This is a genomic window from Corynebacterium incognita (genome assembly GCF_014217255.1).
GTDB lineage: Bacteria > Actinomycetota > Actinomycetes > Mycobacteriales > Mycobacteriaceae > Corynebacterium > Corynebacterium incognitum.
In genome coordinates this window covers 1,834,120-2,064,805 of record NZ_CP059404.1, presented here as the reverse complement: position 1 = coordinate 2,064,805, position 230,686 = coordinate 1,834,120, and the positions used below count along the sequence as shown (strand labels likewise).

212 protein-coding genes, 2 tRNA genes, 3 rRNA genes, 1 other RNA gene and 6 pseudogenes (2 of these 224 running past the window's edge) are annotated in these 230,686 nt (G+C 61.8%); 102 read left to right on the top strand and 122 right to left on the bottom strand.

The window, feature by feature from the left end; translation table 11 throughout:
* Both H0194_RS09645 and H0194_RS09640 read right to left on the bottom strand, forming a co-directional pair.
* Positions 1-280 (bottom strand): annotated as a pseudogene (locus tag H0194_RS09645) (HigA family addiction module antitoxin); it reaches 35 nt to the left of the window's first position.
* Positions 255-536 (bottom strand): type II toxin-antitoxin system RelE/ParE family toxin, encoded by a 282-nt coding sequence (locus H0194_RS09640; RefSeq protein ID WP_185175666.1) that lies wholly within the window; start codon positions 534-536, stop codon positions 255-257. The pseudogene H0194_RS09645 and the gene H0194_RS09640 overlap by 26 nt, the downstream one beginning before the upstream one ends.
* Positions 537-940: 404 nt before the next feature.
* Here H0194_RS09640 and H0194_RS09635 point away from each other — a divergent pair, with 404 nt between their 5' ends.
* The 4 genes from H0194_RS09635 to H0194_RS09620 all read left to right on the top strand — a co-directional run bounded on the left by H0194_RS09635 (position 941) and on the right by H0194_RS09620 (position 4,528).
* Positions 941-1,120: a hypothetical protein gene (locus tag H0194_RS09635; protein ID WP_246388897.1), complete on the top strand. Its 180-nt coding sequence runs from the start codon at positions 941-943 to the stop codon at positions 1,118-1,120.
* An 82-nt stretch (positions 1,121-1,202) separates the two neighbouring features.
* Positions 1,203-1,562 carry a Cd(II)/Pb(II)-sensing metalloregulatory transcriptional regulator CmtR gene (gene cmtR, locus H0194_RS09630; RefSeq protein ID WP_185175665.1) on the top strand — a complete coding sequence of 120 codons (360 nt, stop codon included), beginning with the start codon at positions 1,203-1,205 and terminating at the stop codon, positions 1,560-1,562.
* Positions 1,559-3,451 (top strand): heavy metal translocating P-type ATPase, encoded by a 1,893-nt coding sequence (locus tag H0194_RS09625; protein ID WP_185175664.1) that lies wholly within the window; start codon positions 1,559-1,561, stop codon positions 3,449-3,451. Before cmtR (H0194_RS09630) ends, H0194_RS09625 begins: the two co-directional genes overlap by 4 nt.
* A 723-nt stretch (positions 3,452-4,174) precedes the next feature.
* Positions 4,175-4,528 (top strand): type IIL restriction-modification enzyme MmeI, encoded by a 354-nt coding sequence (locus H0194_RS09620; protein WP_016423158.1) that lies wholly within the window; start codon positions 4,175-4,177, stop codon positions 4,526-4,528.
* 70 nt (positions 4,529-4,598) lie between these two features.
* Here the strand turns inward: H0194_RS09620 and erm are convergent, their stop codons facing one another.
* The 5 genes from erm to H0194_RS09595 all read right to left on the bottom strand — a co-directional run bounded on the left by erm (position 4,599) and on the right by H0194_RS09595 (position 8,493).
* Complete coding sequence (gene erm / locus H0194_RS09615) at positions 4,599-5,453, bottom strand: 23S ribosomal RNA methyltransferase Erm (RefSeq protein WP_016456425.1); 855 nt, start codon at positions 5,451-5,453, stop codon at positions 4,599-4,601.
* Between the two features lie 348 nt (positions 5,454-5,801).
* Complete coding sequence (locus tag H0194_RS09610) at positions 5,802-6,035, bottom strand: recombinase family protein (RefSeq protein ID WP_224784272.1); 234 nt, start codon at positions 6,033-6,035, stop codon at positions 5,802-5,804.
* A 197-nt stretch (positions 6,036-6,232) separates the two neighbouring features.
* On the bottom strand, positions 6,233-6,487 hold the full coding sequence (locus H0194_RS11090; protein WP_185175663.1) for a HepT-like ribonuclease domain-containing protein: 255 nt from the start codon (positions 6,485-6,487) through the stop codon (positions 6,233-6,235).
* A complete protein-coding gene (locus H0194_RS11035; RefSeq protein ID WP_232745419.1) occupies positions 6,408-6,662 on the bottom strand; it encodes a nucleotidyltransferase family protein in 255 nt (84 codons plus the stop codon). The genes H0194_RS11090 and H0194_RS11035 overlap by 80 nt, the downstream gene beginning before the upstream one ends.
* 349 nt (positions 6,663-7,011) lie before the next feature.
* Positions 7,012-8,493, bottom strand: coding sequence for an ApeA N-terminal domain 1-containing protein (locus H0194_RS09595; RefSeq protein ID WP_185175662.1), 1,482 nt, complete (start codon positions 8,491-8,493; stop codon positions 7,012-7,014).
* 122 nt (positions 8,494-8,615) lie between these two features.
* On the opposite strand from H0194_RS09595, the gene H0194_RS11220 reads away from it, so the two are divergent.
* Positions 8,616-9,050 carry an RCC1 domain-containing protein gene (locus tag H0194_RS11220; protein WP_425486473.1) on the top strand — a complete coding sequence of 145 codons (435 nt, stop codon included), beginning with the start codon at positions 8,616-8,618 and terminating at the stop codon, positions 9,048-9,050.
* Between the two features lie 280 nt (positions 9,051-9,330).
* Here H0194_RS11220 and H0194_RS09585 read toward each other — a convergent pair whose 3' ends face one another.
* Together H0194_RS09585 and ychF are read right to left on the bottom strand one after the other, a co-directional pair.
* Positions 9,331-11,118 carry a hypothetical protein gene (locus H0194_RS09585; RefSeq protein ID WP_246388893.1) on the bottom strand — a complete coding sequence of 596 codons (1,788 nt, stop codon included), beginning with the start codon at positions 11,116-11,118 and terminating at the stop codon, positions 9,331-9,333.
* Between the two features lie 511 nt (positions 11,119-11,629).
* Positions 11,630-12,715, bottom strand: coding sequence for a redox-regulated ATPase YchF (ychF, locus tag H0194_RS09580; RefSeq protein WP_185175661.1), 1,086 nt, complete (start codon positions 12,713-12,715; stop codon positions 11,630-11,632).
* Positions 12,716-12,836: 121 nt separating this feature from the next.
* Here ychF and H0194_RS09575 point away from each other — a divergent pair, with 121 nt between their 5' ends.
* Genes H0194_RS09575 through H0194_RS09565 form a run of 3 tightly spaced genes read left to right on the top strand, consistent with a single transcriptional unit; the run spans position 12,837 to position 16,400 of the window.
* Positions 12,837-14,510: an AI-2E family transporter gene (locus H0194_RS09575; protein ID WP_185176986.1), complete on the top strand. Its 1,674-nt coding sequence runs from the start codon at positions 12,837-12,839 to the stop codon at positions 14,508-14,510.
* Positions 14,511-14,568: 58 nt separating this feature from the next.
* Complete coding sequence (locus H0194_RS09570; RefSeq protein ID WP_185175660.1) at positions 14,569-15,681, top strand: DNA recombination protein RmuC; 1,113 nt, start codon at positions 14,569-14,571, stop codon at positions 15,679-15,681.
* 38 nt (positions 15,682-15,719) lie between these two features.
* On the top strand, positions 15,720-16,400 hold the full coding sequence (locus H0194_RS09565) for a DUF6542 domain-containing protein (protein ID WP_185175659.1): 681 nt from the start codon (positions 15,720-15,722) through the stop codon (positions 16,398-16,400).
* Between the two features lie 44 nt (positions 16,401-16,444).
* Here H0194_RS09565 and H0194_RS09560 read toward each other — a convergent pair whose 3' ends face one another.
* Positions 16,445-17,398 carry a 4-hydroxy-3-methylbut-2-enyl diphosphate reductase gene (locus tag H0194_RS09560; protein WP_185175658.1) on the bottom strand — a complete coding sequence of 318 codons (954 nt, stop codon included), beginning with the start codon at positions 17,396-17,398 and terminating at the stop codon, positions 16,445-16,447.
* Positions 17,399-17,501: 103 nt separating this feature from the next.
* Here H0194_RS09560 and xseA point away from each other — a divergent pair, with 103 nt between their 5' ends.
* Genes xseA through H0194_RS09545 form a run of 3 tightly spaced genes read left to right on the top strand, consistent with a single transcriptional unit; the run spans position 17,502 to position 19,473 of the window.
* Positions 17,502-18,752 carry an exodeoxyribonuclease VII large subunit gene (gene xseA, locus H0194_RS09555; RefSeq protein ID WP_185175657.1) on the top strand — a complete coding sequence of 417 codons (1,251 nt, stop codon included), beginning with the start codon at positions 17,502-17,504 and terminating at the stop codon, positions 18,750-18,752.
* A gap of 26 nt (positions 18,753-18,778) precedes the next feature.
* Positions 18,779-19,072: an exodeoxyribonuclease VII small subunit gene (locus tag H0194_RS09550; protein ID WP_185175656.1), complete on the top strand. Its 294-nt coding sequence runs from the start codon at positions 18,779-18,781 to the stop codon at positions 19,070-19,072.
* Between the two features lie 2 nt (positions 19,073-19,074).
* On the top strand, positions 19,075-19,473 hold the full coding sequence (locus tag H0194_RS09545; RefSeq protein WP_185175655.1) for a hypothetical protein: 399 nt from the start codon (positions 19,075-19,077) through the stop codon (positions 19,471-19,473).
* 12 nt (positions 19,474-19,485) lie between these two features.
* Here the strand turns inward: H0194_RS09545 and H0194_RS09540 are convergent, their stop codons facing one another.
* The gene (locus tag H0194_RS09540) at positions 19,486-20,058 is read right to left on the bottom strand and encodes a DUF4245 domain-containing protein (RefSeq protein ID WP_185175654.1); all 573 of its coding nucleotides are present in this window, start codon (positions 20,056-20,058) and stop codon (positions 19,486-19,488) included.
* 139 nt (positions 20,059-20,197) lie between these two features.
* On the opposite strand from H0194_RS09540, the gene glpX reads away from it, so the two are divergent.
* The 5 genes from glpX (at position 20,198) to H0194_RS09515 (ending at position 25,624) form a co-directional block, all read left to right on the top strand.
* Complete coding sequence (gene glpX, locus H0194_RS09535; RefSeq protein ID WP_185175653.1) at positions 20,198-21,199, top strand: class II fructose-bisphosphatase; 1,002 nt, start codon at positions 20,198-20,200, stop codon at positions 21,197-21,199.
* A 137-nt stretch (positions 21,200-21,336) separates the two neighbouring features.
* Complete coding sequence (locus H0194_RS09530) at positions 21,337-22,737, top strand: class II fumarate hydratase (protein ID WP_185175652.1); 1,401 nt, start codon at positions 21,337-21,339, stop codon at positions 22,735-22,737.
* Positions 22,738-22,844: 107 nt separating this feature from the next.
* Positions 22,845-23,369 (top strand): hypothetical protein, encoded by a 525-nt coding sequence (locus tag H0194_RS09525; RefSeq protein WP_185175651.1) that lies wholly within the window; start codon positions 22,845-22,847, stop codon positions 23,367-23,369.
* 54 nt (positions 23,370-23,423) lie between these two features.
* Complete coding sequence (locus H0194_RS09520; protein WP_185175650.1) at positions 23,424-24,038, top strand: TetR/AcrR family transcriptional regulator; 615 nt, start codon at positions 23,424-23,426, stop codon at positions 24,036-24,038.
* The gene (locus tag H0194_RS09515; protein ID WP_185175649.1) at positions 24,032-25,624 is read left to right on the top strand and encodes an MDR family MFS transporter; all 1,593 of its coding nucleotides are present in this window, start codon (positions 24,032-24,034) and stop codon (positions 25,622-25,624) included. The genes H0194_RS09520 and H0194_RS09515 overlap by 7 nt, the downstream gene beginning before the upstream one ends.
* A 39-nt stretch (positions 25,625-25,663) precedes the next feature.
* Here the strand turns inward: H0194_RS09515 and H0194_RS09510 are convergent, their stop codons facing one another.
* The 3 genes from H0194_RS09510 to H0194_RS09500 all read right to left on the bottom strand — a co-directional run bounded on the left by H0194_RS09510 (position 25,664) and on the right by H0194_RS09500 (position 28,823).
* Positions 25,664-26,248 carry a GNAT family N-acetyltransferase gene (locus H0194_RS09510; RefSeq protein ID WP_185175648.1) on the bottom strand — a complete coding sequence of 195 codons (585 nt, stop codon included), beginning with the start codon at positions 26,246-26,248 and terminating at the stop codon, positions 25,664-25,666.
* A 123-nt stretch (positions 26,249-26,371) separates the two neighbouring features.
* Positions 26,372-27,706: an RNA 5'-3' helicase PhoH2 gene (gene phoH2, locus H0194_RS09505; protein ID WP_246389175.1), complete on the bottom strand. Its 1,335-nt coding sequence runs from the start codon at positions 27,704-27,706 to the stop codon at positions 26,372-26,374.
* Between the two features lie 337 nt (positions 27,707-28,043).
* A complete protein-coding gene (locus tag H0194_RS09500) occupies positions 28,044-28,823 on the bottom strand; it encodes a type 2 periplasmic-binding domain-containing protein (RefSeq protein ID WP_185175646.1) in 780 nt (259 codons plus the stop codon).
* Between the two features lie 106 nt (positions 28,824-28,929).
* On the opposite strand from H0194_RS09500, the gene H0194_RS09495 reads away from it, so the two are divergent.
* Positions 28,930-29,337 carry a DUF5997 family protein gene (locus H0194_RS09495; RefSeq protein WP_425486428.1) on the top strand — a complete coding sequence of 136 codons (408 nt, stop codon included), beginning with the start codon at positions 28,930-28,932 and terminating at the stop codon, positions 29,335-29,337.
* Here H0194_RS09495 and H0194_RS09490 read toward each other — a convergent pair.
* Genes H0194_RS09490 through glyA form a run of 3 tightly spaced genes read right to left on the bottom strand, consistent with a single transcriptional unit; the run spans position 29,334 to position 33,433 of the window.
* Positions 29,334-30,050, bottom strand: coding sequence for an aminotransferase class IV (locus H0194_RS09490; RefSeq protein ID WP_185175645.1), 717 nt, complete (start codon positions 30,048-30,050; stop codon positions 29,334-29,336). The two genes, H0194_RS09495 and H0194_RS09490, sit on opposite strands and share 4 nt — an antisense overlap.
* Positions 30,047-32,122 carry a chorismate-binding protein gene (locus H0194_RS09485; protein ID WP_211996060.1) on the bottom strand — a complete coding sequence of 692 codons (2,076 nt, stop codon included), beginning with the start codon at positions 32,120-32,122 and terminating at the stop codon, positions 30,047-30,049. Before H0194_RS09485 ends, H0194_RS09490 begins: the two co-directional genes overlap by 4 nt.
* Positions 32,123-32,125: 3 nt before the next feature.
* Positions 32,126-33,433, bottom strand: coding sequence for a serine hydroxymethyltransferase (gene glyA, locus H0194_RS09480; RefSeq protein WP_185175644.1), 1,308 nt, complete (start codon positions 33,431-33,433; stop codon positions 32,126-32,128).
* Positions 33,434-33,590: 157 nt separating this feature from the next.
* Here glyA and coaA point away from each other — a divergent pair, with 157 nt between their 5' ends.
* Positions 33,591-34,517 (top strand): type I pantothenate kinase, encoded by a 927-nt coding sequence (gene coaA / locus H0194_RS09475; RefSeq protein ID WP_185175643.1) that lies wholly within the window; start codon positions 33,591-33,593, stop codon positions 34,515-34,517.
* 9 nt (positions 34,518-34,526) lie between these two features.
* Here coaA and H0194_RS09470 read toward each other — a convergent pair whose 3' ends face one another.
* The 3 genes from H0194_RS09470 to mca are packed head-to-tail and all read right to left on the bottom strand — an operon-like array spanning position 34,527 to position 36,609.
* Positions 34,527-35,297 (bottom strand): isoprenyl transferase, encoded by a 771-nt coding sequence (locus H0194_RS09470; RefSeq protein WP_185175642.1) that lies wholly within the window; start codon positions 35,295-35,297, stop codon positions 34,527-34,529.
* A gap of 39 nt (positions 35,298-35,336) precedes the next feature.
* On the bottom strand, positions 35,337-35,642 hold the full coding sequence (locus H0194_RS09465) for a hypothetical protein (protein ID WP_185175641.1): 306 nt from the start codon (positions 35,640-35,642) through the stop codon (positions 35,337-35,339).
* 10 nt (positions 35,643-35,652) lie between these two features.
* On the bottom strand, positions 35,653-36,609 hold the full coding sequence (mca, locus tag H0194_RS09460) for a mycothiol conjugate amidase Mca (RefSeq protein ID WP_185175640.1): 957 nt from the start codon (positions 36,607-36,609) through the stop codon (positions 35,653-35,655).
* Between the two features lie 84 nt (positions 36,610-36,693).
* On the opposite strand from mca, the gene H0194_RS09455 reads away from it, so the two are divergent.
* The 3 genes from H0194_RS09455 (at position 36,694) to H0194_RS09445 (ending at position 38,109) form a co-directional block, all read left to right on the top strand.
* Complete coding sequence (locus H0194_RS09455; RefSeq protein ID WP_185175639.1) at positions 36,694-37,149, top strand: DUF4307 domain-containing protein; 456 nt, start codon at positions 36,694-36,696, stop codon at positions 37,147-37,149.
* 72 nt (positions 37,150-37,221) lie between these two features.
* The gene (gene greA, locus H0194_RS09450) at positions 37,222-37,746 is read left to right on the top strand and encodes a transcription elongation factor GreA (protein ID WP_185175638.1); all 525 of its coding nucleotides are present in this window, start codon (positions 37,222-37,224) and stop codon (positions 37,744-37,746) included.
* A gap of 51 nt (positions 37,747-37,797) precedes the next feature.
* Positions 37,798-38,109: a hypothetical protein gene (locus H0194_RS09445; protein WP_185175637.1), complete on the top strand. Its 312-nt coding sequence runs from the start codon at positions 37,798-37,800 to the stop codon at positions 38,107-38,109.
* A 68-nt stretch (positions 38,110-38,177) separates the two neighbouring features.
* On the opposite strand, the gene H0194_RS09440 is transcribed toward H0194_RS09445, so the two are convergent.
* From H0194_RS09440 to H0194_RS09410, 7 genes are all read right to left on the bottom strand, one after another.
* On the bottom strand, positions 38,178-39,026 hold the full coding sequence (locus H0194_RS09440; protein ID WP_185175636.1) for a Bax inhibitor-1/YccA family protein: 849 nt from the start codon (positions 39,024-39,026) through the stop codon (positions 38,178-38,180).
* Positions 39,027-39,369: 343 nt separating this feature from the next.
* Positions 39,370-39,446, bottom strand: a tRNA-Leu gene (locus H0194_RS09435).
* Positions 39,447-39,502: 56 nt separating this feature from the next.
* Positions 39,503-40,462, bottom strand: a complete 960-nt coding sequence (locus tag H0194_RS09430) for a Ppx/GppA phosphatase family protein (RefSeq protein ID WP_185175635.1) — start codon at positions 40,460-40,462, stop codon at positions 39,503-39,505.
* A gap of 31 nt (positions 40,463-40,493) precedes the next feature.
* Entirely contained in the window at positions 40,494-41,039 is a 546-nt protein-coding gene (locus H0194_RS09425; protein ID WP_185175634.1) for a DUF501 domain-containing protein, read from the bottom strand.
* Positions 41,040-41,052: 13 nt separating this feature from the next.
* Positions 41,053-41,637, bottom strand: coding sequence for an FtsB family cell division protein (locus H0194_RS11030; protein WP_246388892.1), 585 nt, complete (start codon positions 41,635-41,637; stop codon positions 41,053-41,055).
* Positions 41,638-41,717: 80 nt separating this feature from the next.
* Positions 41,718-42,995 carry a phosphopyruvate hydratase gene (eno, locus tag H0194_RS09415; protein WP_185175633.1) on the bottom strand — a complete coding sequence of 426 codons (1,278 nt, stop codon included), beginning with the start codon at positions 42,993-42,995 and terminating at the stop codon, positions 41,718-41,720.
* A 195-nt stretch (positions 42,996-43,190) separates the two neighbouring features.
* Positions 43,191-43,982, bottom strand: coding sequence for a lytic transglycosylase domain-containing protein (locus H0194_RS09410; RefSeq protein ID WP_185175632.1), 792 nt, complete (start codon positions 43,980-43,982; stop codon positions 43,191-43,193).
* A gap of 139 nt (positions 43,983-44,121) precedes the next feature.
* Here H0194_RS09410 and H0194_RS11085 point away from each other — a divergent pair, with 139 nt between their 5' ends.
* Entirely contained in the window at positions 44,122-44,598 is a 477-nt protein-coding gene (locus H0194_RS11085) for a hypothetical protein (RefSeq protein ID WP_185175631.1), read from the top strand.
* Here H0194_RS11085 and H0194_RS09400 read toward each other — a convergent pair.
* Complete coding sequence (locus H0194_RS09400; RefSeq protein ID WP_185175630.1) at positions 44,595-45,236, bottom strand: MazG nucleotide pyrophosphohydrolase domain-containing protein; 642 nt, start codon at positions 45,234-45,236, stop codon at positions 44,595-44,597. The two genes, H0194_RS11085 and H0194_RS09400, sit on opposite strands and share 4 nt — an antisense overlap.
* Positions 45,237-45,324: 88 nt before the next feature.
* On the opposite strand from H0194_RS09400, the gene H0194_RS09395 reads away from it, so the two are divergent.
* Positions 45,325-46,797 carry an amino acid permease gene (locus H0194_RS09395; RefSeq protein WP_185175629.1) on the top strand — a complete coding sequence of 491 codons (1,473 nt, stop codon included), beginning with the start codon at positions 45,325-45,327 and terminating at the stop codon, positions 46,795-46,797.
* 3 nt (positions 46,798-46,800) lie between these two features.
* Here H0194_RS09395 and mfd read toward each other — a convergent pair whose 3' ends face one another.
* Both mfd and H0194_RS09385 read right to left on the bottom strand, forming a co-directional pair.
* The gene (mfd, locus tag H0194_RS09390; RefSeq protein ID WP_185176982.1) at positions 46,801-50,478 is read right to left on the bottom strand and encodes a transcription-repair coupling factor; all 3,678 of its coding nucleotides are present in this window, start codon (positions 50,476-50,478) and stop codon (positions 46,801-46,803) included.
* Between the two features lie 50 nt (positions 50,479-50,528).
* Positions 50,529-51,230 (bottom strand): TetR/AcrR family transcriptional regulator, encoded by a 702-nt coding sequence (locus H0194_RS09385; protein WP_185175628.1) that lies wholly within the window; start codon positions 51,228-51,230, stop codon positions 50,529-50,531.
* A 255-nt stretch (positions 51,231-51,485) separates the two neighbouring features.
* Between H0194_RS09385 and H0194_RS11020 the strand changes: the two genes are divergently transcribed.
* Positions 51,486-52,067, top strand: coding sequence for a hypothetical protein (locus tag H0194_RS11020; protein WP_246388891.1), 582 nt, complete (start codon positions 51,486-51,488; stop codon positions 52,065-52,067).
* Positions 52,068-52,102: 35 nt separating this feature from the next.
* On the opposite strand, the gene H0194_RS09375 is transcribed toward H0194_RS11020, so the two are convergent.
* On the bottom strand, positions 52,103-53,806 hold the full coding sequence (locus H0194_RS09375) for a multicopper oxidase family protein (RefSeq protein WP_185175627.1): 1,704 nt from the start codon (positions 53,804-53,806) through the stop codon (positions 52,103-52,105).
* 173 nt (positions 53,807-53,979) lie between these two features.
* Between H0194_RS09375 and H0194_RS09370 the strand changes: the two genes are divergently transcribed.
* From H0194_RS09370 to H0194_RS09330, 9 genes are all read left to right on the top strand, one after another.
* Positions 53,980-55,230: an MFS transporter gene (locus H0194_RS09370; RefSeq protein ID WP_185175626.1), complete on the top strand. Its 1,251-nt coding sequence runs from the start codon at positions 53,980-53,982 to the stop codon at positions 55,228-55,230.
* Positions 55,231-55,353: 123 nt separating this feature from the next.
* Positions 55,354-56,790: a bifunctional UDP-N-acetylglucosamine diphosphorylase/glucosamine-1-phosphate N-acetyltransferase GlmU gene (glmU, locus tag H0194_RS09365; RefSeq protein ID WP_185175625.1), complete on the top strand. Its 1,437-nt coding sequence runs from the start codon at positions 55,354-55,356 to the stop codon at positions 56,788-56,790.
* Positions 56,791-56,827: 37 nt separating this feature from the next.
* The gene (locus H0194_RS09360) at positions 56,828-57,805 is read left to right on the top strand and encodes a ribose-phosphate diphosphokinase (protein WP_185175624.1); all 978 of its coding nucleotides are present in this window, start codon (positions 56,828-56,830) and stop codon (positions 57,803-57,805) included.
* Between the two features lie 3 nt (positions 57,806-57,808).
* A complete protein-coding gene (locus H0194_RS09355) occupies positions 57,809-58,537 on the top strand; it encodes a DNA alkylation repair protein (protein ID WP_246388890.1) in 729 nt (242 codons plus the stop codon).
* Between the two features lie 247 nt (positions 58,538-58,784).
* Complete coding sequence (locus H0194_RS09350; RefSeq protein ID WP_185175623.1) at positions 58,785-59,429, top strand: 50S ribosomal protein L25/general stress protein Ctc; 645 nt, start codon at positions 58,785-58,787, stop codon at positions 59,427-59,429.
* A gap of 116 nt (positions 59,430-59,545) precedes the next feature.
* Positions 59,546-60,118 carry an aminoacyl-tRNA hydrolase gene (pth, locus tag H0194_RS09345; RefSeq protein WP_246388889.1) on the top strand — a complete coding sequence of 191 codons (573 nt, stop codon included), beginning with the start codon at positions 59,546-59,548 and terminating at the stop codon, positions 60,116-60,118.
* Positions 60,119-60,121: 3 nt separating this feature from the next.
* Positions 60,122-61,054, top strand: a complete 933-nt coding sequence (locus H0194_RS09340) for a fumarylacetoacetate hydrolase family protein (protein ID WP_185175622.1) — start codon at positions 60,122-60,124, stop codon at positions 61,052-61,054.
* 729 nt (positions 61,055-61,783) lie between these two features.
* The gene (locus H0194_RS11215; protein ID WP_185176978.1) at positions 61,784-61,957 is read left to right on the top strand and encodes a halocin C8-like domain-containing protein; all 174 of its coding nucleotides are present in this window, start codon (positions 61,784-61,786) and stop codon (positions 61,955-61,957) included.
* A 41-nt stretch (positions 61,958-61,998) separates the two neighbouring features.
* Entirely contained in the window at positions 61,999-62,319 is a 321-nt protein-coding gene (locus H0194_RS09330) for a hypothetical protein (protein ID WP_185175621.1), read from the top strand.
* Between the two features lie 130 nt (positions 62,320-62,449).
* Here H0194_RS09330 and H0194_RS09325 read toward each other — a convergent pair whose 3' ends face one another.
* Positions 62,450-63,931 (bottom strand): glyceraldehyde-3-phosphate dehydrogenase, encoded by a 1,482-nt coding sequence (locus H0194_RS09325; RefSeq protein WP_185175620.1) that lies wholly within the window; start codon positions 63,929-63,931, stop codon positions 62,450-62,452.
* 54 nt (positions 63,932-63,985) lie between these two features.
* Positions 63,986-65,017, bottom strand: a complete 1,032-nt coding sequence (locus tag H0194_RS09320; protein WP_185175619.1) for a nitronate monooxygenase — start codon at positions 65,015-65,017, stop codon at positions 63,986-63,988.
* A gap of 31 nt (positions 65,018-65,048) precedes the next feature.
* Here H0194_RS09320 and pth (H0194_RS09315) point away from each other — a divergent pair, with 31 nt between their 5' ends.
* On the top strand, positions 65,049-65,720 hold the full coding sequence (pth, locus tag H0194_RS09315; RefSeq protein ID WP_246388888.1) for an aminoacyl-tRNA hydrolase: 672 nt from the start codon (positions 65,049-65,051) through the stop codon (positions 65,718-65,720).
* Between the two features lie 43 nt (positions 65,721-65,763).
* On the opposite strand, the gene H0194_RS09310 is transcribed toward pth (H0194_RS09315), so the two are convergent.
* Positions 65,764-66,300: an NADPH-dependent FMN reductase gene (locus H0194_RS09310; protein ID WP_185175617.1), complete on the bottom strand. Its 537-nt coding sequence runs from the start codon at positions 66,298-66,300 to the stop codon at positions 65,764-65,766.
* A 161-nt stretch (positions 66,301-66,461) separates the two neighbouring features.
* Between H0194_RS09310 and H0194_RS09305 the strand changes: the two genes are divergently transcribed.
* Entirely contained in the window at positions 66,462-68,099 is a 1,638-nt protein-coding gene (locus H0194_RS09305) for a peptide chain release factor 3 (protein WP_185175616.1), read from the top strand.
* A gap of 31 nt (positions 68,100-68,130) precedes the next feature.
* On the opposite strand, the gene H0194_RS09300 is transcribed toward H0194_RS09305, so the two are convergent.
* The 4 genes from H0194_RS09300 to H0194_RS09285 are packed head-to-tail and all read right to left on the bottom strand — an operon-like array spanning position 68,131 to position 70,938.
* Positions 68,131-68,910 (bottom strand): enoyl-CoA hydratase, encoded by a 780-nt coding sequence (locus H0194_RS09300; protein ID WP_185175615.1) that lies wholly within the window; start codon positions 68,908-68,910, stop codon positions 68,131-68,133.
* Positions 68,900-69,358, bottom strand: a complete 459-nt coding sequence (locus H0194_RS09295) for a hypothetical protein (protein ID WP_185175614.1) — start codon at positions 69,356-69,358, stop codon at positions 68,900-68,902. The genes H0194_RS09300 and H0194_RS09295 overlap by 11 nt, the downstream gene beginning before the upstream one ends.
* On the bottom strand, positions 69,355-70,224 hold the full coding sequence (locus H0194_RS09290; protein WP_185175613.1) for a patatin-like phospholipase family protein: 870 nt from the start codon (positions 70,222-70,224) through the stop codon (positions 69,355-69,357). The genes H0194_RS09295 and H0194_RS09290 overlap by 4 nt, the downstream gene beginning before the upstream one ends.
* A 54-nt stretch (positions 70,225-70,278) precedes the next feature.
* Positions 70,279-70,938, bottom strand: coding sequence for a hypothetical protein (locus H0194_RS09285; RefSeq protein ID WP_185175612.1), 660 nt, complete (start codon positions 70,936-70,938; stop codon positions 70,279-70,281).
* 117 nt (positions 70,939-71,055) lie between these two features.
* On the opposite strand from H0194_RS09285, the gene H0194_RS09280 reads away from it, so the two are divergent.
* The 5 genes from H0194_RS09280 (at position 71,056) to H0194_RS09260 (ending at position 78,009) form a co-directional block, all read left to right on the top strand.
* Positions 71,056-73,440 (top strand): MMPL family transporter, encoded by a 2,385-nt coding sequence (locus H0194_RS09280; RefSeq protein WP_185175611.1) that lies wholly within the window; start codon positions 71,056-71,058, stop codon positions 73,438-73,440.
* 28 nt (positions 73,441-73,468) lie between these two features.
* The gene (locus H0194_RS09275; RefSeq protein WP_185175610.1) at positions 73,469-74,062 is read left to right on the top strand and encodes a TetR/AcrR family transcriptional regulator; all 594 of its coding nucleotides are present in this window, start codon (positions 73,469-73,471) and stop codon (positions 74,060-74,062) included.
* Positions 74,063-74,182: 120 nt separating this feature from the next.
* A complete protein-coding gene (locus tag H0194_RS09270; protein WP_185175609.1) occupies positions 74,183-75,433 on the top strand; it encodes an NAD-dependent epimerase/dehydratase family protein in 1,251 nt (416 codons plus the stop codon).
* 20 nt (positions 75,434-75,453) lie between these two features.
* Positions 75,454-76,641, top strand: coding sequence for a glycosyltransferase family 4 protein (locus H0194_RS09265; RefSeq protein ID WP_185175608.1), 1,188 nt, complete (start codon positions 75,454-75,456; stop codon positions 76,639-76,641).
* Positions 76,642-76,692: 51 nt separating this feature from the next.
* Complete coding sequence (locus tag H0194_RS09260) at positions 76,693-78,009, top strand: DUF6882 domain-containing protein (protein ID WP_185175607.1); 1,317 nt, start codon at positions 76,693-76,695, stop codon at positions 78,007-78,009.
* A 10-nt stretch (positions 78,010-78,019) separates the two neighbouring features.
* On the opposite strand, the gene H0194_RS09255 is transcribed toward H0194_RS09260, so the two are convergent.
* The gene (locus H0194_RS09255; RefSeq protein WP_185175606.1) at positions 78,020-78,799 is read right to left on the bottom strand and encodes a DUF1648 domain-containing protein; all 780 of its coding nucleotides are present in this window, start codon (positions 78,797-78,799) and stop codon (positions 78,020-78,022) included.
* Between the two features lie 37 nt (positions 78,800-78,836).
* Positions 78,837-79,889, bottom strand: coding sequence for an enoyl-CoA hydratase/isomerase family protein (locus H0194_RS09250; RefSeq protein WP_185175605.1), 1,053 nt, complete (start codon positions 79,887-79,889; stop codon positions 78,837-78,839).
* A 118-nt stretch (positions 79,890-80,007) separates the two neighbouring features.
* Between H0194_RS09250 and H0194_RS09245 the strand changes: the two genes are divergently transcribed.
* Positions 80,008-80,829 (top strand): HAD family hydrolase, encoded by an 822-nt coding sequence (locus tag H0194_RS09245; RefSeq protein ID WP_246388887.1) that lies wholly within the window; start codon positions 80,008-80,010, stop codon positions 80,827-80,829.
* A gap of 5 nt (positions 80,830-80,834) precedes the next feature.
* Here H0194_RS09245 and H0194_RS09240 read toward each other — a convergent pair whose 3' ends face one another.
* From H0194_RS09240 to H0194_RS09200, 9 genes are all read right to left on the bottom strand, one after another.
* Positions 80,835-82,184 carry a TetR/AcrR family transcriptional regulator gene (locus H0194_RS09240; RefSeq protein ID WP_185175604.1) on the bottom strand — a complete coding sequence of 450 codons (1,350 nt, stop codon included), beginning with the start codon at positions 82,182-82,184 and terminating at the stop codon, positions 80,835-80,837.
* A gap of 235 nt (positions 82,185-82,419) precedes the next feature.
* Complete coding sequence (locus tag H0194_RS09235) at positions 82,420-83,772, bottom strand: hypothetical protein (RefSeq protein WP_185175603.1); 1,353 nt, start codon at positions 83,770-83,772, stop codon at positions 82,420-82,422.
* 111 nt (positions 83,773-83,883) lie between these two features.
* Positions 83,884-84,210 (bottom strand): putative quinol monooxygenase, encoded by a 327-nt coding sequence (locus tag H0194_RS09230; RefSeq protein WP_185175602.1) that lies wholly within the window; start codon positions 84,208-84,210, stop codon positions 83,884-83,886.
* 157 nt (positions 84,211-84,367) lie between these two features.
* Entirely contained in the window at positions 84,368-84,958 is a 591-nt protein-coding gene (locus H0194_RS09225; protein ID WP_185175601.1) for a hypothetical protein, read from the bottom strand.
* A 124-nt stretch (positions 84,959-85,082) separates the two neighbouring features.
* Positions 85,083-86,951: an ABC-F family ATP-binding cassette domain-containing protein gene (locus H0194_RS09220; protein ID WP_185175600.1), complete on the bottom strand. Its 1,869-nt coding sequence runs from the start codon at positions 86,949-86,951 to the stop codon at positions 85,083-85,085.
* A gap of 169 nt (positions 86,952-87,120) precedes the next feature.
* Entirely contained in the window at positions 87,121-88,170 is a 1,050-nt protein-coding gene (locus tag H0194_RS09215) for a 4-(cytidine 5'-diphospho)-2-C-methyl-D-erythritol kinase (RefSeq protein ID WP_185175599.1), read from the bottom strand.
* Positions 88,170-89,060 carry a 16S rRNA (adenine(1518)-N(6)/adenine(1519)-N(6))-dimethyltransferase RsmA gene (gene rsmA / locus H0194_RS09210; RefSeq protein ID WP_185176976.1) on the bottom strand — a complete coding sequence of 297 codons (891 nt, stop codon included), beginning with the start codon at positions 89,058-89,060 and terminating at the stop codon, positions 88,170-88,172. Before rsmA ends, H0194_RS09215 begins: the two co-directional genes overlap by 1 nt.
* Before the next feature lie 125 nt (positions 89,061-89,185).
* A complete protein-coding gene (locus tag H0194_RS09205) occupies positions 89,186-90,427 on the bottom strand; it encodes a resuscitation-promoting factor (protein ID WP_185175598.1) in 1,242 nt (413 codons plus the stop codon).
* Between the two features lie 255 nt (positions 90,428-90,682).
* Positions 90,683-91,522 carry a TatD family hydrolase gene (locus tag H0194_RS09200; RefSeq protein ID WP_185175597.1) on the bottom strand — a complete coding sequence of 280 codons (840 nt, stop codon included), beginning with the start codon at positions 91,520-91,522 and terminating at the stop codon, positions 90,683-90,685.
* A gap of 43 nt (positions 91,523-91,565) precedes the next feature.
* On the opposite strand from H0194_RS09200, the gene H0194_RS09195 reads away from it, so the two are divergent.
* Positions 91,566-92,168 carry a GNAT family N-acetyltransferase gene (locus H0194_RS09195; RefSeq protein WP_185175596.1) on the top strand — a complete coding sequence of 201 codons (603 nt, stop codon included), beginning with the start codon at positions 91,566-91,568 and terminating at the stop codon, positions 92,166-92,168.
* 21 nt (positions 92,169-92,189) lie between these two features.
* Here the strand turns inward: H0194_RS09195 and H0194_RS09190 are convergent, their stop codons facing one another.
* From H0194_RS09190 to rsmI, 4 genes are all read right to left on the bottom strand, one after another.
* Positions 92,190-93,407 (bottom strand): MFS transporter, encoded by a 1,218-nt coding sequence (locus tag H0194_RS09190; RefSeq protein WP_185175595.1) that lies wholly within the window; start codon positions 93,405-93,407, stop codon positions 92,190-92,192.
* 127 nt (positions 93,408-93,534) lie between these two features.
* Positions 93,535-95,376 carry a methionine--tRNA ligase gene (gene metG / locus H0194_RS09185; protein WP_185175594.1) on the bottom strand — a complete coding sequence of 614 codons (1,842 nt, stop codon included), beginning with the start codon at positions 95,374-95,376 and terminating at the stop codon, positions 93,535-93,537.
* An 81-nt stretch (positions 95,377-95,457) separates the two neighbouring features.
* A complete protein-coding gene (locus H0194_RS09180; RefSeq protein WP_185175593.1) occupies positions 95,458-97,347 on the bottom strand; it encodes a BCCT family transporter in 1,890 nt (629 codons plus the stop codon).
* A gap of 299 nt (positions 97,348-97,646) precedes the next feature.
* The gene (rsmI, locus tag H0194_RS09175; protein ID WP_246389173.1) at positions 97,647-98,465 is read right to left on the bottom strand and encodes a 16S rRNA (cytidine(1402)-2'-O)-methyltransferase; all 819 of its coding nucleotides are present in this window, start codon (positions 98,463-98,465) and stop codon (positions 97,647-97,649) included.
* A gap of 199 nt (positions 98,466-98,664) precedes the next feature.
* Between rsmI and H0194_RS09170 the strand changes: the two genes are divergently transcribed.
* On the top strand, positions 98,665-100,281 hold the full coding sequence (locus H0194_RS09170) for a dolichyl-phosphate-mannose--protein mannosyltransferase (protein WP_185175591.1): 1,617 nt from the start codon (positions 98,665-98,667) through the stop codon (positions 100,279-100,281).
* Between the two features lie 54 nt (positions 100,282-100,335).
* Here H0194_RS09170 and H0194_RS09165 read toward each other — a convergent pair whose 3' ends face one another.
* On the bottom strand, positions 100,336-101,040 hold the full coding sequence (locus H0194_RS09165) for a zf-HC2 domain-containing protein (RefSeq protein ID WP_185175590.1): 705 nt from the start codon (positions 101,038-101,040) through the stop codon (positions 100,336-100,338).
* Positions 101,027-101,440 (bottom strand): DoxX family protein, encoded by a 414-nt coding sequence (locus H0194_RS09160; protein ID WP_185175589.1) that lies wholly within the window; start codon positions 101,438-101,440, stop codon positions 101,027-101,029. The genes H0194_RS09165 and H0194_RS09160 overlap by 14 nt, the downstream gene beginning before the upstream one ends.
* Before the next feature lie 108 nt (positions 101,441-101,548).
* On the opposite strand from H0194_RS09160, the gene H0194_RS09155 reads away from it, so the two are divergent.
* The gene (locus H0194_RS09155; protein WP_246388885.1) at positions 101,549-102,133 is read left to right on the top strand and encodes a methylated-DNA--[protein]-cysteine S-methyltransferase; all 585 of its coding nucleotides are present in this window, start codon (positions 101,549-101,551) and stop codon (positions 102,131-102,133) included.
* Positions 102,130-102,840 carry a DNA-3-methyladenine glycosylase I gene (locus H0194_RS09150; protein ID WP_343061286.1) on the top strand — a complete coding sequence of 237 codons (711 nt, stop codon included), beginning with the start codon at positions 102,130-102,132 and terminating at the stop codon, positions 102,838-102,840. The genes H0194_RS09155 and H0194_RS09150 overlap by 4 nt, the downstream gene beginning before the upstream one ends.
* A 14-nt stretch (positions 102,841-102,854) precedes the next feature.
* Here the strand turns inward: H0194_RS09150 and sepX are convergent, their stop codons facing one another.
* The 4 genes from sepX to H0194_RS09130 all read right to left on the bottom strand — a co-directional run bounded on the left by sepX (position 102,855) and on the right by H0194_RS09130 (position 107,453).
* A complete protein-coding gene (sepX, locus tag H0194_RS09145) occupies positions 102,855-104,159 on the bottom strand; it encodes a divisome protein SepX/GlpR (RefSeq protein ID WP_185175588.1) in 1,305 nt (434 codons plus the stop codon).
* A gap of 134 nt (positions 104,160-104,293) precedes the next feature.
* Entirely contained in the window at positions 104,294-105,007 is a 714-nt protein-coding gene (locus H0194_RS09140; protein ID WP_185175587.1) for a GNAT family N-acetyltransferase, read from the bottom strand.
* Between the two features lie 67 nt (positions 105,008-105,074).
* The gene (gene glp, locus H0194_RS09135) at positions 105,075-106,403 is read right to left on the bottom strand and encodes a molybdotransferase-like divisome protein Glp (protein ID WP_185175586.1); all 1,329 of its coding nucleotides are present in this window, start codon (positions 106,401-106,403) and stop codon (positions 105,075-105,077) included.
* Between the two features lie 90 nt (positions 106,404-106,493).
* The gene (locus tag H0194_RS09130; protein WP_185175585.1) at positions 106,494-107,453 is read right to left on the bottom strand and encodes a UTP--glucose-1-phosphate uridylyltransferase; all 960 of its coding nucleotides are present in this window, start codon (positions 107,451-107,453) and stop codon (positions 106,494-106,496) included.
* A gap of 123 nt (positions 107,454-107,576) precedes the next feature.
* Between H0194_RS09130 and H0194_RS09125 the strand changes: the two genes are divergently transcribed.
* The 3 genes from H0194_RS09125 (at position 107,577) to mscL (ending at position 109,513) form a co-directional block, all read left to right on the top strand.
* Complete coding sequence (locus H0194_RS09125; protein ID WP_185175584.1) at positions 107,577-108,176, top strand: 5-formyltetrahydrofolate cyclo-ligase; 600 nt, start codon at positions 107,577-107,579, stop codon at positions 108,174-108,176.
* 45 nt (positions 108,177-108,221) lie between these two features.
* Positions 108,222-108,956 carry an SAF domain-containing protein gene (locus tag H0194_RS09120; RefSeq protein WP_185175583.1) on the top strand — a complete coding sequence of 245 codons (735 nt, stop codon included), beginning with the start codon at positions 108,222-108,224 and terminating at the stop codon, positions 108,954-108,956.
* 125 nt (positions 108,957-109,081) lie between these two features.
* The gene (mscL, locus tag H0194_RS09115; RefSeq protein WP_185175582.1) at positions 109,082-109,513 is read left to right on the top strand and encodes a large conductance mechanosensitive channel protein MscL; all 432 of its coding nucleotides are present in this window, start codon (positions 109,082-109,084) and stop codon (positions 109,511-109,513) included.
* 88 nt (positions 109,514-109,601) lie between these two features.
* On the opposite strand, the gene H0194_RS09110 is transcribed toward mscL, so the two are convergent.
* The 7 genes from H0194_RS09110 to H0194_RS09080 all read right to left on the bottom strand — a co-directional run bounded on the left by H0194_RS09110 (position 109,602) and on the right by H0194_RS09080 (position 114,950).
* On the bottom strand, positions 109,602-109,796 hold the full coding sequence (locus H0194_RS09110; protein ID WP_185175581.1) for a hypothetical protein: 195 nt from the start codon (positions 109,794-109,796) through the stop codon (positions 109,602-109,604).
* A gap of 45 nt (positions 109,797-109,841) precedes the next feature.
* Positions 109,842-110,432, bottom strand: coding sequence for a MogA/MoaB family molybdenum cofactor biosynthesis protein (locus H0194_RS09105; protein WP_246389169.1), 591 nt, complete (start codon positions 110,430-110,432; stop codon positions 109,842-109,844).
* A gap of 56 nt (positions 110,433-110,488) precedes the next feature.
* Positions 110,489-111,844, bottom strand: a complete 1,356-nt coding sequence (locus tag H0194_RS09100; RefSeq protein WP_185175579.1) for a S1C family serine protease — start codon at positions 111,842-111,844, stop codon at positions 110,489-110,491.
* 96 nt (positions 111,845-111,940) lie between these two features.
* Positions 111,941-113,617, bottom strand: a complete 1,677-nt coding sequence (locus H0194_RS09095) for a HAMP domain-containing sensor histidine kinase (RefSeq protein WP_185175578.1) — start codon at positions 113,615-113,617, stop codon at positions 111,941-111,943.
* The gene (locus H0194_RS09090; protein WP_185175577.1) at positions 113,614-114,315 is read right to left on the bottom strand and encodes a response regulator transcription factor; all 702 of its coding nucleotides are present in this window, start codon (positions 114,313-114,315) and stop codon (positions 113,614-113,616) included. Before H0194_RS09090 ends, H0194_RS09095 begins: the two co-directional genes overlap by 4 nt.
* 179 nt (positions 114,316-114,494) lie before the next feature.
* Positions 114,495-114,668: a 50S ribosomal protein L32 gene (gene rpmF, locus H0194_RS09085; protein WP_185175576.1), complete on the bottom strand. Its 174-nt coding sequence runs from the start codon at positions 114,666-114,668 to the stop codon at positions 114,495-114,497.
* A 15-nt stretch (positions 114,669-114,683) separates the two neighbouring features.
* Entirely contained in the window at positions 114,684-114,950 is a 267-nt protein-coding gene (locus H0194_RS09080; RefSeq protein ID WP_185175575.1) for a type B 50S ribosomal protein L31, read from the bottom strand.
* Between the two features lie 512 nt (positions 114,951-115,462).
* Between H0194_RS09080 and rpmB the strand changes: the two genes are divergently transcribed.
* Genes rpmB through rpsR form a run of 4 tightly spaced genes read left to right on the top strand, consistent with a single transcriptional unit; the run spans position 115,463 to position 116,440 of the window.
* Positions 115,463-115,699, top strand: coding sequence for a 50S ribosomal protein L28 (gene rpmB, locus H0194_RS09075; protein WP_185175574.1), 237 nt, complete (start codon positions 115,463-115,465; stop codon positions 115,697-115,699).
* Positions 115,700-115,702: 3 nt separating this feature from the next.
* Positions 115,703-115,867 (top strand): 50S ribosomal protein L33, encoded by a 165-nt coding sequence (rpmG, locus tag H0194_RS09070; protein ID WP_042530058.1) that lies wholly within the window; start codon positions 115,703-115,705, stop codon positions 115,865-115,867.
* Positions 115,868-115,870: 3 nt separating this feature from the next.
* Positions 115,871-116,176: a 30S ribosomal protein S14 gene (rpsN, locus tag H0194_RS09065; RefSeq protein ID WP_185175573.1), complete on the top strand. Its 306-nt coding sequence runs from the start codon at positions 115,871-115,873 to the stop codon at positions 116,174-116,176.
* 15 nt (positions 116,177-116,191) lie between these two features.
* Positions 116,192-116,440 carry a 30S ribosomal protein S18 gene (gene rpsR, locus H0194_RS09060; protein ID WP_185175572.1) on the top strand — a complete coding sequence of 83 codons (249 nt, stop codon included), beginning with the start codon at positions 116,192-116,194 and terminating at the stop codon, positions 116,438-116,440.
* A gap of 217 nt (positions 116,441-116,657) precedes the next feature.
* On the opposite strand, the gene purH is transcribed toward rpsR, so the two are convergent.
* Genes purH through H0194_RS09045 form a run of 3 tightly spaced genes read right to left on the bottom strand, consistent with a single transcriptional unit; the run spans position 116,658 to position 120,434 of the window.
* A complete protein-coding gene (gene purH, locus H0194_RS09055) occupies positions 116,658-118,187 on the bottom strand; it encodes a bifunctional phosphoribosylaminoimidazolecarboxamide formyltransferase/IMP cyclohydrolase (RefSeq protein WP_185175571.1) in 1,530 nt (509 codons plus the stop codon).
* Between the two features lie 44 nt (positions 118,188-118,231).
* A complete protein-coding gene (purN, locus tag H0194_RS09050) occupies positions 118,232-118,804 on the bottom strand; it encodes a phosphoribosylglycinamide formyltransferase (protein WP_281382540.1) in 573 nt (190 codons plus the stop codon).
* A 34-nt stretch (positions 118,805-118,838) separates the two neighbouring features.
* Positions 118,839-120,434, bottom strand: a complete 1,596-nt coding sequence (locus H0194_RS09045) for a cell division protein PerM (protein WP_185175570.1) — start codon at positions 120,432-120,434, stop codon at positions 118,839-118,841.
* A gap of 431 nt (positions 120,435-120,865) precedes the next feature.
* Here H0194_RS09045 and H0194_RS09040 point away from each other — a divergent pair, with 431 nt between their 5' ends.
* The 5 genes from H0194_RS09040 (at position 120,866) to H0194_RS09020 (ending at position 126,754) form a co-directional block, all read left to right on the top strand.
* Positions 120,866-121,639 carry a M23 family metallopeptidase gene (locus H0194_RS09040; RefSeq protein ID WP_185175569.1) on the top strand — a complete coding sequence of 258 codons (774 nt, stop codon included), beginning with the start codon at positions 120,866-120,868 and terminating at the stop codon, positions 121,637-121,639.
* Positions 121,640-121,802: 163 nt separating this feature from the next.
* Positions 121,803-122,321, top strand: coding sequence for a PadR family transcriptional regulator (locus H0194_RS09035; protein ID WP_343061284.1), 519 nt, complete (start codon positions 121,803-121,805; stop codon positions 122,319-122,321).
* A complete protein-coding gene (locus tag H0194_RS09030; RefSeq protein WP_185175567.1) occupies positions 122,318-123,022 on the top strand; it encodes an ABC transporter ATP-binding protein in 705 nt (234 codons plus the stop codon). The genes H0194_RS09035 and H0194_RS09030 overlap by 4 nt, the downstream gene beginning before the upstream one ends.
* Positions 123,015-125,771: an ABC transporter permease gene (locus tag H0194_RS11080; RefSeq protein WP_185175566.1), complete on the top strand. Its 2,757-nt coding sequence runs from the start codon at positions 123,015-123,017 to the stop codon at positions 125,769-125,771. Before H0194_RS09030 ends, H0194_RS11080 begins: the two co-directional genes overlap by 8 nt.
* A 248-nt stretch (positions 125,772-126,019) precedes the next feature.
* Positions 126,020-126,754 carry a M23 family metallopeptidase gene (locus tag H0194_RS09020; protein WP_185175565.1) on the top strand — a complete coding sequence of 245 codons (735 nt, stop codon included), beginning with the start codon at positions 126,020-126,022 and terminating at the stop codon, positions 126,752-126,754.
* 22 nt (positions 126,755-126,776) lie between these two features.
* On the opposite strand, the gene H0194_RS09015 is transcribed toward H0194_RS09020, so the two are convergent.
* Entirely contained in the window at positions 126,777-129,335 is a 2,559-nt protein-coding gene (locus H0194_RS09015) for an ATP-dependent helicase (protein WP_246388882.1), read from the bottom strand.
* Between the two features lie 62 nt (positions 129,336-129,397).
* Here H0194_RS09015 and H0194_RS09010 point away from each other — a divergent pair, with 62 nt between their 5' ends.
* Entirely contained in the window at positions 129,398-129,706 is a 309-nt protein-coding gene (locus tag H0194_RS09010; protein WP_185175563.1) for a chorismate mutase, read from the top strand.
* 123 nt (positions 129,707-129,829) lie between these two features.
* Complete coding sequence (gene pgi / locus H0194_RS09005) at positions 129,830-131,464, top strand: glucose-6-phosphate isomerase (protein ID WP_185175562.1); 1,635 nt, start codon at positions 129,830-129,832, stop codon at positions 131,462-131,464.
* A 13-nt stretch (positions 131,465-131,477) separates the two neighbouring features.
* Here pgi and H0194_RS09000 read toward each other — a convergent pair whose 3' ends face one another.
* Entirely contained in the window at positions 131,478-131,891 is a 414-nt protein-coding gene (locus H0194_RS09000) for a YccF domain-containing protein (RefSeq protein ID WP_185175561.1), read from the bottom strand.
* A gap of 94 nt (positions 131,892-131,985) precedes the next feature.
* Between H0194_RS09000 and H0194_RS08995 the strand changes: the two genes are divergently transcribed.
* Both H0194_RS08995 and H0194_RS08990 read left to right on the top strand, forming a co-directional pair.
* Positions 131,986-133,203 carry an MFS transporter gene (locus H0194_RS08995; RefSeq protein ID WP_185175560.1) on the top strand — a complete coding sequence of 406 codons (1,218 nt, stop codon included), beginning with the start codon at positions 131,986-131,988 and terminating at the stop codon, positions 133,201-133,203.
* 35 nt (positions 133,204-133,238) lie between these two features.
* Positions 133,239-133,952 carry a DedA family protein gene (locus H0194_RS08990; RefSeq protein ID WP_185175559.1) on the top strand — a complete coding sequence of 238 codons (714 nt, stop codon included), beginning with the start codon at positions 133,239-133,241 and terminating at the stop codon, positions 133,950-133,952.
* On the opposite strand, the gene H0194_RS08985 is transcribed toward H0194_RS08990, so the two are convergent.
* The 3 genes from H0194_RS08985 to H0194_RS08975 all read right to left on the bottom strand — a co-directional run bounded on the left by H0194_RS08985 (position 133,949) and on the right by H0194_RS08975 (position 141,422).
* Positions 133,949-134,773, bottom strand: coding sequence for an Fpg/Nei family DNA glycosylase (locus tag H0194_RS08985; RefSeq protein ID WP_185176972.1), 825 nt, complete (start codon positions 134,771-134,773; stop codon positions 133,949-133,951). The genes H0194_RS08990 and H0194_RS08985 overlap by 4 nt on opposite strands.
* 273 nt (positions 134,774-135,046) lie before the next feature.
* Positions 135,047-136,261: an alpha-hydroxy acid oxidase gene (locus H0194_RS08980; protein ID WP_185175558.1), complete on the bottom strand. Its 1,215-nt coding sequence runs from the start codon at positions 136,259-136,261 to the stop codon at positions 135,047-135,049.
* Positions 136,262-136,394: 133 nt separating this feature from the next.
* Positions 136,395-141,422, bottom strand: a complete 5,028-nt coding sequence (locus H0194_RS08975; protein WP_185175557.1) for an ATP-dependent helicase — start codon at positions 141,420-141,422, stop codon at positions 136,395-136,397.
* 34 nt (positions 141,423-141,456) lie between these two features.
* Here H0194_RS08975 and H0194_RS08970 point away from each other — a divergent pair, with 34 nt between their 5' ends.
* The 4 genes from H0194_RS08970 to H0194_RS08955 are packed head-to-tail and all read left to right on the top strand — an operon-like array spanning position 141,457 to position 143,949.
* Positions 141,457-142,215, top strand: a complete 759-nt coding sequence (locus H0194_RS08970) for a 3'(2'),5'-bisphosphate nucleotidase CysQ (protein WP_185175556.1) — start codon at positions 141,457-141,459, stop codon at positions 142,213-142,215.
* A gap of 10 nt (positions 142,216-142,225) precedes the next feature.
* Positions 142,226-143,044, top strand: a complete 819-nt coding sequence (locus H0194_RS08965; RefSeq protein ID WP_185175555.1) for a thymidylate synthase — start codon at positions 142,226-142,228, stop codon at positions 143,042-143,044.
* Positions 143,045-143,070: 26 nt separating this feature from the next.
* Positions 143,071-143,607 (top strand): dihydrofolate reductase, encoded by a 537-nt coding sequence (locus H0194_RS08960; protein ID WP_185175554.1) that lies wholly within the window; start codon positions 143,071-143,073, stop codon positions 143,605-143,607.
* Positions 143,608-143,949 carry a glutaredoxin domain-containing protein gene (locus H0194_RS08955; RefSeq protein WP_185175553.1) on the top strand — a complete coding sequence of 114 codons (342 nt, stop codon included), beginning with the start codon at positions 143,608-143,610 and terminating at the stop codon, positions 143,947-143,949.
* Here H0194_RS08955 and H0194_RS08950 read toward each other — a convergent pair whose 3' ends face one another.
* Positions 143,950-144,234: a cg0963 family protein gene (locus tag H0194_RS08950; protein ID WP_185175552.1), complete on the bottom strand. Its 285-nt coding sequence runs from the start codon at positions 144,232-144,234 to the stop codon at positions 143,950-143,952.
* Between the two features lie 91 nt (positions 144,235-144,325).
* Here H0194_RS08950 and H0194_RS08945 point away from each other — a divergent pair.
* From H0194_RS08945 to H0194_RS08930, 4 genes are all read left to right on the top strand, one after another.
* Positions 144,326-144,398: transfer RNA gene (locus tag H0194_RS08945), tRNA-Arg, on the top strand.
* Positions 144,399-144,637: 239 nt separating this feature from the next.
* On the top strand, positions 144,638-145,870 hold the full coding sequence (locus H0194_RS08940) for an NAD(P)/FAD-dependent oxidoreductase (protein ID WP_185175551.1): 1,233 nt from the start codon (positions 144,638-144,640) through the stop codon (positions 145,868-145,870).
* Positions 145,871-146,022: 152 nt separating this feature from the next.
* Positions 146,023-146,391: a hypothetical protein gene (locus tag H0194_RS08935; protein ID WP_185175550.1), complete on the top strand. Its 369-nt coding sequence runs from the start codon at positions 146,023-146,025 to the stop codon at positions 146,389-146,391.
* 2 nt (positions 146,392-146,393) lie between these two features.
* The gene (locus tag H0194_RS08930; protein ID WP_185175549.1) at positions 146,394-146,876 is read left to right on the top strand and encodes a DUF6036 family nucleotidyltransferase; all 483 of its coding nucleotides are present in this window, start codon (positions 146,394-146,396) and stop codon (positions 146,874-146,876) included.
* Between the two features lie 327 nt (positions 146,877-147,203).
* Here H0194_RS08930 and H0194_RS08925 read toward each other — a convergent pair whose 3' ends face one another.
* From H0194_RS08925 to H0194_RS11205, 4 genes and pseudogenes are all read right to left on the bottom strand, one after another.
* Entirely contained in the window at positions 147,204-147,881 is a 678-nt protein-coding gene (locus H0194_RS08925) for a COG1361 family protein (protein ID WP_185175548.1), read from the bottom strand.
* A 15-nt stretch (positions 147,882-147,896) separates the two neighbouring features.
* Entirely contained in the window at positions 147,897-148,328 is a 432-nt protein-coding gene (locus tag H0194_RS11210; protein WP_185175547.1) for an AAA family ATPase, read from the bottom strand.
* Positions 148,329-148,597: 269 nt separating this feature from the next.
* Positions 148,598-148,747 (bottom strand): hypothetical protein, encoded by a 150-nt coding sequence (locus tag H0194_RS11010; protein WP_246388879.1) that lies wholly within the window; start codon positions 148,745-148,747, stop codon positions 148,598-148,600.
* Between the two features lie 21 nt (positions 148,748-148,768).
* A pseudogene (locus tag H0194_RS11205) lies at positions 148,769-149,038 on the bottom strand (MarR family winged helix-turn-helix transcriptional regulator); the annotation flags it as partial.
* 111 nt (positions 149,039-149,149) lie between these two features.
* Between H0194_RS11205 and H0194_RS08910 the strand changes: the two are divergent.
* The gene (locus tag H0194_RS08910; protein WP_185175545.1) at positions 149,150-150,097 is read left to right on the top strand and encodes an NAD(P)/FAD-dependent oxidoreductase; all 948 of its coding nucleotides are present in this window, start codon (positions 149,150-149,152) and stop codon (positions 150,095-150,097) included.
* Between the two features lie 236 nt (positions 150,098-150,333).
* Here the strand turns inward: H0194_RS08910 and H0194_RS08905 are convergent, their stop codons facing one another.
* Positions 150,334-151,035 (bottom strand): AAA family ATPase, encoded by a 702-nt coding sequence (locus H0194_RS08905; protein ID WP_185175544.1) that lies wholly within the window; start codon positions 151,033-151,035, stop codon positions 150,334-150,336.
* A 12-nt stretch (positions 151,036-151,047) separates the two neighbouring features.
* On the opposite strand from H0194_RS08905, the pseudogene H0194_RS11200 reads away from it, so the two are divergent.
* Positions 151,048-151,236 (top strand): annotated as a pseudogene (locus H0194_RS11200) (integrase core domain-containing protein); the annotation flags it as partial.
* 161 nt (positions 151,237-151,397) lie between these two features.
* Here H0194_RS11200 and H0194_RS08895 read toward each other — a convergent pair.
* The gene (locus H0194_RS08895; protein ID WP_185175543.1) at positions 151,398-152,207 is read right to left on the bottom strand and encodes a hypothetical protein; all 810 of its coding nucleotides are present in this window, start codon (positions 152,205-152,207) and stop codon (positions 151,398-151,400) included.
* 1,049 nt (positions 152,208-153,256) lie between these two features.
* Here H0194_RS08895 and H0194_RS08890 point away from each other — a divergent pair.
* The 3 genes from H0194_RS08890 (at position 153,257) to H0194_RS08880 (ending at position 160,640) form a co-directional block, all read left to right on the top strand.
* The gene (locus H0194_RS08890) at positions 153,257-154,114 is read left to right on the top strand and encodes an ImmA/IrrE family metallo-endopeptidase (protein ID WP_246388877.1); all 858 of its coding nucleotides are present in this window, start codon (positions 153,257-153,259) and stop codon (positions 154,112-154,114) included.
* Between the two features lie 68 nt (positions 154,115-154,182).
* Positions 154,183-159,156, top strand: coding sequence for a DEAD/DEAH box helicase (locus H0194_RS08885; protein WP_185175542.1), 4,974 nt, complete (start codon positions 154,183-154,185; stop codon positions 159,154-159,156).
* A gap of 35 nt (positions 159,157-159,191) precedes the next feature.
* Complete coding sequence (locus H0194_RS08880; protein WP_185175541.1) at positions 159,192-160,640, top strand: ApeA N-terminal domain 1-containing protein; 1,449 nt, start codon at positions 159,192-159,194, stop codon at positions 160,638-160,640.
* 55 nt (positions 160,641-160,695) lie between these two features.
* Here H0194_RS08880 and H0194_RS11005 read toward each other — a convergent pair.
* Both H0194_RS11005 and H0194_RS08870 read right to left on the bottom strand, forming a co-directional pair.
* Positions 160,696-161,304 (bottom strand): annotated as a pseudogene (locus H0194_RS11005) (ATP-binding protein); the annotation flags it as partial.
* A 466-nt stretch (positions 161,305-161,770) separates the two neighbouring features.
* Entirely contained in the window at positions 161,771-162,271 is a 501-nt protein-coding gene (locus tag H0194_RS08870; RefSeq protein WP_185175540.1) for a 2'-5' RNA ligase family protein, read from the bottom strand.
* 241 nt (positions 162,272-162,512) lie between these two features.
* Here H0194_RS08870 and H0194_RS08865 point away from each other — a divergent pair, with 241 nt between their 5' ends.
* Both H0194_RS08865 and H0194_RS08860 read left to right on the top strand, forming a co-directional pair.
* The gene (locus H0194_RS08865) at positions 162,513-163,463 is read left to right on the top strand and encodes a Sir2 family NAD-dependent protein deacetylase (RefSeq protein ID WP_185175539.1); all 951 of its coding nucleotides are present in this window, start codon (positions 162,513-162,515) and stop codon (positions 163,461-163,463) included.
* A gap of 234 nt (positions 163,464-163,697) precedes the next feature.
* Positions 163,698-164,723, top strand: a complete 1,026-nt coding sequence (locus H0194_RS08860; RefSeq protein WP_246388873.1) for a DUF1906 domain-containing protein — start codon at positions 163,698-163,700, stop codon at positions 164,721-164,723.
* A 92-nt stretch (positions 164,724-164,815) separates the two neighbouring features.
* Here H0194_RS08860 and H0194_RS08855 read toward each other — a convergent pair whose 3' ends face one another.
* From H0194_RS08855 to H0194_RS08835, 5 genes are all read right to left on the bottom strand, one after another.
* On the bottom strand, positions 164,816-166,462 hold the full coding sequence (locus H0194_RS08855) for a solute symporter family protein (protein WP_185175538.1): 1,647 nt from the start codon (positions 166,460-166,462) through the stop codon (positions 164,816-164,818).
* A 3-nt stretch (positions 166,463-166,465) separates the two neighbouring features.
* Entirely contained in the window at positions 166,466-166,810 is a 345-nt protein-coding gene (locus tag H0194_RS08850; protein ID WP_185175537.1) for a DUF485 domain-containing protein, read from the bottom strand.
* Between the two features lie 273 nt (positions 166,811-167,083).
* Positions 167,084-167,947, bottom strand: a complete 864-nt coding sequence (locus tag H0194_RS08845; protein ID WP_246388871.1) for an aldo/keto reductase — start codon at positions 167,945-167,947, stop codon at positions 167,084-167,086.
* Between the two features lie 185 nt (positions 167,948-168,132).
* The gene (locus H0194_RS08840) at positions 168,133-168,495 is read right to left on the bottom strand and encodes an FKBP-type peptidyl-prolyl cis-trans isomerase (RefSeq protein ID WP_185175535.1); all 363 of its coding nucleotides are present in this window, start codon (positions 168,493-168,495) and stop codon (positions 168,133-168,135) included.
* Between the two features lie 302 nt (positions 168,496-168,797).
* Positions 168,798-170,093, bottom strand: a complete 1,296-nt coding sequence (locus tag H0194_RS08835) for a citrate synthase (protein WP_185175534.1) — start codon at positions 170,091-170,093, stop codon at positions 168,798-168,800.
* A 657-nt stretch (positions 170,094-170,750) separates the two neighbouring features.
* On the opposite strand from H0194_RS08835, the gene sepH reads away from it, so the two are divergent.
* Together sepH and H0194_RS08825 are read left to right on the top strand one after the other, a co-directional pair.
* The gene (gene sepH / locus H0194_RS08830; RefSeq protein ID WP_185175533.1) at positions 170,751-171,971 is read left to right on the top strand and encodes a septation protein SepH; all 1,221 of its coding nucleotides are present in this window, start codon (positions 170,751-170,753) and stop codon (positions 171,969-171,971) included.
* Positions 171,972-172,010: 39 nt separating this feature from the next.
* Entirely contained in the window at positions 172,011-172,898 is an 888-nt protein-coding gene (locus H0194_RS08825; protein WP_185175532.1) for a DUF6928 family protein, read from the top strand.
* Positions 172,899-172,929: 31 nt separating this feature from the next.
* Here H0194_RS08825 and H0194_RS08820 read toward each other — a convergent pair whose 3' ends face one another.
* From H0194_RS08820 to H0194_RS08810, 3 genes are all read right to left on the bottom strand, one after another.
* Entirely contained in the window at positions 172,930-173,784 is an 855-nt protein-coding gene (locus tag H0194_RS08820) for a TrmH family RNA methyltransferase (protein ID WP_185175531.1), read from the bottom strand.
* A gap of 28 nt (positions 173,785-173,812) precedes the next feature.
* A complete protein-coding gene (locus H0194_RS08815; RefSeq protein ID WP_185175530.1) occupies positions 173,813-175,240 on the bottom strand; it encodes an NCS2 family permease in 1,428 nt (475 codons plus the stop codon).
* Between the two features lie 110 nt (positions 175,241-175,350).
* Complete coding sequence (locus H0194_RS08810) at positions 175,351-176,115, bottom strand: DUF3027 domain-containing protein (protein WP_185175529.1); 765 nt, start codon at positions 176,113-176,115, stop codon at positions 175,351-175,353.
* Between the two features lie 49 nt (positions 176,116-176,164).
* Between H0194_RS08810 and H0194_RS08805 the strand changes: the two genes are divergently transcribed.
* Positions 176,165-177,079: a glutaminyl-peptide cyclotransferase gene (locus H0194_RS08805; RefSeq protein WP_246388870.1), complete on the top strand. Its 915-nt coding sequence runs from the start codon at positions 176,165-176,167 to the stop codon at positions 177,077-177,079.
* A 73-nt stretch (positions 177,080-177,152) separates the two neighbouring features.
* Positions 177,153-177,701: a DUF2771 domain-containing protein gene (locus tag H0194_RS08800; protein ID WP_185175527.1), complete on the top strand. Its 549-nt coding sequence runs from the start codon at positions 177,153-177,155 to the stop codon at positions 177,699-177,701.
* Between the two features lie 13 nt (positions 177,702-177,714).
* Here H0194_RS08800 and H0194_RS08795 read toward each other — a convergent pair whose 3' ends face one another.
* Positions 177,715-178,098: a cold-shock protein gene (locus H0194_RS08795; RefSeq protein WP_185176968.1), complete on the bottom strand. Its 384-nt coding sequence runs from the start codon at positions 178,096-178,098 to the stop codon at positions 177,715-177,717.
* A gap of 504 nt (positions 178,099-178,602) precedes the next feature.
* Here H0194_RS08795 and H0194_RS08790 point away from each other — a divergent pair.
* A complete protein-coding gene (locus H0194_RS08790; RefSeq protein ID WP_185175526.1) occupies positions 178,603-179,271 on the top strand; it encodes a resuscitation-promoting factor Rpf1 domain-containing protein in 669 nt (222 codons plus the stop codon).
* Between the two features lie 233 nt (positions 179,272-179,504).
* On the opposite strand, the gene H0194_RS08785 is transcribed toward H0194_RS08790, so the two are convergent.
* Positions 179,505-179,696, bottom strand: a complete 192-nt coding sequence (locus H0194_RS08785; protein ID WP_185175525.1) for a hypothetical protein — start codon at positions 179,694-179,696, stop codon at positions 179,505-179,507.
* Positions 179,697-179,760: 64 nt separating this feature from the next.
* Between H0194_RS08785 and H0194_RS08780 the strand changes: the two genes are divergently transcribed.
* From H0194_RS08780 to H0194_RS08750, 7 genes are all read left to right on the top strand, one after another.
* Positions 179,761-182,139: a helicase-associated domain-containing protein gene (locus H0194_RS08780; RefSeq protein WP_185175524.1), complete on the top strand. Its 2,379-nt coding sequence runs from the start codon at positions 179,761-179,763 to the stop codon at positions 182,137-182,139.
* Between the two features lie 69 nt (positions 182,140-182,208).
* Positions 182,209-182,481 carry a helix-turn-helix transcriptional regulator gene (locus tag H0194_RS08775; protein ID WP_185175523.1) on the top strand — a complete coding sequence of 91 codons (273 nt, stop codon included), beginning with the start codon at positions 182,209-182,211 and terminating at the stop codon, positions 182,479-182,481.
* 3 nt (positions 182,482-182,484) lie between these two features.
* On the top strand, positions 182,485-182,979 hold the full coding sequence (locus tag H0194_RS08770) for a hypothetical protein (RefSeq protein ID WP_185175522.1): 495 nt from the start codon (positions 182,485-182,487) through the stop codon (positions 182,977-182,979).
* Positions 182,979-183,554, top strand: coding sequence for a hypothetical protein (locus H0194_RS08765; RefSeq protein WP_185175521.1), 576 nt, complete (start codon positions 182,979-182,981; stop codon positions 183,552-183,554). The genes H0194_RS08770 and H0194_RS08765 overlap by 1 nt, the downstream gene beginning before the upstream one ends.
* 14 nt (positions 183,555-183,568) lie before the next feature.
* Positions 183,569-184,450 carry an ABC transporter ATP-binding protein gene (locus tag H0194_RS08760; protein ID WP_185175520.1) on the top strand — a complete coding sequence of 294 codons (882 nt, stop codon included), beginning with the start codon at positions 183,569-183,571 and terminating at the stop codon, positions 184,448-184,450.
* On the top strand, positions 184,447-185,640 hold the full coding sequence (locus tag H0194_RS08755) for an ABC transporter permease (RefSeq protein ID WP_185175519.1): 1,194 nt from the start codon (positions 184,447-184,449) through the stop codon (positions 185,638-185,640). The genes H0194_RS08760 and H0194_RS08755 overlap by 4 nt, the downstream gene beginning before the upstream one ends.
* 81 nt (positions 185,641-185,721) lie before the next feature.
* Positions 185,722-187,383: a DNA repair helicase XPB gene (locus H0194_RS08750; RefSeq protein WP_185175518.1), complete on the top strand. Its 1,662-nt coding sequence runs from the start codon at positions 185,722-185,724 to the stop codon at positions 187,381-187,383.
* Here the strand turns inward: H0194_RS08750 and H0194_RS08745 are convergent.
* Positions 187,380-188,024 carry a DUF3239 domain-containing protein gene (locus H0194_RS08745; RefSeq protein ID WP_185175517.1) on the bottom strand — a complete coding sequence of 215 codons (645 nt, stop codon included), beginning with the start codon at positions 188,022-188,024 and terminating at the stop codon, positions 187,380-187,382. The two genes, H0194_RS08750 and H0194_RS08745, sit on opposite strands and share 4 nt — an antisense overlap.
* Before the next feature lie 188 nt (positions 188,025-188,212).
* Here H0194_RS08745 and H0194_RS08740 point away from each other — a divergent pair, with 188 nt between their 5' ends.
* Both H0194_RS08740 and H0194_RS08735 read left to right on the top strand, forming a co-directional pair.
* The gene (locus H0194_RS08740; RefSeq protein WP_246388869.1) at positions 188,213-188,788 is read left to right on the top strand and encodes a chromosome partitioning protein ParB; all 576 of its coding nucleotides are present in this window, start codon (positions 188,213-188,215) and stop codon (positions 188,786-188,788) included.
* Entirely contained in the window at positions 188,776-189,009 is a 234-nt protein-coding gene (locus tag H0194_RS08735; protein WP_185175516.1) for a hypothetical protein, read from the top strand. The genes H0194_RS08740 and H0194_RS08735 overlap by 13 nt, the downstream gene beginning before the upstream one ends.
* 323 nt (positions 189,010-189,332) lie before the next feature.
* On the opposite strand, the gene rrf is transcribed toward H0194_RS08735, so the two are convergent.
* The 9 genes from rrf to H0194_RS08690 all read right to left on the bottom strand — a co-directional run bounded on the left by rrf (position 189,333) and on the right by H0194_RS08690 (position 201,077).
* A 5S ribosomal RNA gene (rrf, locus tag H0194_RS08730) occupies positions 189,333-189,449 on the bottom strand.
* A 121-nt stretch (positions 189,450-189,570) separates the two neighbouring features.
* Positions 189,571-192,641, bottom strand: a 23S ribosomal RNA gene (locus H0194_RS08725).
* A gap of 463 nt (positions 192,642-193,104) precedes the next feature.
* Positions 193,105-194,618 (bottom strand): 16S ribosomal RNA (locus H0194_RS08720).
* Together the 16S, 23S and 5S rRNA genes form the textbook arrangement of a ribosomal RNA operon.
* Before the next feature lie 516 nt (positions 194,619-195,134).
* Positions 195,135-195,890 (bottom strand): iron ABC transporter ATP-binding protein, encoded by a 756-nt coding sequence (locus H0194_RS08715; RefSeq protein WP_185175515.1) that lies wholly within the window; start codon positions 195,888-195,890, stop codon positions 195,135-195,137.
* Between the two features lie 57 nt (positions 195,891-195,947).
* Positions 195,948-196,976 (bottom strand): iron chelate uptake ABC transporter family permease subunit, encoded by a 1,029-nt coding sequence (locus tag H0194_RS08710; protein ID WP_185175514.1) that lies wholly within the window; start codon positions 196,974-196,976, stop codon positions 195,948-195,950.
* Complete coding sequence (locus tag H0194_RS08705; RefSeq protein WP_185175513.1) at positions 196,966-197,958, bottom strand: ABC transporter permease; 993 nt, start codon at positions 197,956-197,958, stop codon at positions 196,966-196,968. The genes H0194_RS08710 and H0194_RS08705 overlap by 11 nt, the downstream gene beginning before the upstream one ends.
* A 159-nt stretch (positions 197,959-198,117) precedes the next feature.
* The gene (locus tag H0194_RS08700; RefSeq protein ID WP_185175512.1) at positions 198,118-199,113 is read right to left on the bottom strand and encodes a siderophore ABC transporter substrate-binding protein; all 996 of its coding nucleotides are present in this window, start codon (positions 199,111-199,113) and stop codon (positions 198,118-198,120) included.
* Positions 199,114-199,349: 236 nt separating this feature from the next.
* Positions 199,350-199,871 carry a flavin reductase family protein gene (locus tag H0194_RS08695; protein WP_185175511.1) on the bottom strand — a complete coding sequence of 174 codons (522 nt, stop codon included), beginning with the start codon at positions 199,869-199,871 and terminating at the stop codon, positions 199,350-199,352.
* A 24-nt stretch (positions 199,872-199,895) separates the two neighbouring features.
* On the bottom strand, positions 199,896-201,077 hold the full coding sequence (locus tag H0194_RS08690; RefSeq protein ID WP_185175510.1) for an LLM class flavin-dependent oxidoreductase: 1,182 nt from the start codon (positions 201,075-201,077) through the stop codon (positions 199,896-199,898).
* Positions 201,078-201,455: 378 nt separating this feature from the next.
* Between H0194_RS08690 and H0194_RS08685 the strand changes: the two genes are divergently transcribed.
* On the top strand, positions 201,456-202,634 hold the full coding sequence (locus H0194_RS08685; protein WP_185175509.1) for an IS256-like element IS3507 family transposase: 1,179 nt from the start codon (positions 201,456-201,458) through the stop codon (positions 202,632-202,634).
* A gap of 109 nt (positions 202,635-202,743) precedes the next feature.
* Here H0194_RS08685 and ssrA read toward each other — a convergent pair.
* From ssrA to ftsE, 5 genes are all read right to left on the bottom strand, one after another.
* Positions 202,744-203,124: a transfer-messenger RNA gene (gene ssrA, locus H0194_RS08680) on the bottom strand.
* Positions 203,125-203,184: 60 nt separating this feature from the next.
* Positions 203,185-203,577 (bottom strand): DUF488 domain-containing protein, encoded by a 393-nt coding sequence (locus tag H0194_RS08675; protein WP_185175508.1) that lies wholly within the window; start codon positions 203,575-203,577, stop codon positions 203,185-203,187.
* Positions 203,578-203,587: 10 nt separating this feature from the next.
* Positions 203,588-204,094: an SsrA-binding protein SmpB gene (gene smpB / locus H0194_RS08670; protein ID WP_185175507.1), complete on the bottom strand. Its 507-nt coding sequence runs from the start codon at positions 204,092-204,094 to the stop codon at positions 203,588-203,590.
* A gap of 92 nt (positions 204,095-204,186) precedes the next feature.
* The gene (gene ftsX / locus H0194_RS08665; RefSeq protein ID WP_185175506.1) at positions 204,187-205,089 is read right to left on the bottom strand and encodes a permease-like cell division protein FtsX; all 903 of its coding nucleotides are present in this window, start codon (positions 205,087-205,089) and stop codon (positions 204,187-204,189) included.
* A gap of 17 nt (positions 205,090-205,106) precedes the next feature.
* A complete protein-coding gene (ftsE, locus tag H0194_RS08660; RefSeq protein ID WP_185175505.1) occupies positions 205,107-205,796 on the bottom strand; it encodes a cell division ATP-binding protein FtsE in 690 nt (229 codons plus the stop codon).
* Positions 205,797-206,055: 259 nt separating this feature from the next.
* On the opposite strand from ftsE, the gene H0194_RS08655 reads away from it, so the two are divergent.
* Positions 206,056-207,570 (top strand): AbgT family transporter, encoded by a 1,515-nt coding sequence (locus H0194_RS08655; RefSeq protein WP_246389165.1) that lies wholly within the window; start codon positions 206,056-206,058, stop codon positions 207,568-207,570.
* Here the strand turns inward: H0194_RS08655 and prfB are convergent.
* Positions 207,567-208,691 carry a peptide chain release factor 2 gene (prfB, locus tag H0194_RS08650; RefSeq protein WP_185175503.1) on the bottom strand — a complete coding sequence of 375 codons (1,125 nt, stop codon included), beginning with the start codon at positions 208,689-208,691 and terminating at the stop codon, positions 207,567-207,569. The genes H0194_RS08655 and prfB overlap by 4 nt on opposite strands.
* 58 nt (positions 208,692-208,749) lie before the next feature.
* On the opposite strand from prfB, the gene H0194_RS08645 reads away from it, so the two are divergent.
* Entirely contained in the window at positions 208,750-209,628 is an 879-nt protein-coding gene (locus tag H0194_RS08645; RefSeq protein ID WP_185175502.1) for an inositol monophosphatase family protein, read from the top strand.
* A 44-nt stretch (positions 209,629-209,672) separates the two neighbouring features.
* Complete coding sequence (locus tag H0194_RS08640; RefSeq protein ID WP_185176966.1) at positions 209,673-210,545, top strand: inositol monophosphatase family protein; 873 nt, start codon at positions 209,673-209,675, stop codon at positions 210,543-210,545.
* 182 nt (positions 210,546-210,727) lie between these two features.
* Here the strand turns inward: H0194_RS08640 and H0194_RS08635 are convergent, their stop codons facing one another.
* Entirely contained in the window at positions 210,728-211,963 is a 1,236-nt protein-coding gene (locus H0194_RS08635; protein ID WP_343061279.1) for a S1 family peptidase, read from the bottom strand.
* 213 nt (positions 211,964-212,176) lie between these two features.
* Here H0194_RS08635 and H0194_RS08630 point away from each other — a divergent pair, with 213 nt between their 5' ends.
* Positions 212,177-212,587 (top strand): aspartate-alanine antiporter-like transporter, encoded by a 411-nt coding sequence (locus H0194_RS08630; protein ID WP_246388868.1) that lies wholly within the window; start codon positions 212,177-212,179, stop codon positions 212,585-212,587.
* A 136-nt stretch (positions 212,588-212,723) separates the two neighbouring features.
* Here H0194_RS08630 and H0194_RS08625 read toward each other — a convergent pair whose 3' ends face one another.
* From H0194_RS08625 to H0194_RS08610, 4 genes are read right to left on the bottom strand one after another with little or no spacing between them, the layout of a single operon-like run.
* Positions 212,724-213,425, bottom strand: a complete 702-nt coding sequence (locus H0194_RS08625; protein ID WP_185175500.1) for an LppP/LprE family lipoprotein — start codon at positions 213,423-213,425, stop codon at positions 212,724-212,726.
* Positions 213,422-214,087: a hypothetical protein gene (locus tag H0194_RS08620; protein WP_185175499.1), complete on the bottom strand. Its 666-nt coding sequence runs from the start codon at positions 214,085-214,087 to the stop codon at positions 213,422-213,424. Before H0194_RS08620 ends, H0194_RS08625 begins: the two co-directional genes overlap by 4 nt.
* Positions 214,088-214,121: 34 nt before the next feature.
* A complete protein-coding gene (locus H0194_RS08615) occupies positions 214,122-215,135 on the bottom strand; it encodes a hypothetical protein (protein ID WP_185175498.1) in 1,014 nt (337 codons plus the stop codon).
* Complete coding sequence (locus tag H0194_RS08610) at positions 215,129-215,635, bottom strand: hypothetical protein (RefSeq protein ID WP_185175497.1); 507 nt, start codon at positions 215,633-215,635, stop codon at positions 215,129-215,131. The genes H0194_RS08615 and H0194_RS08610 overlap by 7 nt, the downstream gene beginning before the upstream one ends.
* A gap of 329 nt (positions 215,636-215,964) precedes the next feature.
* On the opposite strand from H0194_RS08610, the gene H0194_RS08605 reads away from it, so the two are divergent.
* The gene (locus H0194_RS08605) at positions 215,965-216,960 is read left to right on the top strand and encodes a hypothetical protein (RefSeq protein WP_185175496.1); all 996 of its coding nucleotides are present in this window, start codon (positions 215,965-215,967) and stop codon (positions 216,958-216,960) included.
* A 206-nt stretch (positions 216,961-217,166) separates the two neighbouring features.
* Entirely contained in the window at positions 217,167-218,354 is a 1,188-nt protein-coding gene (locus H0194_RS08600) for an IS1249 family transposase (RefSeq protein WP_185175495.1), read from the top strand.
* 54 nt (positions 218,355-218,408) lie between these two features.
* Here H0194_RS08600 and H0194_RS08595 read toward each other — a convergent pair.
* From H0194_RS08595 to H0194_RS08575, 5 genes and pseudogenes are all read right to left on the bottom strand, one after another.
* A pseudogene (locus tag H0194_RS08595) lies at positions 218,409-218,900 on the bottom strand (DUF305 domain-containing protein); the annotation flags it as partial.
* Between the two features lie 51 nt (positions 218,901-218,951).
* Positions 218,952-221,186, bottom strand: a complete 2,235-nt coding sequence (locus H0194_RS08590; RefSeq protein ID WP_185175494.1) for a copper-translocating P-type ATPase — start codon at positions 221,184-221,186, stop codon at positions 218,952-218,954.
* Between the two features lie 51 nt (positions 221,187-221,237).
* The gene (locus tag H0194_RS08585; protein ID WP_185175493.1) at positions 221,238-221,564 is read right to left on the bottom strand and encodes a heavy-metal-associated domain-containing protein; all 327 of its coding nucleotides are present in this window, start codon (positions 221,562-221,564) and stop codon (positions 221,238-221,240) included.
* A gap of 111 nt (positions 221,565-221,675) precedes the next feature.
* Positions 221,676-222,803, bottom strand: a complete 1,128-nt coding sequence (locus H0194_RS08580; protein ID WP_185175492.1) for a sensor histidine kinase — start codon at positions 222,801-222,803, stop codon at positions 221,676-221,678.
* A complete protein-coding gene (locus H0194_RS08575; protein WP_211996055.1) occupies positions 222,800-223,522 on the bottom strand; it encodes a response regulator transcription factor in 723 nt (240 codons plus the stop codon). Before H0194_RS08575 ends, H0194_RS08580 begins: the two co-directional genes overlap by 4 nt.
* Positions 223,523-223,926: 404 nt before the next feature.
* On the opposite strand from H0194_RS08575, the gene H0194_RS08570 reads away from it, so the two are divergent.
* Both H0194_RS08570 and H0194_RS08565 read left to right on the top strand, forming a co-directional pair.
* Positions 223,927-224,502 (top strand): CueP family metal-binding protein, encoded by a 576-nt coding sequence (locus H0194_RS08570; RefSeq protein ID WP_185175490.1) that lies wholly within the window; start codon positions 223,927-223,929, stop codon positions 224,500-224,502.
* A gap of 106 nt (positions 224,503-224,608) precedes the next feature.
* Entirely contained in the window at positions 224,609-226,090 is a 1,482-nt protein-coding gene (locus H0194_RS08565; protein ID WP_185175489.1) for a multicopper oxidase family protein, read from the top strand.
* Here the strand turns inward: H0194_RS08565 and H0194_RS11000 are convergent.
* A complete protein-coding gene (locus H0194_RS11000; RefSeq protein WP_246389163.1) occupies positions 226,068-226,232 on the bottom strand; it encodes a hypothetical protein in 165 nt (54 codons plus the stop codon). The genes H0194_RS08565 and H0194_RS11000 overlap by 23 nt on opposite strands.
* A gap of 1,183 nt (positions 226,233-227,415) precedes the next feature.
* Between H0194_RS11000 and cmtR (H0194_RS08555) the strand changes: the two genes are divergently transcribed.
* On the top strand, positions 227,416-227,775 hold the full coding sequence (gene cmtR, locus H0194_RS08555) for a Cd(II)/Pb(II)-sensing metalloregulatory transcriptional regulator CmtR (RefSeq protein ID WP_003849933.1): 360 nt from the start codon (positions 227,416-227,418) through the stop codon (positions 227,773-227,775).
* Complete coding sequence (locus H0194_RS08550; RefSeq protein WP_185175488.1) at positions 227,772-228,371, top strand: cadmium resistance transporter; 600 nt, start codon at positions 227,772-227,774, stop codon at positions 228,369-228,371. The genes cmtR (H0194_RS08555) and H0194_RS08550 overlap by 4 nt, the downstream gene beginning before the upstream one ends.
* A 460-nt stretch (positions 228,372-228,831) precedes the next feature.
* Here H0194_RS08550 and H0194_RS08545 read toward each other — a convergent pair.
* Together H0194_RS08545 and H0194_RS08540 are read right to left on the bottom strand one after the other, a co-directional pair.
* A pseudogene (locus H0194_RS08545) lies at positions 228,832-229,541 on the bottom strand (IS6 family transposase).
* 289 nt (positions 229,542-229,830) lie between these two features.
* The gene (locus H0194_RS08540) at positions 229,831-230,220 is read right to left on the bottom strand and encodes a heavy metal-responsive transcriptional regulator (RefSeq protein WP_185175486.1); all 390 of its coding nucleotides are present in this window, start codon (positions 230,218-230,220) and stop codon (positions 229,831-229,833) included.
* 108 nt (positions 230,221-230,328) lie between these two features.
* On the opposite strand from H0194_RS08540, the gene merA reads away from it, so the two are divergent.
* A protein-coding gene (merA, locus tag H0194_RS08535; RefSeq protein ID WP_185175485.1) for a mercury(II) reductase crosses the window boundary here: on the top strand, positions 230,329-230,686 show its 5' end (the start). It continues 1,067 nt past the right edge of the window; only the first 358 of its 1,425 coding nucleotides appear in the window; its start codon is at positions 230,329-230,331; the stop codon falls past the right edge of the window.

The following is a 230,686-nucleotide window of genomic DNA, read 5'->3' as shown; positions in this document are numbered from 1 at the left end:
CAGCCGTCGCCTTTTCTTGCGCAATCTGCAGGTCATAAAAGCTTTGCTAGTTAAGCCAGAACTGCGGATCCATCTGGAAGTACCTTCCGAGACAAAGCGCAGTATCAGCAGTTATAGCCCGCTTGCCATGCACAATCTCATTAATCCGACGAGGTGGCACGCCTATATCCACCGCCAGCTTGTGCTGCGTAATCTGAAAACCTTTGATGAAATCTTCCATCCGTACTTCTCCGGGATGTACAGGCTCCCATTTCTCAGTGATGGTCGACGAGTTCGACATCTTCTACGCCTCCCTCAGTCCAAGCGAAACAAATCCACCATTGAGCATTGACGCGAATCGAGTACTGCCCCGCGCGATCACCTTGGAGAGCCTCCAACCGGTTTCCCGGAGGCACCCGGAATGAGTCGAGCTGACGAGCAGCGTTGAGCTGCACCAGCTTACGCAGTGCAGCCTTCTGCGCATGAGGATCGATCGGACGCACCTTTTCACGGTTCCACAACCGCTCCGTGGCCTTAGTTGCAAACGACCGAATCACAACTCCCCCAACCTACGCAACATAACGCAATGCGTCAATAACGCTCATCGTTATGTCGGGTCGCGCCCAAACCACCACAGCCGTGCGCGAATCTGCCGCACCGGCAGCCCATGTGGGGCACTGAGGGCGCATGGAGGCAGGCGCTCACGCAACAGAAAAACACAAACGGCCCCACCCTAGTGTCGGTGGGGCCATCTCTTCTTCAGGCGTAAGCTACACGTTGAACTTGAAGTCCACGACATCTCGTTGCAAAGTTACTCTCTCGTTAACACCATCAAACGGAGTGTTATCCAATGAGAACGTTCGGCTTCTTAAGCTTCGGGCATTACGCCTTCGGTGGCTAGCGCGGGCCATCTGCGGAAAAGATCGCCAAGACTCATCTGGAGATCGCCCAGGCTGCGGACATGCAGAGGTTCGGCATGCAGGCCTCTGGTTCCGACCAAGTGGGCGCGCTGCCTGATGTCGGCCCCACCACTTTCGGCCGCACCTACGCCGCTGAGCCCGACAAGCTCATTGAGCAGCTCAAAACCGACGCCGCCGTCATGTCCTCCGACGCCCTGCTCATCACCAACCCCATCGACTAATTTCTGCAGGTCGTAAGGCCTTCGCCCCAATGTCAGTTCAGTACGTGTTGAATAGTTCAGCAAATAATGTATAATTCAGCACATGCTGACTATTGCTTCACGCCTCGACGTCATGAACCGGCTCGGCCGGGCCATGACAGATCCGACGCGCTCCCGAATCCTGATCACCCTACTCGACGGCCCGAGCTACCCGGCTGTGCTTTCGCGCGACCTGGACCTGACCCGCTCGAACGTCTCGAACCACCTGACCTGCTTGCGCGACTGCGGCATCATCGTCGCCGAGCCAGAGGGCCGCAAGACTCGCTACGAAATCGCCGATCCGCACCTCGCGACTGCGCTCAACGCGCTAGTGAACGCGACGTTGGCCGTCGACGAAAACGCCCCGTGCATCGACCCTGAGTGCTCGGTGCCCGGATGCGGCGTGAAAGGAGCGGACGCATGAGCTCGGCGTGTGGATGCGAACACGAACCAGCCACGGAGATCGAAGATCTCGATCGGCCATGGTGGAAGGACCCCGAGCTGCTGCTACCAATCTTCTCCGGCGTAGCCCTCGGCATAGGGCTGGCGCTGGACTGGTCCGACTTGGAGACGCCTGCGACAGTACTGTTCTGGGTCGGCCTGCTGCTGGGCGCATACACGTTCGCGCCTGGAGCGATCCGGAACCTTGTGACGAAGCGCAAGCTCGGCATTGGCTTGCTAATGACAATCAGCGCGGTCGGCGCGGTGAGCCTCGGATTCGTTGGAGAGGCCGCGGCGCTAGCGTTCCTGTACTCGATCGCCGAGGCACTGGAAGACAAGGCGATGGACCGGGCCCAAGGCGGACTGCGGGCACTTTTGAAGCTGGTACCGCAGACCGCGACGGTGCTGCGCGACGGCACAGCGGCCGAGGTCGCAGCGAAGGACCTCGAGGTTGGCGAGCTAATGCTCGTGCGCCCCGGGGAGCGGATCGCCACGGACGGCATCATTCGGTCCGGGCGCTCCAGCCTTGACACCTCAGCGATCACCGGAGAATCCATTCCGGAGGAGGTTGCGCCCGGCGACGAAGTGCCTGCGGGAGCGATCAACTCCGCCGGGGTGCTGGAGGTCGAGACGACCGCAGCTGGAACGGACAACTCGCTGACCACACTCGTGGACCTGGTCGAGCAAGCGCAGGCGGAAAAGGGCGACCGCGCCCGGATCGCCGACCGGATTGCCCAACCCCTAGTGCCCGGGGTGATGATCCTGGCGGTGCTGGTCGGAGTGATCGGCTCGCTCCTGGGCGACCCTGAGACGTGGATCACCCGTGCGCTGGTAGTCCTGGTCGCAGCGTCGCCGTGCGCGCTGGCAATCTCCGTGCCGCTGACGGTCGTGGCCGCGATCGGCGCGGCCAGCCAGTTCGGAGTGATCATCAAGTCCGGCGCGGCGTTCGAGCGACTCGGCGGCATCCGTCACCTGGCAGTAGACAAAACCGGAACCCTTACCCGCAACCAGCCTGAGGTTACCGGAGTGGTCCCGGCAGACGGATTCGATCGGACGCAGGTGCTTTCCTTCGCGGCGGCAGTTGAGCAGCAATCGACACATCCCCTCGCCGCGGCGATCGCTGCAGCGGGGCCCGAAGCGCCCACCGCCTCGGACATCAGCGAGGAAGCTGGGCATGGCATCGGTGGCACCGTCGAAGGCCGACGGGTGCTGGTGGGCAGCCCCCGATGGATCGACGCCGGGCCACTGAAAGCGGACGTTGAGCGCATGGAGTCCGAGGGCCAGACCTGCGTCCTGGTCACCGTCGATGACGCTCTCGCCGGGGCGATCGGGGTCCGCGACGAGTTGCGGCCCGAGGTGCCCGAAGCGGTGCAGGCCCTGCACGCCAACGACGTGGAAGTAAGCATGCTCACCGGCGACAACACTCGCACCGCCCGGGCGCTGGCTGAAATCGCCGGTATCGACGACGTGCGCGCCGAGCTTCGCCCGGAGGACAAGGCAAGCATCGTCGCCGAATTCTCCTCCAAGACGCCGACGGCGATGATCGGCGACGGTATTAACGACGCGCCGGCACTCGCGGGCGCGACGGTGGGCATAGCGATGGGAGCGGCCGGCTCTGACGCCGCGATCGAGTCCGCTGACGTCGCCTTCACCGGCCACGACCTCCGGCTGATCCCGCAGGCTCTGCAGCACGCCCGCCGAGGCAGCAGGATCATCAACCAAAACATCATGCTGTCTCTGGCCATCATCATCGTGTTGATGCCGCTGGCGATCAGCGGCGTGCTGGGCCTGGCCGCCGTCGTGTTGGTTCACGAGGTCGCCGAAGTCATCGTGATTTTGAACGGCCTGCGGGCTGCGCAAGCGAAGCGCTGAGCCACACTTTTGATGTCGAGCTTCACCGACACGGTCCGCGACTACCTGGGCAGTGTGTTTGGCAAAGGGACCCACCCATCAGTGTTGCCGTGGCGTCGCCGGTCCAGTTGCCGTAACCGACTAGATGCAGATTCTCCACTTCAGGTTCGCGGCCGCGCATAAGGTGGCGGAATGAGCCAAGTGCCGGACGGAAACCGGTGCACCAGATCAGGTGGTCGTGGTCGAGCTCGCTCAAGCTATCGACGATGGGGTGGCGGTGAGCTGACCGGAGTTGCGGAGCTCACGTAGATGAGGAAGCGCGACAATGTCCCCGAGGTTCGGGCCGGAATCGCCGCCGAGAATCCGGCGGCTGCCCGCGTTAAACGTTGAACTTAAAGTCCACGGAGTGTCGTCGATAAATAACTATTCGATGCGCAAAGTACAACGAAATACCGCTAGAAACAGACAACATATGGGGGTGCACAGAAACACATATAGGTTCTGCGGAAAACCTATAGGGTGCGTCGCTAAAAACCGCTGTGCGCGAAAAACATAAAGGGTTTACGGACCCGGTCCCAGACCCCTCAATACTCTGAGCCGGAAGAATGGAAAGTGGAAGGTTGATGTATCCCCACTATTTATTTTTTCCGTTTTTCGGAGTACATCGGGAGCTACAACTGCGGACCAGCTCTGTGTGAACTAGATGAGAAGGCGCAGCAGCGAATCATCGACGCTGGACAGTTGGTGCTGCGGGCACGCGAGCGGCACCCCCAGCGGTCACTCGCGGAGCACTACAACCCGTTATCGATGGACCCAATTCTGCTCAAGGCCCACAACAACTTGGACCGGGAAGTCGATAAGGCTTTCGATGTGGCACGCAAACTCACCAACGAGCGCCAGCGCCAGGAGCTACTGTTCGCCAGCTACGGGGAGTTGGCGAGGGGCTATGTCTCCTCGCTTTCATCAAAATCGAAACCACCAGCAGGGTCGTTCCCCGTGCGGGTGATTTTGATCGGTCCCGCTGCTGGGTGTAGAACCCTGTCGCTGGCAACGCCGGGAACTATGACTGTGCCCGACGAGAACACGTCACTGCCATAACGCGGCTCACGGTAGACGAACATGGGTCGTTCACTACTACTGGTGGATTTCGGTTTTGGTGGTGGGGGGATTACCGCCGCCGGCCTCGATTTTTCCGTTGAGGAGGGCGTTGACTACTTCCCGATTGTGAAATGGGCCGATGGCGCGGTGAAGAGGAACCAGTCACCTGGAAGAGATCGATCCAGTCGCTGGTGTGCAATCTGGGAGGTAGGGTTGCGGGGTCGATTCCTCGCGAGCGCAACCATGATTGTGTCTCTGAACGTGATGAAAACAACCCTGCCCTTCGGAGAATTTCCCCTATCCCGCGTCCCCGGGCGGTGAAAACGGTGTGCACCATCGCCTGAAAGGCTTTGCGTTGCTCTATCGGGATCTTCGGGTCACCCACCCGGCGGATCACTAAGATCCCCCCGTCAACGTTTGGCTGTGGCCGGAAAGCAGACCTTGGTACTCGGGAACCAAGGTGAAACGTGAACCATGGGGACCACTGAGCTGTCATCATCGTGCTTGCACCTACCCCGGCCCGGCGGCGAGCGACTTCCCACTGCATGAGGAGTACAGCGGCAGTCCATGCCGGCGCATGCAACAACTTTCGAAGAATGGCAGTGGTGAGGTGAAAGGGAATGTTTCCCACAATGACGCAGGGAGTGGCGGGTAACGGGAAGTTGAGGAAATCATCATGGACCACTTCGACCGACGCCGAGGCGGTCTTTTTTGTGAGTTTGGCAGCTAGTTTTGCGTCTACCTCAACTGCCGTTATTGCCCTCCCCAAGTGGGATATCGGGTGAGTGAGGGCACCGCTTCCTGGCCCGATCTCAATGATGGGGCCGGAGGTTTGTTTTACAAGATCGACGATGGAGTTGATGATCTTGTGGTCTGTGAGAAAATTTTGGCCATGTTCGTGACGGCCGTATCCGTATGTAGACATCAGGTGTGCTCCGTGGAGTTGAAACGGAGCCGGGCATGGCAAATGGCCGCCCGGCTAAAGGACCGGAGCGGTTTCTAACCTGCGGGAGGGAGAAAACCGCCTTAGCGGCTGGTGAGCGGCCGCATGAAAACGGAACCTGAAATCAACATGGGCCTATCGTATCCAATTAATTTCGCAGGGTCCAATACGGTGAGAAAGAAGACAACCGCACCGCAACAGTGCAAGACCTCTCTGGATTGGAATTTGTCCTACCTTCGGCTCGTCGTACAGACGCCACTGGCGTATTTTGTCTCTGGGCAACGAGGGGGAGTTACCCCCACCTCCGGATGTTTTAAGGTGCACCCCTTATTACGCTGTGGTGCGGGAGTAGTTTTGTCCGACTGATCGGACTACCCACCGACGTGGGGCGGGTAGTTCGAGGTCCCAGCAGATGATCGCGTCGATTTCGCCGCGTTCAAAGGATGCCACCATGGCGTCGTAGTCGGGGCGAGCCACATTCTTCTTTGACGCGGAAATGGACTGATCGACGTAGTTATGTCCTATGTCCAACGTCCAAGCCACGCTGCTTTGCAATGGCTTCACAGTCCTGACGCTGCCGGTCGATGGTGAGGCCATCCACGTCAGCGTCTCGCGAGATACGAAGGTAAATAGGAGCGCGTGTTGCCAAACGCTTTTAATAAGGCCCTTAGCTAACATTGAACTTAAACTCGACCACGTTCCGTAGCCGAATAACCTTTGGAGCCGCGCCGTCAGTTAGCAGAGATGTGGCACCGCAGCGCCTAGGCAAGAGGAGGCAGATGAGTATCGACGATATCGCGGACCACGTCGATGTCGACGCCGAAATACTGGTGCACCAGGATGTTGCGGAAATCCCGAATCTGAGGCCAGACGATCTCAGGGTGCGCGCCGGTGATCTCATCGGGAAAATGGTTCACGGCTTCGCCGGACTGCGACTCACAGCGGCACCGCCTCGGCGAGCGTCGAAGCGGATACCGGGTGCCTGAGCAACTGGGCAGGAAACACGTCGATGCCATCGCGCCCGAACAGAGCGCGACTCTCCTCGAGCAGACCAGACGCACGCATCAGGAGACGTCCCTCCGCAGGGTCCATCCCGACGAGGATGTCGATGTCCGATCCTGCAGACGCGGTGCCGCGCGCGACGGACCCGAACAACTTCGGGTTGGTCGCGCCGTACCGATCGATGAGCACCTGGAACTAGTCAAGACGCGCAACGAGAATCCCGCGTAGGGCAAGCGTCTCAGGCGTCATGACGGTCTCAGACATGCTTCCGGGGGAAACGGGCCCGGCAGCACGTCGACATGGAGCTTTGACATTGAAGCGGAACTCCACCGCGTTCTTAAGGGCCGACGACATTCTCCCGTCTCACCGCCGCACCAGGCGGCACGGACGCGCTGCCACCACTTACAGCCGGTCGTCTCGCCCGCCCGCCATGACGCACTCAACGAACGAGCGATAGAGCAGGCTTACCCGCGTCTCGCACTAAACGACCGGGCAGCAGCGTCACGGAGGTTCCGAAGTAGCGGCTATCGCAGTGCACCTAAGGGTTTGGTGAGGGAACCAGCCATTCGGCAGCGGTACGGAACGTAGCCCTCAGTTGCGGGTGCTCCCGCACGATCTCTCGCTGCCGCTCCGCCGGCAACCCGAGCTCGTGCAAGACGTTGAGGATTACGACCGCGGTCGTCACCTCGACGACGGCGATCAGCTCCTCGATGGAATGGTTGGGCGTTCTGCCCTCGTGCGCGAGGTCATTGCGGGCGCGCGTCGTCCACTTCGCCCAATGGTCGACATCCGGTAAGAGCTGTGCGATCGCTTCCTGATCGGGTCGCGCGGCGAGGGCATGGAGCCGATCACGGAGGGTCGGGTCGTTGCGGATCGCCCCCTTGAACCTGTTTCGGTGCTCATCGGGAACCTGCGCCAGCATCGCCTCTCGCATCGCCCTGAACTCCGCGTTGGGGAACGGTTTCTCGTCGATGCGGAGGTTGCGGTGCAACACCTCGGCAGCACCGACTGCCGTCAGAAGATTGTTCTCAACAAAACGGGCCGGTGCGTAGCGCAAGCCCAAGATCATGTTTGTCGCTGCCTCCAGGCGGCCATGGGCCTCGCACCATCGGGGCATGACCTCCTCAAATGGGATCGAGCCGCAGGTGAAGAACATTCGGTGGTGATCGACGGCTTTCGCGTCGTGTTTTCCAAGCGCGGCCGGTGAGTAGAGCACATCGGCACGTCGGCGCGGCAGCGGGCGGCCATCAGGGAAGTGCGACTCGGTCCCGGCAACTTCCAGTCGGAGCCAGATCACTCCGGCCGCGCGATGCGTCGCCAGGGAGATCAGGTCCTGCACCAGGCTCGCCTCCTGCAGAGCAACACTCAGAGAGAATGGTTCGGCTGGCACGACGCAGATGGACACCGTGTCCCGCATACGTCCGACGCTTCCTCCCTTGCGCTGGTCGAAGAATGGAAGCGTGTGCGTGTGCTGAAGGCGATACTCAGTGTCGTCGACCACGACCGATTGCGCCTCGACCGGCTTCACCGAGATACGCCCGGTCCCATCGATCTTGCCGTCGGGAGCCCCGAGGGATCCTTCGAACACAGAAGACGCCGCCCAGAGACTCAGATCCTCGACTGAGACTTCTGCCCTAGCGAACGCCGGATCCGCGTCACCGCTGACATGCGCGCCGATGATGGCGACCGTCGCGGTCACGGTCTGCTTATCAGGGCTCGCCACTCGCGCACCCATGGTCCTTCTGGTGCTCCTAGGAACACAGCCAAGCAGTGTGATCTCCCTGAGCTCGGCCACACCGTGCATGACTTCCCAGGTGCGGGTTCCTTCGTGAACAGCAGTCCATCCAGACGAGTCCGTCGTCAAGATCCGATCCTCGAAGTTGCCGATCAGCGACAGAGAGAGACCATCTTCCGGGTCGTACCGTAGGACACCCGGGACCTTCTCGCTAGGGGCTTCCGGCAGCCACCACACGCCAGCCCACTCGCCGGCCTTGTCGAGGTTGAGAGGATCATTAGGCATCGTACTCCCGGTCCCGGGCTCCTTCCTGTCTTGCGGCCAGATGTCAGGTCGAAAATCTTTACTCCACCACATGCCCCCCCCCCCACGTAGGACAATCTACAGCGAGATCATGGTCAACTGAGATCGGATGCGGCGACTGGCACACAATCGCAGTTCGACGCGACGGCACAGCCCTCGCAACTGGCAACAATCAGCGAGGGCAGACCGACGTCGCCCGGTGGACACACGTGTCCGGGGTCTTTGCCGGCTACCTACCCACCGTCGGCTTACACGAAGACGGCACCGTCGTCGCCGTCAGCGACGACAGCAGAGGCCAGTGCGAGGTGTCATCGTGGAGAAACATCACCTCAGTGGCGGCCGGCTCCGTCCATACGCTCGCGCTGAGCCAGACCGGAAGGGTCTTCGGAACGGGCGACAACCAGTTCGGCCAGTGCGATGTCCAGTCATGGACCGGCATCACAGCGATCGCAGCCGGAGCGAGACACTCGCTCGGGCTGCGGGCGACCACACCGAGCAGCAATGCAATGTCAACGCCTGGGCCGCTCGACCACAGATGAACTGAAGTCCAGCGTGCCCGATAATCGGCGGTCGATCACACGTTGAATCTCAACTCCACCGAGTTCCGGCACATAGGTACATCTGAACACGGGGTTCACGTGCTCCCCCTCCCCACGGTCAGTGCTCGCTACTGATCAGGGGACACAGGCTCACCCTCGGCGTGGGTCAGCCTGCAGGACGCCACGAAGGAGGTACCGCGCCATCACGCCGGCAGGGAACCCGGCTGAGACGCCACATACTAGGGATCTGAAGAGGGCTCGACATGCCAGCGGTCGGCCCCTATTCCTTCGCGAGCACGGCGTTATCCGTCAGGCAGAAGTCATCGTTGATCTTGATGACCAGCGCAACGAGTAGGCGGAGCGCTGTTAGATACGTGTGGCGGTGAACGCGGTCGTCGTCACCGTCTGCCTGTGATCCATGGAGGTAGCGGTTGCGCAGGCTAGGTCCGTTGCTGAACTCCTTATCGTTAAGGAAGTAGTTGAAGTAGCTGACCTCCGCAGCGCTGAGCAGCGTTGATCGATGCGCCAGCCATCCGGCGCTCACCATCTCGTCAATGGCTTTCTGGCCGGCCGCCGAATGATGGAGACAGCTCGTCGCCTCGTACTCCCAGAGTTCCTTGAGCACATGCAATTGTGGCGCGCTTGCAAACGCAATTCGGTCACGATCTCCGGTCAGGATGCCCTTCTCGACCAGGAAGTCGATGTTGCGCTGTTGGTACTCGTGGAACTGGTCGTAGGCGATATCATTGGCGATGACCAAGTGGAGGAAGCTCTCTGCCTCCAGATCGCTGCTGATGTGCACCAATCCGGATTGGTCCGAGAAGAGCAGGTGCTGAATTCCTTGAATGTCCGCGTTGTTGGCAACGTAGGCGTACTTATCCACAACCTGACTCGGGATGTCGCCGTAGGAAAGCTGCTCCGATGTGATTGTCAACAGCTCCGGGTCAACCTCGCCGTAGTCGACATGCAGCGTGAACTGCTTGAGGACGCTCTCCATCTCTGAGAACAGATGGCGGCTCTTCTCAAGGTAGGTAGCGGTCGGGCTGGAGGCGCGGTACTTCAGCCCCTTGGCACCGAACTCCTGCTCAAGGTAGTCCGTGAAGAACCAAGCGATGACCGACTCGAGCTCTATACCTTCGGAGCTGAGGAAGCGCTCGTACATCAAGGTCTGGAGCAAGGACGCCTGATCCTTGAGCCTGAACACCGCCCCCGTCCGGTAGTCGTCCTTGCCCGGCGTACCCATGAACCGCTCGAAGACGCCAAGTTGCGCTCCGTAGGAAGGGAGTTCCAGGAGCATGTGGTCGTTGGCGAACTGGAACAGGTGAACAAAGTTATTCAGGATAGTCGGGTAGTCGAGGTTCTCCGTGAGCCAGGTTCGACTGTAGGAGTACTTGCCAACCATGCCGTCCAAAGACTGGACGACCTCTTCGACCTGATCGGCCGAGATGCCCACTTCGCAGCCGGTCTTGATCCCCTCCGTGGACTCGAACATCTTCTTCGTGAGCGCATCTGCCTTGCGACGAGCCTTTAGCTTCAGTCGTGCATCGACGCCGGTGTTCTTGTCAGCTCGTGCGGATGCGATCAGCTTGACGAAGTTGAGGTTGGGCTCTTCCTCATCGAGGTAGCGGTCAAACAGGCCACGCTGATCCGCGGGAGTGAAGCTCTTCGGAAGATGGATTGGATCCCGCCCCTCGGACTGGAGGAACTTCCGCGCAAGCAGCTCAGCATTGCGCGGCTCATCGAGTAGCAGGGCCCGAATCTCCTGGTCGTAGGCACGCACGAGTGCCTGGCATGAGAGCAGATCGTGCGGGTGGAAACTCTGCTCTTGAAGTGCAGCAAGCACGATCGAGTCAGTGCAGCGCTCGAAGACCTTGTTCTTTCCGAGGAGATCGAGGACGTCTGTGCGGTACTGAAAGTCAACGTCCTGAACGAGCGTTGAGAAGGTGGCGTCAGTCACTTTGCCGAAAAACCTGCCGATGACTTCCCGGATCTCGGGGACGTGCGCCAGAGGCGCGTCTCGCTCTGCTTCGGCCAGGTCCTTCGGGAGAACTTTGTGTTCTAGGAACAACGCGAGATGATGCAACTCAACGATGTCGTTTATGCCTTGATCGCCACGAGTAGCATCGAATTCACGGACGAGCTCTAGGAGGCGGTCGGCCTGCCAGAAGGTTCCGTAGTCGCTGAGGCCGAAGAACTTCAGTCTCTTCTCTGGTCCGCTTTCCGACACTCGAATCTCCCTCCCGGTAGGCGTCACTCTATACAGTTCGGGGGCGCCTAGTGGCACGAATTTGAAGTTGTTGCCTGATCGTGCAGCAGTCCCCTTGGGCGGAGCCGTCGTCCACGTCGATCGTCGCGCCGGCTCCTCGTTCTGTCGTGGAAGCGAGCCGAACTAGCGGCGCATCACCCCGAGGCGGACACGACCTACGTCTCCATGGGCATAGTCCCGCGCCCCATCGGGCTCCTCCCCACCGCGGAGCGGCGCACGACGGACGATGTACAACTACGCGGGTAGGCCCCTTGCAAAAGCGCCGGGCACTAGTCCTGACTCAACACTCGACGAGAATCATCAACGAATCTCACTAGTTATTGAAACGGAACTCCACGATGTCGCCATCTTGCATGACGTAGTCCTTGCCTTCCTGGCGGACCTTACCCTGACTACGAGCCTCGTTCATGGAGCCAGTGGCATCGAGATCGTCGAAAGAAACAATCTCGGCCTTAATGAAGCCACGCTCAAAATCGGTGTGGATAACTCCGGCAGCCTGCGGAGCTGTAGCACCCTGCGGGATAGTCCAGGCGCGTGTCTCCTTAGGACCTGCGGTGAGGTAGGTCTGCAGACCCAACGTCGCAAAGCCTGCCTTAGCCAGGGAGTGCAAACCAGGCTCGGTCTGGCCAACGGATTCTAAGAGCTCGGCCGCTTCTTCGTCGTCAAGTTCCAGCAGCTCAGCCTCGGTCTTTGCGTCTAGGAAAACGCAGTCCGCAGGAGCAACAAGGGCACGCAGCTCGTCCTTCTTCGCGTCGTCGGTAAGCACTCCCTCGTCTGAGTTGAAGACGTACAAGAAAGGCTTCGCAGTCATCAAGTGCAGTTCACGGAGCAAGGACAAATCAATCTCGCTGTTCTTGGCCGCGCTGAACAAGGTTCGATCATCTTCGAGAATCTCCTGCGCCTTTTTCACCTCAGAAACGGTGTCAGCGAGTTCCTTGTTCTTCTTCGCTTCCTTCTCAAGACGTGGCAGGGCCTTTTCTATGGTCTGGATATCAGCGAGGATGAGCTCGGTGTTGATGACTGAGATATCGGCAGAAGGATCCACATTGCCGTCCACGTGGATGACGTTGTCATCGGAGAAGGCGCGCACAACCTGGCAGATGGCATCTGCCTCGCGGATGTTGGCCAAGAATGCGTTTCCCATGCCTTCGCCTTCCGACGCACCCTTGACGATGCCGGCGATATCCACGAAGGACACCGTCGCCGGAAGGATGCGCTCAGAAGAATAAATCTCCGCCAGCCGGTTGAGGCGAGGATCCGGCAACTCCACCAGACCCACGTTGGGCTCGATGGTGGCGAACGGGTAGTTCGCGGCCAGAACATCGTTGCGGGTAAGGGCGTTAAACAGCGTGGACTTGCCCACGTTGGGCAGGCCGACGATTCCTAGTGTAAGACTCACAAGCGCCCATCCTATCGCACTGCGTGACGCGTGCACCGCTCGCGCCCCGCCCAGACCACCTCTCCACAATCAAAAGCGGATGAGGCACTATATAGGGGTGAACGATTCACGAGCGAACTTGATGTCTTCGGGCGACGACATGAGCGTAGGCGCGCCCGCGGAGTCTGCCACCGGCAGCGTCCTTGACTCGATCTCTCCTGATCCGCCGGGCGATCAGGTGGATCGAGCCGTGGTCATGGGTCAAGCCGTGAAGCAGGCCGCGATGTGGGCTTTGCGCCTTCTCATCATCGGCATCTTCTTGTACTCGGTGGGCCAGTTGGTGGGCAAGTTCTGGCAGGGCGTGCTTCCGGTCCTGCTCGCCATTTTGGTGTGCACTGTGTTGGCGCCCCTAACGTCGTGGATGCGGCGACACCACATCCCCGGCGCTCTCGCTGCAATCCTGTCCATTTTGCTGTTCTTCGGCGTCGTCGGCGGGCTCATTGGTTTCATCGCGCCCAACTTCGCGCGTCAATCGCAGACCCTTTACCTCCAAACCGTCGAGGGCATCCAGCGCCTGCAGCTGTGGGCTTTGGGCCCGCCTTTGGAATTGGATCACGAGGAGCTCACTGGCGTCGTGGACGAGGTGGCGCGCTGGCTCCAGGCGCGCGCGGGCACGATTGCCGGTTCCATTTTCTCCGGTTTAGGCACCATCACCTCGATGGTCGTGACTGTGCTGGTCGTGCTCGTGTTAATGTTCTTCTTCCTCAAGGACGGCCACAGCTTCCTCCCGTGGCTACGCCAAGCCACCGGCCGACGCACCGGCTGGCACCTGACGGAGGTGCTGACCCGCGCCTGGAACACCTTGGGCGGCTTCATCCGCGCGCAGGCTTTGGTCTCGCTTATCGACGCCGTGTTTATCGGTTTCGGCCTCGCACTCATCGGCGTCCCCCTAGCCATGGCGTTGGCGGTCATCACGTTTATCGCAGGTTTCATTCCTTTCGTGGGCGCGATCGTGGCGGGCGCATTGGCAGTGACTATCGCGCTTGTGTCGGTCGGCGTCGGCCCGGCGCTGCTCACGCTGTTACTGGTCCTAGTGGTTCAACAGCTGGAGGGCAATGTTCTTAGTCCGTGGCTGCAGTCGAAGGCGATGAACCTGCACCCGGTTATCGTGTTGATTTCCGTGACGGTCGGTTCGGCTATCTTCGGTCTGGTTGGCGCCTTCTTGGCGGTTCCGACGGTGGCAACATTGGCGGTGATTTACCGCTACGTCAAGGACATGATGATGTTGCAGTCGGGAGAAAAGACGGCTGCGGACATCGAGTTCGTTACGGTGGCGGGAACCCTGGCGGGGCGCCTTAACGAGCAGGAGGGCGCGCGCCAGCGCGCGGTCTGGCGGGCCGAGCACTCCGTTTCTGACGGCGACGAATGCGCCGAGAACGCCGCCGCGGACCCCGTTGAAAAGCCATCTTCCGCTCCTGCGGCCACGGACCCTGAGGCTATCGACGCCGCGACTCGCGACCACGCGACTGGCAATGCCGAAACAAACACGACCAGTGCGACAGCTCCGGAGGCGTCTGGCGACGAAGAGGCAAAGCCGGAGGATTCAGATCACTCCATCCTGCGGCGCGCCGAGCAGGCCCGCGAAGAGTTGGCTGCCTTGGCAGCGAAGTATGGCAGCCTCCTCCCGGATTCACTACGGCAACGCCAGGAGAGCGAATCCGATCCGCTGGAGAGACTCATCAACCTCGACTCCAGCCCGTCTGAGTATTCACGGAAGAAAAAGCAGGGTTTCGTAGAACGTTTGTTCGGCAAATAGTCGGTGTTTTACCCCTTTCCCCAACGTTCATGTCTACCCCGTATGGCACGGTGTGGGCATGAACGTTTCTTTATGGTCACTGATCCTGGGTTTAGCCATCGGCGTTGTGGTGGGCTGGCTGGCTCGTACTGCGCATGCGGCCACTGTTCCCCACCCGACCACTGCACAGGACAAAGTGTCCACAAGCGGCGAGCAACCCACGCTGCCGCCCGCGGAACTTGACGCGCAGCAGCTCGAGCAGCACATTGCTCCGCTGGAAAAGGCGATGGACCGGCTGGGGTATCAGCTTCAGGAATTGGAGGCAGATCGTGCGACCGCGTTCGCGTCACTGAGCAGCCAGGTGCAGGCGATGTCGCGCACGTCCACCCGGCTCAATGACCGCACTGAACAGTTAGTGACGGCGCTTCGGAGCCCAAATATTCGCGGCCGTTGGGGCGAGGTGCAACTCGAGCGCGTGGTGGAGATGGGCGGGATGGTCCAGCACTGCGACTTCAACTCCCAGGTCACTGCCTATATCGGCACCAAGCAAGTGCGCCCGGACTTGGTCATTCATCTCGCCGGCGGCCGCAACATTGTGGTCGACGCCAAGGTTCCGTTTAGTGCCTATTTGGACGCCCTCGAGGCCACCGATCCTGAGGAACATGCCGCACTGTTGCGCCGGCACGGCCACGTGGTGCGCAACCACATCAGCGCGTTGGCCGCGAAGGGATACATGGAGGCTTTCCAACCCACCCCGGAGTTCGTCGTCCTCTTCGTACCCGCAGATCCGTTCTTGGACGCCGCCCTCAGCGTGGACCCGGACCTGCTGGATTTCGCGTTCGACAACAACGTTGTCTTGGCCACACCTACCACTCTTTTCGCGTTATTGCGCACGGTAGCGTTGGGCTGGAAGCAAGAGGATCTCTCGGAGAAGGCCTTAGAAATCCAGCGCCTCGGGCGTGAGTTGTACTCACGGCTCAACACGATGGGCGATCACTACAACAAGGTGGGCCATCACCTCGATCGAGCGGTGGAAGCCTTCAATTCGACGCTGGCATCGATGGATTCGCGGGTGATGGTCACTGCACGCAAGATTAAGGAAATGGACCTTCCCACTCGCTCTCACGACCGCCCGACGGAGCTAACTATCGTGTCGAATTCCTCACGGATCAGCCACGCGGGCGGTGAATAACTCGGTTTTCACTGCGATAGCGGCTAAACTTTCCCCTCGTGTCACATGCTAATTCCGGATCCCGCACCACCCTTAACAAAGGGGCCTCAGGCTTACCCACGTGGTCCGGCATCACCATTGTCCTCGCAGCGCTGCTCACTGGCATGCTCATCAGCATAATGAATTTGGACATGGGCGTGCCCTACCTGGCCTGCTTTGTCGTTGCAGGCCTAGCTGTCGCACTGTTCACGGAGCTGCGCGGGCTCTTCCTGACGGTGGCCATGTTGCCGGTATCTTTCGCCGCGGTCACCATCCTCACGTCGTTCATCATCACCCGCATGATGGCAGCGGATGGCACGCCGATGTTTAACAAGACCACCATCGTCACGGCGGTGTACCCGCTGGCGCAATACTTCCTGGTCCTCGCCGCGGTGACTGCTGGCGCCATCGTTATCGCGGTGCTGCGCCTCAAGTCCCACCAACGCAACAGCGCTAAACGCGCGGAGGAGCATACCGCGCAGCGCCGCCAGGAGGCCGAAGCCGATCGTCGCAACCGTGAGACGGTTACCCGCGCCCGCGCAGTGACCGGGACTCCCCCGGACAAGACCGCACGCGCACAGGATCGCGCCCAGGTTCGCCGGCCCGTTCAAGAGGGCGACCCTGACCGGCGTCAGACACACGAGCGCCCGTCACGCGCGCAGCGCCCCCGGATGGACGAGGACGTGTACGGCAACGAATAGACGCCCGAGGCTACGGTGAGCATCTCGGGGCGTCGGAAAGCAATTTAAGCCCGGCTAGCGCGTAGCTCCCGTGGCAGCTGGAACTGAATGGTCTCGGTGGTCGTGGTCACCTGCTCAACGTTGTGCCAACCGCGCTTGTCCAAGAACTCCAGCACTTCGCGCACCAGCAGCTCCGGCACGGAAGCACCGCAGGTAACACCCACGGTCTCCACGCCCTCGAGCCACGCCTCGTCGATTTCATCGGCGAAGTCAACCAGGTACGAAGCCTTGGAGCCAGCCTCCAGAGCCACCTCCACCAGACGCTTGGAGTTGGAGGAGTTCTGCGAGCCCACCACGATCATCAGATCGCACTTCGGGGCAATCGCCTTCACCGACTCCTGACGGTTCTGGGTGGCGTAGCAAATGTCATCGCTCGGCGGGTTCTGCAGGTGCGGGAAACGCTCGCGGAGCTTGTTCACAACCTCCACGGTCTCGTCCACGGACAACGTCGTCTGGGACAACCACACGAGCTTTTCGTTCTGCAGCCAGTCCGGCAGCGCCTCCACGCCGGCGAATCCGTCTACGAGGTGGGTAATCTCGGGGGCCTCACCCGCGGTTCCCTCCACCTCTTCGTGGCCCTCGTGGCCCACCAGCAGGATATGGTATCCATCGCGGGCGAATCGCTGGACTTCCTTGTGCACCTTGGTCACCAGCGGGCAGGTGGCGTCCAGGGTCAGCTGCTTGCGCCCCTCAGCCTCGCGGCGCACCGCGGGAGAGATACCGTGTGCGGAGAACACCAGGTGCGCTCCCTCCGGGGCCTCTGAAGCTTCCTCAACGAAGATCACGCCACGCTTAGCCAGCGACTCAACGACGTAACGGTTGTGCACAATTTCCTTGCGCACGTAAATGGGTGCGCCGTATTTTTCCAGGGCCTGCTCCACGGTCTCCACCGCGCGATCGACGCCCGCGCAGTATCCGCGGGGTGCGGCCAGTAGTACATTCTTGCCAGCTTCAGTCATGCCCACCAGACTAGCCAAGATCGGCGAAAAACCATAGGCCACGTATGTCACCCTCTGGGCTAGACTGGGTGACCGTCACTAACTTTCTCAAGGAGGCGCAGCATTGGCGGAGGCGAGATCCACCAAGAACACCGCGGACACCGCTTGGCCGGTGAGCCAACTCAACTCCGTAGTGAAGTCATATATCGAGCGTATGGGCTATATTTGGGTCGAGGGCCAGCTCACTCAGATCAATGTCAAGCCCAGCTGGAAGCTCAGCTACCTCACGTTGCGCGATACTGAGCAGGAAAAGTCGGTGTCCCTGACGTGTCCCACAAATATCATCGCGAATGCCCCCACCCCACTCAAGGACGGCGACCGCGTAGTTGTCTTGGGTAGGCCTCAGTACTACGAAGGACGCGGCAGTTTTTCCCTGTGGGTGTCGGAGATCCGGCAGGTGGGACTGGGGCAGTTGCTCGCGCGCGTTGAGATGTTGCGGCAGCAGCTGGCCCAGGAGGGGCTTTTCGACGCCTCCCGGAAGCGCCCGCTTCCCTTTCTCCCCAAGACCGTTGGACTCATCACGGGCCGCGGTTCCGCGGCGGAACGCGACGTCCTCGCCGTGGCACAAGCACGCTGGCCTGAGGTCAATGTCCGGGTCATCAACACCGCAGTGCAGGGAGCTACCGCCGTACCCCAGGTCATCGACGCCCTGCAGCGCCTCGATGCGGACCCGGAGGTGGACGTCATCATCATCACCCGCGGCGGCGGTTCGGTGGAAGACCTTCTCCCGTTTTCCGAAGAATCCCTGCAGCGCGCTGTCGCGGCGGCGCAGACCCCGGTCGTCTCCGCCATTGGCCACGAACCGGACAATCCGGTGCTCGACAACGTCGCCGACCTCCGCGCCGCCACGCCTACCGACGCCGCGAAGAAGGTGGTCCCGGACGTCGTCACCGAACGCGAGAGGCTGCGTGAGGCCCGCTCCCGCATGGCGGGTTCGCTGCGCGGCTGGGTCGACCGCGAACGCCGTAATCTGCAGTCCCTGCGTTCCCGCCCGGTGCTCGCGGACCCGCTGACCCCGATCACCCGCCGCCGCGACGAGCTCGACCGCGCCCGTACACTGATTCGCCGCGACATTTCCCACCTCCTGGAGAAGGAAACCAGCCGGATCAGCGGTCTGCGCTCTCAGGTCTCAACGCTGGGCCCCGCCGCCACGTTGGAGCGTGGTTACGCAGTGGTCCAGGTACTCCCGCGCGACGGCGGCGACCCCGAAGTGGTCACCTCGTACACCCAGGCCCCGCCAGGCAGTCAGTTGCGTATCCGCGTTGGCGACGGATCGATTACCGCCGCCGGCATGGCCGCCACCCCAGCCGACTAAAAACACCTTCAGCGAAAGGACACCTCATGACTAACCCCAGCCCCGACACCTTCGGCCACGGCCAACACAATGACAACGCCCAGACCCCTGTTGAGCAACTGGGCTACGAGCAGGCGCGTGACGAACTCGTGGAGACCGTGCGCATCCTCGAGCTTGGTCAGATGAGCCTTGATGAGTCGTTGCGCTACTGGGAGCGCGGCGAGACCCTGGCCCGGCGCTGCGAAGAGCTTCTCGACGGCGCGTCCCGCCGCGTGGAAAGCGCCCTCCAGGCGGCCCAGGGCGCAGACAACTCCCCTGCAGGCGAACAGGAAGGACAATAGTCATGCAGCTACGTGGCTACGCTGACCGCGTGGACTTTATTTCCCGCTCCGGGGCAGCCGGCTCCGTGTGCTTCGGCGACACGCGCCGCCAGGTGGAGGACTTCTTTGGCAGGGCCCACCGCGTCGATGGCGACAGCGTGTTGTATTTCCACGACGCGCTGGAGGTCCGCGTTCCAGAAGACGGCGGTGTGGAGTCCATAACGATGCGCACCGACGTGATGAAAGAAAAGGTCTCGCTGCATTGGGGCAAAGACCCCATCACCGGCGCGAGCGTAGAACAGCTCGACGCCTTCCGCGCCGCAGGCTTAGACATTGTGACGACCACCGAAGCGGCCGAGACGACCGAGAACGGCGAGCGCCAGGTGGTCAAGGCCGTGACGTTTAGCGCCGTCACTGCCTAGCCACAAGACGGCTTATTTAGTCGGCAGCGGCTGCGCGTCCATGGTGGCACGGAGGAGGGTGGTGACGTCCTCCTCGTTAGCGGTGCCGCCCAGAACCACGCGAATGTCACCAAGGTCAGCGGCCCACAAATCCTTGACGTCGCCGGATTCACCGGCGTGCAGTTGCAGCTCCACGCCGTCAACGTCCACGGTGCGCTTGACCTCGCGGTAATTGGCGTCAACGCCTGTCACGGCGTCGTCAAGCGGGAGCGAGGTCTGGATCAGCTGGATGAAGGTGTCCTTGTCCGTCACCCAGCCCACGACGGCGGCGGGGGTTCCCGCCACGTTGGCACGGCGGGCGACGTTGGGCATCCAGCCCTCTGGCGTCTGCGGCAGGCGCAGCGGCGTCGAGGTGCTGCGGGCCTCCATAGTCAGGAACGTCTCCGCGTCGACCTCGTGTACCGCAGGATTGTCTTTGGCTTCCGGGTTGATGGAACACAAGCCGGTTACGCCAACGACGGCGAACATCATCACGAGGATGACAGCAAGGGACAGCATCATGTCCCGGCCGCCCTGGAAAATTCTTGGTTTTTCTTCGCGTGCCACGCCGTCAAGTATGGCATGGAGCACGGTGGGCCTAGAAATAGCCCGAATTCGGGGGCGACGATCGGTCACTGTGGTTTGATAGGAAGTGGAATAATATCTGACACAGACTCCCCCGTCACAGAAAGGCCCCGACACCACAATGTCTCACCCCAATGCAGAACTTCCGGATCGTAACCTCGCCATGGAGCTGGTCCGCGTGACCGAGGCCGCGGCCCTCGCCTCCGGACGCTGGGTAGGCCGTGGACAGAAGGAGTCTGGCGACGGCGCGGCCGTGGACGCGATGCGCAAGCTCATCAACTCCGTGAACATGAATGGCATCGTGGTCATCGGCGAGGGCGAAAAGGACGAGGCCCCCATGCTGTTCAACGGTGAGGAAGTAGGCACCGGTCAGGGCGCAGCCATGGACATCGCTGTGGACCCCGTGGACGGCACCCGCCTCATGGCTGAGGGCCGCCCCAACGCTATCTCCGTCATCGCTGCGGCTGAGCGCGGCACCATGTACGACCCCTCCGCGGTGTTTTACATGAACAAGATTGCCGTCGGCCCGGAGGCAGCGGGCGCCATCGACATCACTGCCCCGGTAGCGCACAACGTTCAGGCCGTAGCCAAGGCCAAGGGCATCCGCCCGGATGAGGTCACCGTGGTGGTCTTGGACCGCCCGCGCCACGAAACCTTGATCAAGGACATCCGCGAGGCCGGCGCCAAGGTGCGACTCATCATGGACGGTGACGTTGCCGGCGCCATCGCTGCGGCACAGAACAACAACTCCATTGACCTGGCCATGGGCATCGGCGGCACCCCGGAAGGCATCATCACCGCATGCGCCATGAAGTGCCTGGGCGGCGAGATTCAGGGCATGCTGGCTCCGACCGACGACGCCGAGCGCGAGAAGGCCAAGGCCGCGGGCCTGGACGTCACCCAGGTTCTGAGCACCAACGACTTGGTGTCTTCTGACAACTGCTACTTCGCTGCTACCGGCGTGACCAACGGCGATATGCTCCGCGGCGTATCGTACCGCTCCAATGGCGCCACCACCCGCTCCCTGGTGATGCGTTCGAAGTCCGGCACCATTCGCCACATCGAGTCCGTCCACAAGCTCTCCAAGCTGGCAGAATACTCCGTGGTGGACTACACCAAGTAGTCCTAAATTAGGCGGACTTCCCGCTACTTGCACAACCCTCACGCGCTATGATGACCGTGTGAGGGTTGTGCTATTTCAACTCCCCCGCGCCCCCTTCTCTACGGGCAGAAACAGCAACTAACTAAAGGTGGTTTTTCATGACTGAGTTCCGCATTGAGCACGACACCATGGGTGAGGTCAAGGTTCCGGCTGACGCCCTGTGGCGCGCCCAAACCCAGCGTGCAGTGGACAACTTCCCGATTTCCGGCCGTGGCCTGGAGAACGCGCAGATTCGCGCGCTGGGCCTGCTGAAGGCGTCCTGCGCCGAGGTGAACAAGGCCAACGGCAAGCTGGATGCTGACAAGGCTGACGCCATCATCGCTGCCGCTAAGGAAATCGCTGAGGGTAAGCACAACGAGCAGTTCCCGATTGACGTTTTCCAGACCGGTTCCGGTACCTCCTCCAACATGAACACCAACGAGGTTATTGCCTCCATCGCCGCCAACAACGGCGTTGAGGTGCACCCGAACGACCACGTGAACATGGGTCAGTCCTCTAACGACACCTTCCCCACCGCTACCCACGTGGCTGCCACCGAGGCTGCAGTCAATGACCTGCTGCCCGCGCTGAAGGTGCTGCACGACTCCCTGTTGGCTAAGGCCAAGGAATTCAAGAACGTCGTGAAGGCCGGCCGCACCCACATGATGGACGCTGTCCCGGTCACCCTGGGCCAGGAGTTCGCAGGTTACGCGCGCCAGGTGGAGCTGGGCATCGAGCGCGTCGAGGCCACCTTGCCACACTTGGGCGAGCTCGCTATCGGCGGCACCGCCACGGGCACCGGCCTGAACACCGACGCTGACTTCGGCGCGAAGGTCACCGAGGAGCTGAAGAAGCTCACCGGCATCGACGTCCTGTCTGAGGCGAAGAACCACTTCGAGGCGCAGGCCGCCCGTGACTCGCTGGTGGAGTTCTCCGGCGCCATGCGCACCGTAGCGGTCTCCCTGACCAAGATTGGCTCCGACATCCGCCTGATGGGTTCAGGCCCGCTGACCGGCCTGTCCGAGCTGCACGTTCCGGAGCTGCAGCCCGGTTCCTCCATCATGCCGGGCAAGGTGAACCCAGTCATGGTGGAGATGCTCACCCAGGTGTCCTGCCAAGTGGTGGGCAACGACGCCGCCGTGGCTATGGGTGGCTCCCAGGGCCAGTTCGAGCTCAACGTCTACATCCCGATGATGGCGCGTAACGTGCTCGAGTCCGCTCGCCTGCTGGCTAACGCTTCCCGCGTCTTCGCCGAGAAGTGCGTCGATGGTCTGGAGGCTAACGTCGAGCGCATGGAGAAGTACGCTGGCATGTCCACCTCCATCGTTACCCCGCTGAACTCCGCCATCGGCTATGAGAACGCCGCCAAGGCCGCCAAGCACGCGCTGCACCAGCAGATGACCGTCCGCGAGGCAGTCATCGACCTGGGCTTTGTCGACGGCGACAACCTCACCGAGGAAGAACTGGACAAGCGCCTGGACACCCTGAAGATGGCCAATATCGACCGCGACGACTTCTAAACGTCGCACATTAGGCCACGACCGCTAGGTCGCTTGTGGGGCCGGCTCCGTAAGGAGTCGGCCCCTTTATTGTTTTCTCATCAACCACTGCCACTAGGCTTGGGTTTATGCCGGACAACACCTTTGACACCTATCGGGAATCTCGTTCCACCGCGCGGGGAATCATCACCGCCGGAATCGTGGTGCTCATCGTCGCCGCCCTCGCGGCCCTCTCGGCGGCGTGGTACGCATTGAGCACTAAGCCGAACGACGCCCCAGAGGACGCGGACTCTCCCGCTGCGGCCACCGTCACTGTCACGGCACCGCCCCAGTCGGCCACCGAGCTCACGGGCACATATAGCGGCCGCGTGTCCTCCGCCACCGCCGCCGAGGCCGGCGATAACAAGGAGTGGACGATGATGGTTACCTTCGGCGGCAACACCGCCACGTTGGGTTACCCGGACTCAGGTTGCTTCGTGTATTTGTCCGAGCCTGTCGACGACGCAGGGGCCACCGTGTTCAAAGCTTCTCCGGTGTCCAAGAAATGCAACGCCGACGGGACCTGGTCGTTCCGCCCCAATGAGGATGGGCTCTACGCTGAGTATTCCGAGGGCAGTGATCTGCTCGTCACAGGACAAGTCCGCCGCGACTGACTTCACGCAACATGCACTTGGTGCAAACTTGCACCGGGTGTAAAGTTGCCTCCTATGCAGGATAACGACAGCAATTCCGGCGGCCTCCGCGAACAAAAGCGCCGCCAAACAAAAGAAGCGATCGAAGACGCAGCTACCAGGCTGGTGGACGAACACGGATTTCCGGCCGTCACCATCGAGCAGATCTGCGAGGACGCCGGCATCTCCCGCCGGACGTTCTTCAACTACTTCGACACCAAGGACGAGGCCGTCTTGGGCAAATCGGAGGAGCTTTTCAACGCTGCCACCCGCGACGCCTTTCTCCACACCCCTTCGGACAATTTGGTGCGCACCATCGTGGAACTCACCTTTGAGCATGTCGCAGCGCGCGAGGAGTCCCCACACATCCGGGAGCGCCGCATGCGCATCGTGCAGTCGAACGACGTCGCGGCACTAGTTATGCACCGGAAACGTCAGACGGCCTTCGACCTGATCGACCTCGTCGAGAAGCACTTCGAGCACTGCCCGCACGATCGCCGCCTGCCGGAGGTCACGGGGCGTCGAGAAGCAGCCATCATCGGCGGACTGGCGCGCGAATCCATCTGGGTTTCGATGCGCGAAGGCAGCCGCGACGCCGCACTTAACACCGCTCAACACATCACCGACTACGCGAAAGGCCTGACATGGTAGAACGCATTGAATCCGTTGCCTCATCCTCGCGCCCTGGCCACATTCAGGCAGCGCCCGCCGCCCCCACCCAGCGCGTCTCCGTGGTGTTTTCCGCCCTGCTGCTCACCATGCTGATGAGCTCGCTGGGGCAAATGATTTTCTCCACGGCTCTGCCCACCATCGTGGGCGAGCTCGGCGGCGTGGACAAGATGAGCTGGGTCATCTCGGTCTTCCTCATGTGCCAAACCATCGCCATGCCCATCTTTGGCAAGATGGGTGACGTTCTTGGACGTAAGTGGCTCTACATCGGCTCCATCGCCCTGTTCCTGGTGGGCTCCGCCCTCGGCGGGTTCGCCCACACCATGGAGCTGCTCATCATCGGCCGCGCCATCCAGGGCTTTGCGGCCGGCGGTCTCATGATCTCCTCGCAGGCCATCGTGGCGGAGGTCATCCCCGCCCGCGAACGCGGTAAGTACATGGGCATCATGGGTGCTACCTTCGGCGTCTCCTCCGTGCTCGGCCCAGTGCTCGGCGGTTGGTTTACCGACGGCCCCGGCTGGCGATGGGGATTGTGGGTCAACATCCCCCTCGGCCTTCTGGCTCTGTGCGTGGCGACGGCCGTGCTCAAGCTGCGGGTGGGTGACAAGAAAGCGGCCCACTTCGACTGGCTGGGAGCGCTGTTCATTGCGACGTTTACCTCGTCGCTCATCCTGATGACCACATGGGCCGGAACCCAATACGAGTGGGGCTCCCCGACCATCATCGGCTTGGGTATTTCCACCGTCACCAGCGCCGTGCTCCTGATCATCGTAGAGCTGCGCGCCGCGGAACCGCTCATCCCGGTATCGCTATTCAAGAACCGCAACATGGCTCTGACCACCGCGTCGGGCACCGTGATGGGCCTCGCGATGTTCGGCGTCTTGGGATATATGCCCACCTACTTGCAGATGGTGCACACCATGACCCCGACTGAAGCGGGTCTGATGATGATCCCGATGATGGTAGGCATGATCGGAACCTCCACGTCTGTGGGCTTTATCATCTCCCGAACCGGGCGCTACAAGTACTACCCCATCGTCGGCCTGGCGATTATGGCCGGCGCGTTGTTTCTGTTGTCCGGGCTCGAGGTGCACACCACGCTCATCGTCTTGGGTGTGTACTTGTTTATCTTCGGCGTCGGCCTGGGCCTCGTCATGCAGGTGTTGGTGTTGATTGTGCAGAACAGCTTCCCTATCCAGCTGGTGGGCACCGCGACGGCGGCGAACAACTTCTTCCGCCAGATTGGCGGCGCGGTCGGCGCCTCGCTCGTGGGCTCAATGTTCATCCACAACTTGCAGAATGAGATGGCCACGCGCCTGCCGGAGGCCATCGCCTCGATGGGCAAGGCCGGCGCGGAAACTGCCGCGAAACTGGAATCCGGCGGCGGCACCCAGTCGCTCACACCGGGCGTGGTAGCTGCCATGCCGGAGCCGATCCGCGAAGCCATCCTGGTTTCCTACAACGACGGCCTGACCCCAGTGTTCCTGCTCATGGCACCACTGGCCATCGTGTCCCTCCTCTTGCTCATCCCGCTGCGCGAGGAAGCCCTCAAGGAGACCGTGGACTAAACGACGACCGCCGCCCTCCAGGCCGGCCCGCCGGACTACCTACTGGTCAGCCTGGTCGCCCTCGCACGCCTCCAGCTCGTCCGGCGTCGGCACCTTTTCGGGCTTCGGAAGAAGCTTCTCCCACACCTCGGTGTCGCGCCACTGTCCTGCCAACTCGCCGTAGGTCATCTTGGCTAGGTGAGAGTAGGTTCCCACCTTGACGAAGCCACGCGACTCGTGCAGCTTCGCGGAGCCAACATTTTCGGGGAAGATCCAGGCGTGGATGCCCCACTTGCCAATCTCGGCGCAGACTTCGATGAGCTTATCCAATAACGCGCCTGCGATGCCGCGGCCCTGTGCATCGGCGTGGATGTAAATGGAGTCCTCCACCACGCCGTGAAACACGGAACGAGAAGAAATCGGTGCCGCGGAGACCCAGCCCAAGACTTTGTCCGGCTCGTCTTCTTCCACCGCCACGAAGACCGTGTCCATAATCTTGGAAGTTCGGAAACGTTCCCAGCTCATGGCCTTGGTTTCAAACGTGGCGTGTCCGCTTTGCAGACCCATTTCATAAATAGCTTGCATCTGTGGATAGTCACCGTCCTTCAGCGGACGGATCTGGAAGTCTTTGCGCTTTTCGGTCATAAAGTCAATTGTTCCGAAAACCTGTGTACCGCGACAACGTTAACGCCCCCAAGAGGTGTAATTTCACCAGTTGGGGGCGTTGTGCATGGGGTAACTGCGCCAGATTTTAGGGCGCGTCTCACACTAGGAGTGGTCGTTTTCCAACAGATCCGTCACCAGCTCCGCGATGGCGGAGCGTTCCGAGCGCTGCAGGGTGATGTGCGCAAACAGCTCGTGATCCTTAAGCTTCTCGATGACAGCCTGCACGCCGTCGTGGCGGCCGACGCGCAGGTTGTCGCGCTGGGCGACGTCGTGGGTGAGCACCACCCGGGAGCCGCGGCCCAGGCGGGAGAGCACAGTGAGCAAAACGTTGCGCTCGAGCGACTGCGCCTCATCCACGATGACGAAGGAATCGTGAAGGCTTCGGCCACGGATGTGGGTCAGCGGCAGTACCTCGATGAGCCCCCGCTCGTGGATCTCATCGATGACGTTCTCCGACACTAGGCCGTCCAGGGTGTCGTACACCGCCTGCGCCCACGGGTTCATCTTCTCCTGCTCAGAGCCGGGCAGGTACCCCAGGGACTGACCACCCACCGCGTACATGGGGCGGAAGACGACGATGCGGCGGTGTTCCTGGCGCTCCAAGACCGCCTCAAGGCCGGCGCAGAGTGCCAGCGCGGACTTACCCGTGCCCGCGCGGCCGCCGATGGAGACGATCCCTACGGAGTTATCAAGCAACAGGTCCAGGGCGATGCGCTGCTCTGCGGAACGCCCCTGCACACCGAAGGCTTGCTGATCCCCGCGAATCAGGCGAATGGCGCCATCCGGCAGCACCCGGCCAAGCGCGGACTGGGACTGCGCGGTGAGCGTCACGCCGCAGTGCACTGGCAGCTCAGACACGAGGGTTCCCGCCTCGGTCACGGCGCCATCGATCACGACTTCCCCATCGCGATACAACTCACCGATGACCTCGGAGCTGGTGTGGACCGTCGCCATGCCCGTGTAACCGGTGAGCACTACGTCCTGCGCGTGGTACTCGTCGGCCTCCAGCCCCACGGCACCGGCCTTGACGCGCAGCGGCACGTCCTTGGTCACCAGCACAGTCTCCTTGCCCTCGTGCGCCAGATTCAACGCGCCGGCCAGGATGCGGTGATCACCTTCAGTGCCGCGGAACGCCGCGGGCAGCAGGGATTGATCCTGGTGATTGAGCTCGACGCGCAGGGTGCCGCCATCAACGTTGACCGGAACCGGCTGATCGAGGTGCTCGTAGGTCTGGCGCAGTTCCTCCAAAAGACGAAGAGCTTGGCGGGCGAACCAGCCAAGCTCTGGATGATGACGTTTCCCCTCCAGTTCGGAGATAACAACGACCGGGAGGACAACATCGTGCTCCGCAAATTTCCGCAGGGCCCAGGGGTCAGACAACAACACGGAGGTATCAATCACATACGTCTTCACGCCGGTCTTTTCACCGCCCTCCATCTCGATGTTGTCTAATGGGTTGCGAGTGGGTTGGGTGGTTGGGGTGGTCGGGTCGAACATAGGCTTCGGGCTCTCCCTTGAGTGCACCGCTAGCTCAGGTACCTAAGCCCGCGGCGCTGCTGGTTGACAGCATAATCTTGGTATCACGCCCGCCCGTCGGTACCGACTGACAACGAACGCCGGCCGGGTGGCCCGTGGCTGCCACCCGGTTGAGCACCAATCTAACGACCGAAGGTTGAAATTACACTAGTGAAAGATGAACGTTAGGTTACACGGAATTCACCGCATCCCCACTCGTCACATGCGCCCCACCGCGGTGCATCGTGGGCCCCTCCACCTAACGTCTGCCACCCCGGCCGCGCGAATGACCCCGCGAACCCCCTCGTGAATTCCCCTTTGTATTTTTGCCATTGCGCGCAGGCTTGCCGACGCCGCGGCCGCCCGCGGCCTGCTCGCGGCGGGCCTGCTTAGCCTTGGCCTTGTCCCGCGCGGAAAGCTTCGGCTTCTCCTGTCGCGACGACGCCGCGGTACGCCCCTTGGCGATGCCGACGAAATCTTGTATCGCTTCACTATCGGCGGCCTTGCGCCACACCAAGGCAATCTCGGTGCGCGGCAGCGTATCTGGTTCTTCAAGAAACCCAAGCGGCACCACAAGTTTCTTCGATAGCACCTTCAGCAGCGGCCGCGGCGCGATCACCACGCCCACGTTGGCCGCCACCACCTGAAGCCCGGCGCGCACGGCATCCACGTCCACCATCCCGTCCGCCCCCAGCCGGTAGTTCACGTGTTCCTCAGCGACGTCGCCCGGCTGCACAGCCTCGCCCACTTCGGCGTAGACCGATTCCTTCGGCACCGCGATGCCCGGCTCCTCCTCGTACAGGCGCACCACGAAGAAGTCGTCGCTCGTACCCGCGCGCAACCGTGGGTCCCCGCCCGCGGTCACAGGCAGACGCGCCAACGCCACGTTGGCGTGGTCTGGGTCGTCGGCAGGCAAGAGCAGGCGCGCCACCGCATCGTCGGCGTCCCTCGCGTCAAGACCGCCGTGCGCGGTAAAACGCCGGAAGCGGTCAAACCACTTCCCAGGCTCGGTGCCGGTGGCGAAAGCTAACTTTAACATTGCTCCCATCCTAGCGCCCCCATCCTCGCGCGCCGGTCTACCGCACCTGGACGCGACGCAGCGAAGCATTGCAGCCTATGCCCCATTCGCTGCTAGCGTGGTAGCCGTGAGTGATAACACCGAAAAGCACACCGAGCCCTCCGGTCGCGCCATGCGCGCGCAAACCGCTGCCAAGAAACTGGGCATCTTCCTCCCCGCCGCGCCGGAGGAGTTCCAGAACTCAGCCGTGACCCACGCGGAACTTCGCGATCTGCACAACAACCCGCCGGCCTGGCTGGAGGAACTGCGCCGCAACGGCCCGCACCCACGCCCCGTCGTGGCGCAGAAGCTGGGCATTTCCACCACGGCATTAAAGAAGAACGACCTGGACAAGCCGCTGACCACCGCGGAGATCAAGGCGCTCCTCGAAGATCAGCCGCAGTGGCTCCGCGAGGCGCGCACAGCCCTGGCCGAGCACCGCGAGGCACAGGCGGCGGGCGCTACAGGCGACGCCGCAGACACCGACGACGCCTAGCCTTCTGGAAAAGTCTCCGCCGCCTCCCAGAGCGCGGCGTTGCAGTCGGCAGTAGGTGGCGCGGGGCATGCTTGTCGACGTTCCCCGTTCGCCAGCACCCACTGTGTCACCGGCGTCCAGCCGTGTAACGAGCTGCCGAGCCATGCCGCGTATTCCGGTAGGGCCGCCACCGCCACCCGGCGCCGGTCTATCTCCGCCGCTGTGCGCCGCAGCGTAATCGACTCCAAGACCTCCTGGCCCGCACCGGGCACAAAGGACTCTCCGCCGCCCGTGCCATCAAAGAGCAGCAGCGTGCCGTGGGCGGCTTCGCTCACCTCGCCGCCGCGATGCAGCACCGCGTCATCCGCGCCCAGCTCCTGCGCCTGTGCCCGTAGCGCGGCCAGTACTGGTAGGTCGGGCCCCTTGACCCGCGGTGCCACCCGCGGGTCCCCTGCCTCCGGTAGCCACAACGTCGACTCCGTTCGCAGCCGCGGGGCGGGGCGCACGTCCACGTCCAACTTCCCGCTGTCCGAATCGAAACTTATTTTGGGAAACCACCGCCCGCGCCGCGGCAATTCCCGGCGCAACTGCGCGAGGAAAGCGGCGACAGCGCGCTCTTCTGCCCCGGCGGCGACCGCCATCGCTAGGAACCGGCTCTCGTGTTCGCGCCAGCCCACTACCTTCCCCTCGTCCAGGAGGTAGGAGTCAACCACTTCAGCGCTGCACATTGTCATGCGCCAGGTCCCCGCAGTAGGTTACGCAACGGCGCCGCCTTGGTCATGGTCTCAGCGTACTCGGCCTCAGGATCGGACAGCGCGATGATGGCGCCGCCGCTGCCGTAGGTGGCGCGGTCGCCGTGGACCACGAGGCTACGGATTGTCATGGAAAAATCCACTGCACCGTTGCGAGAGATATACCCGAATGCACCCGAATACGCGCCGCGGTGTGTGCCCTCAAGCTCGTCGATGATCCCCAGCGTGCGCTCTTTGGGCGCGCCAGTCATCGACCCAGCAGGAAACAGCGCCGCGATGGCACTCGCCGGCGTCTCCTCCGGGCGCAGGCGTCCGCAGACGGTCGAGACCAGCTGATACACAGTGGCGTATTCCTCCACCGCGAACAGCGCAGGAACGTTGACCTCATCCGCGACCTTGGCGATATCGTGGCGCACTAGATCGACGATCATGAGGTTTTCCGCCTGATCCTTTTCACTTGTTCGCAGGTCCTCCCGCGCGGCGGCGTCCGCGGCGGATTCGCCGCTACGCGGGCGCGTACCCTTGATGGGCCGGGAGGTGATGAGCCCTTCGGGGCTTAACTGCATGAAGCACTCCGGCGACGTCGACAGCAGCGTCACCTCGCCAAAATCAAGGTACCCCGCCCGCGGCGACGGGTTGGCCCCGCGCAGCGTGCGATAGGTGGCCAGGACGTCGGCGGGCGCCGGAAGCTCCAACCGATTAGTCAGGCACACCTCGTAGGTCTCCCCCGCCTCAATCAGTTCCTGGGCCCGGGCAATGCGCTCCAGGTAGGCCTGCTTGTCGTGCACCTGGGTCCAGCGATCCGGCGCCTCACCTGCGCTGTCACCCCGAGCGCTGTCGGCCCGTGCGCTTGCCGACGCCCGCGTGTGCCCCGGCGCCGACGTATGAGTCATGCACTCGCGCACGGCAGCTGCGGTGTCACGTACCCAGCGCGCATTCTCCGCGTTGTTGCCCTCGCGTGTATCGCCGCGCAGCGCCACGACGTGGGCAGTGCGCGCCGCGTGGTCCACGATGATGGCGCGCTCACAGTACACCAACTGCGCGTCCGGGGTCGGGGACGTGTGTGCCACGTGACCTTCGGTCTCCCCCTTGAGCTCGTACCCCAGGTAACCCACCCAGCCAAACGCGAAGTCGCAGCCCGGCACCGGCGGCGGCGTCAACGGCGAGGTGCGCTTGCGCGTCCACCGCTCCTCCAGTTGGGAGAAGAACCCCGGGCCTTGCTCGCCAACCCGATAGTCCCAACATTCGCCGACTGTCCCCGAGTCGTCACCGAGAATGGAATAGCCCTCGTCGGCGCTCGAATCCAGCCAGAACGCGTTGCCGCGCAGGGCCCCTTCCATGAGGCGACTCAAGTCCGCTTGCGCATACGTGACTTCCTCGTGCACGTACAGTTCATCGCGACCGCGGCCCCGGTGCCATTGCACCGCCAGATCGAGGAAGTTGCGCAGCAGGATCATACCATGGCCGTCACCAATGGACTCCGGGTGAAACTGCACGCCCCAGCGCGGCCGGGACTTGTCCGCGACCGCCATCACCAATCCTGCCGCGGCGTGTCCTTCGGTTTCCCCGGCGCACTCCAGCCGCGCGGTGACCGTGAGGTGCTCGGGGACCTTCCAGGCCACCAGCGAGTGATAGCGCACCACCTCATAAGGGCTGGGTATCCCGGCGAACAGGCCGGTGCCGTCGTGAACAATCTGGCTGCGGCGGCCATGCACCGGCTCCGGGGCGCGGTCGACGGTCCCGCCGCCAAGCTGCACCATGGCCTGGTGACCCAGGCAGACGCCGAGCACAGGGCCGTCGTAAAGCTCGATGACCTGAGCGGACAGCCCCAAGTCATCCGGATTGCTCGGGGTGCCCGGCCCGGGCGAGATGACCACGGCATCAAAACCCGCGAGCCGCGCGGCGACATCGGCGGCGTCGGAGGTATCCCAGGCGTCGTGAGGCACGACGGATGGCCGCCTACCAGTGATCTCGTGCAGGTAGGCGGCCAGGTTATGCGTGAAAGAATCGTGGTTGTCCACGATGAGAACACGCAATAAAGCCAGCTCGGTCAAGTACTAGACCAGCTTCCAGTCCTCAAGGCCGTCGTAGAGCGGGTAATCCTGGGCGACCTTGGTCACGCGCTCGCGCAGCTGCGCCACGTCAGCGTCCTTGCCCTGCGCCAAGGTGGTGCCGATGATGTCCGCGACCTCCTCGAAAGCCTTCGCGTCCAGGCCGCGGGTAGCCAGCGCCGGGGTACCGATACGCAGACCCGAGGTGACCATCGGCGGGCGCGGATCGTTCGGGACGGCGTTGCGGTTGACGGTGATGCCGACCTCGTGCAGCAGATCCTCGGCCTGCTGGCCATCCAGCTGGGAGTCCACCAGATCCACCAGAACCAAGTGGGTATCCGTACCGCCGGTGAGTACCTTCACACCAGCCTTGGCGCAATCCTCAGCCTGCAGGCGCTCCGCTAGCAGGCGCGCGCCTTCCACGGTGCGCTCTTGGCGCTCCTTGAACTCCGGGGTGCCGGCGATCTTCATGGCCACCGCCTTTGCCGCGATGACATGCATGAGCGGGCCACCCTGGTGGCCGGGGAACACGGAGGAGTTGAGCTTCTTGGCAAAGTCCTGCTTCGCCAGGATCATGCCGGAACGCGGGCCGCCCAGAGTCTTGTGCACGGTGGTGGACACGACGTCGGAATGCTCCACCGGGTTCGGGTACAGACCCGCGGCCACCAGGCCCGCGAAGTGAGCCATGTCGGTCCACAAGTACGCGCCCACCTCGTCCGCGATAGAACGGAAGGCAGCGAAGTCCAGCTGGCGCGGGTACGCGGACCAACCAGCAATGATGACCTGCGGCTTCTCCGCCAGGGCCTGCTCGCGGACCTTGTCCATGTCAATGAGGCCGGTCTCAGTGTCCACCTCGTAGGCGGCGACCTCGTAGAGCTTGCCGGAGAAGTTCAGCTTCATGCCGTGGGTGAGGTGACCACCGTGCGCGAGGGACAGACCCATGATCTTGTCGCCCGGGTTGATGAGAGCCGAGAGCACCGCGGCGTTGGCCTGCGCACCGGAGTGTGGCTGCACGTTGGCGAACTCCGCGCCGAAGACGGCCTTGGCGCGCTCGCGGGCCAAATCCTCCACGACGTCGACATGCTCGCAGCCGCCGTAGTAGCGGCGGCCCGGGTAGCCCTCCGCATACTTGTTAGTCAGGACGGAGCCTTGCGCCTGCAGCACGCCACGTGGCACGAAGTTTTCACTCGCGATCATTTCCAAGGTGTCGCGCTGGCGTGTAATCTCGCCGGAGATAGCGGCGTAGACATCAGGGTCGATCTCGCTGAGATCCTGGTAGCGAATATCCGCGGCGTTCGCAGTGTTCTCGGTCATCGGCTAGGCCAGTCCTTTCCAAAATTGTGATGCAGGGCAAAATATGATGCTCTGTTCAGTCTAGCCGCTCGGTCACCCATCGTTCAGGGATTCCCTTTTTAATCATTTTGACCCAATAAGTCCACGCCAGGCCACGAGGAGTGCAACAATGGTCACCATGGCGCGCCCGAACGACACCAGCCCCTACCTTGACTTCCCCCGGGAGTCCTGGCGAGAGCTGCGCAATTCCATGCCCCAGGTCCTCACCGAAGACGAGGTTGCGGAGCTTTCCGGCATTGGCGAAAACATTGACTTGCGTGAGGTCGCGGACATCTATCTCCCGCTGTCACGCCTCATTCACCTCCAGGTGCGCGCCCGTCAGAAACTCACCGCTGCCACCGAACTGTTTACCGGCGAGCCCAACGGCAATATCCCCTTCATCATCGGTGTCGCCGGCTCCGTTGCCGTGGGTAAGTCCACCACTGCCCGCTTGCTCCAGGTCTTGCTGCAGCGCTGGGATTCCCACCCCAAAGTGGATCTGGTGACCACCGACGGCTTCCTCCACCCCACGCGCGTCTTGGAAGAGCGCGGCTTGATGAACCGCAAGGGCTTCCCCGAGTCTTACGATCGGCGTGGGCTGCTGCGCTTTGTCACGGACGTCAAGTCCGGCAAAGCCGAGGTCAAGGCACCGGTCTACTCGCACGAGGCCTACGACATCCTCCCCAACGAGTACCAGCTGGTTCAACAGCCTGACATCGTCATCTTGGAAGGACTCAACGTCCTGCAGACGGGCCCGACCCTCATGGTCAGTGATCTGCTGGATTTCTCCGTCTACGTGGACGCGCGCATCGACACCATCGAGCAGTGGTTTATCAACCGTTTCCTGCGCCTACGTGATACTGCTTTCCGACGCCCAGGTGCCCATTTCGCCGAGTACGCCGACATCAGCGACGCCGAGGCCATCGCTTTTGCCCGCGAGGTCTGGCAGTCCATTAACTTGCCCAACCTCACCGAAAACATCCTGCCCACCCGCGTGCGGGCTTCGCTCGTGCTCCGCAAGGGCGAGAGCCACCTGGTCGAGCAGGTGCGGATGCGCAAGATCTAAGGTTCTGTCCTACTTGCCGAAGCGGCGAGAGCGCTGCGAATAATCGCGTAACGCGCGCAGGAAATCCACCTTGCGGAAGGCTGGCCAGTAGGTATCCGTGAACCAAATCTCCGAATAGGCTGCCTGCCACAGCAAGAAACCAGACAGTCGCTGCTCGCCGGACGTGCGGATGACCAAGTCTGGATCCGGAAGCCCCTTGGTGTACAAGTGCTCGGTAATCGACTCCGCGGTCACGCGGTCCGCGATCTCCGCCGCGGGCGCGCCAGCCTCCACTTCCTCGCGAATGAGGTTCTGCACGGCGTCAACAATCTCCTGGCGGCCGCCGTAGCCCACGGCAATATTAACGATGACCCCAGTGTTGTCCTTGGTACTACCCGCCGCGCGCTGCATCCGCGCCACGACCTCTTCGGGCAGCAGATCCAGATGGCCGACGAGACGCAGCTGGCAGCCCAGGTCGCCCTGCGACAGGTGCATCACCACGTCCGAAATGATGTCAAAAAGCAGCCCCACTTCCTCAGTACTGCGCTTGAGATTCTCAGTGGAGAGCAGGTAGATGGTCACAACCTCTACCTGGGTGTCCCGGCACCACGAGATCATCTCGCCAATTGTGCGAGCGCCCTGCCGGTGGCCGTGAGAGATATCAGTAAAGCCCGCTTCACGAGCCCAGCGACGGTTTCCGTCAGCCATGATGGCGACATGCTTAGGCTGCGGCTTGTCCGCAATCTGGCGCAGCAGACGAGCCTCATAGAGCGGGTAGAGCAGTTGCGGCAGGTAATTCACGGATGTAATTCTACAGACCCCGCCGCCAAAACGGGAGGTTTAAAACGGCGACTTCTTCCGCCGATCCAACACACCAGCTTCTTCCATGGCCTTATCCACCGCTGCCTCATCAAAGACGTCCAGGTTGTGTTCCTGAGCAAACAACATGCGGCGGCGGAAGCGCGAGTAGCGGCGGTGAAACGCCCACCCCAGCGACAGCACGATGATTGCCAGGACCACCAGGATGGTCAGGCCGATGGGCGAGGCTTTGCCGAACTCCGGGCCCACCGGGCCTTCGGGCGTGCCCTGCGCCAGAACCACGGCGTCGGCCACAGAGGGGGCATATGCGGAAAGGTGCGCGAACATACCTGCCACCTTATTCCCCCACCGGCAGTTCTTCCAAGCGTGGCGTCCGCGCCAGCTTGGCGACGCCACCTTCTGCCGCCAGGTCCGCGACATCGATCCCGGCCCACAGCTCCGCCTCGGGCAACGTTGCAGGAACGCGGGTGCGCGCCAGTTCGAACTCCTCGGTCGGCCACAGTTCGCGCTGCACGCTAGCCGGGGTGGCCAAGAATGCGCCGGCGGGATCGATCTGGGTGGCATGCGCCCGCAGGGCGTCGTCACGCTGCTCGAAGTAGTCGCCACACTCCACCTGGGTCGTCACTCGTGCCATGATGTCACCCATGTTGGGATCCCAGCGCTTCATCATCCAGGCATACGGGCTGGTCTTGCCCTGCTCGATGAGATGTTCGTGGAAGAGCTTCATGCGCTGGTAGACAAAGCCGTGGGAGTAGTAAAGCTTGAGGGGGCTCCAGGCCTCGCCCAGCTCCGGCTTGTAGTCCGGATCGCCAGCGCGCTCCCAGGCGAGCATGGACGCGCGGTGCACCATCAGGTGATCCGGGTGCGGGTAGCCGCCGTTCTCGTCGTAAGTAATGATGACGTGCGGTTGGAACTCACGAATGATCTGGATGAAGCGATCCGCAACGTGGTCGTCGCCTGCCAGCGCGAAGCAACCCTCAGGAAGAGGCGGCAACGGATCGCCTTCGGGCAGCCCGGAATCCACGTACCCCAACCACGTGTGCTGCACCCCCAGTGCGGCGGCAGCCTGGGCCATTTCCTCGTGGCGCACTGCCTTCATGTTTTCCTTGACACCCGGACGATCCATGGCGGGGTTGATGATGTCCCCGCGCTCACCACCGGTACAGGTCAACACCAACACATCGGCACCGAGTGCGGCGTACTTGGCGGTGGTGGCCGCCCCCTTGGACGACTCGTCGTCCGGGTGGGCGTGAATGGCCAAGACTTTTAGTCCAGCAAGGTTGTCAGCGTGCACGCACGTCCCCTTTCTCAATAGTCTTCACCATCCTAACCATGGGCCGACATGAACTAAAAGGTGCATGGGCTAAACTACGATTCTATGACCTCCCGTCCTGCCGCCCGATACGGCGGATCCTCTCGCACATCCACCAGCAACTCGGGGACCATGAGTGGCAAGATTATCGCCGTCATCATGGTGGCCATTGTGCTCGCCGCGGCGTTCTTCGCGGCAAAGTACTTCATGGACAAGCAGAAGGTCAACGCGTCCATCAGCTACGTCTCGCACGAGATCATCTCTGACGACAAGACCCGAGTGTGGGTGGATGTCACCCGCAATCGCCCTGAAGAACCGGCCTACTGCATCGTTCAGGCTTATGACTACGACAAGGCAGAAATCGGGCGACGCGAGGTTCCGCTGCCCCCGGGGACGGAGAAGAGTCAGCGCATCGGTGTGGACATCGCGACGACGCGCCGCGGAGTGGCGGGCGGCGTCTACGGCTGCTCCAGCGAGATCCCGTCGTATATGGACCTAGAAAACCCGCAATACACCAGTTAAACCCACGTTCTTGCCCAACTGCGCCTGTGCTATATTTGGTGCGCATTCGAATACTAAAGGGAAGGTTTCACCATGGCAGAAGCAAAGAAGCAGTACATCACCCCGGAAACCAAGGCCAAGCTGGAGCAGGAGCTCCAGGAGCTTATTGATCACCGCCCGGTCGTCGCCGCGGAAATCAACGAGCGCCGCGAAGAGGGCGACCTCAAGGAGAACGCCGGCTACGACGCCGCCCGCGAGATGCAGGATCAGGAAGAGGCCCGCATTAAGCAGATCTCCGAAATCCTCGCCAACTCCACCACTGAGCGCTCCGGCATCGAAGAGGGCGTGGCCCACATTGGTTCCGTGGTGCACGTGTACTACAACGGTGACGAGAACGATAAGGAAACCTTCCTCATCGGTACCCGCGCGGCGGCCTCCGACAACAAGGACCTGGAGACTTACTCCGAGGAGTCCCCGTTGGGCGCTGCCATCCTGGGCGCCCGCGAGGGTGACACCTGCGAGTACACCGCTCCGAGCGGTAAGACCCTGACCGTGACGATTGTCTCCGCAGCACCGTACGATTCCGCGAAGGCTGCTACTCCGCGCGCGGCAAAGTAGTAAAATAGATACGCACTTCCATTCTTTTTCAAGTCAAAGGACGCACTTTCCATGAGCATGTTTTCTTCCCGCCGTATCCTGACCGCTGGCATGGGCGCTGTGGCTGCCCTGGCACTCGCCGCTTGCTCCCCTCCGAACGAGCAGCCGAGCGACAAGAAGGTGGACACCGCGCCTTCCTTCAGCAACGAGAAGTCCGGTTCGGGTTCCTCTGCTGAATCTTCCGCTGAGTCCTCTGATCCTGCTTCTGAGTCTGCTGCGGAGTCCGGCGCAGAATCTGCCACCGAATCCGGTGCGGAGACCGCGACCGAGTCCGGCGCTACTGAGCTGGGCGCTGAGTCCGGCGCCGAGGCACCAGCGGCCTAATTGCTCCTTTGACTGCCAAAAGGGCGCATCCCATATGGGATGCGCCCTTTTGTTATGCCTTCAGCGAACTAGTCGCGGAAGTAGCTCAGCAGACGGAGAATCTCGGTGTAGAGCCACACCAAGGTCACGGCCAGGCCCAGTGCCACGCCCCAGGCGTACTTGGACGGTGCGCCGGCGCGGATGAGACGGTCAGCGGTGTCGAAGTCCAAGAGGAAGGACATCGCCGCCAAGACGATGCAGACCAGGGAGAAGATGATGGCCAGCATACCGCCGTCACGCAGCGGGTTCGCATCGGTGAAGATAGCGAGCAGCAGGTTGCCCAGGGCCATGATGGCCACGCCGAAGATGGCGCCCACCAGGATGCGGGTGAACTTCGGGGTGACGCGGATAGCCCCGGTCTTGTACACGAACAGCATGCCGATAAACACGCCGATGGTTGCCAGGATTGCCTGGCCGATCATCGCGGCGCCGGAGGAACCGCCCACGGTGAAGTTCGTGAACATCAGCGAGAAGCCGCCAACGAAAAGGCCCTCGAAGACTGCATAAATCAGCGTGACGGCCGCGGAACCGTACTTCTTGCCGAACGAGGAGATCAGCACGGTAATGAAGCCGCCAATTGCGCCGACGAGGGTCAGGATCATCGCCAGGCCCGGGTTGCCGAGGCCGACGAAGTAGTTGACTGCCGCAAAGGCAATGATGACGGCCAGGGTGATACCCGTCTTGGCCACCACATCATCAATGGTCATCGGGCGTTCGGTGGCCACCGGCTGCTGTTGGTAGCCTCCCATCCCTGGATAACCCTGATACCCCTGCGCGCCGGGGTATCCCTGCGCACCCGGGGCGTTCTGGTACCCAGCCTGTGTTTGCTGCATGGCACTGTTGCCAATTGAGTTCATAACCGGGTTACTGCTTCGCATGAGCTTCCCAAATCCTTTCACGACGTTTCTTTACCACCGGTTCAACGATCCGGACGTGCCTATTGTTCCCTAGTTTCAAAAATAGGTGTGGCTCAACCCACCCCCGCATTCATTAGTCCCGACATCTCCGCACACCGCCCCAACCACCCCACTCGGCAACCGGCCGGCGCGCGCAACCCACCAACCGTGGCACTTCGGGCGCACCGCCCTAACCACCCCACCCGGCAACCGGCCGGCGCGCACAGCCCACCAACCGTGGCACTTTGGGCGCACGGCGGCGCTGGAGGGGGCGGGACAGCAAAAGGGAGGCCGAAGCCTCCCTTTTACTGCTTAACGTAGGTGATGGTGCCCCCAGTCGGACTCGAACCGACACTGAATGGATTTTAAGTCCACTGCCTCTGCCGATTGGGCTATAGGGGCGTTGTGCGCTCGTACCATTTTAAGGCACGGCGCGCGGGAACTAACAATAGGGCACGCTACTGCGCGGCGTCCACGATTCCGGCGATGATGCCGTCGAGAATGTCTTTCTCGCTAATTACGAAGGAATTGGTGTCAGTCGCATCGCCGATGAGGTCCATGATTCCGTGCACCGCCACCGCGCCGCCGCCAATGACGTCCGCGCGGCCCGGATGAATGACAGGATTCAGCGCGCGGGACGCAGCCGGCTGCTTCACCAGGTGATCTAGAAGCACACGCAGCGCACCGAAGCGAACGATGCTGCCGTGAATGGCATCCGGGTCGTACTTCTCCAGGCCCTGGGCGAGAGCCGAGAGCGTGGTGAACGTTCCTGCGCACCCGACGAACGTCCGGGCATCCTGGAGCGGTACTGTCTTCGCGACGTCGGCAAGCTGTGCGGAAACATAGTCGCGCGCGGCCGCAAGCTCGTCCGGGGTGGCAGGGTCGGTGGGAAGGAAACGCTCCGTGAGGCGGACGCAGCCCATGCGCGCGGAGTAGGCGCCATGGATGTCGCCGGTGTGGTCGCCCACGATGAACTCGGTCGAGCCGCCGCCCAGGTCAATGACGCAGAACGGCCCCTTGTCCGGGCTCAAGTCCCCCACCGCGCCGCGGAAGGACAGCTGGGCCTCTTCCGCACCAAAGATGACCTCCGCCATCGCGCCCGGCTGGATTTGCCCGAGGAGCTCGGCAGTCATGTCGAAGAACTCTTGGCGGTTTTCAGCATCGCGGGACGCGGAGGTGGCTACCATGCGGACCGCGGTGACGTTTTCAAAGCGCATCTGCTCCACGAAGTTGGACAGCGCGGCGCGTGCTCGCGCGATGGCAGCGTCGGAGATGCGGCCGGTAGCGTCCACGCCTTCGCCGAGGCGGATGATCTCCATGAGCCGAGTGACGTCACGGATCTTGCCGTCCGGGAGGACTTCGGAGATGAGTAGTCGGATGGAATTGGTGCCGCAGTCGACGGCAGCGTAGCGAGGCACTATCTGGTTGCTCCTTGTTAGCTTCTTTGCTTTAGGCGTTGCTGAAATCGAAGTCGGCGAGGTTGATGCCGAGCTCTTCGGTGGTGGGCCAGTCCGCGGGGATCGCAGTGCCACGCAGGTTGCCGTGGTCCGCAGCCATGGCCACGGCCTCGGTACCGAGACGGAAATGCTCAGGTCCCTCCGCCAGCGCATAGGCGATGAGCACGTGCAGGCACTTCACCCGGTCGGGCATGCCGCCACCGGAGAAGTCAGTGCCCAGGTCTTCCATCTCGTTGCGCTTGGCCAAGAAGTGCTCGTGGGCCGCGCGGTAGTCGGCGGCGAGGTCTTCGTCGGTCTCCAAACGAGATTCCATCCACTTCATCACGTGCGCTACCTCCAGGCGGGAAGCTTCCGCAGTCAGGCGCGGGTCCGTGAGGTAGTAGAGGGTAGGAAACGGCGTGCCGTCGGGAAGCTTCGGCGCGGTCTTGAGGACCGCGGGCTGCCCGTCAGGGGTGCGGTAGGAGATGTCCACGACGCCGCGCGGGCGACGCCCCAGCTGTTCCTGGACGACGTCGAGGTCTGCTTCAGTTACGCTCATGCCCGCTATTGTCTCACGAAGCCGGCGGGCGCGTATCTTCAGCCACGGACTCCCACAGCACTGCGTACCACTCGCGTTGGTCTTCTTCCGCGTGCTTGTCCGTGGTCAGGCTTCCCTGGTCGCTGACCCGGGGGTCCAGGATGCGGTAGGCCGTCTCCCCTGGCGCAACCACGCCGAGGCGGCGGCGGGCCTCTTCTTCGATGAAGTCCTCGTCGCGGTATTTCTCAATGTCGCTGAGGAGGCGTTCCTTCTCCGCTTTCTTCGCTGCAATGGACTCGTGAAGGCGCGCTATCTCGGTGCGCCCTTGGTAATAGTTGCGCAGCGGCATAGCGATGGTGATGAGGATGATCAGCAACACGGTGGTGAGCACGGCGAAGCCGACGATGTCGAGGCGCTGCGGCAAGCGCTTGGCGACGTCCGCGCTGGTGGCGGCCAGCGAGCGGCCTTGCACCTCGCGGTGGGCGACGGGGACTTTCTTGGCTGCACGCTGTGGTCGTCGTTCTGTCCGGCGTGCGGGCGGCTCGCCGGAAGCCCCGGCGCGTGGCGCTGCGTTGCGCTCCGCCCGGTTGTTTCCTTTGTGCGACGACTGACCAAACATAATTAAGCCCCAATCCTAGCCAAAGGATGGGGCTTCATTGACTGTGGCGCGCGATCCGCGCCACGTGTTTTTACAGCGATTTAGCCGTTGAAACGCGGGAACGCGGAGCGACCAGCGTAGACGGCGGCGTCGCCGAGCTCGTGCTCGATGCGCAGCAACTGGTTGTACTTAGCCACGCGCTCGGAGCGGGCCGGGGCGCCGGTCTTAATCTGGCCGCAGGACAGCGCGACGGCCAGATCGGCGATGGTGGTGTCCTCGGTCTCGCCAGAGCGGTGGGACATCATGGTGCGGTAGCCATTGCGGTGAGCCAGCTCCACGGCATCGAAGGTCTCGGTGAGGGTACCGATCTGGTTGACCTTCACCAGCAGAGCATTGGCGGCCTTCTTGTCGATGCCCTCCTGCAGGCGAGCCGGGTTGGTGACGAAGAAGTCGTCGCCGACGATCTGCACCTTGTCGCCGATGGCGGCGGTGAGAGCGGTGTAGCCCTCCCAGTCGTCCTCCTGCAGCGGGTCCTCGATGGACACGATCGGGTACTCGGAGATGAGCTCCTCGTAGACCTTGTTCATTTCCTCGGCAGTGTGCTCGCCGCCCTCGAAGTGGTACTTGCCGTCCTTGAAGAACTCGGAGGAAGCGACGTCGAGAGCCAGAGCAATCTGCTCACCTGGGGTGTAGCCGGCAGCCTTAATGGCCTCCATGATGAGATCCAGGGCGGCCTTGGTGGACTCGACGGACGGGGCGAAGCCGCCCTCGTCGCCCAGGCCGGTGGACAGGCCGCGATCCTTGATGACCTTCTTCAAGCTGTGGTAGACCTCCGCGCCCTGGCGTAGTGCCTCGGAGAAGGATTCTGCGCCGATGGGGGCGATCATGAACTCCTGGACGTCGACGCCGGAGTCAGCGTGTGCGCCACCGTTGAGGATGTTCATCATCGGGACCGGCAGGGTGTGGGCGTTCGGGCCGCCGATGTAGCGGTACAGCGGCAGGTCTGCGGACTCGGCGGCGGCCTTGGCTGCTGCCATGGACACGCCGAGGATGGCGTTGGCACCCAAGCGGGACTTGTTCTCGGTGCCGTCAAGCGCGATCATGGCCTGGTCAATGAGGCGCTGGTCATCGGCCTCGAAGCCGACCAGCTCGTCAGCGATTTCCTCGTTGACATTCTCCACTGCCTTGAGGACACCCTTGCCGCCGTAACGCTCGTCTTCGTCGCGAAGCTCGTGAGCCTCGTGCACGCCGGTGGATGCGCCGGAAGGCACGCCGGCGATGCCGTGCGCGCCGTCATCCAGGAATACGGCTGCCTCGACGGTGGGATTACCGCGGGAGTCCATAATCTCACGTGCAAATACATGAATGATTTCTGCCATGGTGGTGCTGCTCCTTAAACAAGCTCTTTGAGTTCACGACGGGTTCGCGGCAGCGCCACGGCGGAGCCTGAGGAGGCACCGCGGCGCGGGTGGTCCCCGTTCCCCACAATTCTTACACAATCCGCGGGCCGGGTACCGGGCTTCGTCACGGTTTTCACACCTGGGAAGGGGTAAACCCCCTTGATGCATGGTTCGCTAGGACGTCGCGGGCTGCCCTTGGGCGTAGGAGTTGGCGGCTAACGCCACGCGGCGGAGGTATTCCTCGGATTGGTTATAGGCAAAAATGGCGCGGCGCCAGTCCTTCTTTTTTGTCAGGTCTCGCCCGTCGGCACAGAGGAGTTTGGCGGCAGAGAGCGCGGCGTCGTCGATCTGATGCGGGTTGGGCTTGCCGTCGCCGTCGGCGTCTAGGCCGTAGCGTCCCCACGACTCCGGGATGAACTGCATGGGCCCTACTGCGCGGTCATGCTCGGGGTCCCCGTCGAACTCGCCGTCATCGGTGTCGGGGGTATCCGCGGTCCCGGAGGAGCCGTCGAGTTTGATGCCCACGATGTGTGGGATGGCTTCGCCGTTGTCGTTGAGCTCGGAGGGTTTGAACCAGTTGCCGTTGTACGTGCCGTGGCGGGTTTCTACCCAGCCGATGCCGGCGAGTGTGTTCCAGGACAGGTGACATTCGGGCCACGCGTCGCGGGCGATGAGTTCAGCGTTGGCGTAGGCGCGCAGGGCTTGGCCCGAGATATCGGTCTGCGCCGCGATGGGTTGCGACCACTCGGTGAGTTCATTGGCGGTGCGCCCGGGGCCGTTGACGTCGATGTCGGCGACAGCGACGGGCTGCGCCGGCGGCATGTCCGCGGAGACCTTGTCCAGCCGGCGCGAGGACTGCATATTACCCGCTAAGGAGAACATCCACCCGGCGACGGCAAAGACCACCACGATGACGAGGATCGTGGCGGCGACGATGGTAAGCCGTACCCGGGACTGCCGTGACATAGTGAAGCAAAATCCTACCGGCACGAGACGTGCAAGGGGTGGCGGCCTTCCGAACCGTGCGCACATTCCCGGCAAATCCCCAGCACAGCAACACCGCCACCACTTGCGGCACTTTAGTCACTCCTGTATCAATAACCCCATGAACATCAAGCGCATCTTCGCCGCCGGCGCCGCGGCCCTTACCCTGTCCGCCACCACCGCCCTCGCAGCCCCGGCCACCGCCGCCGAAACCAACCCCCTCGCCTCCATCGGCGCCATCGACGAACTGATCGGCGGCGCCACCACTGCAGCACTCGACGGCATGACCTGCCAGCAGCTGCACTCCGTTCTGAGCTGGACTGACTCCCAGACCCCCGACAACGTCTACGACAAGTCCTTCACCCGCTCCCAGCTCCAGGCCAACCTCACCAAGGTCACCACTTCCCAGCTCAAGACCTCTCCCTACGTGGCCCTATTTACTTCCAAATACGCAGGCAAGACCGCCGACAAGGCCCTCAAGTGCGGCCTGGTCAAGGAAGATCCCCAGCTGCCCGGCACCCTCGGCTCCCTGACCACACTGTCCTCCAAGGCCGTCGCCATACAGCCGGCCATCGAGGCCCTCTCTTCCCGCCGCTAACGCCCGTCCCGTTCCTCCGCCTCCCGCCGCTCCCGCGCCTTCCCTTCGGCCCACAGCCGATCCTGGGTCTCGGTATCGACCACCGTATCCGTACCGTCGAACAGGTAAGGGGCGCGGGAGGCCATCTTTTTCACGAAGCTCTCCGCCACATCCGCGAAATCAAAGGCCCCGCGGCGCGCGGCGATCTCAGCGTGGAAGAGCACTTGCAGCAGGACGTCGCCAAGCTCCTTCTTCAGCTCCGCATCGCCAGCCTGGGCGCGCACCGCGTCCGCGAACTCCTGCGCCTCCTCCTCGAGGTACGGCAACAGGGTCTCGTGCGTCTGCGCGCGCTCCCACTCGCCGATATCCTGGGCGCGCTGCATGAGCTTCACCGCCCGCCCTACGGCATCGCTTCTCGACGCCGCTTCCACCACCCGCTCGCCGTGGGCCACCCGCTCGCGCACCGCATCGTCCTGCTCGTTGGTGCTCACCAACACCCCAGTCCCCAATGGTTCGCCCGCCAAATCACCAAGGTGCCAGCGCACCGACATGGGCACCTCCCAGGTGTAGGTCACGGGCCCGGGAAGCTTCCCGTCTGGACCGAATGCATCCAGTGGAATCATCATGGGCCAACGCGGGTCAAGTAACAGGACAGTCATGTCTGCCACTTTATTACTTTGCTTACATTTTAGTTGGTTTAGCCCCACCAATTTCGCAAATTTAGCCATAACCTGTACGTTTATCCGCATGACTTCAACAACCCAGAAGAACTCGGTGACGATGTGGACGCTCGTGTCCCTCATCATCGGTTCCTGCGTCGGCGCGGGAATCTTCTCGCTGCCGCAAAACATCGCGTCCGTCTCCGGACCCGGCGCGATGCTGATCGGCTGGGGCATCGCGGGCGTCGGCATGCTGTCGGTCGCATTCGTTTTTGAGATCCTCGCGCACCGCAAGCCCCACCTCGACTCCGGCGTCTACTCCTACGTGCGCGCCGGCTTGGGCGACTTCATCGGCTTCGCTGCCGGCTGGGGTTACTGGCTCGGCTCCGTCATCGCTCAGGTCGGCTACGCCACCCTGTTCTTCAACACGATTGGCCACTACGTCCCGTTCTTCAGCTCGGACAACCGGCTCGTCTCCGCTATCTCCGTCTCGGTGATGACGTGGGTCATCTTCGCCATCTTGGCCCGCGGCGTCAAGCAGGCAGCACTGATGAACGTTGTGGCCACTGTGGCCAAACTGGTCCCTATCCTGTCTTTCGTGGTCCTCGTGGCCTTCTTGGGCTTTAGCTGGGACAAGTTCACCTTCGACTTCTGGGGCCGCGATTCCGGCGCCACCGTCTTTGAGCAGGTCCAGGGCATCATGCTGTTCACGGTGTGGGTCTTTATCGGTGTGGAGGGCGCCTCGGTGTACTCCAAGCAGGCCCGTAAGCGTTCCGACGTCGGCCGCGCCACCGTGATCGGCTTCCTCTCGGTCCTTTTCCTCCTGGTATCGGTGTCCACGCTGTCCTTCGGCGTGCTCTCCCAGGCGGAGCTAGCCGCGCTGCCGGACAACTCCATGGCCTCGGTACTGGAGGCAGTCGTCGGCCCGTGGGGCGGCCTGTTCATCTCGATCGGCCTGTGCCTGTCCGTCCTGGGCGCGTATGTGTCCTGGCAAATGCTGTGCGCAGAACCCATCGTCATGATGGCCATTGATGGGCTCATCCCCCACCGCATCGGCAAGATCAATACCGCCGGCTCGCCGTGGGTGGCGCAGCTCATCTCCACCACGGTCATCCAGCTGACGGTGATCATCTTCTTCCTCAACGAAACCTCGTACACCGTCATGGTGCAGCTGGCCACCATCATGTACCTGCTGCCGTATATCTTCTCGTCGATCTATCTGCTGATGCTGGCAACCCGCGGCAAGGGACTCACTCACCCGCACGCGGGCGTAAAGTTCGATCTTTCAGGTCCGGAGGTCTCCCGTTCCGCCAACCGCCGCCACTTCGTCATTGCGGTCGTGGCCTTCATCTATTCGATGTGGCTCATCTACGCGGCGGACCCGGTGTACGTCCTCTTCGGCGCGCTTGCCGTCCTGCCCGGCACGGTGCCCTACGTGGGCACCCGCCTGGCGCGAAAGGAGCGCGTATTCAACGCCTTCGAATGGTGCGTTGTCGCGCTCATTCTCGCCGCCTCCGCCTACGCGGTCTGGGGACTGGCGACGGGGACGCTGTCCCTGTAGCTCCTACTCACTGAAGGAAAACACTCCCCCGCCACCCTTCTTTGGCTGAGCGCCTGCCTCCGCCTGCGCGGGCTCACGCTTGGAACCGTCGACGTTGGTGGGCTCGATGTCGAACATGTCCGCCAGGAAGTCCGCCATCCACTGCAGCAACTCGACGTCGCGAAGCTTCGGCGAGGTCAGTGTGCGCCCGGCCTTCGGGAAACTCAGCTGGATGGCCTTCGCGGCAGCGCGGTAATTGGACCCCGGGTAGAGACGCTTGAGGCGAATCTGCTTGGAATCCGGCATATCCACCGGGTGAACCTTGATGCGCGTACCTTGCACCGTGATGTCGGAGACCTTCGCGCGGCGCGCCTGGTGGCGCAGGCGCGACACCGCGAGCAGGCGCGAGACTTCCTCCGGAACGGGTCCGTAGCGGTCCTCCATCTCCTCGATGACCAGCTGCAGGTCCTTGTTGTCCTTGGATTCCGCGAGCTTGCGGTAGACCTCCAGGCGCAGGCGCTCCGAGTTGATGTAGCTTTCCGGAATGTGCGCATCCACCGGTAGGTCGATGCGAATCTCCTTCGGCCCCTGATCCGTGGCGTCCAAAGGTTGACCGGAGGCGAGCGCCTTGAAGGTCTCCACGGCCTCCCCCACCAGGCGAACGTACAAATCAAAACCCACACCGGCGATGTGGCCGGACTGCTGCGCACCCAGCACGTTGCCGGCGCCGCGCATCTCCAGGTCCTTCATTGCCACGGCCATGCCGGCGCCCAAATCATTGTTCTGCGCGATCGTCGCCAGGCGGTCGTAGGAGGTCTCTGTGAGCGTCGCCCCCTTCGGGTACAGGAAGTAGGCGTAGCCGCGCTCGCGGGAACGGCCCACGCGCCCGCGCAGCTGGTGCAGCTGAGACAGGCCCATGTGGTGGGCGTTTTCGACGATGAGTGTGTTGGCGTTGGCGATGTCCAGACCGGTTTCTACGATGGTGGTGCAGACCAACACGTCGTATTCGCGGTCCCAGAATCCCTGGACGGTCTTTTCCAGCAAGTCCTCGCTCATCTGACCGTGCGCCACCACGATGCGGGCCTCCGGTACCAGGTCGCGCAGTTCGCGGGCCTTCTTCTCAATATCCGCCACCTTGTTGTGGATGAAGAAGGTTTGGCCATCGCGGAGCAGCTCGCGCCGAATCGCGGCGGCCACCTGCTTGTCCTCGTAGGCGCCGACGTACGTCAGCACGGGGTGGCGGTCCTCCGGTGGGGTGAGGATGGTGGACATCTCGCGGATACCCGCCATGGACATCTCCAAGGTACGGGGGATCGGAGTCGCCGACATGGTGAGCACGTCCACTGAGGCCTTCAGTGCCTTGATGTGCTCCTTGTGCTCCACGCCGAAGCGCTGCTCCTCATCCACCACGATGAGGCCCAGGTTCTTCCACTGCACCCCGGTTTGGAGGAGACGGTGCGTGCCGACGACGACGTCTACCGTGCCGTCTGCCAGACCGTGAAGGATCTCCTTGGCATCCTTCGTGGATGTAAAGCGCGAGAGCACCCGGATGTTGACGGGGAATCCCTGCATGCGCTCGCTAAACGTGTCAAAGTGTTGCTGTGCCAGCAAGGTGGTGGGCACCAGCACGGCCACTTGCATGCCGTCCTGCACTGCCTTGAAGGCCGCGCGCACCGCCACTTCGGTCTTGCCGTAGCCGACGTCGCCAACCACGACGCGGTCCATGGGAACGGTGGACTCCATGTCTTGTTTCACCGCGTCGATGGCCAGCATTTGGTCCTCGGTCTCGACGAAGGGGAAGTTGTCCTCCATCTCCGCCTGCCACGGAGTATCGGAGGCGAAGGCGTGCCCCGGCGCGGACTGCCGCTTGGCGTAGAGCTCCACGAGTTCGCCGGCGATTTCGCGCACGGCGGCGCGCGCCTTCTTCTTGGTGTTCTTCCAGTCCGAGCCGCCCATCTTGGACAGCGTCGGGGACTCGCCGCCGGTGTACTTGGACAGCAAGTCCAACGAATCCATGGGAACCCAGAGCTGGTCGGCGGGCTGGCCGCGCTTGCTAGCGGCGTATTCGAGCACCACGTATTCGCGCCGCGACGTCTCATCACCTGCCTGGATGGTGCGCTCCGCCATCTTGAGGAAGCGCCCGATGCCATGGGTTTCGTGCACCACGAAGTCACCGGTTTTGAGCGCGAGCGGATCCACCCGGTTGCGGCGCTTGGCGGGGCGGCGTTTAGCGCCCGCGATGTCTGAGACACGGTTGCCGGTGAGATCGGTTTCGGTGATGACCACGAGCGGCAGAGCGTCGGCGTCTTTCAGCTTGCGGACCTTCGGAAAAACCAAGCCCGCGTGGCTCAACGCCTGGTACAAGGTGACCTCGCCAGGCGAAGGCTCCCAGGCCGGGGTGGCCACCTTAGCGCGGATCCCCTGCTCAGCAAAGCGTTCCACCATGCGCTTGATGGCGCCCTGGTTAGGGGCGATGAACGCTGCGCGCCCGCCCGCCGTGGTGTGCGCCAGGAGCTGGGCCATCATGACCTCAATCTCCTTGAGATCACCGCGCGGGGTGGGGCCGGGCTCGAACTCAAGCGGCAGGGACTTGTCCTCGTCACCCTGCATCATGCCGGGCGGTGCGAAGGTCCACCAGGGATGCCCGGACTTGCGGACGCCTACTTCGAGGGCGTCATAGGAGCGGTAGCTCGACGCCTCCACGTCAAGGCCCTCGACGGCAAGCGGACCGTCCGCCCCCATGGCGGCGGCCTCCCAGCCGGCCTCCAAGAACTCGGTGTCGGTGGTCACGAGGTCGTCGATGCGGCGCCGGATCTTTTCCGGGGCGACGAGGAGCACGTGGGCGTCGGCAGGCAAGAACTCGGTGAGCATCACCAACTGGGAATCCGCAAGGACCGGCAGCAGCGCCTCCATGCCGTCAGCAGGGATCTTCTCCGCAACCTTGGTGAGCAGCTCCACAAGCGCCGCGTTGCCCGGGTGTTTGGTGGTCAATTCCGCGGCGCGGGCGGCCACGGAATCAGTGATGGGGAGCTCGCGTGCCGGGTGGCAGCGCACCTCCGAGATGGCAACCTCCACAATGGCACGTTGGTCGGCGACGGAGAACTGACGAATGTCAGTGACCTCGTCGCCCCACAACTCCACGCGGACCGGATAGTCCATGGCGGTGGGAAAAACGTCCACGATGCCGCCGCGGGTGGCAAACTCGCCGCGTTTGGCAACCATGTCCACGTGCTTGTAGCCGCGGAAATTTAGCCCTTCTACGAGCTCGGTGAAGTCGTACTCCCCGCCTTCGCGGACGACGACCGGCTCACGGCCCGGCACCTCGCGCAATAGCGGTTGCGCGACACCGCGCGCGGCGGTGACGATGACGCGGACGTCGTCACGCTCCAGGCGCTCAAGCACCTGCGCACGGCGGCCCACGATGTCTACGCCGGGGCTCAGCCGCTCGTGCGGCAACGTCTCCCACGAGGGGAAGAACGCGGCCTTGTCGCCCACCATGGCTTGGAGCTCCGCGGTGAGATCCTCGGCCTCGCGCCCGGTGGCGGTCACCACTAGGACGGGCGCACGCTGTGCCAGCGCACCAATCGCCCACGGCCGCGCCTGGTCGATGCCGGTGATGTGCAGCTCCGGCTCGCCCACGTTGGCGAGCAAGCCTTTAAGCTTCGGATCAGTGGCGGCAATGTTGAGCAGGCCCGCCAGCATCGGTGCGGTGGTACGGGAGTCCTGTTTATCGGCCATCTTGTCAGCCATGCTTAGTTCGTTTCATCCTTTACTGGTGCTGCTGGCGGTGCGGGAGCGGGTTCAGCCTCCGGCGCGCTGTCTGGTGCCGTTCCCGGCAACGTGTCCGAGTCGAAAGCGCTGAGTTTCGGCTGCTGCTGCAGGCCCCGTAGTCCGTGCCACGACAGGTTCACGATGTGTGCGGCTACTTCTTCCTTGGCGGGGCTGCGTACGTCCAGCCACCACTGCGCGGTATTGGCCACCATGCCGACGAGCGCCTGTGCGTACAGCGGTGCCAAGGCCGCGTCCAGCCCGCGGTGTTCAAAGGCCTCGGCGAGGATATACGACACCTCGTTGACTGCAGCGTTGAGCAACGTGGAGTAGCTGCGCTCGGTCCCCCGCTTGGAATCTCGCACCAAGATGACGAAACCGTCGGTTTGCTCATCCACGTAGGTCAGCAGGGCCAGCGCGGCTTTCTCGATGCGCTGCTTCCAGGAACCGCTCACGAGCGCTTCCATCACCACGTCTTCCAGCGCCCGCATCTCCCGGTCAATGACCACGGCGTACAGGCCTTCCTTGCCGCCGAAGTGCTCGTACACCACAGGCTTGGATACCCCTGCGCGGTGCGCGATCTCCTCCACGCCTGCGCCGTCGAAGCCAAGCTCGGCAAAAGCCGCGCGCCCCACTTCGATGAGCTGCTCGCGGCGCATCTGCCCGGTCATCCGCTTTTGAACCATGGCTGCCAGTTTAACCCGCACCCGCCCCATTTATTACTCGCGGGCTCTCGTCGGTTAAGATAGACGGGCGCTCGCGCAATTCCCCATGGTGTAATGGCAACACTACGGTTTTTGGTACCGTCATTCCAGGTTCGAGTCCTGGTGGGGAAGCTTTTCATTTTTCCTGCGCGTTTTTCGCCGAGCTTTTCCGCGCACCTCTCGGCAGGCCTCTGCACTCTCCTAGCGCCACTGCCCCCAGTCAATTATGTTTGAAATATGCCTACTTTTCGCCGCATCCTGACTTCAGTAGCCATCGCCACCACAACCGCCCTGTCCGTCCCCCAGGCCGCCGCTATCGATCCCCTGCAGTCCTCGTCCTACGCCGTGGAGAAGGCCACCGCTGACGCCACGCGTTTCATCAATTCCTTCCTGCCCGGCGCCGCGCCTAAAAAAAGAGCGCCGAAGCCCGTGACCAAGCGCCCCTCCGCTCCAAGCAAGGGTTCCCGCTACGACGGTTCGCGCCGCGATCCCATCATGCGCCAGCTGCTCGCCGGGGCAAGCAAGGGCGACACCATCACCATCCGCGGACAGAAGGCCCGCGTGTGCGTCTACGGTGACGGCTACGGCCTGTCCATGATCGCCGCGGGTCCGAACACCTCCTGCGGATTCTCCAAGGCCGTGATGAGCAAGCAGATCAAGGGCCTCAATCCCACCGAAGACAACGTCCGCAACTCCCTTAAGCCAGTCGTCCGCGCCACGAGCCCGGCGACCGGCAAGACCTACACCATGAAGTGTGGCAAGAACGGCCGCCTCATCACTTGCAAGGGTGGAAACAACGCCACCGTGTACATGTACTAGCCCCTGGTAGGAGCCGTCCCAGACTACAAGTCGGGCTACTCCACACTCAGGTTCTTCTGATGCCCGCCCGGGTTACCTTTCGCGCCGCCGGTTGCACCCGCACCGGCGGCGTCGCCGTTTCCAGAGTCGGTGCCGTGACCGGAGTGGCCGCCATGCGCCCCGTGCTCGAGGGTCGGTAGTGCCGGTTCATCGCCGGGTTCCACCATGACGAACTGCCCCATCATGCCCTTGTCCTCGTGCAACAGCATGTGGCAGTGGAACATATACGGAATCTTCGGATCGGGGTGCCAAGCAAAGTCCACGAGGAGCTTCGCGGTGGACTTCGGCGGCAGGTCCACGGTGTCTTTCCAACCGATGGTGGGCACGTTGACATCCGTACCCACCTGGTTGAGTTCTAGCACCTTGAAGCGGCAGTTATGGATGTGGAAGTTGTGTGGCCAGTCCGCGTTCTCATTCGTCACGGTCCAGATTTCCGGCTTCTTGTGGTCGATGACCACGTCCACTCGGTTCATATCCATGTGCTCGCCGTTGATCATGAAGGTGTTGAGCACGAAGTCGCGCTGCTTGAGCCCGTCGGCCGCTGGAACGTCCGCCGCGGCAGGGTCGAGCTTCGCAGGCAATGGCTTTTCTGGCGCCTTGAGCTCGGCGGGGACTTTGATGCGTAGGATGTCGAACTCGTCGCGGAAGCCGAAATCGCCCGTCGCTTGTTCCGCCGCGGCGCCTTCTGGTTCCGGGATTCCGAAGTTGTCGTCGCGGGCCACCGAGCGCAGCGTAACGTCCTCGCCTGGTGTGAGGTCGATGACCACTTCCACGCGCTCGCCCGGACCCATGAGGACCTCGTCGGCTTCCACGGGGGCGTCGAGAAGCCCGGAGTCGGTGGCGATGATCTGCAGCGGTGCCCCATTGGACAACGCAAAGGTATAAAACCGCATGCCCGCGCCGTTGAGCAGGCGCAGGCGCAGGCGCGTGGACTTCGCGGTCAGCTCCGGGTTCGTAATGCCGTTAACAAGCGGCGTGGTGCCTTTGAGACCGAAGGTGGGATCGGTGGTCTCGTCCAGCTGTCCATCATCGGTGAACTTCGCGTCCACCACCACGACGGGGATGTCGTCCACGCCGTACTCGCGTGGCAGGTCCAACTTTTCTTCCACCTCGTCGTCCACGATGAACATTCCGGCCAGGCCGCGGTAGCAATGCAGCGCGGTCCGCTCATGCGGGTGCGGGTGGTACCACACCGTGGCAGCTGGCTGGTCCACGGTAAATTCCGCGTCCCAGGTCTTCCCCGGCTCAATCGGGGTGTGCGGGCCACCGTCGGCCTTGGCGGGCAGTTTCATGCCGTGCCAGTGCACCGTGGTCATCTCATCCAGATCGTTGGTGACGGAGATCTTAACCTTTTCCCCACGCTTCGCCCGCAGCGTAGGCCCCAGGAAGTCGGCGCTGAAACCCCAGGTCTTGGTCTGAGTTCCGGCCACAATCTCCGCGGTGGACGCGGCTGCGGTCAGCATGATGGTGCGTGAAGTGCCCTTCTTAGTGCCTTCCTCAAGCGGCGGGATAGGCAGGGCACGGGCCGGGGCGTCTGCCCCACGCGGTGCGGGTTGGGTGCGCTGTGCCTTGTCGGATGCGGAGTCCGAACAGGATGCCACCGTCGCCGCGGCGGTGGCGCCCAGCCCCACGAAGAGTGCGCCGCGGAAGAAGGTCCTGCGGTCGAAGCGGCGGGGTTGGGTGTTGTGGGGCGCGGTCACAGGGGGTCCTTCCTACGGGTGGCGATCATCAAGGCGATATTGGGAACTTAGGGCCATGTCAAGGCTCCATATCAAGGCTATGGTATCCCGCGACATCAATGAAAAGTTTGATCCTGTGAGTAAGGTCGCGCTCATCTCGGGGTGGGCCAACACCTGCGCATAAGATTGTTGGCATGGCACAGAATCCGGCTCCCCCGAACGAAGCCCACAATGCCCGCCGCTTTGTGTGGTCGAACGGTCTGCTCAACCTAGCAGACCAGATCGTTGCTGCAAAGACGGTGCTGCCCTGGCTGTTCCAGACGGCCGGCGTGCCGGCGTTCTTCATCGGCTGGCTGGTCCCGCTGCGCGAGTCCGGCTCCATGCTCCCGCAGGCCGCGCTCACCCCGTGGGTGACCACCCAGTCCTCCCGAAAGAAGCTATGGCTGTTGGCGTCCTACGGTCAGGCTGCCGCGGCGGCGGGCATGGGCGTGGCGGCGTTGCTTGTCGACGGCGTCGCCCTCGGCGTCACCATCCTCCTTCTGCTTGCGGTGTTGTCACTGTTTCGCGCGCTGAGTTCCATCGCGTCGAAAGACGTCCAAGGCAGGACGATTTCCAAGGGCCGCCGCGGCCGAGTTTCTGGCCGCGCCACCTCGCTCGGCGGGCTCGCCACCTTGGCCGTCGGTGTAGGCCTGGCGCTGTCCCCGCAGCCCCTACCCCGCTGGGCATTGGCTGCGCTGATTTTCCTGGGAGCCGCCGCCTGGGTGGCGTCCGCGGTGTCTTTTAGCGGAATCATCGAGCCGGAATCAGACGTTGAACCGCAGGGCACCAACAAGTCCTGGTGGGAGGACACCTGGACGCTGTTTACTGACGACGCCAACTTCCGCGAGTTCGTCATCGTCCGTTCCCTGCTGCTGGTCAGCGCCTTGTCGACGTCCTTTATCGTGTCCTTGGCGTCCGCGCGCGGGCAGGACTTCAGCGGCCTCGGCGCCTTCGTCATTGCCTCCGGCTTGGCCTCGTTGGTGGGCGGCCGCATCTCCGGCGCGATGTCAGATCGCTCGTCCAAGAACGTCATGGCCTACGGCGCACTGGTGGCATCCCTGGTGATCCTGGCGGCGTTGGCCTGCGCCCAGTGGGCGCCAGACGGGGTGACGGCGTGGGCTTTCCCAGTGGCGTTCTTCGGTGTGACGCTCGCCCACACGGCAGTCCGCGTGGGACGCAAGACCTACGTGGTGGACATGGCCGAAGGTGATCAGCGCACCCAGTACGTGGGCGCGGCGAACACCATGATGGGGATCATCCTGCTGCTCGTGGGCGGCATCTCTTCCTTAATTGCTCTCATCGGCACCGAGGTTGCACTGCTGTTCCTTGCTCTCACCGGCTTGGTGGGAGTCTGGCGCGCGGCCCGGTTGCGCGAAGTCTCTGCGCCCGCACAGCAGACCCCATGAGACGTGAGTGCAACTGGATTTTCGCCGTCACCACCCTCATGTCCGGGTAGACCGTTATGCTGGAACGCGAACAAACGATGATTTGTGATGTAACACAATCGATTTTTAAGGAGTTCCTCCCTCGTGGCACAGCAGACCCCTTGCGCAGTTGTCGTCCTCGCCGCTGGTGCGGGCACCCGTATGAAGTCCAGCACCCAGAAAACGCTGCATGAGATCGGTGGCCGCTCACTGCTTGGCCACGCTCTCCATGCCGCCGGTGGTATCGACCCCGAGCACATCGTGTCCGTTGTGGGCCACCAGCGCGACCAGGTCTCGCCGGCCGTAGAGCAGATTGCTGCTGAGCTGGACCGCGAGGTCCTGCAGGCGGTCCAGGAAGAGCAAAATGGTACGGGCCACGCTGTCCAGTGCGGTCTGGAGCCGCTGCCGGACTACTCCGGCACCGTCATCGTGACCAACGGTGACGTCCCACTTCTCACCGCGGAGACCATCCGCGGGCTGTTTGACGCGCACGTCGCAGCCGACGCTGCCGTCACCGTGCTGTCCATGGAGCTGGAAGACCCTACCGGGTACGGCCGCATCGTGCGTGACTCCTCCGGCGACGTCACCGCCATCGTGGAGCAGAAGGACGCGGATGACGCACAGAAGGCGATCCGTGAGGTCAACTCCGGTGTCTTCGCTTTCGATGGCGCCATCTTGCGCGACGCGCTGGGCAAGCTGGATTCCAATAACGCACAGGGCGAGCTCTACCTCACCGACGTGCTGTCTATCGCCCGCGAGGCTGGGCACCCGGTGCGCGCCCACGTGGCCGCCGATCCCCGCGAGCTTGCTGGCGTGAACAACCGCGTGCAACTTGCAGAGGCCGGCCGTGAGCTCAACCGCCGCACCGTCGAGGCAGCCATGCTGGGTGGCGCCACGATCGTGGATCCGGAGTCCACCTGGATCGGCGTGAACGTCACGATCGGCAGCGACGTCATCATCCACCCAGGCACTCAGCTGTGGGGCGCAACCTCCATCGCGGACGGCGCGGAAATCGGCCCGGACACCACCTTGACCAACATGCAGGTGGGCATGGGCGCGAAGGTCATCCGTACCCACGGCGAGGATTCCATCATCGGCACTAACGCCAACGTCGGCCCGTTCACCTACATCCGCCCGAAGACCATCGTGGGCGAGGAGGGCAAGCTCGGTGGTTTCGTGGAGGCCAAGAACGCCAAGATTGGCCGCGGTTCCAAGGTTCCTCACCTGACCTACATCGGCGATGCGACCGTGGGTGAGCATTCCAACATCGGTGCCTCCTCCGTCTTCGTCAACTACGACGGTGTGAACAAGCACCACACCACCATCGGCAGTCACGTGCGCACCGGATCGGACACGATGTTCATCGCGCCGGTCACCGTCGGTGATGGCGCGTACTCGGGTGCGGGTACAGTGATTAAGGACGATGTTCCTCCGGGAGCACTCGCCGTCTCTGGCGGGAAGCAGCGCAACATCGAAGGCTGGGTCGTAAAGAAGCGCCCCGGCACTCCGGCTGCAGAAGCTGCTGAGAAGGCCAGCGAATAGTCAACACCCCACATATCAAGAAGGGTCCTCACATCGCATGACAGGCAAGGTAACCGAGAGCCACAAGAACATGATGCTGTTTTCCGGGCGTGCTCACCCGGAACTCGCAACGGCAGTGGCCAAGGAACTGGGTACTGAGCTCGTAGAAACCACGGCGCGTGATTTCGCCAACGGCGAAATCTTCATCCGCTTCGAAGAGTCCGTGCGTGGCGCGGACTGCTTCGTGATGCAGTCGCACACCCAGCCGCTGAACAAGTGGCTGATGGAGCAGCTCATCATGATTGATGCGCTCAAGCGCGGTTCCGCCAAGCGCATCACCGCGATCCTGCCGTTCTACCCGTACGCCCGCCAGGATAAGAAGCACCGCGGCCGTGAGCCCATTTCCGCCCGCCTGGTCGCCGACCTGCTGCAGACCGCCGGTGCGGACCGCATCGTTAGCGTTGATCTGCACACGGATCAGATTCAGGGCTTCTTCGACGGCCCGGTGGATCACATGCACGCGCAGCCGATCCTCACGGACTACATCAAATCCAAGTACTCCATGGACAACCTCACCGTGGTGTCCCCGGACGCCGGTCGCGTGAAGGTTGCCGAGAAGTGGGCCAACGACTTGGGCGATGCGCCGATGGCGTTCGTACACAAGACCCGCAGCGTGGATGTGGCCAACCAGGTTGTAGCCAACCGCGTTGTCGGCGACGTTGAGGGCAAGGACTGCATCCTGCTCGATGACATGATTGACACCGGTGGCACCATCGCCGGTGCGGTCCGCGTGCTCAAGGAAGCCGGCGCCAAGTCCGTGGTCATCGCTTGTACCCACGGCGTGTTCTCCGATCCGGCCCGTGAGCGCCTGTCCGAGTGCGGCGCGGAGGAAGTCATCACCACCGACACCCTGCCGCAGTCCACCGAGGGCTGGTCCAATCTGACCGTGCTGTCCATCGCGCCGCTGCTGGCACGCACGATCCACGAGATCTTCGAAAACGGTTCCGTGACCACCCTGTTCGAGGGCGAAGCCTAAGAGGTGAACGCGACTTTCGAGTCGGGCTCCCCTGCCCTCATTGAGGTCCTGCGTGACCGGCTGTACCCCCTGCGGGATGAACCCCGCGCGGTGGGGATGGCCGGGTATATGCAGGACCTCTTCCCTTTCCTCGGCATCGACTCCACGCGACGTCGCCAAGCCGTGAAGGATCTTTTAGCCCGCCGCCCCTTGGACTGGGAATTGGTGGATGACTGCTGGGATGAGCCCGAACGGGAGTTCCAGTACGTCGCCGTGGATCACCTGCGGCGCCAGACACTCCCCGCCGCGGAACTGGACACTCTCAAGGTGCTCATCACCTCCAAATCGTGGTGGGATACGGTGGACCATCTGGCAAAGGTGGCCGGCACTTCCCTGCGCACCGAACCTGACGCCGCGCGTCCCATTCTGGCGAGCTGGGCCACTGACCCCGACCTGTGGGTACGCCGCGTGGGCGTCCTGTGCCAGCTGGGCTTCGCCAAGGACGGCGTACTGGACAAGGACCTCCTCACCCAGGCCATCGCCGCAAACCTAGCAACCTCACCCACGTGCCTGCGCTGGGAAGAACACCCCTTTGCCGGGCCGGGGCCGAAGTTCTTCATTGAAAAGGCCATCGGCTGGGCGCTGCGGGACGTGGCGCACCACGACCCGGACTGGGTGCAAGAGTTCTGCCGCGCATACCACGCGGACCTGTCCCCATTGTCGCGCCGCGAGGCACTAAAAAACCTCCACTAACGCCCTCCTTGGCGGTTTGGAATCGCCGGGGTCGGCGTGCTACATTAGTCGACGTCTCGGCGAGGGCTGCTGCACATTCCCGATGGAGTGCAAAGGCCGTTATCGACGCGATTTTAACAAGTTCATGCTTGCTTGATCTTTATCTCAGCCTGCGATGACTCGTCCAAGACGTCCATCGGCAGGCTTTTGTCGTCTCTAGGGTCGCAAAACCTCGCCGCCATCAACAACTTTTCTCAAGGAGTAACTCATGGCTAATAAGCGCCCAGTAATCAAGGCAGAAGCACGTACCGAATTCGGCAAGGGCCCGTCCCGCCGCCTGCGCCAGGCATGGAAGGTTCCAGGTGTTATCTACGGTTCGAACACCGAGCCGATCCACTTCGCCGTTCCGCTGCTGGACATCCAGGCACTGGTCCGTAACGAGGGCGTCAACGCCGTTCTGGAGCTGGAGATCGACGGCGAGCAGCACCTGACCATGGTCAAGAACGTGGATCAGAACATGCTGACCCTGGACATCGACCACGTTGACCTGCTCTCCATCGTCCGTGGCCAGAAGGCCGAGGTTGAGGTTCCGCTCACCGTCGTCGGCGAGCCGGCACCGGGCCTCATGGTCAACCAGGACGCTTACGAGCTCTTGGTCGAGGCAGACGTTCTGAACATTCCTTCCGAAATCGAGGTCTCCGTGGAAGGCCTGGAGGACGGCGCTGTGGTCACCGCTGCGGACCTGACCATGCCGGCAGACACCACCCTGGTGGCCGACGCAGAGACCGTCATCCTGTCTGTGACTGTTCCGCAGGAGGATGCCGAGGTTGAGGCTGCCGCTGAGGCTGCTGAGGAAGGCGGCGCCGAGGCTGGCGCTGAGTCCTCTGAGGAAAAGGCTGAGGACTCCGAGTAGTCGCTCCCCTCGCCGGGGCACATCAGCCCCGATCTTGGCTGTGCAACTCCCCGCGCCGCCGCCCCACTTCGTGAGGGCTGGCGGCGCGGGGTTTTTGTTGTGCCACAATAGGTGGCGTGAACGTTTCCTTGAATACCTCCGAGACCGTGCTAGTGGTCGGTCTAGGCAATCCCGGGCCTCACCACGCGGGCACGCGCCACAACATCGGCTACGACGTCATTGACGAGCTCCTGGGCCGCGCTTCAGGTATGCCCGCTACCCTGAGCACCCACAAGAAGACCAATGCCATGGTCGCCGAACTTGCCGCCGGGCGCCTGGGCACTGGCAAAGTGGTTCTTGCCACGCCGCGTACGTTCATGAACCTCTCCGGTGGGCCGGTGTCCGCCCTGGCCAAGTACTTCTCGGTGCCCACTGCCAACGTCGTGGTCATCCACGACGAGCTCGAATTAGACTTCGGCGTGATCAAGGCCCGCACCGGCGGCGGCGATCATGGCCATAATGGGCTCAAGTCCTGCACCACATCCCTGGGCAGCAAGGACTACACGCGCGTCGCGATGGGGATCGGTCGTCCCCCAGGGCGCATGGATCCGGCTGCCTTCGTGCTCAAGCCCTTTGGCAAGCAGGAACAAGCGGACATCCCCATCATGTGTGCGGATGCTGCCGACGAAGTGGAAAGGATGTTGAAATAGGCCATGAAGTTAGCGACCATCCGCACCGACGAGCGCTCAGACGCGGTGGCCACCGCCGCAGCCGTGATCACCGAGCCGATTGACTTCGCCGCCACCCACCCCGCCTCCGGTGAGGCCCTAGGTTCAGCGATCCTCATCCCGGGCGTCACTGACGTCGGCGAGCTCCTCCAGTACCCAGACTGGCGCGATGTCGCCGAGTCCGCCACCGTGGGCGTCGCCGCGGCGCGCTCGATCAAGTTCGGGCGCAAGGACTTGGCTCCCGTTGTCCCGCGCCCGGAGAAAATCATCTGTACCGGCCTGAACTACGCCAAACACGTCCGCGAGATGGGCCGCGATTTCCCCGATCACCCGACGTTGTTCATCAAGTTCGCCGACGCGCTCACCGGGCCTTTCGACGACGTGGATCTCCCGCCCTTCGCCCAGGCCCAGCCGGACTACGAAGGCGAGCTCGCCGTGGTCATCGGGCAACGCGCGCACCAGGTTTCCGCGGCGGAGGCGCTGGACTACGCCGCCGGCTACGCCATCATGAACGACTACACGCTGCGCGACTTCCAGCGCCGCACCACCCAGTTCCACCAGGGCAAGTCGTTCTACCGCACCGCGGGCTTCGGCCCATGGCTGACCACCAGCGACGAGTGGGCTCCGGGCAATAAGGCATCGCTCATCACCACCGTTGACGGTGAGGTCCGCCAGCACGACAACACCGACAACCTCATCTTCTCCGTGGCTAAGCTCATCGAGTTCTGCTCCCACCTCTACCCGCTCAACCCAGGCGATGTCATCGCCACCGGCACCCCGGAGGGCGTCGGCTTCGCCCGCGAACCGCAGGCCTTCCTCCGCAACGGCCAACCCACACGAATCACGATTGAAGGACTCGGCCAAATCGAGAACGTGACGCGGTTGAACGATATCGAAGGGCTAATTCAATCTAACTAGATTGCGCCCTAACCCCGCAATTAGGGCTCCGCAGGCCTCGCAAGATTTTAGCTGACTACCTATACCCAATCACAATCGAATTATAACTTCTCTCTCAGGAGGAAACTTTGATTCGGGAACAGCCCACCGGAACGTTGCAAAAATCATTGCCACATTGGCAACAATCACCTGCGCGCTCTTTCTTGTAGAAATTCCTTCTGCAAGCGCGACACAACCCATCGACACAACCCATCAATGTCCAATCGATCCAGCTTCCTAGCGACGTAGAAAAAAGACTGGCGACTGGCCGCCAAAAAAGCGAGGTCCTCCGGATCGCCTTCCCTGACAAGTCACCCCGCCGCATTTCACAAGGACAGGACCATCTTCTGGGGGTAAAGGGCTATACGGCAAGTAATTCTGAGCTTAATACTGATAACTACATCGTCGAAAGGCGAGACAAAGAAAACTTTGTCATCTATTCTGCCACCAATATCGGCAGCGACACCACGGCAATCGAGCTTCACGCCGTTGATATGAATCTACGAACGGTTGTGAAGGAGCAAGAATATCGCTTCCGGGAAAAACACTACAACCAACGGATTCGACGCTGAGGTGTTCTCAGAGGCCCAGCAGATATGGGAAGGTACGATTGATGAAACAGGAGAAGTCATTCGTTCTGAAGACAAGCCAACACTGTGAAGCACTACACGAGCTTCTGCTCCCGATTACGGCACCGGCTACGATGCTTGTCTGAGATCAGTAAATTCTCTGTGCACTGTTGGGAGTGGAGCCGGTGCTGCCATCGTTTGCGCGTTGCTTGGTATCTCCGTCGTTGGCGGCATAGCCTGCGGCGCTGTGCTGGGGCTCATCAGTATGTTTGGCTGCAGCGGTGCAAAGCAGCGGGTATGCGCGGATACAAAATAGTAACGAGCATCCTGTCTACCGTTAAGGAACTTGAATCGGCAATGAAACTCGTTCAAAGCGCAGCTCTTTGCGCAGCGTTCGGCGCATACATCTACTTCTTGGCAATGGGAAATCTGTGGCTCGCCCTAGTTCCAGTGCTACTTCTTGTTGTGATTGCAGTCGGGCGAAAAATCTTCGCCCCCGCTAAGGACAAGCCCGCACCACTTTCCCTGCTGGTGTTTCTCTTTCTCTCGACGGCGGTGGCCTATCTGCTCCCAGAAGAGCCCAGCTACGCTCTCACGATCGCCGTTGTTTCATGCGTCGTCGTGTTTGCCTTCGCAGTTTGGGATAAACCGGTCTCTGCTCATCATGACTCTGCCTAACGGTTGTCCACCGCTATGACTGAACAAAAGGCTGGATACAGAAATAAAATAAGGGCGTTCCTATACCGCAATGCAATGCTATGGAGGAACGCCCTTTATCTATCGGGGCGCATGCGCCCCGCCAAGGTGGCTACAGCTCTTCTGGAGCTACGCGCTTCGGCAGCACGGTCGGGCGGGCGCCGGCCAGGTCTTCGACGATGCGGATGACCTGGTTGGAGTAGCCGAACTCGTTGTCGTACCAGACGTAGAGCACGAGGTGCTTGCCGGACGCGATCGTCGCCAAGCCGTCCACAACGCCAGCGTGGGTGGAGCCCACGAAGTCAGACGACACGACCTCCGGGGAGGCGATGTAGCTGATCTGCTGGCGCAGGTCGGAGTGCAGAGCCACGTTACGCAGGAAGTCGTTGACCTCCTCCTTGGTGGTCTCCTTCTCCAGCTCCAGGTTGAGCACAGCCATGGAGACGTCCGGGGTAGGAACGCGGATGGCGTTGCCGGTGAGCTTGCCAGCGAACTCCGGCACAGCCTTCGCCACAGCCTTCGCCGCGCCGGTGGCGGTGAGCACCATGTTCAGGCCGGCGGCGCGACCGCGGCGGTCTGCCTTGTGGAAGTTGTCAATGAGGTTCTGGTCATTGGTGAACGAGTGCGCGGTCTCCACATGGCCGTGGGCCACACCGTAGCGGTCGTTGATGACCTTGAGCACCGGGGTGATGCCGTTGGTGGTGCAGGATGCTGCGGAGAGGATCTTGTCCTCGTCCACGACGTCGCCGTGGTTGATGCCGTAGACAATGTTCTTGATGTCGCCCTTGCCCGGTGCGGTGAGCAGAACGCGGTCCACGCCCTTGGACTCCAGGTGCTGCGACAGGCCCTCGCGGTCGCGCCACGCGCCGGTGTTATCCACCACGATGGCGTTGTCGATGCCGTAGGAGGTGTAGTCGATCTCCGCCGGGTTGTTGGCGTAGATCATCTGGATCTTGGTGCCGTTGGCCCAGATAACCTCGTTCTCCTCGTCCACGGTGATGGTGCCGTTGAAGGCGCCGTGCACGGAGTCGCGGCGCAGCAGCGAGGCGCGCTTGATAATGTCACCGTCACCCTTCTTGCGCACGACGATGGCGCGCAGGCGCACGCCGCCGTAGGCAGCCTCGCGAGCGATGAGGATGCGGGCCAGGAGGCGGCCGATGCGGCCGAAGCCGTAGAGCACGACGTCGCGCGGCTCAGCCTTAGAGCCGGCGCCAACGATCTCTGCGAGCTCGGACTCAAGGTAGCCACGCAGGTCCTCGCTGCCGGAGTCCTGGAAGCCCTGGGCCAGGCGGCCCAGGTCCAGGCTTGCGGTGCCCAGGTTCATGTCCACCAGCTCACGCAGGATGGGCAGGGTCTCGGCGGTGTTCAGCTCGCGGTCGGTGATGCGGCGGGCGTAGCGGTGGGACTTGATGATGTCAATGTCCGTCACGCCTACGAGGAGGCGGCCGAAAACAGAGGTGACGACGTTGTTGTTGCGGTGCAGCTGGTGAATCAGCGGGATCATTTCCTGCGCGTTTTCAATGCGCTGGTCCCAGTCCAGGTGTCCTGCGTTGCTGAGGTTGCCGTTCTCGCTCACGGAATCATTCCTTCTCATGTGTGGGGGAATTCAACAAATGTTCCCCCAAATTCTACATCCTCCACCCGGCACCTATTTGTTTAGGCGCTGTAGTACCTCCGCCACACTACCCCCGCTGATCCGTTCCGGTTCCACCCCAACGAGGCAGTAAGCGTAATCCAGCTCGCCGGGCTTGGAGCTGCCCAGGTCCTGCAGGCTTGCCGACGGTCGCAGGCGGCCCAGGAGGGAGTTCAGGTGCGGGTAGGCGCCCGGCGCGGCGGGGGTAGTGCGAGTGAACGCGGTTTCCATGCCGCGCGCCACACGGCCGGTAAACGCCCTGGTAGCTACAGTATTACCCCCGCGGCGAATCAACGCCCGGTTGACCGGACTCGTGCCTGCTTCGGCGGCGAGCAAAAACGCTGAACCACACGACACCTTGGCCACGCCCGGCCAAGTCAAGGCCTCGGCGACCTCCGCGGCGTCGCGCAACCCGCCCGCTGCCACCAGCGGCGGGATACTCTTTGCTTCCTCTGATGCTCCTGACTCCGCCAGCGCAGCGTGCACCTGCGCCACGAGGTCGCGCAGCGGAAACTCGTTGGGGGTGGCCTCCACCTCCCACGTTCCGCGGTGGCCGCCGGCCGCGGCGGCCTGGACGACGATCACGTCCACACCCCGCTCCCGCGCAGCGATCGCCTCCGTTGGGGTGGTCACCGTCGCCCACACCTCCATGCCGGCATCCTGCAGGGCCGCCGCCTCCGCGGCAGGTGGGCAGCCGAACATCGTGGAAAAAACTTCAGGCCGGGTCGGCGCGGCGAGCACGGCGTCGACAAGCTCGGCGTAGTCAAAGGTGTAGTCCACGTCCGGGTACTCCACCCCCAATTCGTCGGCCAGCGCCCGCGCCCACTGCTCGGCTTCCTCCGTGATGGGCTCCTGGGGATAGAACAGGTTCACCCCAAAGCGGTGTCCCTCCAGTTCCGCGAGTAACTCACGGGCGCGCTGTGGGGCCACGCGCCCCAGCGGTAGGAAAGCGAAAGACCCGGCGGCCTCGGCGGCCTTGATGAGCGCAGGAGTGATGGGGCCGCCTGCCATGGGCGCGACGAGGACAGAGGATGCAACGTCAATCATGGGCCCCAGCCTATGTGAGACAATCGGGGTCGTGTCCTTTATCAAAGACTTCTTTTCACGCTTCACCCGCGACCGCGGCGCATTGTCTCGCGGCACCGCAGCTTCCATATCTTCTGCCTTGGAACTCGACGATTTGAACGCTGAGTGGCTCATCGTAGGCCTGGGCAACCCGGGTCCGAAGTACGCGGCGACGCGCCACAACGTGGGTTACATGGCCATCGATGACCTGCTAGCCGCCACTGGCGACGTCCTCACCCCCGTCAAAGGCGTGAAGGCACAGGTGGCACCGCTACAGCTTGGCGACGCCGCGGTACTCGCTGTGCGTTCAACGACGTTTATGAACCTCTCCGGCGAGGCAGTCGGCGCGCTCGCCGCGGCGCTCGACATCCCTGCCGAGCGCATCATCGTTCTCCACGACGAGCTGGACCTCCCCGCCCACAAGACCCGCATCAAGCTGGGCGGCAACGAAAACGGACACAACGGCCTCAAGAGCATGTCGGAGCACCTGGGCACCCGCGATTACCTGCGGGTGAGAATGGGAATCGGCCGCCCGCAGGACGGACAGCCGATCGTGGACTGGGTACTCGGCGGAGTGGACTCCGGCCCGGGCTTCGACGAGGCCATTGCCACCGCCGTGGAGGCCGCGCGCCTCGTGGTCACTGACGGCCTAGCCAAGGCGCAAAACCTCATCCACTCCCGGTGATTGCCCTGGCGGGCCATGACCGACCGCAAGGGCAATGAACGAATTAAAGGGCAGCCTCGATCTCGTCGAGGGCCACGCGCAGCTGCTCGGCCACGGCGTCGGTGACGGCGAGGCCGGCGTCGTTGGTGTTATCCGCGATAGAGAAGGACACGGTATTCTCCGCAACCTTCATCTTGAGGTTCTCCAGGACCGGCAGCCACGCCGGGATGACCCATTGGCCGCCGCTGTAGCTGTAGCCCAGCACGGTGATGGGCTTGCCCGCCCACTCCACGAACAGCGAGTCCACCGCGTTCTTCAGCGGGCCGGGGACGGAGTGGTTGTATTCCGGGGTGACCATGACGAAGCCGTCGTACTTGGCCACGGTTTCAGCCCACGCGGTGACCTGGGAGTCGGCGTACTTGCCTTCGGCAGCGGCCGGGAGAACCTCCGCGTCCAGCAGCGGCATCAGGTAGTCCTTGAGGTCGACAAGCTCGTACGCGTGCTCACCGCCACGGGCCCGTGCCTGCTCCAAGACCCACTGCGCCACAGACTCACCCAAGCGTCCTTCGCGAACCGAACCGATAATAATGCCAATGGCCATGTGCCACACCTTTCAAAAGTGATACGTCAACAAGTTGTTTTTAGTCTAACGCCTCCCCACGCTTTTCTTATTCCCGCCTGCCCCCTATTCGCGCTCGTCTCTGCCGCCCCTGCCTCCGAGCCAGTTTCAAAGCCCACGGCGAAACCACTAAGGTAGGAGCAATGAACACCACCGTCGCATCTGAGGCACAACGCCGCCGCACCTTCGCCGTCATCGCGCACCCGGATGCCGGTAAGTCCACGCTCACCGAGGCCCTCGCCCTGCACGCCCACGTCATCTCCGAGGCGGGTGCCGTCCATGGCAAGGCCGGCCGCAAGTCCACTGTCTCCGACTGGATGGACATGGAAAAAGAGCGCGGCATCTCCATCGGCTCCTCGGCGCTGCAATTCGAGTACGCGCCCGAGGGCCACGAGGGCGAGCCTTACATGATCAATCTGGTGGACACCCCGGGTCACGCGGACTTCTCGGAGGACACCTACCGTGTGCTCACCGCCGTGGACGCCGCGGTCATGCTTGTCGACGCCTCGAAGGGCCTCGAGCCCCAGACCCTCAAGCTCTTCCGCGTGTGTAAGGCCCGCGGGTTGCCGATCATCACTGTGATCAACAAGTGGGACCGCGTCGGCCGCACCCCGCTGGAACTCGTCGACGAAATCGTCAACGAGATCGGCCTGCAGCCCACCCCGATGTACTGGCCCGTCGGCGAGGCCGGCGACTTCCGCGGCCTCGCGCGCATTACCGAGGACGGCGAAGTGGACGAGTACGTGCACTTCCTGCGCACCGCGGGTGGTTCCACCATCGCCCCGGAGGAGCACTACTCCCCCGACGAGGCCGCCTCCCGCGAGGGTGATGTGTGGGAAACCACCGTCGAGGAAGTTGAGCTCATGACCATGGACGGTGCCGTCCACGATCAAGAGTTGTTCGAGTCCTGCACCACCTCGCCCACCATCTTTGCCTCCGCGATGCTCAACTTCGGTGTCCACCAGATCCTCGACACCCTGTGTGCGCTGGCGCCGGCCCCGCGCGGGCGCGACAGCGACCCGAAGGCAGTCGAGGCCTCGACAAGCGCGATGGACGAACGCCGCGACATCGACGAGGAATTCTCCGGCGTTGTCTTCAAGGTGCAGGCCGGCATGGACAAAAAGCACCGCGATAACCTGGCATTCATGCGCGTGGTCTCTGGCGAATTCGGCCGCGGCATGCAGGTCACCCACGCCCAGTCGGGTCGCTCCTTCTCCACCAAGTACGCGCTGACGGTGTTCGGGCGCACCCGCTCCACGGTGGAAGCCGCGTACCCCGGCGACATCGTGGGCCTGGTCAACGCCGGTTCCCTGGCCCCGGGTGACACCATCTTTGACGGCAAGCCGGTGCAGTTCCCGCCGATGCCACAGTTCGCGCCGGAGCACTTCCGCACTTTGCGCGCGAAGTCCCTGGGCAAGTACAAGCAGTTCCGCAAGGCCCTCGATCACCTCGCTGCCGAGGGCGTCGTGCAGATCCTGCGCAACGACCTGCGTGGCGACGCCGCGCCCGTCATGGCGGCGGTGGGCCCCATGCAGTTCGAGGTCATGCAGGCCCGCATGGAAAACGAGTACAACGTGGAAACCGTCACCGAACCCATTCCGTACTCCGTGGCGCGCCGCACCGACGCCGCCTCCGCTGAAGACCTTGGCCGCCAGCGCGGCGTGGAGATCTTCACCCGCACCGACGGCGAACTCATCGCCCTATTCGGCGACAAGTGGAAGCTCGCCTTCATCGAAAAGGAGCACCCGGAGTTCACGCTGGAGACACTCGTCGCGGACTAGGAGATCACTGACGCGAGCCGTGCAGGATCGCCTAGCGGTTGGTGAAGTTCGGGTCGCGTTTCTCGCTAAACGCGGCCATGCCTTCCTTTTGATCCTCAGAGGCAAACGCCAGGTGGAACAGACGACGCTCGTGAAGTAGCCCCTGCTGCAACGGGGTCTCGAAGGCCGTGTTGACCGCTTCCTTGACGAGCTGAGTGGCAACGCGGGAGCGAGCAGCAATGGTGCTCGCTGCATCGAGCGCCTCGTCCATAAGGGCATCCGCAGCGACGACGCGAGACACCATCCCGGCGCGCTCCGCTTCGTCGGCGTCGATCATGCGGCCAGTCAGGCACATGTCCATGGCCTTGGATTTTCCGACGGCACGGGTGAGGCGCTGGGAACCACCAATGCCGGGCAACACACCGAGATTCACCTCGGGCTGACCAAACTTGGCCTTCTCACCCGCGATAACAAAGTCGCACATGAGCGCCAGCTCGCAGCCACCGCCGAGCGCATAACCGTTGACCGCAGCGATAACCGGAATGCGTACCTGCGACAGCGCGGCCCAACCGGCGAACCAGTCCTCATTGAACATGTCGATAGCGGACTTGGAAGCCATTTCTTTGATGTCCGCGCCGGCAGCGAAGGCTTTCTCGGAGCCCGTGATGACGATGGCACCGATGTCCGGATCAGCATCAAAGCCCTGGGCGGTCTCCACCACTCCGCACAGCATGTCCATGTTGAGGGCGTTGAGTGTTTGGGGGCGGTTGAGGGTAATGATGCCCACCCCGCCCTTGGTCTTGCTAAGCACCGAAGCGTTGCTATCCGACATGTGATTTCCTCCTGACGAAGATGAGGCAGCTAACGAACACCAGGGTAATGAAAACCACCAGAACCGTCTGCGTCCCAAAGCACGCGGCGTAGTACTTGGCCACGTAACCAGCCACGGACCAGTCGTTGACGGCGGCTTGCGGGATGGTGAGGACTGCGAATAGGTGCTTCGCCCACACGCCGACGGCACCGACGGTGAGAAAAGTTGCCGCGGAGCGACGCCTGCCCGTCGCCGCGGCGGCCACGCCCACCGCGCCCGAGGCGACGGCCAGGGCCATGACGATGAGCAGCCACAGCGGATGGTCGGCGAACGGCCCGCCAAGCTGGACGATGGCGTGGTCGATAAGGTGCTGGTCGGGCAGATCATAGCCGTCCAGAACGACGTCGCGCGGGAAGGACTGCACGCCGTCGGCATGCAGCATCGAGGCGTCAGAAAAGTGGGGTGTCATGAGGTTAAGAATTCCTTCCAGTGTGGCCACTCAGCATAAGTCTGACTGCGGCCGGCCTCGTAGTTGGCCTGCAGCTTGGCATGGTTGCGTTCCGTGGAGGCGACTTGCATGTCCTCCGGGAAGAACAAGCAGGCCTGCCCGGCGCGCTCGAGCTCCAGTAAGCGATCCTTGGCCTGGTTGTAGCGGTCCGCGCGGGCGATGAGCGCCTCCCCCACGGCCGGGTAGCGATAGAACGCGCGGCGCACGATGCCGTGGCGGGTGACTTGCGGGCGCACGTAGCCGCGGGGGCGCGAGCCGATAAACAGGAATTTCTGGTACCCGGCGCGCTCCGCGGCGTCGATAAGAATGCCGCCGGACTCCCCCAGAGCGCCGTCGACGAAGGGGACGCCGTCGATAAAGCGCATGGGCATGATCATCGGCAGCGTAGAAGAGGCGCGCACACGCATCATGAGGTCCGCTTTGTTTTTAATGTCTTGTCGCGTCCAGTAGACGCCCTCACCATTATCCGCGCGGGTCGCGGCCAGGATCATGTCCGTGGGGTGAGCAAGGAAAGCATCGAAGTTGTACGGCAGATCTTTGTCCGCGGATCGCTCGTAAATGTATTCGGCATTGAAGTAGCCCTGCCCCTTGAGCAGCGAGTTGACCCCGCCGAAGGAGGGGTTGTTCGCGAATTCCACGAAGGACTCCACTGTGCGCTCGGGATCGCGCCCGAGGTAATTGGCGGTATGCGAGGCCCCAGCGGACACGCCCGCGACGAGGCCAAAGGCCACGTCTTCGCGAATGAGCTTTTCAATGCACGCGGCGGTATACGAGTTGCGCATACCGCCGCCCTCAATCACTAGCGCGGTATCCGATGCATCAATCACAGTGGACCAGTCTACGCGCGTTCTGCTCGCTGAGGCGGGTGCTGCCAGGCCCGACTAGAGGTAGACCACACCAAGGGCGATAAGGATCCCGGCGACCACAAATCCGCTGGCTTTGGACAGTTCATCCGCCTTGTCACGGGCAGCGGCAAACGCGCGGCCAGCGGGGCTGTCAGGGTAGGAACGAACCCAGCCGACCAGGAGGGCACTGAGTGTGGGCAGCGAGAGCGCGATGGAAGCGTAGATGACCATGCCGCCGTAGTTGATGAGCGGGCCGTAGCCGCCGGCGATGAGGAACAGCAACCCGGCGAAGAAGGGGGCGGAGGTGATTGATTGGACGAAGCCGAGGATGAAGCCCACCAGCACGGTCTTTGGCCCCGGGGCGCGCAGCGGTTCCAGGATGCGGGCGACGAGCTTGTTGTCGCCGCCGGGCTTGCTCATGAGGGTGAGCACACCGATGAGCACGCCCACCGCGATGAGTGCCCAGCCAAATACCGGGGATTCTGTCAGCCGTTTCACCTGCTCATCTAAACCGTCGAAGATGGCCATGCACGCCACCGCGAGGGTGAAGACGCCCAACCAGTCGCCGACAATGAGCAGCGGCACGACCTTTTTGTAGCTACCGCGCGGCAGCATAACGCCCAGCGCCACGATGACGCCGATGAGCAGGGCATTAAGCGAATCGGCAAAGGCGTTGGTGACGGCAGCAAGGAGCATGTGTGCAAGTCTACAAGCCTGACACCGGCCGGAAATTTTGCACAAGTTGCGCAACTTTGCACGACAGATGTAATCTTGCACGGTCACTGCAACTTACCTGTTCAAGGATACTCTTCAATGTCAAAGTTCCTGTACAAACTTGGCCGTTGGTCCTATCGGACCGCGTGGCCCTTCCTCGCCTTCTGGCTGGTGCTGCTCGTCGCACTCGGCGGCCTGGCGGCCAACTTCGCCAAAGACCCCTCCCCCAGCTTCTCCATGCCAGACATGGACTCCACAGTCACCATGGAGCAGATGAACGACCGCTTTGGCACCGACGGCGACGCCATGAGTGAGCCGGCCGGCACGGTCGTCGTCAAGGCCCCCGAGGGCAAGAAGCTCACCGATCCCGAGGTCATGCAGGAAGTCAGCGCCCTGGCTGACGACATCAAGGGCGCCGCCTCCTACAAAGACGCCGAGGCCATCGTCAACCCCGTTATGGCCGCCAAGGGAATGGAAGCCCAGATGGGCAAGCAGATGAAGGCTCAAGGCATGCCGCAGCCGGTCATCGACGACAACCTCCAGGCACTGTCCCCGTTGAGCGAGGATCAGTCCACTGGTCTCATCAACTTCACCTTCGATGCCCCGAGCACCATGGAGGTACCCGACGGGGATCTCCAGGCGGTGAAGGACATCGTTGCCGATTACGACGACGGCGACCTCCAAGTGGCCTACCAGGGCACTGTGTTCCAGGCCGCGGGCGAGATGGACATGAAAGCCGAGACCATCGGCCTAGCCGTGGCGGCCATCGTCTTGCTCATCACCTTCGGCTCCTTCGTGGCCGCGGGTACGCCGCTCATCTCCGCCGTCATTGGCGTGGGCGTGGGCATCCTCGGCGTCCAGCTGGGCACCCTGTTTACGGACTCCATCAATGACATGACCCCGATGCTGGCCTCCATGATCGGCCTGGCCGTGGGCATCGACTACGCACTGTTTATTGTCGCGCGCTTCCGCAATCAGCTCATCACCTCCTCTGGACTCAACGACTTGAGCCCCAAGGAGCTCGCGGCAGAGCTGAAGAAGATGGACAAGGACACCCGAGCACACGCCATGGGCATGGCCGTGGGCACCGCGGGTTCGTCCGTGGTCTTCGCCGGCATCACCGTTCTTATCGCACTGGCCGCGCTGTCGATCATCAACATCCCGTTCCTCACTGCCATGGCCATCGCCGCGGCCATGACCGTGGCGCTCGCCGTACTGGTGGCCATCACGTTCCTCCCGGCCCTGCTCGGCCTGTTGGGCACGCGCGTGTTCGCGCTGCGTTTCCCCGGCCCGAAGGTCCCGGACCCGGAGGACGAGAAGCCCACCATGGGCCTACTCTGGGTGCGCCGTATCCGCAAGCGCCCCATTATGCACCTCGTGGCCGGTGTGGTCCTGCTGGGCATCCTGGCACTGCCCGCCGCGAACCTGCAACTGGCCATGCCCACCGACGGCACGTCCAAGCTGGGCAGTCCACAGCGCACCGCCTACGAGATGACCGAAGAGGCCTTCGGCCCGGGCCGCAATGCCCCGATGATCGCCTATGTGGACGCACAGAACGTCGACAAGCAAGACCGCATGGCTGCGTTCCACGAGGCATTGAAGTCTTTCAATGAGACCGAAGGCGTGGCCAACGCGCAGATTGTCCAGACCACCAAGGACATGGACGCCGCGCAGATCATGATCACCCCGTCCACCGGCGCCACCGATGAGAAGACCACCGACACCCTCAATGCGCTGCGCGAACACCAGGGCGCGTTCGAGGAATCCACCGGCGCCACCTTCGGCATCACCGGCATCACCCCGGTGTTCGACGACATCTCCGAGCGCCTCACTGACGTCCTCCTGCCCTACATCGCCATCGTTTTGGGTTTGGCGTTCATCGTTCTCATGCTGGTCTTCCGTTCCATATGGGTGCCGCTCATCGCCGCGCTGGGATTCGGCCTGTCTGTCGCCGCCGCGTTCGGCGTGACGGTCGCGGTGTTCCAGGAGGGCATGTTCGGCATTATCGACGACCCGCAGCCACTACTGTCCTTCCTGCCCATCATGCTCATCGGCCTGGTCTTCGGCCTGGCGATGGACTACCAGGTATTCCTGGTCACCCGCATGCGCGAGGGCTTCGTCCACGGCAAGACCGCGGGCAACGCAACGTCGAACGGTTTCAAACACGGCGCCCGCGTGGTCACGGCCGCGGCGCTGATTATGATCTCCGTGTTCGCGGCCTTCATGCTTATCGACGAACCCTTCATCAAGACCATGGGCTTTGCTCTGGCGGTCGCGGTGGCCTTCGACGCGTTCGTGGTGCGCATGATGATCATCCCGGCCACGATGTTCCTACTGGATGACCGCGCCTGGAAACTGCCAAAGTGGCTGGATAAGATCCTCCCCAACTTGGACGTGGAAGGCGAGGCCCTCACACAATCGACGGGCGGCAACTCCCCACGCGATGAACAGGACTCGGCGGCCGCGGCACAGGTAACGGTCTAGTAAGGCCCTCAAGAAAGAGAGGACACACATGAGTGGATTGCGAGAAACCAAGAAGGCCGCGACGCGCAACGCAATCGCCGATGCCGCCGCGCAGATCCTGCTCACCGAAGGCTACGAGTCATTCACTGTGGCCACCATCGCCAAGGCCGCCGGGGTAACCACCCGTACGTTCCATAACTACTTCACGGGGTTAGATAAAGCGCTCCTCGCTTTCATCGAGACCACCATTGTGGAGGTGGCAGAACAGGTCAAGCACTTCCCTGCCGAGCTGGACACGGTGGACATCGTTGAGGAACTCGTGGTGTCGGGGGTGCGGGCTGAGGAGCCTCCGATTCGCTCCATCACCAGCCTATTTCTCGTCGCGGACTCCGCGGGTAACCACGGCGGACTCGGCGGACCGCCGCCGTCCAAGGAGGAAGCTTACGCCCTGGTTAACCCGCTTCTTAAAGCATTTACGGAACGCACCACGGAGGACGTTTTTAGCGTCGAAGTCAAGGTTCGAGTAGCCGCTGCGGCGGGACTCATGGCCGTAGAAAAGTTCCTGAGCCTGCCCGAACCACAGGACAAGGAAGTAGGCACCCGGATGGTGCGCCAAGCTTTTAGCATCTTGCGCAGCTGTTAACGAAACATTCACCCGCCACCGCCCCGAAGAGGGTCGCTGGCGGGTATGGTTTTATGAGGCACTTTTTGCGCCACAGATTGTTGAATGTAATTGCCCGCGATGATTGGAAGAAATAAAACAGTGAAGGTTGCGATTCTAGGCGGCGACGGCTTCTGCGGTTGGCCCGCTTCCCTCTACCTCTCCGACCAGGGCCACGACGTGGCCATCGTTGATAACCTGTCCCGCCGGGCTATTGACAAGGAGCTGGGAGCCGAGTCCCTCACCCCGATTGCTTCCATCGAAGAACGCATCGCGGCTTGGAAGGAAGTCTCCGGCAAGGAGCTGTCCTTCCACAACATCGATGTGGCGCAAGACTATGACGGCCTACTGGAGTTCATCAATACCTACTCCCCAGATGCGATCGTCCACTTTGCTGAGCAGCGCGCCGCGCCGTACTCCATGAAGTCCGCGCGCAACAAGCGCTACACCGTGGACAACAACATTAACGCCACCCACAACCTGTTGGCTGCTGTCGTGGAATCCGGTAAGGACATCCACATCGCGCACCTGGGCACCATGGGCGTCTACGGCTATGGCACCGCCGGTATGGAAATCCCCGAGGGCTACCTCGACGTGGAAGTGGCCGTACCCGACGGCGGCAAGGTGGAGCAGTCCATCCTCTACCCGTCCAACCCGGGCTCGGTGTACCACATGACCAAGGTGCTGGATCAGCACCTGTTCGCGTACTACGCCAAGAACGACGAGCTGCGCATCACTGATCTGCACCAGGGCATTATCTGGGGTACGCACACCGAGCAGACGATGAAGGACGAGCGCCTTATCAACCGCTTTGACTACGACGGCGACTATGGCACGGTGCTCAACCGCTTCCTCATGCAGGCCGGCATTGGCTACCCGCTGACTGTCCACGGCACCGGCGGCCAGACCCGCGCCTTCATCCATATCCGCGACATGGTTCGCTGCATCGAGATCGCGCTCAACAACCCGCCGCAGCGCGGCGACCGCGTCATGATCATTAACCAGATGACCGAGACCCACCGCGTCGTCGAGCTGGCTAACCTCATCGCGAAGATCTCCGGCGCGGAGGTGGCCATGGTCCCGAACCCGCGCAAGGAGGCCGCGGAGAACGAGCTGCACGTAGCCAACGATACCTTCTTGTCCCTGGGCCTGAACCCCACCACTTTGTCCGAGGGTCTGCTCCATGAGGTGGAGGAAGTGGCCAAGAAGTACGCCGATCGCTGCGACCGCTCCAAGATCCCCGCGCAGTCCCTCTGGACTAAGAACCAGGCCGCGGGCGTCCCCGATTCGGAGGCAGCCAAGGACGGCGCGGACGGCGCAGACGACGCAGTCCCCACTCCCGCCCAGGCGTAGAACCGGAAACCGCAGCCTGCATGCGCATCGCACTGTTCACGGAGACGTTCCTGCCCAAAATCGACGGGATCGTCACCCGATTGACCCGCACCCTGGAGCAGCTCGACGCCCTAGGGCATGACGTCCTCATCTTCGCCCCGGGCAACCCGCCAGCGAAGTTTGGGCGTTTCGACGTCGTTCCGGTTCCCGCGATCTCTTTCTTCGCCTACCCGGAGGTCAAATACGGCATTCCGAAGCCTCAGGATTTCCAGACCCTGCGCGACCTTGACCCGGACGTCATCCACGCGGTGAACCCGGTGTGGACCGCCGGCTGCGGCGTGCTCGCGGCCAAAGCGCTGCGCCTGCCGCTGGTGGCCAGCTTTCATACCAATGTGCCCGAGTACACCGAGGAACTTGGCATCGCGTGGCTGAAGAAGCCCGCCGCCACGGCCATCAACTTCCTGCACAACCAGGCGCACATCAACCTATGCACCTCGGGTCCCATGGTGGACAAGGCGCGGGGCTTGGGTATGAAGCACGTGGAGCTGTGGCCCAAGGCCGTGGATACGGACACCTATCACCCGGACAAGGCCACCGCCGCCATGCGGGAGAAGCTGACCAACGGCAACCCCCAGTCCCCCGTCGTGGCGTATATCGGCCGCATTTCCAAAGAAAAGCACCTCCACGAGCTGTCTCCCATCATGGCGCAGGTCCGCGAACGCGTACCCGGCGCGCGCCTGGCGATGGTGGGTTCCGGTCCCAACGTAGAGCAACTCCAGCAGGACTTCAACCCGGAGTACTGCACCTTCACCGGATACCTCTCCGGCGACGAGCTGTCCGCCGCCTTCGCCTCAGCGGACGTGTTTGTCTTCCCTTCCCGCACGGAAACCCTGGGCCTGGTGGCGCTGGAGTCCATGGCCTCAGAGGTCCCCGTCATCGGCGCCCGCGCCGGGGGCATCCCCTTCGTCTTGGACGAGGGCGAGACCGGCTTCCTCATCGATCCCGCCCCGCACGACGCCACACCTGAACAGGTCGCTGCGGAAAACACCCAGTGGGCTGACCGGATCGTGGAGTTGCTTTCCGACGACGCGCTGCGTCAGCGCATGGGGCGCGCCGGCCGCGAGGAGGCGCTGCGCCACTCCTGGCTGGAAGCCACACGCAGCGTGGTGGATGTGTACGAACGCGCCATCGCCCGCCGCGACAACGCCCGCCCGCGTCACGACGCCTAGCCTGCCCACACCCCTACCCCGCTCACCTACTTCACACAGTACAATCACAGCATGGTCTACTCCCCGCCGGAATCACTCGACGACGTGGTCATCGATGGTCTCCTGAGCTCCTCTGCCCACGACGCCGCCTTTCACAGGCAGGTCGGTCCCATCACCGGCGTGGAGTTCAACGGCGGTACCGCCGACACCACAACGCCAGATCTCGCCTTAGATATCCCCGTGGACGTGCGCATCCATGGCCCCAACCACACGACCACGGACTTTACAGGCACCGTCATCGCGCACCTGACCACCCAGTCGTGGGAATGGACGACCTCGCGTGTCAACGACCTCGCAGGCCTGGGCATTGCCGAGCTGCGCTCCGGCTCGCAGCCTTATACCCCGCTGCTCGTGGCTGCCGCGCGCACGCTGTGTGGCGGACAGCCGGTGGTGTTGCGGGCTGGCGACGAGCACCGCCCGACGCAGCTGATTGTGGTGAACAGCGATGCCCCACTCCCGCCGGTACACGCGGCGACAACGAATTTCCTCGCCGAGCTTCCGTCGCGCGGCTTCAACTCTCTGCCCCAGGTACCGCGTACACTGCGCGAGCGCAACGAGTGGCGCGCCGTCATGGCCTACGCCGCCCAGCGCGGCCTCTCCGCCGAGCTCGTCACCAACACCGGCAGCCATCCTGGCTCCAACGCCTCCCCGACAGGCCGCACCGTGGCCTTCGGCGACGGCAGCCGTGTGACCTTCCAGGCCGCCCACCCGACCCGCATCGCTGCCGCCACTGGCAACGAGAACGCGCTGTCCTTGGCAGACATCCAAGCCGATGCCTTTTACTTTGCGGCGGAGCACGAGATGCTCCTGGATGCCCGCTTCCCCCGGCCGGAGGCGCACGTGTCCATCCCGGAAAGTTCCTTTGCGCTACGCGACGGCGCGGCCGCCACGCGCGGCCCAGCTGCGCTCATCGCCACCTGCACTGCCGATACCTGGACGTGGGCGTGGGCAGATCCCTTCGTGGCACACCTCCCCATCGCGCGCGCCGCGCACCGCATCAAAGACTTCGCTACGCAGCAAGGAATCGCGGATCTTATCCGGCCGCAACTGTCCCTGGATGACGCGGAGGCCAGCGACCTCATCAACGTGACCAAACCCATCCTGCAGTGGTGGACCCACCTCAGCGTGGAGCTCGGCCCGCACCCCGAGGATCCCACGCAGCGCGTGCGCGGCATCGTGCTCATCAACCCACCGGAGCTCCGCGCCCCAGCCGGCCCCGCCGACGTCGCCGCCCGCGCGAAAGACACCATCCTGGCCATCCCCACCCCGCCCGGCATCGATGCTCACCGAGCCCGGCGCGCCTACGAACGCTTCCGCGACGCCCGCTAGCGCACGTGACCTAGACGAGAAGGGGTATCAGCAGAGCAAGCACCAGCGGGGCGAGCATCGCAGCTGTGACTAGTCGCCCCGCCGTGTGCCCGAGATTGACCGTGTAGTTCCCCGGGGCGGTCTCGATAAAGGTGCGCTTGTCGTCCGGGTTGTTGTAGTACACACCCCACTTGATGTCCGGCTCTCCTTCGCTGGGAGGGAATTCCAGTCGCGCCTTTTCGGCGGCGAACATCATGGATACCAACAGACCCAAGGTGATGCCGAGCACGCCAACGATAGTCAATACTAGTGACCACCTCCCGGGCAGCCACCCCATGATGTCGCACAGCAGCATGAGCGACAACCACACGGCGAGCGCCACCGACCAGCCGGCAAACGGCCGCAACGAGTAGTGTGCGGTCGCTTTCGTACGCGCGCCGCGCTGCTCGGCAGTGGCGCGTTCTTGTGCGGTCCACCCCGTGGGCGGGGTCATGGCCTGCGCCCTGATGAGTGCGGCGCAGCCCCACATGATGACCAGGAGAACTAGCGGGATGACCGCCACCATGCCGAGCACGGTGGCCGGAGTGCGGGTGACGAAGTTGTCCGCCTCACCGCGGCCGTTCCAGTGCACCGGCATGGGGTCCGGGATGTGCTCGATATTGAGCAGTCCGTAGACCGATAGCGCGACGATAGCGAGGACACCGAGCAAGAAGAGACGATGCGGGACGGCCACAACCTGTGGTGCGTTGTTGTGGCCGTGTCCCGAGCCGTCCGAGCTCTGGTCGTCTTGGCTCTGGTCGCCCTGCCCCATCGCGCGCATTCCTTATCGAGGTCGAAAAATTAGATACCTACCCACCATAGTCACCATAGTTAAGCAGCGCAACGATGGCTTCCTTGTCCACCTCCGCGACGGATGCCGGCTGGAACTGCGGATCCTTGGTCTTGTCCACGAGCACGGCGCGTACGCCTTCGACGAAGTCGGGCTGACGCAGCAGGTAGGTGCCCACCGCATACTCGTTGTCCAGCCCGGCGCGCAGGTCGGCGACGTTGGCGTTGGCCTTGAACAGCTCGACCGCGGCGACCAACGAGGTTGGGCTTGCGGCGGCGGTAGCTTCCGTGACGAGTTCCTTGAGCTCTTCGTTCGAGTGCGCAGCCACCGCCGCGGCGATCTCCTCCCACGACCCCGGGGCAAAGGTTTCCTCGATGGCGGGGGCCAGAGCCACCAGTGGCGCCTCCCCATTGGGGGTGTGCGCGGCGTCGGCAAGCGCGGCGTCGACGCCGCGGGCAATGATATCGTCTACCAGCGCCTCTGTGATGTTGGGGACATAATGGGTGGCCAGGCCAGTCCACAACATATCCGCCGCATACATGCGGTAGGCCGTGGTCGCCCAGAACAGCGCGAGCTCCGGGGAAGGCTTGCCGCGGGTGCCCACCATCCGCTGGGAGGAATAGGACAGCCCGACATCGGTGATGTAACCAATATTCATCTCCGGCATGGCGGCGAAAGCCTTGTCGCTGACGATGCGGTGGCTGCCATGCGCGCTGATACCGAGCCCGCCGCCCATCGCCACGCCGTCGATAAGCGCGATATAGGGCTTGGGGAAAGTGCCGATGAGGTTGTTCATCGCGTATTCCATCTCGAAGAAGCCGTCGGTCTCCTCGAAGTTTCCGGCCACCACTCCGTCGCGGGCGACGCGCACATCGCCGCCCGCGCAGAACGCCTTGGGGCCAGTAGAGCGGACCAGGACCTGAGTCACCGCGGCGTCGTCACGCCACTGCTCCAGGATCTCCTTGATACCGCGGATCATTTCCGGGTTCAGCGAGTTGAGTGCCTTTGGGCGGTCCAATTCGATGACTCCGGTAGTGTTGCGAACGTACGTAGAAAGTGTTTCAGCTGCCATACACAATAGTGTTCCACATCACTCAGTGATTTCGCAGAACATTGCCCCTCCTGTAGCGGGAGGCATCGCTCCTGTAACGATGGGTGGCAACTGAACTGTTGGAAAAGAAAGGCCCCTCGTGGCACCACGGCTCATCGCATTGGACATGGACGGCACACTGTTGGACGACAACAGCCAGGTTCCGGAGGAATTTTGGCCGTTGCTGCGCCACGCCCAGGAACAGGGTGTGGCCATCGCCCCGGCGTCTGGGCGCCAACTCGCGACTCTGCAGGACATGTTTGCCTCCGAGCACACCGGAGTGGACGTAGAGCCGACATCCTATATCGCCGAAAACGGCACCGTAGTTTTCCACGACGGGAAGATCGTGTCCACCACGGTTATTGACAAGGAAGCGGTGCGGCGTGTGCTGGAGGCGCGGACGCAGATCCGCGCGGACTCGGATTTTGTCCTCTGTACCCCCGAGATGGCCTACCTCCTGGACTCCACCCCGGAGTCCACCCGGAAGCAGGTCCGCAACTACTACCGCGCCACCACCTACGTCGGTGACCTGGACGCCGTCGCCGCCGAGCATGACATCATCAAGATCGCAATCTACTGCGCCGCCGGGACCGAAGAACATGTAGCACCAGCAATGTTTGCCGCGGTGCCGGACCAAGATGTGGCGATCTCCGGCGCGGTGTGGCTCGACGTCATGGCCCGCGGGGCGAACAAAGGCGTCGCGCTGACCAACATGGCCCGGGCACTCGACATCCCCGTTTCGGACACGGTGGCCTTCGGCGATTTCCTCAACGACTATGAGCTTCTCGACGCCGCGGGCACCGCCGTCGCCATGGAGAACGCCCACCCCAAGCTCAAGGCCATCGCTGACCGCATCGCGCCACCGAACACCGAGGCGGGAGTCATCACCGTCCTGCGCGAGATGTTGGGGCTAAAGGCCTAACTCACCTACTTACGCGTCATCGTGTCTAGCAGCCCGAGTATCGTGATATTCGCCTGATTGGCGATGAGTTCGACCTTCGCAAGCAACGGGACGCGGTGCATGTAACCACGCGAGATCATGTGGGCTATGCCGTGGACAGACGCCCACCCGATGAGCACATGGCGGTAAGTCAGCCACGGATCGGCCGTTGCGCCTTGTTCTTCAAAGAAACGCTGGAAGTACTGCACTTCGAGTGCATAGGCTTTACCCATCCCCGCCGTAGGATCGGTAGGACTTTCACCCTCCGGAATAATGGATTGGGAAGCAGCGAAAATGATCGCATCAAAGGCCTCAGGGTTATCGATCGCCCAAGCGCAGTAGCCACCAATCATGCCGATGAGGCCGTCGATAGCGTTGGCGTCCTCCCCCATGGGACGCACCCCCTCCACGAGGTAAGAGTAGGACTCCTCATCACATTCGTCTTCCATCTGACGCAGCAGGGTCAATGGGGTGTCGAACAACGTGGCCACAAATGCGACGTCGTGTCCGTCGCGCTCCGCGACGCTCGCCAGTGTGAGGTTTTCGGCACCATTATCCGCGACTTCCTCGCGGGTGGCAAGGAAGATCTCACGGCGTACTGCTGAGTCCACCACGTCCTCAAGACGAAGGCCATTGTCCTGCGCGGCAGCCACAAGCGAACCCATCTTGTCGCTGCATACCATCTGATTGGGTTCCCGCAGAGCCTTGTCCACGCCTGCAAAATACATCGCAAGCAGAGCGTCCATCAGCTGTCGGTGCATGCCCTTGCCAAGGTGCCGAAGAATACCCAGCGTGCACAGGTGAGACAAGCCGTGGACAGCCGCCCACAGACTCAGGATGACAAAATCGACGTCGTCTGTGGAAGGTTCATCGCCTTTGACTTCAGCAACAAGCGCCGCGGCGTTTTCAGCAATAACGTTGAGCGTCAAACTGGCGTCAAGCTGAAAGTCCATCACGATCGACGCTTCCAGTTCCTCGTCCAGAAATGCGTGCTCGGTCATAAAGCAGTAAAAGAGCTTAGGGTTCGAGCGTGCAAACGAAAAATAACTTTCGGCGATTGCCGAAAGTACATCGCGCGAGCCTGCGCCCTGCTCCAAGGCCTGGAGCCGCTCGGAAGCTACGCCATCGAGAACCTTCAGCGTCGCTGGCTGACTAGCCCTAATGAGGGCGGCGGTCGTGGGATAATGCTGTTTGATTAGTTCAACCGGCTCCCCGAGCGCACGGGCGACACTCTCCACGCTGACAGCCGAGTGACCCTCCACCGAGATAAGGTGCATCACCTCATTAACGATGCGATTCTTGTCGGCCTGCACAACCGATTCCCGCGCCTCAGACAAAGTGTTGACACCTTCTTTTGAGATTATGGTTTATGAAAGGAATTAGCAGGATTTCTCCACTGAGAAACGGCCACACTATCCACCCGCAAACTCGCTGGATAGACCGCACATTGACAGTTAACATTTAGTCTACAACACTCGCCAATCCCCGAAGCAAGTTCGTCACATGTCATGACTCACCACGCGACGGCGGCACCCGTATTCACACGTTGTCACAGCAATGTGAGCAACAAAGCTACACGGAGTCTCCGTCATGAAGAGACGTCATGAGGCCGGCCACCATGATATTCGATTGATGGACAAGCAAGGCGAATTTTCTCTCTTCTGGGAGTTGCTCCAAAAAGCCTCGCGAACACAGGTGGCTAATGCCCAGCACCGTTGCCCAGCCCACAACCGCCTGGCGGAAGAGCAACCAAGCATCTTTGGGTGCGCCCTCCTCGATGAAGGCTTGGGTGAACCAATCCGTCATCCGCGAATACGCGCGCCCCATTTCGAAGTCTGAGTCGGAGCGGTCAAAATTGGTCGGCACGATCGATTGCGTCGCTACAAGGACAATTGCTTCGAGGTTGTCCGGGTAGTCTAATGCCCAGGTGAAGTAGCTTGCGGCAATCCCGCACAGAACTTCCGCGGCCGACTTGTCCACGCCCATAAGGTCAATGGAGGTCTCAACAAAAGACTCCATTTGCCGGTCCAAGTGCCGCTCAAGCTCCTCACCATAGGTCATGGCGCTACGGAAGCGTGCTGCCGCTTCACGGAGTTTTACATTTTCGGCTTCGGCCTCTCCTGACAGGCTCAGTGTGTCCACGCCATATTTCAGAATCTCAGCGCGTACGCCACGCATCAACTGGCGCCGCTCCGGGTCGTCGATAACCTCATCCGCTTTCAGCGCATGTTCGCGCACGTAGCGCGCCACTTTTGTCACCAGCTCATGGGTGCTGACGTGCACCGGGGTGCGGAGGTTGTAGCAGAGCCCGTCTAAAAAGTTTTCGAACGCCGTCAATAGAAGCTGAGTCTGCACAACCGAACCAAGGTTCCGGAGGATCCCGAGGGCCAACAAATGAACGATGCCATGAATATTCGCCCACCAGCACAGGATGGTCGCTTCCACGAGTTCCAGGGACGGCTCGCTCGACGTTTCCTTGCGGATAATATTCGCGCAGGCTTCTTTGGCCAGCTGCAGAGTAACCGAGTCCTTGGCATGGAATCCTTGTCCCAACGAGCCGCCCTCGCTCACGGGCAACTCGGTTTCCGTGACCATCGAGTAAAACACGTGTGTTCGCTCGCGCGCGAATTCATAGTAGCCCCGCGTCAAGGCCCGCAGAATCGAGACGGGATCAATGCCCGCCCCCAAGCTCGAGTCCGTGCTCAGTCCGGGCCGCAACTCTTCCAGATGTTTTACGGTGAACGCATCAAGCACTTTCACCAAGGGCACATCGAGAGCAACCAGGAGGTCCTTGGTGGTCGCGATCTCAGCAACCACCGTTTCAGAAGGCACCCCCAGTTCGTGGGATACTCGGGAAAGATCGAGCTCTGCCAACCCCTCTTCAGAGATGATTGCTCGAGCAGCATCCACGATGATTGCCAGCATCGGGTTTACTTCTGCGGTACCACCAGGAGCCGCCACATCATTAAGCATCCGTTTTCGTTCGCTTCCACTGTGCCCCTCGATCCGCGCGATAAGGGGAGTTAATTAAGGGATTTAGCCTTCGACCTTGTACTCCGCCATCTTGTCCCACTCCGTCTTGCCGTCGATCTGGTAGTTGATGATGTCCGGAGTTTTAGCCAAGTACTGCGGGAATTCCTCGCAGGAGCGCTTAAAATGCTCGGTGTTGACATGGGTGACGTCCTCGCCATCCTTGTACGACTCAACCAGCATAAACTTGGTTTTGTCTTCCGGGTCGGCGTACATCTTGAAGAAGAGGCAGCCAGGCTCCGCATTGCAGGCTTCAGAGTACCACTGAGTTTTCTCCAAGAAAGTATCAGCGAATTCCGGTTTTACATCAAAGAGAACGTTAATCTGAATCATATGCCCATAATACGTTGTAAAAAAGAAATCTAACACCACTTAATGAGAAATCACAGGTAGCGCGAAATAATGGGCACAACAACCCTCGGACATCATTGCACCAAGGGTTGTAGGGGCCATACCTCTGGCCCACGGGGTGCAGGGGCTACGCCAACGGCTAGGAATTGTAGAAATACTCCACGAGGTAAATGTAGTTCCCTTTCACTGCCACTGCGGTGCCAAAGCGCTTCTTGTCCTTGGCTGTGTTGGCGTCCCGGTCAAGCCACTTGAGTCGGTCCTGGGCCTCCTTGTTGGTCAAGCGGTAGATGTTGCCGGTGCCTTCTTTGCGATGGGTGACACCCTGACCAACCTTGCCGGTGAATTTGGCTTTACCAGCTGCAGCCTGGGCTGCCCACTCCTGGGCTACCTTGTACGCGCTCGTGCTCGGGGTGTGCCCCATATCCTGAAGGTGCTTGGCCGTGGCCTTGCGCGCGGATTCGGCAGTTGCAGCGTTTGCGGCGCCTGCCTGAGCTCCTGCAGAATCACCAGTCCCCTTCTTCACCGGCTGCTTCACGAAATCCGGGAGTGCAACGTTGTACTCGTCCGCTAATTCATAGGCCTGCTTGGGCAGAACAACCTGGGAAGGCACACCGGCGCGTGAGGAAAGCTCGGAGGATAGCTCAGCAGGCGCCGCACCTGCGGCCGGGGTCAGGCAAGCGGTCAGGGCCAGGGCGGTAAGCGCGATGGGCGCACGACGAAGTGTAGACATACCCCTAATCTTTCACAGAATCACGCCAGGTGCATCCAGGATTCGCATCACACTTCTGATCGCAATCGCATTGTTATCTTCCGCTCCCTGCGCCGCGCCAACTGTGCCCCATCGACAGGAGCAACTATTCCAATTGCTCGCCGAGTTCCATCCACTCCATCTCCAGGGCTTCGTGCTCTTCGCGGATACCTCGCAGCTGTGCATCAAGTTCGGTCAAGCGACCGGTGTCCATCGCCTCCGCAGCGTTGGCCATCTCCTGATTGAGGCCGGCCATTCTCTCGTCGTGCTTTGCCATCTTGCGCTCCAGCGCATTCATCTTTTTGGTGATGTCGCGAACTTGTTGGTTGCTCAGCTTTGGCCCCGGTTCTTGAGCCGCGTTTGTACCGTCGCCGCTGACGCTCTCCGCACTGGCGGCGTCGGGGATCGCTTCGGTGCCGCGCCCAGCGCTCGCTGCACCAAGGTCGAGGGCACCACCTGCGGAGCTTGACGACGCCGCGGCACGGCGGCGCTTGAGGTATTCCTCAATCCCGCCGGGCAGGTTAGTCAGCCTACCGTCGCCAAACAGCGCGTAGGTGTTATCCGCGATGCGCTCGATGAGGTAGCGGTCGTGCGAAATGACCACGAGGGTCCCTGGCCAAGAGTCCAGCAGTGATTCGAGTTCCTGCAGGGTATCGATGTCCAGGTCGTTCGTCGGCTCGTCGAGCAACAGGACGTTAGGTTCAGCCATGAGCACCCGAGTAAGTTGCAGACGACGGCGCTCGCCGCCGGAAAGATCGCCCACCGGAGTGCGCTGTCGCTTCGGGCTAAATCCCAGACGCTCCGCCAGTTGCGAGGCGCTCAGTTCCTTCTTGCCGAGCTGCACGTAGCGCGCAACATCCTCAATGGCGTCCAGGACACGACGCTGCGGATCCAGATCATCTAGTTCCTGTCGCAACCAGCCCAGGCGAACCGTTTGCCCCTCAATACGCTTGCCTTCTTGCAGCGGGTACTCGCCCGCCAAGGTGCGCAGCAAAGTAGTCTTTCCAGAGCCATTGACACCGACCAGACCGATTCGCTCACCGGGAGCGAGGCGCCAGGTGAGGTTACCCACCAAAACGCGACCATCTGGAGTGGCGATCTGTGCGTCCTCCAGCTCGATGACCACCCTGCCCTGGCGCTGCTTGGAAAAACTCAACAGCTCGATCTTGTTTCGTGGCTCAGGCACGTCAGAGATCAGTGCTTCCGCGGCTTCAATTCGGTAGCGCGGTTTTGAGGTGCGAGCTGGTGCGCCGCGACGCAACCAGGCCAATTCTTTGCGCGCCAGATTCTGACGACGCTGCTCAATGGCATCAGCTTGGCGTGCGCGTTCCGCGCGGGCAAACGTCCAGTCGTTGTAGCCGCCCTCGTAGGCGTCCACCCGACCGTCGTGCACTTCCCACGTCCAGGTCGCAACTGTGTCCAGGAACCAGCGGTCGTGGGTAACCACGACCACTGCCACCTTGCGGCGCAGAAGATGCTCCGCCAACCATTCCACGCCCTCCACGTCAAGGTGGTTGGTCGGCTCGTCGAGCACCACCAGGTCCAGATCTTGTACCAAAGCAGCGGCGAGGTTTACGCGGCGGCGTTCACCGCCGGACAGGCCACCTACCGGGGTGTCGAGCCCAAGGTCGACGATACCGAGCCCCTTGAGCACGTCGCGTACCTTGCTATTCGACGCCCATTCGAAAACTTGGAGGCCCAAAGGTTCGACGACGGCCTGCCCCACGGTAAGTTCCTCATCCAGCTCGAAGCGTTGGGTCACCACGGCCATGCGCAGATCCGAGTTATGGGATACCCGGCCGGAGTCTGCCGGCTCCTGCCCGGTGAGAACCTCCAGCAGGGTGGTCTTTCCGCCACCGTTGAGGCCCACCACGCCGATTCGGTCGCCGGTTTGGACGCCGAGAGACACTCCGTCAAGCAGAGTTTTCAGGCCGAAGGATTTGGTGACGTTTTCCAGATTAATGAGGTTTGCCATAACGCATTTCATCTTATGGCATGGGCCAATTTACCCCCACACCGCGACCCCTTATTGCGAACGACTTTCAACCCGACACGGGAGAGGTCACCGCGCGCCACAGTCTCGACTTCGCGCCGGCTGAGATGTCCGTAGCCGAAGGCAAGTCAGCCGACTAGCGACGCGTCGCCTACGGCAGCAGCGTTGCCCCTGGAGCCGGGCTCGTGGTCACGATGCCTCGGGTACCGGGGATCTCCACAGTAACCTCGGCTACCACCTCCGCTGCCACGTCCGCATCCGCGCACAGAAACGCGCATGTGGGGCCCGAACCAGATACGATGCCGCGCAGTGCCCCGGCGGCCTCCCCGGCGCGCAGTGTTTTGCGCAGATCCGGGCGCAGCGATAACGCCGGCGCCTGCAAGTCGTTGACCAGTGCCGCCGCCAAGTGGTGCGCATCCCCCGCCGCGACCGCGGTGGCCACGGCGGTGCTGTCGAAAGCAGGCTCCCACTGGTCAGTGTCTGGGTGTAGGCGGTCGAACGTGCCGAAAACCTCCGGCGTGGACAACCCCTTATCCGAGGTAATAATCGCCCAATGGAACGTCCCGCGGGCCAGCATGCGTGTGAGCTTTTCGCCGCGCCCGGTCCCCAAGGCAGTCCCGCCCAGGAGCGTGAAAGGTACGTCCGAACCCAGGTCAGCGGCCAATTCCATGAGCCGCGCCTCATCCACCACAGATTCCCCTACATACTGAGCAAAGAAGTCCGCGGCCAAGCGCAGTGCCGCCGCCGCATCAGCGGAGCCTCCTGCCATTCCGCCCGCAGCGGGGATCCCTTTATGAAGGATGAGCTCTAACTCCACCCCTTGTGCAGTCGGTGCGTCCGTGGCGCGCTCGTCGGAAGACGGGCCAACACTACGTCCTGCATATTCCTGCGCGACCGCCTCGACCGCGCGCCACGCCAAATTGGTGGAGTCTTCCGGCACGCCTGCAGCATAGGGCCCCTGCGCGTGCAAGGAGGCCATGCGCGGGAGCGCGGCGGGCGTAGGGGCCGCAGGAAGCACAGGGGATGCGGCGGGAACAGCACGGAGGGTGACCTCGTCGTAGATATTCAGGGCTTGAAAAACACTAACTAGCTCGTGAAACCCGTCCGAGCGTGCCGCGCCGACGCCGAGCTGCAGATTCACTTTAGCGTGCGCCCGCGCTGTACGGTCATAGACGTAGGCTGCCTTGCCGTTCACGGCCATCACGCGCGCACCTCCACGCCGGCGAGGCGGACGTAGTCGGCCACAGTCAGTTTCTCCCCGCGCTGGGACGGTTCGATACCTGCCGTCCGCAATGCCTCCTCTGCGGCAGCCGCCGAACCAAAATGGCCGGAGAGTGCCGAGCGCAGAGTTTTGCGACGCTGCAAAAACGCGGCGTCGACAAGCGGAAACACGCGGGAGCGGGTGTCGTCATTGATCTCCCACGGAGACGCGCCGGGAGCGAAGCAGTCAATTCGCACTAAACCGGACTCAATCTTGGGAGCGGGCCAAAAAACGTTTTTCCCAATAGCTCCGGCCCGTTTGACGTCGCCGTAAAACGCAGCTTTCACCGAGGGCACACCGTAGATCTTGCTCCCCGGGGACGCAGCGAGGCGATCCGCTACCTCGGCCTGGACCATGACGAGGACCCGGCGGATCGTGGGAAACGTCTTCAGCATGTGCAGGAGGACCGGTACGGAAACGTTGTAGGGCAAGTTTGCTACCAGCGCTGTAGGCGCCGTGGGCATATCCTCCGGCTGGACCTGGAGCGCGTCTTTTTCCACTAGGTGCAACACACCTGCTCGTTCAGGCGCGCGCCATGCCGCAGTGGCAGGCAATTCGGCGGCCAGGCGCTTGTCAATCTCAATAGCAGTGACAGCATCGACGGCCTCCAACAACCCCAGCGTCAAGGAGCCGAGTCCAGGGCCTACCTCCACAACCTTGTCGTCGCGCTCGAGGCCGGCGGCGGCCACGATACGGCGGACGGTGTTCGGATCGTGCAAGAAATTCTGCCCCAGTTTCTTCGTTGGAGTGACATCCAACTTCTCCGCCAGGGCGCGAATCTCCGCGGGGCCGAGCAATTCCACACCGGGCGTATTGGCGCTGTTGTCCATCGTCATAGCTTTCTAGAGTACTAGCTCGCACCAAAAACACCCTGCTTCGCCAACACAGTGTTGTGCCTGCGAAGCAGGGTGTGAGAATATACGGCGCAATGCACGCCGGAGATTCGCGAGAGGTTTTAGCGAATGCCCAGGGAGGCGGTGCAGGCAGGCCACGCGCCCCAGCCCTGTGCGGCCTGAACCTTGGAGGCCACCGCAATCTGCTGCTCGCGGGTAGCCATGTGCGCGGACGGTGCATAAGCGGTGCCACCGAAACCTGCCCAGGTGGACGGGGTGAACTGCAGGCCGCCTGAGAAGCCGTTGCCGGTGTTGATGGACCAGTCGCCGCCGGACTCACACTGCGCCAGGGAGTCCCACACGCCACCGCCGGCCACTGCCGGTGCTGCCGCACCGGTGTTGCCACCCTCGTTGGAGTCATCAGCGGATGCGCCATCGGAGCTGTCTTGGGAGGCCCCGGAAGCATCGGCGTCAGCAGACTCCTCCACCTTCTTGGTGCCGCGGGCGATCTTGGCCGGCTCAGCCTTCTCCAGGACCTTTTCCTTGATGACCTCGTTGGATTCGGTGTGGCGGTTGACCACAACCATCTTGTAGGTCTTCTGGGTCTTGCCAGACTTGCCCTCCTCGAGGACCTTCTCCTCGCCCTCCGGCAATTCCGGATCCTCCACGTAGACCGGGTCCATCTCGGTGGTCTCGGTGGTCTTGTAGACGTGCTCTGCAACCTGAGCGACCTTGATGGTCATGCCCTCAGTGACCGGAGCATCAAGAGACGGGGACACGCGGTCGTTGTCGTCAACGCCCAAGTTGCGCTCCTTGACCACGTCGGCCACGGTCTTGGCCGCGATCTTGGTGTAGGACACCTTGCCGCCGTTGTTGATCTTGACCAGCTTCGGGGTCACCACGTCGAGGTTCATGCCCTCGGTGAGCTTGTCATCGCCCTTTACTTCGCCGTCACCAACGGTGATAGCGGCGCCTTCTTCGGCACCGTCCAGGGAGCTCATGAGGTCGTCGATGGTCAGGGCCGTGGAGGTGACATCCTGGCTCTTGCCATCGATGGTCACGGCGACCTGCTTGGCGGTGCGGACGGTGATGTTCTCGCCGTTGTTCAGCTTCTCGGACGGAGCCGGGTAGACAACGTCATCCTGGCCGACCTCGACGCCTGCTGCTTCCAGTGCACCCTCGACGTCGCCGGAGAAGGTAGCCAGCTCCATTTTCTCACCATTGAGGTCAACGGTGATGTCCTTCTGAGCGCCAGCGGCCACAACACCACCGACCACCAGGGTGCCTAGCACGCCGCCGGTAGCCAGGCGCAGGGGAACGGAGTGGGAACCGTTGAGGCGCTTGAGCTGATTAGAGGTAGACATAGATTCCTCGATCTCTTCTGTTAAAGAACTAACTGTTGGATTTCTCTAGCCCGCGAACCAATGCGGGTTGCACGAGACGACTTTGAATAACGATACGGTAACAGTCCGTGACAGTCCAAGAAAAAACCAAAACGCCTTTCACTGCGTGCGCTGCTTTCACATAGACCACAGCGCATGCCTTTTACCTGCAGAAAGTCCCGGGGGTGACGATCCTCACATAACGTAATTTTGGTGCGGACTGGTGACAGCTTTCAGCTAAGAAAGGCCGTAAACCCTGTCGAAGGTTGCGTTCACAGCCGCGGCCACCGCGGCCACGTCCTCCCCACGTGCCTCGGCCACACACAGGGCGGTATGCCCGATGAGGCTTGGCTCGTTACGTGCGCCACGGAATGGCTCGGGAGTCATGTACGGCGCATCCGTCTCGATGAGGAACTGCCCAGCCGGTGCCAGGGCCGCGGCCTGGCGCATCTCTTCATTGCGCTTAAACGTCACGTTACCGGCAAAGGACAAGACATAACCTCGGTCGAGCGCTTCCTTGGCCACCTCCAGCGGCGAGGAAAAACAGTGCAAGATGGTCTCCTTCGGCGTCGGTGCATCCGCCAGCACCCGCAGGAGATCGGCGTCGGCCTCGCGGTTGTGGATCATCAGTGCCTTACCATGTTCCACGGCCTTATCGATATGCCAGCGCAGCGCTTCTTCCTGTACCTCCAGCGGGGCGGTGTCTTCCGGGGAGTGCTTAATCCAGTAGGTATCCAGGCCTGTCTCCCCCACCGCGACGCAGCGCGGATCGGCGATCATCTCCTCCAGGCGCGCCTTCGCGGCGTCGTCAAGCTCGCCCGCCCGGGTCGGGTGCACGGCACACGCCGCCCACACGCGATCGTTAAAGTGCGCCGCCCGCAACGCCAATTCTGCCTCGTCCACACCGTCGCCCACGGTGCAGATCTTCTCCACCCCGGCCGCCACGGCACGCTCGACAAAGGCGTCCACCTCCGGCTTGTCCACCGCCTTGCACGAGGCCAGATGTGTGTGCGCATCTACGAGGTGCGGAATAGTCTGGGCGGGCACGGGCTGAGGACGGGGCTTCTTATTCGACATGGCTGCCATTATAGGAACCCGCCCGCGAGTAAAGTAGGCGGACATGATTATCCGGAACGCTGAAGCCGCTGACATTCCCGCCATCACCTCCATCTACAACTGGGCGCTGACCGACACCGATCTCTCCCCCGTGCCGGGCCCGGTGACGGAGAAATCCCGCCAGGAATGGTTGGAAGGAATCCAGGCTGACGGCTTCCCCGTGTTCGTCGCCGTAAGCGAGCAGAGCGACGCCGGTGTGGCAGGCTCCACCCCGGGCACAATCCTGGGCTTCGCCGGCTATTCGCAGCTTGCTTTCGATGCCCTGTTCCCCAACACCGTTGAAGACACCATCTACGTCTCCGACGCCGCGCGCGGGATGGGCGTGGGCAATGCCCTGCTGGGTGCCGTGGTCGAGCACGCCCGCGCCAACGACTACGTGCATTCCATCATTTCCTATATCGCGGCCAACAACGAAGCGTCCCTGCGGCTGCACGAAAAGCACGGCTTCGCCATCGCCGGCACCCTGTTCGGCATCGGTGAAAAGCAGGGCAAGAAACTAGATCTCGTCCACCTCCAGCTGCTTCTCGACGGCCCCTCTCACCAGGAGCGCACCGAGGCCTTCCACCGCGCTCGCTCGAGTTCCCGCACTGGCTCCAACTCCAACTGAAACGCGTAGCAGTCAACGGGTTCACGCGCGCGCCGCGGCCTGCAATTCCTCATCCACGGTGATGTTGCGCGCCGCGCGGTAGCCAGTGAACACCATCGCAATATTGAAGGCCATAAGGCAGGCGAACACCGGTGCCCAGGTCCCCCAGGTGGCGTGCACAACCCCCACGAGCAGCGGCCCCAACCCCGCGGCCAAGTATGCCCAGGGCTGTACAAACCCGGACAGGCGCGCGGTGGTCAGCGGACTGCGTGTGCGCCCTGCTAACAATCCCAAGACGAGTGTGAAACACTGACCGCCGATACCCAACAGCACGGCCCACAGCAAAGGCGCGGCCGTGGGGGCGAAGAAGATCCCGCACCACCCCGCCAACGTCAGCAGCGCCAGCGCCACCGGTAGCGGCTGGATGTTGCTGAAGCGGCCGATAGCCCACGGCATGGCCACCCCGCCCAGGATGTTAAACACGCCGATGATGGCCAGTGCCCATGACGCCGTCTCCCGCGGGATCCCGGCGTCCACGAACATTGTGGGCAGCCACCCCATAATCACGTAGGCAGTGGTGGCCTGGAAGCAGAAAAACGCCATGAGCGACACCGCGGTGCCGGACTTCCAGATCGGCACCGCATCAATGGCCTCCGCCGTGGCAGCGGTGTCAATGGCCTCAGCTCCAGTGGGAGCAGCAACGGTATCGGCGGCGGCAGTGCTTTCCGACGTCGTGGAGCCCGGGACGTCACGGCGGGCCCCAGCAACCACCCCCCTCCACACCAGCACTTTGGCGCCGCCCAGCACGGCCCACACGCCCAACGCTGGGCGCCACGCGGGATCCGCAAACCACTGTGCACTCAACGGCCCGACCGCACTCGATATCCCGAGGACGGCGGTATAGAGCATGGTCATCACGGTCAGCTGGCGTGGCAGCGCATGCTCTTTGATCCACGCGGGGAGCACCACGTTGCCTAGAGCGATGCCGGCGGTGACGGCGGTGGTGCCGACGAAAAACACGGGCATGCCTGACGCCATCGCGCGCACGCTGAGGCCAGCAGTAAGCAGCGCGCCGCCCAGCCACAACGTGGGGCTAAGCCCAATGCAGCGCGCCAAAGGCACGGCTCCTAAGCCCATGAGGGCGAACATGAAACCGGGAAGTGCAGTAAGCACACCCGCCGCCGCGGCGCTACCTCCCAGTTCCGTCAGGACGTCGTCAAGCACGGGCGCCAGCGACACGATGCCGGTGCGCAAGTTCAACGACGCCGCAGTGATAGCAACAAGTGCTAGACCCAGCCCGATACGCCGCGTGAGGCGACGCGGTGCTCCTGCCGAACCTGAGACGCCGGCGGCTCCAGTCGTGCTGCTCGTGATGGTTCGCTCCTTCTTAAGCTTCGTTGCCCTGAACGGGCGCCCACTCGGGGCCGGTTTCTGCCAATTCGGGATCCAGCTTGCTGACCAGCGGCTTAGGCTTGGACAACGGGGTGCCTGGCACGGCGTCGATACGCTTCCACACCGCCTGCTGCTGCGTGTAATCACCGGTGATGACGGGGTAGGTCTGCCCCTCCTCCGGTACACCGACGCCGACGACCTCGACAGGGGCGTCGTCCACGACTTCTTCGATGCGCGGGCTGGCCGCCCACTCGCCGTCGCGACCAAGGGTCTCGTGGACCTTTTGCGCCGTGTGTGGCAGGTACGGGGTGAGCATCATATTGCAGTCAGACACTACCTGCAGCGCGGTCCACAACACGGTGGCCAGACGCTCGCGCTGGTCGTCGTCCTTGGCCAGCTTCCACGGCTCCTGCTCCGCGATATAGGCGTTAGCTTCGCCCACCACGTGCATGATGGCGGTAATACCGGCCTTGAACTTGGAATGCTCCAGGTGCTCAGCCACATCGTCGATGGTGCGGGCAGCCAGATCCAGGATCTTCTTGTCCGACTCCTGCAGCTCACCCGGTTGTGGCACTTCCTTGAAGTTCTTGTGTGCCATGGACACCGTGCGATTGACCAGATTGCCCCAGCCGTTGGCCAGCTCGTTGTTGATGCGGCGCACGAACTCGTCCCACGTAAAGTCGGAGTCGGTGTTCTCCGGTCCCGCGACGGCGATGAAGTAGCGCAGGGCATCCGGACCGAAGTCCTTGAGGAAGTCCTTGACGTAGATGACCACGCCCTTCGATGAGGAGAACTTGGAGCCGGACATGGTGAGGAACTCAGAGGAGACCACCTCGGTGGGCAGGTTGAGCTCGCCTAAGGAACCTGCCTCGCCGCCCTGTGCGCCCTTGCCTGCGTAGCCTAAAAGCTCGCCCGGCCAAATCTGGGAGTGGAAGGTGATGTTGTCCTTCCCCATGAAGTAGTAGCTCAGCGCCTCCGGGTTGGTCCACCACTTCTTCCACGCCTCGGGCTCGCCGGTACGGTAGGCCCACTCGATGGAGGAAGACAGGTAGCCCACCACGGCGTCGAACCACACGTAGAGCTTCTTGGCGCCGTTGGTCTCCCAGCCCTCGACGGGGATGGGTACGCCCCAGTCTATGTCGCGGCTCATGGCGCGCGGGCGGAGATCCTCAAGGAGGTTGAGGGAGAACTTCAAGACGTTAGGACGCCAATCCTGGCGCTCCTTGAGCCACTCCTCCAGCGCACCGGCCAAGGCGGGGAGATCCAGCAGGAAGTGCTCGGTTTCCCGGAATTCCGGGGTCTCGCCGTTAACCTTGGACACTGGATCGATGAGGTCGATCGGGTCCAACTGGTTGCCGCAGTTATCACACTGATCACCGCGGGCACCGCCAGCACCACAGATGGGGCAGGTGCCCTCGATATAGCGATCCGGCAAGGTACGGCCCGTCGACGGCGACACGGCGCCCTTCGTGGTCTCCTTAATCATGTAGCCGTTGTCGTACAGCCCCTTGAACAGCTCCTGCACCACGGCGTAGTGATTACGCGTGGTGGTGCGGGTAAACAGGTCATAAGACAGGCCAAGGCCTGCCAGATCTTCCACGATCTGCCGGTTGTAGCGGTCCGCCAGCTCCTTGACGGTCACGCCTTCTTTCTCAGCCTGCACGAGCAACGGGGTGCCGTGCTCGTCCGTGCCGGAAATCATCAGTACGTCGCGCCCCCGCATTCGCTGGAAACGGGCGAAAACGTCCGAAGGAACACCGAAACCCGCCACATGTCCAATGTGGCGGGGTCCGTTTGCGTAAGGCCATGCGACGGCAACAAGTACTGGCAAAGTCATGGGGCCTAGTTTATCGTGACGCGCCTACAAGGCACAGTCGAGGGGGCTGTTTCCCCGCGACCATCCCCGGCGCACTGCGCGCTATTTGGCCTTCTTGGCGGCCTTCTTAGCATCCTTCAAAGACTCGCGGTACTCACGCTGCGCACGCTGTGCCTTATTGGTGCGGATCTGGCGCATGCGCTCCTCGCGGATGAGGCGGCGCTCGCGGGCCAGCTTGCGACCGAAGATCTGCTGCTCGCGGATGTCCTGGTAGATGACATCGTTGCGTAGGTCCTTGACGATGGCGAACATCAAGGCAACCAGAATGATCAGGAACGGCGACGCTGCAACGATAGTGACGTTCTGCAGGTTAGACAGCGCATCCTCGTTAGCCAGCAGCAAGGTAATGCCCACCAGCGCCGTGAGAACTCCCCACGATGCAGACAGCCAAGGCTTTGCATTGACACTGCCGTTCTGCGACATTGACCCCATCACTGTGGACGCAGAGTCCGCAGAGGTGATGAAGAACGTGCCCAGGAGAATCATCGCAACAATACCCGCGACGAAGCCACCAGGCAGCGTGTGCAACAGGTTGAACAACTGACTTTCAGCGCTGCCATCGCCCCAGATCGACTGACCGGTCTGCTCGAAGTGAATAGCGGTGCCGCCAAAGATGGCAAACCATACGGTTGACACACCGGCCGGGATGAGCATGACGCCAACACAGAACTCACGGATGGAGCGGCCACGGGAAATACGCGCCAGGAACATACCGACGAACGGCGACCAGGAGATCCACCATGCCCAGTAGAAGATAGTCCAGGAACCCAGCCACTCACCGGCGGTGCCGTTGGCATATTCGGCGGTACGGCCGATCATCTCAGTGAACTGGTCCAGGTAGGCGCCCACCGAACCCGGAATGAGGTTCAGGATGTTGATCGTCGGGCCCAGGACGAACACGAAGATGGCCAGGATCGCAGCCAACACCATGTTCGCGTTAGAGATGTACTGAATACCCTTGCCCACGCCGGACATGGCGGACAGCACAAACGCCAGGGTCAGGACGGACACGATGCCCACCAAGAGCATGTCGCTGGTGTCTTCCACGAGCCCAGATGCTTTCAGACCGGAGCTGATCTGCAGCGCACCCAAGCCCAGGGAGCAAGCGGTACCGAAGACGGTGGCGAAAATCGCGAGGATGTCAATGATCTTGCCGACCCAGCCGTCGGCGGCCTCCTTACCGATCAATGGCACGAAGGCCGAGGACAACAGCTGCTTACGGCCGATGCGGAAGGTGGAGTACGCGATGGCCAGGCCCACGATGGCATAAACCGCCCACGGGTGCAGCGTCCAGTGGAACATTGCGGATGCCATCGCGGCGGAAACTTCATTGGGCTCATGCCCGGGCACACCATTTCGGTAGAACGTCAATGGCTCCGAGGCACCGTAGAACATTAGGCCGATGCCCATACCAGCGGCGAACATCATGGCGATCCAGGACGTGGTTTTGAACTCGGGTTCCTCGTCCATGGCGCCTAATTTGATGGTGCCAAACCGCGAGACCGCGATGGCGAGTACGAAGGCGACGAATACCGTGCCAAACAGGACGAAGGCCCACCCGACGTTGTTGACGACAAAGCCCAGCGCATCTTCAGAGAAGGTAGCAAAGCTTTCCGACGCCCCCAAGCCCCACGCCACGATGCCGGCGATGAGGATCGCGGTAGGGATAACGATGCCCCAGTCGATTTTCAGATTTCGCGAATCCGCGATGAGATCCACTTCCTCCGAAACGTGGAGCTTGTTGGGATCAATCTCCACGTCGCTATCCAGGATGTACGCCAGCTGTTCCGTCGCGGACTGCTGTTCTAATTCTTCCGTCGCCAAAACTTGCTGCGTGTCGTCCTGTGCACCTTGGTTCGCTACTACTTCTTCACTACTGCCGTCACTGTGCGGTGCTCTACTCTTCGAATTCTCTACTTCTGACTGATCCATACTCTCTACTTTGGGAAAAACTTCCCGCGCTGGCAAACCATACGGCCGTTATCTTTGCCAACGCACTACCAATCCGCATGCACGAATTTCTCGGGTTGCTGGTAATGGCCTGTCAACCTTGCATCGTCGAGATGCTGTCAAAATACGGGCACCACCTGCCCGCTTACCGCGCGCCGTTGCACGCTCTGCACATGCGTACACAGGTAAACATTAACAACACTGACCATCAGCCGTAACAATTAGATAACAAACGTAATAACGTTCCGCTTCTGTCAGCACTCGCCTAGTTTTTGACCGCCCTAGGCCCGGGCCGCCACCACGGCGTCGTAAAGCTCGCGCACCGAGACCGTGGTCCCCTTCGCCGCCTCCTTACAGGCCGGTTTGAGCTTCATCCCGCCTTCCACAAGCTCGTTCACGCGCGGAATCAAATCTGCGGCACTCATCGCACCGTCGACAGCCGCAGCGCCATCCAACACCACGCTGATCTCGCCACGCGCGTTGCCCTCCTCCGCCCACTCAGCAAGCTCCTGGAGGCTACCGCGCTTTATTTCCTCATAGGTCTTGGTCAACTCTCGGCAGACCGCACCCCGGCGTGTGGGGCCCAGTAACTCCGCGGCGACGGCAAGGGTGTCGGCGATGCGGTGCGGTGATTCAAAGAACACCACAGCTCGGGATTCCTGGCGTAGTGATTCCAGCCAGGCCTTCTTCTGTCCAGGTTTGCGCGGTGCGAAACCATCAAAAATGAAGTGCCCAACGCCCAGCCCCGACAGCGCCAGCGCGGTCGTCACCGCGGAAGGCCCCGGCAAACAGGTCACGGGAACCCCCTGCTCGAGCGCCGCGACCACCACGACGTGTCCGGGATCGGAGACCACCGGCATTCCGGCGTCAGTCACCACCAGTACTGTTCCGCGACGCGCGGCATCGAGCAGCCCCTCTACACGTGCCTGCTCGTTGTGGTCGAAATTGGAGACGACCTTGGCGGTCACTTCTACCCCTAAGGCGCTTGCCAAGGCCTTCATGCGGCGCGTGTCCTCCGCGGCGATAACGTCGGCTGTGGCCAGGGCATGCACGAGTCGGGCGCTGGCATCACCGATATTTCCCAGTGGCGTCGCTGCCATCACCACCCCGCGCGGCAACGGCTCGAGATCGAGGGCTGCGAATACGTCACCCAGGCCTGTGCCGACCTTCGGGTCACGTCCTGCGTCGCGCCGTGCGCCACGCCCCGCGACGTCTCGATTTCCCACGCCGATTTCTACACCACTCATGGTCTCCAGCATGGCACAGGTGTATCGCAGTAAGCAGGTGTGGCCTAGAATAATGCGCGTGACTGCCTTAACCACAAAGTTTCACTCGCCCTCGGGCCGCCGCGCCTCCCGACACTCGACTCAACAGCGCCCCGTCCCGCCGCGGCCGCTGACGGTCCCGTGGTCGCGCGCCGACACCGTCTCTACCGTGGTCATCGCGGTATTGGCCCTGATCACCCGCTACGCTGGGCTCACCTTACCGGTGTCCAAGGGCACCCCCATCTTCGATGAGAAGCACTACGTACCCCAGGCCTGGGACATGGTGCGTAGCTGGGACAACCTCTTCATCGGCGGCATCGAATCCAACCCCGGTTACGGGCTGGTGGTGCACCCGCCTTTAGGTAAACAGATCCTCGCACTGTCTGAGGCAATGTTCGGCTATACGCCGCTAGGTTGGCGCTTCCTCACCGCCGCCTTCGGCGTGGGTGTTGTCCTCCTAGTAATGAACATGGCGCGCACCATTTCGCAATCCTGGCAGGTAGCCACTTTCGCCGGGCTCATCGCAGTATTTGACGGTGTGCTGCTGGTCTCTTCGAAATTCGGACTGCTCGATATCTTCCAGGTCTTCTTCATTGTTGGCGCTGCCTGGGCCTTGGTTAATGACCACGGCCAGATGCGCGCGCGTATTCATGAGGCATTCCACTCCGGCAACATGGGCACCTCCGAGTTTGGGCCGCGTTTTGGTTTCCGGTGGTGGCGTTTTACCGCCGGTGTCTTTCTTGGTTTGGCACTCGCTGTGAAGTGGACGGGCCTGTACTACATCGCGTTCTTCGGCCTGATGTCAGTGTTCGGGGATTTGGCTTTGCGACGTCGCTACGGTGTCAAGCGCTACATCACCGGCACCCTCCTGCGCGACACCCCGGCCGCCCTGGCCTCACTAGTCGTGGTTCCCATCGCCCTGTACGTATGGTCCTGGCGCGCCTGGTTCGCTTCAGAGACCTCCGTGTACCGCCACGCTAAAACCGACGGCACCATCGCCGACGGCTCCTGGTTGCAGCTTCTGCCGGAAGCGGTGGCCGGATGGTTCCACTATCACTGGTCGGTCCTTCAGTTCCACACTGAGCTCACGACCTCCGGCGGGCACTCCCACCCCTGGGATTCCAAGCCGTGGGCGTGGTTGGTCAGTGCCCGCCCGATCCTCTACTACTCCTCCACCGGGCTGGAGTGCGGCGAAGGGGGCGCGGCGACGTGCCGTCGGATGCTCTATCTCTTCGGCACCCCGGCGGTGTGGTGGCTCATCGTCCCGGCCATCGTCTGGGCACTGTGGTGCCTGTTCATCCGCAAGGATCGTCGCTTCCTCGTGCCGGTGGTGGGCTTCGCCGCGGGCTTCCTGCCATGGCTGGCAAATTTCGACCGCCAGATGTATTTCTTCTACGCCACGGCGCTCATTCCATTCGTCATCGTGATTTACGCACTGGCATTAGGGCGACTCGTCGGTCACGGGCCCGTGGTCAAGAACAAGGCTGTCACGGCGTTAGCGCGACGCCCCATTACTTGGGGAACGTTTGCTGCCATCGCTTACCTGGCGCTGGTTATCGCCATGTTCTGCTATTTCTCCCCTATTTTGTACGGCTATACCGTCAGCGATGCCTGGTACAAGTCGCTCATGTGGCTGCCCAGCTGGTCTTAACCTCCAGCCCGCGGCGCTTCAACTAAGAGCGAGTCTACGGAGCGCGTACCGGCCTTAGGAGCCGAGAGCCCGCCAAGCACCGGGGATGCTGAACCCGCGCTCGGCGGCCCACATCGCGACGAGCGCCACGGCACTCACACCGGTGGCCCCCAGGAAGTACAGCTGAGCCGCAGCAGCTTGTCCCAACGCGATGTCACGCACCGCGAAGCCAAGGCTGAAGACGAACATCGTCCCCATCACTGCCAGGAGGCTCACCGCGGCAGGAGGGCGATACGCCACGAAACCCAGACCAGCCGCCAAACCCAACCGCACCGCGGCAGCCTCCACGAGCGCAGCGGCCTGCTCGGGGCGTGCGTCAGGGCTGAGAACCTTTTCCCCCGCACCATCGGTGTCCACGAATTGCGGTACAGCCGAGGAATCCACCAGCAGCGCCACTGCCCAGGCTAAAAACAGCAACGCCAGAAGCACGAGGCCTACCCGCGAAACCGCGATGCCGCGGGCACGGGCACTCGCGGCCCGCCGCCACTGGGGCTCGACACCCGCCAGAATGACGTCCGAGAGATTCTCCGGCGGCGCCATTCCGTCTCCGCTGGATTCGGGAAACAGTGCGACTCCGCTCAACGCCACCAACTGTTCTTGGAAAGCGGCGCACTGCGCGCATTCGGCGACGTGGGCGTCTACGGCGTCATCGGGCATTCCGGTTTTCTCGCCGTCAACGCGTGCCGACAGCGCGGTCTGCACCTGCTCATGGCTCAACACGGGCCAACACCTCATCTAGGCTGGCACGGCCAGCTCCAAAGACCACGATCATGAGCAGCGCCACCGCGAGGACCATGGTGTATTCCAACCCGCCCTGAGCAACGAAGAACCCTTGAGACAGGTGCACAAAGTACAGCGCCATTACGGCGAGCAACGCCAACAGACCGGCGATAAGGGTCGTGAGTAACCCGACTGCCAACATCGCACCGCCGAGCATCTCGCCAATCGCGGCAATATACGCTGACAGCTGCGGCTGCGGCACGCCCCACGCCCCGAACTGGCGCGCGGTATCAGTGATTCCGGTGAGGAACATCTTGTCCACCCCGTGCGCGATAAACACAACGCCGAGACAGATACGCAGCAGCAATAAGGCGGCATCACGAACGGCGGGTCTATCCATGGGCAATACACTACCTTGTAGCGCGCATCCACCGCGAAAGGACAAACCTTCTCCTCGCTATGCTTGTCCTATCCGATAAGACGGAACGGCACAGAAAGGAATAGTGCCTTGACTCTTGGCGTCAATGAGATTGTGGTACATGCGACCATCACTACCCCGGTGGGGCTTCTCGACGTCGCGGCCACCGAGCGTGGCATCAGCCACGTGCGCTTCGTGGTCACGGGGTCCGGAGAGCCTGAAGATGCCGGCGAAAGGCACGCACCATCTTCCGCTGAAGAGCAGGCAGCGCGAGCTCACTTAGCCCACGGCGTCCGAGAGCTCGGAGCCTACTTCGATGGCGAGCTCAAAGATTTCTCCGTACCGCTGGACTATAACTTTCCTTCTTCCTTTCGCGGCCGCGCGCAGGCCGCGTTGACCCGTATCCCCTACGGCGCAACGTGCACGTACAAGGATCTCGCGGCGGCAGCGGAGAGCCCCAAAGCGGTGCGCGCCGCAGGTGGGGCATGCGCGCATAACCCGCTACCCATTTTTATCCCCTGCCACCGCGTGCTCCCCTCCACCGGCGGTTACGGCTTCTATATCGGCGGCCCGGAAGCGAAACGTTGGCTCGTAGAGTGGGAAAAGAATCATCCCTCGCCACATTCTTCAGGCGGGGAACCGCAGCTATCGTTCAGGCAGTCTAACCAGCCATGACTAACGCAACGAACACCCCCAACTACAGCTACGATAGCTACCCAGAATTCCCGGAATACCAGGAGAACATCATGTCTTTCGCCGCCCCCGGAAGTGAGGACCCCACCACGGGGCTCATCGTTGGTCCAGACGGGCATCTGCGCCCGCCGTGGGCAGCTCAATCACCGGATTTGCAGGAGTACTACGACTCGGAATGGGGCGTGCCCGTTCACGGCGAGGCCGCCATGTTTGAGCGCTTGTGCCTTGAGGGCTTTCAAGCGGGGCTGTCGTGGCGCCTGATTTTGAAACGCCGACCACTTTTGAGGGAAGCCTTCGCGGGCTTTGACCCCGACGTCATCGCTGAATGGGACGAGGCAGAAGTGGAACGCCTGCTCGCGGCTCCGGGAATGATCCGGAATCGGCGAAAGATAGCAGCCGTACTCAACAATGCGCGGGCCACGGTGGCATTACGCGACGATGCGCAGGATCGCGGCCCGCTGGACACACTCATCTGGTCCTACCAACCAGACTTCGCTCCAGAGATTAATCACGTCGCGGATATCCCGTCGACGTCGCCGGAGGCCGCTGCCTTGTCGAAGGAACTCAAGGCGCTGGGATTCAAGTTCGTAGGCCCCACCACGATGTTTGCACTTTTTGAGGCGACGGGAATCGTGGACACCCACGTGCCGGGAGCCTTCCGCGCCCCGCACTTCGCGCGGCCGGAATAGCAGCGCACCTCGGTCTAGCTCACGCGCCGCTCGGAAAGCTCGTCGCGCAGCTGGCGGCGATTGACGATGCCGAATTCTTCGTGGTCGTCCTCAGCATCGAGGTAGGTCACCGGGAGGTGGTGGAAATCTACCGATTCGTCGTCGGTCTCCACAACCACAGCGCCTGGGCGTCGCAGCTTGCGCGGAATAGCCAGCTCTTCGTCCTGCGCATTGCGGACGCCCAGGCGGGCACGGCGCAACTGGTAAATGCGGCGGGCACGCAGCTGCTGCTCCTGGCGCACCTGGGTGCGCAACGCCACAAGGTAAGCCACGGTGATAACGGCGGCCACAGCGACGACCGCCCACATCCAGCCGCCCAGGATGATGCCCAGCGCGACAAACAAGACATCGGCTACCGCCAGCCCGATGAGGGTGCGCTGGCGACGCTGGTAGCGGTCCGCCGAGTTGCGCTGATCCGCCACTGGGTCCCAACCGCCGCGGCCGCGACGCTTTTCCGCGAAGGCGATTTCGTCCTCGGTCAGCTCGTTAGACTCAGACATCGCACTGACTGCAGTCGACCGCGCGGCATCATCCTGAGCCTCGGGTTCCTGTGCCTCAGCGTCGTGTGGCTCTTCAGCGTCGGCAGCAACACCAGATCCATCGGCCTGCCCGGCAAGGTCGGACTCGCGATCAGATACGCCCGGGTACATCAGATCAACCGGTGAAGTAAAGGTTTCATCCAGAGCGTAGGCATCTGCGGCGGGCGCGAGGCGCGGAGCCATCGCTTCGAACTCCGCGCCACCAGCGCGCTGCCCCTGGTTTTTCTCGTCATGGGTGGTGGTGCCGTCGGTGTCCTGAGCTTCCCCAGTAGAAACCTGCGCCTCCTGGGCACCCGCGACCGTGGCATCATCAGCATCCGCTGCAGCGTGCCCATCGGCGGCGTCCGCCTCTTCACCCTCCGCAACGAGCTCACCGTCAACGATGTCCGCACCGTTGGATGTCTTGGCATGACCGGAGCGGGCTGCCTCAGCAGGATCGCCATCTTCTGTGATCAGCTCGTAGTCGTCGTCCACGTCGGCGTAGCCATCGTGACCGCTGGTCACAGGAACCGCCGCGGCGAGCTCTAGATCCGCAGCATCATCATGGCGGTGAATATCCTCCGCACTCACCTTCGGACGCGGAGCAACCGGCACGGCACCCGAGTCGCCTTCAAACAGCACGCGGGTCTCGTCATAAGCCTCGCCAGAGCGACGAATTGGCCGCTGGCCACGCAGCAAAATGGGAGCCAGCACAAAAAGCCACACCACGATGATGAGGACAATGGTTACGCCTGGTGACACGGAGATAAACCTTCTTAAAAACTCGGAGGCAAGTTCTTACTTATGTCACCTAAGAGTAGCGACGATTCAATGGCCGCACCGGCCACGCCACGCTACGCAACAGCAAAATCCAGCGAACCCGCAGAAACCCGGACTTAGTCCACAGCTCGGCCGGCCGCGCGCAACCGGCCCACGCATGTGGTCGGGAAGTCGTCGCGGTTCAGCGCCATGAGGTGGTGGTCTTCCCAGCGGCCATTGATATGTAAATTGCGCCGCAGGTAGCCCTCCTCGCGGAAACCGTTGGTCTTCAACACGGCACCGGATGCCGGGTTGGACGGCATATATGTTGCGGTCACGCGGTGTAGTCCCACGCGGGCGAAGGCGTGGTCTACGCCGAGGGCACACGCGGCCGTCGCTACGCCGCCGCCCATAAACATCGAGTGCACCCAGTAGCCCACCCAGCACTCGCGAACACCACCGTGCTGAATGTTGCCCAGCGTGACCTGGCCAGCGAACTCGCCGTCCACGTCGATGACGAAGGGAACCACGCTCCCCTCCTGGGCCGCGCGACGAATAAAGCTGAAATGCTGCCGCCACGATGGCGCAGAGTGGGTTTCTTCCCAGCCGCCGTGAGGCGTGGGTTCCACGGGACGCAGCCACGACTCGTCGATAAGGCGGGTGGCTCGCCACGCTTCCCCGTCGCTGTGCATGAGCGGTCGGAGCCGCAGCCGTGCTCCGCGCCTGAAGGTCGTGGAAGGCGGGAGGATGACCTGCGGGGTCGCCTCGGGCCAACCGGGATGAACCGGATGCTTGTCCCCGGTGGCCGCGGAATTCGTCTTTCGCTGGGCGAGGCCGAAGTAGTTAAACATGTCTGTGGCAGTGCCTTTGGTGGTCGGTCGGAACTCGCTCGAACAATTCCTGCTCTGCTGCGAAGGTCTAGGACGCCCCAGGCGAGAGGAACATGACGTCGACGATGTCACCGGGGCGGACGTTGGTGACGTCCTCAGGAATGCGAATCATGGCATTAGCCTCCGCAAGCCCTGCGAGCAGGTGCGCTGGGGCGCCGGCCGCGCCACTCAGGCCCTCTACCAGGTAGTCCGAGGTTTCCGCGTCGCGCATGAGCCGTGCGCGGATATAGCCGCGACGGCCCGGGCGGGAATCGATGTGGTTGAGCGCACGGGCGCGCACCACCTTCCGGAAGGGCTGCCGTTTGCCCAAAGAGATACGGATCAAAGGTCGCACGAAGACCTCGAAGATTACCAAGGCTGAGACCGGGTTCGACGGCAACAGGAAGGTCGGCACGCGTTCGTCGCCGAGTAAGCCGAAGCCCTGCACCGAGCCCGGATGCGTGGCCACGCGGGAGGAGTCCACCTCGCCCAGGGAATCCACGATGTCACGCATAACCTGCGCGCCCTCGCCGCCCACGGCGCCCGAAATGATGAGAACTTCACTGCGCGCCAAGTGAACTTCGAGAGTTTCCTTGATCCGGCGGGGCTCACCCTCCGCGATGCCAACGCGGGTGACGTCGGCGCCCGCTTCCTTCGCTGCCGCCGCCAACGAGTAGGAATTGACGTCGAAGACCTGCCCGAGGCCCGGCTCGCGGTCAACGTCCACTAGTTCCGCGCCGAAGGACACGATGGTGACTCGGGGACGCGGGTATACCAGCACTTTGTCGCGTCCCACCGCAGCCAACAGGCCGATCTGGGCTGGTCCTAACACGGTGCCGGAGGTCACCGCGACGTCACCAGGCTGGATATCGTCGCCGACACGGCGCACGAAATCACCGGAGCGTACTGGTCGCTGCGCTACCACTCGCTTGCGGCCGCGATCGGTCCACTCGAGAGGCAGCACGGCGTCGGCAAGCGTCGGCAACGGTGCGCCGGTGTGGACCCGCACAGCCTGGCGAGGCTGCAGACGCAGAGGCTGCCGGGAGCCCGCCGGAACCTCACCGACGACGGGAAGGGAGCGTTCGCCAGGTTCCTCCGCGCGTGACGCCCGCGAGGATGCCGCGTCCCGGCCCTCGTCTCCTTCGTTGTCCGTCTGCGTGGCGCTGGGGCGGCGGCGCAGACCGCGCTCGCCACCGACGTCCACAGCACGGACGGCGTAGCCGTCGATGGCAGCTTGCGGGAAACCCGGGAGCGGCTGGTTGGCCTGCACTTCCTCGGCGCACATGAGGCCCAAGGCATTGGCGATGGCGATGCGAACAGGCTCCGGCCTGACAGCGGCGTCAGTGATAAATGCCAACTGTTCGTCAACGGAACGCATGTCTTTCCCGCACCTTTCTTCTTACCTTGTGAGAAGCCTTGTTAGAAGTTTGTTTTTCTTGCCTCAGTGCTTTCCCCGGACCGCGACGCTTTAGACGTCGGCGTCGGCGGAAATTCCATGGCTGGCCTCGTAGTCGGCCATGATCTTCTTGATCTGCTTGTACAGCGCCGGGCCGTACTTCGGGTGTTGCAGACCAAAGTCTACGTTGGCGGGGATATATCCACCGGGATTACCCAGATCGTGACGCTTACCCTTATGCACCACCACATGCACTGGGTGGCCTTCCTGGATCATGAGCTCGATGGCGTCGGTGAGCTGCAGTTCGCCGCCCTTGCCTGGGGTGATGCGTCGCAGCGCATCGAAGACCTTGCGGTCGAGCAGGTAGCGGCCGGTGGCCACAAGAGTGGAGGGGGCGTCTTCGGGTTCCGGCTTCTCCACCATGCCCACCACCTTCTTCACTTCGTCGGCGGGCAGGCCGGCGACGGCCTCAGCATCGGCAATATCAAAGACGCCGTAGTTAAAAGTTTCCTCGCGGGAGACCTCGAAGGCGCACAGCACAGAGCCGCCGAGTTCCGCGCGCACCGCGGCCATCTTGGCCATGACGTCTGCGGGCATCACGATGTCGTCGGGAAGCATGACAGCAAAGGCTTCTTCGTCATCATCCAGCACCTGCTCCGCCAGGCCCACGGCATGCCCCAGGCCGAGGGGCTTGTCCTGCTCCACGGCGATGGGGTGAATGAGCCCGTTGGCGCGCGCCACCTTTTCCGCCTGCTCGTCCTTGCCCCGCTCCTTCAGGATGGAGATAAGCTCAGGGAACTGCTCAAAGTGGCGCATGATTTCCTGCTTGTCCGGGGCGGTGATGACGGCGAGGCGCTCCGCCCCGACATCGGAAGCCTCCGCGGCAATTAACTCAATGCCAGGAGTGTCGACCACCGGAAGCAGCTCTTTGGGCACCGTCTTGGTGGCGGGCAGGAAGCGGGTTCCCATTCCGGCCGCGGGGACAACGACGGTACGCACCCCATGCGCGGGGGCCTGCTCTGGTTTTTCCATACCGGAAACCTTACCTGTTCACCCTGCGGTCTCCGTGTAGCGCTACACCTTTTGTTGCGGCCCGCGGTGGGGTGATGCAGTCCACCGCCGTACCCCACTGCCTTCTCGACATAGAATTGCAGTATGCAAGCACCCCATAACCAGCATTCCCCCATCGCCGCAGCCAAGAAGGAGACGCGCCGCCGACTCTTTGCCCGGCGCCGAGGATTGCTTGCCGACGATCGCGCGCTCTACAACGCTGCGCTGCGCACTCACCTCGTGCGCTTTCTCGAGGATCAGGAAGCCCGCACGGTGGCGGCCTATTCCCCGCTTGGCTCGGAGCCGGGTGGTCCAGAGCTGGTCTCCGTACTTGCGGAGTCGGGGTTAGAAGTCTGGCTTCCCGTCTCCCTGCCCGACGGCGAGTTGGAGTGGGCACTTTTTACCGGCACAGACGATATGGATGATGGCGCGCTGGGTATTTCGGAACCTATTGGGGCGCGTCGCGGGAATGAGCTCCTGCAAGAATGCGACGTAATAGTCGTGCCGGCGCTGGCAGCAAATGCTGCGGGTGTTCGTCTGGGCAAGGGTGGCGGATACTACGACCGGGCCCTGGCCACCGCCCCGTCCACGACCCGCATAGTTGTGCTTTATGACCACGAGCTCGGCGTAAACCTCCCGGTGGAAAAACACGACGTCGCTACCGGCTGGGCAGTGACTCCCTCGGGCGTACACGCCTTTCCTTGAGGCAAGGAGGGAACCGTTCGCCCGAGCGCACCAGTCCAATGAGGCATGGCCCAGACTTCTCCTCCACGCTCAGCCGCGCTGGCCGCGCTCACCCGTCCCGGGCATCGACGAATCGTCGCCCTGCGCTATTTCTTGGCGGCGGTTCTGACGCTATGCGCCGGCGTCATCGCCCTTCAATCCGCCACCGAGCACCCGCACGTGGTGGTCTTTACCCGCGACGTCCCCGCGGGTACGGAGCTAAGCGCCGGTGATGTGGAACTGCGTCGCGTCCCCGAATCGTTCGTGCCACCTCAGGCGTTGACCACCATTGAAGGTGTAGAAGGGGCGGTCACAGTCGCGGCCGCGGGTGCCGGGGAAATCGTGACGCCGAGCCGCACTCTGGCCCCGGACCTCGCGCACGCGCTGGTGACCAACACCATAGCGGGCGAAGATTCCCCCTCCGCTCATAGTTCCGCACGTCTCGTGCCGATTTCTCTCGCGAACGCCGACATTATTCCGCTTCTTCATCACGGTGATACGGTGGACGTGCTCAGTCACGAATCCGAGGTAAAAGAAGACGCCTCCTCCCCGCCGGATGCCGCGGTCATTGCTGCTGGTGGAAAGGTAATTACCACGCACCTCAAGGCAAAAAATGCCGGTTCCCGCTCCCCTGCCACCATCCTGTTAGCGCTAGATCGCGAGGCCGCCCATCGAGTGGCCTCCGCCTCCCTGACTAGACCGCTCACCGTCGTGATCACCGGCGATCGTGCCAGCGTCTCCACAGGCGCCAGAGCCTTTTGACTCTCCCGCTGAGGACTCGGCGTGCGGAGGGGGTGGCACGACCGCCATGGGCGTACTAAGGTGTACGCATCACCTAGTTGTGCCATTAGGTCTATTTCTTCCCACCCTACGAAAGGTTTATGTCCATGAAGGGCTTCAAAGAATTCATCATGCGCGGCAACGTCATCGAGCTGGCGGTCGCCGTCATCATCGGTGGTGCTTTCACCGCAATCGTCACCGCAGTGACCGACAACCTCATCAACCCGCTGATTGCTTCCTTCGGTTCCACCGAGGTAGGCGGCCTGGGCTTCCTGCTGCGCGAAGGCAACGACGCGACCTTCATGGACTTCGGCGCCATCATCACCGCAGCCCTCAACTTCCTCATCATCGCAGCGGTCGTGTACTTCCTCATCGTTGCACCGATGAACAAGCTGAACGACGCCCACAAGCGCCGCCAGGGCATCGACCCTGACGCTGTCGAGCCAACCGAGACCGAGCTGCTCATCGAGATCCGCGACCTGCTGCAGGCAGAGCGTGGCAACACCACCGAGACCGGCGCCAACAACCCGCGTATCTAGTTCTCACAACTCAAGGCCTGCTTCTTCCCCAATCGTTTGAGGAAGAAGCAGGCCTTTCGTGTTTTATGTGCAGCTGAGCTCCGACTCCTTAGCCGTGGTGTGGCGGAACCTGTTCACGGTAAAATTCTTCGGCATTGGCGGGCTCGTCGGTGACTGCGTCATCATCAACGGGAACGACGCGCTCGCCGTCGGCGTCAAACGCCGACACGAAGTCAGGACGGTCAGCCTTCCGGTCATAATCTGGGGTGCGCGAAGGCTTGAATGCGCGCCTCTTCTTTGACATATGGTTTTCGCCTCGGTATCGGGGGACGTGTTCTCAGGGGATGTTCTACACGCTATAGCGCTGAAGCTGGTCTACCAGGTGGTGCACTAGCGGAATGACGGTGGCCATGCCGTCGCGCAGCGCGGCGCGCGAGGAAGCCAGGTTAACAATGACGGTGGAGCCGGACACGCCGGCGACACCGCGAGACGTGCCGGCGTCGACCGCGCCGCAGGCCAGACCCGAGGAGCACACTGCTTGGGCGATGCCGGGTACGCGCATGTCTAGTACCGCTTCGGTAGCCTCCGGAGTGCGATCGCGTGGGCCCACGCCTGTACCGCCAACGGTCAGCACCAAGTCCACGCCGCCCACCACGGCCGTCTCGATGGCCTGGCGGATCTTCGATTTCTTGGACTTCACCGTGACCGCGGCGTCAACCTGAAAGTTCCCCTCCAGCAGCAGCTCGGTGACCAGACGGTTCGCCTCCTCCGCGAAGCTTTCCGGGTGGTCGGTCACCAACACCACAAGGGCGCGGCGCTGCGGAGCGAGGTTATCCTCCTGCTCACTGGCGATGAGGAAGGCATCATCTGGTTCGGCGATATCGCCTAGACGCGAGGCGGTATCTTGCTGAGCGTTTGGCAGCGTCGTGGGGGTTTCCATCGCAGTATTACTCATCTTTCTGTCGTGTCCACCTTCGCGGGTTCGTGTCTAGTAACTTACTCGCCTGACAGCGTTACCTCTACCTGGCGAGTGTCTTCTCCTTCGCCAGAGGCCACTTCAAGGGTCACCGTCGCCCCGAACTCTTGGGTGCGGGTCGCCGCAATGAGTGAGTCCGCGCCGTCGATGATGCGGTCATCCAGCTTGGTGATGATGTCGCCTTCTTTCATTCCCGCTTTCTCCGCTGGGCTGCCGGGTTCCACGCGCACGACGAGCGCGCCGGTGGAGGCGGGGTCGCGGGCGTCCACCTGTACGCCCAGCATGGGCTGGGTGGCCTTACCCTCATTAATAAGTTGGTCAGCTACGCGCTTGGCGAACTTTGAGGGAATGGCGAAGCCCAAGCCAATGGAGCCACCTTCCTGTCGCGACGACAACGAAGCGATTACCGAGTTCATCCCCACCAGGTTGCCGTGCATGTCCACGAGCGGACCACCTGAATTACCGGGGTTGACCGCAGCGTCTGTCTGGATCGCGTCGATGAGCGAAGATTGCCCGCCGCCTTGTGCTGCCCGTACTGGGCGGTCCAACGCGGAGACAATGCCGCTCGTGACGGTCGCATTAAGGCCCAGCGGTGAGCCGATAGCGACCACGGACTGCCCCACCGCAAGGGAATCAGAATCCCCGAATTCAAGCGACGGCAAACCCGAAACGTCGTGAATCTTAATAACGCCAACATCAGTATTGACATCCGACGCAACAAACTCCGCCATGCGCTGACTTCCGTCATTCATAGTGACCTGAATCTGCCCGTCCTTGCCACCCTCGATCACGTGGTGGTTGGTCAGCACATAGCCGTCCTCGGAGATGATCGAGCCGGAGCCTTCGGCAACTCCCTGGGAGTTCGCCACCTTGATGGAGACCACTGCGGGCAAGACCTTGGACGCGACTGCCTCTACGGAGCCGTCGCTGTTTTTGTTATGCGCTGTGCTTTGCAGTGGCTTCTGCAGCGCCTCGTTGACGGTGGCGGTCGAGTTACTGCCCCGGTCACCGAGCGCCAACGCAGTAATGGTTCCGGTGGCTACGGAGCCGGCGAGCATAAGAGCCAGCGCAGTCATTAACCCTACGGACTTCTTCCCTGCCCCTTGTCCGCTTGGCGACGCCTCGGGCGCCATCTGCTGCCCCCAGAGGTCGCCGCCCTGTGGTGCTTGCCCCTGCTGGAATTGTCCCTGCGACGCGTGCCCGGCGTAGGGATTTGTGTTGCCGTACACCGGCGCCTGACTGCGCGTCGGAGTATTCGAGGCATCTCCTCCGTAGCGTGGCTGGTTCCACCCTTGGGACGAGGTTTCGGCCCCTTTCGGAGAAGGCTGGTGAGGATTCTCCGGCCGAGGCGACGGATTATTGTCTTCGTAATTCATAGGACTATTGTGCATCATACTTCTGGATGATGTCTGCAGGGCTGCTTTTAGCTCTGAGACGAATTCCTGAACGTTAGCTGTACGCAAATAGCGGCATCAGGCATTACCCAACCAGCGTTCCACGAACGCTTGGGACCGCGACATCTCGCCGTCAGCCGGTTGCGCATTGTCCGGCCGCTCACCTGGGAGCTTCGCAGCACCCGCGCCGTCGGCATTGCCTGCAGCTGCTGCTTGCCGACGTCGTTTCTCTGCGGCCTGCTGCGCGGCCACCGAACGGTGCAGCCGCGCCAAATCGTCGTCTCGAGGCTCTTGAACATCCAACTTATGTTCACCCAGTTTTCCGGGGAGCTCGACGATCATGTGGCAGCCCCCATCGCGCGATTCCTCTACACGAATGACTCCGTGGTGGCGCTCTACCACCTGCTTAACGATCGCCAGCCCCAGGCCCGAGCCAGGCATCGAGCGGGACTCCGGCGCGCGATAGAAGCGCTCAAAGACTTTCTCCCGCTCGGCCTCCGGGATACCGGGACCAGAGTCCTCAAGGTGCAGCGTCATGACGTCGTCGCGTTCTTGCGCCATGTAGACCCGCACGGTGCCACCCGCCGGCGACCACTTCGCAGCATTGTCCATTAGATTCAACGTGGCGCGGCCGAGAGCGAAGGAATCGCCGTTCATAATCCACGGGAACAGGTGCACGTCCATCGTGACATCGGTGCGGCGTCGCTTGGCACGCTCGAGCGAGATCTCCAAGACTTCTTGCAGATCGAGCTCTTCCATCGGTTTCTCTGGGGCATCCTCGCGGGCGAGGTCGACGAGATCCGAAATCAACGTCGCGAGCTCGCGCATCTGCTCCTTGATGTCCTGCTCCAGTTCGGCACGATCCTCCGCGGAGATCGAATTGGTGACCCCCGGGCGATTGAGCATCATCATCAACTCGATATTGGTCTGCATAGACGTCAACGGCGTCTTGAGCTCATGTCCGGCGTCGGCCACGAACTGCGCCTGCCGGTTTCGCGAATCTTGCAGTGCACTGATCATCTGGTTAAACGACGTGGCCAAGCTTGCCAACTCGTCGTTACCCTCTTGCGTAATCGGTCGCAGTTCGTCTGTTTTCGCGGTGTAGTCCAACGCGCGTTTCAGACGCGCCACCGGCTCGAGGCCGGTGCGGGCAGCCACGAAACCCGCGATGATGGATACCACCAAGCCGACTAGGGCAACGAGCATGAGGACCCAGCCCAAAGACACCAGAAATGTCTGCGTATCGGTCAGATCGTAGGTCATGACCACCACGGCGTCGAACTTGTTCCGCTTAGCCATCACGCGGGTATCGCCCACGGTACGGACCGAGACAAATTCTCCGTTGCGTGTCTCTTGAAACTTGCCGCCCACGGGAATCGTGTCACCAAATGTGAACTTGGTGCCCGGCGGGGACACCGACACCTGGTAACCAGGGTTGTACCGCTTGAACTGGGCCACTTCAGCCTCGATGTTGTGAGTAAACATCGGGTCCATCGTGTTTTCGAGCATCACGGACGTATTGATGTCCAATTCTCGGTCCGCAGCTCCGTACATTGTTTTGGACACAGTCCAGTACGTGGTCACCGACAGCAAGATAACCACAAAGAGCACGGTTGCCGAAGAAACGGCAGCCAAACGCCACTTCAGCGGAGTCTTACGACTCCAGCCAGATATGGTTTCGGAGACGTTTTCCTCTTCAAATTCGTCGACAGGTTGGTCGACAACGTCAACCGAATCCGGTTGCCGAAGGATCACGGCGCGGTCTCCCGGAGCACGTAACCAACGCCACGCACTGTGTGGATGAGTCGAGCCTCGCCATTGGCTTCAGTCTTTTTACGAACGTAACCGATGTATACCTCGAGCGCGTTGCCAGAGGTCGGGAACTCGTAGCCCCACACCTCTTCCAAGATGGTCTGGCGCGACAACACTTTGTTGGGGTTCTCCATCAGTACCTTGAGCAAATCGAACTCGGTGCGGGTCAAGGAGATGGAACGGCCACCCCGGGTTACGTCGCGGGTTTCCAGGTTCAACTGAAGATCGGCGAAACTCAGCTGCAAGACATCACTGCGGCGGTTACCAGAAGTAGATTCAGCGGCGGCGCGGCGAGCCAACGAACGAACGCGTGCGAGCAACTCTTCCAGCGCAAACGGTTTAGGAAGATAGTCATCGGCACCCGCGTCCAGACCGGAAACACGGTCAGAAACTCCGTCGCGGGCAGTGAGCATGAGGATGGGGTTCCGCCAGCCTTCGCTGCGGAGTTCGCGGCAGACTTCAAAACCATCCTTGTTGGGCATCATGACATCAAGGACTATCAAGTCAGGAGCGACGGAGCGCACCTGCTCGATAGCCTGCACACCATCTTCAGCCACGCTGACATCGTATCCGTTAAAACCTAGGGACCGGCGCAGGGAGTTACGAATCTCCCTATCGTCATCCACCACCAAAATCTTCATGAAATCATTATCGCCTAAACATGAGAAAACCAATACGTCAACTGTGAAATTGGGCAATTAAATTCCCAAAAGCCCACCGCTAAAGGATTAATCTTATCAATTTGCCAGAATCCGGGGGGTAAAGAAATGCCCCCGCCGAGAAGAACTCAGCGGGGGTAAAGCGGTTTTAAGAGCGGTTCTTAGAACTGCTCTACGTCAACGAGGCCAAGCTTGGCAGCCTTGACCAGGCGGCGCGGGATGCGCACGGTCTTGCCGTCAATCGTCACTTCCTGCAGAGCAACGTTGTCGGCCTTCCACTGCGAACGACGAGAGTGGGTGTTCGCGCGGGACTTCTTGAACTTTGGAGTTGCCATTGTTTATTTCCCCCCTTAAGCCTTCTTCTTACGACGAGCCAGGGCACCGTAGCGCTGGTTGAACTTCTCAACACGGCCGGCGGTGTCCATAACGCGCTGTGCACCGGTCCAGAACGGGTGCGACTCGGAGGTCACGTCGACGACGATGAGTGGGTACTCGTTGCCGTCTTCCCACTGCACGGTGCGGTCGGAGGTTGCGGTGGACTTGGTCAGGAACTGGCTACCAGTGCCAGCGTCCTGGAATACCACGGGGTGGTAATCCGGGTGGATATCCTTCTTCATATCTTCTACGTCCCTAAGGTTTGTACACTGGGTCGGTTTCCCGCGGGGCGGTCGTGCCACTAGTATTTTCTAGCGAAGCCTCGACGGGAATCGTGCCCAGGTTGGGTCGAATAATGTGCCTTCACGGCCAGGCGACTGCGCGACGTTTCATGGCTACACCATGATCGCAGCACGCGCGCGCCTGACAACTTGAATGAGCATACTCGGCCAGCCCCGGGAAATAAAATCGCACACTCCTTTCGCTCTTCCCCCGCGAGCGAAGGGTAAGGAAGGCACGACATACAGGCGATTAGGTTTTCGGGGTTGCGGGCTGTAATATTTCCCCTTGCTGTTGTCGAAATTGTTCGTTAACGCCCCGTCAGCTGGTATTTGGCCGCTGCCCTTTGCTTCATCCCTCACACTCGAAGCACGTGGGAACCTTATTGTGTATCAAGAAATCACGCACAACGAAGTCTCATTATTTTAGGCAGACCAAACAGTTACGATGTGGGCGGCTAGGAGAAAGAAAACCCATGTCGGCTATTTGCCAGGTAACGGGACGCAAGCCGCAGTTCGGCAAGACCGTCTCGCACTCGCACCGCCGCACTTCGCGCCGTTGGAACCCCAACGTGCAGCGTCGTCGGTTCTACCTGCCCTCTGAGGGCCGTACCATCACCCTGAACGTCTCTACCAAGGGACTGAAGATCATCGACCGTGACGGCATCGAGTCCGTCGTTGCCAAGATTCGCGCACGTGGGGAGAAGATCTAAAAGATGGCACGTAATGACATCCGTCCAATCATCAAGCTGAAGTCCACCGCGGGCACCGGTTACACCTACGTGACCCGCAAGAACAAGCGCAATAACCCGGACCGCATCACGTTGAAGAAGTTCGACCCGGTGGTTCGCAAGCACGTCGAATTCCGCGAGGAGCGATAATCAATGGCTAAGAAGTCCAAGATCGCTAAGAATGAGCAGCGCAAGGAAATCGTCGCCCGCTATGCGGAGCGCCGCGCTGAGCTCAAGGCAATCATCAAGAACCCGAACACCTCTGACGAAGACCGTTTGGATGCACAGTTCGAGCTGAACCGTCAGCCGCGCGACGCATCCCGTTCTCGCATCCGTAACCGCGACTCCCACGATGGTCGTCCGCGCGGTTACCTCCGTAAGTTCGGCCTGTCCCGTGTCCGTATGCGTGGCATGGCTCACCGTGGTGAGCTGCCAGGCGTTCGTAAGTCCAGCTGGTAAAGGGGTAATTGCAACATGAAGCGCAATAACCAAAAGAAGTTCCGGATGGAGCAGACCCGCCGTCCGAAGAAGAACCCACTCAAGGCAGAGGGTATCGAGAAGGTGGACTACAAGGACACCAAGACCCTCCGTTTGTTCATCTCGGATCGTCAGAAGATCCGTTCCCGTCGCGTGACCGGTCTGACCCCGCAGCAGCAGCGTCAGGTTGCTACCGCGGTGAAGAACGCCCGCGAAATGGCTCTCCTGCCGTTCACCACCCGCTAAATACTAGCTGGGTTTCAACAGCGCACTTTTGCCGCTGGCAAGTGTGACACGGTAAAAGAACCTCGAAGGCCTCCCAGCGTTACGCTGGGAGGCCTTCTTTATGCCCTTGTCTAGAAGCAGTTCCCTCAACCCCGAGCGACAAACCTCTGCATAGCTAGGCCATGCAGAGGCGTAGGACGCCAACCAGAGGTCTGTCTCTCGGAACGAAGCGCTACCTCTAGTGAGCGAAGTGGCGAGTACCCGTCATGTACATCGTGATGCCAGCCGCCGCAGCCGCCGCGACGACTTCCTCGTCGCGGATGGATCCGCCAGGCTGCACCACGGCCTTCACGCCGGCGTCGATAAGCACCTGCAGGCCGTCAGCGAACGGGAAGAAGGCGTCGGAGGCCGCGAAGGCCCCACGCGCACGCTCCCACTCCCCCAGCGAATTCGCGCGCTCGACTGCCAGCTTCGCGGAATCCACGCGGTTGACCTGCCCCATGCCCACGCCCACGGTCGCGCCGTCGGCAGCCAACAGGATGGCGTTGGACTTCACCGAGCGAACCGCGCGCCATGCAAACTCCAGTTCCTTGAGGCCGGCCTCATCCAAGCCCGCGCCGGTGGCGAGAGTCCAATTCGCCGACTTATCACCTTCCGCCTGGTAGGTGTCCGGCTCCTGCAGCAGGGTGCCGCCGGAGATCTGACGGGTCTCCCGCGCCGGCGCCTCGTGCTTCGCCACCAGGATGCGCAGGTTCTTCTTCCCCTTGAGGATTTCTACCGCCGCGTCCTCGTAGGCCGGTGCGATGATGACCTCGGTGAATACCTCGGCAACCTGCTGCGCCATCTCCGCGGTCACCTCGCGGTTGACGGCGATGACGCCGCCGAATGCAGACAGCGGGTCGCAGGCGTGCGCCGCCTTGTGCGCCGCCGCGATGGACTCATCAGACACCGCGATGCCGCACGGGTTCGCGTGCTTGATGATGGCCACGCACGGACGCTCGTGGTCCCAGGCGGCGCGCCACGCGGCATCGGCATCCTGGTAGTTGTTGTAGCTCATCTCCTTACCACCGAGCTGCTCGGCGTTGGCCAGGCCGGTGCTTCCCTCGCGCTGGATCCAGGCCTTCTGGTGTGGGTTCTCGCCGTAGCGCAACGGCTGCTCAGCGGCACTGCCTCCCAGCTGCTCCACAAACCACGCGGATACCGCCGCGTCGTATTCCGCGGTGTGCAGGAAGGCGTCGCGGGCGAGCTCACGGCGCTGCTCCAGGGTGAACCCGCCACCTGCGACAGCCTCAGCGACGTCTCCATAGCATGCCGGGTCCACAACGATAGCCACGGACGGGTGGTTCTTCGCCGCGGCGCGGACCATGGACGGGCCTCCGATGTCGATCTGCTCCACGCAGCCATCAAAGTCAGCGCCCGAGGCCACCGTCTCCACGAACGGGTAAAGGTTCACCACCACGAGCTCAAACGGGGCAATCTCCAAATCCTGCAGCTGTTGCAGGTGGTCGTCCTTTCGGGTATCAGCCAAAATGCCAGCGTGCACGCGCGGATGCAGCGTCTTAACGCGCCCTTCCAGGCATTCCGGGAAACCGGTCAGGGTTTCCACGGGGGTCACATTGACACCGAGGTCAGCAATCTTTTGCGCAGTGGAACCCGTGGAGACGATCTCCACTCCCTGGGCGTCCAAGGCGCGTGCCAAATCTTCTACACCGGTTTTGTCATACACGCTAATGAGCGCGCGTTTGATGGGGCGGCGAGTGTTATCCATAAGGAGTGAGAGACCTTTCTTAAGCCCGCGGGAGACCGCGGGGATTATTGATGTCCTGGGCGGCTTCCTGGTGAACCTACTGTGCGCAAAACCTCGACGATGAGCTCACGCTCTGCCACTTTGATGCGCTCTTGCAGGCTGGCCTCATCGTCGTCAGCGCGAACGTCGACCGCCCGCTGCGCGATGATGGGGCCGGTGTCTACACCTGAATCAACGTAGTGGACCGTCGATCCTGTGACCTTCACCCCGTAGTCCAACGCGTCCCGGACGGCGTGCGCGCCCTTGAACGATGGCAACAACGCGGGGTGAGTATTGATAATACGTCCGTCAAAGCGCTCCAAGAATGGCGCGCCCAGGATCTTCATAAACCCGGCGGAGACTACAAGGTCGCACTCCCCGACGGCGTCGGCAAGCTCCCGGTTCCATTGCTGCCTGTCGACGCCGAGTGGCACCACCTGTGTGGCGATCCCCGCGGCCGCGGCCTTGTCTATGCCAGGGCACGGCACGTCTGCGACGACCTTGCTGACCCGGAAGGTCTCTCCCTGCGCGGCGACGATGGCCTGCATGAGAGATCCGGTTCCTGAAACCAAAACGACAACGTTGAGCGGTGAAGTCACGCCCACTAGCCTAGCGCGCGCCCCGCTTTGCCCCCTACTTCGGCTCCGGGTTCTGCTCCCCCGCTGGTTCCGCCTCGGCGGTGTCCTCTTGTGTATCTTCTGCGGCCACCTCCGCAGCGCCGTCTTCCTCGGGCTCCGCCTCGGCTTCAGCCTCCGCCCCCTCCACGGTGTCGTCAACCGCGGCCTCGGTCGTGGCGTCGTCTGCAGGCTCTGAGGTGTCCTCTTCGTCTGGCGTCTCCTCGACCACTGGCGCCTCCTCGTCCACTGACTCCGCCTCCGCCGCAGGGGCCGGTTCGGGCTGTTCCGCCGGGGCGGGCTCAGCTACATCGGCTTCGGTCGTGGCGTCAGTCGTAGTGTCTGGAGTGATGCCAGCCGTAGGATCGGCGCGGCGGGAGGTGAGGGCGAGGGCGCCTACTACAGCAAGGCCGACGCCCAGGGGCCAGGCGGCCATGAGACCAGCAGTGAGCCACAGCGATAGCCCTGTATCTCCATAGAACCCCACGACGCCGGTGGTCAAGAAGCCACCGACGAGGGTAAACAACGCAGTGAATACGCTGGTGGCCACCACGTGGCGCCACGAGGTCTTTTCCCGGAGGAATACCACGGCCGCCACTGCGGCGGGGATGACCAGGACGACCATGGCCCACTGACCCGCGGCTCCCGGGATTCCTCCCAGGGCGGGCAGCGGCGGCAACGGCACCAGGTGGATGGAGAACAGGCTGATGCTCGCATCGCCGATGTGAGCCTCCGAACCGGACAGTACAGCGGCGGCCGCAGCGGCGAGGTTGGGAAGATACAGCACCGACAGCCCCCACAAACACAAGACCGCCAGACCGTCGAGATTCGGATACTGGGCCATCATGCCGCTGATACGGCTATACCCGGCGACCATCATGACGAGATAAAACACGGCGCCAGCACCCACCATGTATAGGAGGAAACGCAGTGCTGTGCGTGCACCGCTGACTGCCTCCAGTGGAACGGAATATCGCCGCGCCAGGGCGCGCCATAGCCGCAGCCCCATGCCGATTCCCAAGGCGGACAGGTGCAGCAGCTCCACACGCAGCAATGTGGGGAGGAAAGACGGCGGAGCAACGTCATACACCTTTCCCGCATCCCACAGCATCAACCAGGCAATGCCGAACAATAAGGCTGGGATGGCGACCACCCAGCACAAGAGGATGAGGAGATCTTTGATATTGGCGCGGTCCTTGACCGCCGCGTGGATGCGGGAGCTCAATGCTGCCGCAACGCCAAGGGCAGGAACTAGTGGCACGACGCTGATGTCGATGCCGTCTGCGCGCACCCCGCCCGCATTGGCGACGAGCCACATGTCAGCAATTGCCGTGGGCAGCCACGCCAAGGGCGAACCCGCGAGGAGCATGACTGCGAGAGCGATGACCGCAATCGTCAACAGGACCGCAATATTAGGTATAGCGACAGTGAAGAACATGCGACGAATGCGCCCGGCCATGGTGGTGGGGTAGGCACTCTTCCGCGCCTTAGTGGCCGCGCCGGCCTTTTTGCCAATACGAGCCGCCGGTGCCGAGGTGCCGTGGAGCTTCTGGGATGACTTCCGAGCACGCGCGCGTGCCGACGACCGTGTTTGGGGGCTCGTGTTCCTATTCATCGGGTCTTACTTTGCCACGGTTCGCGGGCGATCCGGTCATGGCGCGGCGCAACATAACGAGAGAACAGCACTTGGCGGCGGTTATAACGATGAGAAAATGAGATGTAACACCTCCGGGCCGCGTTACGATCGCGAGACTTTAAAGCTATTTTGGGCGACTTTTTGAGTGGCAAAACCCCGAAACCTAAGCTAATATTTAGCTCAATGCCTCGATCGGGGGAAAGGTCACACCGTGTTACTTTCCGCTGGTCAAAATAATAAAAAATGCAACCATGGGTACCCTAAATCCTAAGAATCCTTAGAATTTCGGGGAATCGGGTTGCTTCGAATAAATCGAGACGCTATTGTTACCTCTCGTTGGTAACAAGAAGGTCACAATCCCATAAACCCACTAACGGACTGTGATTGAGATTCGAATGGAAAGTAGTTTGATGCGAAGCACGACACAACGGAACGGCGGAGGACGCCACCGCAAGATTCACACCTCGCAGACCGCGAAGGGCCGGATGGCACTCGTCACGGTTGCTGCAGGCGCTGTATCCACTGCTGGTGTAGGTGGCGCTGCAGCCGCCTCCCTCCAGGCAGACCAGGCCGTTGAAAACCAGCCTGAGGCTGTTGACACTGTCGACTACACATTCGCCGCAGACGCTGATGTGATGGAGGCTGGCTCCTCCGAGTCCACCGCAAACCTCGAGGAGATGGCTCCCCAGATCCTGACCATCCCCGAGGCAAAGCCGACCTCAAACATCTCCGAGCAGCTCACCAAGGCCGTGTCCTACTCCGAGGAGCGCGCTGAGGCTGACGAGGCTTCCCGCGCACCGTCTATTGTTAAGCCCGCCGAGGGTACCTTCACCTCCGGGTTCAGCCCGCGTTGGGGCACCTTCCACTACGGCGTGGACATCGCGAACTCCGTGGGCACCCCGATCAAGGCAGTCATGGACGGCGTCGTTGTCGAGTCCGGCCCGGCTTCCGGCTACGGCAACTGGATCCGCATCCAGCATGATGACGGCTCCCTGTCCCTGTACGGCCACATGTCCTCCTTGGACGTGACCGCTGGCCAGCGCGTGACCGCAGGCCAGAAGATCGCCGGCATGGGCAACGAGGGCTTCTCCACTGGTTCCCACCTGCACTTCGAGATTCACCCAGACGGCAACACCCCGTCCGATCCGCAGAGCTGGCTGGCACAGCGCGGTATCAACCTCTAATTTTTTAACAACTACATACCAACACTGCGAAGTGGCGGTCCGCATGGCGCGGGCCGCCACTTCCGTTTTTCCGCTCTACATTGACACCCCGATGGTTACCCAGTAACCTAACCTTTAGTTACCCAGTAACCATCGGAGAGTTATGCTCATCAAATATCCACTCATGGCACTGCTTCGGCCCGGGCCACGCACCGCTGGACAGCTGCGTCAGGAGTTCAATCACGCTACCGGAGACATCTGGCCCCTCAACATGGGCCAAGTGTCCCAAACCCTCACCCGCCTCGAGCGTGACGAACTCGCGCAGCCCGCAGGCACCACCACCGGCCCCACCGGTCGCCAGGCCCAGCTCTACGAGCTCACTGACGCCGGGCACCAGGAGCTACAGACGTGGTGGACCGCGCCCATCGACCCCGCCCCCGTACGCAACGAACGCGACGAGCTCGTACTCAAGTTCCTGATGGCGGACACGGCCCCCGGCGTCAACCTCATCGAACTTCTCGACGCCCAGCGTTTCGCCGACCTCCGGCATCTGCGCGAACTCAACGCCACGCTCCGCGACCTGCCGGAAACCCGCAACGCTGCGCGACTGAACGTCGAAAAGCGCATCGTCGAACTCGAAGCCCAAGCCCGCTGGCTCGACCGCGTCGAAGCCCTCAACTCACCCCAGGAGCCCACCTCATGAACAACTACGCCCCGCTACCCGTGGAACTGCACGACGTCACCGCCGTCTTCGGCGAAGGTGCTCGGCGCGTCGTCGCCCTGGATGAGGTCTCGCTGCAACTTCACCCCGGCGAACTCGTCGCGGTCATGGGGCCTTCCGGTTCCGGTAAGTCCACCCTGCTCAACGTCGCGGGCCTGCTCCACCGACCAACGGCGGGGCGGGTGCTCATCGACGGCGTCGATACGGCAGATATTTCCGAGACGCGGAAGGCAGAACTGCGCCGCCGACATATCGGCTTCGTATTCCAACACTCCGATTTACTGGACTCACTCACGATTGGCGAAAACGTCGCGATGCCCCTCGAGCTCGACGGTATGCCACGCCGCCGCTGCCAGGAGGCCGCCGAGGCCGCCTTGGAACGCGTCGGGCTCCATGGCGTCATGGATCGTTTCCCCGAAGAGGTCTCCGGCGGGCAGGCGCAGCGCGCAGCCATTGCGCGCGCCCTCGTCGGCCCCCGTTCCATCCTGCTCGCGGACGAGCCCACCGGTGCCTTGGATACCACCACTGGCGACGCCGTGATGCGCGTGTTGCGCGAGTCCATCGACGACGGTGCCACCGGCCTGCTGGTCACCCACGAGCCGCGCTTCGCCGCCTACGCCGATCGCGTCCTCATGGTGCGCGACGGCAAGCTCACCGGTGAGGAGGGCTCCCGCCATGCTTAGTACGTTCAACGCGTTGACTAGGCCGGTGCGCCGCAATTTCTTCCGCCCGGCCTGGCGTGCCCTCGTCGGCATTCTCCTCATTGCGCTCCCCGTCGGTTTTTACACCGTGATGGACCTGCACAGCTCGGCGCGGCTGCAGGTTTCAGAGGACTGGGCCACCCCCACCACCGTGGAATTCATCGGCGGGCAGTGCTACCAGGACCCCGAGCAGCGCCGTGCCTGGTGTTCACCACTGAGCACGGATGACAAAGCGCAGGGCGATAATTACAGCAATGTGACGTCCCCGGAGGCCGCTAAGGCCCTAGACGCCGCGCTACCCGACGGACTCACGTCCTTCCGGACGCAGTCGGATTTCATCGAGCTGCGAACCGCCGACCAGCTGTATTACGGTGTGCTCGGCGCGCAATCCCCGATAAAGCTGAGCTCGGAGATGGGGCTTTCGCCCGAGCTCATCCCTGGAGAAGGGGAAGTGGCCTTGTCATGGAGCGCGGCGCGTGCCTTAGGCGCCGACGTGGGATCAACCGTCACGGCCCGCACGGCAGATTCCGGCACAGACGCCACCGCGCAGCTCAAAGTCGTGGCTATAAGCCCGGCGTATGAGAGCATAACCACCTCGAGCGTGCTTCCGTCGACCGAGCAATCCACCCACCGACTGACGGTGGAAGGACGAGAGCTGACGTGGGACGACGTCGTGGATCTCAACTCTGCGGGGTTCCTCGTCCACTCGCAGTCCGTCATAAACAACCCGCCGCCCAAGGAGGTGGTGGAAGAATACGTTTCCGCCATCCCGAACAACAGCGACGATCAGCTGCCTTACGAGAACTCGAAGCAGTGGGGAGACACCGCCATCGGGGTGCTCACTGCGATTCTGGGGATCGTCCTCATGCTGGTATTTATTTCTCCGCTCTTCGCGCTGAACGTTAGCGGCCACTCCCGCCTGTTCGCGCACCTCGCCGGCCAGGGTGCGACCCCGCGCCAATTGCGGCTATCCGCCTTGGCGTTTGGCGCTATCACCGGCGTCCTCGGCACCGCACTAGGCATGGTTGTGGCGACTATCGGAGTCAGGGTCTGGTGGGCGATGCGCTTTAACGGCTGGCCCTTTAACCCCTCATGGTTGTCGGTAGCAGCCATTGCGGCAGTGGCCATCGGGGCGTCGTTAGGCGCCTCCTACCTGCCAGCCTGGATTGTCTCGCGCAATTCCATCGCCGCGGCCATGAAGGGGCACTCGCCGGAACGCATGGTGCGGTGGCGCCGCTGGATGGGTGTCGCGCCCATGTTGTTGGCCGGGTTCGTGCTCACTATTGCCGTTCTCAACTTGACTGACGTGATGTCCCGGGCAAGCTCCTACCGCGATTCCACCGATATGCTCTTGGCACTCATCTTCCTCGTCGGAGTGGCGGGTTGCGCACCAGCCTTGGTTTTCGCCACCTCGCGGTGGATGTCGCGGCGTGGGCCGTTAACTTGCCGGACGGCGGCACGCGCCCTGGTGCGCCAGTCCGCTCACTCTATTCCGGCGGTGGCGGCAGTCTTGTGTGCTGTCGCCGGATTCACCCTGGCAGAGGCGCAGGGAGACATCGACCGCAGGGTGAGCAATGCTGCTGTTGAGGAGACGTTCTCCCCCAACCTCGCCGTGGTGACCGGTCCCCGTGACGAGGACGCGGAGCTCGCCGCGGCCGAAAGGGAGTTTCTAGACCAGGTGGAAGGACAGACCATCGCGGAGTTTGACGTGGTGGGCTCTCCCGCCAACAGCGACTTCTACTCAACCGGTCCGACACTGCGTTTGGATGTTTCATCCCCTTGTCCAATCGGCCAGATTCCGTCGGGCGACAAGGGCAATCGGACGGAATGCTTGACGCCTTCCTATAACGTCACGGCATACCTTCCGGCCATCAACAGTGGGACTGACGCGCTGGTAGCCAGCGATGAAAAACTGCTGGATATGTTTGTCTTCTCCTCGCCGGAGAAGCGGGAGCTGGCCGCGGACACGTTGCGCCGCGGCGGCGTGCTCATCAGCGAGGCCATGCATATCGGCTCCCTCGACGTGGGCGCTCCTACACAGGACACTGCTGACGGCAGCGTCACCAAGCTGGATGTGGACAACAAGGAGAAGCCTGCCTCCGCGTCCGTCCCCGTGGCGGCGGTCCTGCCTGCGCGTTACAACGGCCCGATGCTCATGGCCGGAGCGACCGCCGACGAGCTCGGCGTCACCGTACGGGAGCGGGCTGTGGCCATTCAGGCGAATTCGACACCCACCGGGGAGGGCATGACTGGCCCGTCGGATGCCATCGCCAAGGAACACCCTGGGTTTGTGGCGGAGTTCGCCCGCCACCAGCCTTACGACGTCCGCGCGCACCTCGGCGCCGCCGGGGCCCTCGCCCTAGCCTGTCTCATTGTTACTTTGCTGGCCGCGGCGCTGGGCTATAAGCAGCTGCGCCGGGAACAGTCATTGCTCCACGACTTGGGCGCGCACCCAAGCTTCAACGCCAAGGTGGCGGCGTGGCGCACGTGGCTATCCACACAAGCGGCTATGGCGGTGGGGTACGTCCTCGGGCTCGTGGGCGCGGCAGCGCTGGAACGCACGGGGCCGCGGGCCGAAATGGCGGCACTGGGGACGCCTTCCCCGGTGGCATTTCTTCGGCCGGATTGGGTCCTGGGGCTGACGTGTGTGGTGGTCCCGCTGGTAGCCGCGGCGGTGGTCTGGGTGGTACAAGCGTGGACCGCCTCACGGCAGAAAAAGACTACCCCCTAGCCACCCCCGAAAGATTAACCCAGGGTTAACAATAGTCTCAAGTGCCACTTTAGGCACATATGTAACACCCTGCGCTGTTCGAGCAGGGTTCGAAAATAACCTAATTGAGCACGTGGGCCAAGGTGTTGCCGGGAACGTCTCTACAGGTTAGCTTTATCTCGTTACCTTTAATCACTTGCGCCACATACAACACTTCCGCCGCTTTGGCCTCAAGGTGTGCGGCGTGTCAACCACGTAAAGGATTGTCCATGAAGCGAACTGCCACGGCGGCAGCCATTGCGCTCGCACTCGGCCTGGGTGCCCCAGTCGCCAGCGCTGCCACCCCAGCCGCGACCCTTGACTTCTCCACCGGCTCTAGCAAGCCGCAGGTGTCCGGGGTAGACAACCAGCAGCTGTTCGCAGCGCTGCGCGGCCTGGCCGAGTCCGCTGACTCCGTCATGAACGCCGACGTCATCCCGAAAATCGAGTCCACCGACGGCTCCATCAACATCGTCTTGGACCCGCAGTCCATCCCAGCACTCGCGGAAGCCTTCGCCCCGGACACCTCCGGAACGATGACCGCGGAGCGCGGCCAGCACGCCGACGGCCGCACGGTAGTGTTCCCCACCTCGGGCACCTTCACCTCCGGCTACGGCCAGCGCTGGGGCGCGGTGCACAACGGCATTGACATCGCCAACCCAATCGGCACCCCGATCTACGCCGTCATGGACGGAACGGTCATCGACTCCGGCCCTGCCCGCGGCTACGGCAACTGGATCCGCATCCAGCACGACAACGGCGAAATCTCCGTCTACGGCCACATGAGCGCGAACACCTTGGCCGTAGGCGTGGGCGAGCGCGTGACCGCCGGCCAGCAGATTGCCGCCATCGGCAACGAGGGCCAGTCCACCGGCCCGCACCTGCACTTCGAAATCTGGCCGAACGGTGCGTCCGCGTCCGACCCGGTGACGTGGTTCCAGCAGGCCGGTATCACCGTCCGCTAGCGGCCGCTCGGCTCAAGCTGGGCTAGAGCTTCTCCATCGGCACCCCGCCGATGAGCATGAGGCGGATAGTTCCGGCCGAGCCGAAGTCAATCATGGCAGTAGCGCGGGCACCCGTGCCGGAGACCTCCTTCACGGTGCCCAGGCCATACTTCGCGTGATTGACGCGGTCACCGGCCACCAAGTGCAGGTCACTGTTCTTAGGCATGGACGTAGCGGGGGCCTTCTTCTGAGGGCGTTGCGAAGGGGAAGACGCAGCGCCCCAGGAGTTGCCCCAACTGCTTCCGCGGCCCGAACCCGGCTGCCGAGGTGCGCCCCAGCTAGCGCTTGACGTGGAGCCCACGCCCCACGGATCGGAGTTGCTCGGCTCCTCTCGCCGCCAGTCGAAGAGATCCGCAGGAATCTCCCCGAGGAAGCGACTGGCGGGATTGGTAGTCGGGTTACCCCAGCTAGAACGCAGCATCGCGCGGATAAGATATAGCTCCTCGCGGGCACGGGTAATACCGACGTACGCCAGGCGGCGTTCCTCCGCGAGCTCCCTGGGATCACCCAGCGAGCGCATGTGCGGGAACTGCCCGTCCTCCCAACCGGTCAGGAACACGACCGGGAACTCCAGCCCCTTGGCCGTGTGCAACGTCATTAAGGTGACCACCCCGGACTCGTGCTCCGGGATCTGATCGGTGTCCGCCACCAATGAGACTTTTTCCAGGAAGGCCTGCAAGCTGCCCGGCGCGGCCTCCCCTTCTTCGGGCACGAAATCCTCGCCGTTCATCTCCTCGTAGGCCACGCGGTTCGCGGCTTCGGAGGAGAACTCGTTGGCCACGGACACCAACTCGTTGAGGTTATCCAGGCGGGCGCCGTCTTGCGGATCATTGGAGGCCTCGAGCTCGCTACGGTAACCGGTGACATCCAGGATCGTCGTGATGAGCTGGCCCAGGTCCGGCTGGTTGGTCACGGGGTTGACCATGGACGGCAGCTGCTCCGTGATGCCCTCCATCATGTCCACGAAGTTCGCGATGGCATTCTTGGCGCGGGTGGCCAGCATGTCCACCTCGCCATTCGCGGCGTCCCGCAACGCGGCACCAAAGCTAATGTTCCGGTTCGCCGCGTGCAAAGCCACCTGGCCTTGGGCTTTCTCCCCGATCGCTCGCTTGGGCACATTGACGATGCGCCGCAGGCTCACGCTGTCGTCCGGGTTATCCAGCACCCGCAAGTAGGCCACGAGGTCCCGGATTTCCCGGCGCTCGTAAAAGCGCGTGCCGCCGACGACCTTGTAGGGAATGCCGGAGCGAATAAACGCGTCTTCGAGCGCGCGGGAGGCGTTGTTGGTGCGGTACATCACCGCGATGTCGGAGTAGTCCCTCCCCCGGTCCGCGAGCTCGTCGATTTCTGTGGCAATAAACCGAGCCTCGTCATGTTCGTTGTCCGCGACGTAGCCCACGATCTTCTCGCCACTGCCGTGCGCAGTCCACAGGTTCTTCTCGCGCCGCCCCTCGTTCTGCGCGATCACTGCGTTGGCGGCGTTCAGGATGGTCTGGGTGGAGCGGTAGTTCTGCTCCAACAAAATGGTGCGCGCCTGCGGGTAGTCGCGCTCGAATTCCTCGATATTGCGGATCGTCGCGCCGCGGAACGCGTAGATGGACTGATCGGAATCACCCACCACGCACAGCTCCGGGCCGCCTTCTTCCTGGCCAACCAGCTCGGCAACGAGTCGGTACTGGGCGTGGTTGGTGTCCTGATACTCGTCAATCAAGACGTGCTTGAAACGGCGCCGGTAAAAGTCTCGCACTTGCGGATAGTTGGTGAAGATACCTACGACCTCGCCGATGAGATCGTCGAAGTCCACAGCGTTGGCCGCTCGCAGGCGGCGCTGGTACTCCATATAGACGTCCGCAGCAGTGAGTTCGAAGGGTGCGCGGGTGTACTGCGCCAGTTCCAGCGCGCGCTCCGGCCCGACGAGCTCATTCTTGTGGTGAGAGATGTGGTTGGCCAGCGCGCGGGCGGGGTACTGCTTGAGGTCCAGCCCCTTCTCCTTGGCGATCATGGACAAAAGACGCCGTGAATCATCGCCGTCATAAATACTGAAATTAGTGTTCAGACCGGGCACCAGCTGCGCCTGCTGGCGGAGGATGCGCACACACGTGGAGTGAAACGTGGACACCCACATGCGCTCCGCCACCGGACCGACGAGCTGCCCAACGCGTTCCTTCATCTCGGCTGCGGCCTTGTTAGTAAAGGTAATGGCCAAAATCTCAAACGGCGATACCCCGCGCCCCTGCATGAGATAAGCAATCCGCCGGGTCAGCACCGCCGTCTTGCCCGAACCCGCGCCCGCCACGATGAGCAGCGGCGCACCTGAGTGCAACACCGCTTCGCGTTGCTGCGGGTTCAGCCCCTGCAGCAGCGGCGGTTCATAGCCCGCGGCGGCCGCACCCTGCGCGTCAGGCCGCGAGTCTGGCCGCGCGCCTGGCTGCGCACCGGATTGCCCCGCAGGCTCTGCAGGCGGCGTCGCGCCCTCGCGTGGTCCCCCGAAAGGGTTGGACGCTGACGGCTGAAAGGGAGAAGTATTGTCTGTGGATTCCATGATGCCTTCCAACTTACATCGCGAGGTGGACATCACCCGGAAAAGGAGGACAATGGCTATTTATGACTGAAGACTTGAGCGATGCATTCGCCGTGCGCATGCCGTCCGGCACCGATGATCCCCTCTCGGATCAGGAGATCCAGCGCTACCGCGAAGAGATCGACCGGATGGACAACATCATCCTGGAGGCAGTCAAGCGCCGCAGCGAGATCTCCCGAGCCATCGGCCGCACCCGGATGAGTTCCGGTGGAACAAAGCTCGTGCATACCCGCGAGGTGGCCATCATCAACCGCTTCCGCGATGAAGTCGGCGAAGAAGGCCCCGCGCTCGCGGGCATTTTGCTGCGCATGGGCCGCGGCCGCCTGGGCTAGTTGCCCGCTACCCCCGCATGGCGTCGAGCCTCCAGCTCGCCCCACGTCAGGGCGGAAACTTGGCTACTTTGGAGGGCAGATTAACTGCACCGACAATGGAGTCAGGAAGGACGCACCCTCGCCATGGATATCACCGCTTCGCCGCAATGGGCGGCCCTGAAGGGACTGTTCGCCACTAAGAAGGATCTGCAGCTGCGCGAGCTTTTTGCTCAGGACTCACAGCGCGCTGAGTCGCTGACCTTCGACGCCGCGGGGTTGCACGTCGATCTGTCCAAAAACTTGGTGGATTCCGAGGTCCTGGACGCCCTGGCCGCGCTTGCCGACGCCGCGGGGCTGAGCGAGCGTCGAGAAGCAATGCTCGTCGGCGAGCACATCAACAACACCGAGGACCGCGCGGTGCTGCATACCGCGCTGCGCCTGCCAGTGGAGGAAGACCTGACCGTCGACGGCCAAGACGTCGCCGCCGACGTCCACGAGGTCTTGGGCCGCATGCGCGATTTTGCCACGGACCTGCGCGCCGGCAACTGGCTGGGACACACCGGACACACCATCAAGAAGGTGGTCAACATTGGCATCGGTGGCTCCGACCTGGGCCCCGCCATGGCAGCGCAGGCGCTGCGCTCCTACGAGGTCGCGGGTATCTCCGCCGAGTTCGTCTCCAACGTGGACCCGGCGGACATGGCCGCCACCCTGGAGCGCGTGGACCCGGGTTCCACGCTGTTCATCGTGGCGTCTAAGACCTTCACCACCCAGGAGACCCTGGCCAACGCGAACGCCGCGCGCCGCTGGCTGCTGGAGCAGTTCGACGGCGACGAGTCCGCCATCGCCAAGCACTTCGTGGCGGTATCCACCAACGCGGAAAAGGTCGCCGAGTTCGGCATCGACACCAAGAACATGTTCGGTTTCTGGGACTGGGTAGGCGGCCGCTACTCCGTATCCTCCGCCATCGGCCTGTCCCTCATGTGCACCATTGGGCCGTTGGACTTCATGCGCTTCCTTGAGGGATTCCACGCGATGGACCGCCACTTTGCCACGGCCCCGACCAAGGAAAACGTTCCCGTACTCATGGCTCTGCTGGGGATCTGGTATACCAACTTCCACGGCGCCCAGTCCCACGCGGTGCTCCCCTACTCCCAGGACCTGGCGCGCTTCCCCGCCTACCTGCAGCAGCTGACCATGGAGTCCTTGGGCAAGTCCGTGCGCCGCGACGGCACCGCGGTGACCACGGACACCGGTGAAATCTACTGGGGCGAGCCGGGCACCAACGGCCAGCACGCCTTCTTCCAGCTCATCCACCAGGGCACCCGCCTGGTTCCTGCGGACTTCATCGGCTTCGTCCGCCCGAAGGAGGACCTCCCGGCGGCCGACGGCACCGGTTCCATGCATGACCTGCTCATGGGCAACTTCTTCGCACAGACCAAGGTGCTGGCGTTTGGCAAGACCGAGGAAGAGATCGCGGCCGAGGGCGTGGACGCGGACATCGTCCCGCACAAGGTCATGCCGGGCAACCGCCCCACCACCACCATCCTCGCGGAGGAGTTAACCCCGTCCGTGCTCGGCGCGCTCATCGCGCTCTACGAGCACATCGTGTTCACCCAGTCCGTCATCTGGGACATCAACGCCTTCGATCAGTGGGGCGTGGAGCTGGGCAAGAAGCAGGCCAACGACCTCGCCCCCGCCGTCGCCGGCGAGGTCGCCCCTGACACCGGCGACGCCTCCACCGACGCGTTGCTCACCTACTACCGTTCGCGACGCTAGCGCGTCACGAACGCTAGAGCTGAACCATCGGCTCGTAACCAAACGGAATGTGATCCGAGTCCACGACCTGCTTGCCAAACGGGAAGCAGGTCACCGGGATCATCTTGATGTTCGCCCACGCCAGCGGCAGGCCGATAATGGTCACCGCCTGCGCGGCCGCGGTGGTCACGTGGCCGATCGCCAGCCACAAACCCGCAACGAGGAACCAGATGACGTTGCTCACCGCGCTCATGCCGCCGGTGCCGCGCACCGGTTGCACCACGGAGCGGCCAAACGGCCACAGAGCGAAATTGGCCATGCGGAAGCTCGCCACACCCGCCGGGATGGTGACAATGAACAGGCACGCGATAATGCCGAACAGGAAGTAGCCTGCGGCCAAAAAGAATCCGCCGCAGATGAACCAAATGATATTGAGCAGTGTCTTCATGTGCCCCAGCCTAGTCACAAGCCGGACGTGAGACGGAGCGTCGGCAGGCTCACTGCGCGCGCCCGCGATGAAGGGCGTACGGTATGTATCCGCTATGTCCACCAAACACATTAGATACCCACGCCTTACCGCGGCGCTGGCCATCGTGCTCTCCGCGGCGAACCTGCGTACCGCCATCACGGCGCTGGCCCCGCTCATCCCCACCATCCAAGAGAAAATTGGCCTGAGTGGCTCACTGGTAGGCATCCTCGGCACCATCCCCACCGCCATGTTCGCGCTTTCCGCATTTGCGTTGCCGCGGATGAAGGAGAAGATGACGCTCTCGGAGATGATGTTGGTCTCCATGGGGCTGACCACTCTGGGGCAGCTGTTGCGCGTGGCCTATCCCTCCCCGGCCGTGCTGTTGGTGGGCAGTATCGTCGCGCTCTTTGCCGTGGGCATCCTCAATTCCACCATGCCGCTGGTGGTCCGCGAGTACTTCCCCAACCACGTTCCCGGCATGTCGCTGACGTACATGATGACCGGCCAGGTGGTGCTCGCCATCGCCCCCGTCATCGCGGTGCCGCTCATGCTGCGTGCCGACGCCGCCGGCGCCCCCGGCTGGCAAATCTCCCTGGGGCTGTGGGCCGTGGTGTCCCTGGCCGCGACGATCGCGTGGGTGCCGTTGCTCATCCGTCGCGGGCCCAACCCCAACGTCACGGCCCCGGAGCTCAACTTCCGCATGCCGGTGTGGAAGACGCCCGTGGGCCTGGGCATGGCGTTCATGTTCGGGTGCAACTCCATGGTGGCTTATACGATGATGACCTTCCTGCCGCAGATTTTCATGGAGGCCGGGGCGGCTCCCGACACCGCGGCGCAGATGCTTGCGTTGTGGACGGCGCTGGGCATCCCAGTCACGCTCCTGGGCCCCTGGCTGGCGGGTAGGTTGGCCAACGTCTTCCCGGCGGTCGCGGCATCCGGACTGGCATTCATCATCGGCCACCTCGGCCTCGCGTTCGCTCCCCTGGCGCTGCCGTGGCTGTGGTGCGTGCTGTCGGCGGGCGGCACCATCGTGTTTTCCATGGCGATGGTCCTCGTGAACATTCGCGCAAAAACTCTAGAAGGTGCTACCGCTCTCACATCGTTTGGCCAAGGCGTGGGCTACACGATCGCCTCAATCGGCCCCTTGCTGACCGGTGTGTTATTCCAGGCCACCGGCACTTTCACGCTCGCGCTGTGCGTACTGTCCTCGATGGGTGTGGTCATGCTCGTGGCCGGGTTCTTTGCCACGCGCCAGGTCTATGTTGAGGACCAGCTGCCGTTTCATAGCTAGGGTTCACCCATAACCCATGCGTAAAATGGGCGACTATGCAACACATCATTGACTGGGTAGTGAACTTGATGAGCGTGCTCGGCGCTCCAGGCGTGGGCGTGGCCATCCTTCTAGAGAACCTGTTCCCGCCAATTCCCTCCGAGGTGGTGCTCCCGCTCGCCGGTTTCACTGTGGCCAGCGGTGAGATGAACTTCATCGCCGCGCTGATCTGGTCAACCATCGGCGCTGTCGTCGGCGCGCTCATCCTGTACTGGATCGGCGCGGCGATTGGCGCCCGCCGCCTCTACAACATTGCTGAGCGGATGTGGCTGGTGGAGGGCGACGACGTCACCAAGTCCCTCGTTGCCTTTGATAAGTACGGCAGCGCTTCGGTCTTCTTCGGCCGCTTCATCCCCGGCATCCGTTCGCTGATTTCCATCCCAGCGGGCATTGACCGCATGCCGTTGCCCAAGTTCATCGCCTGGACCACCGTGGGTTCCTTCATCTGGAACGCGGTGCTCATCGCGCTGGGGTATTGGCTGGGCGACGCCTACACCAAGGTCGCCGACGTCATCGATAGCTACTCCACGGTGGTCTACGCGATCATCGCTCTCATCTTGGTGGCCATCTTGGTCTACCTGGTCCGTCGCTACCTGCGCATGCGCAAGACCGGCGACGACCCAGACCGCGATCTGGAGGCCGAGGAACAGATCCTGCGCCAGTACGAGGCACGCGGGCGTCGTAAAGAACGCGAGGCCGAAGAAAGCTAGCGTGGCTGGCAACGCGGGCACCACCAGATGATGCGCTCGAGCTCGCCTTCGTCACCCCCGGCGTCCACGCCGCCGAGGGTGCCCTTGACGATGAGCGTCCCGCAGCGCCGACACCGCTGGTTGTTGCGCCCAAAGACGTAGCCGGTCTCCCCGGCGCGGCGCACACCCGTGGTCACGCGGACGGGCGAGAAACGGTTCGCCCACATAATCTTCCGTGCGACGTCCACCACGCGTTCCACGCCGCGCTCCCCCACCGCGGCGACTGGCGACGCCGGGTGCAGCCCCGCGATAAAACACGCCTCGGCGCGGTATTCATTGCCGATGCCCGCGAGGTTCTTCTGATCCAGCAGCGCCGCGCCAATGCTTCGCGACGGCCGCGCAAGAATCCGGCGCAGCGCCTCCTCGCGGCCGACGTCCTCCCAGTCCGCAGCCAAGATATCCGGGCCCAGGTGCGCGATACGTTCGTGGTAATAGTCCGCCGGGTAGGCCTCGACCATGCCGAGCTCGTGACCCACGAGTTCGATGTCGCGCGGCGTCGCCGCGAGCTGCAGCACCACCCGCGCAGTAAAGCCGGGCTTGCGCCATGTATCGCCCGCGTAGTGGATGGACCACGTACCTTCCATCTTGAGGTGGGTGTGCAGGATATGCTCATCGAACTGCATGAACAGGTGTTTGCCATAAGGCCACACGCGCTGGGCAGTGGCGCCGTCGAAGCGTACGGTGGCATAACGCGGCACGCGCAGGGAGGTGTGCGTAACCTCCCTGCCCACCATGAACTGCAGCTTGTTGGCCAGCTGCAGGACGGAATCTCCCTCGGGCATGGCACTTATTGTGCCAGGGGCTATCCCGCGATAGCCTCCAGGGGTCGGGTGCGCGCGGACGAGGCGGCCGTCCGCGAGGAAGATGACGCGGTCTGCGAACGACGCCGCCTTCGCGTCGTGTGTATGCACTTCTTCGCACATCTCCATCTTCCCGCCTATCACGCCAATAAGCTCCCAAAAGTGGCCTATGAACTGCAAATAAGGGAAAGATCAGGGTATACCCTGACCCCCTTTACGTGATCCCCCACACTCGTCACCGACGTATCGCTACACCTAATCCCAGGGGGTCATCACGTGGTCGCGCGAAATCTCGCTGGGGCGCTCGACACCGAGCAACTGCATGGTGTTGGTGAGCTCCGCCGTGAGCAATTCAATGACCTTGTCCACACCCTCGCGGCCACCGGCCATGAGTCCGTAAAGGTAGGCGCGGCCGACCAGCACGAAGTCCGCGCCCAGCGCCAAAGCGGTGGCGACGTCTGCGCCAGAGAGCACACCGGAGTCGTAGATGATCTCCACGTCGTCGCCCACCTCCGCGCGGATGTTTTCTAACGCCCGCAGCGGGTTAATCATTTGGTCCAACTGGCGGCCGCCGTGGCTGGAGACCTCGATGCCGTCCGCGCCCAGATCGAGCACCTTGCGCGCGTCTTCCGGAGTCACCACACCCTTGACGAAGAGCGGGCCCTCCCACTGCGAACGAATCCACTTCAGGTCCTCGAAGTTCAGGCCAGGGTCAAACATGTCATTGATCAGGTGCCGAAGTGTGCCCGTGGTGGAGGTCAGGGATGCGAAGGTCACCGGCTCCGTGGTGAGGAAGTTGAACCACCACTCTGGGCGCCATGCGGCGTCCACGATGGTGCCCGCGGTCAGCCGCGGCGGGATGCGCATGCCGTTGCGCTCGTCGCGCAGGCGCTTGCCAGCCACCGGGGTGTCCACGGTGACCAATAGGGTGTCGAAGCCCGCGGCGGCCGCGCGCTGCATAATATCGAGGTTCCGCTCGCGTTCTTTCCACATGTACAGCTGGAACCAGCGCCGACCATTTCCGTTGGCCGCGGCGACCTCCTCGATGGAACGGGTTCCCATCGTGGACAAGCCGAAGGGAACCCCCGCGGCGGCCGCGGCCGCCGCGCCGGCGTCCTCACCTTCAGCGTGCATAAAGCGGGTGAAGCCAGTCGGGGCAATGCCAAATGGCAGCGCGGACTCGCCGCCCGCGATCGTGGCGCCCAAGGAGACGTTGTCCGCGCCCCGCAGGATATTCGGCACAAACCGCATGTCGCGGAAGGCGGCGCGGGTCTCGTCGTGGGTCGCCTCGCGCATGGCGGCGCCATCCACGTAGTCGAAGGCGGGCTTGGGGGTGCGCCGCTTGGCCATCTTGCGAAGGTCGGTGACGTCGGTGGCTTTGGACAGCCGAGCCGCGCGCCGATCCAGGGTGGGCGGGTCAAAGCGGAGTAGATTCTTGAGTTCTCCGACCTGGGGCAGCTGGCGTTTCATCGGCGTCCTTCCTTGCACTGTTGTCCTACTAAGCTGCCCGCCAGACTACTCTTCCATGGCTGAAAATTTTGCAAAATGGGTATTTAATTCACTGAGAACGTCGCGTGAGTGTCGCCTCCGGCGGCCTGTTTCGCTAGCGCCGCGGGCGGAACCCGCCGCCAGGATTCCGCGGTGGTTCGAACGGCTCGTCGTCGAAGCTCAGGTCCTCCAGGGCCTCGGCCACTGAGCGGCCGCCCGGCGACGCGTAGCTGGTGCTCCCCCGCCCGGCGGGACGCCGTGGGGCCGGTGCCTGGCCGGAGATGCGCACCCCGCGCGGGGTAATCCCCGCCCCAGCCCCGCGCAGCAGGTCTGCCCACGGGGATTCAAAGATGGCCTCGCCGTTGACCTTTTCAATGACGAACGGCGCCATCCTGCGCGACGCCACTGCCTCACGCAGGGCGTCCACGATGTAGCCGGCGCTCTCGGTGCGCTCGATGCCGGACGGCGCGGCGTCGGCGAACGTGGTCAGCGTCCGCCCGCCGCGGGTGAGGTGCGCGACCAGCACGCCGTCGACGAGTACCACCACCGCGCCCGCGCCCCGGGAAAGGCCGCCGGTGTTCCTGCCGGTGTTCGCGCCGTCGCGCTCCGGCCACGGCAGGGCGGCGCCGTAGGCGTTGGCGGGATCGGCGGCGGCCAAGAGATAGACCGCGGGTTCTGTGCTTCCCGACGGCCAGCCACCGGCGTCCACGGAGTCGTCCATCCCGCGCAGCCGGTCAATGAGCGCGGGCGTGGAAAACTGTGCCGCGCCCAGCCCTTCCACCACGTAGCCACGCAGGGCCTTGCCGGATTCCTCAAAGCCGGAGAGCACCTTGTACGCCATAGCAAAACCGCCGATAACGTCCTCAGCCTGCACGCTGCCGCGCGTGACCACGCCATAGCGGTCCAGCCAGGCCTCGCCGTGCGCTACCGAACGGGCCGTCGCGTTGCCGCCATCGCCGCGGACCGCCAGCGCCCAGCGCCCAGTCATGTCCGGCGGGGTCTGCTGCGCCCGTTGGGTCTGCGCGAAGGACGTGCGTCCCATGCGCAGGCGAGAGCGGGTCGGACGGCGCTTGGCCTTGTGCGCCGCGCCCCCGCGGCCGGCACCGCCACGGCCGCCCGTGCCCATCGACAGGCGGGCGCGCAGCGGCGCGAAGGAATCCGGGGCCACCAGGCCCGCATCCACCAGGTCCCACAGGGCGTCGCGGAGCTGCTCCGGGGAGGACTGGCCCACGGTGAGTCCCAACTCATCGCCGGCCCCGCGCACCTCGTGCATGAGGTCGTTGAACAGGAAGCCGCCGCCGCGGCCAAGCACTTCCAGGATGGATTCCTGGAGAGGGCTCAGCTGGAGTGTGGAGCGGTCAGCAAAGGGATCCTCACCGACCGGTGCGAGCTGCTCGGCGTAGTCCGTGGGCAGCAACATCACCCACGGATCCGCAGCGCCCGCGGTGCCCGCACCCTTGATGAGCACCTCACCGCCGGAGGTGAGCTCGTCCAGCATCAGCGGGTCATAACCCGCCACGCGCGCGGGCAGGACCAGCGATTCCCAGGCGCTGACCGGCAGCCGCACCCCGGCCAGCTGTTCCAGCACCGCGAACACGCCATCGGCGCCGCGCAGCTGTGGGCGCTGCCTCAGGCCCGCCACCTGCTGCCAGTCCGGGATAAAACGTGCGAACGCGGTCTGGGATACCGGCTGCGTGGCCGCGCGGGCGGCCGCCAGCGAGCGGGAGCGAATAATTTTGAGGACGTCCGCCGCGCAGTATTCCTGCTCGTCGACGCCCTGGCGGAAACGGCCCTCAATCACCTCGCCGCGCTCAATGAGACCGGAGAGGACCGAGTGCGTCACCGATACCGACAGGCCGAAGGCCTCCGCGGCGTCGCGCAGCACGAAGGGGCCGCGAGTACGCGCCCAGCGAGAGAGCAGCTGCTCCACAGCGTCGTTGACCGTGGCTACCTGCGCCGCCACTCCGGGAGGGACGGGGATGCCAAGGCCGTCGCGTAGCAGCGGCGCGTCCAGGGTTTGGGCCAAATGTTCGCGCCCGGCGATGCGTACGCGCATGGCCCGGCCGGCGTCGAGAAGCGGGCGCGGATCCAGGCCGGGGACGTCCGTGTGCAGGTCCAGGTCGGCGACAGGCACGGGGCCTAGCACCCGAAGCAGATCCGCGAGTTCCTCAGCGTTGCGGGCGCGGCGCCCGTCGGAGATGCGTTGCAGCTGGGCGTGGACCTCGTCGATGATGTCGGCGTCCAGGAGCTCGCGCAGCTCCACCGTGCCCAGCAATTTGGCCAGCAGCGCCGGGTCCAACGCGAGCGCGGCGGCGCGCTTTTCCGCCAGCGGTGTATCGCCTTCGTACATGAACGCGCCGGTGTAGTTAAACAGCAGCGTGGACGCGAACGGCGAGGGTTGGTCCGTGGTCACCTCCACCACGCGTACGCGGCGGTGCTGCAGGTCCTCCATCACTTCGGTCAGCGCGGGCAGGTCGTAGACGTCCTGCAGGCACTCGCGCACGGTCTCCAAGATGATGGGGAACGTCGGGTATTTGCGCGCGACGTCGAGTAGCTGCTCGGCGCGCTGGCGCTGCTGCCACAGCGGTGCACGCTTGCCGGGGTTGCGTCGCGGCAGCAGCAAGGCGCGGGCGGCGCATTCCCGAAACCGAGAGGCGAACAGCGCGGAGCTGCCTACCTGGTCGGTGACCTCGGCGGCGATATCGTCCGGGTCAAAGACAAACAGCGCGCCGGAGGGCTCCGTGTCGGCCTCAGGCAGGCGCAGCACAATGCCGTCGTCGCCCGCCACCGCCTGCGGGTCCATGCCGGTCTCCTCCGCCACGCGCTTGCCCACCGCCAACGCCCACGCGGCGTTGACCCCGCGGCCGAAGGGCGTGTGCAGAATAACGCGCCAGTCCCCCAGCTCGTCGCGGAAACGCTCGAGCACCAGCGTGGTCTCGTCCGGGACCACGCCGGTGGCTTCCTGTTGCTCGCGCAGGTAGGCCAGGGTGTTGGCGCGCGCCCGCTCGTCCAGATCGGGCAAGAGCTTGTCGACGCCCCCGTGCTCCGCACCCACTGCGGCGTCAGCGGCCAGGAGATCGCGCCGGAAGGCCCCCAGGGCCTTGCCCAGTTCGAAGGGCCGCCCGGCCTGGTCGCCGTTCCAGAACGGCAGGCGGCCGGTGTGCCCGGGCGCAGGCGTGACGATGACCTGGTCGCGAGTGATGTCCTCGATACGCCAACTCGACGCGCCCAGGGTGAATACGTCACCCACGCGGGACTCGTAGACCATTTCCTCGTCCAGCTCGCCGACGCGGCGCGGAGCCTTGGAGCCGCCGACGCCGGAAACCTCAGTACCGGCGAGGAACACGCCGAACATACCGCGGTCCGGGATGGTGCCGCCGGAGGTCACGGCCACGCGCTGTGCTCCCGGCCGCGCGGTGAGCTCGCCGCTCATGCGGTCATAGACCACGCGCGGGCGCAGCTCCGCGAAGTCCGTGGACGGGTACGTGCCGCTGACCAAGTCAATGACCGAGTCAAAGACATCGCGGGACAGGTTCCGGTACGGCCAGGCGCGGCGGACCTGCTCGTACCACTCGTCGGCGGTGATGCTGCCGGGGTGCGCGCCGGAACTGCGGTGCGCGGCGGCGGCCACCGCGGCCACGGTCTGCTGGGCCAAGACGTCCAGCGGGTTCTCCGGGGTGTGCAGCCGCTCGATGAGACCGGCGCGCATACGGGAGACGGTCAGCGCGGACTGCACGAGGTCCGCGCGGTGCTTCGGGTAAAACGAGCCCTGCGACACCGCACCTACGGTGTGCCCGGCGCGGCCCACGCGCTGCAATCCAGACGCCACCGACGGCGGAGATTCCACCTGGACCACCAGGTCCACCGCGCCCATGTCGATGCCGAGCTCCAGTGAGGACGTGGCCACCACCGCGCGCAGCTCCCCTGCCTTGAGCATGTCCTCCGTCAGGGCCCGCTCGTCCTTGGAGACCGAGCCGTGGTGCGCGCGGGCGATAAGCGCCGGGGCTTGACCGACGGTGTCGGTCTGCTTCATCAGCTGCGCCGGGTCGCGACGGCTGGCCGCGGAGAGAGCCTCCGGGTCGTGTTCGTGGGCGTAGAGCTCGTTGAGCCGGCTGGTCACCCGCTCTGCGGTGCGCCGGGAGTTAACGAACACCAACGTGGAACGGTGCGCCATCACTTCCCGGTAGAGCTCTTCTTCAATGAAGGGCCAGATGGATTTCGCCGCCGGCAGCGCGGAATCTTCTGCGATAGGCGCAGCATCGTTCACCGGTGAGGCGATCCCCAGCGGGTCGTCCACAGTGAGCTCGCCGATGGTGGAGCCGACCTCCGGCGTGGGCAAATCCGACATGTCGTCAACGGGCACGTGGACGTCGAGCGCCCACTGCTTCTCTGCGGGCGGGGCGATAATCTCCACCGGGCGACCGCCGCCCAGGAAGTTGGCCACCGCCTCGAGCGGGCGCACCGTCGCCGACAGGCCCACGCGTTGGAAACCGCCGGTCAGCGCCTCCAGGCGCTCCAGCGTCAGCGCCAGGTGCACGCCGCGCTTGGTGCCGGCCAGCGCGTGAATCTCGTCGATGATGACGGTATCCACCGTCTCCAGGATGCCCGCCGCCTTGGACGTAAGCATGAGATACGCCGACTCCGGCGTCGTAATCAGCACATCCGGTGGGCGGCGCACCTGCCGGTTGCGCTCGGACTGTGGGGTATCTCCGGACCGCACGCCGATGGTGATGTCCGGTTCCTCCACGCCCATCCGCTGCGCCACCCGCGCGATGCCCGTGAGCGGCACCCGCAGATTGCGCTCCACGTCCACCCCCAGCGCCTTGAGCGGGGAGATATACAGCACCCGCACGCCATCGCTCGCGCCGCCGGCACCCGCGGCGTCGTCAAGCTCCATCGGCAACGCCGCCTGCCCGGCGCGCACGGTGAGGTTATTGAGTGCCCACAAAAACGCCGCGAGGGTCTTACCGGAACCTGTGGGCGCCACCACCAAGGCGTTCGAGCCGTCCGCAATCGCCGACCAGGCGCCACGCTGTACCGGGGTCGGCGCGGAGAACACTTCCCGAAACCACGCGGCTACCTGGGGGCGGAAGCGATCCAACACGTCTCCGCCACCGTTGGCCCCCGCGGCATCAGTAGCCATGCCCATCCTTCCCATTGGCGGTACGCTTACAGCTATGACCGCTCATCTTAGTGATTCTCGCTTGACTAACCACATCGCCCAAGGTTGCGGGCAGATCCTCAAAGGCGTACGCGCCGGGGGCCTGCTGCGCGGCCAGCACCTGGGCGAAGCCGGTGATGAGCTGGCGCAGAACTGGATCGCTCGCGTGCTCAAGGAACACCGCCCCGACGATGGCTTCTTGTCCGAGGAGGCCGCGGACAACCTGGACCGCCTCAACAAGGACCGCGTATGGATCGTGGACCCGCTGGACGGTACCAAAGAATTCGCCACCGGTCGCCAGGACTGGGCGGTGCATATCGCGCTCGTCATCAACGGCGAGGTCGCGCACGCGGCCGTCGGCCTGCCGGACCTGGGCCAGACCTTCAAGTCCTCCGAAGCCCGCGCGGTCACCGGCCCGCTAGCCAAGCGTTTTGTGGTCTCCCACAACCGCCCGCCGCAGGTGGCTGGGCACATCGCGGAACAGATGGGCTACGACAACGTTGGCATCGGCTCCGCGGGGGCGAAGTCCATGCACGTTTTGTTGGGTGATTTTGACGGTTATATTCACGCCGGCGGTCAGTACGAGTGGGACCAGGCCGCGCCCGTGGGTGTGGCGCAGGCGGCCGGGCTGCATTGCTCCCGCTTGGACGGCTCCCCACCGCGTTTTAACAACGAGGACACCTACATGCCGGACCTGCTTATCTGCCGCCCGGAGATCAAGGACGAGGTGCTGGCTCACGCTGCGCAGTTCCTCAGCGACAACGGCAAGTACTAGGCTGTAGCCCATGACCGAGCCCACCCGCACCCCCATTGCTACGCCCTACGAGGATTTGCTTGCCGACGTCCTGCACAACGGCGCCCGCAAAGGTGACCGCACGGGCACTGGCACCCGCAGCCTCTTCGGTCGCCAGCTGCGCTACGACCTCTCCGAGTCGTTCCCGCTGCTGACCACGAAGAAGGTCTACTTCCACGGTGTCATCGGCGAGCTCCTGTGGTTCCTCAAGGGCGAGTCCAACATCACCTGGCTGCAGGAAAACAAGGTTCGCATCTGGAACGAGTGGGCAGACGAGAATAACGAACTCGGCCCGGTCTACGGCGTGCAGTGGCGTTCCTGGCCCACCCCGGATGGCCAGCATATTGACCAGATCCAGCAGGCTCTGGACACGTTGAAGTCCAACCCGAATTCCCGCCGCAATCTGGTCTCCGCGTGGAACGTCTCGGAGCTGGACAACATGGCGCTCATGCCCTGCCACCTGCTCTTCCAGCTGTACGTGGCCGACGGCAAGCTCTCGCTGCAGGTGTACCAGCGCAGCGCGGACATGTTCTTGGGCGTGCCGTTTAACATCGCCTCCTATGCCGCGCTGACCCACATGTTCGCACAGCAGGCGGGCCTGGAGGTCGGCGAGCTCGTGTGGACGGGCGGCGACTGCCATATCTATGACAACCACGTCGAGCAGGTCAAGGAGCAGCTCACGCGCGAGGCGCGGCCCTACCCGCAGCTGAAGCTTAACAAGGCACCGAGCATCTTTGACTACACCTTCGACGATTTCGAGGTCGTCGGCTACGACCCGCACCCGACCATCAAGGCGCCGGTGGCGGTCTAGCCCGGCCCACTGCGAGGAGGACACCCATGGGATACCGCGGCGCTATCTGGGCCCAGTCGCTCGACGGCATCATCGGCGACGGCGCCGTCATGCCCTGGCATGTGCCGGAGGACCTCGCTCACTTCAAGGACGTGACGATGGATGCCCCGGTCATCATGGGTCGCAACACGTGGGAGTCCCTGCCGGTGAAGTTCCGCCCGCTGCCCGGCCGCGCCAATTACGTGCTGTCCTCCCACGCCCCTGGCGAATGGTCCCGTGGCGCGCATGTCATCCGCACCGTGGACCAGGCGCCGGACGGCTGGATCATGGGCGGCGGCCAGCTCTACGCCGCCACCATCGACGAGGTGGACATCATTGAAATGACGCTCATGGGCGTCAACGTCGGCGACGTCTACGGCGACGACGCCGTGCACGCCCCGTCCGTCCCCACCACCTTCGGGCTCACGCACGATTCCGACTGGCAGACCTCCACGAAGGGCCGGCTCACCATCCCCGGCCAGCCGCCCAGCGACCTGCCCATGAAGTACCGATTCTTGACCTACCAGCGAAAGGACGCAGCCTAAATGACTGACGCCACAAACAACGCGCAGCCCACCGCCCCGCAGACCACGGACCACGTCACGATCTTCTACGCCACGTGGTGCCCCTACTGCGCCAACCTGCGCAAGCGCCTGGACCGCACGGAGACCCCGTACACGCTGATCGACGTCGATGACGCCGCCAACCCCGACAACCCCGCGGAGTTCGACGAGGACGCCATCGCCGCGGCCAACGAGTGGATCGAGTCCGTCAACGACGGCAACCGCATCGTACCCACCGTGCTGTACTCCGACGGCACACACGCCACCAACCCGGAAGCCTCCGCGGTACGCGCCAAGCTTCGCGAGCTCACCGGCGAAGAATAATTAAAACTCGTCGTCCTCGCCGAAGAGTTCAGCCATGTCCTTCGGCGACAGCGTGGCGTTCATGCCCGCCAGCTCCTTGGAGTAAATGGTGTTGAGGTAGAACTCCAGCGCCTCTTTCAGCTTCTGCGCGTCATACTTGTTCAGCAGCAGAATGCGCTTCGACGACCCGCCCGGCACGTTCTTCTCCACCGCCAAGGTCTCCACCCCGTCCTTGGCCACAATCTCGGTGAAGATCTCGCGGCGCTGGACGTCAATGAAGGAGTAGTTCTTATCTGAATGAGTCATGGCTCGAAACTATCCCACCTCTCACCCCGCCGCCGGAGTCTGGTGCCATTTCACACCGCTCCACCCCCGTGCGGTAACCTAAGTGCGTTATGCCCCAGTAGCTCAGTGGATAGAGCACGGCTCTCCTAAAGCCGGTGTCGGAGGTTCGATTCCTCTCTGGGGCACTTTTCTGTGGCCACCAAAAAGTTCCTGCTCCGACCCCATCCCTGTCGGGACCGTCAAAATCACGCCTCCAGCAACTTTTTGGTCGCTCGCGCGCCCTTCGACACCAACCGAGCGCCACCCCCCGCATCTCCCTCTTTCCCCACATTCCACTGCCGTGCTGCAGATCACACCCTAAGATGCTCAGAAGCACAGATCACTTGGACTGCACATACGCTATTGAATCGTGAGGAGTGGACCCTTGAAAGCTATCGTGGTCGGCGCGGGAATGACTGGCCTGTCTTCCGCTTGGTACCTGCAGGAATACGGCTATGAAGTCACCGTCGTGGATCGCATCGGCGTCGCCGCCGGGTCCTCGTGGGGCAACGCCGGCTGGTTGGCCCCCGGCAAGACCATCCCGCTGTCCAACGCGGGCCTGTGGGCGTACGGCCCCACCGCACTGTTGGACAAGGACGCCGCCATGGCCGTCCCGCCGCGCCTCGATCCGAAATTGTGGGCGTTCGTCGCGCAGTTCATGGCGCGCGCCAACCAACGTTCCTGGGACAAGACCATGGCCGCGCTGACGCCCGCGGACAAGGCTGCGCTCGCGGCCTTCGACGAGCTTATCGACGGCGGTGTCGACGCCGTCACCCACTCCGGGCCGTTCGTCGTCGGCTTCGAGGAGGACAAGCAGGCCAAGGGCTTCCTGGACGAGGTCGAGGGCGCCATCCGCCACGGTCAGGACATTCCTCTCCAGCAGGTCACCCGCGAGGAGGCGCTGAAGCTCGCGCCAATGCTCTCGGAGAAGGTCCAGTCCCTCTACACGATGGAGGGCCAGCGCTACATCGAGCCGGCGCTGTTCTGCGAGAAGTTGGCAGAGGACGTCGACAAGCGCGGCGGCACCATCACCACCGGCGTTGAGGTCGTGGACGTTGTCTCCACTAACAAGCCGGCGATCAAGCTCGCCACCGGCGAATGGCTGCCTACCGACGTCGTGGTCATCGCCACCGGCGCGTGGATGCCCAACCTCACCAAGAAACTCGGCGTGAAGACCATCGTGCAGGCCGGCCGCGGCTATTCCTTCACCGTGGAGACCGACCAGCCCGCCACCCACTCCGTGTACCTGCCGCACACCCGCGTGGCATGTACGCCGGTGCCGTCCAAGGGGCGCTTCCAGATTGCCGGCACCATGGAATTCCGCGGCCCGGATGAGGCTTTCCAGCCGGCGCGCGTGGAGTCCATCATCAACGTGACGAAGCCGCTGTTCAGCGGTGTGGATTGGGACAGCATTGACGACCGCTGGGTGGGGTCCCGCCCGGTCACCCCGGACGGCCTACCTCTCATCGGCGCGACCAAGGCGCCGAACGTCTACACCTGCGGCGGCCACGGCATGTGGGGCATCGTCCTCGGCCCGGTCTCCGGCAAGATGCTGGCCAAGCAAATTGCCACCGGCGTGGTCGATGACGTGATCAAGCCTTTCGACCCGCTGCGCTAGCCGCACACACCCCAGGCCTAAGGCCGAGCGCGCTCCTCCCACTATCGTTCACCTGCCACGCGTTCATCCAGCGCACCCTGGATTTCATCACATATGCACTGATAGAATCGGGGTGACAATGACCGACGATCTGCGAGAGGAGCGCGCTTTCTATGTCTGAGCTGATCGACCCGGCGCGCTCCCGCTCCCAGCGGCAGATCTCCGCCTACACCTACCTCTTTGACAAAATCACGCGCGAACGCATCTCGCTGGCACATATCCCCGATACCAGCTTCTACATCGATCGCGCACTCACCCACTCCACCGGCCCTGGCTGGGAAGGCTACGCCGCCGAGCTCAAGCACCTCATCAACAACGACGACATCACCGGCCTCAAGCAACGCCTCCTCCCCGCCACCGACGAAGGCGACCGCTACCGCTCCATCAGCCCACTACTGATGCTCCTGCTCACCCCCGAAGAAGGCCAAGCCCTCAAACCACCGTACCGGCTGGTCACTCCCGAAATGCTGAATGTGGGTTAGCCTTGCGTCGCGCCGATTTCGATAAATGCTTAGCCGCAATCTACTTCTTTACGGGTAGCGGCGAATTTGTTGTCATGGGCTCGCAAGCGTTTCACGCGAGCATTTCAGAGGAAGATCTCCCCGAAGACGTCGTAACGTCACGAGAAATCGATGCGACTTACATTCCGGGGAGAGGATCTCAAGAAATCGCTAACCGGTTGAACGCGGCAGATTTTCACCTTGGAGAACTGAGTGAATTTCATCGCTATAACGGCTTCCATCTTGAGTTTGTAGAACCAGGGACTGCAATTCTTCCGTCAGACTGGAAAGAACATCTGCATACTTACCGCGTTAGAAGAAAGAATGACGAAGACTTCTCGGTCAAAATTCTCAGCATGCACGACGCCGCTGTCGCGAAATTAATGAGACTTGCCGACAAGGATAAGAGAGTGATCAGCGCCCTGATTGAATCGGGAAACCGAAGTCGGTTAGCTTCGATTCTATAGACGCCGTCGAGCTATCCCTAAGGAGACCTATGTGCATGTTTCGAATTTCTGAATAACTTTCTGCAATGTTCCTCGTCGTGTTCTCAAGCCATTTGAGGTGTTGGTTGGAGGCAGCCGGGGCTTGGCCTTGGAGCTGTTCGAAGGCGTACTCTTCGCCCTCCCCATAGGAAATGAACCTTGGCCTAGTCAGTTGCCTTGCTCCATTCAAATATAAAAGCGTTTGTTTCAAATTTCGATGAGCAGTAACTGGCGCTGAACGCGTTGAAGCTCAAGTTTTGTTCCTTCGGCAGGGAGGCGTATTTTAATGTGTCAGAACGTGCAAGGTTTTCAGAGTTTCCGGGAAATCCTCCCAAGCATGCGATTGTTTTCTTGTATGTCCCTGGAAAGCTGTTTCTCAAAGTTCAGCTTGCCATTGGTCGTAATGCTATTGGTCCGAAAATCCGAGCCGATTACGCTGCGAACATTCAGCTCAAAACGTTCTGAGTAGTGATTGTTCAGCTCGTCATCGTACTCCAATAGGGCGAACATAATTCCGGGCACGCCCTCTGCAGAGTCCGAGATTGAATCGCCATCCAAGAGCTTTCCTTCAGGTTGCAGCCAATATGCAACGTCTACTTGATGGCCTGGAACCCAAGTGGAAAAGACTGTGTTGCTAAAAATCGATTTGACGCGTCTTATTGGAGAGTAATGGGAACCTCCAGCAGTGGCTTCATTCTGTCTTGTCGTGTTTGGTAGATCCGGATCAAAACTAACCTTCACGTTCTTTGCTACAGACTTTCCTCGATTAGAAACCATCAGACGTAAAGTTTCTTTTGCGTAATCTGGCATCAAGATTTCAGCCATCATCATTGGACGATTGGCGTTAATGCTGATCTGCCTATTTAGACGTAACGAACGCCGTGCTACGAGGAGGGAAACGAGGGCGATTAGAGCGATGGTTGCGTTGATTAAGACGTTAGTCCTTTCGGCTGTCCACCAGCCCGCAAAGTCTAAGAAATGTTCCATTCATCAATCGTATCTTTATTTCACTATCACTTGCTGTGCTATGAACAGTGGGGATGTCTGCCCCCCCCCTGTGCGCGACAAACCGAGATTATCGTACCCACTTCCTGTGTTCGGGAAATCTGAGACGATAGAGAGAATTCGAGTGGTCGCGGGGCTGTGCGACGGTGCGTCAATAATCGTCAAATCGTGTTGGCTAGAGGAGTTCAGAATTCGGTCGATTAGCGGGTACTTCTCAGCATGCGCCTCGTAGATCGGAACGTAGTCTACGGGGAACGGTAGCGGGTCACCCTCCGTGGTCGCGTATTTGGCGGTTGTTGCGGCGGTACCTAGAGGGTCGGCATCTACCACCCGGACCCTCGTTCCATGCTCACTGGCCACCTGTGCCAGCATCAGTGATGTGGTAGTTCTGCCGGAGCCACCTTTGAGGTTGGCTACCGTTAGAAGCATGTTTGCCTTTTCTGGGGTGAATTTTCAATGTGTGACCCTCGATCTTAGTGACATTATCCCGAGTGGGGTAGGCCAGACCCTGCTCGCGTCCTCGGTGTCGGTGTGAGCTTGTTCGCTATATGGCTCGTATTCTGGATCGCTACATGTCATCCCGCAGGCAGGGTTGCGGGACCCCGACGACCCCTGATTGGCACCCCAGAGTCGTCAATCGGCAGTAACGTCCAGTTTCAGCCACGCGGCTGCCTGATCAGGCTGGCGTCGAATCCCCACTATTGGGCACCCTCGTCTAGACCTGCTTCAGCGGACTCAGCAATCAGACCGGCAATCTTCACCACGGCATCGTAGAGTTCAGTATCGCCGAAAACCGGACGGAGTAGACGAGCATGTTCGGCGAGCTCCAAACCAAAGGTCTGATCCACAGCGTGCTCCCCTCGGGGCGTGAGAGCTACTGATGCGGATCGCCGATCACCCGGAATGGAAGATCGCTGCAGTAGCTCCCGTTGCTCGAGACGCTTGAGATGCTTAGCCACCCCGGCTCGTGTCATTCCCAAATCGCGAGCGAGCTTTGCCCCGGTCACTTGCTCGTTACTGTGACGTAGAGGGACGAGAACTTCCAGCTCAGCGGGACTTAACTCTTGCTGTTCACAAGCCCTTTCTGAAGCGCGCTCCAGAGCCTCGTGGATCAGTTTGAAGCAGCCCACGACGGACATTGTCCGGTCGTCCAGATCGGGATTCTTGCTCAACCATCGTTTGATGACTTCGCCGCGGCATCCAGGGGTCATACTCATCGCCTTATCGTTAACTAGTATACGATCGTGTGTATGTCCATCACACTACCAACGGAGGAATCAATGCAAGACATCGAACCCGAGGTTGTCATCATCGGTGCAGGCGCAGCTGGCCTAAGTGCTGGGCTCACGCTGGCCCGGGCCCGACGTCGGGTGCTCATCATTGACGGCGGTCTGCCTCGGAACCGTTTTGCTGAGCACTCACACGGATATCTCACCAGGGACGGGATGTCACCACAGCAGCTGCTGGAAAGTGGACGAGGCGAAGTTGAGTCCTACGGCGGGCAGATAGTCTCCGGGACCGTGCAGTCGATTGACGTATCGGAGCGGACCCCCAGCATCGGCTCATTGACACTGACGACCGGTTCCCACGTAGTGCGGCCGCGAGCCGTCCTTGTCGCGACCGGCATCACAGATATTCTTCCCAGCATTCCCGGCGTCGCCGAGGGGTGGGGACGCACAGTCCATCACTGCAGCTACTGCCACGGGGCGCAACTTGACCCCGCACAAGAAGTTGTTGTGCTCGGGGGCGACAATAAGCGCTTCGTCCTGAAGCAGGCCAAGTTGTTGCGCCACTGGGTTAGTACAGTATCACTGGTCACCTGTGGAATGGACCTCACCGAGACGGAGTGGTCCGATCTGCGTCAGCGCGGCATCGATGTTCTCGAACAATCCGTTCATCACGTAGCGGACAACGAGGAGGGCGGATGCACGGTGACATTGGACAATGGAGACTCCAAGGGATCCGGAGCGGTTTTCGTCGGCCCTATCTTTAAGCCAAACGACCTGCTACTTCGCGGAGCTGGATGTGCTGTCGATGGCGACGACTGGATTCAAGTGGATCAACACGGGCGCACGAGCGTGCCGGGTATCTGGGCAGCTGGAAACGTCATTTCATCACCAGATCAGATCGTTAATGCCGCAGCAGCCGGTGCAACTGCGGCTATCAACATCAACGACACCCTGCTCGGCCTGGCCTGACAACCGTGGATCGAGGGCATTCCTGGTCCGGCCACTCACTGTGGCTTTCAACAGCGTCTTCCTTGGGCGGGATCTGTTAGCTGGAAGATCGTAGCGCTGCCTGGTGGGATGACGTACATTGCGCGACAATCCACCTCGACCTGCATGGAGGGGCCCTTGCGCCACGGCATCAGCTACCGTCATCTCGAGTGGATCGATGCCCCTGGGCATGCCGTGGTGGCTGCGGCATGTCCTGGTCAGTGTCCAAGGACCAGGGTGCTGGCAGCAGCCTCGATGACATCGTCGGTGATGGTCTCCAACTCGTTGATCTTCAACACCCGCTTGATCTGCGGGAACAATCGCTCCACCACGCGGAAGTTGCCACGGGTCAGCCGATCGATCGTGGCGATGGCTTGCGCATCCGTGAAATCCTCCGGGCCAAGTTCTCTACCCAGGCGCTTGTAGTGACGATTGAGCACGAACAGCAGTTCGTCTTTGCCTAGGGCACGGTAGCGATGCGAGAACCCCAGCCGACTGAACAGCTGGGGGTAGTGCCGGAAGCGCTGGTCAATGCCGGGCATGCCGATGAACATGATCGCCACACCGTCACGATCATGGATGTCGCGCAGCATCTCCAGGGCAGTGGGAGGCAATCGTTCTGCCTCGTCGATGATGATCAACTCCGTGGCCCGGGGAGTCCTCGGGTTTATTTTGCTGACCTTCCCGGTGTTGATGAGGTGTTCTTCAATGCAGATGTCGAGACGTTTTCGGTAGAACTCGATGTCCTTGATCAACGCGCGGAACTTCGGTTGGACCTCAGGGGTGTAGAAGATGGTCCGGGCCCGATGGGCCGTCGCGTAGATGGCCAGGTCCGATTCACTGCGTGGCGCCCAGGCGTCGAGGCCCCCGTATCCCCCTAAGCCCCCGTAGTTTTCCATCATAGTAGCTACAATCCGCATTCGGTTAAGAATGAACTCATTCAAACTCGGAGGTGGGCGGACGTTGTCGAGGTGGAAATTGCGACGTTTGAATGGGTGAATTGGTGGAATAAATCACGGCTCCACCAGTCCCTCGACTACCGCACGCCGGCGGAGGTTGAATCAGAATTTTGGAGCAAAAGCTCAGCTCAGGACATAATGGAAATCAAGGCACATGCCTAGGAACAAAACCCGGGGCACTTCAGTTCGTATGCGTTCGAGGCAGACTCAAACTTCACGAACGGCAAGGAAAACAGCGAATGAGCCACGATCGCAATCACACCCGAGTGGGAGTCTAACCTCAGATCGAAAGGTCACTAGCCAGGACTTGACCCCAAAGCATATCATTCTGAAGGCGGACGCTGCTTAGCGATGTCCTTCAGGAAGGATTCTTTGTCGTCGCAGTAACATTCAACGGCCGAAACTTCGGTAAAACCCTTATGAAGATCTTCTACTATTACTTGGTGCTCTAGCTCTAGTTTGACATTAACTTCGCTCAGAACCGGGATTCTCAGATAACCACTTTCATCGACCTCAATATCTCCCCCCTGGCCTGCCCTCGTGGTTTTAACTTCTCCCAGATGTGCCCATGGTATCTCGCAAGTGAGCCTCTTCCCGTGGCGCAGTAAAATTCCTTCGGGGGTTATGACGTGGGGATTTTCTCGGATAGAAACGAAAAATCCCGTTAGAAGGAACGCTGCGTAAATACTTGCAATTAGTAAAATATATCGCCAGAGAGCACTAGGAACGGCTAGGTGTACGACAGTAATCTCTACTGCGCAAAGGCCCAGAATTAGAAAAACTATAGTTCGAAGATTTTTGTGTACGGTGTATTCTCCCATTTTCAATTTAGAAGGTCTAAATATGCCCAGAGCGGAAGTAAGGGAACCGATCTCTGAAACGAGCAAGGCTAATGCTTTTTTAGGCACGCCAAATCTCTTGGAAGTAGCGGACAGAGAAGCTGCCCACGACTTATCATTACGGCGATAATCGCGCCATATTCCTAAAAAGAGTAGAAAAAGCGCCAATCCAATAAAAGGAACCGGCGTCAAAAACCATAAACTGTGGAAACCTGAAACCGTATTCGATAAAAGAATGACTAACACTTCAAGTACCAGTGCAACCAACAGAAGAACTCTGAAAGCGATCTTCATCTAGCGCTCCTAGTCACCACACGAGTGCATGATTCGGTTAATAACCTCTCAGCAGTCTTAACCTTTCGTTGTAGGACTTCGCGCTCATCGCACTGAAATCCATTCGCTGGAGAAATTGAGCGTGTCCGATGATGATCTGCGCCTTTGCCCAGTTGAGATAAGCGTTTAAGCATCTCATCGCTCCCACAACCTAAGTCAAAAATAGTAACGATTCCCTCAATACTCCCGATCATTTTTTCCAATAACGGGTAGCAGAACTCATGCCTGTCCCATGCCTCATAAAGTGATTTTTCACTCGGGGTTCCATAGGGTGGTGCGGCATCGGAATAGTTGCCCGTCATGTAGGTGCCAATCCTGATTATGGTAGATACAAGTCGAGAAGGTGGGGACGCTTACCGACCTGATAATCAAATCGGTAAGCGTTGCTTACTCCGTAACGTCGGTATATTCTATTATATTCTATCTTATACCACGTCAAACCGGCCTAAACGACAGAATGTGTTGTTTAGGCCCATTACGCGGCACCTCCCAACACCATCATCGCTAAGATCGTCGCAGCCGCCGTTTAGCGAGTCCGCTATCGTACCCCCTATCCACATTCGTTTAAACTAGAATCATTCGCGCTCCAAGGCTCGGTAAACGGTCTACTCGAAATGAGTCCGGAATACAACGACATCGAACAACGTCGCCTAAATGCTAATCACTTCTTATCGCAATGGCTCTAGCTAAGGACTATCAGCAACGCGCCCTGGTGCACTGATAGCGAATGAAACGGCTAAGTTTCGGAGCACAGGTATCCGGCTTCGCACAATCTTTCCTGTCGCTCTCCCATTAACCGCCAGCCTCGCTCTCAATGTCTGAGCGCTAGCTACACTCATCTTTGAAAGCCGTTTCGGGTAGTCGCTGCACGCCACGGAAGGAGACCGGATGTGAGCACCATTGGAAGGGTGCCCATCGCGCCTGAGGTCCTACGCTGGGCTATTGAACGTACCGGACTATCCGAAAGCGAACTCGCCTCCAATCCCGACTTTTCTCGACTTAAACTCTGGATGAACGGGAAAGAACAGCCGACTTTCAAGCAAGCCCAGAAACTCGCCAAGGTGGCAGGGCTTCCATTCGGCTACCTTCTACTTCCCGCCCCGGTCGACACAACGCCGAAGCTCCCCGACTTCCGCACTGATACAAGCGCGCCGCTTTCCACGCCAAGCAAGGAGCTTGAGCAAAAGATTTACGAGTGCCAGCACAGCCTCGATTGGTACGTGGACTACGCCAACGAGTACGGGTACGACCACCCCGAACTTATCGGTTCCGCTTCGCTTTCTCGCTCCGCAGTCGCGGCGGCAGAAAACCTCCGCCTCAAAGTGGGATGGGACCCGACTGCTTCCCTCAAGCGCCGTAAACGCATCAACGCTGTCGCTGAGCTCCTCGAAGACCAAGGTCTCCTCGTCCAGAAGAGCTCCATGGTCGGGCTTAACACCCACGCTCGTTTGGACCGAAATGAATTCCGGGGATTCACCCTCATCGAAGAAGACTTCGCGCTCATCTTCATCAACACCGCAGATACTGACGCTGCCAACACCTTCGCCCTCGCACACGAATTAGGCCACGTAGTTCTGCGCAAGCCGGGCGTCTGCTCCGCGGAGGAACGTAACGAGACGGAGCATTGGTGCAATGCCTTCGCGGCTAGCTTCCTCGCCGAGTCGGAGAACCCTAACCGCACCGAACAGTTCCCCACATCCTCCACGCAGATGATCCACTCGTACAACGCGGCCCGTGAACGGCTTGGAGGAAACTTCCTGGATTGTATTTCCGCCGCCTATGCAGCCGGCTCTTTGTCCTACACCGATGCCGTCCAGTTTACCGGGTACCGGAGCAGCTCCGCACTTCACAAAGCACTTGCCACTTAAAGCAAACGTCTCCTCGCCACACGGGGTTATTGCCAGCTCACCAGCTCCATCCACGGCATAATATGGGCATGTCTTCTTTCTCCGATGTGTTGGTGCAGCTCCGTGATAATCAGCCTGCTGGAAAATATGGTCTGGCCTTTGAAAAGCTGATGGTCAACTACTTCCAGACGGACCCCACACTGTCGCAGGAATTTGATGAGGTGTACCGCTGGGCTGACTGGCGCTACAACGGCGGTAAGGCTGATACCGGCATCGACCTGGTGGCGCGCCGCCGAGAGGATCAGACCTGGACCGCCATCCAGTGCAAGTTCTACAAGGAGACCACCTCCATCCAGAAGTCCCACCTGGATTCCTTCTTCGAGGCCTCCGGCCACAGCTTCACCACGGAAAACGGCACCGAGCACTTCGCCAACCGCCTCGTCATCTCCACCACGGATCGCTGGTCCTCCAACGCGGAGAGCGCCCTGGAGAACCAGATCATCCCCACCAACCGCATCGGCATCGCCAGCATCGCCGACTCCCCCATCGACTGGGACGTTGCTTTCCCCGGCTCCGAGATGCAGATCCACCTGACCAAGCGGGAGACCTACGAGCCCCGTCCGCACCAGCAGACAGCGATTGAGAAGACACTGCAGGGCTTCGAGTCCCACGACCGCGGCAAACTCATCATGGCCTGCGGCACCGGCAAAACTTTCACCGCGCTGCGCCTAGCGGAGCAGGTCGCGGAGCGCAACGGCGGCCGCGCCCGCATCCTCTTCCTTGTCCCCTCTATCTCCTTGCTCTCCCAAACACTCAAGGAGTGGACTGCGCAGGCGCGCATGGACTTGCGTTCCTACGCCGTGTGCTCGGACAACAAGGTATCCAAGAAGGCCGAGGACATCGCCTCATACGACCTCGAGGTCCCCGTCTCCACCAAGGGCGAAGTCATCGCCGAGCGCCTCAACCGCGGCGGCAAACGCTCCGCCGGCCTACACGTCGTATTCTCCACCTACCAGTCCTTGCCCGCCGTCCACGACGCCCAGCAGCACGGCCTTGACGAATTCGACCTCGTCATCTGCGACGAGGCCCACCGCACCACCGGTGTCACGCTGCACAACGAGGACTCCTCGAACTTCGTCAAGATCCATGACGCCGACTACATCAAATCCGCCAAGCGCCTCTACATGACGGCCACCCCACGCCTTTTCGACGACGCCGTCAAGGGCAAGGCAGCAGAACACTCCGCCGAAATCGCCTCCATGGACGACGAAGCTCTCTACGGTCCCGAGTTCCACCGCCTTGGCTTCGGCGAGGCCGTGGAGAAGGGACTGCTCACCGACTACAAGGTGCTGGTCATGACCGTGGACGAGGACGTCGCCGCCGACGTCATGGCCCGCACCGGCGGCCAGGAAATCAACCTCTCCCTCGCCTCCGCCATGATTGGCACCTGGAATGGACTGGCCAAACGTTCCGGCAAGGAACAGGACACCAAGCACGGCTTCGCCTCCAACGCCGCTCCGATGCGCCGCACCGTCGCCTTCGCCAAGAACATCAAGACCTCCAAGCAGATCGCGGAGTCCTATCCCCTGCTCATCGATAGCTACCGCAACTCCCTCCAGGAATCCGCGGAAGACACCGACACCAGCCTCCACAACATCGACCTCAACGTCGCTGTCCAGCACGTCGACGGCCAGATGAACGCCATGGAACGCAACACCCGCCTCTCCTGGCTGGAATCCTCCATCGGCGACGACGAGACCCGCATCCTCACCAACGCCCGCTGCCTCTCCGAGGGCGTCGACGTCCCCGCGCTCGACTCCGTCGTCTTCTTCAATCCCCGCAACTCCATGGTCGACGTCGTCCAATCCGTCGGCCGCGTTATGCGCAAATCCGCGGGCAAAGACTACGGCTACATCATCCTTCCCGTCGCCGTCCCACCGAACACCAGTCCATCTGCCGCCCTCAATGACAACACCCGCTTCAAAGTGGTCTGGCAGATCCTCAACGCCCTGCGCGCCCACGACGATCGCTTCAACGCCAAGATCAACTCCATCGCTCTCAACGAAGGCAGCGTCACCGAACTGCCCATCGAAGTCGATCACACCGACGATCCCAAGAAGAAGCTTGACGACGCCGACAAAACCCCCGCCGACCCCAGCACCGACGCCTACGCCGACTCCCAAGCACTAGCCCAACAGGTAGCCCTGTTCTCCCTCGAGCAGTGGCAAGAGGCCATGTACACCAAGCTCGTGGACAAGGTCGGCTCCCGCACCTACTGGGAGGACTGGGCCGAGGACGTCGCCGTCATCGCGCAGTCCCAGATCACCCGCATCGAGGCACTACTAGCCAACGCAGATAAGAAGCTCCGCAAGGAATTCGATACCTTCGTCGAGGGCTTGCGCGGCAACCTCAATGACTCCATCACTGAGGACGAGGCCATCAGCATGCTCTCCCAGCACCTCATCACCGCGCCCGTCTTCGATGCCCTGTTCACCGACCATGACTTCGCTCAGCACAACCCCGTCGCCCAGGTCATGCAGCGCATGGCCGACGCCCTCGATGACGCCAACCTGGATTCTGAGACCGACTCCCTGGAGAAGTTCTACAACTCGGTACGTATCCGCGCCTCTGAGGTGACCACTGCCTCCGGCAAACAACAGGTCATCAAGGAGCTCTACGAGCGCTTCTTCCAAAAGGCCTTTAAGAAACAAGCTGAGGCCCTGGGCATCGTCTACACCCCAGTCGAAATTGTCGACTTCATCCTCCGCGCCGCCAATGACGTCTCCCTCAAGCACTTTGGCAAGGGGCTTTCCGACGAAGGCGTGTGCATCCTCGATCCTTTCGCCGGCACGTCCACCTTCATGGTCCGCCTCCTGCAGTCCGGCCTCATCAAGCCGGAGGACATGGCCCGCAAGTACGCCAACGAGCTCTTTGCCACCGAAATCATGCTCCTGGCCTACTACGTCTCCGCCGTCAACATTGAGACCACCTACAACGCATTGATGGCCGAGCACGCCAAGCGCAACGGCGACCCCGCCCCCGACTACGTCCCCTTCAGCGGCATCGCCCTGGCCGACACCTTCCAAATCCACGAGGACGGCGACATCCTCGATCTCACCGTCTTCAAAAACAACAACGAGCGCATCGAGCGCCAGAAGCAAGCCCCCATCAACGTCATCATCGGCAACCCGCCCTACTCCGCCGGGCAGAAGTCCGCGGGCGACCTCAACGCCAATCTCGCCTACCCGACGCTCGATAAACGCATCGCCGAGACATACGGCGCACTCTCAACAGCAACGTCGCAACGCACGCTCTACGATTCCTATCTACGTGCCTTTCGTTGGGCTACCGACCGCATCGGTAACCAAGGCGTGGTCGCATTCGTCTCCAACGGCGGCTGGCTCGACGGCAACACCGGCGACGGGATCCGACTATCCATGGCCAAGGATTTCACCGACGTTTATGTGTTCAATCTCCGTGGAAACATGCGCAACTCGGACTGGAGAGCGGAGGGAGGACAGATCTTCGGGGGCGGTTCTCAGACAACAATCGCAATTGCGATTGGTGTAAAGGACCCAAAAACGAACAGATTCACGTTGCACTACGCCCAAACCCCCGATGGCGCTGACCGGCAAGAGAAACTTGGAATCGTAGGCTCCTCTGCCCTCAAAACCATCGACTGGCGAAAGATCACCCCCAACGAGCATGGAGACTGGATCAGTGTTCGCAGTGCCGAGTTTGAATCCTGGCCAACTTTGGGTGACAAGAGAAAAACCCAGGTCAGAATTTTTACAGACTACTCACTTGGCCTTGCAACTGGCCGTGATATTTGGGTTACTGCAGAGAACCGGATAACCCTGACCCAAAAGGTGAAGGATTTAATCACTAACTATGAAAACGCACGGTTAGCGTTCATCGCCTGGTCAAACAATGCGGATTACGTGCGCTGCGCTGAGTCACGTGTAAATGAATTTTTACGTTCCAATCCTGAATACTCGGACAAAGCCAAATACTCTTGGAATCGTAATCTGAAACAGTCGTTAGCGAAGCGTTCTACGATTGCCTTTGATCCCAATAAGATCGCAAACTTTAATTACCGCCCATTTAAGAGAGCTTGGGTGTACTTTGACAAAGAACTCGTCGCAATGACCTACCGCCTACCGCATATGTTCCCGACACAAATTCATGACAACGTTGGGTTGATAGTCGACAAGAGTAACGGAAAGTTGCCGTTCAGTGCGGTAGCGTCAAACTCAATCAGTGACCTAAACTTCTACTCTTATCCGGGCCAGTTCTTCCCCCGGTTCACCTGGGCCAAGGTCGAGGCGGATGATGGTGCGCTGTTTGGGGAAGGGGGCGTCGAGAAGCAGGGCGCTGGTGAGGAGTCGAAGTATGGCCTCATTGGTGAGGTCGTTGATGGCTACGTGCGCGTGGACAATGTGACGGCCGAAATTAAGTCGCTGTACCGGGATGCGCTGGGCGCGGATATTACGGGCGATGACATCTTCCACTTTGTCTACGGCAAGTTGCATGACCCGGTGTATCGGGAGAAGTACGCGGCGGATTTGAAGAAAATGCTGCCGCACATCGAGACGCCGGCGACGCGGGCGGAGTTTGATAAGTTCGCCGCTGCTGGTGAGAGGCTCATGGAGCTGCATGTCGGCTATGAGGACGTGGAGCCGTGGCCGCTGACGATTGACGTGCGCGGTGATGAGAATGACCGTGAGACGTGGCGCGTGCCCAAGAAGATGGCGTGGGCGAAGAAGAAAGACCCGGAGACGGGCAAGAACGTCAATGACGTCACCACGCTGAAGTACAACAAGCTGGTGACGATTAAGGACATTCCGGCGGAAGCGGATGAGTACATGCTGGGCTCGCGATCCGCGGTGGCGTGGCTGATTGACCGGTACCAGGTGAAGAAGGATAAGCCGTCCGGGATTGTGAACGACCCGAATGATTGGGCTGATGAGGTGGGCAACCCGCGCTACATCGTGGACCTGATCGGCAAGGTTGTGCGCGTGGCGATGGAGACGGTGCGGATTGTGGATGGGCTGAAGGATTAACACACTGTAATCACAGCGGAAGAAGGACGAAGACAGTGAGCAGCTTTAATATCGACACGCCTCATCAATGGAAGGGCAGATGGCAGGTACTTGGATCCGACGAGTGGCTCACTGGGACCCTTGAATGGGTACCGGAAGAAGGATTCACACTCGATCTTTTTGAGGGGGCATTCGAAGATTTCTTTCTCCGTGGAAAGACAGAATCTAAGTTCATGCCGGGAGCAACAGTAGATGGACTGAGCCCGCTTTTCGCAGATAACCTGACCGTATTCGGGAACACCACGGAAGGTGAAGTTTCATTATTCGGAGTCAGTTGCCTTTCCAAAGAATCGAACATGTTCGCGGAAATGTCCGCACGATACAGCTGTGACAATGCGGTAATCGGGTTGAGAGTTTCTTCCCTGGAAGAAGATGTAGTACGCCGTGCCACAATTTCAGTTGAGGGACTCCACTACCTTCTAGGTGGTCCAAAAACATTCGAATTGTCTCGCGAGTTTACTGACGATCGAGACTCCCCATTCTTTGCAGCGCTTAAGCTCAGAAAAACGGCCAATTCAGGCCCAGTAAAGCTTATTGGCGTTGATGAAATCGCCGCTGTCGAACACAATTCAACTCTTCGGAGTAATAGATGGTCACCCACCGGATATTCAGGCGTGGTCGAAGAGACGTGCATACTAACGCTTCATTCTGATAACTGCCTTTCGCTCATCAGACTACGACACCACAGGAAAGCTCTCTCATGGCTAATCTCCCTGATTGCGAAACATCCGATGCGGATCACTAGCACTAATGTCACCAGGGATCCTGTTGCTTCCACCGAAAGAGGCGAACTAGTCCAACTCGGGCTCTCAAAAACTGGGTCAAAGTTAGACTGGAGCAAGAGACTTGACTTCGCGTTTCATCTTGAACACGATGAGTTTCTCAACCTCTACCAGCGCTGGTTGCATTTTACCGAAACAAAAGGTCGACTTATCGGCCTCCTGAACGAACTGAGCCTTCCGAATAACAATAAGCTCGAGATGAAAGTGCTTCTTTCTGGTGTCCTAATTGAAGCTTTCCACAAAGAGTTATTCAGAAAACCAGATACTATTTCACCGGATGGAAAGCGAAAATTCGAGGAACTTTACCCAAACGAAAACATAAAGGTTAAAGGTAAATTCGTCTTCAAAGCTAGGGCTCTCGACATTTATTGCAGGCTACCCAAGAAGATTTCTCACGACCTCATCCCAGATGTAAAAGACTGGCTCGACTCTCTAACCGACCTCAGAAATAGTATCGCTCACGAAGCGCAAGTAAAAGACTCAGATTTCGTGAAGGCGATTGCAGTATTCGAAACTACTCGTCTGTTGGTGGAGCTTTTATTGTGGCATATTTTGGAGGTTGACGAAGAAAAACTTGTCGAGGCCAAGAAGAACCATTCAACTTTTTATCGAGCTCGCCAAAAGGCTAGAAAAGCGTTCCCGCACCGCATTCCGAACGAATGACCCACAATTACGCCCAAGCTACGTGAACTCGATTGGAAGCCTACGAAATCTCGCACTAGTCACTCAACACACTCGGTGGGATGACGTCCACGCCGTCGTCCCGGTGGAAGGCGATGCCGTCGGGGACGATGACGGCGAGTGATGCTGGTTCGCCGCTCTTTGTGGTGTCGACGTGGCTGGCGAATCTCTTGAGGCTGGCGGCGCCGGCGTCGATCCAGCTGTGGCCGAGTTTGATCTCGAAGGCGGCCCAGGTGCCGTCGCGAAGCTCGACGATGGCATCGACTTCGTGACCGTTGGATGTGCGGGCATGGGATACCCGGCCGCCGAGTGGCTGGGAGAGGACACGGAGGTCGCGCACCACGAGGTTCTCGAATAGGAAACCGAGGTACTCCAGGTCGTCGAGAAGCTTGGCAGGCGAAGCGCCAAGTGCTGCGACAGCTAGAGTTGGGTCGACGAACATGCGTTTGGGCTGCTGCGTGAGCGCCTGACGGGAGCGAAGATGCGCGTTCCACGCGGGAAGATCTTCGAGAATGCGGAGGCGGGTGAGTTCGTCTAAGTAGGTGCTCACGGTGTTGCGGTCAAGCGCACCGTCTGAGCCGCCGGCTTCGGCGGCAAGCTTGGACACCGAACGCTGGTTTCCCACGACTCGTGCCAGTGCAGCGACACTTCGTTTAAGGAATGTCCTAGCTCAGAAAGCGACATCGGGCGCACCTGGAGGCGCGCGAAACGACCAGCCCCCGAGTGCCGACGAACGTCATCGTCCGGGGCGGAGCTTCCCGTTAGGATGAACTGTCCTTTGGCTGGGCTCCTATCATCAACCTCATGGCGAACTTCATTCCATAGGTTGGGCGCGAGTTCCGCCGCCTGCACGGCATTGCGGTCCCGGTCTAAGCTCACAAAACTGCCGGCGATCCGCCGTGCAGATTCTGTTTTGCCGCAGGCCTTGGGTCCCTCGATGACGACGGCTCCAACGGCTTGAAGTAAGCGCTCGAGTTCAGCGTCAATGCCCCTACTGCGGTAGCCTTCATTTCCCCTGTTCATAGCGCCGAGCGTGGCACAACCCGCAACTTTTCACTTTTTCAACCCGCCACTTTTCAGGTTTTGAACCCGCAACTTTCCGAATTACGCGCCTAGAACACGCGGAGCTGCTGAGTCTTGGGCCTCCAGTAGGCGGCCTGGGTGGCGGTGAGCTCGCGCAGGTGCGGGCTGGTGGCGCGGTGGAGAGCCTCGAGGTAGGCGGGCACGGTCTCGCGCGGTAGGCGCAGCCCCATGGTCACGTGCGGGGTCCAGCGCGGGCCGCGGCCATCAGGGTTGGCGGCGCTGATGTCGCGGGCGGCGATTTCCAGGGCGTCGGACGTCTCCAAGAGCCAGGCGACGGTTTGCTTACGCTTGGTGCCGAACACCACCGTGCCCACACGTCGGAAGGTCGCCGGGATGTGCGGCGGGAGGAGTTCAGCAGCAAGGTCCACCACCGCCGGGTCCATGTGCGGCGAGAACGTGATGGTGATGTGCGGGCGCTGGTTCTGCCGCGGGAAGCCCTGCGCCGCCAGGTCGTCGAAGATGGCGCGGATCGCAGCTTCTTGCTCTTCAGGGAGGTAGAGCAGGATATTATCCGGGGACTTATCACTCATGCGGCTTCCTCCTCTAGTAGGCATTGGTGGCGCAGCGCTGGCCTACCGTGAGGATACCGGGGCGTCGAGAAGCAACGCTCAACCATGCTTGGTCAGTAGCTATAATTTTCGTTCGTACCGGTCGCCTCACCCACGCGCTGCAGGTAGAACCGGCGAGCCAGACGAATGGCCGGACGGGCAGCCATCCCCACACTGCCGATGAAGAAGATGGCGCACGCCAGGAGCGAGTACGCTCGTTGCCATGTCCACCCCGTTTAGCGATGCCGCCATCGCGCAGGCGCATGCCTCGGCGCTGCGCTCGATCGCGCGGGTGGTGGAGGAAACCACGCCGCCCACTCCCCCGGCGCAGGCGCTTGACGACGTCGTGAAGCAGTTCCGCAAGGCACAGGGGCACGGTGGCGTCATGGTGCTGACCGGCGCGGGCGTGTCCACGGACTCTGGGGTTCCGGACTATCGCGGGCCGCAGGGCTCGCTGTCGCGGCACCGGCCGATGACCTATCAGGAGTTTCGTTATGATTCCGCGGCGGCGCATCGGTACTGGGCGCGCAGCTTCGTCGGCTGGCGCGTGATGGATAAGGCGCGGCCGAACCCCACGCACTACGCCCTAGTGGAGTTGGAGCAGGCGGGCTACGTGGCGGGCGTGGTGACCCAGAACGTCGATGGCCTGCACAAGCAGGCGGGCACGCGCAACCTGGTGACGCTGCACGGCGATATGGAAACCGTCATCTGCCTGGTGTGTGGGCACCGCGAGGACCGCGCGGAGTGTGATGGGCGGCTCGCGGCGGCGAACCCGGGCTACCTGGAGTCGCTCGTGGTAAACGCGGACATGGTCAACCCCGACGGCGACGTCACGCTCGACGACGCCGCCGTGGCCCGCTTTGTCATGATCGGCTGCGTGCGCTGCGGGTCGCGGTTGCTCAAGCCCGACGTGGTCTACTTCGGCGAGCCCGTGCCGGCGGCACGGAAGGACACGGCCTACGCGATGCTCGCGGGCGCGGATTCGCTGCTGGTGGCGGGCTCGTCGTTGGCGGTGATGAGCGGCTACCGATTCGTGCTCGAGGCGCTTAAGCAGGACAAGCGCGTGTCCGTCATCAACGGCGGTCCCGGCCGCGGCGACGCCCGCGTGCACACCCTCTGGCGCACGCAGGTAGGTCCAGCGTTTGATGCGTTGCTGGACGAGTTGGGGCTGTAAGGCTGCGCTGTGCTTGGCAGGGTCCTGCTGAGTCGGGTGCGAATGGGTGCAAGATTTACATTGCGAGCGCAAGTCGGCTGATTGTGGCCGGATTTTCGGTGACTTGCGCTCACAATGTAAATCCGCCCCTGCAATAAGCTTTCCGCGCGCCGCCGCGTATCGGCCGGAAACACTGCTACGTTACAGATGTTACGAATCTGGCAAATGTTGCCAGAGCGATGGGAGTTAGCTGACATGGCAGGTGTGGAGAAGGCAGGAATGGAGCAGGCTCTTTCGCGCCGGGGGTTGTTGAAAGCAGCGGCGGTCGCGGTGGCGGCTGGCACCGTGGGTGCGGCCGGTACGGCGGGCACGGGTTCGGCAATGGCGCTGGGCCGAGTGCGCGGAACGGTGATTGATTACGCGGCGGGCGTGCCGTCGGCAGGCGCGGTCAAGGCCGCGGGGCACCTGGGCGCGGTGCGCTACGTATCACGGCGTCGCCCGGGCGCGGAGTGGATGACCGGTAAGCCGGTCACGCTCACCGAAACCACGTCGCTGGCTGCCAAGGGCCTGGCCACAGCGTCGGTGTACCAGTACGGCCGCGCGGAGACCGCGGATTGGAAACAGGGCGCCGCGGGCGCCAGCAAGCACGCGCCGCAGGCCATCGCGCTGCACGTGGCGGCGGGCGGGCCGAAGGGGCGCCCCATCTACATCGCGATTGATGATAACCCGACCCGCGCCCAGTACACCGGGCAGATCCGCCCGTACCTCCAGGCATTCTCCCGCGCGCTGAAGGCGGGCGGTTTCAAGACCGGCGTGTACGGCAATTACAACGTGATTGAGTGGGCCATCCAGGACGGCATCGGCGAGTTCTTCTGGATGCACGACTGGGGCTCCGGCGGCAAGATTCACCCACGGACCACCATCCACCAGCTACCGAAGTCTAAGCAGCGCGTTATCGACGGCGTGACCGTGGACATCAACAACGTCTACGCCAGCGACTGGGGCCAGTGGACCCCGGGCCAGAAGTCCGTGGTGAAGAAGCCGGTGCAGTCCGCGCCCGCGTTGCCCGGACTGGACGCGGACGCACTCAATTCCGCCATGGGTGACGCGCTGCGCGGCTCCCTGGGCGAGCTGAGCTCGAAGGCTACCCTGCCGGGAGGCTTCAAGGCGCCGCGGCTGACATCTGAAGGCTTGAGCTTTAACGGGTCGTCGATAAGCGATAAGCAGCTGGTTGACCTAGTGAACCTGGCACAGAAGGTGGGCACGCAGCTGGCGCGCTAAGCCGGTCGCATGTGCGCAGAACAAAGCCGCCGCCACAAGGAAATTCAATCCTCGTGGCGGCGGCTTTGTGCGTGAAGCTAAACCATGAGACCTTAGTGGTCGACGGGAGCCTCGACGCCCACGCCGGTGAGCGAGCGGACTTCCATCTCAGCAGCCAGCTCATCCAAGTTGTCCGGCTTGGAGAAGATGGTGGCCAAGTAACCCACCAGGAAGGCGAGCGGAATGGTGACAAGACCCGGGGAGCTCAGCGGGAAGATGGCCCAGTCGGCGTTCGGGAACATCGCGGTCGGGGTGCCGGAGACTGCCGGAGAGAAGAAGATGAGGACCAGGCAGGAAATCATGCCGGTGTACATCGAGGCCACAGCACCGGTGGTATTGAAGCGCTTCCAGTACAGGGAGTACAGGATGGTCGGCAGGTTGGCGGACGCAGCGATGGCGAAGGCCAGGGAGACCAGGAAGGCGACGTTCTGCGTCATCGCGAGGATGCCCAGGATGGTGGAGACAATGCCCAGGACAATCACGGTGATGTGGGAGACGCGAACCTGCTCTTCTTCGGTTGCCTGACCGTCACGCAACACGGCGTCATAGATGTCGTGCGCGATGGATGCGGAGGCCGTGATGGCCAGGCCTGCGACGACGGCCAGGACCGTCGCGAAGGCGACTGCGGAGATGACTGCCATGAACACTGTTCCACCCAGCTCCAGAGCGAGCAGCGGAGCCGCGGAGTTCGCGCCACCCGGCGCGGCCGTAATGCGGTCCGGGCCTACCAGCGCAGCAGCGCCGTAGCCCAGGATGAGGGTGAGCAGGTAGAAGCCACCGATGATGACGATGGCCCAGGTCACGGAGCGGCGTGCCTCCAGGGAGGTCGGCACCGTGTAGAAGCGCATGAGCACGTGCGGGAGGCCGCCGACGCCCAGCACCAGGGACAGCCCCAGGGAGATAAAATCCAGCTTGCTGTACACATCAGTACCGTATTTCAGGCCCGGCTCCATGATCTCCTCCGGAGCGTAACCCTTCTTGGCCAGGTAATCGGAGTCGGCGTGCATCTGCACCGCGGCGTCGAAAAGCGTGCCAAAGCCGCCCTTGACGGAGACGAAGACGAGGATGGACATCGCGATCACACCGAGGACAAGAAGGACGGCCTTGATCATCTGCACGTAGGTGGTGCCCTTCATGCCGCCGACCAAGACGTAGACGGTCATGATGACGCCGACGACGGCGACGACCACTGCCTGCCACTTAAACTCGTGGATGTCCAGCAGGACGGCCACCAGGGAGCCGGCACCGGCCATCTGCGCGATGAGGTAGAACAGGGACACAAACAGGGTGCCTAGAGCGGCGGCCACGCGGACCGGCTTCTGCTTGAGGCGGAAGGACAGCACGTCTGCCATGGTGAAGCGGCCGACGTTACGCAGGGGCTCCGCCACGAGCATCAAAGCTACGAGCCAGGCGACGAAGAAGCCGACGGAGTAGAGGAAGCCGTCGTAGCCGGAGAGGGCGACGGCGCCAACAATACCGAGGAAGGACGCGGCGGAGAGGTAGTCGCCGGAGATAGCCAGGCCGTTCTGGCGACCGTTGAAGGATGCGCCGCCGGTATAGAAGTCCGAGGCCTCCTTGGTGGAGCGACCCGCGCGCATCACCACGTACATGGTGACCACGAGGAAGAGGCCGAACACGGAGATGTTGATAATCGGGTTGCCGGTCTCCGCGGAGCCAGCTGCCAGGTAAGTGGTAGTCATGGTTTAGCCCTCCATCTCTTCGCGGATAGCCGCGGCCTTAGGCTCGATATTCTTGTTCGCGTACTTCACGTACGCCCACGTGATAATGAACGTGGAGGCGAACTGCAGCAGACCCCAGACCAGGCCCAAGTTCCACCCGCCAGCGAGTTCAATGGCCATCAGGCCCGGCGCGAACATGGCGCACACCACGTACAGCAGGAACCAGGCAAGGAACGCTACGGTGCAGGGGAAGGTAAAATTGCGGTACGCGCTACGCAGATCGCCGAACTCACTGCTTTGTTGCATGGCCACAAATTCATCGGCCGTGGGTCCGCGTCGCGTCGTTGGCACCTGAGAGGCAGAATTCATCGCTCGAGACCTTTCTTTGTAAATTGCGTCACATAGGACCTATGCAAACAAGTTACCTACCTCACATTGCAATGATCTAGTGAACGGCCAGCCATTTACCATTAACAAACATTAACCACCCCCGAACACAGGGCTTAACTGGCCTTTTCGCAACCCTTCCAACCACCCCCGAAATACAAAACGCCCCGTTTGCAAAGGTTGCAAACGGGGGCGTTGCAGGAAAAGTGCGATCTGCAACACAACGGTTGCAAAGTTTGGCGGGGCGCCGGAGAGCTAGTCGACGTCCCCGGGGAACTCGCGCGGATCCTTGAAGATGCGGCCGAAACCTGGCTGACCATCGAGCGCGGCGATCGCGTCCATCTGCTCTTCACTCAACGAGAAATCGAACAGCTCGAAGTTCTCCCGCAGACGCTCGGTGCGCGCGGACTTGGGCACGATGGAGCAGCCCAGCTGCAACAGGAAGCGCAGCGCCACCTGTGCCGGCGTCTTCCCCACCTCGGCGGCGATCCCCTCCATCACCGGGTTCTGCAGCACGATGCCGCGGCTCAGCGGCGCCCAGGCCTCGGTGACAATGTCGAGTTCCTTGTGCACCTCGCGCAGCTCCGGCTGGGTAAAGCCCGGGTGCAGCTCCACCTGGTTCAGCGCAGGGGCGATGCCCACCTTAGCCACAAGCTCCCGGAGGGTCTCCTCATAGAAGTTGGCCACACCGATCGCGCCGATCTGGCCCATTCCCTGCAGTCGGGCAATCTCCTCGAAAGTTTCCGCAAACAGTCCCTTCTGCGGCCAAGGCCAGTGCACGAGGTACATGTCCACGTAGTCCAGCCCCAGTTTGCGCAGAGACTCGTGCAAGGCCGGGCCTACGTTGTCCGCGCCTTGTTGGTCGTTCCACAGCTTGGTGGTGATGAACAAGTCGTCGCGCTCCACGTCGCCCGCGGCCACGGCGTCAGCGATAGCCTTGCCCACCGCTTCCTCGTTGTCGTAGACCGAGGCGGTATCGAAGTGGCGATAGCCAATCTCAATCGCCTCACGGACCACGCGCTCGCAGTCCTCCCCCAGCAACTTGTAGGTTCCCAAACCCAGCGGCGTCAGCTCACGGCCGTCATTCAGCGTCAACGAAGGAAGAAAATGCTTGTTCATGCCCTCCATTCTGCCAAGTTCGACCGCGCCCGTGGGGCACAGACAGCAAAAAGTGACCTAACCCTACGAACCACGAACCGGCACCCGCCCCGAAAGGAGGTGCCGGTCGTCGAAATCGTGATGGGCGAGGCCACTGCACGCAGCGCACGCTGTGTGCGCCGCGCAGGTGCTGCAACCGTGAGGTTTTATTCGCCGACGCTGATGAGATCGATGATGAAGACCAGGGTGCGTCCGGACAGCGGGTGCCCGCCGCCAGCGGGGCCGTAGGCCTTCTCCGGCGGGATGATGAGCTGACGACGTCCGCCGACGCGCATGCCGGGGATACCCTCCTGCCAGCCGGCGATGAGGCCGGTGAGGGGGAACTCGATAGACTGGCCACGGTCCCAGGAGGAATCGAATTCCTGATTGGTCTCGTAGTCCACGCCAACGTAATGAACCTCAACGAGGCCACCTGGCTGCGCCTCAGGGCCGTCGCCGACGACGATGTCTTCCATCGCGAGTTCGGTGGGCATTGGCCCCTGCTGTGGTTCAATCTGTGGTTTGTCCATGTGTATATCGCTCCTTGGGCGGTAAGGGACGGAAGTCGCGCGTCGTCCCCGGTCTGCAAAAATTCGACGACCGCTGAAGTGCAACCAGTGAAATAACGCAGGACGTGTGAACCATCAATGACGGAACACCGAGGGGAGAAAACGCAACAAGTCGAATCCAACTCACCCGAGTATAGGGGGTAAAGCAGGATTCGACTTAGTTGGCCACGCGCCGGTGGGCTCGAATGACACCCTCCGCAACACGTTGACCTGCACGGTTAACGAAATATTAAATTTGAGTCTCGTACCGCGCGTCGCGTGGCCTAGCGCTGCTCGCGCGGGGTGACGGTGCGCAGGGTCTCGCCGGTGTAGATCTGGCGCGGGCGGTTGATCTTGGTGTTCAGCTCCAGCTGCTCACGGTACTGAGCGATCCAGCCCGGCAGGCGGCCGATAGCGAACAGAACCGTGAAGAAGTCCGTTGGGAAGCCCATGGCGCGGTAGATGAGGCCGGTGTAGAAGTCCACGTTCGGGTAGAGCTTGCGGGAGACGAAGTAGTCGTCGTTGAGTGCAATCTCTTCCAGCTCCATGGCCAGATCCAACATGGGGTCGCCGCCCAGGTGCTCGATGATCTCGTGAGCGGTGTCCTTGACGATGGCTGCGCGCGGGTCGTAGTTCTTGTACACGCGGTGACCGAAGCCCATTAGGCGAACGCCCTTTTCCTTGTTCTTCACGCGGTTCATGAAGTCGGTGGCGTCGCCACCGTTGTTGGTCTGGATGTCCTCCAGCATCTCCAGAACCGCCTGGTTAGCGCCGCCGTGCAGCGGGCCGGACAGGGCATTGATGCCGCCGGCGATGGCCACGAACATGTTGGCCTGCGCGGAACCAATCATGCGGACGGTGGAGGTAGAGCAGTTCTGCTCGTGATCAGCGTGCAGGATGAGCAGCTTGTCCAGGGCCTTGGCCACGATCGGGTCCACCTCGTATTCCTCGGTGGGGTAGCCGAACATCATGCGCAAGAAGTTCTCGCGCGCGTTCAGCTTGTTGTCCGGGTACATATAAGGCTTGCCCTGGGAAGCGCGGTAAGCGTAAGCGGCCAGCATCGGAACCTTAGCCAGCAGGCGAACGGTTGCCTTGTCCAGCTGCGCCTCATCCAGCGGGTCCAGCTGGTCCTGGTAGTAGGTGGACAGAATGTTCACCGAGGAAGCCAGAACGGCCATCGGGTGTGCGTCGCGCGGGAAGATGTTGAACTGCGCCTTGAAATCCTCGTCCAGCAGGGTGTGGTGGCGGATATCGTTGTTGAAGGCGGTCAGCTCTTCCTGGTTAGGCAGGTGACCCTTGATAAGCAGGTGGGACACCTCGTTGAAGGTGGCGTTCTGCGCCAGGTCCGCGATGTCGTAACCGCGGTGACGCAGGATGCCCTCTTCGCCGTTAATGAAGGTGATCTTGGACTCGGTGGAACCGGTGGCGGCGTAGCCAGGGTCAAAGGTCACCAGTCCGGTCTCGTTGCGCAGCTTCCCGATGTCGAAGCCGGAGTCGCCCTCGGTGGACTGCTTGATGTCCATCTCGTACTCGCCACCCGGGTAGTGGAGTACAACCTTGTCCTTGCTCTCTGAAGCCATGAGCCTTTTACCCTCTTTCTTTTTGTTTTGGTCGGTGTTGATGCATTGATGCAGTTATTAGCCACGACCGCAGGCCTCCCGCGGGACAAGGCTCGCGCTAGTCGCAGCCCTGCCATCGCGCGTTGGTAGCGCCTCGTTCTCGCGTCGCACCGCTGCCCATAAAGATACTCCTCTTTACTTCTTTTGGCGCACGACGCTGGAGCGGCTTTGTGGCGCTAGCCTTAGTCGCTACGCCGCTCACCGACGTGCGCCCAGCCAGCCTTCCAACAGGTTCCGGTCGAACATCCACAACTTTAACAAATCTTGTGACGCGCGCTACAAATTCCATGGGCAGGTGATAGCCCACTTACCCCCACTGCTCCCCCTTCCGGCCAGCACACACTTGGCATACCTTCACCACGGCCACCACGGGACACCACGGGACACCACGGCACGTGACAATCACTTCATGCGTCCACGGCCGGGATGCTGACATACCCCCATTTATCCCCTGTCAGTGCGGCGACTTGGGTTACAGTGGAGCCAATCACATATCAAATCATTAGATACCTATTAATTAAGGCCTCACACCGCCATCGCGCCAACAACGTCCCACCCCCGCAGTGAGGACGGAGAATGAGGTGGCGGACGCGTGACGGGTCATTAAAAGGAGTAGTAATGCGCGAGCTTTTCCTCGTTGAAAGCGAGTCGACGTCCACCTCCCTGGTGTTGCGAGACGACAGCGGCGAGGAGTTCTTCGTCGAAGTCACGGACGCGCTCCGCAAGCTTTCCGACGCCCCTGCGGCCCCCACCGCGGAGGACTCCGATACCGACTCCACCGTTGACGTCCCCCAGAACGCAGGTAGTGCAGCGACGCCGCTGCAGCCGGTCGACGACGCGTCCGAAGAGAGTGAGCCACAACAGAATGAACAGGACGACGACGCAGCCGAGGCTGACTCCGAGGCTGAGTCTGCAGAGTCTACTGACAACGCCGACGACGCGTCTGAAAGCTCGGACTCACCGACACCGTCCACCGAGCGGCCGCGCCTGGTACCGCGCCAGCCGCATCCGCTTCCGGAGCCGGATCCGTTGATGACCACCCCGATGACGCTGCGCCCGGCGGAAATCCAAAACCGCGTGCGCGCTGGCGCTACCGCCGCCGAGCTCGCTGAGGAGATGGGCGTAGCGGAGTCCCGCGTGGAGCCGTTTACCCACCCGGTCATGCTGGAGCGCAACTCCATGGCGGAGATGGCCAAGAAGGCTCACCCGCTGCGCGAGGACGGCCCCGCCAAGCTCACCCTGTGGGAGATCCTGGCCACCGCTTTCGCTGCCCGCGGGCACTCGCTGTCCGAGGCCACGTGGGACGCTCGCCGTTCGAAGGGCGAGCCGTGGATCATCCGTATCACGTGGATGGCCGGGCTCACCGAAAACGAGGCTGAATGGACCCTGAAGCAGTCCATGACCTCCCCCGCCACCGTGGAGGCGCGCAACTCCGTGGCCGCGGATCTCACCGACCCGGACTTCGTCCAGCCGGTGCGTTCCCTGACCTCCATTGGTCGCGGCTCGCGCTACTCCCGCGCCATCGAGGCGGACACCGTTGACGGCTACGCCGAGTTTGACGACGAGCCGCAGGGCCTGCGCTCCATCGACGGCGGCGAGGATGGCACGACGCGCACTCGTGATGACATCCCGGTGGTCCGCGACTGTGAAGGTGACGCTGACGCCGCGGGTAACGCTGGCGACGAGCGCAGCGATGACAGCAACGAGGCGGGCGAGGACTTCCTCCAGAACCCGGACCCCCAGCAGCGCCCGGCGAAGCGGCGTCGCAAAGCCGTCACCCCGCACTGGGAGGACGTGTTGTTGGGCGTGCGGGCGAACACGAAGCGCCCGAAGAAATAGCGAGCAAGGCACCCGTTGGGACCTGGCGAAGGAGTAGCGGTGACACCGGATTCAGCAGTGGTGACGCTGTGGTACATCACAGCAGAAGACCCAGCGGCCGTCTTGGCCGCGGAGCCGCGGGCGGACCGGGGATTTGGTCGAAAGTTTCTGAGCCAGCTCAACCCGCGCTTCCCCATCACCCCCATTGGCCAATTCCCGTTGAACCGCTCCGCCGAGGTGTCTGAGGACGAGTTTTATATCGGCGGCTACCCCGGAGTCACCGTGGTGCAGACCATCATTGATGAGGGCGCCCAGAACCTAGCCGGGCTCGATGTCAAGCTCCGCCGCGCCATCCCCGCCCGCGAGATCCTCGCGTTCACCTATAACCCGGACACGGGCTTGGCAGGTTTCGCGCGTTGGGTCGAGGGCGAGTTGCGGCGCTGCTTTAACGCCACGCCGTACACCATCTTCGAAGACGAGGGCCTTCCTGGCCCGTTTGAGGGCGCATATTGGGCTGGCGAGAAGAGCCACTCCTCCGGGCCTACTGCCCTGCCATTCCAGCCTTATGACCTCATGCGCGCCGCGCAGGACGCATGGCTGGGTGTGGAGGTGTCTGCCAACGGACCGGACCTGCAGGTCGCGGGCTTCGCCGTGGACGGCCGCCCGCAGCCGAAGGTGGACGAGCCCGCCCCGGTGCGCCGCAGCGTCGCGGAGCTGGCCAGTGTTTCTGCCTCCAAGCTGGGTATCGGGCCTGGCAACGCGGACTACGACGACTATGAGGATCACTCCCCTACCTGGGAAGACGAGGAGCGCGACGAATACCAGGAGTTCGTCCGCGCTACCTCTGCGGCGGCGCGGCGCTTAGGCCACCAGGCCCGCCGGGGCTTGGCGACGGCCGCGGACAAGGCGTCCACGAGCCTGTCACGGTTCCGCCGCCTCTGGAAATAGCGCTGGCCGCTGTGACAGCGACCAGCGTTCCCTATCGAATAGCAGCCCACAGACTGCGCTGCCGCTCGTAGAACGCGATCGCCGCGGAGGTGGCAAGGTTGAGCGAATCGGTCCCCGGCGCCATGGGGATGCGGGCGCGCACGTCCGTGGCGCGCATCGCGTGTTCCGTGAGCCCAGGGCCCTCCCCGCCTACGAGCAGGGCCACCTTCTCCGCCCCCTCGAGGGCGTCGGCGAGGTGCACCGCGTCTGGGTGCGGGGTGAGGGAGACAAGACGAAAGTCGGCGTCGCGAAGCTCGCTCAAGGAACGCTGCCACGTGGTGTAGGTTCCTTCTAGGTGCGCGAACGGCGTGCGCAAGACGTGCCCCATGGACACCCGCACGCTGCGGCGGTAGAGGGGATCGGCGCAGCCATTACCGAAGAGCACCGCGTCCACGTCCATGCCGGCGGCATTGCGGAAGATGGCACCGATGTTTTCGTGATCACCCACGCCCTCGAGCACCACGACGGTGCGGGCGGAGCGCACCACTTCCGCGACGTTGAGGGCGGGTGCGCGGTCCGCGGCAGCCACGAGTCCGCGGTGCATATCAAAGCCGACGGTTTCCGCCAGCACCTCGCGGCTGACTTCCAAGACTGCGAAGGGTTGCTCACCGGCCGCCTCGAGCCGGGCATTGTGGTCGTCGAAGCTACCGTATATTTTCTCGAATTGGTCGAGCTTGGAGGCGAAGCCCACCACGCAGCGCACTGGGAAGCGCGACTCCAGAAGCCGGGAAACTACCAGGTGCCCCTCGGCAATCACCAAGCCCGCGCCGGACTTGTCTGAGGCGTTGAGCGCGCGGACGTCGTCAAGCCGGGCGTCAGCGGGATCGTGAAGGCGCAGGCGGGTCATGGCGGATTCCTCACTACATCAGGACGGTTTAGAGAATGGCGCGCAGTGGCTCGGCGGCGAAGTACACCACAAAGAGCGCGGAGATAAGCCACATAATCCAGTGCACCTTCTTGGCCTTGCCGGCGAACAGGTTGACCAGTGCGTAGGCAATGAAGCCCACGCCCACGCCGTTGGCAATGGAGTAGGTAAACGGCATGACCACGATGGTCAAGAACGCTGGGATGGCCACGGTCATATCGGTAAAGTCGATGGATGCCAGCTGCGTGGCCATCATGACACCCACGACCACCAGGACGGGCGCGGCGGCCTCGATGGGCACGACCTCGTACAGCGGGGTCAGGAACATCGCGAGTAGGAATAGCACGCCGGTGACCACGTTGGCCAAGCCGGTACGCGCGCCGTCGCCCACGCCCGCGGAAGCGTCCGCAAAGACGGTGTTGGACGAGGTGGAGCCCAGGCCACCGGCGACGGCACCGAAGCCCTCGACCACCAGAGCCTTCTTCATGCCTGGCAGGTTGCCGTTTTCATCCACCAAGTCGCCCTGCTTGCCCAGGGCGGTCATGGTGCCCATTGCGTCGAAGAAGTTGGCCAAAACCAGGGTGAACACCAGCAGCGTGGCGGTGACTACGCCGACGCGGGTGAACGCGCCGAACAGATCAACATCGCCGACAATCGACAGGTCCGGCATGCCGCCCACGGAATCCGGGAGCTGCGGCACGGCCAAGCTCCAGCCGCCGGCCGGGTTGTCCGCCGAGGAGCCGGAACCGGTGATAGCTTCGACCGCCATGGCGATGACAGTGTTGGCCACAATCGCGATGAACAGGCCGCCTGGCACGCGGCGCACAACCATGAAGAAGCAGATGATGAGGCCCAAAACGAAGACGAAGGTCGGCCAAGACGCAATCGAGCCGTTGATGCCCAGGCCTACGGGGACGGTGGTGTGCGCGGCGTCGGGAAGGCGGCGCACGAAGCCGGCGTCCACGAAGCCGATCATGGCGATGAACATGCCGATGCCCACCGACAGCGCGGCCTTCATGTGGGCCGGAATGGCGTTGAACACCGCGGTGCGGAATCCGGAAATGGCCAGCAAGACGATGACGATGCCGTCCAAAACCACCAGGCCCATCGCCTCCGGCCAGGTCAGGCCCTCAACGCCCACGAGGGTCACGGCGACCATAGAATTAATGCCCAAGCCGGTGGCCAGGGCAAAGGGGTACTTGGCAATGACGCCGAACAGAATGGTCATCACGCCCGCGACGAGGGCGGTAGCGGCGGCGACCTGGGGGATGCCCAAGGTGTTGCCCGCCGAGTCCGCGCTGGCACCGATGATCAGCGGGTTCAGCAGGACGATATACGCCATGGCCAGGAAGGACACGGCACCCGCGCGCACCTCAGTGCTCACGCTGGATCCGCGTTCGGTGATGTGGAAATAGCGATCGAGCACGCCATTATTCATTGCAGATTCCGCCCTTTGCAAGAAGTTGTCTAAGGATACTGCAACAGTTTCCCCCGCGGGCGCCGAATTTACAAAATTTATTCGGCTAAAAAGTCAACGAAGGAACCGATCTAGAAGTCGATGGCGCGCTCGTCATCGTAATAGTCGCCGGGCTCATCGGAGTTCCTTGAAGCGGGTGTCTCAGAATGCGCGCCGCAGCCATAAGCCGCGTGGACCACGTGACCGTCAGCGGAGAATTTATTGGTACACGCGCCGAAGCTCGCGCCCACTGGCTCGCTCAACGGGACGAAGAAGGCGCACGTCTTGCACTCCAGCGCGGCCTTCTCCGCAAATTCAGAGTTCGGCCCGAAGTCGCCCTTGCGCCAGCGAGTCTTGGTGTCCGACACCCCCTTTACCGTGAGCTCCATCGGCCCGTCCCCGTCCTCGCCGGTCGACGCTAGGCGGGGGTCACCGGGTTCCGGCGGCAGCAGCATGCCCGGTTCTAAGTCACCGGGGCGCACCCGCTCCGCCCATGGCACCCAGTCTGGGGCGCGCAGCGCGTCGCCGCCCGGGGCAGGGACCAAAGCCACCTCACTGACGGTAACCTCGTCGCTGCCCGGCGCGCACGCCAGGACCGCGTGCCACTCCCACCCGGAGTAGCCGGGGACGTCGGCAGCAAAGCGGTGGGTGGCCACGGTGGACGACACGCCGTGGACGCCGGTGTGGCGGCCCACTTCGCCGTCGCCAAGCTCCTCCAGTGCCGCGCGCGCAATGTCAACGGCGCGATCCCCAAGGAGGAGACTGGACGGCTTCTTGTTTCGTCGCTGAGTAGACCGCGGGGAAGACCGCCGGGAAGAACGCCGGGAAGAACGCTGTGAGGGAGACACTCGATTCATTATCCTCCATTATGGGGCATACGCGTCCAAATATCTTATGCTGAACGACGTGTCTGACCTTTCCCCGTCCCGCGCCCGCACCGGAGTCCTCCTCGCCCCTGTGGCTGGTGCGCTGCTTTTGAGTGGTTGCTCCGCTCAGCCGATCTCCCAATCCAGCCCGGTCATTGAGAGCAAGCTCGCGCCGCACACCACCTCCACTGACAACTCTGCCCGCCCGGTTCCGGACAACGATGAGTCCAGTAGCGTCGACAAGCTCACCGCCGAGGTGGTGGCCACGCACCCTTTTTCTGAGGATAGCTTCACCCAGGGCCTCGAAGTCACCCCCGATGGTGAACTGCTCGTGGGCACGGGGCAGACCGGTGAGTCGCGCATTTACCGAGCGAAGGTCCGCAACCACGAGGTGGAAGCCAGCGCGGAGCTGGAAGACACCCAGTTCGGTGAGGGAATCACCCAGGCCGGCGACCACGTCTGGCAGCTGACCTGGAAGGATGGAGTGGCCATCAAGCGCGACCCGAAGACCCTTCAGGAGACCGGCCGCGCCCCGTATGACGGTGAGGGCTGGGGTCTCTGTGCCTTTGAGGACACGATGTTCATGTCCGACGGCTCTGCACAGCTGCAGCGCTTGAACCCTGAGTCGTTTGATGACAAAGCGAGCCCGGTTGAGGTCACGCTCGACGGCTCGCCCGTGGACAAGATCAACGAGTTGGAGTGCGTGACCGACCGCCAGGGCGAGCGCCATGTCTTTGCCAACGTGTGGTTCAGTACTGACATCTTGCGGATTGATCCGGAATCCGGTCACGTCACGGGCATCGTGGACGCCTCGGGTCTGGACAACAACGCGGACCCGCGCGATTCAGACAATGTTCTTAACGGCATTGCCTACGATCCCTCGCTGGACCTCTACTACCTCACCGGCAAGCGGTGGCCGGATTTGTACGAGGTCCGCTTCGAGCCCGCGTCCTAGCTCGCTGTCCGACGCCGCGTCCGTCGCCCTCGCCGTGCGTGACACCGCGACGCGGTGAAGTACTATTCTTTGCATGGCCACACGGAAAGAAGCGAAGAAGAAGGCGCTGCTGCAGGTGCTCGCGCTGGTGACCGCCGTTGTCATCATTGTGGTGGGTGTCCTGTTGTTTCAGAACTGGTGGAATTCCCGCCCGGGCCCGGAGCCGAAGGATGTCGCCGTAACTTTCACGGTGGGTGACAAGGAAGTGACCACCACTCCCTATATGGCGTGCGAGCCTGGCAAGGACTGCGCCGAGGCGGATATTCCTACGTTGAAGGTTGGCGCGGATGAAACCTTAAAGGTGGAGGTTCCGGAAGACGTGTCGAACCACGACTGGCAGGTGCTGCGCATTTACGACAAGGTCGAGGCCAACGACGAGACGCTGCACGGCCCCCACGAAACCTCAACGGTGGATGTCCCCGGCAGCGTCACCGTTGGCGAAAAGAAGGAAAAGGCCGCCCTCCAGGTCGTGGAGGTGCACTCCGTTATGATTGGCACGGATGCCAACGGCGAGGAGACACCATTCACGACCGTCTGGGCGATTTCCACGCAGGAACAGGCCCAGGGAAAGGCGGCCAACTAATCTCGCTGAGGACTTAGCTATCCAGGTCCTTAGCCACAGCGCGCAGGATCTCAGCCACCTGGCGGCCGGTCTTGCGGTCCGGGTAGTGCCCCTTGGTCAGGGCGGGCTGCACCTGGGTTTCCAGCAGGGTCATGAGATCAGCGAGCAGGCTGCCCAATTCCTCCGGTTTCCGGGACGGCGCGGCCTTACGGCGCGGCTCATCCAAGACCTTCACGCGCAGCGCCTGCGGCCCCTTGCGGCCCGCGGCGAAATCAAACTCGATGCGCTGGCCTGGGAAAAGCTCCTCCACGCCATCGGGAAGCACGTTCTTGCCCACAAAAACATCTTCGTCGCCGGGGTTGGAGGCAAAACCAAAGCCCTTCTCGGCGTCGTACCATTTCACTTTGCCAACCGGCACGATGCTCACCACTTTCCTCGTAGTAGATAGTCACCAGACAAACTAAAGTGTGTTGTCTGGGTAAAGCTCATATATTAGTACGCCGTTCACTCTTGTAAAAACACAGCCGTTCACCCCAGCACACCCGCCATACCCATCACGTGAGGGGAATCACATTGATTTTTCTGACTAGAGCCTGTCAAGGACTTAGCTGGCCGAACAGCCGCTTCCTGACGATCCCCTCAATGGCCGCGCTTGTGGAATATTACTGAAACGTCAACAAAGCGTGACACTTTCGTTACAAACCGTTACTCTGTCCAACAGGCACTCATCCAGTAGGTGCGACTTACACTTCGTGAACTACCCCGCGTGCAAGGTCCGGGTCGCAACCAAATGGATGGCTTTTATGGTTGAAGGGAACGCCCCATCACCGCGCAGTGCAGCAAGACCAAACGAAAATCACGGACTCGGGAAGCACAATCGTGCCTCCTTCGCGGGCGTGAAACTTAAGTGAGGAATATTTACATGGGACGTCACAACTCTAAGAACGCATCCGTCGCAGCAAAGTTTGTTGCCACCACCGCCGCTGTCGGCGCCGCAGCTGGCCTGTTCGCACCGACCGCCGCTGCTGCACCGGACTCCGACTGGGATCGCCTGGCGCAGTGCGAGTCCGGCGGCAACTGGCACATCAACACCGGCAACGGCTACCACGGCGGCCTGCAGTTCTCCGCTTCCACCTGGCAGGCTTACGGTGGCGGACAGTACGCTCCGACCGCTGATCAGGCTACCCGCGAGCAGCAGATCGCTATCGCTGAGAAGACCCTCGCTGGCCAGGGCTGGGGCGCATGGCCAGCTTGCTCCGCAAGCCTAGGCCTGAACTCCGCCCCTACCCCGCGTGGCGACGTCTCCGCACCGAAGCCGACGCAGCCTGCTCCGAAGCCGGCTCACACCGAGAAGAAGACCGTGAAGGCTCCTTCCACCGCTCCGAAGGCTGTGAAGAAGGCTGCTAACTACAAGTCCGACGAACTGGCCGTGGACGCTGTCTACGAGCTCATCGAGGACACCCTGGCGAAGTACGGCGTGACCATCCCGTCCTTCATCGAGGCACAGTACAAGGCTAACCGCCACAACTTCAACGCCTTCTACTCCGCGAACCGCAACTACATCGACCCGGTAGTCCAGGGCATCTTCTAGTTCGCACTAGGTCCCAAGCGCGCGGGTAGCACCCCGCCGCCGCACACAAAACAATGCCCCGACCTGAGCTCCTGCTCGGATCGGGGCTTTTGTCGTCCCTCCAGCCATCCCGCGGGTCTCCCCCGCAACGCGCTTCGGCCCTACCGCCACGCGATACACGCATCTGCAGGATCGCCAAAAGGCCGGACCAGGTACCTAGTCCGGCGGCGCAGCAAGCGCACTAGAGAGAGGCTCTAGCGGTTGATGCGGGTGTAGGGGTGCACGTAGTTGGTCTTCTCGGCCGGCATCGGCAGGATGAGGTCATCGCCGAAGGGGCTGTTGGCGCCGGAGAACGGTGCAACAATCTCGGTAACTGCGTGGGAACCCGGTTCGAGGTGCTTCGGCCAAGCTGGGGAGACGAAGCCCTTCTTCTCAACGTTAGACATAGTTCTATCTTGCCAAACCGCGGGCGAAAAAGTAATTCAAACGGCACTAGACTTAGAACACATCATGGCAGATTCTTCCCGGGGCACATCCCCCGCTTCCGTTAAATTCCGCAACTGGCTGGGGCAACGCAACAACGAGGAGCTCGCAGCTATCCTCCGCCACCGCCCCGACGTGGTCTCACCCCTACCCCCTGGCATAGCCCCCTTGGCCGTACGCCTGCAGCTGCGCACTTCCGTTTCCCGAGCGCTCCGCACCCTCAACGCCACGGAGCTCGCGGTGCTGGAGGCCGCCGCGGCTCTCGGCGCGGAGCTGCGCCCGGTTGCAGCCGCCGAGATTTCCACCTCGCTCGCCACCCCTCACGGCATCACTTCCCAGCAGGTGACCGCCGCTCTGGAGGCTTGCGCCGCCTGCGCCCTCGCTTTTACCCACACTGACGGCGACGACGACACCCCCGAAGGATGGATGGTTGCGGCCGAGGTCATGGCTGCGCTCCCTACCGGGTGGTCACTGCTTGAGCAATCCACGGTCAGCGCCGCGGCTTTCGCGCAGCTTCCCGACGCCCAGCGGGCCGTCCTGGACACCCTCGCCACCGCCGGTGGCTTAGGCACCACCCGCGATGCCCGCCCGGACGCCGATCCTGCACGTCCGGTGCCGCAACTCATCGCCGCGGGCTTCCTGCACCGCGTTGACTCCCTCACCGTGCGCCTTCCCCGCGCCGTCCGCCAGCTACTGCGTGGCGAACACCCCACCGCCATCCCACTCGTCCCGCCACGCACCCTGCCCGCCGGGGACTCCCTGGACCCAAACATTCAGCAGCACCTGCCGCAAGAACAACAGCAAGAGCAGACGCAGGAAGAGGTGGCCACCGCCGGCGCCGCGGCGGGCCTGGAGACGGTGCGGCAGGTGGCGCAGCTTATCGACGCCCTGGGGAACGCGCCGTTGCCGTTACTCAAGGACAAGACCGTGGGCGTGCGCGCGGTATCACAGCTGGCCAAGCAACTTGGCACTGACGAGGACACCATCAAGTTCCTGGTCAGCTTAGCCGTCGCCGCCAGGCTACTCAGCCGCGGTGAGCCCACCGGAGGCAGCGAGCCCGTCGCCGAAGGTAACTACCTCTGCCCTACCCAGGCGGGGTGGGACTGGATGGACGCCGAGCTTGACGCCCGCTGGGCCACCGTGCTTCAGGCGGCGCTGAATTCATCCTGGCGGCCGCGCGCCGACCATCGGCTGCTCAGCGAAGACACCGCCTCGCCGTATCAGGCGGCCCGGCGCGCGGCGGTGTGGGAGGTGTACCTCCAGGTCCATTCTGCCGGCACCGCCGACACTACCGAGGCGAACGTCGCGCGCAAGCCGCTCACCCCGGAGGAACACGCCGAGGCATTTCGCTACCTGCATCCCTTGCTGGCTTCTTCCCTTCCGCAAGCGGACGTGGACTTCTACCGCCAGGAGGCGGCACTCGTTGGTGCCCTGGCCAAGGACACCGCGACGTCGATGTTGCGCCACCTTCTTGACCACGACGAGGAGGCGCTGACCGCAGCCACCGCCGCCGTCACCCCCACCCCGGTGGAGCAGGTCATTGTCCAAGCTGACATGACCATGCTCGCCCCCGGACCGCTCACCCAGCCTGCTCGGAAGGCGGTGGAGTTGTTCGCTGATGTCGAATCCCCCGGTTTGGCCGCGGTGTACCGCATCACGCCCGCGAGCATTCGACGCGCCTATGATGCCGGGCGCAGCGTCACCGAGATCCGCACCTGGCTGGCCGAGCACGCCATCGGCGAGGTCCCGCAAGCCGTCGACTACGCGCTGGACGACGTCGCGCGCCACCACGGTTCTCTTCGGGGCGGCCCGGCGTTGAGTTACCTGCGTAGCGATGACGAAGCCCTGCTCGCGCAGGCCGTCAGCGCCATCAACGACGCCGGCGTGCTTCGGCTCATCGCGCCCACGGTCGCCATCTCGACCACACGCCTGGGCACGCTGCTCGCGCGCCTGCGCGAGGCGGGTTTGAGCCCCACCGCCGAGGACGACAACGGCGCGTTCATTGACGTCAGCGCCACCCCCTACGTACTACCTACCCCGGCGAAGGGCTACACTCGCGCGCCGCGTTCGTCCCGCGCACATCCCAAGGCTCAGCCTTCCGACGATCGCTGGCTCGCCGCCGCCGCGCGCATCCGCGAGGCCGCTAACACCCCAGACGCACCGCGCCGCCAGGGCACACCTTCAAACTCAACCCCGCCGGTCACCGAGCTGTTGGCTACGCTGCAGGCTGCCGCCCGGGCGGGCCAGGTGGTCACGGTGGGATACACCGATAAGAACGGCACGCCGCGGCAGATTAACGTCAAACCTCTGAGCGCCACTGGCGGCGTCGTGGACGCGGTGCGTGCGGATTCGGGCCAGCCAGTGCGCTTCCCTGTGCACCGGATCTCCCAGGTCAGCCAGATATAGCAGAAGTCATTGACACAATCTTGGTTCCAGCCGTTGACAAAGCGTTGGGTTTATACAACACTATGGAGTATGTCCCCAAAGAAAAAGCCTCAAGACCCGATCTTTAATCGGGTCCGCGTTCTGCGCGCGGAGCGGGACATGTCGCGCGCACAACTGGCAGAACTCATTGATGTCAACCCGCAAACGATCGGCGCGCTCGAGCGCGGTGATCACTCCCCCAGCTTGGACCTCGCATTCCGCATTTGCGAGGTATTCAGCCTTCCCGTCGAGGCTGTGTTCTCCCGCGAGGAGTTCCGTCCCATGTCCGCCGATCTCTACCCCGTCGCGGGAAAGGAAGCTTAAACCATGACCTCCCCTACGACCGTTGCCCGCCGACGCAAGCAATACCTGAGTTTCTTCTACCTCGGCCTCATCTTCATTGGGACCGCGTTACCCTTTAACCTCTCCAATCAGTCCCTGTCGATGACCTTCTGGGTGCTCGGCATCGGCATCTCTGCCGGCTGCGTGATGGGTCTGCAGAAAACGCTCCGCCCCTCCCAGCTCAAGCCGGAGCTCGCCGACGAATACGAGCTCGTCCAGCTCAGCGCGGCCCGCGCGAAGGCGCTAAACGTGTTCTTGTTCGGCACGCTCGCGCTCATGATGGTGCTGCTGTGCGTACCCCTGCTGGAGTTCGCGGGCCTCGACGCCACCAGCTGGGCCGAAGTCGCACGGACCTGCGGCATGGCCACCGGCGGCCTCGTCATGCTGGCCTCGTTCGTGCAGCTGCGTCACCTGGCGCTGGAGACCAACAAAGACATCGAGGCCGAGGATCGAGAATTACAGAAAGAAGAGGTCGCCTGATGCCTCCCCTGTTCAACCGCTCAGAAGAAGCACGCATTGCCCGCTGGGAATGGATCAACCGCAACGGCGGCGCGGGGCGTCGATACGCCCACAACCCAGGTGCCACCAAGGCGCTGATCGCCGGGGTCTTTATCCTCATGGCCCTGGGCCTGGCGCTAGTGTCCGTCGGCATCTGGAAAGAGAACAACGCCCTGCTATTCATCGGCACGGTGCTGTGGCTCGCGCAAATGGTGCCCTGGACCCTGCTCCGCTCAAGCATCCAGGTCAAGGATTCAGCCCCGCTCGCGGTACTGGACGAGATGGAGGTAGCCGTCTTGGACAAAGGCCGCCGCCGCGCCTTGGCTGTCCTGCTGTATATCTGCGGTATCGGCGGCTTCGCGCTTATGCTCGGCGCGATGTTCCTCGACATCAACATCGAGCCAGACATCCTCATGCTCATCTTCGGCGAGGCCGCCGTCATTGCCACGATGGTGGCCAGCATGCTGCCTGCCATGACTTACGCCCTAACCTTCAACCAGCCGCTGGACGACGAAGAGCACCGCGAAACCGTCGGTTCGGGCACGTCCGTCTCTTAAAGGAAAGAAAGACTATGCCAACACTTGAAATTGACCACCTGAACAAGACGTTCGGGGAAACCCGAGCACTGGATGACATGACGTTTAATGTCCGCGACGGCGAGATGTACGGCTTCGTCGGCTCCAACGGCGCGGGCAAGTCCACCACCATGCGCATCGCGCTGGGCGTCCTGGCCGCCGATTCCGGCGAAGTCCGCTTTGATGGCTCCCCCATCAATGACGACAACCGTCGCCGCATCGGCTACATGCCCGAAGAACGCGGCCTGTACGCGAAGGAAAAGCTCGTGCCTCAGCTGGTGTTCTTCGGCCAGCTCCACGGCATGGACAAGGCTGCCGCCACCAAGTCCGCGGAGGAGCTCCTGGAACGGCTCGGGTTGGGCGAGCGCATGAACGACAAACTGGAGGAGCTCTCGCTGGGCAACCAGCAGCGCGTCCAGCTCGCGGCGTCGCTCATCCACGACCCTGACATGCTCATCCTGGACGAGCCGTTCTCCGGCCTGGACCCGGTGGCCGTGGAGGTCATGAGCGAGATGCTGCTCGAGCGCACCCGACGCGGTGTGCCCGTCATCTTCTCCTCCCACCAGCTGGACCTGGTCCAGCGCCTGTGCGACCGCGTGGGCATCGTCACCAAGGGCCGCATGGTGGCGGAAGGAACCGTTGAAAAACTGCGCACCACCGGCCCCATCGTCTACGAAGTTGGCACCCCGGCCCGCGGCTGGGAACCGGCAGGCACCCGCATGGTGGCCGCCACTGACCGCACCGTCCTTGTGGAAGCCCAGTCCACCGAGCAGGACCAGGAGATCCTGCGCGCGGCCATGGCCGCCGGTCCCGTCCACTCGTTTGCCCGCAAGATCCCTGATCTCACCGAACTGTTCCGAGAGGTTGTCCAAGCATGAGTTACTCCAGCGCTAACACCATCAAGACCGTCGCGGCCCGCGAAGTCGCGGTCACGATGCGCACCAAGTCCATCATCATCTCGCTGGTCATCACCCTGCTCGTGGCGTTGGGCATCATCGGCGGCGTGACCTACTTCAAGAACAAGAACGAGGGCGAGGTTGACACCCTCGCGGTCGTCGACATGGCGCCCGAATCCTTCGACTCCGAGTCCCTCAAGGGCGAAAAGGTCAAGGACCGTGCCGAGGCGGAGCAGAAGGTCAAGGACGGCGACGCCAAGGCCGCCCTCGTCCCGATGAAGCCGGGCGACGGCACCAAGGGCTGGGAATTGCTTTTCGACGGCCTGCCGAACATGCAGCTCGCCGGTCAGGTGGAGGCCATCGTGGCCGCCAACGCCACCAACTACGGTCTCGCGCAGATGAACGTGGACCCGCAGGAGCTGGCCAAGGTCACCCCGAACGCTGAGGTCACCCACGTTAATATTTCGTCTTCCGACGGCTCGGACGGCGAAGGGGACTTCATCGCCATTATTACGGTCTTGGCCGGAACGATGATCATCATGTTCATCATCACCTTGTTCGCCGGCAACATCGGCGGCCGAGTCACGGAGGAGAAGTCCTCCCGCGTCGTGGAGATCGTGCTCTCCAGCGTGCGTCCGCTGGACTTCCTGGCAGGCAAGCTCATCGGCAACACCGTCTTCGGGCTTTTAGCCAGTTTCCTCATCATCGGCATCGCCGGCGCCGCCCTGTTCTTCTCCGGTCTGTTGGACGGCTTCGAGTTTGACTGGACCGTGGTCCCGTTGTTGCTGCTGTCCATGATTTTGGGCCTGGCCTTCTTTGGCTCGCTCTACGCCGCTGCGGGCGCGATGGTCCAGCGCACGGAGGACCTCCAGTCCACGCAGGCACCCATTCTCATCCTGGTCATGGCCACCATCTATGTCCCGATGTTCGGCTATATGAACATCGACGCCACGTGGATGCAGGTGATGGCGTGGGTCCCGCCGTTCTCCGCGGGTGTGGCGCCGCTACAGTTTGCTGCCGGCAACATGTCTTTGGGCATGGTGTTATTGTCCTACGCGCTGTTCGCCGTGGTCACGGTGGCCGTGCTGTGGTTCGTGGCGCGCATTTACCGCAACGCGATCCTGAACAACGGGCGCAAGCTGACCTGGCGCCAGGCCTTCACCCGCGCTTAAACCGAGCTCCCCGGGTCGCTGCGTGAGCAGCGGCCCGTGCCATAATGGAGGGTCGTTGTTCCCCTCCAGAAAGGCGCGCGCATGGCACTGGGTGACGGCCCCCTCATCGTTCAGTCGGACAAGACAGTCCTGCTGGAAGTCGACCACCCACAGGCGGGCCTGGCACGCCTGGCGCTCGCCCCCTTTGCGGAGCTCGAGCGCGCCCCGGAACACGTCCACACCTACCGGATCACGCCCCTCGCGCTGTGGAACGCCCGTGCCGCCGGGCACGACGCCGAACAGGTCGTCGATGTTTTGGAGACCTATTCCCGGTTCCCGGTGCCCCAGGCCCTGCTTATCGACGTCGCGGAGACCATGTCCCGCTACGGCCGCGTCCGCCTGCTCAAGCACCCGGCCCACGGCCTGGTGCTCGAGTCGCACGAGCCCGCCATCCTCGAGGAGTTGGCGCGCCACAAGAAGGTCGGCGCCATGCTCGGCGCCCGCATTGATGCCGAGACTTTCTCCGTCCCGCCCTCCGAGCGCGGCAGGCTGAAACAAGAACTGCTCAAGGTGGGCTGGCCCGCCGAGGACCTGGCCGGGTACGTCGACGGCGAATCCCACCCCATCGCGCTGAGCCAAGACGACTGGGCGCTGCGCGACTACCAGGTTTACGCCACGGACGCCTTCTGGGAGGGCGGCTCCGGCGTGGTGGTCCTGCCCTGCGGCGCGGGCAAAACCCTCGTCGGCGCGGCGTCCATGGCCAAGGCGCAGACCACCACACTCATCCTGGTCACCAACACCGTGGCGGGGCGCCAGTGGCGCAACGAACTGCTGCGCCGCACCACGCTCACCGACAACGAGATTGGCGAATACTCCGGCGAGAAGAAAGAAATCAAGCCGGTCACCATCGCCACCTACCAAGTGGTTACCCGCAAGACGAAGGGCGAATACCGCGCGCTCGAACTGTTCGATTCCCGCGACTGGGGCCTCATCATCTACGACGAGGTCCACCTACTGCCCGCGCCGGTCTTCCGTATGACCAGCGACCTGCAATCCCGCCGCCGCCTCGGGCTTACCGCCACCCTGGTGCGCGAGGACGGCATGGAGGGAGACGTATTCTCCCTCATCGGACCCAAGCGTTACGACGCCCCGTGGAAGGACCTGGAGGTCCAGGGCTTCATCGCCACCGCCGAGTGCGTGGAGGTGCGCACCACCATGACGCAGGCTGAGCGCATGGCCTACGCCACCGCAGATCAGCGCGACCGTTACCGCCTGGCGGCGTCTGCGGAGCAGAAATACGCGGCCGTCGATAAGCTCCTTGACAAGCACCCGGGCCAGCAGGCTCTGATCATAGGCGCCTACCTGGACCAACTCGAAGACATCGGGGAAAGTATCGACGCCCCGGTCATCCATGGCAAGACCTCCAACGCGCAGCGGGAAAAGCTGTTCCAGCAGTTCCGTAACAAGGAAATAGCCACCCTGGTGGTGTCCAAGGTGGCTAATTTCTCCATCGACCTCCCGGAGGCCGCGGTAGCTATCCAGGTTTCTGGTTCCTTCGGCTCCCGCCAGGAGGAGGCGCAGCGCCTAGGCCGGCTCCTGCGGCCGAAGTCCGGGGACAACAGCGCGTACTTCTACACGATTGTCACCCGCGATTCCCTCGACGCCGAATATGCCGCGCACCGGCAGCGCTTCTTGGCGGAACAGGGCTATGCCTACCGCATCATCGATGCGGCGGACCTAGAGGACCTAGACCAGCTGGGCTAGAGCACCAGCAGGTCGTAGCGGGTCTGCTTCACCTCGGACAGGCGCTTGCGCGCCCGGTCTAGGCGGTTCCACTGATCCTCCGGGATGGCCTTGCGGGCGATTTTGACCACTTCCTGATCCGGGGTGCCCCACGCAATCGGCATTGGGGTGATCTGCTGCCAGTGTTCCTGGTCGGAGGTCGAACGATGGCCGGACACCGCGGCGACGGGGACCTTCGTGCCCACCGCGCGCTTGTCGACGCCCGGGATCTTCGTCACCGTGCGCAGGCACACGCCCCAGCGCGGCGCCAGCGACGGGTCCACGTTGGTATTCACCAGGGCCATGAGCACCATGTCGCGCTCGTTGACCTCGGCCACGACAGCCGGCGCCAGCGGATAGGAGTCATACAGCTCCTGCGCGGTGCCCACCTTCTTCGCGGCGAAGACACCAATCACGGCCGAGAGAACGCCCATGATGACCAGGCCAACGCCGACGATGAAGGCCCAGGCGCCATTGCTCACAAGGAAGTAGGCCGCCACGCCGGCGGCCACCAGAATCAGCCCCAGCAGCAACCCGCTGGTGCGCAGGCGCGACGAGTCCCGCAGGAGCTCGTTGTTGGCTTTGGCAAAGGACTCATCGACGTCGAATTTGAAGATCTTCACGGCCCCAGTCTAGCGCCCGCCGCTTCCCGTCCCCGAACCGCTGGTTATCAATAGATGGAAATGAGGTTAATAGAATTGATACTTAAACCCGATTCAAGTACCAAACATTCGGTGTTACCCTCACAATTGACGCGAAACAGAGCGCCCCTCCAACTCGGCGAACACCACTGAATAAGAAAGGAATGTAAATGCTCGCCTCGTTGACATTCCGAAAATCACTTGCAGGAGCCACCACAATGGCGTTGATCGCAACTGGCGTAGTCCCCGCAGCACAGGCAGATGAGCCAAACCCGGAGATCCACGGCCCCCTGGTGTTGGCGAACGCAACGATCTACGACCCGTCGTCCGATGAGATCCGAATCGATCGATCCAAGGTCGATCACACTCGAGTTTCCGATGCAACCCTAAACAAGGTAGAAACCGGCCTCAAAACCTTGCCTGATGAGACGGTAAATGAGGTCTTGAAGGACAACGGTCTCGATCCCGAAGAAACACGGAACCAGGGCGACTCCGACGTCTCGAACCGCATTGCCCCCGAAATCATCTGGGGTGGTGCGGCAATTCTTGGAATTATCGCGGGTGGCGGACTAACTTTCTACGCGATGTACACCACTCACGAAGAAAAGATGCAGCTGGTGAATAGGTGCTACGACGAAGGTGGCACGCCAGTTGTAAGTTCCCAAGACTCAGCAGGTGTAGAAGGCACCACCGACTCAGGCGCTGCGCAAAAGGCAGGAGGTTATAGGTTCGAATGTCAGAAGTAAAGTCGCTCAAGGTTAAACCTCTTACGCAAGGAGGACACGTGGTCCTTGCTATTGCCGTACTGGGTCTCTTCTTTCTTCTCCTCCTTCAGCTGGGCCTTACCAGGTATTACAACGCCGAACAGCTCGAACGACTTGTGAGCGGTGCTGAAGCGAAGGGTGAAGATTACTCTGTCGTCATTCACAACAGATTGACAGGAAGCTACTCCTTTAACGCGAACTAGCGGGACTCGAATCAGTGCCTATGAGACGCCTCCAGCCGCGACATCCCGGCTGGAGGCGCTTATTATGGCCTTTCAAACTCCCTCAGTTTTCTCGGAGTTAATTCAAACTTAACCAAGTCCCGTCCCCGGGCTCCGGTCAATACTGCGAGAAGTGGCAAAAACACGGCGCGGTAAATGGTGTTCTCGCAGTTTTTGCACAATCCACCCCTGGCTTGGCGGGGTGTGGGATCACGAAAAAGAAGGCAACGAGCCGGTGTCACCGTGGTGTGGTGTCGCCGGCTCGTTGCCTTGATGGGTTATTGAATTATTGTTTTTATGTTTGGTGTCGGCGGTTACTTACTCTCCCACACCCTCCCGGGTGCAGTACCATCAGCGTGAGCAGGCTTAGCTTCCGGGTTCGGAATGGGGCCGGGCGTTTCCCTGCTACTATTGCCACCGACAAACCTTCAGGACACACACTATGGGTGTGTTTCTGGTGGTGTTGTGTCAAATACTGCATAGTGGACGCGTGCGACAAGTTTTGTCATGTTTTTGTTGTTTTTTGTTTCACCAAGTGTTGTTTGGTGTTTGTTTTGGTCTATTAGTACCAGTAGCCTTAACAGCTTACGCTGCTTCCAGGTCTGGCCTATCAACCCCATAGTCTTTAGGGGACCTCAAAAGAAACCTCATCTTAAAACAGGCTTCCCGCTTAGATGCTTTCAGCGGTTATCCCTTCCGTACGTAGCCAACCAGCAATGCTCCTGGCGGAACAACTGGCACACCAGAGGTACGTCCGTCCCGGTCCTCTCGTACTAGGGACAGCTTTCTTCAAGTTTCAACGCGCGCGGCGGATAGAGACCGAACTGTCTCACGACGTTCTGAACCCAGCTCGCGTGCCGCTTTAATGGGCGAACAGCCCAACCCTTGGGACCTACTCCAGCCCCAGGATGCGACGAGCCGACATCGAGGTGCCAAACCATCCCGTCGATATGGACTCTTGGGGAAGATCAGCCTGTTATCCCCGGGGTACCTTTTATCCGTTGAGCGACACCACTTCCACACGTTGGTGCCGGATCACTAGTCCCGACTTTCGTCCCTGCTTGAGATGTCTCTCTCACAGTCAAGCTCCCTTGTGCACTTACACTCAACACCTGATTGCCAACCAGGCTGAGGGAACCTTTGGGCGCCTCCGTTACATTTTGGGAGGCAACCGCCCCAGTTAAACTACCCACCAGGCACTGTCCCCAACCCAGATCATGGGCCAAGGTTCAGGTATCCAATCCGATCAGAGTGGTATTTCAACTTGCGACTCCACCACCACTGGCGTGATAGCTTCATAGTCTCCCACCTATCCTACACAAACCGAACCGAACACCAATACCAAGCTATAGTGAAGGTCCCGGGGTCTTTTCGTCCTGCCGCGCGTAACGAGCATCTTTACTCGTAGTGCAATTTCACCGGGCCTGTGGTTGAGACAGCAGAGAAGTCGTTACGCCATTCGTGCAGGTCGGAACTTACCCGACAAGGAATTTCGCTACCTTAGGATGGTTATAGTTACCACCGCCGTTTACTGGGGCTTAAATTCTCCGCTTCGCCATTACTGGCTAACAGGTCCTCTTAACCTTCCAGCACCGGGCAGGCGTCAGTCCATATACATCAACTTCAACGTCTTCGCATGGACCTGTGTTTTTGATAAACAGTCGCTTCCCTCTATTCTCTGCGACCACACACCGCTGCCCACCGAAAAGGTGTTGACAGTATGTGGTCCCCCTTCTCCCGAAGTTACGGGGGCATTTTGCCGAATTCCTTAACCACAGTTCACCCGAACGCCTTAGTATTTTCAACCTGACTACCTGTGTCGGTTTAGGGTACGGGCCGTATCACCACATCGCTAGAGGCTTTTCTCGACAGCACGGGATCACCAACTTCACCCCATTAGGGCTACGCATCACGTCTTACCTAACAAGCACGGATTTACCTATGCCATCAGCTACACGCTTACACCAACAATCCATTAAGCGGCTTGGCTACCCCACTGCGTCACCCCATCACTTGGACCACATATCAGGCCCTACGCACGCACCACACCACACACCCGAAGGTGATCAGGTGTGGTTTGTGGGTAGTTAGTATCAATGCTTTACCATGGGCGCGATAATACGGGTACCAGAATATCAACTGGTTGTCCATCGACTACGCCTGTCGGCCTCGCCTTAGGTCCCGACTCACCCTGGGAAGACGAACTTGACCCAGGAACCCTTAGTCATCCGGCGGGAAGGATTCTCACCTTCCAATTCGTTACTCATGCCTGCATTCTCACTCGCACACAATCCACAGCGCCTTACGATACTGCTTCACATCATGCACGACGCTCCCCTACCCAACAATAAAATTGTTGCCGCGGCTTCGGCGGTGTGCTTGAGCCCCACTACATTGTCGGCGCAGAACCACTCGACCAGTGAGCTATTACGCACTCTTTCAAGGATGGCTGCTTCTAAGCCAACCTCCTGGCTGTCTTCGCGATCCCACATCCTTTTCCACTTAGCACACCCTTAGGGGCCTTAACCGGCGATCTGGGTTGTTTCCCTCTCGACTATGAAGCTTATCCCCCACAGTCTCACTGCTGTATAACACAAATTGCTGGCATTCGGAGTTTGGCTGACATTGCTAAGATGATAGTCCCGCTCAACCAACCAGTAGCTCTACCTCCAACAAGCTCATACAACGCTGCACCTAAATGCATTTCGGGGAGAACCAGCTATCACGGAGTTTGATTGGCCTTTCACCCCTACCCACAACTCATCCCCGCAGTTTTCAACCTACGTGGGTTCGCGCCTCCACGACGTCTTACCATCGCTTCACACTGGCCATGGGTAGATCACCCCGCTTCGGGTCCAGAACATGCCACTGACAACACCCTCATTAGGATTCGGTTTCCCTACGGCTACCCCACACGGGTTAACCTCGCGACATGCCGCTGACTCGCAGGCTCATTCTTCAAAAGGCACGCCATCACACACAACAGGTGCTCTGACGGATTGTAAGCACATGGTTTCAGGAACTATTTCACTCCCCTCCCGGGGTACTTTTCACCATTCCCTCACGGTACTAAATTCACTATCGGTCACACTAAGTATTTAGGCTTACCGGGTGGTCCCGGCAGATTCACAGCAGATTCCACGAGCCCGCTGCTACTCGGGGACAATCACAATGCAGCCTGCCATGCCTTCAGCTACGGGACTCTCACCCACTCCGGTCGACCATTCCAAGCCAGTTCACCTAACACAACACACCACACGCACCACGAACAGATGATGCACGCAACAACCCCACAACACCGCATGCGCAACCCCTGTCCGGTATCACACACACACGGTTTAGCCTCATCCACGTTCGCTCGCCGCTACTAGCAGAATCATTAAATTTATTTTCTTCTCCCACGGGTACTGAGATGTTTCACTTCCCCGCATTACCCCCTACACCCTATGAATTCAGATGCAGGTAACCACCCACAAAGATGATTAGGTTTCCCCATTCGGACATCCTCGGATCAACGCTTAATTGACAACTCCCCGAGGCTTAACGCAGCCTTCCACGTCCTTCATCGGCTTAGCATGCCAAGGCATCCACCATGCGCCCTTAACAACAAACACACAAGATAAACACACTTGATTAAAAAAACAAACAAAACACACTACAAAACAAAACCAAACACACACCCACCAATCCACAAAAGAACCAGTACATATGTGTTTGTAATGCTCGCGTCCACTATACAGTTCTCACACAACACCCACACCACCAAAAAACCAGACCACCCACAAGCAGCCCACCTTCAATGATGCGGCAACCAGAACACACAAACGCATGTCCCAGACACCCAACAGCATGCCAACACACTCAAAACTTCTATCTTTTGCATCAAAAACGTTGCACAACAGCACGCAGGTAAAAAGTTGCTTCTACAGCGCCCCACAATAGGCACCGGGTATGCGTCCACCCGATTTACATAACGGCAGCAGCACCACACACGGGCACTCAACCACCACACCTGACACCCCCGCACACAACCGTGTACACAACATGCCAGGAATAAAAAATAATAATGCTCCTTAGAAAGGAGGTGATCCACCCGCACCTTCCGGTACGGGTACCTTGTTACGACTTCGTCCCAATCGCCGATCCCACCTTCGACAGCTCCCTAACGAGTTTGAGCCACTGGCTTCGGGTGTTACCAACTTTCATGACGTGACGGGCGGTGTGTACAAGGCCCGGGAACGTATTCACCGCAGCGTAGCTGATCTGCGATTACTAGCGACTCCGACTTCATGGGGTCGAGTTGCAGACCCCAATCCGAACTAAGGCCGGCTTTCAGCGATTCGCACCACCTCACGATGTAGCTGCGCGTTGTACCGACCATTGTAGCATGTGTGAAGCCCTGGACATAAGGGGCATGATGATTTGACGTCATCCCCACCTTCCTCCGAGTTAACCCCGGCAGTCTCTCATGAGTCCCCAACTAAATGCTGGCAACATAAGACAAGGGTTGCGCTCGTTGCGGGACTTAACCCAACATCTCACGACACGAGCTGACGACAACCATGCACCACCTGTACACCAACCACAAGGGAAACCGTATCTCTACGGCAATCTGATGTATGTCAAGCCCAGGTAAGGTTCTTCGCGTTGCATCGAATTAATCCACATGCTCCGCCGCTTGTGCGGGCCCCCGTCAATTCCTTTGAGTTTTAGCCTTGCGGCCGTACTCCCCAGGCGGGGCGCTTAATGCGTTAGCTACGGCACGAAAGACGTGGAAGTCCCTCACACCTAGCGCCCACCGTTTACGGCATGGACTACCAGGGTATCTAATCCTGTTCGCTACCCATGCTTTCGCTCCTCAGCGTCAGTAACTGCCCAGTAACCTGCCTTCGCCATCGGTGTTCCTCCTGATATCTGCGCATTTCACCGCTACACCAGGAATTCCAGTTACCCCTACAGTACTCAAGTTAGCCCGTATCGCCTGCACGCCCGGAGTTAAGCCCCGGAATTTCACAGACGACGCGACAAACCACCTACGAGCTCTTTACGCCCAGTAATTCCGGACAACGCTCGCACCCTACGTATTACCGCGGCTGCTGGCACGTAGTTAGCCGGTGCTTCTTATCTAGGTACCGTCACAAAAGCTTCGTCCCTAGCGAAAGGAGTTTACAACCCGAAGGCCTTCATCCCCCACGCGGCGTCGCTGCATCAGGCTTCCGCCCATTGTGCAATATTCCCCACTGCTGCCTCCCGTAGGAGTCTGGGCCGTATCTCAGTCCCAATGTGGCCGTCCACCCTCTCAGGCCGGCTACCCGTCGACGCCTTGGTAGGCCATTACCCCACCAACAAGCTGATAGGCCGCGGGCTCATCCTACACCGAAAAAACTTTCCACCACCGACACTAAACGATGGTCCTATCCGGTATTAGACCCAGTTTCCCAGGCTTATCCCGAAGTGCAGGGCAGATCACCCACGTGTTACTCACCCGTTCGCCACTCGAGTACCTTGCAAGCAAGGCCTTTCCGTTCGACTTGCATGTGTTAAGCACGCCGCCAGCGTTCGTCCTGAGCCAGGATCAAACTCTCCACAAAAAGGCTCGTGAAAAGCCCAAACCTAACCAAAATAAGACAAACCACACAAACACCCACAACCAAAAGCCGCAGAATGCCCATGTAGCTGACAAAAAAATTACTACAAAAACTGACCCCCACCCGACGGGGCAAAAAGGGCCAGAAACATCATCACACACAAATGCAAATCAGTAAATCACAATGCAGCCAATGAAACACTTAAATGTTTACAGTAACGCCCTCATAAAAAAGCGCCACCCGGCACACACCACAACCACCAACACACCATGCGCAACAACACAAAAAATAAAAAAGTACATTGGCACACTATTGAGTTCTCAGACAACGTTCACACACGGTTAACATTAACGCTTTATTTTGTTAACCCGCTCCGTGGCGACTTGAACTACTTTAGGACATGACGCATCAAAATACAAAATCCGCCTCTCCCCTGCTCGATATTCGCAGGAGAGAGGCGGTTTCTTGCGTTACATCATGTTGTATTCTTGAGGTGGTTTTTGCGCGCTTTCGCGCGTTTTAGTGGTAGCAGGCAAGTAAACCGTCGGGACCTTCGATGACCTTGATGTCGGTGTTGAAGATGGGCGTGAGGATTTCGTCTTTCATGATTTCCTCTGGCTTGCCAAAGGCAACCATCTTGCCGTCCTTGACCGCGCAGATGTAGTCCGCGTACCGGGCAGCGAAGTTAATGTCGTGCAGCACCACGATGATGGTGCGGCCGAACTCGCGAGCGGCGTCCTGCAGGTGCTTCATCATCTCCACCGAGTGGGCGATGTCGAGGTTGTTCAACGGTTCGTCGAGAAGCACATAGTCAGTTTCCTGGCACAGCACCATCGCTACGTACGCGCGCTGGCGCTGGCCGCCGGAGAGTTGATCCAGGTAGCGGTCCTCCAGCGGGCCGAGGTGAAGGAAGTCAATGTACTTGGAGATGATCTCCTCGTCCTCAGGGGTCAGGCGCCCCTGGGAGTACGGGAAACGGCCGAAGCCGACCAGCTGGCGCACGGTCAGCTTGGTCACGAAGTGGTTCTCCTGACGCAGGACGGAGATGATCTTCGCCAGATCACGGGACTTGGTGGTGGACACGTCCATGTCCGCCACATGGATCTCGCCGGCGTCCATACCCAGCAGGCGTCCGATCATGGTGAGCAGCGTGGACTTACCGGCACCGTTAGGTCCCACCAGCGCGGTGATGCCGCCAGCGGGGATCTCCAAGTTGACCGGGCCGATGCCTACTTCACTGTTGTAGGCCTTTTCTACGCCAGACAGTGTGATCATTGTGCGTGCTCTCTCTATGTGTTCTATTGCGGTTGGTTCATGCTTCGGGGTATGGCGCTACAGGCGCCCCTTCTTCATGATGACGAAGAGGAATACCGAGCCGCCGACCATCTCGATGATGATCGACACTACGCCTTGGGCATAGAAGACGTGGTTCATGAGGAAATAGGCGCCGGTGAGGATGACGAAACCCGTGAGGATCGCCACGGGGAAGATGAAGCGGTGATCGTAGGTCTCGGCGAACTGATACGCGAGCGTCGCCACGAGGAACCCGAGGAAGGTCATGGGTCCCACCAGTGCAGTGGTCACAGCCATGAGCATGGACACCAGCACCAGCGTATAGATGGCCTGAACCTTGTGGTTGATGCCGAGGTTCGTAGCGGCGTCGCGGCCCAGCGAAATGACGTTGAGCTTGCGGGAGTTGAGGTACAGCAACGCGGAGACCACCAGGCACACCGGGATGGCGATGGGGAAAAAGTCCGGGTTGGCATTGTGCACCGAGCCGAATAGGCGCGCGGTGAGGATGTCGAACTCGCTCGGGGTAAGCATGCGCTGCATGAAGGTTGACAGCGAGCCGAGGCCGCCGCCAATGACCACGCCGACAAGCAGCATGGCGTGCATGCTGTTATTTTCGCCGGTCAGCAGCCACGAGTAGAGCACCAGCGACAGCCCGACCATCACCAGCATCTTCAGCACGAAGGCAACCAAGGATTGGGTTTCTAGGAAGCCGGACGAGCCGAGGAAGAAGATCGCCGCGGTATTGATGGCCACGTACAGCGATTCGAAGCCCATGATGGATGGGGTAATAATCCGGTTGTTCGTCACCGTATGGAAAGACACCGTGGCCATGGCCTGGCACAGCGCGACCACCACGATGGCGATGAGCGCGTTAGCGCGGCGTTCGGCGATGAGCCAGAACCCACGGGTCCCGAAGGGCATCGGGTTATCCCATGCCAAGTGGAGCAAACCGAATCCCAGAGCCAACACGATAAGGACGCCCAGGATGATCCAGTAGCGCTTCTGGGCGCGGGAGGATTGGAAGGCACCGACGTGGCGGCGGCTTGTCGACGTCGCGTTACTTGCCATTCTTGCTCTGCCTCACAATCAAGACGATGAAGACCACGGCGCCAACGAGACCCAAAATGACGGAGACGGGGATCTCAAACGGCGCAATAATGATGCGGCCCAGCAGGTCGCAGGCGGTAACGATGCCGACGCCCAGCAAACATACCCACGGCAGGTTCGAACGCAGGTCGTCGCCGCGGAACATGGCCACGATGTTCGGGACAATGAGCCCCAAAAACGGCAGCGAGCCGACGACCACCGTGACCACGCCGGTGGCAATCGAGATAAGGCCGGTGCCGATCAGAATGATGCGGTCGTAGTTGAGACCGACGTTCGTGGCCACGTCCTCACCCAGCCCCGCGACGGTGAGCTTATCCGCGTAGAAATACACCGCGACCAGCATGAGGAGGACCACCCAGAGCACCTCATACTGCCCCGCGATGACGGAGGTGAACGAGCCCATGAACCAGATGCCGAGCGATTGCAGGGCGTCGGCAAGCAGGGCAAAGAACGTGGATACTGAGCCGACGACGGCGCCGAGCATGATGCCGATGATGGGAACGATGAGCGAGCTCCGCAGCGTGACCCGGCGCAGGAACTGGAAGAAAATCATCGTGCCCACGAAGGAGAAAACGACCGCGCTCAACATGCGCTGCAGCACCGTGGCGTCAGGGAAGAAAACCATGGCGAACAACAGGCCCAAACCCGCCCACTCGGTGGTGCCGGTAGTGGTTGGTTCCACAAAGCGGTTCTGGGTCAGCAGCTGCATGACCAGACCGCTCATCGCCATGGCGGCACCAGCCAGGACCAGTGCGATGGTGCGGGGCACGCGGGTCATATTAAACATCTCGAGGCCGAACTCGTCGCGGAAGATGTCATATTCGCCCGTCAGGAGAGAGGCCACCAGCAGCGCCAGCACCACGATGAGGGCTAGGAAGAACCTGGCGTCGAAGCGCTTCGGCCGCGCGGCCTTGGCTCTGGTTGCGGTTGTTGTACTACTCATCGCTGCCTTTTGGTTGGTGCGTACACGCCCGGAAGCCGGAAGGACAACAGGGATGTTACCCGTCGTACCTTCCGGCTCCGTCCACGTGTACGTTATTTGTCCACTGTGGTTCCACGGCGCAGACACCACACATGCACTCTCACACTGCGCCGTGGAAGATTAGTCAGCCTTCTCGAAAGCATCGGCCATCGAGTTCAGCAAGTCCGTGTAGGCGATGATGCCGCCATCCTTGTACATGTGGTTGTCGGCGTAGACGACGTTGCCGTCCTTAATGCCCTCCACGTTCTTGAGTGCAGCGTTGGATTCGATGATGTCTTTAGCTGGCTTGTACTCCGGGTTGTCCGCGTCCACTGCGGCGTCGCGGTCCAGCACCAGGAAGAAGTCCGGGTCAGCCTTGGCGATGGCCTCCACGGAGATGTCGTCGCCCTGGTGATCATCGGAGGCGTTGTCCACCTCGAGTGCTGGCTTCATGCCCAGCAGCTCGAAAAGCTTGCCGTAGACGACGCCCTGGCCTGGGGCGACGTATCCGATGTCGCCGCCGGAAACGTTGACGGCCATAACCTTGTCCTCGTCGTCGTAGGCTTCCTTGGCGCGCTCGACGGCCTTCTTGAAGTCCTCAACGAGCTTGTCGGCTTCCTTCTCCTTGCCGAAGATCTTGCCCAACTCTTCAGTCTCGCGGATGAGCTCCTCATCCAGTGGCTTGTCATCACGCGGGGTCAGCTCCACCATGGCGGCGTCAGGGACCAGGTCCTTGATGGCGTCGTAGTGCTGCTCGAAGCGGTTGCCGTTAATGACAACCTCTGGCTCCGCGGCGACGATGGCCTCGAGGTTCGGCTCGCGGTGCATACCCAGGTCAGCGGACACGGTGTCGGCGTTGTACTTGTCCGCCACGTTGCCCGGTGCCAGGCGCAGCGGCATGGCGACGGCCTTGACGTCCCACTCGGCGAGGGTGCGCATTGCGGTGTTGTCCGTGATGGCAACCTTCTCTGGGTTGACCGGCACCTCGACGGAGCCACGGTTGTCCTCGATGGTGATCTTCTTAGAGGAAGCCGCCTGCGAGGAAGACTCGGAAGAGCCCTCGGAGGAGGAGCAGCCGGTCAGGATCAGGCTGGCTGCCGCGACGGAGGCGACGAGAGAAGCGCGAAGCTTTTTCACTGAATAATCCTTATTTCAACTCAAGATAGATGACGGTTTCGTGGGCAAGTGCCCCGCTGCCGGAGCGCTATAGGTAACCCTAACTAAGTGCACCCTAACCTTACAACGATGGGGGTAGTTCCACCGCGAAACGGACTTTCAGTGGCCCAAAAAGCAAGGTCGCGCCGGTGTGGTGCGACGCACCCTCTGCGCCCCACTACCCCCGCGCGACCCTATTTACGCAACGAAGTTGTGCGTTAATTCGCGACCGGCACCTTCAGCTCCGACGCGTGGAACACCAACGGCCGCAGCTCGGACTCTTGTTCCGATGCGGCTGGCAACGCCACACTGTCCAAGCTGAGCACCGCGAAGTAGTGGTCTCCGATGATCTGCTCCTCCGCAACGGTGGCGGTGAGCTGGGCGCACGCGCCGTCGATAAGCACGGCGCCGGAGCGCTCCTCCCAGCCCACACCAGCAAAACGCTGCGACGCAGGGCCGGCGAGCTGGCGCACCTGCGCGCGGTTAACGTCGCTGAGCACCGACAGCCCCAGGCGCGGAAGCTCGCGCAGTCGTGGCCACGTGGACGAGCTGAGCTGGATGCACACGCCCGCGATCGGCGGCTCCAAGCTAATGCCCACGAAGGAGCCGACAATCATACCGACGGGCTCCTCCCCGTCGAGCCCGGCCACCGCAATAACGGAGGTCGGTGCGGCACCCAGCACGCGGCGCAGCTGGGCGGAATCAATGGTGGCTGTCGTGGAAACGGAATCTGGGGACATAGGGATTTACCTTTTATTCATGAGCTAGTTGGCTGCGTTGTTGTCTTCTCCTTCTGCTGCGCCATGATGCTCATGATTGGCGACGGTAATGCCCAGTTTCTGCAGTTCCGGGACCACCCCCTCGCCCACCTGATAGGTCTCCTCCAGGTGCGGGTAGCCGGACAGGACAAAGTTGTCGAAGCCCAAGTCCATGTACTCCTTCATTCGCTGCGCTACCTGCTCGTAGGATCCCACGAGCGCGGTACCCGTGCCGGAACGCACCAGACCGATGCCCGCCCACAGGTTGGGGTAGATCTCCAGCTCGCGGGCGTCGATGCCGTCGCGGAAGTCCGAACCCATACCATGCAGCTCCTGCATGCGGCGCTGCCCCTCAGACTGGGAACGCGCCAGGGACTCCTGCATGGCACGCACCTTGTCGACGTCCAGTGCGTCCACCAGGCGCTGCGCCTCGCACCAAGCTTCTTCCTCGGTCGGACGCGCGATGATGTGCACGCGCAGGCCGTAGCCCAGCTCCCGGCCGAGCTCCGTCGCACGGTCGCGCACCTTGGCGATCTTCTCCCCCGCCGGTGCGGGTGGCTCTCCCCAGGTGAGGTACACGTCGCCGTGCTGCGCGGAACACTCAATCCCCTCGGGCGAGGAGCCGGAAATCATCACCGGCGGCGCCACCTCGGGCAGCTCTTTCAGCTGTGCACCCTCAATGTTGATGTACTCACCCTGAAATGTGATCGGCTCCGGGTTCTTCCATAGGTGATCGGTGACCGTCAGGGCTTCGCTCCCGCGGGCGTAGCGCTCTTTCTTGCTCAGGTGATCGCCGAAGGCACGTTGCTCGTAATCCTCGCCGCCAATCACGACGTTGATGAGCAAGCGGTTGTCGAAGAGCTTCTGGAAGGTCTGGCCCTGCTGGCCGATCATCGTGGGGCTCACCAAACCTGGGCGCACCGCGATGAGGAACTTCAACCGCTTGGTGCGCGCGGCCAGGCCGGACGCAATGAGCCAGGCGTCTTCACACCACAGCCCCGACGGGGTGAGCACGGACTCGAAGCCGTTATGCTCCGCGGCCTCCACAACCTGGGTGAGGTAGTCCATGGTGGCCTCCCGCTCCCCATGCATGTTCTGCGTACCCAGACCGCCGGCCATAATGCCGCGCGAGTCGCCGTAGGTTGGCAGGAACCAGTGCAACGTCAGCTGTGAAGTATTCGATGTCATGGAAGATATACAACCATCTTTGGTGGCGCCATGGGCACAGGCGGCAAAATTGGCAGGAGATTCCTATAAAGCCCCACCGTCGCGTTGCGAAAAGGAATCAACTTAATTCATTCGCGAAGTACTCCCCCAACTTTGACACGTTTGCGGCTGTGCGCCCAGGTTGCGAGGCGAAACGCGTCAAAGTTGGGGATACCCCCTGGTTGAGGCCTAAAAATTGGGTTAAACGACAGAAAGTGTGTCTGGATTCGGTGATTTGTAGTGGTTGACCTCTAGGTTTCAGAGAAGTATATGCTCCGGGAGCATATATCTGGCTCCGGGACGGTAAATCCACGGTGTGGCAGCAGTGATGTGCTACATGCGGCGTGGTGTGGTGTCACAATGTCAAAGAACCAACCACGCTGCCACTGCGGCGGTGAGATGAAACGCAACGGCACCACCAGCAAAGGAACTACCAGGTGGCGATGCAAACACTGCGGCGCGTCGCGTGTGAAGCGCCGGATCGACATCACCAATTCCACGGGTTTTACCGCCTTCATTGACCACCTGACCACTGGCGCCAGCCTCGATACCATTGCCAGCCGTGTGGGATGCTCGCCGCGCACACTGCAACGCCGCTTCGAACCCTTCTGGCTCGTTGACGTACCCGATCCAACCATCGGACACATCGGGCGGGTCTACGACCAGGTGTTTCTAGACGGCACATATACCGCCGGCGGCTGTTTAATCATTGCCGCCACTATCGACCATGTCATCGCCTGGCACTGGTGCAAACACGAAACCACGCGCGACTACCAACGACTTCTCGAGCGCATCGAAGCCCCACTTATCGCCGTTATCGATGGCGGCCAGGGAGCGTTTAGCGCGATCAAAAAGTGCTGGCCCACCACGAAAATCCAGCGTTGCCTCGTGCACGCCCAACGCGTGGTACGCCGCTACACCACCTCACGTCCCCGCACTGATGCTGGGCGCACCATCTACCGACTGGCGCTGAAACTGACCCGGATCACCACCCTGGACCAAGCAGCAGCATGGGGTGCGCAACTGCACGAATTCTCCACGATCTACCGTTCCTGGATGGACGAGAAAACCACGGTCAAAGACCCTAAAACAGGTACATGGACCCGCACGTGGACACATCACAACGTGCGCAAGGCCTACAACAGCCTCAACCACCTCTGGCGCTCCGACCTGCTGTTTGTCTACCTCACCCCACCAGAAGGTGTGCTGGAGAAAAACCGGATTAAATCCACCACCAACAGCCTTGAAGGCGGCATCAACTCCCAAATCAAACTACTTGCCAGAACACACCGCGGAAGATCAGGCGAACGACAACGCCGGATGCTGGATTGGTGGCTCTACTTAAAAACCGAACTGCCCGACGATCCAGCACGAATCGCCAGGCAGTCCAACTGGGGCCAGGACCAACTCGCCAAAGTTTCCACCCTGACCCAACACGAGAACCAAGCCGACCACGAAACAGGACGACCAGCCCTCTACGACAACGCTATCGACACCGACTACACCCACTCAATCGGCATCCAGAAAGGCCAAATCTAACCCCCACGCGACACGCCGAGCCAGACACACTTTCTGTCGTTTAAGCCTAAAAATTGACCCTGGCATAGAGAAAGGCCCCAGCGAAGACCGTAGTCTCACTGGGGCCAACCGGTGGAGCTGCCGGGAATTGAACCCGGGTCCTTCGTCACCTTGCCAGGGCTTCTCCGTGCGCAGTTCGCGCGGGATCTCTACTCGGCTCTCCGGCTCGGACGAACACGTTCCGGATGATGAGCCCAGCCGTCAGTGTGAGTCCCGTCCGGCCCTGACGGCGCGCCCGGACGGCAAGTTCCTTAGTCGATGCCAGGTTCTAGGCCAGGAACGCAACCTAGGCTGACAGACACGCGTCGCTGGATTTAGGCAGCGAGGGCGTAGTCACGCTGAGAGTTCTTCTCTGCGTTTAAAAGTTGCTATCGACGCTCACGGTGGTCGTTAGCCTTCACCGGCACGCTTCCCCTGGCTTAGTGTACGAAGTCGAAACCATATCAACCCCATACCTGTAGAGCGGGTTTGTGCTTTCTCTACAGTTCGTTCAACGCTAGTGCACTCGCGGCTATTCCCGCAAGTTTCCTTCCACCCACTCCTGGAGCACCACCGCATGGTTGACTTCGCGGTCCTTGGCGGCAAAGAGCAGGGTCACTGACTCGTTGCTGCGGGCGAGTTCCAAGAGCTTGTCGACGTCCCTTGCGTCACCGTCGCCCTGCTCCGCGGAGTCGAGCTCTGCGACGTAGCGGCGGCGGAACTCCGCGAAGCGCTCGGGATCGTGGTCAAACCACGTGCGCAGCTCCGAGGATGGGGCGACGTCCTTGAGCCAGTGTTCGGGCTTGAGGTCCCGCTTGGCCACGCCGCGAGGCCACAGACGGTCGACCAAGACGCGAGGCTGCGGTGCCTGGTCCGACGGGACGTCGCTACGCAAAAAATCATGAACCTTGACGCATGTAATCATGCGCCCCACCTTAGGCGTTGATGCCCTTGACGCGGCGGCCCAGCTCGCGGGTGATCTCCCGGTCCTGGTCGCGGCGCTTGATGTCCTCGCGCTTGTCGTGCAGCTCCTTACCCTGCGCCAGGGCGAGCTCCAGTTTGGCGCGGCCGTCCTTGAGGTAGACCTTGAGCGGGATGAGCGTTTTGTTGCCGTCGCGGACCTGGCCCATAAGGCGGTCAATTTCACGGCGGTGCAGGAGCAGCTTGCGGGTGCGCTTGGGGCTGTGGTTGGTCCAGTGCCCCATGGCATACTCCGGGATGTGGAGGTTGCGCAGCCAGATCTCGCCGTTGTCGATGGTGGCGAAGGCATCGGTGAGGGAAATCTTGCCCTCGCGCATGGACTTGATCTCCGTGCCAACGAGCACCATGCCGCACTCGATGGTCTCTAGGATCTTGTAGTCATGCCGGGCACGGCGATTAGTCGCGAGGGTCGCATTGCCGTCGCGAATCGCTTCCTTTTTCTTCTTGCCCTTCTTAGCCATGATTACTCCGATCCTAGTGGGCGCGGTGGCCAAAACGAAAAACGGCGACCACTCGCGGAGTGCGAAGCGGCCGCCGGGAATGTTCCTGCGGGTTACTTGCGGACGTAGGAACGCAGCGTGATGCCTGCGGCAATGGCGGACACCACGAGGGCCGCGACGCCGACGAGTGGCCAGACCACCCAGATCGTTTCGTTGGTGATCGGTGCGAGCAGCTGCGCCTGGTATAGCCCGCCCAACGCGGAGTCGATGACGTAGCGCTTCGCAGCGAAGATGCCCGCGCCCGCGATGAGCACGCCCGCCAGCGTGGCCAGGACGGCTTCGATGACGAAGGGGGCCTGCGTGGTCCAGCGCGAGGCGCCGACCATGCGCATGATCGACATCTCCTCGCGGCGGTTGAACGCGGCGATCTGCACCATGTTCGCAATAAGCAGCAACGCGGCGAGGGCCTGGGCGGCGGCAATAAGGAAGGTGGTGTTGCGGATGGAATCGAGGTTTCCGGTGGCGCCGCGCACGTCCTCGGCCTGATCCACGACGGCGGTGACCTGTGGGAGTTCCTCGATCCCCTCGAACGGCGTGACGTCGGAAGGATCCTTGAGCTTGATGTGTAGCTCCGCCGGTAGCGCGTCCGGGGAGGTCTCCTCCACCAGGATGGGGTCGGTTTCTTGGAACAGCTCCACGAAGCGCTCGTAGGTCTGTTCGCGGTTGCGGAACTCTACGGATTCGACGTTGCCGTCTGCCTCCAGTTGCCCCTTTAAGTCCGCACAGGCTGGAGTGGAACAGTCTTTGTCGTTGGCGGAGGTGGCGTCGTCGAACTGCACCATCACCTTGACGCGGTCGAGGTAGATGTCCTTGGTGTCTTTAGCCATGTCCGTGACCAGGATTCCGGAGACTACCAGGGCGATGGAGATGGCCGTGGTGATGACCAGCGCGATGGTCATGGTGAGGTTACGACCCAAGCCGCGGAAGGCTTCGCGGACTACAAACTTGAGATTCATTTCTATGCCACCCTTCCCTAGCGCGCCTCGCCGTAGACGCCGTGGGCCTCGTCGCGCACCAGCTTGCCCAGCTTGAGTTCGATAACACGGCGGCGCATGTCATCGACTGCTTTCGCGTTGTGCGTGGACATGATGACGGTGGAACCCAGGCGGTTGATTTTAGCCAAGAGCGTCATAATGTCCGCCGCGGTGGCGGGGTCTAGGTTGCCGGTGGGCTCGTCGGCAAGCACGAGCAGGGGGCGGTTGGCGAAGGCCCGGGCGATGGCCACGCGCTGCTGCTCGCCGCCGGAGAGTTCCGCGGGCAGACGGTTGGCCTTGGCATCAAGACCCACCATTTCCAGGACCTGCGGGACGTGCTTTTGGATATAGCGGGGCTTCTTGCCGATGACTTCGAGGGCGAAGGCTACGTTGTCGTACACGTTGAGCTTGGGCAGCAAGCGGAAGTCTTGGAAAACGTAGCCGATGGACTGTCGCAGTCGGTTGATTTCCTTACCCTTGAGCGCGTTGACGTGGAAGCGATCAAAGTGGATATCGCCCGAGGTGACGTTTTCCTCGCGGACGAGCATCTGCAGGAAGGAGGATTTACCCGAGCCCGAAGGGCCAATGAGGAAGACGAACTCGCCCTGCTCGATCTCTAGCGAAAGGTTGTCCAGGGCGGGGCGGGTGGACGTTGGGTACACCTTGGTTACGCGGTCAAAGGTAATCACTTTGACCACCCTAGCGAACTTCTGTCACAGATTAAATAGCGTACAGGGTTCCCCCACCGAAATTTAAGATGTGCGCCAACGCCGCTAACCCTGTTAACGTGATTCAGGTAACTGCATTCGACGAAAAGGGCCCACCATGACCCGTACAAAGAATACTAATACCAGCGCAGCCAGCGTTGAGGAGAAGGCAAGCGCAGAAAAGAGCGTAAAGGGCTCGGGAACCGGTGGGTTCCTTGGCACCGTCGAAAGACTCGGCAACATGCTGCCAGATCCGTTCTGGCTATTTGTCATTCTCGCCGGTTTCACGGCCGTGGCCAGCTGGATTGGCAGCATGTTGGGCATGTCCGCCACGGATCCACAGTCCGGTGAGACCATTGAGGTCACCAACCTGTTGTCCACAGAGGGCCTGTCGCAGATGGTGACCGAAGCGGTCACCAACTTCACCTCTTTCCCCCCACTGGGCGTTATCATCGCCGTCATGCTGGGTGTGGCGGTGGCCGAACAATCCGGCATGTTGGCCGCCTTGGTGCGCGCCATGGTCTCCAAGGTGGGCCCGCGCACGCTCACCTTCGCCGTGGCTCTGGCGGGCGTGACCGGCTCGGTCGCCTCGGACGCTATTTACGTCATCCTCATCCCGCTGGGCGCCATGGCTTTCCACGCGGTAGGCCGCTCGCCCATCGTGGGCGCGATGGTGGCCTTCGCCGCGTCGTCGGCAGGCTTTAACGCCTCGCTGGTCCTCAACATCACGGACCTGTTGCTGGCGGGCATCTCGACGTCCGCGGCCCAGCTTGTTGATCCGGCCTACGAGGTCTCGCCGGTGGCCAACATCTTCTTGGTGATCCCCTCTGCCATCGTCCTCTCCCTCATCATCACCGCGGTCACCGAGCTGTTCATCACGAAGAAGGCCCACGAGCTCGTGGACCACGACCAGATCAACTACGACGAAGTGGCCTTTGACGGCCCCGAGCACGACGGTGAGGACGCCGCCGAGGACACACTGGAGCTCAGCGCCACCGAAACGAAAGGGCTGGTATACACGGGCATTGCGACACTGGTGTTCCTCGCCGGCTACTTCGCCCTCATGCTCGTCCCCGGCTCCCCGCTGGCGGGCCCGGACGGCAGCGTCATGGAGTCCCCACTGCTGAAATCCATCGCTGTGCCGATTGCCTTGCTGTTCCTCGTCGCCGGCGTGGTCTACGGGGTCACCGTGAAATCCATTACCTCCGCTGCGGATATCCCGGACTTCATGGGCAAGGGCCTGGCCACCATGATCCCAATGATGGTGTTGTTCTTCGCCGTCGCCCAGTTCCTTGCCTGGTTCAAGTGGTCGAACCTCGGCTCCTGGACCGCCATCCGTGGCGCGGAGCTACTGCAGAGCTGGAACCTGCCGCCGCTGCTCCTCTTCGCAGCCTTCGTGGCACTGGTGGCCCTCTTGAACCTATTCATTACCTCCGGTTCGGCGCAGTGGGCGCTGATGGCCCCGGTAATCGTCCCCATGATGATGTACGTCGGCGTCTCACCCGAGGTATCTCAGATGCTCTTCCGTATCGGCGACTCTCCGACCAACATCATTACCCCGATGTCGCCGTACTTCGCCCTGGCGCTGACGTTCCTGCAGCGCTACTACAAGCCGGCCGGCGTGGGCACCCTGATGTCGCTGTCCCTGCCGTATTCCATGGCTATGCTCATCGGCTGGTTCTTGTTCTTCGTGGTCTGGTACCTGCTGGGCATCCCACTGGGCCCCGGTTCGCCGATGGAATACCCGGCGCCTTAAGCACTAGTGGAATCGGCGGAGGTTTCCTCCATGCGCCAGCGGATGCCGGCCTCGAGGAAACCGTCCAGATCGCCGTCGAGCACCTTCTGCGGATCGCCCACCTCAAAGTTTGTGCGCAAGTCCTTGACCATCTGGTACGGGTGCAACACATACGAGCGCATCTGGTTACCCCAGGAAGCGTTACCGCCCGCGCCGAGGGCGTCCATTTCCGCACGCTCCTCCTGGCGCTTGCGCTCCAGCAACTTAGCCTGCAGCACGCGCAGCGCGGAGGCTTTGTTCTGAATCTGGGACTTCTCGTTCTGACACGTCACCACGATGCCCGTGGGCAGGTGGGTGATGCGCACCGCGGAGTCCGTGGTGTTCACGGACTGACCACCCGGGCCGGAAGACCGGTACACGTCCACGCGAATATCGGAATCGGGTACGTCAATGTGGTCGGTGGTCTCCACCACCGGCAGCACCTCCACCTCAGCGAAGGAAGTCTGGCGACGCCCCTGGTTATCAAACGGGGAGATACGCACGAGGCGGTGCGCCCCCTGCTCCACAGACAAGGTGCCATACATGTACTCGCCGTGCACCACGAAGGTAGCGGACTTGATGCCAGCTTCTTCCGCGTAGGAGATGTCGTAGACGTCTACTTTGTGGCCGTTCTTCTCCGCCCAGCGGATGTACATGCGCATGAGCATCTCCGCCCAGTCCGCCGCGTCCACGCCGCCGGCTCCCGAACGGATATTGATCACGGCCTCGCGTTCGTCGTACTCACCCGACAGCATCGTGGTGACCTCGAGCGCCTCGATGATCCCACGCAGCTCATCTAGCTCCGCCGTGGCCATCTCCACGGCGTCGGCCTCCCCGGCCTCTTCCTCTGCGAGCTCGTACATCACCGGGACGTCGTCAAGCCGGGTGCGCAAGGACTCCAGCTTTCGCAGCTTCGCCTGCGCAGCCGAGAGCGCGGAGGTCACCTGCTGCGCGTAATCTGGGTCATCCCACAACGATGGATCCGCGGCCTTGTCCTCTAATTCGCGGGCCTCAGCCGCGAGCGCCTCTGGGTCCATGACCTTCTCAATGGTGGTCAAGGTGGCAGAAAGCTCGTCCAATGCTGCGGAAATCTCTGGCTTCATGGGCACTTAGTCTACTCAGGATTCGCATTAGGCCTAGTTTCGGGTGACAATGGTGGCCATGAATGAGGCCACCAATGCGGAGCAGAACCAACCAGGACAACCCACCCTGGAAGAAATGATTGACGCGATTGCCAAAACCTTCATCGTGGCGCACGTCGATGACACTGACGCGCACCTCGCCCAGGCACTGGTCTACAACGCCGGCCGCCTGGCCTGGCGAATTCGGGAGCAGGGGCTGACCAGCATCGATCAGAAGTCCTCTGTGTCCGACGTGGTTACCGAAGCGGATAAGGCAGCGGAGCGCTTTGTGGCGACCGCACTGGCTACCATCCGCCCGAACGACGGCCAGCTGGGAGAGGAAGGCGCCGCGCGCGAGTCCGTCTCCGGTCGCTATTGGGTCATTGACCCGGTGGACGGCACCTACAACTTCTCCTCCGGATCGGACTACTGGTGCTCCGCCCTCGCGCTGGTCAACGGCGACCCAGCCAACCCCGATGAGATCATCCTCGGCGCCGTGCACCGCCCGGCCATGGGTTACACGTGGTTCGGCGGCAAGGACTTTGCCACTACCCGCGACGGCGCAGACGTAGCAGTAAAGAAGGACTGCGCGGCCGCAGCCACGTCCCTGGTGAGCTACCTACACCCGCGCGACATGTGCAACGAGTCCGTGCGCGAGGCCTGGCTGGCGGTGGCCAATCAGTTCGCCACCGTGCGGATGCTGGGCGCTGGTTCCATCGACCTTTCCACCATCGCCGACGGCAGCTGGGGCGCCTGGATGCAGCACTCGGTGGCAGACTGGGACTGGCTGCCCGGCAAGGCCCTGGTGGAGGCCGCGGGGGGCGTGGCTAAGAAAATCGACGCCGGTGGTGTAACCTGGTGCGTCGCTGGAAACGCGCAGGTGGTCTCCGAGATCGAAGCCGCGCTTTCGGCTGATTAGAAGCATCTAAAAGAAATCCAAAGGAAGCTGTCACTGTGGGCAATATCAGCAAGTACCGCGAGGACCTCGGCCTCGCGCTCGAGTTGGCAGGCCGCGCCGACAACATCGCCATGCAGCGCTTCGAGGCCGCCGATCTGTGCATCAAGAACAAGGCCGACGAATCGCCGGTCACGGACGCCGACCTCGCCATCGAGAAAATGCTGCGGCACGAGCTCGCCCACGCCCGCCCCCACGACAAGGTGGTGGGTGAGGAATATGGCGGCACCCTCAAGCCGGAGGGTCGGCAGTGGCTCATCGACCCCATCGACGGCACCAAGAGCTTCTACCGGGGCGTTCCCGTGTGGGCCACGATCATCACCTTGCTTATCGACGGCGAGCCTGTCGCCGGCGTTGTCTCCGCTCCGGCGCTGCGGCGCCGCTGGTACGCCTCCAAGGGCTCCGGCGCGCACCGCGTGTTCGGTGGCCAGCCCAAGCGCCTGCACGTCTCCACGGTCAAGGACACCGCCGACGCGTCTCTGGCCGTGGGTTCCCTGCAGTCGTGGAAGAAGGCGGGCCTGTACAACAACCTGCTCGACCTCGCCGGCGACGTGTGGCGCCTGCGCGGCTATGGCGATTTCTGGAACTACTGCCTCGTCGCGGAGGGCGCTGTGGACATCGCCATGGAAGCCGAGGCCTCGCCGTGGGACTTGGCGGCCCCTGCCATCATCGTGAAGGAAGCCGGCGGCGCGTTCACCAATCTCGCGGGAGTGCGCGGCCCGCTGGGCGGCTCGGCGGTGGCCACCAACGGCCACCTGCACGCCACGGTGCTGCGCACCATGGATCAGATCCACCCGGACGAGAACCCCACCACCTCCCAGTTCGTGGCCCAACCCGGCGCGCCCAACGCTGCGAACCCGCGCGGAGCAGCTGAAAACTAGGGCGCACGCCGCCCAGCTCCTCGCATTTCTTCAGTCCCCGACTTTGACATAGTTGGCGCCAATCCGGCCCGGTGTGGGCCCTAACGCGTCAAAGTTGGGGCGTCGAGACGCAAACGCACAACAGCGTGCCCCCGGGACAATCCCAGGAGCACGCTGTTAAGCATTGATGGAGCGTGAGTTCCTTAACTCCGCGGCAAGCGGAAGCCCGCACCCACACCACCACGGCGGTCCAGGTCCGCCATGACGGCCCCCATGTTTGTGCCCACCGTAGGCGAGTGCAGCGCGCCCTGCAGCGGCGTCTTGCAGGAAGGGTTAATCTGCTGCGGCAGCAAACCACGGGAGACAAAACCCACCAGGCGCCCGCGGACCAACAGCGGCGCACCGGAGTCGCCCACCGTGGCGCACACGTGGTTGACCTGGATGGACTTGCCGCTGGTGTAGGTCACGCCGCAGGTCGTGCCGGTGGCGACGCCGCGCTTGCAGGCGACGTCACCGGAACGCGGACCGCGCTTGGCAATCTGGTTCACCATCACGCCGTTGTAGGAGCGAGTTACCTCCGCCTTGGAGCCCAGCTCCACGACGGAATAGTCCAGCTTCTTATTTCGCGACACGATCGTACCGGTAGGCCCTACCTGCCAGGAATCGGCAGACGAGACCTGGTCGCCTTCCTTGCCGCAGTGCCCGGCGGTGAGCCCCACCTTGCGACCCGCGTTGTCGTAGCCAGCCACGGCCATGGTGCACATGGTGTCCTTGCCCACGTAAATGGGCGTGCCCGGGCCATACAACGACTTGCCCTGGCTCATCACCTTGTTGGATTTTTCCGGGGTCCGGGGCGAATCGAACCATACGCCCGGCACGCGGTGCAGCACGTAGTTGGCCTGGGGTTTGCCCGCCAGGGTCTTTGACACAACGTCATTGCGCCAGCGGTAGTTCGGGTCCGTGGACTTCGGTGTGAAGTTCTGCGGCGCATCAGGGTTCGACTCCGCGTCGGACGCAGCACTCTGTTGCAAGCCGATCGGGTTCGGGTTGGTGGCAGGCTCCGGCTTCACGTGCGTAGTGTGCCAAACGTCTGCCTCCTTCTGCTTTCCAATCGGCGCCGCCTGCGTCTCGGCGTAGCCCGCCTGCTTCACCGCCGACTGCACCTGCGCATCCGCCTTCGCGACGGCCGCGTCCACAGAATCAGTCACTGACTTGTCCACCTGTGGAGTGTGAATCCCCCACTGCTTCAAGTCCTTGCGCACCCCCTCGACGAGGGCGGCTGAGTCAAAGGACGCCTTCACCTTGTGATGTGCCGTGGCCTGTCCAACTGTGCCAACAGTAGTATCCACGGCTTGCTCCGCAGCGGACGCCTGCGGAGCACCAAACGCACACGCACCTGCAAAAGCAGAGGCCACCAGAACCTTCTTTAGGTGCGACATTTTTAGCATGTATCAGCCTCTTTCTCGTGAGAATTCCAGTACGTTCTCGCCTTCACTTTCTCACGAATCAACCCCCTCCAAAGCCAAACCACCGCGACGCAACTAATCCGTTACGTTTGTCCTGCAATTCGCTTCCAAACGGGGGTAGCACTGGGTCTACCGTCCGCCGCGAGGACGGCTACAGAGGCACTGGAACTGGGCCACCGCATCCTCGTGGTCGGTCCCGCGCAGAAGCTGCAGGAAATCTCCGCCTACCTCAGCGACTCCTCCAAGGGACTCACCGACATCAACCCAGTGGCTTTGGGTCTAGGGCTGTCCACAGGCATCTTCGTCGGCCATGTTGCCGTTCCGCTGCACGGCGGCGGTTCCTTCAACCTGGGCGCGGCCGCGGGCGTCCTCTTGGTCGCGCTCGTGATGGGAGGGATGGGTCGCATCGGTTCGATGATCACGGCGCTTCCTCATTCCGCCAACGCAGTGTTGGCGGAGCTCGGCCTCCTGCTTTTCCTGGCCCAGGCCGGCACCAACGCGGGCAGCCAAATTACTGCAGCCTTCACGGGAGGTCAGTGGTGGAAGATTGGCCTGCTGGGTATGTTCATTACACACGCGCTGGCCGTACTGGGCTAGGTTCACTCCCGACGGCAAGACCCCGACTTTGACACGTTACGGGCATACGCGGCGCGCTGCGGCACCAAACGTGTCAAAGTCGGGGCTGAGTTGTGGTGGTAGCGCAAGTCCTTTACTGGTCCTTGCGCTGAGCTCTTTAGGTCGGTGGGACGTTTCCTCCCATAGTGACCTTCTGCGCGACCTCGTCCCAGGTGAACGAGGCGTAGGTTTCCGCTCGGTTAATGCCGCCGCCACCGGGGGAAGTGGAGTAGTAATAGGTGACGTCGATTCGGGTATCGCTAGTGCGCGTGACGCTCGGTTTGAACGCGTACGCGTCCAACGTGCCGGTACCTAAGTACTCGCCCTTGTGGAACAGCATTATCTGATACGGCGAGGTCGAGGTGCCGTGTTCGATGGTGACAACCGCCCACGACAGGGACGCACACGGGTCATATCCGCTCAAGTCAGCCCACTCCGCGGTCCAATCCCACTTGGCCGGGGTAAGCCGATGCAGATTATTGCGTACGGCCTGGTCAGCGGTTAACGTGCCGCAGCTCGCGCCACCGCTCTTGCTGCCGTCATGAACTGAGTCCTTCTTCGTACTCGACGGACGGCTGGTGGTCGAGGTGGCGGTAGCCGTGGTGGTGGGCGAAGCAGTGGTCGTTGAAGGCAACTCAGCAGTCGTCTCTTCCTGTTCCGTCTGCTCAGTCACTTGATCGACCTGCGTGTCCTCACTGGCTGCCGCGGTATCGTGCTCCTCCGGCGGCGTCCACGCCTCCGGCGCATCGTTCACACCACAGGCTGTCAGAAACAGGATGGGAACGACTACCCCGGTGAGGCATCGTACGCGTCGCTTCACAGGCCGATCCTCCTTCCCACGTACACCCGAAGATTCCACACGAACTGCAAAAGAATAAGGAAGAAGAGCGTGAACACCACAATAGCCACGGAACGAAGGCCATCATTCATCGCTGACTCAGCCTCTGCAAAGAGGTCCGAGCTCGACGATCCGCCACCGCCAAACAACAACGTCAGCAGGTTGAAGGTCCACACCAAGAAGATGATGCCCCATCCGATGAGCCACATCAACGATTCATTACGCGTGCGCCCGGGCGCGGCCGCGAGGGTGCGAAGATCAATCGAGATGCCTGTCGACGCCCCCGGCGCGTTGTTCGTCGGCTGCTGGTTGATTGCCGGGGTTGAGCTTTGCTGCGGACGAGAACTCGCAGCGCCAGTGTTCGTCGCGAACGCAGTCTGCGCCGGCTGCGGGGAGTTACCGCTGGCAAACTGACGGAATTCCCGGATGCCGATCTCGGAGCCGTTCGGATCGTCGAGCGCTTTGTCATAGCTCGCGCGGCGCGAATCATCAGCGAACAGCTCACGTGCCGTCCGCAGCTTGTCCAAGTTTGCTCGGTCATCAGGCTGAGTCGTGGCAAGACGCTGATCAATCTTGTTCACGATGTCGGCCGAGGACTCAGAACGGTCGATGCCGAGGTCCGAATAAATGTCGTAGCGGTTCATTCAGAAGTACCTTTCTTGATGGGTTAGGTTGTCTCTAGCAAGGAGAGGAATAATCGGCTGCCTGGGTGAGTTTGCGGGCAAATCCTTCCCCGCGGGCCTCCGCCGCACAAACGCCGGAAAGGTTTGTGCCGTATTCGATATAGACGGGATACACGTTCGCCCCCTCGGCCTTAGCTCGGAAGGCGCCGCACACCCCGGGGTACGTCGATGTCGACCCTGGATGCGCGTCAAGGCTGGCCTGGACGAGGTCTTGCGGATTATCACCGGGGTACACGAGCACCGAGTCCACGATGAGCACGTATTCGCCCGCACAACTCGGGACGGGCAGCCAGTCTCCAGAATGGTGGTCCTCGGTCTTCGAGTTATTGTCAGAGTCCGACGAATCCGCAGAATGATTGCTATCCTCCTGCGAACCTTCGTCTCCGCAAATCATTTGATACCCGCGAAGCTTGCCGATCAACTCCTGCGGCGCACCAGCATTGGCCAACTTGTCTTCGTCATAGCAATAGATTGTCAAGGGCCATCCTTGTTTGCCGTCATACCGATACCCGGACCAGCTGCCATCACTCCAGTGGGCCAAGGAAAAGACACCAGACTGGGATTTTCCAAGGAAGTGCCAGCGGCCATCGCAATAGAGGCTTACATACCGGTTGCCATCCTGCCCGGCTGAATTCGGATCGCAGTCTCCGAGTTGTGGGGATTCTGCGGTGACCTTTTCCTTTGTGGTCGGTACAGCCTCGTCGGAAGTCTCGGCTTCCTCAACTACCTTCTTGTCAGTGGTCGTAGGTGCGCTGCTCGAGGACGGCTGCGATGCTGCTGTCTCCGCCTCGTTCGCGATCGTGGCGACTCCCGCGGCATCCTCGTCCTTGGTGAGCGCCCAGACACCCGCACCGGCCGCGGCAAGCACAACGATGGCGGCAGCCAGTAGCGCAATGATTTTGCCGACGCCCGATTTGGCCTGGGCCGGCTCCGCACCTACCGCGGACGCTGAATAATCCGCGCCGCCCCACTGGTCGTCGTTGGATGGCGTCCCGCCTGGCCCTAGCATGTCTTCACCACCTCGATGACCTTCGAAGGAACCTTGTCCTCGCGCATTTTTTCTTCTTCGTAGCAATAATCAACAAAGAACCCGCTTTCGATGGCGCGTTCGTAGATTTCCCAACCTTCGCCGTTCCAGAAGTAGGGCAACGGTTCTATTTTTCCCTCAATTTCGACGTCGGAAACCATCCACTGGTCTTCGCAGAAGTGCACCTTGTCAATGTCCAAGAAGTCCCCGTGATTCTTTTCCAGCGCCTTTGGCTGGCAATGCGAGGGTGGTTGATTAGCTGCCCGACCGATGAATAAGGCACCCGCCACCAAAACGATGACTGCCAGCAGTGCACCACTGGCAATGGCCAGATGCTTGGGTTGCAGGACAAAGCTTGCTGACTGATTTCGGTGCGCATCGCCGGACACCGCTGCGTCTGGCTGACCCCACTGTCCCTCCGCCGGGGAACTATTTTCCGGGAACTCCGTGTCAGGCTGTCCCCATTGTTCTGAACCGTTCAATAGCCAATGTCCCCTCTCGTACCGTGTCTGCCCAGCAGAGCAGATAGTTTGCCAGCTTTGCGCCACGAACATTACCGCATTTTTCTATCTCCCCTCTACAGAACTGTACGAAAAAATTTAACTATGTTAGATTTGAATCTATACATGACACCATTTCGCTTATTTCCACGCATCTGATTAGCGTCCGGAACCGTCGGAGCGAACATCTGCGCAGGCTGGACGCACCACAAACGCCACCTGCTCCCCGACCTCGAAAAGTTGGCTGCAGCTTAGGATTAAGCTGACCACCCCCGAGCGACCCACCGTGCAACAATTTCGAAAGGACACTGATGGAAGATTCCACCAGCCTTCGCCCCACCCGTGCGCTCAACGCCGCTGAACTCGCGGGAACACACAACCGCGTGAGCATCTCGCCTGACATTGTTCGCACGCTCGCCCACGAACTCGGCTACTCAAAGCATCCTGCGTTCGTCGACGGGCAGAGGAACACTCTGCCGCACCTGTACGACCTTTCGGACGTTTTGGAATTGATGCTGCGCGCCAAACTCCCCGAGCTGTGTGCGATCCCGTCCCCCGACCAGCAGTTGGAATCGCAGATCGCCGACAATCTGTTGCAGCGCATCTTCGCTCATGATTTCACAACGCGTTCGGAAGTCCACGATCTCTTGCCGTCAGAGACAGTAGTCCTGTTCAAAATGGGGCCTCCCCGCCTGTGGGGCTATGCGGTCCGTCAGCGCTTGGCCGCAGACGCCGAACAGGCCATTCCTGCCTCCTACCACCAGGACCCGACGGGACCGCACACGGATCCGCAGGAAGCGTGGCTCGGGGCCCACGTCACGGACGCGTCCGACCTCACGTCGCTCGACACCAAGGTCAGCGACGTGCCGGTGGACGAGGACCGATACCAACGTCTTCGGCTCGGCATGAGCCTTGTGGACGGCTATGACCAAGTGTGGAGCTCCGCACGTGGGCACTGGCGGGTCAGCACCGATACCCGCTACATCGTTCCGTCCCGCTATGGCTGGTGCCCTTATGTGTACCGAGTGGCCGACGACGGTTGGCGCCGCGACGAGTTCGACGGCAGCCGCGACAGGTACATGGCAACCCGCGGTTATTTCATCGACGTCAAGCGACAACGCCTCATGGAGCTCGGGGCGCCGAATCCGGACAATGCCTGGCGCCCGAAGGTTCGAGTCAGCGAACAACCACCAACTGACCGCGACCTCGAGGTAGCCAGTGTGTTGTCCGACTCGCTCATTGCTCTCGGCGCACCGCAACGCAACCCGGTCATCCGCCTGCGCCAGCGCGGACGCAATTTGTTCTAGGAGGGCGTCCTGCGGCACCACAACGTTGCAGACAAGCAAGATGCCGGGTTAAGTAGCAAAAAGTGTGTCTGCTTTTGACGGTTGTTGCTGGTTAGGCTCTCAAAATCGGCTTGGAATAGCTTTCAAGGTGTTATTCCAAGCCGATTCTGCTTCAATATCGGGATCTGACACGAACGTGTGGTACAGGTGTGCTGTTTGCTTAGTCAGTGACCACAAACAGACCCCGGTGCCCTGGTTGTGCAGGGCCAATGAAGAAAAACGGCACAACGACCGCCGGTACAACACGATGGCGATGCACCAACCCCAACTGCCGACAATCCCACACCCGAAAACGCACCGATATCCACCAAGCCACTGCCTTCAACGACTTCTACAGCTACGTCACCGGCCACCAAACGCTCGCTGACATCGCTGCACGCCGTGGAGTCAGTAGATGGACCTTAGACCGCAGGTTCAGAACCTTTTGGTACATCGATGTGCCCAATACCCCAGACCCGCATCGCATTTACGATCAAGTTTTTATCGACGGCACCTACACTTCCGCCGGATGCCTTCTGATAGCTTCTACACGCAGCCACGTCCTGTGCTGGCATTGGGCCACAAGCGAATCAACCTACGCATACACCCAATTACTCAAGCACTTAGCGCCACCGTTATGCGTTGTTCTAGACGGCGGTCAAGGAGCCTACAGTGCGATCAAATCATGCTGGCCCACCACTCGAATTCAACGCTGCCTTGTCCATGCTCAACGTGTTGTCCGCCGGTACACCACCAGCCGACCACGCACCCCAGCCGGGCACACCATCTACGCCCTAGCGTTAAAACTGACTCAGATAACCAACACCGAACAAGCCGCTGAATGGGTGATCAACCTGCATGAATTCGGCGAAGTCTACAAATCGTTCCTCAACGAAAAGACACCCCTACCGAAAGAACGACGCACGGCTACCCGAACCTGGGAATACACCCACGTCAGAGTCCGCAAGGCCTACAACTCACTACTTCATCTCAGCAAACAAGGATACCTATTTACCTACCTCGAACCCTCATCAGAATCGACAGATACTTCGTGGGCATCAACCACAAATAGCCTGGAAGGCGGCATCAACTCCCAACTGAAGCTCTTAGCAAGAATGCACCGAGGGCGAAGCGGAGAACGGCAACGCAAAATGCTGGAATGGTGGCTCAATGCTAAAACACAACTGCCTGACGACCCACTACAGATCGCCAGGCAGTGCAATTTTGGACTAGATCAACTCGCCAAAGTTACCGATCTAGAACCAGAAGACCTCAACGCCGCCGATAACGAAACCGGACGCCCAGCCCTCTATGACAAGGCTATCGGAGACGAATACCAACACAACATCGGCATCAGAAAAGGCCCCCTCCGATAAAAGAAGTGTGTCTACCGACGACACGCCGAGAGACACACTTTTTGCTACTTAACCCGCCTCGGTGCCCTTGGCGTCCTCGAGGGCTGTCATGTCCTCCTCGCTCATCATTCCACTCATCCCGCCATGGTCCATCTCACCCTTATCACCGGTGACCGGATCTTCTTCCCAGGTCTCGAGCATGGTATTCATCCGGTCGATCTCCGGGCCCTGGGCATCGATAACACCCTGGGCGAACTCGATGACCTCGGCCGGGATATCGTCCTTGGCCAGGAGGATTTCACTCATCTCCACGGCCTGTTGGTGATGCGGGATCATCATCTGCGCGAACATGATGTCCGCGTCATTGTGCTCGGCGGAGACCTCTCCGGCCGCCCCCGTCTCTGTCTCAGGATCCGTGGTGGCCCCGGTCGTTTCGGTGGTGTCGGGGGCGGACGTAGTGGCGATGGTCGTGGTGTCGGTGTTTTCTCCCTCAGTGTTATCTGCGCAGGCGGACAAAACCAGGGTGGAGGTCAAGGCGAGAGCGGCGATGGTGATGGTGCGCTTCATGGGGTTCCCTTTCGGAGGTTGTGTATGGGGGAGTCGATAAAGGATTGAAAGTCAGCGGACGGCGGTGGATGCCGGAGTAGGCGTGGTGTGTCCCTCCTCGGACTCGGCCGGAGCCAGGTGGGCCGGGTCCAGGTCGATCCGGCGTAGCAGCTGGGCGTTCAGGGCCACCACGATGGTCGAGGCAGACATCAAGATCGCGCCCATGGCCGGGGACAGCACGAACCCGATCGGGGCGAGCACGCCGGCGGCCAGCGGTACGGCGAGGATGTTGTAGCCAGAGGCCCAGATGAGGTTCTGGATCATCTTGCGGTAGCTGGCCTGCGAGAGTTCAATCATCGACAGCACTGCCCGCGGGTCATCACTGGCCAGGACTACTCCGGCGGATTCCATGGCCACATCCGTGCCGGCTCCGATGGCGATACCGACCTCCGCGCGGGTCAGAGCGGGGGCGTCGTTGACACCGTCGCCGACCATGGCCACGCTCAGGCCACGCTCCTGTAACTGGGTGACCTTGGTGTCCTTGTCCTGGGGCAGGACCTCGGCGAAGACCTCATCGATCCCCAGGTCCTTGCCAACCGCCTGGGCCACCTGCTGCGCGTCACCGGTGATCATCGCGACCTTCACCCCGCGGTCCTGCAGGGCTTTCACGGCGGCGCGGGATTCGGGGCGGATCTTGTCCTCGACGGCTACCGCACCGATGATCTGACCGCCGCGGACAATATGGAGCACACCGGCCCCGCGCCCGGTCCAGGCGCTGGTGGTGTCGGTGAGCTCGGCCGGGGTGGTGAGGTTGAGCTCGCGCAGCATGTTCGGCCCGCCCACGAGGATCTCAGCGCCATCGACAGTGGCCCGGACCCCCCGGCCGGAGGCGGCGCTGAAACCAGTTGCACGGATTTGCCGACGGGAGGCCTCGGGATGGGCGGCCGCGGCTGCCACGATGGCGCGGGCCACGGGGTGCTCGCTGTCGGCCTCCGCGGCGGCGGCCAGGGCCAGCAGCTCGCCCTCGGTGACGCCGACGGCGGCCGCGACACCGGTGACCGCGTGCACCCCCTCGGTCAGGGTGCCGGTTTTGTCGAAGAGCATCACGTCGATGGTGCGCATCCGCTCGAGCGCCATCCGGTCCTTGATGAGCACCCCGGATTTCGCGGCCCGCTCGGTGGAGATCGCAATGACCAGCGGAATCGCCAGGCCCAGGGCGTGCGGGCAGGCGATGACCAGTACCGTGACCGTGCGCGCCACGGCATCGTCCGGGCTGCCGATGATGGTCCACACCACCGCGGTGATCAGAGCGGAGATCAGCGCGAACCAGAACAACAACGCCGCCGCCCGATCCGCCAGGGCCTGGGCCCGGGAGGAGGACTCCTGGGCGTCGGCAACCAAGCGTTGGATCCCGGCCAGGGCGGTGTCCCCGCCGGTAGCCTCCACCCGGATGCGGACGGTGTTGTCGGTGGCCACAGTACCGGCGACCACCTTGTCACCGGTGTCGCGGAAGACGGGACGGGATTCGCCGGTGATCATCGCCTCATCGAATTCGGCGGCTCCGTCGAGGATAGTTCCGTCGGCCGGCACCCGGGCACCGGCCCTCACCAGCACGACGTCGTCGACGACCAGCTCGGAGATGGCCACGGTGCGGGTGGTCCCGTCGATGACTTTCTCGGCCTCATCCGGCAGCAGGGCAGCAAGCGCGTCAAGCGCGGAGGACGCGGCCCCGAGGGCACGCATCTCCAGCCAATGGCCCAGCAGCATGATGGTCACCAGCAGGGCCAGCTCCCACCAGAAGTCCAGGTCAAAACCGCCCAGCCCCAGAGTGGTGACCCAGGAGGCGACAAACGCCACGGTGATGGCCATGGCGATCAGGAGCATCATCCCGGGCTGGCGGGATTTCAGTTCGTTCCATCCGCCCTTGAGGAAAGGCGTTCCGCCGTAGACGAAGATGATCGTGCCCAGCACCGGGGGGATCCAGGTGGATCCGGGGAATGCCGGGAGGTGGTAGCCGAGCAGCTGGGCGACCATGGGGCTGAAAATAACGACGGGAATGGACAGAATCAGCGACCACCAGAAGCGTTCCCGAAACATTGCGGTGCTGTGTCCGGCGTGTTCGCCGTGACTATGAACGTGGTGGTCTTCGTCCATGGCGGAGTGCGGGTGATCGTGGGGCATCGCCTGGCCGTGGGTGTCGGCATCTGCGTGGTGTTCGTGGCTGGCATGATCCGGGTGGTGGGTGTGGTCTGTTTCCGGAGCGGGGTGATCACCATGGTGATCGCCGGAATGGTGGGGAGTGCTCATGAGGTTCCTTCCGCTCAACCCGGTCGGGGTCGAGATGATGGGTAAAACTGATCAGGATAAGACGGTGTAGCCGGCCTCTTCGATGGCCCGGCGAACCATCTCCGGAGGTACGACACCGGTCACCGTGACGGTGGAAACACCACCAGCAACGAGATCAATCTGGACGTCGTCGACCTGGGGGAGGGCCTGAAGGGCCTGGGTCACGCCTTTCGCGCAGTGCCCGCAGGTCAGGCCGGTGACCTGGTAGCTGGGGGAGGACCCTCCTGCTGACGAGTCGCTGGCGGCAGGGATGGGGGCGGTGTCGACATGTGAGGCAGGTCCGCAACAGCTGCAGCCGTGGGAGGCCATTGGCAAGAAGCGGGGCGAGGAGGTGGTCATGGGAAAGCTCCTATGGGTCGGTGGGATGCGGTAACGCTCGCTAGCATATACCCCCCGGGGGTATATTTTCAATGGGTGAAGGACACGGCCCTCACGCGGGGCAGGGTGTGGTCACCGAGCAGCCTCCTCGCTGTCGGGAGGGGACAGCGGGAGGCGGAGGGCAAACACCGCTCCGCGACCGGATCCGGGGGAGGTGGCGGTGAGAGTGCCGCCGTGGGCCTCGATCAATGCCTTGGAGATGGTCAGACCGATACCGGCCCCGCCGTCGTCCCGGCTGCGGGCGACATCCCCCCGGTAGAAGCGTTCGAAGATGTGTCCGAGCTGGTCAGGTGGGATGCCCTCGCCGTCATCGGCGACGTGGATGAGCGCGGTGGACGCCCACTGTCGGTGGACGCTGATCCGGACCTGCCCGCCGGCCGGGGTGTGCCGTAGCGCGTTCGACAGGAGATTGCTCATCACCTGGCCGAAGCGTTGCCGGTCCACGAGCACCGGGGTGGTGTCCGTAATGGTCTCGACCTGTAAATTGACACCTTTGTCAGCATAAGCTTCCCTCGCGGCAGCAGCGGCGGTATGGAGCAGATCCCCGAGCCCTTCCTCCGCCAGGTCCAAATCGATCCGCTGTTCCTGGGCCCGGGAGACATCGTCAATGTCTTCCATCAACCGGGTCAGGCGGGTGAGTTGGTCAGCCATGATCGCGTGGGTGGCATTATCCCAGTCCACGACCCCGTCCTGGAGACCATCGAGGTAGACCGTGAGCACCGATAAGGGGGTGCCCATTTCGTGGGCCAGATCAGAGAGCATCTGGCGGCGGACCTGTTCGGTGTGTTCCAGCCGGTCGGCCATGGTGTTGAAAGCATGCGCCAGGGTGGTGACCTCGGGGCCTGCTTCTCCGGCGGGCACGCGGATATGGGAGTTGCCGGCCGTCAGGCTGGTAGCCGCGCGGGTGAGATCCTGCAAAGGGGTTCGCAGACGACGCGATAACCACAGGCTGGCCAGTAGGGCGCTGATCAAGGCGGTGGGCAGGGCGACGGCCAGGGTGATCAGGTTGGCGCCCCGGTAGGCCTGCTCGGCATGGAACAGCTCCAGCGAGGGGTCCTCCCGGCCGGTCATCAACATATGATCATGGAACAGGATCGGACCCACCATCGTGGCCACGGCCGCGGCCACCAGCAGGCTAATCACCACCACCAACACCTGGGCGGCCAGGAAGCGGAAGGTCAGGCCGGGTCCGTGATTCATGGCTGCCCCACCCGGTAGCCCACGCCACGCACGGTGTCGATAAACCCCCGGCCCCGGGTGTCGGTGCCGAGCTTGCGACGCAAGTTGCCGATGTAGACATCGACGATGCGTTCATCACCGACCCAGGTGGTGTCCCAGACCTCGGTGACCAGGTCGTGGCGGGTCAGCACCTGGCCGGGGCGCAGGGCCAGGGCAACCAGCAGCTCGAACTCCGTGCGGGTGAGCTCCACGGTCGTCTCCCCCACCCGCACCTGATGGGCAACGGGGTCAAGGATGAGGTCACCAACGATCAAGGGGGTAGTCACCTGCGGTGGGGTGGTGCTGGTGCGTGGGCGGCGCAGCACCGCATGCACCCGGGTCACCAGTTCCCGGATGCTAAAAGGTTTGGTGATGTAGTCATCCGCCCCCAAGGTCAAACCGCTGATCTTGTCGTCCTCGCTGCCACGCGCGGTGAGCATGAGGATGTAGCAGTCCGAGAAGGTGCGGATCCGTCGGCACACCTCCAGGCCGTCGAGTTCGGGCAGCCCCAGATCCAGCACCACAACATCGGGGGAAAAGCGACGGGCCTCGTCCACGGCCTGGGTGCCGGTGTGCGCCTGGCGGGTATCGAAGCCGGCTCGGATGAGGTAGGAGGCCACCATCTGAGCCAGGGGTTGTTCATCATCGACGACCAGCACCCGGCCCGGGGGCGTGGCGGTGGTCGGTGTTCGGTCAGCCATAGACCCCAGTATCGCTCCGGCCGGGAGGGAATACCACCCTCGCTCAGTGCCCGGCGCGGACATCTTCATCAAATCTTCAAACAACCCCCTTCGACCACCGTCACCCCTGTGCCCCACCCCGGGCCGGCGGCATCGCCTCCCCTGGCCGGTTCAGCAGGCGCCACCAGGGATTTCACTGCCTGCACCGAATACCCGGGGCGGGTAGAAGGGCATCGTCCACAGCTGTGGGGCGGTGTCCCGGTGGTGACCCAGCTCACCGAATTCACCCCCTTTTCGCCCTGTTATAAGGCTGTGAGCAGGGTTTTTAATTTCTAGTCCGTCAGGCACCCGTGCTAGATAAAGGTATGGCATCGACCTTCAGGCGGTGTCTTCTCACCGCCTTACCACGATCCAAGGAGATTGACGTGAAACGAGCAGCGATCGCAGCCGCCGCCCTTGCCCTCACCCTCACGGGGTGTTCGGCCACCGACCCGGAACCCACCGCCGACGGGACGGTGTCCCAGGATACATTCCTGACTACCCATGGCCTGGCCGCCATGGACGCGGTGGAGATCATTGATCACCTCGACCGGCAGAAGGTCACTGAGCGTCCCACGGATCTGATCGCCTCAGTGCGTAACAATGAACTGCTGCTCTCGAGCGATGACCAGGAAGTCGTGGTCGATCTTCCCGACAATCAGACGTATGTCTCGATCGCACCCTATCTCACCTCCACCCACGACTGCTTCTACCACAGCCTCACGACCTGCCAGGGGGAACTCGACAATGAGGATATCCAGGTCACGATCACCGATGAGGCGACCGGTGAGGTGCTGGTGGACGAGGAGACAACCACCTACGACAACGGGTTTATTGGCTTCTGGCTTCCCGATGATGCCACCGGCCTGATTGAGGTCAGCTACCAGGGGCGTACCGGCACCACGGAGTTTTCCACCACCGACGACGGTGCCACCTGTGTCACAGACCTGCGCCTGACGTGATGGCTCAGCAGGGCCCTCACCTGCGCCTGACGTGATGGCTCAGCAGGGCCCTCACCTGCGCCTGTCTCCCGTGCCACTGAAATCTAGCACCAAGGACGGTTAAATCATGACGAACGCGTTTTCCCGACGACAGTTTCTGCTCGGCGGGCTCTTCCTCGCCGGCACCGGGACCGTGGCCGCCTGCACCAGCGACCCTGGACCCGCTGCCTCGGCACCAGGTCCCTCCCTTCGCCCCACTCCCACCCCCACTGCGCTCGGTGAGCCGACGGTGCGCCGGACACTGACCGCCCGGCCCCTCTCTCTGGATATCGGCGGCATCGAAGCCAAGACGTGGGGATACGTCTCTGACACCGGGAATGCGGCCATTGAGGCCACCGCCGGCGACGTCCTCCAGGTCGATATCACCAATGAACTGCCTGAAAGCACCTCCATCCACTGGCATGGCATCGCACTCCACAACGCAGCCGACGGTGTGCCCGGCATGACCCAGGACCCCATTGAACCTGGCGAGTCTTTCTCCTATGTTTTTGAAGTCCCCCACGGTGGCACCTACTTCTACCATTCCCACACCGGCCTGCAGCTTGATCGCGGCCTCCACGCCCCTCTGATCGTCCGCGACCCGGACGACGCAGAGGATCAGGACGTCGAGTGGACCATCGTGCTCGACGACTGGGTCGATGGTATTCAGGGCACTCCCGACGATGAGCTCGACAAGCTCACCGGAATGGGTTCGGGCGACCATAACGGGAGGATGGGAATGGGAGGTCACGGCCAGATGATGCACGGCACCCCGGACCGGGTACTGGGCGGGGATGCCGGCGATGTGATGTATCCGCACTACCTCATCAACGGACGTATCCCCCGTGCTCACCGGACCTTCGAGGCTCGCCCGGGCGACAAGGCCCGCCTGCGGTTTATCAACTCCGGCGGTGACACCATCTTCAAGGTGGCCCTCGGTGGTCACCGCATGACCGTCACCCACACCGACGGCTTCCCTGTCCAGCCCTGGGAGACCGAATCGATCTACCTGTCGATGGGAGAGCGTGTCGACGTCGAGGTCATCCTCGGCGACGGCGTCTTCCCGCTCACGGCTTTGGCGGTGGGTAAGGACGACCGCGCCTTCGCCGTCATCCGTACTGCCGGCGGCCAGGCCCCCCACCCCGATGTCGACTTCCCCGAGTTGTCGTCCACCGGACTGCTTCTGTCCTCCCTGAAGCCAGCAGACCGTGCACTCCTACCCGAGGACACACCAGACCGAGAAGCCAGCATCGACCTGGACGGGCAGATGATGCCGTACGAATGGAGCATTCTCACCGACGGCCAATCCTCCTCCGCGACCGTGCAGGAGGGCCAGCGCCTGCGGATGGTCATGCGCAACAGGACCATGATGCCCCACCCCATGCACATCCACGGCCACACGTGGGCGCTGCCCGGCAGCGGCGGACTACGCAAGGACACCGTCCTCCTCCGCCACGGTGAAACCATGATCGCCGACCTGATCGCTGACAACCCCGGTGAGTGGGCATTTCACTGCCATAACGCCTATCACATGGAAACCGGGATGCTCAGCTCGCTTCGCTACGAGTAACCCCCACAGCAGGGTTGAATGCCGAGGTGGGCGGGGGTGTCCCCCGAGTAGTGAACACGGCGTTGGTGTCAGGGGTGAGCAATGTGTGCCAGGAGTCAACGGGATTGAAGTATGCGTCAGCGCGCACGGCAGCAAGTCCAATGATGCGGTCGTAACGCTTGTTAAAGCCGGTGGTTTCGGTATCAATGACCGCAAAGACCGGCTTGCCCGGTGTGCGCGGGACGTAGCGGTTGAGGAGGTTTTCTAAAAGCCCATAGCCCCAAGCCTAGAGGCCCGTACCGACATGCCCGCCTAAACGCTATCGAACACTGCAACCAACGTGGATTTCTGTGGATAACCACACTAGCCCTGTGCGGGTTGTCCACAAGGTTAGTGTGGTTGGCCTTTCGTAGCGGGAGTGGGTGTGGTTGCCTTAGTGCTATGAGCACTTCGCAGGACTATCCGAACTCCACCCCAACCCCCGCTACTACGACCACTGGGGAGGGTCAGCGGCGGGGCCGAGTTTGCGGGATATTTCCCAGCAGGAATTAAATACTGCTACCCAGTACATGATTGATGAGCATGGATATGCTGCGTACTAAGCAGAAGAACTGCGACTAGGAAAAATAAAAAGAACCGGAGTGGAAACTTCTGTGGTTTCCATCTCCGGATTTCGATGGTGTGATGTTCACGAAGGCAGCTCAGCATGGCTTTTCAAAGAGCATATCCCGTACTGCGGATATGGATTCTTCCCTAGTGCTTCCAACGACGAGAAGCACTAGGGGAGTTTCCTTTTATTGAGCGCCGTTTTCCTTCGGCCGGCCAGGGGGTTTCGTGGAAAGATTGAAGATGTTTCTTGAAAGCCCCGTGACGGACGAGGGGCTTTTATGAAACTTCCTGACCAGATGTATTAGGTCCGCGGCAACACCCCGGTTACACGCAGTTTCGCCTCGGGTTACACAACAGAAGTAAATTTTTGACGTGAGCAGGAGCGCTCCTGAGAACGGGAAGTCAGGAAATTCCGCTTCCGACTCTTCCTGCCTCTCGGCAAGCTCCACGCTCCACGGTGAACGTTCGACAAGTTCGTCAAAGGTGAGCACCTCCGGTGACTTATGGTTCGAGCGGAAACTTTCAACGCTACGGAACTTCGAGCCAATTCGGTTGCCTTCGGCGCGGCACAAATCGCACATGGGCCGATCATCAGAAACGAGCGTGGTTCAGCTGTTTTCGCAACTTTGCCGGAATCTGCGCCATCTCTGCTACTTTCACTGTCTCTTCAGCAGCGCACACAGCTGCACCGCTACCCGGAACTTGACTAGTTCAGCGATCGCTGTATAGTTCAGCGCATGCTGACTATTGCTTCGCGTCTCGACGTAATGAACCGCCTGGGTCGTGCACTGGCCGACCCCACTCGATCCCGGATCATCTTGACCCTGCTCGACCATCCCGCCTACCCGGCGGAACTATCCCGAGATCTGGACCTGACACGCCCGAACGTGTCCAACCACCTGACATGCTTGCGCGATTGTGGGATTGTCGTCTCCGAGCCAGAGGGGCGTCGGACACGATACGAGATCGCCGATCCGCACCTGGCACAGGCACTGACAGCACTGGTCGATGCCACCCTGGCAGTAGACGAAGACGCCCCGTGCATCGATCCCGTCTGCACGCTTCCCGGGTGCTACGCAGCTGGGGAGGACGCATGATCCTCACCTCGGTCTTGCAGGCGATAGGCCTGTTCGCAGCTACCAACATCGACGACATCATCGTGCTCTCCCTCTTCTTCGCGCGAGGGGCAGGCCAGCGCGGCACCACCGCCCGCATTCTGGCCGGCCAGTACCTCGGATTCGCGGGCATCCTCGTCGCCGCGATCCTTGTGACCACCGGCGCCGGAGCATTTCTGCCCCCGGCAGCCATTCCATACTTTGGTCTCATCCCTCTGGGCCTCGGCCTCTGGGCCGCATGGGAGGCCTGGCGCGGAGACGGTGACGACGATGACGAGGCCAAGGTTGCCGGCAAGAAGGTCGGCGTGGGGACGGTCGCAGGCGTCACCTTTGCCAACGGTGGCGACAATATCGGCGTCTACACCCCTGTATTCCTCAGCGTGGAGCCTCTCGCAGTAGTCGCCTACTGCGTTGTCTTCCTCGCGCTCGTTGCGGTCCTGGTGGCCCTGGCAAGGTTCGTCGCAACCCGCCCCCCGATCGCGGAAGTGCTCGAACGCTTTGAGCACATCCTCTTTCCCATCGTTCTCATCGGCCTCGGTATCGTGATCCTCGTCAGCGGCGGAGCCTTCGGGCTCTGACGTAGCGGCAGCGTTCCAAACGGCCCCGACCGGGCGTTATCGGTGGCTCCTATAACGCCTGGAAGGTCTTTTTGGAGCGCTGTCGGGGCGTGTGAATCTAATCACACAGAGTTTACAGAATCCCAGCAATTAAACTTTCGGCTACCCAATTTCACCCGCGGACGCAATGAGACTAGCACCGACGCTTTCCCCAACGCGCCACCGCTTGCGGCGTAGCCCGACCAAGGCCACCGGCTGGTTCTCAAACGAGGACGAAGCCCGTGGCCTAGAGCTCGTGGTCGAGAGCCGAAATTCGGCCTAAAACCGCGTTTAGCCAAAGAAAAATGACCCCTAGAATCCGCCCCTTCCAGCCGTTCTTTGAGGCTGGTGGCTAAGTCTAGAAGGTGCTGTTGCAAAGTTGGGCGGAGAGCCGAGACGACCCAGTTTCTCATTTCCTGATGGCCGCTGCGTGCCGGCGTTCTCAGGCCGTCTCGAAGACCCGGTTGACGATCACCGCGTCCGGATTGGGGGCCCATAAGCAAACATCGTGCCCTGACCTTTCCGCAATGAATGCATCGCTTCCATCCCTTTCAACGTCCGGTAGGCAGACGTCCGATTTTTGAACGCCCCCTTCGGTCCCAGGATTCGTTTCAACCGGCCATGATCTCCCTCGAGAACGTTGTTCAGGTATTTCACCTGACGGTGCTCCACCGTCTGAGGGCAGATTCCCTCCGCCTTCAGCTCGGATATTGCCTTGGCCAGAGCTGGTGCCTTGTCGGTGTTGATGACCCGCGGGGACCCGGCTGTCGTATTCGATCGCAGCGTCTTGGCCAGGAAACGCTTGGCCGCAGCCACATTCCGTTTTGGTGAGAGGTAGAAGTCTAAGGTCTGCCCACCGGCGGTAATAGCCCGGTAGAGATAGCACCACCTGCCGCCGACCCGGATATAGGTCTCATCCACCCGCCAGGACCGGGCCTGCCAGTCGTGTACCTGCCGGTACCAGCGAGTTTGCTTATCCAGCTCAGGGGCGTATTTCTGCACCCAGCGGTAGATCGTGGTGTGATCGACTGGCACACCCCGCTCGGTCATCATTTCTTCGAGGTCGCGGTAGCTCACGCCGTAGCGGCAGTACCACCGCATTGCCCACAGGATGATGTCACGGGGGAAATGCCGACCGGAGAAGATGCCCATGGCTCTGATTATTTCACGCCGGTCTTTCTACTGCCCCAACTTTGCAACAGCACCTTATAGGCTCAGTTTTGGTTGCGAGTGCTGTGGTGGCAACTGTCAGTCCAGAGGCCAAGAAGCTTTTGGCTCAAAATGCACCAAAGGTATTATCCTCAACCGCCAAAATGTTACTTCCAGGTAAGAAATAGTCCCTATTTATAGATAGCTCCTGGCGGTTAATCCTGTCATCCTGGCTCTCGTCGAGCTGCAACTCTCGCATAGCGTGGTTGCTAAGGAGGTGTGCCCAATTGGATTACAAGTACCTACACACTTGATCGGTGCTGCACGTTTCAGGGTCCGGGTGTGCGGCGTCCTGTCTGAGGTCCGCGATAGTGTCGCGCAGCACAGAGAGCTGCGCGATCTGCTGCTCGATCTCAGCGAGGCGCACGTCAAGCAGGTCGCGCACGTGCTCGCAGGGCGCCTGGCCGCCGTCGCGGATGTCGAGGATCTGGCGGATCTGGGCGAGGGTCAGCCCGGCGGCCTGGCCCCGGTGGATGAATCCGACCCGACCCACGGCATCCTCGGCGTAGTCCCGATAGCCGGAGGCCAATCGCTCGGCCGGAGGGAGCAGCCCCGACCCCTCGTAGAACCGCAGGGTCTTGGTCGTGGTTCCGGTTGCTTCCGCAAGCTGTCCGATCCTCATGTTCGCCGATTCCCCTTCCAATGGCCACCACACTTGACCTTCCATTGTACTGGAAGGTTCACAATGGTTCCATAGGAACTTTTGAACCACAGGGAAGAGACATCTGGAATGACAAACGAAAAGTTCGATCTGGCGATTATTGGTTCCGGCGGCGGAGCGTTTGCGGCCGCGATCCGGGCCACCGGGCTGGGCAAGCGCGTCGTGATGGTGGAGCGCGGCACCGTGGGCGGGACATGCGTGAACACGGGCTGCGTCCCGTCGAAGGCGCTCCTGGCTGCCGCGGAGGCCCGCCACGTGGCGTTGGATTCGTCCCGCTTCCCTGGGGTGGCGGCCTCGGCGGGCCCGGTGGACATGCCGGCCCTGATTCAGGGCAAGGCCGCGCTGGTTGAAAGCATGCGCACGGAGAAGTACGTCGATCTGGCCGCGGACTACGGGTGGACGATGATCTCGGGGGACGCGTCGTTCA

Bases quoted from the DNA above. Each gene is read 5' to 3' on its own strand.
- H0194_RS09635 (WP_246388897.1), top strand. From the start codon at position 941: ATGCAGAGGTTCGGCATGCAGGCCTCTGGTTCCGACCAAGTGGGCGCG.
- cmtR (WP_185175665.1), top strand. From the start codon at position 1,203: ATGCTGACTATTGCTTCACGCCTCGACGTCATGAACCGGCTCGGCCGG.
- H0194_RS09625 (WP_185175664.1), top strand. From the start codon at position 1,559: ATGAGCTCGGCGTGTGGATGCGAACACGAACCAGCCACGGAGATCGAA.
- erm (WP_016456425.1), bottom strand. From the start codon at position 5,453: ATGTCTACATACGGATACGGCCGTCACGAACATGGCCAAAATTTTCTC.
- H0194_RS11090 (WP_185175663.1), bottom strand. From the start codon at position 6,487: ATGGCATCGACGTGTTTCCTGCCCAGTTGCTCAGGCACCCGGTATCCG.
- H0194_RS09595 (WP_185175662.1), bottom strand. From the start codon at position 8,493: ATGCCTAATGATCCTCTCAACCTCGACAAGGCCGGCGAGTGGGCTGGC.
- H0194_RS09575 (WP_185176986.1), top strand. From the start codon at position 12,837: ATGTCTTCGGGCGACGACATGAGCGTAGGCGCGCCCGCGGAGTCTGCC.
- H0194_RS09570 (WP_185175660.1), top strand. From the start codon at position 14,569: ATGAACGTTTCTTTATGGTCACTGATCCTGGGTTTAGCCATCGGCGTT.
- H0194_RS09560 (WP_185175658.1), bottom strand. From the start codon at position 17,398: ATGACTGAAGCTGGCAAGAATGTACTACTGGCCGCACCCCGCGGATAC.
- H0194_RS09550 (WP_185175656.1), top strand. From the start codon at position 18,779: ATGACTAACCCCAGCCCCGACACCTTCGGCCACGGCCAACACAATGAC.
- H0194_RS09545 (WP_185175655.1), top strand. From the start codon at position 19,075: ATGCAGCTACGTGGCTACGCTGACCGCGTGGACTTTATTTCCCGCTCC.
- glpX (WP_185175653.1), top strand. From the start codon at position 20,198: ATGTCTCACCCCAATGCAGAACTTCCGGATCGTAACCTCGCCATGGAG.
- H0194_RS09530 (WP_185175652.1), top strand. From the start codon at position 21,337: ATGACTGAGTTCCGCATTGAGCACGACACCATGGGTGAGGTCAAGGTT.
- H0194_RS09525 (WP_185175651.1), top strand. From the start codon at position 22,845: ATGCCGGACAACACCTTTGACACCTATCGGGAATCTCGTTCCACCGCG.
- H0194_RS09520 (WP_185175650.1), top strand. From the start codon at position 23,424: ATGCAGGATAACGACAGCAATTCCGGCGGCCTCCGCGAACAAAAGCGC.
- H0194_RS09515 (WP_185175649.1), top strand. From the start codon at position 24,032: ATGGTAGAACGCATTGAATCCGTTGCCTCATCCTCGCGCCCTGGCCAC.
- H0194_RS09510 (WP_185175648.1), bottom strand. From the start codon at position 26,248: ATGACCGAAAAGCGCAAAGACTTCCAGATCCGTCCGCTGAAGGACGGT.
- phoH2 (WP_246389175.1), bottom strand. From the start codon at position 27,706: ATGGAGGGCGGTGAAAAGACCGGCGTGAAGACGTATGTGATTGATACC.
- H0194_RS09500 (WP_185175646.1), bottom strand. From the start codon at position 28,823: ATGTTAAAGTTAGCTTTCGCCACCGGCACCGAGCCTGGGAAGTGGTTT.
- H0194_RS09490 (WP_185175645.1), bottom strand. From the start codon at position 30,050: ATGACAATGTGCAGCGCTGAAGTGGTTGACTCCTACCTCCTGGACGAG.
- glyA (WP_185175644.1), bottom strand. From the start codon at position 33,433: ATGACCGAGAACACTGCGAACGCCGCGGATATTCGCTACCAGGATCTC.
- coaA (WP_185175643.1), top strand. From the start codon at position 33,591: ATGGCGCGCCCGAACGACACCAGCCCCTACCTTGACTTCCCCCGGGAG.
- H0194_RS09465 (WP_185175641.1), bottom strand. From the start codon at position 35,642: ATGTTCGCGCACCTTTCCGCATATGCCCCCTCTGTGGCCGACGCCGTG.
- H0194_RS09455 (WP_185175639.1), top strand. From the start codon at position 36,694: ATGACCTCCCGTCCTGCCGCCCGATACGGCGGATCCTCTCGCACATCC.
- greA (WP_185175638.1), top strand. From the start codon at position 37,222: ATGGCAGAAGCAAAGAAGCAGTACATCACCCCGGAAACCAAGGCCAAG.
- H0194_RS09445 (WP_185175637.1), top strand. From the start codon at position 37,798: ATGAGCATGTTTTCTTCCCGCCGTATCCTGACCGCTGGCATGGGCGCT.
- H0194_RS09440 (WP_185175636.1), bottom strand. From the start codon at position 39,026: ATGCGAAGCAGTAACCCGGTTATGAACTCAATTGGCAACAGTGCCATG.
- H0194_RS09425 (WP_185175634.1), bottom strand. From the start codon at position 41,039: ATGAGCGTAACTGAAGCAGACCTCGACGTCGTCCAGGAACAGCTGGGG.
- H0194_RS11030 (WP_246388892.1), bottom strand. From the start codon at position 41,637: ATGTTTGGTCAGTCGTCGCACAAAGGAAACAACCGGGCGGAGCGCAAC.
- eno (WP_185175633.1), bottom strand. From the start codon at position 42,995: ATGGCAGAAATCATTCATGTATTTGCACGTGAGATTATGGACTCCCGC.
- H0194_RS09410 (WP_185175632.1), bottom strand. From the start codon at position 43,982: ATGTCACGGCAGTCCCGGGTACGGCTTACCATCGTCGCCGCCACGATC.
- H0194_RS11085 (WP_185175631.1), top strand. From the start codon at position 44,122: ATGAACATCAAGCGCATCTTCGCCGCCGGCGCCGCGGCCCTTACCCTG.
- H0194_RS09400 (WP_185175630.1), bottom strand. From the start codon at position 45,236: ATGACTGTCCTGTTACTTGACCCGCGTTGGCCCATGATGATTCCACTG.
- H0194_RS09395 (WP_185175629.1), top strand. From the start codon at position 45,325: ATGACTTCAACAACCCAGAAGAACTCGGTGACGATGTGGACGCTCGTG.
- mfd (WP_185176982.1), bottom strand. From the start codon at position 50,478: ATGCTGGCGGGCCTGCTCAACATTGCCGCCACTGATCCGAAGCTTAAA.
- H0194_RS09385 (WP_185175628.1), bottom strand. From the start codon at position 51,230: ATGGTTCAAAAGCGGATGACCGGGCAGATGCGCCGCGAGCAGCTCATC.
- H0194_RS11020 (WP_246388891.1), top strand. From the start codon at position 51,486: ATGCCTACTTTTCGCCGCATCCTGACTTCAGTAGCCATCGCCACCACA.
- H0194_RS09370 (WP_185175626.1), top strand. From the start codon at position 53,980: ATGGCACAGAATCCGGCTCCCCCGAACGAAGCCCACAATGCCCGCCGC.
- H0194_RS09360 (WP_185175624.1), top strand. From the start codon at position 56,828: ATGACAGGCAAGGTAACCGAGAGCCACAAGAACATGATGCTGTTTTCC.
- H0194_RS09350 (WP_185175623.1), top strand. From the start codon at position 58,785: ATGGCTAATAAGCGCCCAGTAATCAAGGCAGAAGCACGTACCGAATTC.
- H0194_RS09340 (WP_185175622.1), top strand. From the start codon at position 60,122: ATGAAGTTAGCGACCATCCGCACCGACGAGCGCTCAGACGCGGTGGCC.
- H0194_RS09330 (WP_185175621.1), top strand. From the start codon at position 61,999: ATGAAACTCGTTCAAAGCGCAGCTCTTTGCGCAGCGTTCGGCGCATAC.
- H0194_RS09325 (WP_185175620.1), bottom strand. From the start codon at position 63,931: ATGAGAAGGAATGATTCCGTGAGCGAGAACGGCAACCTCAGCAACGCA.
- H0194_RS09320 (WP_185175619.1), bottom strand. From the start codon at position 65,017: ATGATTGACGTTGCATCCTCTGTCCTCGTCGCGCCCATGGCAGGCGGC.
- H0194_RS09310 (WP_185175617.1), bottom strand. From the start codon at position 66,300: ATGGCCATTGGCATTATTATCGGTTCGGTTCGCGAAGGACGCTTGGGT.
- H0194_RS09305 (WP_185175616.1), top strand. From the start codon at position 66,462: ATGAACACCACCGTCGCATCTGAGGCACAACGCCGCCGCACCTTCGCC.
- H0194_RS09300 (WP_185175615.1), bottom strand. From the start codon at position 68,910: ATGTCGGATAGCAACGCTTCGGTGCTTAGCAAGACCAAGGGCGGGGTG.
- H0194_RS09295 (WP_185175614.1), bottom strand. From the start codon at position 69,358: ATGACACCCCACTTTTCTGACGCCTCGATGCTGCATGCCGACGGCGTG.
- H0194_RS09285 (WP_185175612.1), bottom strand. From the start codon at position 70,938: ATGCTCCTTGCTGCCGTCACCAACGCCTTTGCCGATTCGCTTAATGCC.
- H0194_RS09280 (WP_185175611.1), top strand. From the start codon at position 71,056: ATGTCAAAGTTCCTGTACAAACTTGGCCGTTGGTCCTATCGGACCGCG.
- H0194_RS09275 (WP_185175610.1), top strand. From the start codon at position 73,469: ATGAGTGGATTGCGAGAAACCAAGAAGGCCGCGACGCGCAACGCAATC.
- H0194_RS09265 (WP_185175608.1), top strand. From the start codon at position 75,454: ATGCGCATCGCACTGTTCACGGAGACGTTCCTGCCCAAAATCGACGGG.
- H0194_RS09260 (WP_185175607.1), top strand. From the start codon at position 76,693: ATGGTCTACTCCCCGCCGGAATCACTCGACGACGTGGTCATCGATGGT.
- H0194_RS09255 (WP_185175606.1), bottom strand. From the start codon at position 78,799: ATGGGGCAGGGCGACCAGAGCCAAGACGACCAGAGCTCGGACGGCTCG.
- H0194_RS09250 (WP_185175605.1), bottom strand. From the start codon at position 79,889: ATGGCAGCTGAAACACTTTCTACGTACGTTCGCAACACTACCGGAGTC.
- H0194_RS09235 (WP_185175603.1), bottom strand. From the start codon at position 83,772: ATGCTGGCAATCATCGTGGATGCTGCTCGAGCAATCATCTCTGAAGAG.
- H0194_RS09230 (WP_185175602.1), bottom strand. From the start codon at position 84,210: ATGATTCAGATTAACGTTCTCTTTGATGTAAAACCGGAATTCGCTGAT.
- H0194_RS09225 (WP_185175601.1), bottom strand. From the start codon at position 84,958: ATGTCTACACTTCGTCGTGCGCCCATCGCGCTTACCGCCCTGGCCCTG.
- H0194_RS09220 (WP_185175600.1), bottom strand. From the start codon at position 86,951: ATGGCAAACCTCATTAATCTGGAAAACGTCACCAAATCCTTCGGCCTG.
- H0194_RS09215 (WP_185175599.1), bottom strand. From the start codon at position 88,170: ATGGCCGTGAACGGCAAGGCAGCCTACGTCTATGACCGTACAGCGCGG.
- rsmA (WP_185176976.1), bottom strand. From the start codon at position 89,060: ATGGACAACAGCGCCAATACGCCCGGTGTGGAATTGCTCGGCCCCGCG.
- H0194_RS09205 (WP_185175598.1), bottom strand. From the start codon at position 90,427: ATGTCTACCTCTAATCAGCTCAAGCGCCTCAACGGTTCCCACTCCGTT.
- H0194_RS09200 (WP_185175597.1), bottom strand. From the start codon at position 91,522: ATGTCGAATAAGAAGCCCCGTCCTCAGCCCGTGCCCGCCCAGACTATT.
- H0194_RS09195 (WP_185175596.1), top strand. From the start codon at position 91,566: ATGATTATCCGGAACGCTGAAGCCGCTGACATTCCCGCCATCACCTCC.
- metG (WP_185175594.1), bottom strand. From the start codon at position 95,376: ATGACTTTGCCAGTACTTGTTGCCGTCGCATGGCCTTACGCAAACGGA.
- H0194_RS09180 (WP_185175593.1), bottom strand. From the start codon at position 97,347: ATGGATCAGTCAGAAGTAGAGAATTCGAAGAGTAGAGCACCGCACAGT.
- rsmI (WP_246389173.1), bottom strand. From the start codon at position 98,465: ATGGCAGCGACGCCACTGGGAAATATCGGTGATGCCAGCGCCCGACTC.
- H0194_RS09170 (WP_185175591.1), top strand. From the start codon at position 98,665: ATGCGCGTGACTGCCTTAACCACAAAGTTTCACTCGCCCTCGGGCCGC.
- H0194_RS09160 (WP_185175589.1), bottom strand. From the start codon at position 101,440: ATGGATAGACCCGCCGTTCGTGATGCCGCCTTATTGCTGCTGCGTATC.
- H0194_RS09150 (WP_343061286.1), top strand. From the start codon at position 102,130: ATGACTAACGCAACGAACACCCCCAACTACAGCTACGATAGCTACCCA.
- H0194_RS09140 (WP_185175587.1), bottom strand. From the start codon at position 105,007: ATGTTTAACTACTTCGGCCTCGCCCAGCGAAAGACGAATTCCGCGGCC.
- glp (WP_185175586.1), bottom strand. From the start codon at position 106,403: ATGCGTTCCGTTGACGAACAGTTGGCATTTATCACTGACGCCGCTGTC.
- H0194_RS09130 (WP_185175585.1), bottom strand. From the start codon at position 107,453: ATGGAAAAACCAGAGCAGGCCCCCGCGCATGGGGTGCGTACCGTCGTT.
- H0194_RS09125 (WP_185175584.1), top strand. From the start codon at position 107,577: ATGCAAGCACCCCATAACCAGCATTCCCCCATCGCCGCAGCCAAGAAG.
- H0194_RS09120 (WP_185175583.1), top strand. From the start codon at position 108,222: ATGGCCCAGACTTCTCCTCCACGCTCAGCCGCGCTGGCCGCGCTCACC.
- mscL (WP_185175582.1), top strand. From the start codon at position 109,082: ATGAAGGGCTTCAAAGAATTCATCATGCGCGGCAACGTCATCGAGCTG.
- H0194_RS09110 (WP_185175581.1), bottom strand. From the start codon at position 109,796: ATGTCAAAGAAGAGGCGCGCATTCAAGCCTTCGCGCACCCCAGATTAT.
- H0194_RS09105 (WP_246389169.1), bottom strand. From the start codon at position 110,432: ATGGAAACCCCCACGACGCTGCCAAACGCTCAGCAAGATACCGCCTCG.
- H0194_RS09100 (WP_185175579.1), bottom strand. From the start codon at position 111,844: ATGAATTACGAAGACAATAATCCGTCGCCTCGGCCGGAGAATCCTCAC.
- H0194_RS09090 (WP_185175577.1), bottom strand. From the start codon at position 114,315: ATGAAGATTTTGGTGGTGGATGACGATAGGGAGATTCGTAACTCCCTG.
- rpmF (WP_185175576.1), bottom strand. From the start codon at position 114,668: ATGGCAACTCCAAAGTTCAAGAAGTCCCGCGCGAACACCCACTCTCGT.
- H0194_RS09080 (WP_185175575.1), bottom strand. From the start codon at position 114,950: ATGAAGAAGGATATCCACCCGGATTACCACCCCGTGGTATTCCAGGAC.
- rpmB (WP_185175574.1), top strand. From the start codon at position 115,463: ATGTCGGCTATTTGCCAGGTAACGGGACGCAAGCCGCAGTTCGGCAAG.
- rpmG (WP_042530058.1), top strand. From the start codon at position 115,703: ATGGCACGTAATGACATCCGTCCAATCATCAAGCTGAAGTCCACCGCG.
- rpsN (WP_185175573.1), top strand. From the start codon at position 115,871: ATGGCTAAGAAGTCCAAGATCGCTAAGAATGAGCAGCGCAAGGAAATC.
- rpsR (WP_185175572.1), top strand. From the start codon at position 116,192: ATGAAGCGCAATAACCAAAAGAAGTTCCGGATGGAGCAGACCCGCCGT.
- purH (WP_185175571.1), bottom strand. From the start codon at position 118,187: ATGGATAACACTCGCCGCCCCATCAAACGCGCGCTCATTAGCGTGTAT.
- H0194_RS09045 (WP_185175570.1), bottom strand. From the start codon at position 120,434: ATGAATAGGAACACGAGCCCCCAAACACGGTCGTCGGCACGCGCGCGT.
- H0194_RS09040 (WP_185175569.1), top strand. From the start codon at position 120,866: ATGCGAAGCACGACACAACGGAACGGCGGAGGACGCCACCGCAAGATT.
- H0194_RS09035 (WP_343061284.1), top strand. From the start codon at position 121,803: ATGGCACTGCTTCGGCCCGGGCCACGCACCGCTGGACAGCTGCGTCAG.
- H0194_RS09030 (WP_185175567.1), top strand. From the start codon at position 122,318: ATGAACAACTACGCCCCGCTACCCGTGGAACTGCACGACGTCACCGCC.
- H0194_RS11080 (WP_185175566.1), top strand. From the start codon at position 123,015: ATGCTTAGTACGTTCAACGCGTTGACTAGGCCGGTGCGCCGCAATTTC.
- H0194_RS09020 (WP_185175565.1), top strand. From the start codon at position 126,020: ATGAAGCGAACTGCCACGGCGGCAGCCATTGCGCTCGCACTCGGCCTG.
- H0194_RS09015 (WP_246388882.1), bottom strand. From the start codon at position 129,335: ATGGAATCCACAGACAATACTTCTCCCTTTCAGCCGTCAGCGTCCAAC.
- H0194_RS09010 (WP_185175563.1), top strand. From the start codon at position 129,398: ATGACTGAAGACTTGAGCGATGCATTCGCCGTGCGCATGCCGTCCGGC.
- pgi (WP_185175562.1), top strand. From the start codon at position 129,830: ATGGATATCACCGCTTCGCCGCAATGGGCGGCCCTGAAGGGACTGTTC.
- H0194_RS09000 (WP_185175561.1), bottom strand. From the start codon at position 131,891: ATGAAGACACTGCTCAATATCATTTGGTTCATCTGCGGCGGATTCTTT.
- H0194_RS08995 (WP_185175560.1), top strand. From the start codon at position 131,986: ATGTCCACCAAACACATTAGATACCCACGCCTTACCGCGGCGCTGGCC.
- H0194_RS08990 (WP_185175559.1), top strand. From the start codon at position 133,239: ATGCAACACATCATTGACTGGGTAGTGAACTTGATGAGCGTGCTCGGC.
- H0194_RS08985 (WP_185176972.1), bottom strand. From the start codon at position 134,773: ATGCCCGAGGGAGATTCCGTCCTGCAGCTGGCCAACAAGCTGCAGTTC.
- H0194_RS08980 (WP_185175558.1), bottom strand. From the start codon at position 136,261: ATGAAACGCCAGCTGCCCCAGGTCGGAGAACTCAAGAATCTACTCCGC.
- H0194_RS08975 (WP_185175557.1), bottom strand. From the start codon at position 141,422: ATGGCTACTGATGCCGCGGGGGCCAACGGTGGCGGAGACGTGTTGGAT.
- H0194_RS08970 (WP_185175556.1), top strand. From the start codon at position 141,457: ATGACCGCTCATCTTAGTGATTCTCGCTTGACTAACCACATCGCCCAA.
- H0194_RS08965 (WP_185175555.1), top strand. From the start codon at position 142,226: ATGACCGAGCCCACCCGCACCCCCATTGCTACGCCCTACGAGGATTTG.
- H0194_RS08960 (WP_185175554.1), top strand. From the start codon at position 143,071: ATGGGATACCGCGGCGCTATCTGGGCCCAGTCGCTCGACGGCATCATC.
- H0194_RS08955 (WP_185175553.1), top strand. From the start codon at position 143,608: ATGACTGACGCCACAAACAACGCGCAGCCCACCGCCCCGCAGACCACG.
- H0194_RS08950 (WP_185175552.1), bottom strand. From the start codon at position 144,234: ATGACTCATTCAGATAAGAACTACTCCTTCATTGACGTCCAGCGCCGC.
- H0194_RS08935 (WP_185175550.1), top strand. From the start codon at position 146,023: ATGTCTGAGCTGATCGACCCGGCGCGCTCCCGCTCCCAGCGGCAGATC.
- H0194_RS08925 (WP_185175548.1), bottom strand. From the start codon at position 147,881: ATGGAACATTTCTTAGACTTTGCGGGCTGGTGGACAGCCGAAAGGACT.
- H0194_RS11210 (WP_185175547.1), bottom strand. From the start codon at position 148,328: ATGCTTCTAACGGTAGCCAACCTCAAAGGTGGCTCCGGCAGAACTACC.
- H0194_RS08910 (WP_185175545.1), top strand. From the start codon at position 149,150: ATGTCCATCACACTACCAACGGAGGAATCAATGCAAGACATCGAACCC.
- H0194_RS08905 (WP_185175544.1), bottom strand. From the start codon at position 151,035: ATGCGGATTGTAGCTACTATGATGGAAAACTACGGGGGCTTAGGGGGA.
- H0194_RS08895 (WP_185175543.1), bottom strand. From the start codon at position 152,207: ATGAAGATCGCTTTCAGAGTTCTTCTGTTGGTTGCACTGGTACTTGAA.
- H0194_RS08890 (WP_246388877.1), top strand. From the start codon at position 153,257: ATGAACGGGAAAGAACAGCCGACTTTCAAGCAAGCCCAGAAACTCGCC.
- H0194_RS08885 (WP_185175542.1), top strand. From the start codon at position 154,183: ATGTCTTCTTTCTCCGATGTGTTGGTGCAGCTCCGTGATAATCAGCCT.
- H0194_RS08870 (WP_185175540.1), bottom strand. From the start codon at position 162,271: ATGAGTGATAAGTCCCCGGATAATATCCTGCTCTACCTCCCTGAAGAG.
- H0194_RS08865 (WP_185175539.1), top strand. From the start codon at position 162,513: ATGTCCACCCCGTTTAGCGATGCCGCCATCGCGCAGGCGCATGCCTCG.
- H0194_RS08860 (WP_246388873.1), top strand. From the start codon at position 163,698: ATGGCAGGTGTGGAGAAGGCAGGAATGGAGCAGGCTCTTTCGCGCCGG.
- H0194_RS08855 (WP_185175538.1), bottom strand. From the start codon at position 166,462: ATGACTACCACTTACCTGGCAGCTGGCTCCGCGGAGACCGGCAACCCG.
- H0194_RS08850 (WP_185175537.1), bottom strand. From the start codon at position 166,810: ATGAATTCTGCCTCTCAGGTGCCAACGACGCGACGCGGACCCACGGCC.
- H0194_RS08845 (WP_246388871.1), bottom strand. From the start codon at position 167,947: ATGAACAAGCATTTTCTTCCTTCGTTGACGCTGAATGACGGCCGTGAG.
- H0194_RS08840 (WP_185175535.1), bottom strand. From the start codon at position 168,495: ATGGACAAACCACAGATTGAACCACAGCAGGGGCCAATGCCCACCGAA.
- H0194_RS08835 (WP_185175534.1), bottom strand. From the start codon at position 170,093: ATGGCTTCAGAGAGCAAGGACAAGGTTGTACTCCACTACCCGGGTGGC.
- sepH (WP_185175533.1), top strand. From the start codon at position 170,751: ATGCGCGAGCTTTTCCTCGTTGAAAGCGAGTCGACGTCCACCTCCCTG.
- H0194_RS08820 (WP_185175531.1), bottom strand. From the start codon at position 173,784: ATGACCCGCCTGCGCCTTCACGATCCCGCTGACGCCCGGCTTGACGAC.
- H0194_RS08815 (WP_185175530.1), bottom strand. From the start codon at position 175,240: ATGAATAATGGCGTGCTCGATCGCTATTTCCACATCACCGAACGCGGA.
- H0194_RS08810 (WP_185175529.1), bottom strand. From the start codon at position 176,115: ATGAATCGAGTGTCTCCCTCACAGCGTTCTTCCCGGCGTTCTTCCCGG.
- H0194_RS08800 (WP_185175527.1), top strand. From the start codon at position 177,153: ATGGCCACACGGAAAGAAGCGAAGAAGAAGGCGCTGCTGCAGGTGCTC.
- H0194_RS08790 (WP_185175526.1), top strand. From the start codon at position 178,603: ATGGGACGTCACAACTCTAAGAACGCATCCGTCGCAGCAAAGTTTGTT.
- H0194_RS08785 (WP_185175525.1), bottom strand. From the start codon at position 179,696: ATGTCTAACGTTGAGAAGAAGGGCTTCGTCTCCCCAGCTTGGCCGAAG.
- H0194_RS08780 (WP_185175524.1), top strand. From the start codon at position 179,761: ATGGCAGATTCTTCCCGGGGCACATCCCCCGCTTCCGTTAAATTCCGC.
- H0194_RS08775 (WP_185175523.1), top strand. From the start codon at position 182,209: ATGTCCCCAAAGAAAAAGCCTCAAGACCCGATCTTTAATCGGGTCCGC.
- H0194_RS08770 (WP_185175522.1), top strand. From the start codon at position 182,485: ATGACCTCCCCTACGACCGTTGCCCGCCGACGCAAGCAATACCTGAGT.
- H0194_RS08765 (WP_185175521.1), top strand. From the start codon at position 182,979: ATGCCTCCCCTGTTCAACCGCTCAGAAGAAGCACGCATTGCCCGCTGG.
- H0194_RS08760 (WP_185175520.1), top strand. From the start codon at position 183,569: ATGCCAACACTTGAAATTGACCACCTGAACAAGACGTTCGGGGAAACC.
- H0194_RS08755 (WP_185175519.1), top strand. From the start codon at position 184,447: ATGAGTTACTCCAGCGCTAACACCATCAAGACCGTCGCGGCCCGCGAA.
- H0194_RS08750 (WP_185175518.1), top strand. From the start codon at position 185,722: ATGGCACTGGGTGACGGCCCCCTCATCGTTCAGTCGGACAAGACAGTC.
- H0194_RS08740 (WP_246388869.1), top strand. From the start codon at position 188,213: ATGCTCGCCTCGTTGACATTCCGAAAATCACTTGCAGGAGCCACCACA.
- H0194_RS08735 (WP_185175516.1), top strand. From the start codon at position 188,776: ATGTCAGAAGTAAAGTCGCTCAAGGTTAAACCTCTTACGCAAGGAGGA.
- H0194_RS08715 (WP_185175515.1), bottom strand. From the start codon at position 195,890: ATGATCACACTGTCTGGCGTAGAAAAGGCCTACAACAGTGAAGTAGGC.
- H0194_RS08710 (WP_185175514.1), bottom strand. From the start codon at position 196,976: ATGGCAAGTAACGCGACGTCGACAAGCCGCCGCCACGTCGGTGCCTTC.
- H0194_RS08705 (WP_185175513.1), bottom strand. From the start codon at position 197,958: ATGAGTAGTACAACAACCGCAACCAGAGCCAAGGCCGCGCGGCCGAAG.
- H0194_RS08695 (WP_185175511.1), bottom strand. From the start codon at position 199,871: ATGTCCCCAGATTCCGTTTCCACGACAGCCACCATTGATTCCGCCCAG.
- H0194_RS08690 (WP_185175510.1), bottom strand. From the start codon at position 201,077: ATGACATCGAATACTTCACAGCTGACGTTGCACTGGTTCCTGCCAACC.
- H0194_RS08685 (WP_185175509.1), top strand. From the start codon at position 201,456: ATGTCAAAGAACCAACCACGCTGCCACTGCGGCGGTGAGATGAAACGC.
- H0194_RS08675 (WP_185175508.1), bottom strand. From the start codon at position 203,577: ATGATTACATGCGTCAAGGTTCATGATTTTTTGCGTAGCGACGTCCCG.
- smpB (WP_185175507.1), bottom strand. From the start codon at position 204,094: ATGGCTAAGAAGGGCAAGAAGAAAAAGGAAGCGATTCGCGACGGCAAT.
- ftsX (WP_185175506.1), bottom strand. From the start codon at position 205,089: ATGAATCTCAAGTTTGTAGTCCGCGAAGCCTTCCGCGGCTTGGGTCGT.
- H0194_RS08655 (WP_246389165.1), top strand. From the start codon at position 206,056: ATGCTGCCAGATCCGTTCTGGCTATTTGTCATTCTCGCCGGTTTCACG.
- prfB (WP_185175503.1), bottom strand. From the start codon at position 208,691: ATGAAGCCAGAGATTTCCGCAGCATTGGACGAGCTTTCTGCCACCTTG.
- H0194_RS08645 (WP_185175502.1), top strand. From the start codon at position 208,750: ATGAATGAGGCCACCAATGCGGAGCAGAACCAACCAGGACAACCCACC.
- H0194_RS08635 (WP_343061279.1), bottom strand. From the start codon at position 211,963: ATGTCGCACCTAAAGAAGGTTCTGGTGGCCTCTGCTTTTGCAGGTGCG.
- H0194_RS08620 (WP_185175499.1), bottom strand. From the start codon at position 214,087: ATGAACCGCTACGACATTTATTCGGACCTCGGCATCGACCGTTCTGAG.
- H0194_RS08615 (WP_185175498.1), bottom strand. From the start codon at position 215,135: ATGCTAGGGCCAGGCGGGACGCCATCCAACGACGACCAGTGGGGCGGC.
- H0194_RS08605 (WP_185175496.1), top strand. From the start codon at position 215,965: ATGGAAGATTCCACCAGCCTTCGCCCCACCCGTGCGCTCAACGCCGCT.
- H0194_RS08590 (WP_185175494.1), bottom strand. From the start codon at position 221,186: ATGAGCACTCCCCACCATTCCGGCGATCACCATGGTGATCACCCCGCT.
- H0194_RS08585 (WP_185175493.1), bottom strand. From the start codon at position 221,564: ATGACCACCTCCTCGCCCCGCTTCTTGCCAATGGCCTCCCACGGCTGC.
- H0194_RS08580 (WP_185175492.1), bottom strand. From the start codon at position 222,803: ATGAATCACGGACCCGGCCTGACCTTCCGCTTCCTGGCCGCCCAGGTG.
- H0194_RS08575 (WP_211996055.1), bottom strand. From the start codon at position 223,522: ATGGCTGACCGAACACCGACCACCGCCACGCCCCCGGGCCGGGTGCTG.
- H0194_RS08565 (WP_185175489.1), top strand. From the start codon at position 224,609: ATGACGAACGCGTTTTCCCGACGACAGTTTCTGCTCGGCGGGCTCTTC.
- cmtR (WP_003849933.1), top strand. From the start codon at position 227,416: ATGCTGACTATTGCTTCGCGTCTCGACGTAATGAACCGCCTGGGTCGT.
- H0194_RS08550 (WP_185175488.1), top strand. From the start codon at position 227,772: ATGATCCTCACCTCGGTCTTGCAGGCGATAGGCCTGTTCGCAGCTACC.
- H0194_RS08540 (WP_185175486.1), bottom strand. From the start codon at position 230,220: ATGAGGATCGGACAGCTTGCGGAAGCAACCGGAACCACGACCAAGACC.